Source organism: Streptomyces sp. Edi2 (assembly GCF_040253635.1).
GTDB lineage: Bacteria > Actinomycetota > Actinomycetes > Streptomycetales > Streptomycetaceae > Streptomyces.
Map to the genome: position 1 here is coordinate 7560699 of NZ_JBEJGX010000003.1, position 229987 is coordinate 7790685.

The window sequence follows — 229987 nt, forward strand, 5'->3', positions numbered from 1 at the left end:
TGGCGGGCGGCATGAGGGGAGCATGCTGCCGCCAGGCACCAAATCGCGCGACTTGATCGACGTCCGGGCGGCGGACTCCCGCTTCGTCCTCGACCAGCTGGCCGAGATCGCCCGCGGCCACAACCCGGATGCGGAACAGAAGCCCCTCCCCACCGGGCTGACGCGGGCCGCGAGCACAAAACATGTCGGGATGTTCGGCGCTTCCCTCGGCGGAGGATCGGTGGCCGCTGCCATGCAAGGGGACTCCAGGATCGACGCCGGCGTGAATCTGGACGGCCAGCTCTTCGGCTCGTCGGAACACCAGCGCCTCGACCGCCCCTACATGCTGTTCAGTTCCGAGCACCACAACCGCGACACCGACGGGAGCTGGGAGCGGCTCTGGGACAACCTGCACGGAGAGCGGCTCGACTTGAAGCTGCGCAACTCCGGACACAACTCCTTCGTCGACAACCAGGTCCTGTTCCCTCAGGCGCCGGGCGCATTCGGGATAACCCCGGAACTGATGCAGCAGGCACTCGGCACGATCGACCCCAACCGCTCCATCGAGGTCCAGCGCACCTACGTCGCCGCCTTCTTCGACAAGCATCTGCGCCATCGGCACAGCCACCTGCTCGACGGCCCCTCGCACCATTACCCGGAGGTCGACTTCGTCCGCTGAACCGACCGGCGGTCACCGCCGGCGACTCCACCCGTCGGCCACTGAACAGGTCGACGGTATGTCGCCGCGGCCACGCGTATGAGGAGAGTCATGGCCAACTCGGCATCTCGCAGCCCTCGTACTGCCTATATTCGCCCTCGTCCTCCCTGAGGCCCTCCAGCCCACTGCCGGTGCCGAAACGGCTCCGCTGCCGTACCCGACGCGGTCCGACTACCGCATCAAGGGCATCCAGCCGGACTTCTGGTCCACCAAGGACGAGATCGCCGGCAACAACGCCGGCGGTGTGTCCATGAACCTCGTCTGGGCGGACTGGGAGCAGAGCGCCAAGGCGGCCCCGTGCGCCGCCGGTGAGCAGGAGTGCGACGGTCGCTGCTTCACCATCCGCCCCGAGGCGGACTCGGCCATCAGCGAGGGCTGTCCGGAGGCGAGTCTGGCCGTGGGCGAAACGGTCCGGCGTGCTCCCTCGTCGCCCGTGACCCGCTGCCTGCTGAAAAGCAGGACTCTCGTGGAACGGACCCTGGACCCCTCCACCAGCGTCTGGCTGACGACGACGTACGTCTCGCCGAGGAACTCGTCTCCCGCGCGGCGGTCTGAGTCGACAACGCGCGCCGCTTCACCCGCGAGCGCACCGCGGGCCCGCTCCATGCAGCGTTACCTGCTGCCGCAGGAGCTCACGGGAGGGCCCGCTTTGGAGGTGGCGTCGTGGCATCTGCCAGCGGATGCCCCCGGCGGTGCGGGCGGCGACTGGTTCGACGTGATTCCGCTCTCCGGAGACCGGGTCGCACTGGTCGTCGGGGACGTCGTCGGACACGGCATGAACGCGGCGGCGACCATGGGGCGTCTGCGCACCGCGGTCCGCACGCTCGCCAATTTGGACCTCCCCCGGACGAACTGCTGGCTCATCTGGACGACCTGGTCATCGGCCTCATGGGAGCGCACGGCAGCAAGGAGCCGGCGGCGACCGCGGACGATACCGCGGGGACTGCGTTCATGGGGGCCACCTGGGCTCGGTGGGCTCAGTCGGTGCCTGCCCGGCGCCCGACGAACCCCTCGTCGATCATTGCCTCCCTCGCAGGCTCCAGTCGGAAGCCGTAAGGCCGCGAGGTGAACGTTCGCACCGCGCTGACGGGGACAACCCCGCTCCCGGGCAGGGGCGGCGCACGCCCGGACCTGGGCGGGGGCGAAGCGGGCGCGACTCCCTGAAATCCGGCGGGCGCCCTCCGAGTACGGTCCTCGGAGGGCGCCTGTCATGTCGCCCTCAGCTGCCGGCGGGCCAAGGCACCTGCGGCGAGCGGTAGTAGTGGATGCCGAGCGCCGACATCCGCGGCCCCTGTGCCGCCAGCCGCACCTTGTACGCGTCCCAGTCGTGCGTGGACGCCGGGGACCAGCCGAGTTCCGCGACCCCGGGCAGCCTCGGAAATGCCATGAACTCGATTTGGTCGCTGTTCGTCACGGTCTCCGTCCACAGCGGTGCCTCGACCCCGGCGATCGCCGACTCGGGTGCCCCGGGCAGATACGTGCCCGGGTTCCAGTCGTAGGAGCGCTTCACCTCGACATAGCCGGCCCAATTCAGGCCCAGCGGGGTGTCCTTGGTGTACTTCATGTCGAGGTAGAGCCGGTCGGCGGGCGACAGGATCAGCTTGGTGCCGTTCTGCGCGGCCTGTGCCACCTGCGCCTTCTCGGCGGCGCTGGTGTCGTCCAGCCCCCAGTACTGGGCGATGGCGCCCTTGGCGGGCGGCGCGCCGACCAGCTGGTGCCAGCCGATCACCGTCTTGCCGTACTTGGCGACAGCGGCCTGCGCCTTGGCCATGAACGCCACATAGTCCTCGTGGCTGGTGGAGTGGGCCTCGTCGCCGCCGATGTGGAGGTACCTGCCGGGAGTGAGGGCCGCCAGTTCGCGTACGACGTCGTCGATGAAGTCGTACGTCTTGGCCTTCGGCACACACAGCGAGCTGAAGCCGACGTTCGTGCCGGTGTAGAGCGGCGGGGCGACGCCGTCGCAGGTCAGTTCGGCGTAGGAGGCCAGGGCGGCGTTGGTGTGGCCCGGCATGTCGATCTCCGGGATCACCTCCAGGTAGCGGGAGGGCGGCGTAGGCGACGATCTCCTTGTACTGGGCCTTGGTGTAGTAGCCGCCGGGGCCGCCGCCGACCTGGGTGGAGCCGCCGTAGGCCGCCAGCCGCGGCCGGCTCTTGATGGCGATCCGCCAGCCCTGGTCGTCGGAGAGGTGCAGATGCAGCTTGTTGATCTTGTAGAGGGCGAGCTGGTCGATGTAGCGCTTGACCTGGTCGACGGTGAAGAAGTGCCGGGAGACGTCGAGCATCGCGCCCCGGTGGCCGAAGCGGGGGGAATCGGTGATGGTGCCGCCGGGGACCAGCCAGGGGCCGGTCTGGCGGGTGTCTTTCTCGACGGCGGCGGGCAGTAGTTGACGGAGCGTCTGGACGCCGTGGAAGAGCCCGGCGGGCTTGCGGGCCGTGATGGTCACCCCGCCGCGGCCGGACACCAGCCGGTAACCCTCCTCGCCGAGGCTCTTGTCGCGCGAGCCGAGCGCGAGCCGGATGCCGCCGCGGCCGTCGTGGTCGGCGACGGGCAGCCGTTAGCCGGTGGAGGGACGCAGCACGCCGGCGAGATAGGCCCCGATGCGCCGGTCCTCGCGCGAGTCGTCGTCGACCCGGATCCGGGTCGCGGGGGTGATGGCGTACGACCCGCCGGCCGGCCGAACGGACGCGGGCGCTGGGACGACCTGGCCGAGCGGTCTGGCGGCCGCTTCGGAGGCGGGCGGGGAGGCGAGGGCGGGCGCGGCCCCGACACCGGAAATGCCGGCTGCCACAACGAGCAACAATGAGCCGAAGAGACGGGGGAACGTTCTTTGCTGTCTCACAGCCGGGTCCCTTCCGAGGGCTTCACGGTTCCGGCGCTGAGCACCACGACTCCGGTGCTGGGCGACCGAGGAGCACCATGGGTATCCCGCGGCGTCAGAGAGCGTCAAGGGTCTAGACCACTCTTTGCAAATAGGTCTAGACCACATTGCCGAACATGCCCCTGTATCGCCCCCGGGGGACCCTCAAAAATCAAGGACGCATTGTGATCACCGTCACCGAGAATTACCGGCCGGTATTCAGTGCCAAATCGGGCGCTATGCCGGCGCGTTGATTACCTGGCGTGGGCGATCAAGCACGGCCGCGTGACCTCCGTCGGGTGCTACTTATTGGTAACACGAGGCTGCTGACGGAAAGTTATTGCCATGGGGGTTACAAGTGCTGTAGGAATTCCCTAGCTCAGGGCAGACAAGTGTGCGCCCCCACTCTGCGTCGCATCCACCTGCGAAAGGCGCCCGTGGCATGCCCTGTGAATCCCCACGCGAAAGAGACGAGTTATGCACTTACGCCGACTCTTCACGGGGCGGAGAGCCTTAGTGGCAGCCGCGGCAGGCGCGGTCGCCGCCGGACTCCTCCTCAATGTCGGAAGCCTCGCCCAAGCGGGCTCCGTCACCGGAACTGTCACCGGTGGCCAGGGCAAGTACGAAGCCATCAACAAACGCAAGGCACCTAGCCTTTCCGCCAAAACCGTGGGCAAGGCCGGCATCGGCAGCACGGTGTCCATGAACTGCCAGGTGCAGGGCGACACCGTCGAGAACGACTCCCGCTGGATACGGTCGGGATCCTTCTACATAGCCCACGCGTTCATCAAGGAAAACACCGACGCCCTACCCGACTGCTCCTCGTCCACCAAAGGACGGGTCACCCTCAAAATCTCCATGCAGAAGCAGGTCCAGGACCAATGGTGCTGGGACGCCTCCGGCCTGACCATCGCCAAATACTGGGGCTTCAACCAGTACAGCCAGAACGACTTCTGCCGACTCGCCGCCCAGAACAGCAATCTCAGCTGCGAAAACCAGCCCGCCACGCTCGACGACATGGCCAACGCCTGGTCCGGCATGGGCCTGTCCAACACCGGAAACGACCTGGACCGCAACGCGTCCCTCTCGGAAACGGCCAACGAGATCAGCGGTCGCCGACCGTTCGCGGTACGCATCGGATGGACTTCCGGCGGCGGCCATATGAACGTTATCTACGGGTACGACCCTTCGTCACGCACCATCGCAGTTGCCGATCCCTGGCCATCCACCAAGACCTACAAATGGTGGAACTACGACGACTACGTCAACAACTCGTCGTTCCAGTGGACCCATTCCCGTATCGGCATTCACAAATAGGACGGGCAGCAATGCGCAGCAAGAAGCATTCCGCAAGACAGGGCGCCGCCCGTTTGGCAGGCTTAACCCTCGGTACGACGCTCTGCGCGTCAGCGTTCATTTGCCCCCAGGCGCAGGCCGCCGACGGCCCGGCGGGCGTACCCGACTACCAAGGCGCACGCCAGGTGATGCGGTCAGCGCAAGTCCACGACACCATCAACCGCTTCCTCACCACCACAAATTCCGCGGGGAATTCAGGGGCCGACGGCAGTCAGGAGGGGGAGCCCCTGACCGCGGGACAACGCGAGGCCCCGCAGGAATTCAGCCTGAATGACCCGGTCGCGATGTACGAGATCTCCCCCGAATTCGTCGCCGGAAAGGCGAAGCCCGCCCCGGCCGGCGCGGTACGGCTGTCATACATGGCCTCCGAGGTGAACGGCGCGAACGGCCACCGCGCCACCGTTCTGCTGACCGACCGAATGCCTCCCTCCGCAGGGTCCCGAACGTCCTCCTCCGCAGGGAAGAAGTGGCACCTGGCCGGAATCCAGGACGGCAACGCCGACATCGGCCACGCCAAACAGGCCACATCGGGCTCGACGGTGTTCAGCGAGCCTCAGATCCACGCCTGGTACCGGCTCACGAACGGCACGGTCAAACCTCTCAACCAGGAAGCTGTCTCCAGCTTCGGCGGTCAGCGGACGATGTCGCTCACCGCGTACCAGAAGCTGGTGCACCGCCGGTACGCCGACAAGCTGCCGGGGTCTGCCTACGACCGCAAGGGCTTGGCCGGCGGGTACAAACTCGCCGCCCCGACGCACAACGCCCCGTCCTCGTCACCGATCCTGATCGGCGGCTCGGGAGCACTCGCGGTCGCCCTGGCGGGCGTTGCGATCGGGTTCCGCGTCCGCCGCAAGCGGACACTTACACAGGCGAGTTGAGGCGAAACCAGGCGAGTTGAGGGTTCGCCATGCCCCGCCACCCCTGTGGCGGGGCATGGCGGACCCGGTCCCTGCTGGCCTCGCCCCAGGGATGTCCTTCTCGCGGCGGGGCCGGCAGCTCCGCCGACGCGCCTACCGACTCATGGACCTCCTTGGTCTCCGTCGCGTTCGGGTATAGGACGCTCGTGCGTCGTGCTTCACGGTCCTGGCGAACAAGGGCGTGCCGGACCACATCCTTGCGCGGTGGGCCGGACACACGAACGTGAAGACCACCAAGCGGTGGTACGTCAAGCCAGAGTGGAAGATCTTCGCGAAGCCGCCACAGCATGGGATGGCTTGCACGGGGTTCCGACCCCAGCAGGTGAGAAATTGTGAGATCTGAGAGCGTGAAGGGGGTGAGTGAGATATCGACACACCCTGCAAGGCCGCTTTGATGGGCCGGTAGATGCCCCGGTCCTGATCATGAGCAAGGCACCCGCGTCCGTACCGGCGGATCATGGTGAGCTACGACGAGCTGGGGTCATCCGGTTGTCTACGTCGTCTAGGCGGTGAGGCTCTGACCTGCGCAAACTCCGCTTCGGGCGTGGCCGGTGGGCGCACTCCGACGGCTCTTCCTGACCCGGGCGTCAGGACCGCCTCAGAGAGCCGGTAGCGTGGCCGGGTGAGTGAGAAGACCCTGCAGCACCGGATCGACGGCCCCGACGACGCCCCCGTACTCGTCCTGGGCGCCGCTCTGGGTACCACATGGCACAGGTTGTAGATCGCGTCTCGTGCGGTCCAGGTGGTCCAGGTCAGGAGCGTAGGCGCAGGTCAGGCCCTTGTGGTCCAGGAGCGTCGATGCTGTTGGTGAGACGCGTGTGATAGCAGGTGAGAGGTGGGGAACCCCCGTCGGCTGGCTCCGGCGGGGGTTTCTGCGTCCGGGGATGGGCCTGGTGCGTGGTGTTCGACGCGGTCTTGCTTTGCCGGCTCGCCGTTCTCGACGGCGTAGGGAGGGCAGCGGTGACGTTGCGGGCGCGGTGGCCGAAGTGCAGCAGAGGGCGAGGGCGTTAGGCGGCAGATGAGGGCCGTGCGGGCCGGCCTCGCTTCACACGATCGAGGACCTGCTCTCCGGCGTAAGCGTGCTGCGCTGAGAGCAGCTATACGTCGGACGGCGGCGCGACGCTGAACGGCCGTCCGCGACAGGTGGGAGGAGCCTGAAATGCCGAACAACATCACGGTGGATGTAGCACCGCAGCCGGATCCCAAGCTCACGCCGGCCAGCAGCAAGCAGCGAAAGCAATTGGACGAGCTCTGCGACAAGCTGACGGGTAAGTACGCTCAGCTGTGGGGCCGAGGAACGATCGTGTCGGACAGCAACAAGCCGGCTATGCGTATCGACAACCAGGGTGTTCTGACCACACCGTTCGCCGGTCAGAACATCCAGGCCCAGACCGGCACCGTCTCCATCGCCGCGGTCGGCCTGGCAAACACTCTGAGCGACCAGAAGATGTCTCCCACGTGTCAAAAGGCTGTGGAGGACACGCTCAAGCAGGCGCTCAAGGACAGTGCACTGGACCAGAAGTGGCGGTACATCAGCGGCACCTGCACCACCCCCTGACCCACGCCCAGCACGGCCCCTGCCAGGGGCGTGCAGGGCGTGGGCGTTGGCAGCGGCGGAGCCCGTGTTGGGTCGTCAGCTTCGCCCGCTCCCGGCCCGAACCGCAGGTTCCGGAGCCAGTGATCGGCAAGGGGGACGACCTCCAGGCCGTCATCAAGGACCAGTACCTCCGCCCGGACGGCAGAGGCGGGCCCGGCCGGTCTCCGGGCACACGTCGAGCGTCGCCCTCCCGGCCGGGGCCTCCCGGCCGGGGCCTGGCGGCCGGTGATGAACAGCGGGCCATGGGTACGGCGGGCAATGAGGCGGGGCAGCAACTGGCGGTGCCTGACTGACAGTGAATCCACTCAATCGCCCCGGGCGTAGGGCAGGCGGTGCCCGCACCTCGGGCCGGTTCAGGTTTCCGCCGTGGTCCTTTCTGTGTTCCACAGTTCTGAAAGGTGTTCGTGATGAGCCGAGGCTTGATCGTCGTGGATGTGCAGAACGACTTCTGCGAAGGAGGCAGCGTTCCCGTCGCGGGAGGCGCGCGGATCGCCTCGGCGACCGCGTAACTGGTTGAGCAGAGTGCGGGACGTGACTACCAGTACGTGGTGGCCACCCGGGATCATCACGTCGATCCGGGCAGCCATTTCTCCGAGACTCCGGACTTCCAGGACAGCTTCCCCGTCCACTGCGTGGCAGGGAACGGAGGTGCTGAATTCCATCCCCATTTCGCGCCTGTCGTCACGGACGGCAAGGTGCACGCCGTTTCCTTCAAGGGGGCTCACAGTGCCTCCAAGAGCGGCTTCGAAGGCGCGGACGCGGAGGGAACCTCCCTGGCGGACTGGCTGCGCATCCGTGGGGTCGAGGACGTCGATGTGGTGGGCATCGCGACGGACCACTGTGTGCGTGCGACCGCCCTGGATGCCGTCGCGGCAGGGTTTCGTGCACGCGTACGCCTCGACTACTCGGTCGGGGTTGCCCCGCACACAACCGTGGCCGCCCTGGACGACTTCCGCCGGGCAGGTGTCGCGGTATCCGGCGAGGCACCGGGCCCGGAATAGTTCTGGCACCGGTAGCCTCCTTCCGACCTGCGGACGCCGGCGCCTCGCCCCGGTCCGTTCCGCCTCGTGTGCAGGATTCGAAGTTGCCACCGGTCAGGGGTGCGCCGGGCCTGGTCGGTGCTGCGATCCGTACCCGGGAGTTCGGGTGGGGTTCAGTGCGCGAGGCCGGTCAGGTCAAAGTTGAGCTGGGCGAAGATTCCTTCGTCGCGCCAGGCGGAGTGCTCGGCAGAGACGGTGCCGTGGGTCGGGAAGTTGTGCGGCCCCGGGCGGCGCGGGCGGGTTCAGGCTTCTCCCGTGCTGACCGCGCCGCGCCCGGCCGGGCCGCGCATGGCGCCATGGTCACGCACCGAGCGGGTACCAGCAGATGCGCAGTACCACGTTGCCGTCCGCACTGGCCACATCGTCGATGTCCAGGACCCACAAGGACACTTCGGTGTCTTTGGCGACGGGAATCGACATGTGGTCGTAAACCCCCTGGGTGCTCTGTTGCGTCTTCTTCCCGTGGGCCACGAGGTCAAGGTAGTAGGTCTTTCCCGGCACGGCGACCTGTACCCGGTGCTTACGCCCGTGCTTCTCGTCGTCACTGAACCACTCGAAACTCGCCGCCTCAATGGCGAGCACGCCGTTCTTGGGTGCCGTCATTCTCCATCTGCTGTTCTCCCGCGGCTTCCTTTGCGTCACCCCGTATTCCGTCACCGTGGGGGTGGCGAACAAAGGCTTCGCGAAAGAGATGTCTCCATTGGCCGTGATGCGTCCGCCGGCCGTGATGGCACCCGCGGTCAGAGTCTTGTCGGCCTTCACCGTGAGACCGTTATTGGCGGAGATGAGTCCACTGGCCGTGATGGCGGCTGCGGTCAGAGTCTGGCCGGTGGGGACAGTGATGCCCTTGTTTCCGGTGACGGTTCCGTCGGCGGTTAGTGCGCCTTTGATCGTGACGCCCTTCTCGTCCTTATCGATGGTCAGCGCTTCGTTGACAAGACCACGGATGTCCCTGACGCGGAGAACCTTGCCGCCGGTCACCGTGGCGTGCGCATTGATCCGGACATCAGCGTTGAGGTCTGTTTCGCCGTTGACGGCGAGTTTGCCTCCGACGGTGAGTTTGTTGGTGCCGGTGATGGTGACGTCTCCCTCGAACGTGGTGGCGCGGGCCCAGGTCTTCTTGCCGTCCTTGTTGTCGGCGGTGAAGGTGTCGGTGACACTGATCTTGTCGGTGGCAGTGAGGGTTTTGGCGGCGATGTCGGGGTTCTTCACCGTGACGGTGGTGGATAGATAAAGGCTCACCGGCCGGTTGTTCGCGTCCTTTCCGCGGGCCTCAAGGACGAAGGTCGTCGTGTCGGTCAGGGCATGGGTCTCGCGGCTTCGGCCGGTGACCTTGGTCGGGGTTTCCGAGCGGCCGTCCCACAGGTAGTACTCGGTACCCGCCTCGCTCCCCTCCCAACGCAGTACCGTCTTGAGGCCGTTGGCCACCTGCGGCTTCTCGCAGGAGAAGCTACGGAGGAAGAAGGAGCCGGGAATTTCCATCACTTTCTCCACGGGGTCGACGGAGAGGGGGCGGTCGTCCCAGTCACCGTCACCGGTGAAAGCCGTGTACGCCGAGACAGTGATCTGGGCATGGCCGGGAGCGCGGGTGACGGGAATGGAGGAGAGGATGAGTGTGAATCGCTGCCCGGCGCCGAAGGTGATCTGACCGCCGGGGCCTTCGGGTGTGCAGACGAAGGTGGCAGCACCCGCAGTGAGTTGGGGGACGATCCGCCAGGCCTGGCCCGGGCGGCTGTAGTTGTAGTGGATGGCGTCGCCCCTGCTGGCGAGGTCGGTGGCGGCGGAGCCTACGGGCAGGGTGACCGTGATCCGTCGGCACCTGACGGGGGCGCTGCCCTCGGGTTTGGAGAAGGTGAGCTTGAGGACTCCGTTCTTGGTCTTGCTGGCGGTGGAGACGGGAAACCGCTGGGATGCGGGGTCCGGTTCGACATGGAGTAACGGTGTGGAAGTGCTGGCGGTCGGCTCCATCAATACCTCTGTATTGGGGAATTCACGGGCTTGCGCTAGTTGAGGGTGACGCTGCCGTCGAATGTGGTCGTGTTCGCCGTTGTCTTCCTCGTCCTGCCGTTGGCGGCGAAGGTCGCGTCCACCTCCAGCTTGTCGGTCACGTCCAGCGTCTTCGCCGTGATGTCGGGGCCGTTCACGGTGACGGTCGTGGACAGGTAGTGATGGACCGTCTCATTGGCCGCGTTCCTGGTCTGGGCATTGAGTACGAAGGTGGTGGTGCGGGTGAGTTCGTGGGTGGGTTCGGTGTGCAGGCCCGACACCTGGGGTGGGTTGAGTTTCTTGGGCGCGTGGTCGTCCCAGGAGAGGTAGTACTCGGTGTTGCGGGGCGTGCCCTCCCACTGAAGAACCGTGGCCGTGCCGTGCGCGACCCTTGGCCTCTGGCACGAGAAGCGGTGGAAGTAGAACTCGTTGCCGGCCTTTTCGACGGGGGGCAGGGCAATGGGCCGGTCCGCCCAGGTCGCGGTTGTACTGACGGAGAAGTGGCGCATGCCGAAGAAGCCGGTGGGTGTGGTGCTGAGCCGCACCCGCAGGTACCGGGCCTCCACGGGTGTGGTGAGGGTGTGGTTGTTGACCGATTGCGAGGAGTTGAAGGTCCGTCGTTGCCAGCTGTTGGTGGCGCCGGTGGTGGACGATTCCAGGACGGGTGTCCCGGATCGGTTGCCGCCGCCGGCAGTGCCGGTGAGCAGGTAGTAGCCGGTGACCGGCTGGACGGACCCGAGATCGAGGGTGAGGGTGCTGTTGATCGCCGGGGTGCCCTGGGTGCGGAATTCCGATGACCCGTCTCCCGCCAGGTTGCTCAAGGGGTAGGAGGGGTTGGCGGTCATGGTCGTGCTGAAGGTGCGCGCCGGGACCTCGCCGGTGCCGGTCGCCGTGGTCTCGGTCAGGGTGAGGCGCGCCGGGCCCTCGGCGCGGTTGATGGGGATGCTGGAGAGGATGAGGGTGAACTCGCGGCCGGCGCCGAAGGTGGTGTCGGCCGACGGCGTATCCGGTGTGCAGGTGAAGGTGAGGGCGGTGACCTCGGAAGGGGAGGTCGGCTCGGGTGGGGTCGTCTTCCGCTCGATGGTCCACTCGACGCCCGCGCTGTCGCGCGGGTAGTCATCGATGTCGTCGGCGTTGGCCGCATCGGTAGCGGCCACCAAATCGGTCCTGTTCGGGCCGACGGGAAGGGTGATGGTGAGCGCCCGGCACCGCACATCGGGACCGGAGCCGGGTTTGCGGAAGGTGAGGAAGAGGGTGCCCTTCTTGGTCTCCGTGGCCGTGGAGATGGAGAACTGGACGGGAACGGATTCGCCGACGGCCTGGAGCAGGGAGCCGGCCTGGGTGGCGGTCAGGTACACGGAGGGCCTCCGTCGGCGCGGTGACAACGACCGCTCCGGGATGGTGGGTTCGCGGGTGAGGCGGCGGAAAGCGACTGGACGGCGGAGAGCGGCTGGGCGTCTCAGGCGACGTCATCCATGGCAATGACGGTGACCCGGAGTTCCGCCGAGTGGCGGGCCCGGGCGGCGGACTCGGTGGCGGTGTCATCGGTGACGCGGATGGTGGTGGTGCCGTCCTGGGCGTCCAGGGGGATGTTGTCCAGGATGAGTGTGAAGGCCCAGGTGGCGTTGAAGACGGCTTCGTGCCGTGGGTTTTCGGGGGTGCAGGTGAAGACGGTGCGGTCGGGACGGGTCAACATCTTCCTGATGAGCCAGGTACGGGAGCCCGGCGCGCGGTAGGCGGTGTTGATGCGTTCGGGCCGGGTGGTGAGGGCCCTGGGGTGGGTGCCGGTGGGCACCTCGACGGTGATGCCACGGCAGGTGGCGGGTGCCTGGGCGGCGCCGGTGCGGGTGACGGTGATGTCCAGGCGGCCCTGGCGGGGGTGGTGGGTGGTGGCGCGGGTCAGCGCGGTCGGGGTGGTGGCCAGGGCGTAGCTGAGGTGCGCGGTGGTGACGGGTTCGGTCAAGGGGCTTTCCTTCCGGCGGGCGCGGGTCAGGGCTGCGGGGTCGGCTCGGGGGCGGAGCCCGGGGTGGCCGGGTGGAGTTGGAGGTATCCCGCGCGCGCGGTGGGGTTCGGGTCGTCGGGGTGGGTGAGGTGATCGGCGGGCATCAGCGCGCGTTCGTCCCAGCCGGCGGCGTCGCCCTCGGTGGCATCGGGCTGGGCCCAGGACCAGGTGCCGTAGCGGACCGAGAGCGGGGGGATGACCAGTGCGTCGACGTCGGGGGTGACCTGAAGGCCGCGGATGACCACCGTGCTCTGGGAGGCTTCCGGTTCCATTCGTACGAAGCGCGCGGTCAGGGGCGGCACAACGGTGCCGTCCGCGGGCCAGTGCGGCTCTGCCGGGTTGGCGGTATCGGCGGCGAGATCGGTCCACTCCTCACCGTCGGCCGATGCCTTCAGCCTCCGGACGGAGGGGATGCGCGCTCCGTCGGGCTCGCCGAGGAGGACCTGGACGCCGGTGACCGGCTGGACGGTGCCCAGGTCGACGGTGACGGTGTCTCCGTTCCGGGGGGCCGAGCCGCTCTCGTACCAGGTGTCCGGCCTGCCGTCCAGGATGAGGCCGACGGGCCCGGCTTCCGGTGTGCTGCTGCCGTGGCCGCCCGGAATAGTGGTGGCGGCCGTGCGCATGCTGCGGGTGGTGGCCAGCAGGGGGTTGAGCCGGAAGGATGCGCGGACGGCGGCGAGGGCCTGGTGGACCTGGTCGGCGTCGAGCCTGAGGCTGTGGACGGGGAGGATGTCCGTGGTGGCGTGGACGGGCAGGTGGGGGTGGGCGAGGAGCGTCACATGACGGGTGACGCGGCCAAAGGCGCGGGCGGGCAGGGCAAGGTCTTCCCCGCTGACGGTCCCGATGTAGCCCGCACTGTTCCCGGCCGGCTGATGGGCGTGCAACAGGTCGTAGTCGACGGCCCGGTTGGGCTCGGCGCTGTAGTAGCCGATGAGTCCGTCGGCCAGCTTGTACGGGTCGCCCAGCCGGATCGCCCAGGTGTCCTGGGGGTAGTCCGCCGCGGGAGGGTCGAGGACGGTTGCCCATGAGGGGTCGGTGAGCGGGGGGCCGTCGAGCTCGAAGTCGAGATCGGCGCGGATCAGGGCGACCGGCCGGCCGATGAGGCGGAGGGGGAGGTGGTCGTCTTCCGGAGCCGGGTCGACGGTGGTCCTGAGGCTGGTGTCGATGGTGGTGAGCAGGGCCTTGAACGCGTCCGCGGAGCTCTCGCGGCCGGTCAACGCCGCCAAGAATCCGTGCAGTTGTGGGTGGTCGTCCTCGAACCGCTGATCGTCGAGCCGGAGATAGGGGGAGTGGGGGAGTAGGTTGTAGTCGGCGGCCTTGGTCCCGTCGACGGTGGTGAGGACGCGCACTTCGCCCAGGGCCTGCCCGGTGGGCCCATAGACGCCGAGGGTCTGGTCGAGGTAGTTGGCCAGAAGCCAGCCCGCGACCGGTGAGCCCTGGCCCACCGCGGCCGGGGCGGCGGGGACGGGACTGAACGTGAGGCGGGTGTCCTGGAGGATCCGGGGCGGAAGCTGGAAGAAGCGTTGAGGATTGATCAACTCGGGTTCGGTGTACAGCTCCTTGCTGGGGGTCACCGTGGGGCTGGGCACCGGGTACTGGTCGTACCAGTTGCCGTCCTCGTCGCCGGAGGTGACCAGGTCCAGGGTGCGTCCGAAGCGGTCCATTACGCGCAGGCCGGTGAAGAAGAACTGTCCGGCCCTAATGGGCTGGAAGCGCCGCTGTCCGGGGCCCGCCCCGTCGGGTACATGATTCTGGTCCCCGGTCAGCCGGGCCGCCTCCCCTTCGGTCGGTACCTGTGCCCCGCCGTCGAGCTGCAACAGCCAGTCGTTGAAGCCGTCGAGGGTCTGGGAGAGGATGTCGAGCTTCTCCAGCTCCTCGCGCAGCGCGGCGAGCGAGCGCGTGTCGGCATCGGGATAGGTGGTCATGTACCGGGCCAGTTGGGCGCGGGCGACATAGACCGTGGTGGGGGCGAGGTAGGAGCGGCCGCGGAACTGCCTGTGCAGTACGTTGCCTTCGCTCTCGGAGTCTGCCGGGAGGGTGCCGGTGCCGTTCCAGCGGTAGCCGTAGGAGTTCAGGCCGGTGTCTTTTTCCGGAGCCTGGAAGGTCCAGTGGCAGTCCTCGCCGGTGCGGTAGGGAGTGGGGAAGAAGTTGAGCTCCCACATCAGGAACATCGGCAGCCAGGGCTGGCGCCACGGTGCCGTGAACTCGGCCGGCGCTCCCTGTGCGTTGGCTTGGGGGTTTTCGAGGAGGTCGTGCAGGGCCGTGCTGCCCGGCGCGCCGGTGCGAGCGGCCCGTTCCAGGAGCGCGAACTCCTTGAGAAGGGCGGCGGCGGAGGCCGGCAGCGCGGGAATGCCCGGGTTGTCCGGGTTCTCGGGTACGGGCGTCATGACGCCCTCCAGCTTGACGGCCTTGAGCAGGGTGGCGGGCAGCCGGCAGGGCAGCGGGTTGTCACTGTCGCGGGTCAGCGGCACGGTGCCGCCGCCGGTGCCCTCGATGAGCAGGACCGGATCGGCCGGCTTGTGGAAGCCGGCCTTGGGCAGGCGCTTGAGCCGAAGGTGCTCGGACAGTCCCTTGCCGGTGGCCCAGGCGTCGATGGCGTCCTGGTCGTCGCCCGGGGGCGGAAGCTCGCTGCGGAGGGCGTCGAGCTCGGCGAGCTGAGTCTGGACCGCCTTGGCGGCACCGTCGTTGGCGGGGTTGAGCTGCCAGGCGCAGGCGGCCTCGAAGTCGGCGGGCGCGTCGTCCGGACGCAGATGGGCGGGCACGTTCCGCAGCACCTCGCTCAGCCAGTACAGGGACCACACCCGCCACTGGCTCGCGGTCAGCTGGCGCAGGGCGGCGTCGTAACGGCTCTGGTCGGAGTTGAGCCTTGCCAGCCATGCGGGGCTGAGGTCCACGCCGCGACGCGTCGGCTGGGCATCGGGGTCCTCTACGGGGCGCGGAGCGATCTGCCAGCTGAAGCCGCCGTCCCGGCCGGAGAACCAGCTGCTGTGGGTGATCTCTTCCAGGTCGAGGTCCCCGTCGGCGCCGTCGAAGGTGTCCAGGGTGCCGTGGTAGAGGGCACTGAACAGCTCGGCGGTGCGCGGGGAGCGGGTCTGTCGGTTGACCAGTGCCGCGGCGGCCTCGCCGGTGCTGTGTCCCAGGGCGATCTTGAGTTGTGCACCGTTGACGGGGCGGTCGGGGTCCTCGGGTGCCTGACCGCGCTGCCATTCCAGGCCCAGCGCGGTGCCGCTGTATACGGTGCGGAGCTCGCCCTCGGGTGCCGCGGTGATCTCGACCTCGCGTACGGCGACCGGTTCGTCGCCGGCTTCCAGGAGGCACAGCTGAACGTAGCGGGCCGCGAAGGGGCCGGCGGGAACGTACTCGATGACGGGGCTTGCGGCCGCGAAGTCCTGGTGGTGGGCTTCGGGCCAGTCGGCGTTGTCCAGGGATGCCCGCAGGCGCACGGCGGGCAGCAGGTGTCCGCCGTCGAGATCGCCCGCGTGCACCCGGATGGCGCTGATCTGCTGCTCGCTGCCCAGGTCGATGGTGATCCAGCTGGAGTCGGCAGGGGGTTGGGCGCTGAGGTAGTAGGTGTCCGGGCGGCGGTCGAGTACGTGGTCGAGCGCGTGGGGTTCGGTGGTGCCCAGGGTGGTGGTGGCGCTGCGGCCGGCCATCGTCCAGCCCAGGGCCTGCATTACCTCGGCACGCGTTCCCTCGCTGTCCGGGGGCAGCAGGCCCGGGATGCGGGCAGCCTGTTCGAGGATGTCCTGGGTGGTGTCGCTGTACCAGCCGACGACCAGATAGCTCAGGGTGGCGTCGGGCGGATAACTGTCGCCCTCACTGCGGTCTTTGAGGTCTTCGAGATCGTCGTGCATCGAGAAGACGTTCTCGTGGTACGCCTGGTAGGCGGCGAAGGACGGCAGGCCCGCGCCGACCGCGGTCAGGAACAGCTCACGTCCTTCGGGCTCCCGCCAGGGGCCGTCGGCGAGTGAGTGGATATTGCCGAGCCAGTCGACCTCCGGCGTCTCCGCGCGCGGATTGAGGAAGCTGTTGATCGCTGTACGGCCGTCCCAGCCGTCGGGGTCGTCGCTGTAGAGGTAGTCGCTGTGCACGACCCAGCCCCTGGCCGGCTTGGCCGCGCCGCGCACCTGGGCGTAGCGGACGACCAGCCAGCGATTGGGCACCAGCGGGTAGGCGGTCTGCCCGGTGGCCTCGTCCACGACGCCTTCGGTCAGTGCCTCGGGAAGCTGCCACTGGATATGGACCCCTTCGTCCATCTGGACGTTCCCGCCGCTGAACGGCTCGGGTTCGGCGGCGCCCCGGCCGGTCCCCTCGATGGTGCCCAGCATGCCGTCGAAGCTGGGCTTGTAGCGATGGACGGGCTGGCTGCGCACCTTGTCGTTGACCAGGAGGGCGTGGACTTCGACCGGCACGATCAGGTCGGTGGTGTCGGTGGCGTTCATCAGCGCGCTTCCCCCGAGGTCGGTGTCGACTGCTTGATGGTGACGGCGAGGTGGGGGCGGAGCCTGGTATCGGCGGCTTCCCTGGACGTGATGTGGGCCGCCTCGATGGGTGACTCGTCCTTGGTGAGTGCCACGGACACCTGGCGGCCAGCCTGGCGACGGACGTACTCGGTGATGTCGAATTCGAGCCACGTCCATGCGTCGGCCGGTCCAAGGCGTGCCGTGGCGAGGGGACTCTCGGAGAGGTCCGGTTTGTCGGCCCAGTCGAGGCCGGCCTCTTCCCAGTCGTTGTCCGTGCCGTGCGCCTTCAGGTCGAAGTCGCCGGTGTCCATGGCCGAGGCATGGACGCGTAGCACGGCCCGGTCGACGCGGTCGGCGGGAGGGAGCCGGGAGGTGTCGAAGCGCAGATAGGTGATGCGGGTGACGTTGCTGGTGGGGCCATTGTTCTTGACGAGCAGTGGGTCGGTGGAGCCGAAGTCCGGCCCGGAGTCGTACTTGACGAAGGTGTCCGCGACGCACTTGCACCGGAGCATCCCGGGCAACAGAACTTGCTCGACAGGCGCATTGACGAGTTCCAGGGCGAACTGCCCCGGCTCCAGACGGTCGGTGCCCGTGAGACCGCAGGCCGTGGACAGGGCGGAGACCAGGCCGTCATCGCCACGCAGGTGCAGCACATCCCGTCCGCCGTCGGCACGGCCGAGGCGCAGATAGTCGAAGACCGTCTTCTGGGTGTCGGCTGTCGGGAATTCCTCCCCGGTGGGGTATCCGAGCCGGCCCTCCGTCAGATGCCGCAGGCTGATGCGCTCGGCGTCGTTGATGCCGAAATGGATGCCCTGCCCGGGCTCACGGATGACGACGAGATCCGGGACGGCGTCCCACAGCAGCAACAGGACGTCGGGGGCGAGGTGGTCGCGGCGGAGCTCTTCGACCGGGTCGCCTTCGACCGTCGCCAGGATGTCGAACTCCGGCCAGGCACGCACGAGTTCGGAATGGATCAGCAGGCCGGCGGCTGGTTCCCCGGTGCCGCGGTCGCGGAGCAGGCGTTGACGCAGCAGCGGCTCCAGGTCGCGGTCGACGGAGGTGTGGGCGCCCACATCGGTCGCGCCGGCCACCAGGGCCTGGATCCAGCCGGGGTCGATCCGGAAGGCTCGCAGGCTTTCCGGCGGCAGCATCCGCGGGTCGGGGACCAGGTGGTTGAAGGGCACTCCGCGCAGCAGGCCCAGGCGTTCGAGCCAGGGCGACGTGGTGGGGGTGCGCGCGTCCGCGGCGGCCGTGAGTGACTGGCGCGCCCGTGCGTCGGCGAGCAGGGCGCGCGTGCCGATCCGGGCGGTGCGGGCGGCGCGCCGCGGGCTGGGCTCGCGGACGAGGGGGGCTTGCAGGGCCCGGACCAGCCCGGTGCCGAAGTCCGCGGTGCTCAGCTCGCGAAGGGCGGCGGTGCCGGGCGGGGCATCGGGGTCATGGCGGGCACGCTCGGGATCGGCGCTCAGGGCGCTCAAGGTGGCGTCGCGGTTGGCCATTTCCCGGCGTGCCGCGGTGACTTCGGCGCTGTAGTCGGGGTCGGCGAGGGCGATGGTGCGGCCCAGTGTCCAGGCGGCGGCGTAGCTGACGTCGAACAGGCCGTGCTGCCGGTCGTAGATCAGGGCGTGGTCGGCCGTGGTGTAGGGCCCGTCGGTCTCGTTCAGGGGCAGTTGCGGGGCGGTCAGCGGGGTGCAGGGGCCGCGGTACCAGGCGTAGGTGTGCTCCCCGGACGGGGTGCGGTAGGCCACGGCGGTGTAGCCGTGGCGTAACCGCTGGAGGGCGTGCTCCGCTTCCGCGGAGGACGCCGTGGCACCGGACGGCACCAGGCGCAGGGCCAGGTTCTCGCGGTCGCCCTCGCCGGGGGCCACCAGGTTGCGCAGCAGTTTGCCCGGGTTGAGACTGCCGTCGGGGTCGTTCGTGAAGGACCAGGACCACAGGCTGCACAGCCGTACGCGTTCGGTGCCGCCGGGCAGGGAGCCCTCGGCCAGGCGGCCGGTCCAGCCCTCCAGGGAGACCAGGTGCACCGCGTAGCTGCCCGGGGCGCGGGGGAAACGGTTGGCGGCGACGACCGCGTACTGACCTTCGGCCATGACCTCGCCGTCATCGCGGCGTTGCGGGGCGGTGGCCACGTCGCGCATATGGGTCAGGAAACGCAGTTCGTCCTCGCGCGGCACGTTTGCGGTGAACACGCGCGCCGGAACGTCGATGGTGCGGCACTCAAGGTCCTGGTCGACCCGGTCGTTGAGGGCCGGGCCGAGCGTGCCCGCTCCGGGGTTACGCAATTCCCGCACGGTGCGCTGGGTGAAGACCCCCTCCGCCTCGGGGTCGTCGTCGACCTCGCCTTCGGCGAAGACGAGCAGCGCCAGCCACGGCTCCCGCTCCTCGGAACGGCTGATGAGCTCCCGTTCCCAGGGCAGCAGCGCCCGGTTCAAGGTGATGTGCGGCAGCACATGCGTGTAGAGGCCCGACGCACCGGCGGCCGGATAAGTGGCGTGGACGGTGGTGGGGTCCAGGAAGAACTGGGCCGCGCGGATCTCGTACCGGTCCGCGACCTCGGGCAGGGGGTCGTCCTGCGGATCGATCCGGACCCCGTCGCGGACCAGGTGCTGCTCCACGGTGACGGTGTAGACGCCGGCGGTGGCCGCGGGTTGCAGAGAGTTGTAGAAGGTGACGTTCAGGTCGGGGCTGTCGGTCATGCGGTCACCTCGTGCCGGTGGCGGTGAGCATCGGGAAGTCGGTCAGGGAATTGCCGGCGAGGCCGGCGTAGCGGGTCAGCGGACCGTCGCTGTCCGGCGCCACACCGAACGCGGCCAGGGCCCGGTGCACCTCGGTGCGGGTGGCCGCGGTCGGCACGAGGGTGTCGGCGATCACCCCGACGCTGTTGTCGTCCTCACCGGGCTCGGGAGGCGGGCCGGCGACCGCCGTGTCGTGCAGGGGCATGTTCCCGGGCGGCAGGCCGTCCACGTCCAGGGCCTCGGTGGGTACGGGACCGACGCACGGGCCCAGGGTCGGCGACGGCACCTTGACGGTCAGGCCGGTCAGGCGGCCCGGGACCAGTCCCTGCTGCTTCAGGGCCTCGTGGGGGTTGGCGAGCGGTTTGCCCCACAGGGCCTGGGGCACGCCCTCGGCGGTGGGGATCACCTGCCACTTCGCCTTCTTCCAGTCGTAGGGCTGCCCGCTTCCGTCCAGGATGCCGACGGCCTGCTCGCTGACCACGCCGCTCAGCCGCATCGGCCGGATGTCGACGCGGGCCGCGTCACTGCCCGCGACGGTCGTGCCGTTCACGGTGATCTTCGAGGCCGGTACCGCGGACTCGACGGCGACGGTGAAGCCGTCGATGCGCACCAGGAGCGGGGCACCGGCAGCGGCCCGCGCTTCGGACTCGCCCGTTGTCACATCCGGCAGTTCGCAGCCCCTCTTCGGCGCGGTGCGCAGGGGTGCGGGCAGCTGGATCCGGAAGTCCTCCCACGGGACGGGGGGTGCTCCCACCCGGTCGGCGCCGAAGCCGAGGCTGAAGGAGATGAACCACACCTTGACCTTGGCCCGGCCGCCGACCGGCGGCAGCCACAGTTGCAGGCTCACCCCGATCTCCAGGGAGACGCGGATCCGCACGAAGAGCACCTTGACGGTGGCCGCGACCCCGATGCTCACCCCCAGCGCGATGTCGGCGTAGAAGGGCTTCCACTGGACGAGCGCGTCGAGGTGGGCGGTGAACCACGCCTGGACGTGGATGCCGTGGTGCCCGTCGTAGATGGCGGCGAACGCTCCGCCGACCATGAAGGCCCCATCGGTGAGCGCCGCGTACGCCTGGGCCTTGAGGGTCACCGGGCCCCGGGCCCAGATCATGCCCACCCGGGGCGGCGTGGGGTAGTGGGCGGGGCGCGGGAACTGGGGGTGGTAGCCGCCCGCCGAGAGCACAAAGCCCTTGGTGATGCCGCGCCCGGGGATGTCCTTGCCCCACACATACAGGGAGATGCCGCCGGTCAGCTCGGCGGCCGGGTCGATGAGGTACGAGCCCCTGGCGATCACCGAGTCCATGGAGAAGCGGCTCAGCGCGGAGTCGTAGACGAACACGAAGTCGACGACCACTTTGCCCAGGGCGGGGCTGATCTTCAGTCGCTGGGGCGAGGAGTGCCGCGCGTCGCTCTCGTTGGGCACGGTGGGCGGCAGGGACAGGGTGGTGCTGCCCGCGAGCATGGCCTTCCAGCCCGCCTGGCCCCACTCCACCAGGGCCAGGACGCGGGCGTTGATGAACTTGTAGACGGTGAACTCGACTCCGCCGGCGATCCAGTACTGGCCCTGTGCAGGCGTGATCCAGCCGGGCGGCGCCGCCAGTTCGTTCAGCGCCTGGCCGGGGGTGCGCGGCTCCACCTCGCCCCCCGGCGTCGCCGGTGCCGCGCCCAGCCGTTTGACCAGGGGGAACCTGCTGATCTCCGCGGTGGTGGGGACTCGTACGGTGCTGTTGATGCCGAAACCGAGCGCGATTCCGGTCACCGTGACCGGGCCGATGGTGAAGAGCCCGTTGGTCCGGGTCTTGCCCGCCACGAGTTCGGCGTAGGCGAACAGCGAGGTCCAGCCGTCCGTCTTGTTGCGGGCCCAGCTCCCGAAGACCTGGAGGGCGAACAGGTCCTGGATGTCCAGGCGTCCCGCACCGGCCAGCGCCAGGTCGAAGTCCGGGTCGAGGTCCAGGTTCACCAGCGCGCCGGAGATCTCGACCTTGGGCGGGCCCGAGTACTCCATCGCCACGGCCGCGCCCTGCAGCACGGGACGGGCGTCGAAGTCCTTGTCGAGCCCGACCCCGAGGCCGATCAGCTCCACGACCAGCGGGCCGACGGTCATCGAGGCGTCGAAGGCCAGATACAGCAGCCCGTAGCCGAAGCCGAGCCGGGCATTGCTGAACCGCACCGCGCCGATGACATGGCCCAGCAGGTCGTGGGAGGAACCGGCCGGGCGCTCCCGCGGCACGATGTCCCGTCCGGTGATCGGCACCGCCCGCTCCGGATACGCCAGCGTCGCCTGAGTGTTTCCGCAACGGAGCACCGCCCACAGCTGGGGGCCCTTCTCCAGGTCTCCTGGCAGGAACTCGGGCAGCGGGCACGGCGCGGAGACGCTGAGCTCGGCCAGCAACCGGTTGAGCGTGTCGATCTCGGTCCTGTTCCACGGATGCTCGGCGAAGGCGAGGTGGATCTCGCCCAGGATGATGTCCGTCTCCTCCGTCGTCTCGACGACGACCGGCAGATCGGAGGCCCTGACCTGGGCGGAAGCGCGCAGCGCGATGAGGTTGCGGCGCTGGCGTGTGTTGGCCGGCGTGGTCGCGACCGCCCACCCGTACTTCTCGGTGGTGGCGGTGACCACCAGGAGGTGGGTCCCGAAGTTATAGGAGAAGCCGGCGGAGGTCAGCCGGGGGTTCAGCGACTCGGGGATGGCTTCGGACACGTCCACGCCCAGGAACCGGGCGATATCCGTTGCCCGCACTCCCCGATCATCGCGCCAGCGGCCGGTGACGCGCTCCGGCCACGGGAAGTTCTCGGTGGGCACGGCGAAGTCCATGGTGAAGCCGCCGGGCAGGAGGAGGGAGATGCCAGGGAACCTTGGATGCACCCCGAAGTTCTTCAGGTCGAGGTCGAAGCCCAGCCCGGGCAGGCCCAGCGAGAAGCCACCGCCGAGGTCGAACGTGGCGTCGAACACCAGGCGCAGCACCCAGTCCGCGCTGACCGTCCAGTCGAGGTCGTCCGGGTCCGGCCAGGACAGCCCGATCCGGGACAGGTGCAACGGCCCCAGCGCCAGGTCCGGGATGTCCGGCAGCCAGGAGAGGTCCGGGGGGCCCTGCGGCGGCCAGGGAATGCCCCAACGCACTGATGAGGTGCCAGGGATCCGCCAGTCCAGATCCAAAGAGAGCCCCGGCTGCCAGCTGCCGCCGCCGGATACCGGGGTCAGACCGGGCCACCATGAGCCGGACCCCAGGGAACCGATCCAGAGGTTCAGCCGGTCGGCCTGCGGCAGGCTCAGCCCGGTGCCGATCGCCGCGAGGCTGATCCCGTTGAGGAGGAAGTCCTGGATCCCTTCCAGCAGTTTGCCGATGAACGGGAGGTCGGGCAGCAGGGCGTCGAGCCCGTTGACGCCGAGCAGTGCGACCTTGCCCCATGGGGTGCCCCACTCTGGCCGGACGGGCAGTGCGCCGAAAACAACCCGTAGCCACGGGGACTCGCCGATGAGCGCGAAGTCTCCCAGTTTGAGGTCCAACCGGAAGCCCAGCGCGGGAAGTTGCGGGGTGAATCGGTCCGGCAGCGGTGGCATGTCGATGCCGAAGAGGCTGAGCAGGTCCGGTACCGGGATGTTCGCCTGGGGGGACCAGCCGGTCAGCAGCCCGGCCCCGGGCAGGCCCGGGAAGCCGGGCAGGTCACCGATGTCGAAGTGCACCGTGCCGCCCGGCCGGCCCAGCGACAGCTTGGGGAGGCGGCCCGCCACCTCCACGTCCCCCACCTCGGGAAAGCCGAACTCAAAGCCCAGGCCCGGCAGTTCCAGGTTGAGCCAACCGAGGTCGAAGCCCGCCTCGAAGACGACGTGCAGCCCGGTGGCCGAGAACGACAGACCGAACCCCGTCAGTCGCAGCCGCAGCGGGCCGAACGGGAAGGTGACCGGGCCGAAATCCGGCATCCAGGACAGCGGCGCCTCCAGGCGTACCACCCATAACCGGGGCTCTTCGCCGGGCAGCAGGCAGGTGGCACCCGCCCACAGTCCTGCCTCCAGGTCGCGGTCCGGCAGGGTGGGCCACCACTGGCCGGGGTCCGCCACCGCGGCGGCCACGGCGGCATTGACCCGGACGCCATATCCCGCGCTCATCCCTCCGGGTGCCACCGCGATCAGCTCCAGGCCACGCACGCCCAGCCGGGCATCCTCCGGGAACTCCTCGCCGAGGTGGGGAAGGTCAGCCGATGAGGCCTGCACGTCCTTCAGCCCGATCAGCGCCACCAGCGCCTCTCCCGCGCTGGGCGCGGCGAAGACCAGACGGAGGTGCTCGGTCTCCACGGCGGCGACCACCGAGCCCGTGTCGAAGTCATGGACAAACGACAGCTCTTGAACGCCGGCCAGGAACACCTGTGGCGCATCCGCCAGTTCCACACCCCACAGCTCGGCCAGCGCGGCGACCGTGGTGTCCATCACCACCCGCACCGACAGCCCGGTCACCCACCCGTGTGCCTGATCACGGGCGAACTTCAGCTGTACGGGCACCGATTCCCCGGCCACCCGCACCGTACCGGCGAATGACAGGGCCTCGTCGTTCACCTCCCGAGCCTGCTCGACCACCAGCCGGGTACCGGCCTTCAGCAACGCCAGCAGCTCCGAGAGCTTCCATTCCCACGGCTCGGGGTCCAGGGCGAAGGAGCCGCCCTCGGCCGGGAAGTGTTCCAGGAGATCGTCGACGGAAACGGGCATGGAGGACGCCCTCTCATAGGCGACGGCAGGAGATATGCAGGAACTCCGTGCCGACGCAACGAGGGCCGCACACCGCCCGATGCCCGAGGCACGGCGAGATAGGACCACGGCCTCATGCCGCGTGGCAATGTCACGTTCAAGGGAGCGAACAGATACCGCCAATCGCCCCAAAGCCCACCATGGCGGTTGCGCCGTGCTATGGGTGCTCACTCACCGTCATCGTTGCGCCCCTTGTCGGCTACCGCCGCCTCAGACGCCCTGAGTCGGGAGAGCACACCTGTTACCCCTGATCGTCGAAAGGCTCTGCCCGGGCACGTGGGATGCGGCGGCGCGTCCGGCTGACCGAACGGTGCGGAATGTCAACGCTCCTTCGACATGGCGCTGGCACCGGACGGATCGCCTGCCTATGTCGCCGTGCTCGCCCCGAGCCAGGTGTCTGTGATCGACCCCCACGGCCACCGCCGCCGTGGTTCCTTCGGGGTACCGACCCATTCAACGCGACCGCCACCTCCGGCGCGGTCTACGCCACTGACCCGGGGGCGGGCGCCCTGACGGTCATCAACCCCTAGACCCTCAGGCCGTCATGCCGACGGCGAGCAGGCGCCGTTGGATGACGTTGGACTTCTGGGCAGTGCTGTACCTGCGTCTCCGGGGGCCCTGATGTCCGCGCCGGAGCCCGAAGGCTTCGTCGTTGCTGATCGCAGGCGGCTGCGCACGTCGTCGCTGGGGCGATGAGACCGAGCGCGGGTGTCCCGACCTGCACACAAAGATAGCTTCAGCGCTGCGAGTTCCCTGTTCGCTTCCGTGCGCCCCCGCGCTGCGGCTGCTGAGCTGGGAGCATGGGTGGGTGCTGTCCCGGGCCGGGGTCTGACTCATGAGAACTCTGACCGCGGTGTCTTACTCACGCTGTGTCGACCGCTGACCGGGATGGTGCGTTGCCGGCACCGGGCCGGCCGGGTGTGTCCCGATAGGGGCCTGCCGACCAATCAGGCTTATTCACAGTTCTGACCGCCCGCGCGGTCCGGTGCCGGCCACGCGATGCGCCATCGGGTCGGGAGGTAAACGAACATGACCGATACGTCCTTAACCCCGCGTACTCGCCGACGCCGGCCCACGGGGGAGGTGGTCCTCGGAGTGGACACGCACCGGGACGCCCATGTGGCTGCCGTGCTCTCCCTGGTGGGGGCGGTGATCGGTACCGAAGAGTTCCCGGCCACCGCGGCCGGATACCGCGAACTGCTTCAGTGGACCAGCGGCTTGGGCACGGTACGGCGGGCCGGGGTGGAGGGCACCGGCTCCTTCGGAGCAGCCCTCTCCCGCTACCTGCTGACCCAGGGCGTCGAAGTGCTCGACGTAAACCGGCCCGACCGGACCGACCGCCGTCAGCGCGGCAAAACGGACCCGCTCGATGCCCAGAACGCAGCCCGGGCGGTGCTGAGCGGGCGGGCACGCGCCCGGGCCAAGTCAGGCGACGGGCCGGTGCAGATCGCCCGGATGTACAAACTCGCAAAGGCCTCAGCGGTCAAGGCCCGCACCCAGGCGATCAACCAGCTCAAGGCCGTCCTCGTCACCGCCGCCCCGAACCTGCGGGAAGAACTGGCCCGGCTGAACAATTCGGAACTCTTCCGTACCTGCGCACGGTTCGCCGACGACTGCAAGAACGACGAGGGCGGTGAAGAGGCGGTGCTGAAGGCCACCCGTATGACCCTGTGCCTGCTGGCTCACCGAATCGAGCAGCTCACCGAACAGATCCAGGACCTGGAACGCCGCCTGGCCCTGCTCGCGGAACGCCACGCCCCGCAGCTGCTCACTGTGGTGGGCATCGGTCCGGACACGGCCGTGACTCTGCTGATCACGATGGGGGACAACCCGGAACGTCTGCACAGTGAGGCGTCCTTTGCCGCGCTGTGCGGGGTCAGCCCTGTCGAGCGTTCCTCGGGCACTCGGCAGTACCGTCGCCTCAACCGCGGCGGCGACCGGCAGGCCAACGCCGCCCTCCACCGGATCGTGCAGACCCGCCTGCGCTTCGAGCCACGCACCCAGGACTACTACGAACGCCGCACCAAGGAGGGCAAAACCCGACGCGAAAATCGTCCGATGCCTCAAACGCTACGCCGCCCGCGAGGTGTTCCACCTGGTCAGGCCCACACAGTCATGCCCCCCGTCATAGGGGCAGTGTGAGATCTGAGAGCGCGTAGGGGGTAAGTGAGACATCTGCACACCCTGCAAGGCTGCCTTGATGGGACAGAAGACGCCCCGGTCCTGATCACGAGCAAGGCACCGGCGTCCGGCCCGGCGGATCATGGTGAGCTACGACGAGCCGAGTCATCCGATTGTCCACGTCGTCTAGGCGGTAGAGGCCCTGACCTGCGCAAACTCCGCTTCGGTCGTGGCCGGCGGGCACACTCCGACGGCTCTTCCTGACCCGGGCGTCAGGACCGCGTCAAAGAGCCGGTAGCGTGGCCGGGTGAGTGAGAAGACCCTGCAACACCGGATCGACGGCCCCGACGACGCCCCCGTACTCGTCCTCGGTGCCGCTCTGGGTACCACCTGGCACATGTGGGACCGGCAGATCCCCGAGCTGACCCGTCACTGGCGGGTCATCCGTTTCGACCTGCCCGGACACGGCGGCTCGCCCGCCCACGCGGCGGCCTCCATCGCCGAGTTGGCCGACCGGCTGGTCGCCACCCTGGATGCCCTGGGCGTGGACCGCTTCGGCTATGCCGGCTGCAACATCGGCGGAGCCGTCGGCATCCAGCTGGCGCTCACCCGCCCGCATCAGGTCACCTCGCTCGCCCTGGTGTCCACGTCGCCGCGGTACGGCACGGCCGACGCCTGGCGCCAGCGCGGCGTGGTCATCCGCACGAACGGGCTGGAGCCGATCGCCCGTACCGCGCCCGAGCACTGGTTCACCCAGGGTTTCGCCGGTGCCCAGCCCGCGATCGTCGAATGGGCCGTCCAGATGGTGCGGACCACCGACCCCGGCTGCTACATCGCCGCCTGCGAGGCGCTGGCGTCCTTCGACGTACGGTCCTCCCTCGGCCGGATCGGCGTCCCCACGCTCGCCGTCGTCGGCTCCGAGGACCAGGTCACCCCGACCACCGACGCCCGCACCCTCGTCGCCGGAATACCCGACGCGAGCCTGGCGCTGGTGCCCGGCACCTCCCACCTTGCGCCCGTCGAGCAGCCCTCGGCCGTCACCGAACTCCTCATCCGGCACTTCTCCACGGCCTGGCACGACAAGCCCGGGCCCGGCGGTCAGACCGCCATCGGCGCCGCGGCCCCCAAGCCGCAGATCGCGCCCCCGCCGCCCCCGATGGCGCCGCCCGCCGCCATAGAGTCCGGCCACGCCCAGCCGGAACAGGCCCGCGGCGCCACCTACGAGGCGGGCATCAAGGTCCGCCGTGAGGTCCTGGGCGACGCCCATGTCGACCGGGTCGAGGCCGCCGCCGACGACTTCACCGGCGACTTCCACGACTTCATCACCCGCTACGCCTGGGGCGAGACCTGGACCAGACCCGGTCTGGACCGCCGTACCCGCAGCGTCATCACCCTCACCGCACTGGTCGCCCGCGGCCACCACGACGAGCTGGCGCTGCACACCCGCGCGGCCCTGCGCAACGGCCTCACCCCCACGGAGATCAAGGAAGTCCTGTTGCACACCGCCGTCTACTGCGGTGTCCCGGCAGCGAACTCCGCCTTCGCCGTCGCCCAGCGGGTGATACGGGAAGAGACGACGCCGGAGGGCTGACGAGCCCCCCACGGGACGGCGCGCGGACGACGTGCCACGGCGAGGCGCGGGGCGTTGCCAGGGGCGCGCCCGCCGCGGCCCGCACCGGCCCGCACCGGCCCGCCACGGCAAAATGGGCCCATGGAACTCACCAAGAAGACCCATGCCTGTGTCCGGCTGGAGAAGGACGGGCGGACGCTCGTCATCGACCCCGGTCTCTTCACCGAGGAGGACGCGGCCGTCGGCGCGGACGCGATCCTGGTCACCCATGAGCACATGGACCACTTCAACGAGGACCGGCTGCGGGTGGGCATGGAGGCCAACCCGGCGGCCGAGATCTGGACGCTGGCCAGCGTCGCCGACCAGCTCGCCGGAGTGTTCCCCGGCCGGGTGCACACAGTCGGCGACGGCGACACCTTCAGCGCCGCCGGCTTCGAGGTGGAGGTGCACGGCCAGCTGCACGCCGTCATCCACCCCGACATCCCGCGCATCACCAACGTCGGCTACCTCATCGACGGCGGCACGGTCTTCCACCCGGGCGACGCCCTCACCGTCCCGGAGGGCCGCACGGTCGAGACCTTGCTGCTGCCCGTCCACGCCCCCTGGAACAAGATCGCCGAGATCATCGACTATGTGCGCGAGGTCGCGCCGCGACGGGCCATCGACATCCACGACAGCCTGCTCCAGGACCACGCCCGCCCGATCTACGACTCCATGATCGACAAGCTGGGCGGCGGGGCCGACCACGGCCGTCTCACCCCGGGAGACCGGACCGCCCTTGGCTGAGGGCTGACTGTCAGTGCCGCGCGGTAGGTTTACCGGCATGCGCATCGCGACCTGGAACGTCAATTCGATCACCGCCCGCCTTCCGAGGCTGCTGGCCTGGCTGGAGCGCACCGGCACGGACGTGCTGTGCCTCCAGGAGACCAAGTGCACCGCCGAGCAGTTCCCGTACGACGAGTTGCGCGCGCTCGGCTATGAAGCCGCGGTCAACGCCGACGGCAGGTGGAACGGCGTGGCCCTGCTGTCCAAGGTGGGGCTCGAGGACGTGGTCAAGGGCCTGCCCGGCGGCCCGGAGTACGACGGGGTGCAGGAGCCGCGGGCCGTCTCGGCGACCTGCGGCCCGGCCCGGGTGTGGTCCGTGTACGTCCCCAACGGCCGCGAGGTCGGTCATGCGCACTACACCTACAAGCTCGGCTGGTTCGAGGCACTGAAGACGGCGGTCGCCGAGGACACGGCGGGCTCCCGCCCGTTCGCGGTCCTCGGCGACTACAACGTCGCACCGACCGATGAGGACGTCTGGGACCCGGCCGTCTTCGAGGGCGCCACCCATGTCACGCCCGCCGAGCGCGCCGCCCTGGCCGCCCTGCGCGAGGCGGGCCTGTCGGACGTCGTGCCGCGCCCCCTCAAGTACGACCATCCCTACACCTACTGGGACTACCGCCAGCTCGCCTTCCCCAAGAACCGCGGTATGCGCATCGATCTCGTCTACGGCAACGGGCCGTTCGCCAAGGCCGTGTCGGACGCGTATGTGGACCGCGAGGAGCGCAAGGGCAAGGGCGCCTCGGACCACGCCCCGGTCGTGGTGGACCTCGAGGTCTAGGGGGAGACACCCCTAAGAGCGGTGTGACGGCCCCGGCGGGGAGCCGGCCCGCAGCCCCCGGCCGAGGGCCACGGGCCGGCGGGCGGCAGGCACCGGGGCGGCGTCGGTTCCGTCCCGGGAGAGCGTCAGCCCCGCCCCGGTACCAGCGCCCGCAGGTCCACCGCGTTGCCGAGCGCCGCAAGTCCCGCGTCGCCGGGGTGGAGGTGGTCGCCGCTGTCGTAGGCGGGCAGCAGCCGTGCGGGCCGCTGCGGATCGCGGAGTACGGCGTCGAAATCGAGCGTCGCCTCGAAGACGGTGCCGGCATGGCCGCGTACGAAGGCGTTGACGGCCTGGCGGCGGGCTTCCACTTCCGGGGTGCAGTCGGGGTAGCCCTCACAGGGTGCGATGGTCGCCACCACCACCCGCAGCCCCCGCTCGTGCGCCCGCCCCGCGAGGGCACGCAGCCCGGCGATGACCTCATCGGCCGAGGTCCCCCAGCGCACATCGTTGATGCCCTCGAACACCACCACCGTCCGCGCCGAGGGCTGTGCCAGCACATCGCGCTCCAGCCGATGCTGGGCGCTCACCCCGCCGGTGTCCGTGCTGACCCCGTCGCCCGGATAGCGGTCGGTGACGATCCGGTTCGCCGAGATGCCCTGGCCCAGCACGCCGTAGCGGGGCAGCGCGTGCTGCGCCTGGAAGCGGCGGGCCAGCACGTCGGGCCAGCGCCGGTTGGTGCCGCTCGTCGACTTCACCCCGTCGGTGATCGAGTCGCCCAGGGCCACGACCGAGCCGGGCCCGCCCGCGACGTCGACGCCGGTCAGGAACGGCCAGAAGGTCATCGTTGCGGGGTAGGCAGCGCCCCCGGTGTCCGCGGTGCGGTCCCCGCTGCCCGCGGCGCTCAGGTACGACTGCTGGGCCGCCTCCTGGTGCACGGGCGCCGCCGTCACCGTTCCCGGCAGATGGAGGCTCACCAGCAGATCGGTGCCGGTCGGAACGGTGAAGTCGACGGGATCGCTGAACGCCTCGGCCCCGGCCGGTATGCGGACCCGGGTGTGCCCCCTGCCGAAGGTCAGCGGCACCGGTGTGCGCTTGGCCGCCGCCCCCGTGCCCCGCACCGCGATGCTGGCCGCCCCGATGTCCACCGGCGCGGCGGCGAAGGTGTTGGCGATCCGTATGCGCGCCCGCGGCCCGCCCGCGCCGCTGTGCACCACCAGCCGCAGCGTACGGTCGGTCCAGGGCCCGACCGCCCGGTAGCCCGCCGTGCTCGCCGCCCAACTCCCGGTCCTGCCACGCCCGGTGTCCCGTACGGACACCGCGAAGACATGCAGTGCACCGGACGGCCCGGACGCCTCCGGCAGCACCACCGAGCTCACCTCCCGCCCCGCCCGCAGCGGCACGGTCACCGCGTACAGCCGCGCCGTCCCGGGCAGTTGCCCACCCGGACCGTTGAGGTGCGGCAGCGTCACCGCCTTGGTGGCCGGCGGTCCCGACCGCCAGTCGGGCGCGGTGAGTTCATAGGTGCTGTGCGACCCGTCCCGGTAGCGCACGGTCCCGGTGCCCATGGCCGCACCGCCCGTCCCGGCGACCAGGAAGGTCAGCGCCTCGCCCCGGCCGCGTACCGCCACCTGCTGGCCGTCCGCGAGGACGTTGTCCGGCGTCCCGGGCGCGGTACGCGGCAGCGTGAGCCGGGCCCCGTCGAGCGTCAGGACGCTTCCGGGCGACCAGCCGGCCGCCGCCAGGTCCTGAGCGGACAGCGAACGGCCCGCCCCGTCGAAATTGGCCGCGCCGGGCCGGGAGTTGTCACTGACGGCCCGGTTGTCGAAGAGCCTGGACAGGGGCAGCGGGTCGTGCGGTCCTGCGGCCGGCGGCGCGTGCGCCGCGACGGCCGCCGCGGCTTCGGCATCGGTGGCCGGCAGTGCGGTCGCGGTGAGCAGCAGGCTCAGGGCGGTGCCCCATCGTCGTACACGCATCGGTCCGTATCCCTCCGGTGGGCGCGGGCGGGCAGGTATGAACGGCGTTCCGGGCTGGTCCCGCGAGAGGCGGGGGACTCCTGGGGGCCGGTCAGATCCGATCCGAGCGCCATGAAGGTAGGGAGGTACGGGGGAAGCGTCAAGGTGACGAACGGGGTACGGGTGCGCCGCGCGCCTGTGGCCGCGACCACAGGGCGGGTGGGACCCTGCAGACCATGAACATGTCTTTCCTGGACAAGTGGCGCAAGCGGCGGCAGGCGCACCGGTCCGTGCCGCTCGCGGAGTCGGTGCGCGCCGATCCCGAAAGCGTCGTCGAGCTGCTGTCCGAGTGCGAACTGCTGCGGGCCCAGGCCGCCACGGAGGGCGTGGAACTGGACGACTCCGTACGGTCGTTGGAGGCGTTGGACCAGCTGCAGCCGGTCTGGCGGGACGACCCGGAGGTGCTGCCCTGGCTCGGCAACGACGCCGGTCTCTACCTCGGCACGGTCGTGGTCCGCACGGTACCCGGCGCCGTCTGGCACGTCTGGCCGGACGGGCAGCCGGTGGTCCGGCTGGAGTCCGGGCGGGAGATCGACGTGGTGGCCACGGGCCATGAGTGGGCCGATATCGGCGCGCCGGAGCTGTCGCAGGTCTACGCCGAGGTCTCGGAGAGCTGATCCCCGGCCGGGAAGCCGTGGGAGCGGCCCGCACCGGCCCGCAACGGCCCGCCCCGGCCCTCGCGCCGGCCTCGTGCAAGGTTCCCCCGTAGCCCTGATTCACCCGCCCATCTCTGCGCATACGTGCGTGTCAGTGGAGAAGTGCCCTATTCGCCCCGGTAGGTTGCGAGTTCTCCGCTGTACGGATGAGAGTGGGCAGGTCTGCATATGGCCGGTGATGCGCTGATTGAACTGCGCGGGGTCAACAAGCACTACGGAAAGCTGCATGTCCTGCGGGACATCGACCTCACCGTCGGCCGCGGGGAGGTGGTCGTGGTCATCGGGCCCTCCGGGTCCGGGAAGTCCACCCTGTGCCGGGCCATCAACCGCCTGGAAACCGTCGAGTCGGGCACCATCGAGCTGGACGGCCGGCCGCTGCCCGAAGAGGGCCGTGCGCTGGCCCAGTTGCGTGCCGAAGTCGGCATGGTCTTCCAGTCCTTCAACCTCTTCGCTCACAAGACCGTGCTGGACAACGTGATGCTGGCGCCGATGAAGGTCCGCAAGACAAAGAAGGACGAGGCCGCGCGGCGCGCCCGTGAACTCCTGGACCGGGTGGGGCTCGCCTCCCAGGCCGAGAAGTATCCGGCGCAGCTCTCCGGCGGCCAGCAGCAGCGCGTCGCCATCGCCCGCGCCCTCGCCATGGACCCCAAGGCGCTGCTCTTCGACGAACCGACCTCCGCCCTCGACCCGGAGATGATCAACGAGGTGCTGGAGGTCATGCGGCAGCTCGCCCGGGACGGCATGACGATGGTCGTGGTCACCCATGAGATGGGCTTCGCCCGCTCCGCCGCCAACCGTGTGGTGTTCATGGACGACGGCCGCATCGTCGAGGACCGCACCCCCGAGGACTTCTTCACCGCGCCGCGCAGCGAACGGGCGAAGGACTTCCTCTCCAAGATTCTCAAGCACTGAACGGGGGCGTCGTGATGCCGCACAGCCACTCCTCGCCCCTGCGCCGTGCCCTCGTGGCCGTCGTGCTCGCGGTGCTCGCGCTGGCCCTCGCCGGCTGCGGCCGGGAAGGCAGCCCGCCGGTCAAGGGCCCCAAGGGCAGCGAACTGCCCCGGTACCCGGTCGCCAAGAACTTCTCGCTGCCCGCCTCCCCGACCTGGGTGCGGGCCAAGCGCCGCGGCCATCTCATCATCGGCGTCAAGGAGGACCAGCCCTACCTCGGCGAGAAGGACCCGGCCACCGGCCAGTACACCGGCTTCGACATCGAGATCGCCAAGATGATGTCCGCCGCGCTCGGCTTCCCGCCGCACACCATCCAGTTCCAGACGATCGCCTCCGCCAACCGCGAGACGGCCCTGCAGAACGGCCAGATCGACCTCTACGTCGGCACCTACACCATCAACGACAAGCGCAAGAAGCTGGTGGGCTTCGCCGGCCCGTATTACATGGCCGGCCAGTCGCTGCTGGTGCGCACCGACGAGAACGACATCAAGGGCCCGCAGGACCTGGCCGGCAGACGGGTCTGCTCGGCGGCCGGCTCGACCCCCTTCCAGCGCATCCAGGCCGACTACCCCAGGGCCGTACTGGTCTCCTACGACACCTACTCGGTGTGCGTCGACAACCTGCTCACCTACCAGGTCGCCGCGGTCACCACCGACGACGCGATCCTGCTGGGCTACGCCGCCAAGGCGCGCGACGAGCTGAAGGTGGTCGGCAAGCCGTTCTCCGAGGAGCCGTACGGCATCGGCGTGCCCCGCGGTGACAAGGCACTGCGGTTCGCACTCGACGACGCCCTCGCCGCGAACGAGAAGAACGGCAACTGGAGGAAGGCGTACGACGCGACCCTCGGCCTGTCCGGAGTCCCCGCCCCCAAGCCGCCCCCGATCGACCGCTACCCGGCGGCCTGAGCCGCCAAGGACTGACCGATGAACGTTCTCCTCGACAACCTCTCCCTCTACGGGAAGGGCCTGCTGGGCACCGTCGAACTCACCGTCTTCGCCTCGCTGCTCGCGCTCGTCCTCGGTTTCCTGATGGCCGCGTTCCGGGTGGCGCCGGTCGGCTCCCTGCGGGCCTTCGGCACGGCATGGGTGGCGGTGCTGCGCAACACGCCGCTGACGCTGCTGTTCTTCGCGGTGGTGCTGGGCCTGCCACGCTTCGGCTTCGTCCTGCCCTTCAACCTCTTCGCCATCCTGGCGCTGGGCTGCTACACCTCCGCCTTCATCTGCGAGGCGGTGCGCTCCGGCATCAACACCGTGCCCGTCGGGCAGGGCGAGGCGGCCCGCAGCCTGGGCATGACCTTCCCGCAGACGCTGGGCGGGATCGTCCTCCCGCAGGCCTTCCGCTCCGTCATCCCGCCCATCGGCTCCACCCTGATCGCGCTCGCCAAGAACTCCGCGATCGCCGGCGCCTTCAGCGTCACCGAACTCCTCGGCGTCTACAAGCCGCTCAACGAGCTGGGCTACAGCATCGTCTGGACCTTCGTCTGGATCGCCGTCGGCTATCTGATCGTGACCCTGACCATCAGCGCGCTCTTCAACGTGCTGGAGAAGCGCTTCGGAGTCGCCCGATGACCACCGCCCTCTACGACGTCCCGGGCCCGCGGACCAGGCAGCGGCACCGGTTCTACGGCCTGCTCTCCACGGCGCTGATCCTCGCCCTGATCGGCTGGGTCCTCTACCTCCTCTTCGCCACCGGCCAGTTCACCGCGGCGAAGTGGACTCCCTTCACCTACAAGGGAATTCAGGAGCTCCTGCTGCGGGGCCTGGGCAACACCCTGAGGGCCTTCGCCTTCGCGGCGGTGCTGTCGCTGGCGCTGGGCGGGGTGCTGGCGATCGGCCGGCTCTCCGAGCACCGGATCGTGCGCTGGGTGAGCACGCTGCTGGTGGAGTTCTTCCGCGCCATGCCCGTACTGGTCATGATCTTCTTCATCTATGTGGCGCTGAAGGCGGACCCGCTGATCGCCCTGGTCGCCGGACTGACCCTCTACAACGGCTCGGTGCTCGCCGAGGTCTTCCGTACCGGCGTCCACTCCGTCGACCGCGGCCAGCGCGAGGCCGCCTACGCACTTGGCATGCACAAGACGCAGGTCATGACGCATGTCCTGGTGCCGCAGGCGGTCCGGGCCATGCTCCCGGCGATCATCAGCCAGCTGGTGGTCGCCCTGAAGGACACCTCGCTCGGCTACCTCATCACCTACGAGGAGTTCCTGCACGCGGGCAAGCTGATCGCCTCCAACCTCGACTACGACCTGCCGTTCATCCCCGTCGTCATGATCATCTCGCCGATCTACATCGGGATGTGCATGCTGCTGTCCTGGCTGGCCCACTGGGTCTCCCGGCGCCAGCGGCGCAACCCCAAGGTGGAGGCCGCCGAGGTGGCCGCCCCCGAACCGGGCACCCTGCTGCCGGGGAGCCACCGGCCACCGGCCTGAGGGCCGGGGCGGCATCCGGGTACGGCCCCACCGTCCCCGCCTCAGCGGATGCTGCGCGCGAGCCAGGGACTGAGCCCGCCGCCGAAGACCGGCTCCTTGTACGTCGCGTCGCCGGGCAGTGGCACGATCAGCCACTGGCCCGGCGGGAAGACCCGCGTTCTGACGTGCGCGAGACCGCCGTACACCGACCGTAGGAACGCCGGCACCGCATCCCGTGGGACATCCGCGAACTCCACCCCGTCCACGGTGATCCGCGCATCGTCCTCGGGGAAGACCTGGACGGTGACCGCGGGCGACCCGCCCAGTTCCACAAAGGCCTCATGCGGCAGCGAGCCGTCGGCGTCCAGGACGGTGAACACCCCGGCCGCGGTACGGCGGGAGGTCCGGTCCGCGCCGATGTCGTCCGTGACGGTCAGGTCGAGGCAGTACTCGGCCGCGACCTCACGGATGGCGGTGACGGCGGACTCGGTGGTGGGCAGGTGCGGGTGCGGGTGGTCGTTCCTCATCCTGTGATCATTCCGCGGGGGCGGGCACCGCACACCGCGGGGGCGCCGCCGCCCGACCCCAGACAGTTCCACGAGGCTTCGGCGGGGAGACGGTCCAGGATTCCGGCCGGCCGGCAGGCCCGGCGGCGCACAAGGCCGACGGTGGTTCCGGTGTCTGCGTCGCGCTCCGGCCGGGCAGGTTGATCCAGATGCCACAGTCGAGGCGCAGCGCGAAAATAAAGAGAGACCGTGAGTGCTCTGGGAGGGTTCCCTCACCGCCGTCGACAAGAAGTGAGGGCAGTCCCCCTGGACCGGCGCGCCGGTGAACGCCGGCGTCGGCAGCCTGGAAGGTACGGACCCGGACGGGCGCGGGCGATCACGTGACTTCAAGGCGGCTCGAGCTACCGGAACGGCGGCTCGAGCTACCGGAACCAAGACGCCGGAGCCCATGAAGTCCACGGCGATGCCATCCGCGACCTACGGCAGCACATGGGATGGGAACGTCCGTTCCTCCACTGCCTCGTCTCGGACGGCATCGGGCAACCAGCCCATCATCACGGCAGGTTCCAGGGACGGCTTGTGACCTGGACTCTCGCAGGCGGTCCCGTAGCGCACCACAGCACTCCATCGACTGAGTCCCCCGCAACGGGGGGTTCCGTTCCGGAACCCTCCATCGCTGGAGGGAGGACACCATGGCCGCACCCCTGACCGCGGACCAGATGCTCCAGGCACTCCGCAACGAAGACCTGGTCATCAAGGAGACCCGCGATTGGCGCCACCACAACCGCAACCACAAGGGTCCGTTCAGCAATGTGAACGGTGTGATGATCCATCACACCGTCACTTCCGACACGAAGGCCACCGTCAAACTCTGCTATGACGGCCGCCCGGATCTCCCCGGCCCGCTGTGCCACGGCGTCATCGGCAAGGACGGAGTCGTCTACATGGTGGGCAACGGTCGCACGAACCACGCCGGCTCGGGTGACGACGATGTGCTTCGGGCCGTCATCGACGAGCGGCCGCTGCCTCCTGACAATGAGCAGAACACCGACGGCAACGCGAGGTTCTACGGATTCGAATGCGAGAACCTCGGCGACGGAATCGACCCCTGGCCGGAGGAGCAACTAGAGGCGGTCGAAAAGGCAGCGGCCGCGATCTGCCGTGCCTACGGCTGGCACGCCGGCAGCGTGATCGGCCACCTGGAGTGGCAGCCCGGCAAGATCGATCCCAAGGGATTCACGATGGATAGCATGCGCGCGAGGATCGCCAGGCGCCTCGCCGCCACCTGAGGAGCTGACCATGACCATCAAAGGAATCGATGTCTCGTCGTTCCAGCCGGAGAAATACCACACCGGCGGATTCGCCTTCGTATTCATCAAAGTCACGGAGGGGACCACCTACACGAACCCCAGGTGGGTCGCTCAGCGCAAGACCGCACGAGACGCCGGATTGGTGACCGGCTTCTATCATTTCGCCCGGCCCGGATCCTTTGAAGACCAGGCCGACTTCTTCCTCTCCAAGATCAATCTGGTGGAGGGGGATATCCTCGCCCTCGACTGGGAGGACCGTGGCTTCTCGAACTCCTTCAAGGACAACTGGATCAAGCGCGTGCAGCACCGCACGTCCGGGCACAGGACAGTGCTCTACTGCAACCGGGATTTCTGGCTCCACCGTGACACTACGTCCTTCGCCGGGGACGGCCTGTGGATAGCCCAGTACAACGGCAAGCCCGGTCAGCCCAACATTCAGAACCCGTGGATGTTCCACCAGTACACCGACCACCCGGTTGATACGAACGTCGGAAACTTCAAGGACAAGGTGGCACTGCGCGCTTGGTCCGCACACCGGCAGCTGGCTTCGTTCGACTGAAGCTCAGCTGAAGCGGCTCACTGTGAGGCGGAGTCGGGACTCGCTGCCGAGGATGGGACGGACCACCTCGGGCATCGGGATCTCGGTGTGCAGGTCTTCGCCGTCCTCGACCATGCGACACGGTTCCGCGGCGATCGGGTCGGTGTCGTCGATGCTGCCGGGGACGCGTGAGTTCCATGCCGCCCAGGCCTGCGTTCCCGTCTCTTCGTGCAAGCCGCGCCGGCCGACGTCGACGATGAGCGTGTCCTCCCAGTCGGGCACCTGCTCGAGGTGGTCCTCCCAGAAGAACCGGCCGCTCTTCTCCACGAGGTGGAAGACGCGCAGCACCAGCGTGTAGCGGGAGCGGAGCGTCAGCCCGCTTTCCCGGCCGTCACGGACGTTGATGCGGTCGAGGAGGAAAGCGGTGGCGAGGGGTACACCACTGCCGTCGCCCTCCGCAGAGCCGTGCCGGGCGGATTCCTGGTTCAGCTGAACGGGGCAGTAGTGGGCCGCGCGCTGCTCGTGCATGACGGTCGGCAAGCCCCTGACGGCCAGTCGCACCTCTGCCTGCCACACCCGTGATGCACCGGAGGGCTGCTCGGGCAGGTCCAGGCCGCGAAGGTCTGCCCGAACCTGGTAGTTCCCGAAGAGGAAGCGGCGCAGGTTCTGGTAGCCCTCTTCGGAATTCACCAATCCGTAGCGGCCCGAGTGGGAGCGGTGGACGAAGGCCCGGTGGGCGTGGCGCACATAGGCGTTGTCGATATGGACCAGCCCGTCGCTGCGAGGTCCGACCGCCTTCTCGACCAGTCCGTAGTCGGCCGCGTTGGTCCCGACGACACAGAACACCCGGCGCGCGTCGAAGGCCTCCGCCGGAATCTCGTTGGGCCGCCAGTCCGGCGGGGGATCGTCGCCGTGGGATGCCCCGGGGGTCAGATAGGTGTACATCCGCTCAGGGGCGAAGATGTCCGATCCCATCGGCCCGAAGGTCTCCATCGCCCAGTCGGCGAGCCCTCCGCCGAGGTCGAAGGCGATGCCGCCGTGCGGGGTTCCGTAGGTGAAGAGCTTGTCCACGAGCTCGCTGCCGGGGCAGCGAGGTTCACCCGTGCGCGGATCGGCCGTGCGGGAAACCTTCTGGATCAGGCAGCGTGCGAGCAGTCCCCCCATGGAGTGGGCAACCAGATGCACCTTGGGGGCGCCGGTCTTCCGGCGGACGAGCTGGACGAAGTCATAGAGGCGCTCTGCCGCCTTTTCGAGGTCGAACTCCTCCGGGGCCGCGGTGACGGACGTACCGAAGGTGGACGCGGCACAGTCGTAGAAGCGGTGCACCCAGATGGACTCGGGCGCGACCGCGCCATCGGCCTGCGACTGGAGATACGCGTGCTGATCGCCGCGTACCAGGAGCTGATAGCCCTCGTCGCTCATCAGCCTCAGCAGGGGACCCTCGAACTGGTAAAAGCACGGCGTCCCCTCCCCGCCGACGCGAATGTGGGTGGCGCCGCTGTTGAGCCCGTAGAACGGGTCGTCGACCTGCTTGTCCACACCGCTCGGCGGCCCGGCATATCCCCGCAGGTAGATGATGGGTGATCGCTCCGCCATGGTGAAACGCCTTCCCGAGGCAGGTGCGGCTGGTGAGCCGGCGCGCGGTCAATCGGTGACCAGGCCAGGTTGCGGCAGGAGCGTGAGGAGCACCAACCCGTCCGGGCCGGATGGGGGCGCCCGAGTCAGTTGTCGGCCACCGGATGCCGTTGCCGACGCCGTCGTCAGAGTGCCAGGTCGCGGGCGAGGGCGGTCAGCACGGCCCGGGTTTTGGTCTCGCCGCATCGCGGCGGGGCAACGTGGCGTTGTCGCAGGGCCTGTTCGAGCAGCTTCTCGGCCTCAGCCGCGTCGGCCGTGCTCGTGCGCACCGACACCTCGAGGAAGCGCAGGTCCTTGGCGATCCACTCCTCGATGACCACCGGCGGCAGCGTGCCCCAGTCCTGCTTCCACTTGACGGTGTACACCGGGCCGAGCGCCCTCAGGTCCGCGAGGTCGCCCTGCTTCAACCCTGCGGCGTCCTCCAGAAGGTGGCGGTGCGGCTTGGCGAGGAGGTGGTCCAGCGCTCCGGGCCCGGGTCTGAGCGCCGACTCGACGAGCTTTGCCTCGACCTTCCGGTCGGCCTGCAGCGAGGCGGACACCACGGGCGTGAAGGCGGGGCCGGTCCGGTCCTCCTCGATCGTGAAGTCCCAGGCCCCGTCCTCATCCTTACGGTTCTTCCGCCAGTCGGGCGGCAGCCGGGGGCACGGCCGCAGCTTGACGGTCATGTCCGTTGCGCGCTTGGACCCATGGTCCCCGTCCTCCAGACGCAGGCGGAAGATGACCCCGCGGTCGAGGAAAGGCAACGAGATGCCGTCGCCGCTCTTCCTCGGACTGTCCCAGAAGTAGAGGGTGCGACTGCGGCCCTCGCCACCCTGGAGTTCAAGCGCACAGGCCGCCTTCCTGGCCGCGTCTCCGGAAAAGCCGACCTTGATTTCCGCGGCCGTGGCCATGGGGGTCTCTGTCATGCTGCCGTTATCGCACGGGGCACAACGTCGCGCACCCGGCATCCACCGGCACGGTCGACGGGTGGCAATGCCTCTTCGCCTTCCCGAAGCACGCGGTCGGCCGGTTCGGCCTGGGCCTCATGGAGCTGGAGCCACGGGTGGTGGCGCTGTGTTGCAGGCCTTGGCGCCCGGTGAGACGGTGTACAGGGGGCAATGCCGACGGCCTGGCGACGGACAGCCTTACAGGCGACGGCACTACGCGTCGATACGCGACTGATCCGCGCCCCACCATCCTTAGGCGCCTGACACTCCGTGAATCGGCGCGCGTCCACGAACCGGGGGCAGCGCACAGAGAGCGGGAAATTCAATGGCGAACGGACCTATGGACAGGCGCGCCTTCGGCGGGCATCCCGATCAGCCTCATGGCCCCGTCATGGGCCAGGGCACGGATTACACAGGTCGATACGTGGTCCTGCTCGAACCGGGTGACCAGGAGAGCGGCCTGAACGCACTGCGTGCCTCCGCCGACATCGCGTCCGTCGAACGGGTCCGAGGAACCGAGGCCGCGCATGTCGCCGAACTCCTTGAGCGCCCCGACGTCTCGGTGCTCTTCGAGGAACTCGGCGCCGCCGTTGTCGAGGTGCGGCCCGAGCAGCGCCACGCGCTGGTGACCTCGGCCGAGGCGGAATCCTCGATCATCGCGGCAGAACCGGAGCGCATGGTCTACGCCTTGCCGATCACCGCCCCGCAGCAGGCGCCGACCGAGTTCTTCCCGGCCTACCGCAGCGACGAGGAAGTGGTCGCCCACCACACCATGGCCGAAATCGCCGCTGCCCAGGGCCCGGCCATGGACGAGCAGAGCTGGACCTGGGGCCTGCAGGCGATCCGGGCCAATCTGTCCAGCCTGACCGGACGCGATGTGAAGATCGCCGTCATCGACACCGGCGTGGACACCGACCACCCGGACCTGGTCGGGCGCATCGAGGCGTCGGCCTCCTTCGTGCCCGGCGAGGCCGTCGAGGACGGCAATGGCCACGGCACGCACTGCATCGGCACCGTCGCCGGTCCGGAACACCCCCGGCAGGGACCCCGCTACGGGGTGGCCTGCGAGGCCCGGATCCTCGCGGCGAAGGTGCTCAGCAACGCGGGCAGCGGCACCGATGGCCAGATCCTGGCGGGCATGGCCTGGGCCGTCGCCCAAGGCGCGCGAGTGATTTCCATGTCGCTCGGCGCCGGGGTCCGACCGGGTGAGCTCTTCCCGCAGACATACGAGAAGCTGGCCCAGCGCGCGCTCGAACGCGGCACGGTGATCGTCGCTGCCGCGGGCAACGACAGCCATCGGCCCCCGGAAATCCGGCCCGTCAGCCGGCCCGCCAACTGCCCCTCCATCCTCGCGGTGAGCGCGCTCGACAAGGCACTCACGCCGTCGTTCTTCTCCAACGGCGGCATCAACGGCCAGGGCGGCGAGGTCAACATCGCCGCGCCCGGCAGGGACGTGCACTCGGCTGCCCCTGGCGGCGGGTACCAGAGCCTGAGCGGCACCAGCATGGCCACCCCGCATGTCGCGGGCGTCCTCGCCTTGCTCGCCCAGGCAAACCCGAACGCTTCCGCGGCCGATCTCAGAGCCGGTCTGATGTCCGGTGCCTTCCCGCTGACGCAGCCCGCCAGGGACGTCGGCTCGGGTCTGCTCCAGGCGCCGTGAGCGAGTCGTACCGGCCCGCGCCGGTCGGGGTCATCCTCGCGGTCGACCCCGGCCGGTTCGCGGAAGTGGTCGAGGCCTTGCGACGGGCCGGACTGACGGTCACGGGCGAGCAGCCGGCCCTCGGCACGCTCTCCGGAACCGTCACGGAGGACCGGATACCGGCCCTGGAGACAGTCGACGGCGTCGAATCCGTCGACCGGGAGCGCACCATCCAGCTTCCCTCGCCCGACCACCCCATCCAATAGGTCCCGGGAAGGCCCCGGGCTAAAAGGTGCCGAACGACGGCCTATTGGCGTCATCAGCCCGGTTGCGGGGCATTCGGGCGAGAGTAGCCTGGAGTTGATGTGCTGCCCAGTTCTGGAGGTAGGCGATGTTTCTCCGATTGCTGCGGCGCCGTAAGCCGCATCGGCTCGTTTTTCTCGGTAACGGCTCTATGATCCGCGGCTTCAGCGGTGGATTCTACGACGGTCACGGATACCAGCACTGACACTGACCCCGTTCACGGTGGGATCCTGGAGGATATGCGGTGGCAGAGGATATCGATGCGGTGGCAGCCATGGCGAGGGTCCTGTCACCGCATTGCCGTGTCACCCGGATGTCCGACGGAGCGCTGATCGCGGACTGGAAGCGGACGCGTTTTCTCGGACTGGCGATGACGGAAGTCCAGAAATTCGTCTCCGGAAGCCCTGAGGAACGCGCCGAACTTATCGTCGGTCTCACACGTGCCGGGTGCGCGACGGGCCGCCGGAAAAAACACCCGGACGCCGGCGTCGGGCTCTGGCTGGGTGGAGTGCACCTGCTGATCCGGACCCTTGGATTCGGGCGCGTCCTCCGGCTGCTGTCCTTGGCCGCTCCGGAATACGCCCGTGCGGACCTCCCCTCCGCGCAGGAGTTCGGACGGCTGAAACGAGCAGTGCAGTCACACAGCGGCAGAAGCTGGCTCGTCAACGGCGACTGCAAGTCCGAGGCGGTGACGGCCTTCGTCCTGCTGCGGCGGTGTGGTCTGAAAGCCGTACTCCACGTCGGCGTGCGTGAACACCCGTTCGCCCTGCACGCGTGGACAGTCTCGGGCGGCCTGTGCATCCCCGACGCCGATCCGCGAGGGCACGCCTTCACACCGGTGCTCTCGATCGGCTGCGGGGGACTCTGACATGGAAGCGCTCCGCCTCGAGTGGGTTGGGGGCGCACCGAGGCTCCGGCCCAGCGAGGCCATGGCGCGTCAGGGACTCGTGACGACGGTCTCCTCGCGGGCCGGCACCGCGGCCGTCGTCGGCTGGGTCGGCTCGGCCCGTGACCGGGCGGCGGGCGCGCGGGGCCTCCTCGACGACTCCGGCAGGCAGGGGGCCGCCCCGCCCGTGCCGGCCGGCGACTACGCGGCTGTTCTGGTGTACCGCGATCGCATCCTTCTGACGCGCGATGAGCAGGCACGCATCCCGCTGTTCTTCAGGGAGTCCGGTGGCCGCGTGAGCGCCGTGAGCACCTCGGTCCGCTGCCTGGGGAGCGTCACAGAGCTGGAGCCCCGCTACTTCTGCCGATACCTCACCGGGAACTTGGCACAACCGCACTCGGACCTCACTCCTTTCGCCGGGGTGCACCGCGTCCTCGGCGGCGAGGTGGTCGAGCTGTCCTTCACCGGACAGATGCGCAGCCGTACGCTGCGACGGGCCCGTCGGGCCACCGACCCGCCCGAGCCGACCGCAGACGGCTCCTGCCTCGATGAGGCCGCGCAGGAGTTGCGCAGCGCGCTGGAGACCGCTGTCGGACGCCGCATGGGCACGACGACGGCATGCCATGTCTCGGGCGGCACCGACTCCACCAGCGTCGCGCTGCTCGCCGCACGCCTGCTGGCCGCGGAACGGGGCGACGCGGGGGACCTGGTCCTGCTCGCCGGGCGCTTCTCCCGCGGGGAGCTGGCCGCGGAGCGGCCGTACCTCGACGTCGCGATGGAGGCGATCCGCCGTCACACACCCGCGGCCCGCCCGGTGATCGTCGATGCCGACGACGTAGCCGACTTCGACGACTTCCAGCACCACGCGGGAGACGCCGACGAGCCTCATGCGCACGCCTTCCGCGCCCCGTTCTGGGCCAGGCTGCACGCCGCGGCCGCCGAACTGGGCTGTGACACGCTCCTGACCGGCTGCGGGGCCGATCCGATCGCGGACGCCAACCCGTTCCATCTGCACCGGCTGGCCCGCACGGGACAGCTCCGGCAGATGACCGAGCAGGCACGTGCCTGGGCCGTGGGAAGCGAGCGGGGCTTGCGGGAAATCGTCCGCGCCTACGTGGTGCAGCCGGCCTTTCCGCTGGCAGCCGAACGGATCACCGCGCTCCTCCGCGGCGGAACGGTGCTCGGCGGCCTCGGCACCTTCAACCGGCCCGGATGGCTGCGATCCGGATTCGCGCGCGCTCACGGCTATCGGGAGGCGGGCATCGCGGAGAGCCGGTTCGTGTTCGGACGCAAGCCGGAACAGTCGCTCTACGACGCCGCCAATTACGTCGCCGCTCCCGACCTGCTGTCCTGGCAGCGGGCACGACGGGACGGGTTCTTCCTCTCGCACCCCTTCCTCGACCCGGAGGTCGTCGCCACGATGAGCCGGCTGCCTGCCGCAGCCACGTTCCGGCCGGGCCGTCCGAAGGCGGTGCTCCGTGAGGCCATGGCGGATCTCCTCCCGGCCCCGATCCGGGGCAGGGCGGTCAAGGTGCCCTTCAACGACCTCTACGCCCGCGGTCTGCGGAAACACGGCGACGAACTCATCGCCCTGTGCCGCTCAGCCCGGCATCCGCTGATCGCGGAGATGTTCGACGTCGAGGTGCTGTGCCGGGCTGTGCGGGAGGCCCAGCTCGGCCTGGGGGACTCGTACTCCTGGGACCGCGTGAACAGTTCGCTCGCCCTGGTGGCCTGGCTGGAGCGACTGGACCGGCGTACCGGCGCGCCCGGCACGGCGGTGCCCGTCACCGCCGGCTCTTGATGTCCCACAGGGTCCGCTCGACCGGGCCGGTGATGAGGTCAACGAGGCCGTACCGGTTCTGCACCTCGCTCTGTTCCGCCGGGGTGAGGGGGCTTCCTTCCTCGCCTTTTCGCGTAATAGATGAGTACACGTTCGCGCCATGCGTGCCGAACTGCCAGTAGACGGTGATGAAACGCGGATCCCTTGTGTGTTCGTCGAGCGCATTGTTCTCGTGCACCCTGGCACGGTAAATGAGAGAGTCAAGGTCGCTCCTCTGTTGCTTCTTCAACCATCCGGGGACGTTTTCCCTACCCCAGGAGTACGCCACGAAGCGGAGCGGTGGCTGAAGCACGAGCTGGTCCTTGCGCGCGAGGCTCGCGGTGGCATAGAACGCCACCTGGTCGTACGGCGTGTTCATGGGTAGTTGCACCACCACTCGCGTGGCGTAGGTGTCGTTCGACTCAACCCAACTCCCCTGGGGCATCCACGGTTTTGCCTCGACCAACTCGCCGGGCTGGTGAATCTCCCGGCGGGAAAGCGGGTTAAAATCCGAGGAGATGGGCCACTGCTCGGCATCGGATCGCCACTGCCGACGGAGCCGGTCCTTCGGGCTCAGCGGCACCTGTTCTCCCATGGCGTGGAACTCGGCGCCGAGCACGTAGAAACCCACGTCGCCGTGGTTCCGGAGGGTGATGTCGACCGGTACGGCGAATGCTGTGCGGTCCTTGCTCAGCACCGGCTTTCCCATGGACACCGTGATGAGAGGCCTGGTTTGTCGCTGGTACGGCTGATAGAGGTTCTGGTAGCCGAAATTGGCGATCGCGATGACCGAGGAGACAATCACCGCGGCGGCCACCCGCTTCGGAGCGGGGATCACGACCGACGTCCGCCACACCGCGAAGACGGCATACGCCGAACCCGCCGTGAGCGCGCCGAACAGTGCCGGGAACAACGCGGAATCGCCGTTCTTGAGTGTCTGCACCATGAGCATGGCGTTGGTCAGCAAGGCCGCGAACGTGCCGATCAGCGCGACCAGGCCGGAGTAGGGGAAGCTCTGCCGGATCCAGTGGTCCAGGACCGCGGCGGCGCTCACGAGCGTGGTGAACGAGACCGCGAGAAGGACGGCGCCGGCGAGGCGACCGGCGAAGGTCAGATCATGGGCGAAGTCCTCGAGGCCGAACCGCGCCAGCAGCAGCGTGGTCATGAGGAGGACCAGCACGATCGCTGCCAGGGTCACCCGCGACTGCCAGGTTCTCAGCGAGGGCCGTCGCGCTTTCGGGTGGGGGTGGGAGTGAGGCCTGGGGGGTGTCCGCACGCGATCGCCTCCTGAGGCCGCCGGTCGTGCCCTGCACGAGTGCGGCGCGGACTCAGGGGATCTGCCGCCGCGCCGAGGGTTCGAGCACCATCGTCCGTGGCGATCCACCGGGTTGCCATTCGGCTGCCCCCACACGTGCGAGCCGGTGGTACGCCAGGTGGGCTTCACGAGGTCGTCGCAGGACCGGCTGTGGCCCCTGGACATCTCGAAGCTTCCTTCGGCAGGCAGTCAGCCTTCCCGGAAGGCGCGTCTTCCAGGCCAGAGGTACGATCGCCCGTATGGGGCGATGTGTACCCGTGCCGCACATTTCAAGAGCCGGCGACAGGAGCACTCGATGACTGCCACATTCAGCAGCTCGACGTGCTAGCGGCTTCAACTTTTCGCCGCGTTGACATCAACCGAGGGCCTGGAGGCAGGCGCCGCGGAATCCTCGCGGACCTCTCTGAGAAATCTCCTGTCGCAGTGGATTGATTCACCTGGAACTCTCCCGTGCATTGGCGCGGTCCAGTGAGATTGCTCCCGGAGCAGCCGGGACCTCCTCCACCAAGGAGATCGCTATGAACAGCCCGGAACGGGGACACCCGGAGCACGAAGACTTTCCGTGGACCATCTCCGTGGCGGACCACCCGCCCCGTACCGAGAGCTCCCAGTACCGGGCGAGCCGCAAATTGATGGTCAAGCTCGTCGGGACAACTGGTGAGTGGGCGTTCGCGCCCGGCCCGTATCAGGACCACCACGGCGGCGGAGTGTGGGTGAAGGACGACGACGGCTGGCTGTGCCTGCTTCTGCCGCTCGGTATCGAGTGGTCGGCGCAATTCTGCGCCGACCCTTCGAAGGTGGACCGCATCCGCCGCTGCGCCGCTCGGGTGGTCGGAGCATTCCCGGACACCCTGCCTGGGTATGCGAGCTTCGGCTACGACCACGGTCAACGGCTCCTGGACACCCCCATAGAGACTGCCGAGCAGGTGGCCGAGTGGACGGACTCGATATTCAACGCCTCGGTTCCGCTGCCCGCTGGTACCCACTCCGGGGTGCTGCCGAAGGCCGCCGGGTACCACCACTACCCGAAGCCCATCGTGGACATTGACCACTTCCGGTACGACGACTTCGAACTGTTCGTCACGGACGAGGAAGGTCTCCCGGTTGCGGTGGTGCCGATCTCCCCGCGCGGCTCCGGCGACGGCCGGGTGCGCCTGCTTGCCGCCCATCCCAGCTCGCCGTATGCGAACCGCCTGGAAGAGCCCGGCCCGGTGGACGGATCTGTCCAGACCGAAGAAGCGCCGGCCACCGACGGAGAGGGGGCCGTGCTCTCCGCCGACGACCTGCTGGCCCAGCGGGCCTTCAGGAAGCAGACCTGACGGGAGCCGCCGTCGCCGTCCGGCGCGGTGACCCCTAATCCCGCACCGGCACCGACACATACGACGGATCGTTCGCCGGGGAGGAGAACGTCAGCCGGGCGCCGCTCGGGTTGTGCTCGTTGTACAGCGGGTCGACGGTGTCGACGACCACCGCGAGACGGTGGCCGGCCGGGACGTCGTAGGCCGTGGAGAACAGATCCAGGTCGACGCCGAAGGGCTGGTTCGGCGTCTTGTCGTGGAAGGTGTACGGCGCGTGGGTGACCAGCTTGCCGATACCGAGCGGGCCCACGTCGTAGAGGTAGGCGATGGCAGTGCCGCTCTCCGCGGTGCTGGTCAGGGTGGTGTGCAGCCGGGTGGTCCCCCGGACCCGCTGCCCGGTGTCGTAGCGCTCGGACTGCCAGACGGCGGCCAGGGAGCGCGGCAGCAGGGGGATGGAGGCCATCGGCGGCAGGCGGAGGAACTGGTCCAGCATGCTGGAGAGGATGACCAGCCCGCCGTCGGCGCCGGAGTCCCAGTTGGTGTTGATCTGCTTGCTGTCGCCGAGTTCGATCCGGCGCTGCGCGGACGGGACGTCCTTCCAGCTCCTGTAGCCCTCGTACCCGCCGGTGGAACGGGACTTGAGCAGCACTGGTGACTCCCGGTCGATGCCGTTGTCCGTGCCCTTGAGGTAGTGGTCGAACCACCGCTGGGTGTCGGTCCAGGTGTCGTTGGGCAGCCCGAACAGCCCGAGCCCTTCGGCCGTGGCGTGATCACCGGGACGGAATTCCAGCCGCTTGCGGCCGGTCAGTTTCTCGTAGAAGTCGGCGGTCTGGTTGGGCGGGAAAATGGAATCGCCCCAGGCGTTGCCCAGCATGATGGCGGCGCCATTGGCGTTGATCTTGTCGAGGTAGGTGGCGGGGGAGCGTTTGCGCCCCCACGCGATGAGGTCCTTCTCCTTGTCCAGGTTCGAGGCCAGGAAGTCCTTCATGATGGTGCGGAATTCGGCGCTGGGGCGGCCGGTCAGCTCGCCCGTGCCGCCCAGGAACGACGCGGCCTGCCGGTGCTCGGTGCGGCCGCTGTAGATCGATCCGACGAGGTCGCCCCAGCCGCTGAGCGCCGCAACTGCCTTGATCCGCTTGTCGAACGCGGAGGCTAGCAGGCTGATCCCGGCACCGTAGGAGACCCCGCCCATCCCGATCTTCTGCGGATCGGCGGGCGTGTGGGCCAGCGTCCAGTCGATGACCTTCGAGGCGTCGGCGACGTCCTTCGGCCCGGCGGTGTCGATCTCCCCGCCGGACTGCCAGAACCCGCGCGAGTTGTATCCGACGACCACATAGCCCGCCTCGGCCAGCTTCTTGGCCTGTGCCATGTACTCGATCTGCGGCATCGACCAGCTGGTGGGCAGCACGATGACGGGGTAGCGCCGGGTGCCGTCGGCACCCGCCGGAGTGAAGACATTCGCCTTGAGAGTGGTGCCGCCGTCGCCCTGGATGTCGACGAACCGCACGGAGGGGGAGCCCGACGCCGCTGCCGCGGGGGCGGATTGCGGCGTTGCCGCCTCGGCGGTGGCCGGCGCGCCGGCGAGAACCGTGGTGGCCAGCACCGCCGCGGAGACGGTGCTGATCGCGGCGCGCAATGTCGTACGGGAGGGCCTCATCTTCTGCTCCAGATCTCGATGCGGGCCGTCCGTACGCTGTCCGAGGGACAGGTGGGGCGTACGGTGACCCGATTTTGACTGGAGAGTAAGGTCCACTCCTTACCTGAGGTAACCCATCGGTAGGTTACGGGTGGGTAACGTCCTTGGGTCCAGGGGTAGTCGGGGTGGAGGCCGGCGAGAATGCGCGTGGCGGACCGGGGGAGAGGGGGAGGGGTGCCCGAGACGGCGTTCGATGAGAGTGCCCGCCGTCCCTGCCCGCGCTCGCCCCCGAGGACGACGTCCCGCGCACCGAAGACGGCCTCGTCGGCCTGCTGCGGGGTGCGGGTCTGGCGGAGGCGGCCTGCCGGACACTGTCCTGGGAACACCGCACCACCCCGGAGGAGTGGTGGAGCGGTCCGGCGGCGGGGGTGGCCACCATCGGCCGGATCGTGCAGAGCTAGGGAGCGGCGGTGGCCGAGCGCATTCCACGGCAATTCGTCGTGCCGGCGGGGGAGTTCAGCGGGGGTGACGGCGTGCTGGTGCTTCCGCACCGGGCGCTGCCGGCGTCCGGGCGGGTGGCCGGGACGGGCTCTGCCGTCAAGTGATGACCTGGGGCTGCCGGAGTTCGGTCGCTCCCGCATGCCGTCGTCGGGCGGGGCGTGGTGGCGCGGGGGCGGTGGTGCTCAGGCTTGCAGCGTGGAGGGTGCCGCGGTGCTCGGCAGCGAGTGGAGGAATTCGTCCAGTGCCGCGTTGAAGACGTCCGGTTGCTCCAGGTTCGGCATATGGGCCGCCTCGTCGATGATCTCTAGCCGGGAATCCGGGATGCGCTCGTGGATTTCGCGGGCGTCACCTACGGGGGTGTAGGCGTCCTCGGCACCGACCACCACCAGGGACGGCACCGCGATGCGCGACAGCAGCTCGGTGTAGTCGGGGCGTTCGGCCCGGCCGCGGAGTGCGGCGGCCGCACCTTCGGGGGGCGTGGTGGTCATCATCCCCAGGACGTGCGCGGCGACGTCCGGCCGGGTGGCGATCGTGTGCGGGGAGACCATCTTGGCCAGCACCTCGTCCGCATAGCCCGCCATGCCCTCGCGGAGCAGGCGCTCCGCCATGGCGTACCGGGCGGCCTTGCCCTCCGCGGTCTCCGCGGAGGCGAAGGTGTCGGCGAACACCAGGCCCCGGATCCGCTCCGGGAAGAGCCGGTAGCACTCCATGACGATCTGGCCTCCCATGGAGAGGCCGCCGAGGACGCAGCGCTCGACCCCGAGGTGATCGAGCAGGTCGACGAGGTCCCGGGCGAACGTCGCCAGCGGAGTCGTGCCGGGGACCGCGGCCGTATCGGGGGCCATCGTGCTGTCCCCGTAGCCCCGGAGGTCCGGGGCGATCACCCGCCGGCCGGCCCGGCTGAAGTGCTCGGTCTGCGGGCGCCACATCGAGCGGTTGAAGGGGTGCCCGTGCACGAGCACCAGCGGTTCGCCGCTGCCCTCGTCCTCGTATCCGACAGTGATCTCTCGGCGATGGACCGATCCCATGGAAGGTGTCTCCTCTGCTGTGGCTTGACTCCTCGATGCTATAGAGGGCAATCTCTCGGCACAATAATAAAAATGCGCTCGGTGCAATGTGGGAAGTGACCGATGGATGACTATCGCGCGATCGTCGATGAGCTCGCGGCCGACATCGCCGCCGGCCGGCTCCGCCCCGGAGACCGGCTGCTGCCGCTCCGCAGGTTCGCCAGGAACCGGCGCATCGCCAGTTCGACGGCGGCCCGGGTGTACCGGGAATTGAGCCGACGTGGTCTGACGGTGGGGGAGGTCGGCCGCGGCACCTTCGTCCGCACCGCCGCACCCGCGGCCGAGCCCGCCCTGGCCGAGCCGGGCGGCGCCCGCATCGACCTGGAGATGAACTTCCCCGTACTGCCGGGCCACCCCGCGCTCCTCGCCAAGAGCCTGGAGCATCTGGTGCGCCCGGACGCCCTGGCCGCCGCGCTCCGCCCGGTGGGCGCCGTCGGCACGGCCGTGGTCCGCCGGACCGCGGCCGCCCACCTCGCCCGCACCGGCTGGGCACCGGACCCCGGGCGGCTGCTCTTCGCGGGCAACGGCCGGCAGGCGGTCGCCGCGGCGGTCGCCGCCCTGGTCCCGGCAGGTGAACGCCTCGGCGTCGAGGCGCTGACCTACCCCGTGGTGAAGGGCATCGCGGCCCGTCTCGGCGTCACCCTGGTACCCCTCGCCATGGACGAGCACGGCCTGACCCCCGAGGCGCTGCGGGCCGCAGCTCCGCTGCGCGCCGTCTACGTCCAGCCGGCGCTGCACAACCCGCTGGGCATCACGATGCCCGACCGGCGCCGCACGGAACTCGCCGCAGTCCTGCGGGAGTTGGACATCCACGCCATCGAGGACGCCATCTACGGATTCCTCCGCAGCGACCTGCGGCCCCTCGCGGCGCTCGCGCCGGAGCGCACCGTGGTCATCGACAGCCTGTCCAAGCGCCTTGCGCCCGGACTCACGCTCGGGTTCCTCACGGTGCCCGCCGGTGCCACCCAGGACTTCGCGACGGCCCTCAGGTCGGGGACCTGGGCGGCCGCCCGGTTCGCGCTCGATGCGGCTACCCGCTGGATGGGCGACGGCACCGCGGCGGCCATCGAGGAGGAGAAGCGGAGCGATGCCGCGGCCCGCCAGCGGATCGTCACCGAACGGCTCGCCGGCTTCCGGATCCGGGCCGACCCGCAGGCGTATCACTGCTGGTGGGAACTGCCTGATCCTTGGCGGGCCGACACGTTCGTCGCCGCCGCTGCGCGCCGCGGCATCGCGGTCACCCCGTCCGGTGCGTTCGCCGTCGGGTCGGGCCGTGCTCCCAATGCCGTACGCCTGGCCCTCGCCTCGCCGTCCGCCGACACCCTGGCCGGGGCGCTCGACGTCCTGGCCGGGCTGGCCCGGGGAGCGCCGGAGGACAGCACACCGGAGTGAGGGAGGGCGGCGCCACGGCTCCGGTGCCGCCCGTCAGCTCCTCAGGTGCCGCTCATCAGCTCCGAGAGTCCGGTGCGCCATTCGTCGGCGTTCATCACCGGCCGCAGCGAGACCTTCGCGTTGAGGTCCATGAAGAAGGATTCGAGGAGAGTCGGCATCTGCGAGGACTCCCTCATGTCGAAGTAGAAGAAGGCGGTGCGCTCGCCGTCGTCGAGGGTGAAGTAGGCCGCCTCCGGCCGCAGAGCGGCGAAGGCCGACTCCATGATCTTCGACAACTCGCCGCTCTGGATCAGTTCATTGCCTGTCCGGGTAGGTATCCGGGCCGTCAGGACCATCCTCATCGGGCTCACTCCTCGCTGGAGTGTGTGGATCGTGGGAGGTGGGAGGTGGGAGGGGGAGTGGGGGTGGGGAGGGGCAAGGGGAGGGGATCGTTGTCTGTTTTCAGGGTCTCACGCTCCGGCATCCGGGGCCCGGTCCGGCGGCCAGGAGTCAGCTAGGCGGTCGGGACCGTTTCGCAGGCCGGCCGGAGCCGGCTCAGAAACCGCTCGGCGCGGGGTCGGGGCGTCCGCTGGGCGGGACCTCCTCGGCCGGTGGCACCGGCCCGGGCGGGGTGCCGTCGCCGAACGGCCGTCCGCCCAACTCCTCGCGGTAGTGCGGGGTCAGCCAGCCGGAGAGGTCCGGTCCGAGCGGGACGATGCCGGTCGGGTTGATGCCCGTGTGCACCCGGTAGTAGTGCTGCTTGATGTGGTGGAAGTCGACGGTGTCGCCGAAGCCGGGGGTCTGGTAGAGATCCTTGGCGTAGGCCCACAGCACCGGGTCCTCGGCCAGCTTGAACCGGTTGCACTTGAAGTGCCCGTGGTAGACGGCATCGAAGCGGACCAGCGTGGTGAACAGGCGGATGTCGGCCTCCGTGAGGGTGTCGCCCACGAGGTAGCGCCGGTCGGCCAGCCGCTCGGACAGCAGGTCCAGGCGCCGGAACAGATCGTGGAAGGCGGCCTCGTAGTCGCTCTGCCCGGTGGCGAAACCGGCCCGGTACACACCGTTGTTGACGTCCCGGTAGATGCCCGCCATGACCACGTCGATCTCCTCGCGCAGCGGCTCGGGGTAGAGATCGGGTGCGCCGGGCCGGTGCAGCGCCCGCCACTCGGTCGCGAAGTCCAGGGTGATCTGCTGGTAGTCGTTGGTGACGAGCTGCCCGCTGGGTACGTCCACGACGGCGGGGACACTGACGCCGCCCGGGTAGTCCTTCTCACGGGCGTCATAGGCCTCGCTGAGGAAGCGGATGCCGAGGACGGGATCGCGGCCGTCCGGCTCCAGGGTGAAACGCCAGCTGCGGTCGTCCTGGATCGGGTCGGTGAGGGCGAGCGAGATCGCGTCCTCCAGGCCGAGCAGCCGCCGGGAGATGACAGCGCGGCTCGCCCAGGGGCAGGCGCGGCTGACCACCAGGCGGTAGCGGCCGGCCTCGACCGGCCAGCCGTCGCGGCCGTCCGCCGTGATGCGGTCCGCGAAGTGGCTCTTGGAGCGCTTGAAGGGCTTCTTGCCGTAGGCCGTGTTGCTCTCGGTGATGGCGGGCGAGGTGCCGTCCGAGGCGCTGCCCGGTGTGCCGTCGGTATTGCCGGCGGCATCGCTGCCTGCGTTGCCGCCAGTGGCGCTGCCTGGGGTGCCGCCTGTGGTGCTGTCGGTGGGGCGGTTCATCGCCGGCTCCTTCCGTCTGCCGTTGCGCGGGGTCTTCAGAACGAGCCTTCCCGGCGCGACGCCGGTATCCCCGCCCTCAGCCGAGGTGGGTGAGGTCGGGGCGCAGCCGGTGCCAGATCGGATGGCGCAGCCGGCCGGCCGAGGTCCAGCCGCTCAGCGTGATCTCGGCGACGAGCCGGGGCTCGGCCCAGTGAGCGCCCGGTGTGTCCACGGGGTTGAGGAACGGGGAGTGGTCGAGCGGGATCACTCCCAGGTATTGCGCCAGCTCCTGGCGCTCCCGCCCTGACAGCCCCGAGCCGACGGAGCCGACGTACCGCAGCCCGGCGGGTTCGGCGATACCCGCCAGGACGGAACCGGGCAGGCCGGCCAGCCCGCCATGGCCTTCGGTCCAGCCCCCGATGACCACATCGAGGGTCAGCAGATGCTTCGTCTTGCGCCACTCGGGTGACCGGACGCCCGGCAGATATGCAGAGGTCAGCCGCTTCGCCACCACCCCTTCGAGGCCGCCTTGCAGCGAGGCCTCCCAGGCCTGCTGACCGTGGCCCTCCACATACTCGGGCACCGACCAGTTCGGGCCGCGCAGCCGCAGCGCGGACAGCAGCCGGCGCCGCTCGTAGTACGGAGAACCGAGCAGCGACCCGTCCAGGTACATGAGGTCGAAGAGGACGAGCTGCACGGGGTACTCCATGGCGAGCCGGGCCGTGCGGCGTGGGTTCACCACGCCCATCCGGCGCTGCAGCAGCCCGAAATCGGGCCGCCCGCGCGCGTCCAGTACCACCACCTCACCGTCGAGCACCGCGGACCGGCCCCGCAGCTGTTCGCCCAGCGGCCCCAGTTCCGGGTAGGTCGTGGTCGCGTCGTTGCCCGCCCGGGTGATCAGCCGGATCGTCCCGTCGCCGGGAGTGTTGACGATGCAGCGCGCACCGTCCCATTTGGCCTCGAACGCCCAGGCCGCCTCCTCGTGCCCGGCGGGCAGCGGGCCGACCGTGGCCAGCATCGGCCGGATCACGGGGTACGAGGCCGAGCCGGGCTCGGCGGACGGGGCCATATGTCGATGATTGTCGGATCCGGGGGCGCTCGCAGATCGGGTGGGCGGACGCGGGGCTCGTGGAGCGCAGGCGGACGCTCGCCGGTGGTCGGGTGCGCGTCGGTGGCCGGATGCGCGCCGGTCAGGCCGATCGGGCCGAGCCGGCAGTGGGGAGCTGTTCCTCGCCCTCCGTCCGTACATGCGGCAGGGTCCGGTCCAGCCACCGCGGCGTCCACCAGGCCGCCCGGCCCAGCAGCGTCATCACCGCGGGAACCAGCAGCAGCCGGACCACGGTGGCGTCGATCAGTACGCTCATGGCCAGGCCGAGGCCCAGCATCTTCACCACGACGTTGTCGCTGACGATGAACGCGGCGAACACGCTGACCATGATCAGTGCGGCACAGGTGATCACCCGGGCGGTGATCTCCAGCGCGTGCGCCACGCTCGCCTTCGCCTCACTGGTGCGCAGCCACGCCTCGTGCACCCGCGACAGCAGGAAGATCTCGTAGTCCATGCTCAGCCCGAAGACGATCGCGAACATCATCATCGGCACATAGCTCTCGATCGGCACCGTGCCCGAGACCCCGAGCGCCGGGCCGCCCCAGCCCCACTGGAAGACCGCCACCACCACCCCGTACGAGGCGGCGATCGACAGGACGTTGAGCACCGCCGCCTTCAGGGCGACCAGCACCCCGCGGAAGACGATCAGGATGATGAGGAAGGCGAGGGCGACGACCACGGCGATGATCAGCGGGAGCCGGCTGGCGACGAGGTCGAGGAAGTCCACCTGGGCTGCCGTCGTGCCCGTCACATAGCCGTGCGCGTCGGTTCCCCGCACGGCCTGCGGCAGGAGGTCGTGCTTGAAGCGGTTGACCAGGTCCGTGGTGTCCGCGTTCTGCGGGGCCTGGGCGGAGTAGGCGGTACCGGTCAGCACCGCGCCGTCCGGGGTGGCCTTCAACGGGGTGACGAAGGAGGCGCCCGACACCTTCGTGAGCACCTTCTTCGCCTGCGCCGCCAGCATCGGGCGGTCCGCCTGCGGGACGGCGGACTCGTCGATGACAAGGGTCAGCGGGCCGTTGGAGCCCGGTCCGAATGCCGAGGACATCAGGTCGTAGGCGCGCCGGTCGGTGAACGACTTGGGGTCGGCGCCGTCGCCGATATGGCCCAGCTGGATCGAGAAGACCGGCAGGGCCAGCACGACGACGATGAGCACCCCGCCCGCCAGGTACCACCAGGGGCGGCGCTCCACCCGCTGCGCGTAGCGGTGCCAGGTGCCGCGGGCCTCCTCCCCCGGTGCGGAATCCGTCTCGGCGACCGGTCTGCGGACACGGAGCCGGTCGATGCGGCGGCCGATCAGCCCGAGCAGCGCAGGTACGAGGGTGAGCGCGCCGAGCACCGCGGAGACCACGGTAATGGCGGCCGCCACCCCCAGTTTGCCGATGAAGGAGAGGCCCGAGACCCAGAGTCCCATCAGCGCGATGATGACCGTGCAGCCGGACACCAGGACCGCCCGGCCACTGGTGGCCACGGCCTTGCCCGCACCGGTGACCGGGTCCGCACCGTCCATGAGGTTCTGCCGGTGCCGGGTGATCAGGAACAGCGCGTAGTCGATGCCGACACCGAGGCCGATCATGGTGGCCAGGGTGGGGGAGACGGTGGCGAAGACGAAGACGCCGGCGAGCAGCCCCAGGCAGGCCAGTCCGCAGAAGACGCCGACCAGCGCGGTCAGCAACGGCACCCCGGCCGCCAGCACGCTGCCGAAGCCGACCAGCAGCACCAGAATCGCCACGGCGAAGCCGATCACCTCGCTGACCAGGTCATTGGGCGCGGGCCGGGCCAGCTCGCCCAGCGAGCCGCCGTACTCCACCTCCACGCCGGCGGAGCGCAGCGGCCGCACCGCCGCGTCTACACCGTTCAGATAGTCAGGGGCGAGGGTGGACGGCTGCACGCTGAACCGCACGGTGAGATACGCGGTGCGGCCGTCGGTGGAGAGCGGCCCGACGTCCGGTGTGCCGGGCGGTGGTTGGGCGGGGGGTGTGCCAGGCGGGGGCAGCGGGTTCTGCACGGAGAGCACCTTCGGCAGCTTGCCCAGTGCGGTGACGGCGCTGTCGATCCGGCTGCGGTGGGTGGTGAGCGGCACGGACGCGTCGTGCAGGACTACCTGGCTGCTGTAACCGCCGGCCTGCGGCTCGTGCTTCTGCAGCACCTCGCGGCCCTGTGTGGACTGGACGCCGGGCAGCGCGAAGTTGTCGGAGTAGTCACCGCCGTACGCGCGCTGCAGCACCTGGAGTCCTACCAGGGCGACCAGCCACAGCACGATGACGAGGACGCAGTGCCGGGCACACCACTCGCCGGTGCGGCGCAGCGCCCCCTTGGAGCGGCGCGGACCCGGCGCGGCGGGAGCGCTCGGGGTCTTCGGCAACGACATGCGTGCTCCCGGTGCGGGCCGGCGCTCCTGGCACAGGCGGACACACAGCATTCAACGGCGGTCCCGCCGCCTCGGCATGCCCACAGGGGGGAGACGGGTGCCGTCCGAACGGGTGCGTCGCCCTGTCCCCTACGGGCCCGCCATTCCCTACGGGCCTCCTGTCCACTACGGGTCTCCTTGTCCCCTACGGGTCCCCCCGTCCCTACGGGTCCCCCCGTCCCTACGGGTCCCCCCCCGTCCCTACGGGTCCCCCCGTCCCTACGGGTCCCCCCGTCCCTACGGGTCCCCTGGGCCCCCGTCACCCGCCCGGCGGGAGCCCGTTCTCGCGGAACACCAGCAGATAGCGCCAGAAGAGCAGCCGGCGGATCCGGCACCCGGGAAGCAGCACGGCGGCGTCCCGGCGAATCCGGGACAGCGGTACGTCCGGCGGCGCGACGGGGGCCTGCACGGGAGCGGCACCGGCCGGACGGCGTCCCTCCGCGGCGGCGACGGCGAGACGTGCCACCGCGTTCACCGGTACGGCCGCCAGGCTCCAGGCCCAGTCGGCCGCCGACTTCTCCGGATAGCAGCCCAGGATGACCAGCACGCCACCCGGCGCCAGTGCCTTGCGCAGTGGGGTGACGGTCTCGAAGGGCATGTGGTGGATGGCCGCCAGGCACGAGATGAACTCGTAGTGCCCGGTGGGGAGTTCGAGCCGGGTGACATCCGCGTGCTCGAAGCGGGGAAGCGGGGAGCCGTCCGCCGGCTCCCCGGCGGTGGCACGTGCGTGCGCAACGACCTCGGCCGACGGGTCCACCGCATGGACGTCGATTCCCCGCCCGGCCAGGCGGCGGGCGAACCGGCCCGTCCCGCAGCCCACATCGAGTGCGGTGCGGCAGGTCTTCGGCAGGTGGCGTAACAGCAGCCGGTGATAGTGATCATTGTGGTTGAACGGCATCCACGGACCCTATGCCCGACGTTCCTTGAGGGGGCGCGGTTGTCCGGCCGACGGTGCGTGATCGTCCAGCCGAGGGTGCGAGGTCGTCCGGCCGATGGGGCGTGTTCGTCCGGCCGTCCGTGCCGGTATCCGGTGCGGCTCCCTACGATTCCCTACGCACGTGTGTGACATGGCACGAGGTAAGGATTGAGCTGTTGATGAACCATTCCTGGTCGTTTGCCGAGCGGTTGCTGTCCCGTGGCGGTGGTGGCGGCGCGAGCCGTCCGCGCGCCGGAGCGGAGGGCGTCCGATGAGCCGGGCGGTGCTGGTGACCGGGGCTTCGCGGGGGATCGGCCGGGCGGTTGCCGAGATCTTCGCCGCGCACGGCGACCGGGTCGCCCTGCATTACGCGTCACGGCGGGCGGCGGCGCAGGAGGCGTTCGAGGGGCTGGCGGGGAGCGGGCATGTGCTGGTGCAGGGGGATGTGAGCACGCCCGAGGGGGCGGCGGCGATTGTCGAGGCGGCCGTGGACGGGCTGGGCGGCGTCGATGTGCTCGTCAACAACGCGGCCGCGAACCGGGCGCATCCACTGGACCGTACGTCGTTCGACGAGTGGCGGAGCGCCTGGCGGCAGATCGTGGACGTGAACCTGCTGGGGGCGGCGGACGTCACCTACCACGCGGCGCGGAGCATGATCGAGCGTGAGGTGGAGGGACGGATCGTCAGCATCGGGTCGCGTGGGGCGTTCCGCGGCGAGCCGGATCATCCGGCGTACGGCGCGGCCAAGGCGGCGCTGCATGCAATGGGGCAGTCGCTGGCGGTCCACCTGGCGCCCTACGGCATCGGCGTGGCATCCGTGGCCCCTGGTTTCGTGGCCACCGAGCGGGTCGCGGACCGCCTCACGGAGGACGTCCGGCAGCAGAGCCCGTTCGGCCGGGTCGCCACGCCGCAGGAGGTGGCGTCCGCCGTCCACTATCTCGCCTCACCCGCCGCGGTCTGGACCTCCGGGACGGTGCTTGACGTCAACGGGGCGTCGTATCTGCGCTGAGTTCCGGCTCCCCAACGGGACGAGGGGACGACGGGACAGCGGGGCAGGGGGGACGGGAAGAGGGACGGAAAAGGGGAAGCCCCGGCCGAACGGGGGAATTCGGCCGGGGCGGCTGTGGGGGCGCGGGCGGTGACGGCGGTGGCCTCGGGCCTGCTGCCGCGCGGCGGCGGGCCGGCTTCCCTGGGGGAGGGCCCTCGGACGCCGTCGTACTGGTGCCCGCTTCCAATTGAACGATAAACCATAGGGTGCGGTTCCGGCGCATCGGGTGACCGTTCTCACCCGATACCTGCCGTCGCCGCCCGGCCCTCAGGGCTCGATGCGGATCGGACGGTACCCCTCCTCCAGCAGGCGCGGCAGATACCACTCCAGAGCCGCGACGGTCTGCCGGCGGTCACCGCCCCCGTCGTGCGACAGGACGATCGCGCCGGGGTGCATCGCACCCAGGACGGTGTGCGCGATGGTCCCGGCCCCGGGGAGGGTCCAGTCCTGTGAGTCGATCGCCCAGCCGACGGGGGACATGCCCAGGTCGTTGCAGATGCTCAGGGCGGGGTCGTCCCACTCGCCGTACGGGGCGCGGGCCAGGTCGGGGGCGGTGCCGAGAAGGTCCTCGATCAGGCTGCTGGTGCGGCCGAGTTCGCTGCGGACGGCGCCCGGCGGCAGCGCCGTCAGCTGCGGATGCGTCCAGGTGTGATTGCCGACGGCATGGCCCTCGTCGGCGATGTCGCACAGCAGCCCCGGGAATTCGATGGCGTTCTCGCCGATGACGAAGAACGTGGCCCGGACGTCGTGCCGGCGCAGAACCCGCAGGACATCGGGGGTGTGGAAGGGGTGGGGTCCGTCGTCGAAGGTGAGGAAGATTTCGCGGCGGTCGGTGGAGAGGTGGAAGGCGACCTCGGGGTGCGGCGGCGAGGCGCCCGGGCCGGACCGGGAGGTCTCGCCGGCCATCGGACGGAGCCGGTACGACTGGGGGTCGTGCGCCGCACCGGCCGGACCGCGGGCGGGTACGGGCCCGGCCGGCACGGCGTGCGGGTCCGGCGGCCGGGGCCGGGCCCGTGGTGGCCCGTCGTTCTCCGGAGCACCGCCGCCGGCCGGGAGCAGGGTGCGGCCGGCGGCGAGCGCCCCGACCACGACCGCGGCCTGCACGAACCTCCGCCGCGTCTTCGTGCGCTGCTCGGATGCCATCCTCCACGTGCTCTCATGCGGTTCGCGGCGGGACCGGGAACGACACCGGTCGGGCCGCGTTCCGCACCCGATCGGCTCGCACGGAACCCGTACGGAACCCGTAAGGAACTCGCGCGGCACTCGTACGGAACCCGCGCGGAATCCGTACGGAACCCGCGCCGAAGGGGCCGGGCGGAACTGCCCGCGGGAGGGAGCCTCTGGCCCGCGGCCGCGCGGTGCGGCGGCCCCGCGAGCCTCCCTCCGCCCCCGCCGGGCGGCCCATAGTTTGTCCGCCTATGAGTCCATTCTTCAGGCCGAAGCGGATGATGGTGGGCCGTCCGCTGGACAGTGCGCGGCTCGGTGAGACGCTGCTGCCGAAGCGACTGGCGCTACCGATCTTCTGCAGCGACCCGCTGTCCTCGGTCGCCTACGCCACCGAGGAGATCCTGCTGGTCGTCGGCCTCGGTGGGGTCGCTCTGCTCCATCTGACCTGGTACGCCGCGGCCGCCATCGTGCTGGTGCTGGTCGTCGTGGTGGCGTCCTACCGGCAGACCTGTTACGCGTATCCCGGGGGCGGCGGGGCCTACATCGTCAGCGCGCAGAACCTCGGGCGGAACGCGGCGCTCACCGCGGCCAGTGCGCTGCTCGTGGACTATGTGCTCACCGTCGCGGTGTCCGTGGTCTCCGGCGTCGCCGCGATCACCTCCGCGATTCCGTCGCTCGGCGGCCATGACATGGCGCTGTCCGTCGGGTTCGTGGCCCTGCTGGCGATGATGAACCTGCGCGGCCTTCGGGAATCAGGGCGGGTCTTCGCCGTCCCCACCTACGGGTTCGTCTTCTTCATCTATCTGATGTTCGCGTTCGCGGCGGTGCGGATCGCCACCGGCACGACCCCGCGCGCGGAATCCGCGGATCTGCCGCTGCACGCCGTCTCCTCCTACACCGGCCTGGCCCTTGTCCTGCTGGGGATGCGGGCCTTCGCCTCCGGCTGCACCGCCCTGACCGGCGTCGAGGCGATCAGCAACGGAGTGCCCGCCTTCCGCAGACCGAAGAGCCGCAACGCCGCCACCACGCTGCTCATCATGGGCTTCTTCTCCGTCACCATGTTCGCCGGGATCACGGCCCTGGCGATGCTCTACGACGTGCATGTCGCGGTGGAGCCCACCGAACTGGGGCTGCCGCCGAACACCCCGACCTCCACCGCCCTCGCCCAGATCGCCCGCGCCACCTTCGGCGAGGTCACCGTGCTCTTCTATCTGCTGCAGGCGTTCACGGCCGGGGTGCTGATCCTCGCCGCCAACACCGCTTTCAACGGCTTCCCGATGCTCGCGTCGATCCTCGCCGAGGACCGCTACGTCCCCCGGCAGTTGCACAACCGCGGTGACCGGCTGGTGTTCTCCAACGGCATCATCCTGCTCGCGCTGGCCGCCATCGGGCTGATCATCCTGTTCAAGGCGGAACTCACCCACCTCATCCAGCTCTACATCATCGGCGTCTTCGTCTCCTTCACGCTCTCCCAGACCGGCATGGTCCGGCACTGGCGGACCGTACTCGCCGAACGAGGGCTGCCGGCCCGCGAACGGGTCCGGCACCGGCGCTCCCAGGCGATCAACGCGGTCGGCGCGGTACTCACCGGCGTGGTCCTGGTCGTCGTCCTGATCACCAAGTTCACGCACGGCGCCTGGATCGTGGTGATCGCCATGCCGCTGCTCTTCATGGGGATGCGCGCGGTGCACCAGCACTACGCGCGGGTGTCGCGGGAGGTGGCCATCGCCCCGGACGCGCGGCCCTGGGAGCCGGCAGGAAACTATGTCCTGGTGCTGGTCAACGCGTTGAACGCACCCACGCTCAAGGCTCTTGGCTACGCCCGTGCGATGCGCCCCACCTCACTGGACGCGCTGCTCGTCGCGATCGATCCCGGCGATGCGCGGGGGCTGCGCGAGCAGTGGGACGCCCATGACATCGACGTACCGCTGCGGGTGCTCAGCGCGCCCTACCGGGACTTCACCCGGCCGGTGATCGACCACGTCCTGGGCGTCTGTGCCCGGCATCCGGGCGGCGCCGTCACGGTCGTCATCCCCGAATACCTCGTCGGGCGCTGGTGGGAACAGCCGCTGCACAACCAGAGTGCCTTGCGGCTCAAGGCACGACTGCTGTTCACGCCGGGGGTGACGGTGGTCAACGTGCCCTACCGGCTCCCCTAGGGGTGCCGGTCGGAGTCGTCAGCTGATCGAAAACCCTTTGCGTGGGCGGGGCCAGGGCTACTACCGTCACGCCGGCGCGAGAGACGCGTGATCGCGGGATGAGGAGGTTGATGAATATGGCCGTCGCCGGTCGTCATCGGCATGCCCTCATCCGGCCCGCGCGATAGCACAGCGCGGCCCGGTCGTTCCCACGACCAGGAGTGATCCGTGTCTTTCTCCTCTTCACCAGCCCCTGAGCGGCTGACCACCGACCGCCTCGTCCTTCGGCCCTGGACCACCGCCGAGGCAACTGCGGTCCTCGGCAACACCCGGTCGGTGCACTGGGCGGACGACTTCCCCGCCGAAGGCGACCGCGTCATAGCCGGCCTCTTCGAGCAGCACCCCGCCTGGCTCGGCGTATACGGCCACCGTCTGATCATCGAACGTGACAGTGGCCTGGTGGTGGGCTCCATCGGCCTGTTCTGGCCTCCCGCCGAAGGAACCATCGAGATCGGATACGGCCTGGTGGCGTCCCGCCGCGGCCGGGGCTATGCCACCGAGGCCGCCCGCGCCCTGGCGAACTTCGCCTTCACCGTGCCCGAGGTCCACACCGTGGCCGCGGGCGCGGAGTTGTCCAACCCGGCCTCCGTGCGCGTGCTGGAGAAGGCGGGCTTCCACCGGTGGACCACCGAGGACACCGTGGCCCGCTTCAGGATCGTCAGACGGGACCGCCACGAGCAGTGATCTGGCGGGGCCGGCGGAATCACCGCCGGCCCCGGCACACCGACCATGCGCCGGGCGCGGTTGCCTCAGTGCTGGATCAGGCCGCCGACCGGGACGGGAGCGACGTGACCGGTTGCCGGAAGGGTCTGAGCCGCCCGGAAGAGTCCAGGTGAACTCGCCCTTCGGCGCCACGTGACAGGCAAGCAGCACCCGCCCGTTCTCGATGCACACTCCGCCAGCCGCCAGCCGCCAGCCGCCAGCCGCCAGCCGGAAGCTCATCCCCGTACCTCCCCGCCGGACGCTATCTCACCGTTCTGTGTCCGCACACTGCTGGCGTTGCCGGCCCGCCACGGGGACTCGTCAGGCCGCTGACGTGCGGAGCCTGGTGACGAGGACTGCTGTGCCGGGCCCTAGGACTTTGCGGCCGTGTCCTGGGCGTCGTGCGGATACCAGCGGAGTTCGACGGTGTTGCCGTCCGGGTCGCTGACGTAGAGGGACTGGCCCTCGCCGCGGGCACCGAAGCGTGGTCCGGGGCCGTCGACCACCGTGAACTCGCCCGAGTCGATGACCTCCTGCCAGTCCAGGGGTTCGACGACCAGGCAGAGGTGGTCGACATTGGAGCCCTCGCCGGGTCCCTGGGCGAGGTCGATGAGGGTCGTCGGGCTCACGCGTACGGAGGGGAAGGACACCTCGCCTGCGCGCCAGGCGTCGACGCGGACCGGCTCCAGGCCGAGCGGTCCGCAGTAGAAGGCGAGCGACCGCTCGACGTCGGCGACGTTCAGCACGAGGTGGTCGAAGGCGGTGACGCGCATGGAAGCTCCCTCTGAGGACGCCGGCCCAGGGAGGGCCGGCGGATGGCTGCACAAGGAACGTATAGGCCGGGTCGGCGAGCGCGCGATCGGCCGTTGGTCCTGGTCCGCCGGTACTGGTCCGTCCGACGGAGGGTCAGGGGGCGTACTGGTCCCTGGGGCGGGCGCGCGCGGGGGCGTTGTGCTGTACAGGCCCCGCACTGGACGTGGGACCGGAACGGCCGTGCCCCTCGGCCTACGGGCTGACCGCCGGCACGAGGTACGCGGCCAGCAGGGCCAGATGGACGCCGCCCTGCAGCGGGGTGGCACGGCCGGGGATCACGGTCAGGGTGCCGACGATCACGGTCAGGGCGAGCAGCACCATATGACTGGCCCCCAGGCCCAGGTCCAGGGGGACCGGCAGCCAGACGGTGACCAGCGCGACGGCCGGGATGGTCAGGCCGATGCTGGCCATCGCCGAGCCCAGACCCAGGTTCAGGCTCGTCTGCACCCGGTCACGGTGCGCCGCGCGGACCGCCGCGATGCTCTCCGGCAGCAGGACCAGCAGCGCGATCACCACGCCCACCACGGACGAGGGCAGGCCGGCCGCGACCACACCGGACTCGATGGCCGGTGACACCGCCTTGGCCAGGCCGATCACCGCGATCAGCGCCAGCGCCAGCAGTCCGAGGCTGGTCAGTGCGGCCCGTGCCGAGGGCGGGTCGGCATGGTCCGCGCCGTGAATCACCTCGCCGGATGTGGTCACCGGAAGGAAGTAGTCCCGGTGCCGGACCGTTTGGGTGGTCACGAACAGGGCGTAGAGGACCAGCGCGGCCAGTGCGGCGAAGACCAGTTGCGGGGTGGAGAACCGCGGCCCCGGCGTGCTGGTGGTGAACGTCGGCAGGACCAGGCTCAGCCCCGCCACCGTGGTGACCGTCGCCAGCGCCGCTCCGGTGCCCTCGGCGTTGAAGACGGCGACCTTGCGCCGGAGCGAGCCGACCAGCAAGGACAGCCCCACGATGCCGTTACAGGTGATCATGACCGCCGCGAAGACGGTGTCCCGGGCCAGTGTGGTGCTCTTGGTGCCGCCGCCGGCCATCAGCGTGACGATCAGCGCCACCTCGATGATGGTCACCGCGATCGCCAGGACCAGTGACCCGAACGGCTCTCCCACCCGGTGCGCGATCACCTCCGCGTGATGCACCGCGGCCAGCACCGCCCCGGCCAGAAAGCAGGACACCAGCACCACCAGGGCGACCGGCAGTGCGCGCCCCCACGTCAGGGCCAGCAGCACCACCGCCAGCACCGGCAGCACACCGGTCCAGTGCAGGACGGGTGAGCGGAGGCCGGCGATCATGCCTCCGAGCTTGGCAGAACGGCGGGGCGGCTGCCCGTCGGTGCGCCGGGCGGGCGAGTAGAGGGGCGGACGGGCGGCTGGGCGGACGGGCAGACAGGCGGATGGACGAGCTGCCCGCTGTGGCCGGGCCGCCGGAACCCTGCCGGCCCGGAACCCTGCCGGCCCGGAGTCCCGCCGGCCCGGCAGCGCCCCGCCAGTCCCGCCGGTCTCAGGCCGCCGCCCGGTGGCCCTTCGGTTCCGCGGCCGTGAGCGCGGCCTTGGTGACATCGGCGACCAGTTCGACGACATCGGGCCCGTACGCCTGCGAGTTGACCACCTTCAGCAGCAGACAGAACTGGCCGTCGGTGCCGTGCTTACGGGCCAGCCGGGCCCGGTTGCGGACCAGATGGCGGACCGCGGCCCGGTGGGTGACCGGCCGCTGGCCGGCCGCCAGGAACACCGGGCGGTCGCCGCCCTCACCGGCGGTCAGCCGCGCGAGCAGGACATATTCGACCGCGCCGGGCTCCATCCGGTACGCCGTGCCGCCGATCGTGAAGGTGCCGCGGCCCGCGCCGGACTCGTCACCCGGGTGCACCGCGACACCCGGCAGCAGATTGGCCAGATGGGCCGCCAGCCGCCGGTGCGCGGTCAAGTCACCGACACAGAACTCGGTGCGCGCCCCGAAGCCCTGCAGGCCGGTGTCGTGCGGGGCCACCTCGGGGTGCGCACCACAGTTCTCGATCACCGCGGCCAGCCCGAGCAGCGCCAGCGCGTCATGGCGGGGGATGCTCCAGTGCGCCGAGGAGCTGTCCCGGTGGGTGACCAGCACGCACTCCGAACCGTCCGGCAGCCCGAAGAAGCCTTGTTCGCGGGTCAGCTTCCGCCGGACCGTCGCCGCGTGCACGGCCCAGCCGGCCGCCAGGCCCACGATCAGGGCCACGGCCGCCGCGGTCAGGAGCAGCAGGGTGTCGTCCATGGCCGGGGAGCGTAGCGGCTCACCGGGTGGGTGTTCGAGGGCGGGGCAGGGGCCCGCGGCGGCTTGCCCCGGTCCGTACCGGCCTACCTGTTCCGTACGGAAAAAGGGGCAACTGACCCCCCCCGTCGCCATCAGGGCCGACCGGCCGGCCCGCCCCGGCGGGGCAGGCGAAAAGCCCTCTGTCCGGGGGCTGTTGGGCCGAGTAGGCTCCGGCCCCTGCCCCCCCCGTGCGCACGCTCAGGAGGAATATCCGGTATGAGCAGAGCCCGACGCCTCACCGTCCTGGGAGCGGCCGCCGCGCTGGCCGGCTCCCTGGTGGCGGTCCCGGCCGCCGCCGCGCCCGCCGCACCACCTGCCGCACCCACCGCACCCACCGCACCCGCCCGGCCGGCTCCCGCGGCCCAGGGCCGAGCCCCCGCCGCCACACCGGAGAAGACGCCGGTCGCCGTCGGCTCCGGCGGGGCCGTCTCCAGCGTCGACGCGGACGCCTCGGCCGCCGGTATCTCGGTGCTCGAACAGGGCGGCAACGCCGTGGACGCGGCGGTCGCCACCGCCGCCGCCCTCGGTGTCACCGAGCCCTACTCCTCGGGCATCGGTGGCGGCGGCTACTTCGTCTTCTACGACGCCAGGTCCCGGGCCGTACGCACCCTCGACGGCCGGGAGACCGCCCCGCGCTCCGCCGGCCGGGACCTCTTCCTGGAGAACGGCACCCCGATCCCATTTGCCGACGCCGTCACCAGCGGCCTGAGCGTCGGCACCCCGGGGACCCCGGCCACCTGGGACACCGCCCTGCGCGCATGGGGCAGCCGGTCGCTGGGGCAGGTGCTGCGGCCCGCCCGGCAGCTGGCCGCGGGCGGTTTCACGGTCGATGCGACCTTCCGTCAGCAGACCGCGGACAACGAGGCGCGCTTCAAGGACTTCCCGGCGACCGCCGGCCTCTTCCTGCCCGGCGGCAAGCTGCCGGCGGTCGGCTCGACGTTCAAGAACCCCGATCTGGCCCGCACCTACGGCGAGTTGGCGACGAAGGGCGTACGGGCGCTCTACGACGGCGCACTGGGCCGCGACATCGTCCGTGCCGTCAACAAGCCACCGGTGCGCTCCGGAGCCACCCGCAAGGTGCGGCCCGGCAAGCTGACCGCAGCCGATCTGCGCAGCTACCGGGCGCTCGGCCACGCGCCGACCCACACCCGCTACCGGGGCCTCGACGTCTACGGCATCGGGCCGTCCTCCTCGGGCGGCACCAGCATCGCCGAGGCGCTGAACATCCTGGAGCGGAGCAATGTCTCGCGGCTGAGCGAGAAGCAGTACCTCCACCGCTACCTGGAGGCGAGCCGGATCGCCTTCGCCGACCGCGGCCGCTGGGTCGGCGACCCGTCGCAGGAGGACGTCCCGGCCAAGGCCCTCACCTCACAGCGTTTCGCCGACTCCCGCGCCTGCCTCATTCGCGACGACAAGGCCCTGACCAGCCCACTCGCACCCGGCGACCCGCGCCATCCGCAGCGCTGCGCCACCGGCGGCAAGGGCGCCCCGACGACGTACGAGGGGGAGAACACCACTCATCTGACCGTCGCCGACAAGTGGGGCAACGTCGTCGCCTACACCCTGACCATCGAGCAGACCGGCGGCAGCGGCATCGTCGTCCCGCACCGCGGCTTCCTGCTCAACAACGAGCTCACGGACTTCTCCTTCGCGCCCGCGGATCCGGCGGTCCATGACCCCAACCTTCCCGGGGGCGGCAAGCGGCCGCGCTCGTCCATCTCGCCGACGGTCGTGCTGCGCCACGGCCGGCCGGTGGTGGCGCTCGGCTCGCCCGGCGGCGCGTCCATCATCACCACCGTGCTCCAGACCCTGGTCAACCACCTTGACCGCGGAATGCCGCTGGTCGACGCCATCGCCGCCCCGCGCGCCAGCCAGCGCAACGCGGCGGCGACCGAACTCGAACCCGGCCTGTGGAACAGCCCGGTCCGCGGGCAACTCGAGGCGATCGGACATGCGTTCAAACAGAACCCGGAGATCGGAGCGGCGACCGGCGTCCAGCGGCTGCCGGACGGTCGCTGGCTGGCCGCGGCGGAGAAGGTACGGCGCGGTGGCGGCTCGGCAAGGGTCGTCCACCCGTCGTAGCGGCGCGCACCGCTCGTCTCGTAACGGTGTGCACGGCTCGTCTCGTAGCGGCGTGCGCCACTTGTCCCGTAACGGTGTGCGCCGCCGGCCCCGCAGGCGCGCACCGCTCCTCGCGCCCCTGGTTCGTGACCGGGCGTCACACCGCAGGAAACACGGCGGGCCGCTGTGTGCCGTCCGTGTGTCGTCTATGTGGCGCACCGCGCGGCATCGTTGATGGCCCTCGCCGAGACGATTAGCCTCCTGGGACCGTTCGTTCGAATGAGCGGTCCCAGGGAGGGCACGCAGCGTGAGCGTTGACGAGAGCCAGGACAGCGAGACCGGGCCCGCCGCGGCCCGGCGCATCGGTGCCACGGCCGTGGAGTGGGAAGGCCTCGCCGAGCAGGCGCGGGCGCTGGCCGAGGGGCGGGTGACCTCGACCGCGCTGGTACGGCGGTCGCTGGCACGCATCGAGGCCACCCAGGCCAGCGTCAACGCCTTCCGGCGGGTACGGGCCGAGGCGGCGCTGGCGGAGGCTGCCCAGGCCGACCGCAGGCTGGCGCACGGCGAGCGGCTGCCATTGCTCGGGGTGCCGGTCGCCGTCAAGGACGACACCGATGTGGCGGGTGAGCCCACCGCGTTCGGGTGCGCCGGCGAGTTCCCGCCCAAGGAGCGCGATGCCGAGGTCGTCCGCCGGCTGCGCGCGGCCGGGGCGATCATCGTCGGCAAGACCAACGCCTGCGAACTGGGACAGTGGCCGTTCACCGAGGGCCCGGCCTTCGGCAACACCTGCAACCCCTGGAACCTCGCCCACACCCCGGGCGGCTCCTCCGGCGGTTCGGCCGCCGCGGTCGCGGCCGGGCTGGTACCCGCCGCGCTCGGCACCGACGGCGCCGGTTCGGTCCGCATCCCCGCCGCCTGGTCCCATCTCGTCGGCATCAAACCCCAGCGCGGCCGGATCTCCACCTGGCCGGACCCGGAGGCCTTCCAGGGCATCACCGGTATCGGCCCGCTGGCCCGTACGGTCGAGGACGCGGCGCTGCTGCTGGACGTGGCCAGCGGCAACCACGACGGCGATCTGCACCGGCCGCCCGCCATCGCGGCGCGCGAGGCGGCCGGCCGCGACCCGGGCCGGCTGCGTATCGCGCTGTCGTGGAAGGCCGCCTTCACCTTCACCCCCAAGCCGCTGCACCCCGATGTCCGCAACGCGGTGACGGGCGTGGCCCGCACCCTCGCCCGGCTGGGGCACTTCGTGGAGGAGGCGGAACCGGACTACGGGCTGGTCGGACTGGCCTTCGTCCCGCGCGCCACGGCCGGGGTGGGGGAGTGGGCGGGCCGGGTCCCCGACCCCTCCCTCCTGGACCGCCGTACGCGGGAGGCGGCACGGATGGGCCGGCTGCTGGGCGGGCCCGTACTGCGCCGGGCACGGGCCGTCGAGAGGCGTCAACAGCGCCGGATCGGCGCGCTGTTCGGCCCCTATGACGTCCTGCTGACGCCGACCACCGCCACCCCGCCCCCGCGGATCGGCACGCTCGCCAAGCTCAGCGGCTGGCGTACGGATCAGGCCATGATCGCCGCCTGCCCGTACGCCTGGCCGTGGAACGTCCTCGGCTGGCCGGGCGTGAGTGTCCCGGCGGGCTTCAGCACCCACGGCCTGCCGCTGGGCGCCCAGCTGCTCGGCCCGGCCCATGGCGAGCCGCGGCTGATCTCGCTGGCCGCCCAGCTCCAGGACGATCTGCGCTGGCACGAGCGGCGGCCCGCGGAGCATCCGGCGTCGCCCGAGGGGGCGCGCCGTTAGAAGACCCGTCCGGATCAGTCGGTCGTCCTCATGAGTCTCGACCACCACATGATGAACAACGGCAGTGCCTGCACTGCTGTCCGGATCCCCTTTCCGCGAAGCAGATACGGCGCTACGCCAATCATGCGGTATGCGGTATGCGGTATGCGGTATGCGGTATGCGGTATGCGAACCGGACCAAATCCCTACTGCAGAACGCCCCCGCGTGAAGGGCACGTTCCAGGCGCGTCATCGAGCGTCACGCACTCAATGCGACCGGATCCGGCCATCACATCCCTGTCGCACATTCTTCCGGTCGCCATCTTCTGGGCACTCGGGGAATAATCGCGGATCCCGAGGGGATATCAGGAGTTCTGCGGGTATCGGCGAGACTCCGGTGGAGAGAATCTCGCGCGCTGCTCGCGATGGCGGTCGGTGAGGTCGGCGGTGGGGGGCGAGGGCGCCGTGATGGAGTTGACAGAACACGCAACCCAGGGCCGTCCTGCCCGACGCCCTGAACGCGCGTTCGCTTTCTCCGGCCTGCGACGCTTACCGCTCGCCCGCAATATCCTCGAGCGATCACCACAAAGCGGTCCACGCAACAGCGTGGACCGTCTTTCTTTTGCGTGGCGTTCGCCTCGGCGTTCGTTTCCGGGGCCATGAAGTGGACGGGAATCGAGACGCGGGTGCTTCGTTTTCCTGACAAGAAAAATGTGGAGTGTGATGCCATGAACCGAGTCGGCAAAGGCTCTCGCCGGTCGGCCTGGAGGCTTGTGGAGGCGCTGGCGCGCGTGGGGTTATCCGTTCTTTTGCTGGCAGGCGGCGCCGTGGGAGCGACGGCTGGACCGGCCGCCGCTTCGACGGCCGACGGCACGTTGACGGTGGAGGTGCTGCGCGACTTCTTCGGCACCGGCGTGATCAACGCGGCGATGGACGTACCGCAGCGGGGCATGAAGGTGGAGATCTCCGACCCCGCCGGGCACCATGTCACCGGCGTCACGGATGCCACGGGAAAGGTCGTGGTGTCGCGGTCGACCGTGCTGAGCGGCGGCCAGTACCGCGTCGACGTCAGCGTCCCGGCACCGTACCGCGACTATCTGCGGGCGGCGCCCGCGTCGACGGCGGAGAACCACTTCGACAGCTTCACGTCGTTCGTGGACGTGTCGGACGGAAAGAACGCCTCGGTGGTGACGGGGGTGTGGGATCCGGCCGACTACACGCTGCCGGACTCGCGGTATTTCGTACCGGTCCACAACGGCGCCAACGGGACCGGCAACCGGGCCTTGGTGGCGTTCGGGACGAAGACCCGGGGCACGTGTCCCACTGATGTGGCGTGCCCGGCCACGCTGGCCACGCAGGACCAGGTGGGCACGACGTTCGGGTTGGCGTACGACACGTACCGGACCCGGCTGTTCCAGAGCGCGTTCGCCCGCCGGTACGCCCCGTACGGGCCGCAGGGTGCGGGCGCGATCTACACGGTGCCGGTCAACGGCTCGGGTGCGCCGGAGCTGTTCGCGCGGGTGCCGGACGCCGCGGTGACGCAGCACGACACCGCCAACATGATCAAGGATCCCGGGTTCACCGACGCGCCGGGCAAGGAGAGCATCGGTGGCCTGGCCCTGTCGGAGAACGGCTCCACGCTGTACGCGGTGAACCTGCGGACCCGCAGCCTGCTGAGCTTCGACGCGACAGGTGCCACCGCAGGGGCGCCCAAATCGACGGTCCCGATCCCGGACCCGGGGTGCGCGAGCCCCGACGACTGGCGGCCGTTCGGTCTCCAGGTCCACAACAACACGCTGTACGTCGGCGGCGTGTGCAGCGCGGAGAGCACGCAGCAGCGCGCGGACCTGAAAGCCTTCGTCTCCACCTACGACGGCAAGCGGTTCACCACGGTGCTGAGCCACCCGCTCACGGACAAACGCGGTAGCGTCTTCGGTTCCGGAGACAAGGCCACCCACTGGAACCCGTGGAACACCAGCCTGGACACCTGGGACGACCGGAAGGCGGGCGGCGTCTTCATCGATCCGCAGCCCGAGCTGTCCTCCCTCGCCTTCGCCCGGGACGGCTCGATGATCCTGGGTTTCCGCGACCGGTTCATGGACGCGCTCAGTTGGGGAGGGCTGGACCCCCGCCCGGGGAACGACACGGCGGAAAACGCCATGTCCGGTGGTGACATCACCATGGTCTGCGCCACCCCCACCGGTGAATACCAGTGGGAAGGCACCGGGACCTGCCCCCACCACGCCACCCCCGCCAATAGCGGCGGCCAGGACGCCGATGTCGTCGAATACTTCCCGGGCGACTTCTACGCCAACGCGCACCAGGAAACCGCGCTGGGGTCGGTGGCCTATATCCCGCAGCAGGAGTGGGTCGTCAGCACGGAGTTCGACCCGGTCGTCAACGTCGCGACCTCAGGGACCGGGTACCACAACATCGCGACCGGTCAGGGCCCGGGCAACAACCCGACCGCCAACGGGTTCCAGTTCGTCAGCCGGGAACAGGGCGGGTTCGGCAAGGCCGGCGGGCTCGGTGACATCGCGTACGCGGCGGCGAACGCGCCGATCCAGATCGGCAACGTCGTGTGGTTCGACGGCGACCACAACGGGATCCAGGACCCGGGGCACGTGCTGCTGCCGGGGGCGACGATCAACCTGCTGGACGCGGACGGCAAGCAGGTCGCCACGACCAGGACCAATGCCGCCGGCGAGTACTACTTCGGTGGTGTCGGCGCCGAGTACCAGCTCACGCCGGGTGCGAAATACACGGTGCAGTTCGACGTGTGTACCGCGGACACCGGCAAGGTGCCAGGCCGGCCCCCGGCAAGCGAGCTGCGGTTCACGCTCCCGCGAGCCGGTGCCAGCCGTGCGCACGACTCCAATGTGACCCCGCCGACCGCCGGGCAGTTGTGCAACGGCCGTGCGCCTGTCACGGCGCCGGACAAGCCGGGCAGGGTCGATCACACGATCGACGCCGGGGTGTACATCCCGAAGGCAACGCCGACTCCGACCCCGACCCCGACCCCGACGTCGAGTTCTACCCCGACGCCGACCCCGACGCCGACGTCGAGCGCTACCCCGACCCCGACCTCTACCCCGACGTCGTCTCCGAGCTCTCCCCCGACGCCGAGCCTGCCCCCGACACCGAGCCCGACCTCACCACCGGCCGCTACGCCGCCGCCACCCGCGCCGCCTGCCAACAACCCGCCCCCGCCCGGTGGGAGCACGGGTTCGTTGGCGCACACCGGTACGTCCGGGCTGCCAACGATGATCGCCCTCGCCGGTCTGCTGGTGGGTACGGGCCTGGTCATCGCGGTCATGAGCCGGAAGCGCCGCGCCCGGAAACGCTGAACGAAACGAACAACAGCGATCTGCCTGCCCGCGGTCCGGATGGCGCAGGCAGGCAGATCGCCTCCCGGCCGGTCCACGAGGGCCGGCCTTGGCGTCGTCTGTCACCGGACTGCCGAGTGCCGCCGCGACCGCACGGTGGCCGAGCAGCGTGGTGACCGAGAGGGTGAAGCAGAAGAGTGTCAGCGTCGAGCCGCGTGCGGAGCGTGAGAACCCGGCAAGCTCTCCCTGACCGTGCGGCTGACCGGCGCCGATGGCTGCGGCCACGCCGGGCGGCAGCCGCCATCGGCACCGCGGCCGCCGCGGTGGCCGCGGTGGCCACGTTCCTTCTCGCCGACGGCGGCTTCGGCCCCAGCGGGCCGCGCGCACTGACGTCGGACGAAGCGAACCGGCTGGCGATCACGCGGTTCCGTAACTACCAGGCGCATGGCCGCGCGGTGACGATCACTGTGCCGGGTGCCGCCGGCGGGCTGACCGTCACCGGGTTCGTGGACTACCGGGCCAAGCTCGGATACGGCGTGGTGCACGGCACCGGGCGCGACACCTCCAGCGACGGGCTGATCGAGTGGACGGCCACCTCGGTGTTCGTCCACCCGATGGCGAACGCCCCGGCGCACGCACCCGCGTCGCCGCCCCGCTCGGCCTGGTACCGCCGTCCGCTGCTGTCATCCGGCAGCGCGCTGGACAGTTCGCTGACCATCGCGCTCGGGCTCGGCAGTGACCGGCCTGACAATGCCGAACTGCTGCCGCAGAACGGCGCCGCCTGGTGCGGACGAGACCAGGTGGACAGGCATCGGGTGGACGTCATGACCGGGCCGTCCTCCCCTGGCCGCTCCGGTACGGCGGGCAACGTGCGCTACTGGGTCGGCTCGGACGGCACCATGTACCGGGTCCGCGTCAGCGTGGGTTCCGAGCCGCACCCGGTGGTCATCGATTTCGACTCCCAGAAGTACGTTCCGGTCGAGCCGGTACCCGGCGTCACTCCGGCCCGGTAGCCGCTGTTCAAGACGTCTGCACCCGCGCGTTCGCGGCGAGCAGGGACGCTGACGGCAGTGGGATGCCTGCTGTCTTCGGGAGGGCCGGAACGGCCGGGACAGTGGTGGCGCCCGTAGTGGTGGCACGGGGGAACTGCGGCTGCGGACCCGGCACCGCGACCTCGGTGAACGGGATGCCACCGGGCGCCGTCGGCATCGCCCACCTGCCGGCCGGCGAGGGCGACCGGGCCGGAAGCGGGCAGGACGCGGTTGCCGCGAGCCGGGCGGGCACGGTGGTCCGCAGATCGTTGCCGCGCAGGCAGTTGCCCCGTCCCCGCGTGGCGGTGGGGAACGTCCAGCCGACGTCGATGCCGTTACCGGTGAACGTGTTGTCCACGATCTGGTTGCCCACCGGAGGCATGTCGGCGGTTGCGGTGATCACGAGCCCGGCGTTGCCGTTGCCGGCGATGCGGTTGCGGACGAACTGGTTGTCGCTGCCCCCGTCGACGCCGATGCCGGTACCCCACCCACCGTCGGCCTGCACCGGGGTGGCCCGCTGCTGGTTGGCGGCGATCAGATTGCCCGCGATGACGGCGCCCTGCTGCGGGAGCAGCTTCTCCTGGTGGTCGGAGTCGGTGGTCAGGCCGACCCGGTTGCCGACCAGGCGGTTGCCGACCACGTACATGTCTTCGCTGGCGTTGGTGCCTTCGTAACCGACCGCGTTGAGTTCGGCGATGTTGTCCCGCACCACGAGGTGACACGGCTTGCACTGTCCGACGTAGATCCCCGAGTCGGCCCCTCCGGACGCATACGAGTGCTCGATGACACCGTTCTGCGCGGAGAACGCGTAAATGCCGTACAGCCCGTTGCGGGTCGCGGTCACATACGAGACCAGGAACGACTTCAGGAAGGTGACGGGCTCATCACCGGTGTCGTAGCCGCCGCTTCGCCCCGGTAGCCCGGCGACCGCTTTCGCCGAGCCGGTGACCAGGACCCCGTTCTGCGTGTTGTTCTTCACGGTCAGGTTCTCCACGGCCACCCCGGGCGCCGCGACGACGACACCGTTGGGCTGCTGCAACCGCCCGTCGATGACGACCTTGTCCCGGGACGCGCCGCGAAGAGTGAGGCGAGCCGTGTCGATCTTCACCGACTCGTGGTACACGCCCGGAGCGACCAGCACCAGGTCACCGGGCCGGGCCAACGACACCGCGTCCGAGATCGTCGGCGCATCGGCAGGCACACGGATCGTCACCTGCGCACCGGCCGGTCGCCGGCCTCTGCCCGATCCGCCATCGCCGCCGCCGCAGCCGACCACAAGTGTCAGCGTGCCCAGTACCGCCGCCAACACGCGAAGAGCTGATCGAGGCATGATCCCAGTTTGGCAGCATGACGCCCAATTCCGCGCCGGAATCGGGAGGTTGACCGCACGCGCGATGCGGGTGTGGCACTCTGCACACCATGCACCGAGCCGATCACCCTCCGTCGCGCCGTGCGTTCCTCGATGTCACCGGAGCCATGGTGGCCGCCGGTCTGACCGCCGGGTGCACACCGGACTCCGCCCGGACAGGCCGGCCCGCCCCTACCGCGGCGGCCACGCCGACGCCGGTGGCGGCAACGGGCCGGCATCAGGCAGGCATCACGCTCCCCCAGCCGGCCCAGCCCCACCTGCTGGCCGTGGTGGCCGACCTCGGCGCCACCGTGCACGCCGGCCCGCTACTGGCCGAACTCGGCCAGGCCATCCGCACACTCACCGCGGGGACCGACCCGCGGTTGCTGGGCCTGCCGCCGGGCGACCTCACCGTGACCGTCGGCGTGGGCCCCCGGCTGGTACGCACGGCCGGTGCCTCGCTGCCCGGTGCGGCCGACCTCCCGCGATTCTCCCGGGAGCGGATCGGCCCACGGGCCCGCGGCGGAGACCTGCTGATACAGATCTGCGCAAGCGACGCGCTGCTCCTACCGGTTGTGGGCGCCGCGCTCCTGGACCAGGCCGGTGACCGCGTCCACGAACGCTGGCGGCAGTCCGCACGCCGCGGTACGAACGTGCCCCTCGGCAACGGTCTCACCGCGCCGCGAAACCCTCTCGGTTTCATCGACGGCATCGTGGGCCCGCACACGACCGCCGAACAACAACGCGACCTGTGGCTGGCCGGTCCCCCCGCGGTTGCCGGCGGCACCCTTGCCGTCCTGCGGCGCATGGAACTCGACCTGCCGCGGTTCGCCGCCCTGTCCGTGGCCCAGCAGGAGGCGGTCTTCGGACGGCGCCGGGCCAGCGGCGTCCCCCTCTCCGGCGGCCCCGTCGCCTCAGGCCCGGACCTCGGAGCCAAGACACCGGACGGACGCTACCTCGTCCCCGCGGATGCTCACGTGCGCAGGGCGAACCCTGCCGTCGTCGGCGCCGGCCTCATGCTTCGCCGCTCTTACAGCACCGACGAGCCCGCCCCCGGCCTGCTCTTCCTCAGCTTCCAGAACGACCTCCGGGCCTTCACGGCCACCCTCACTCACATGGAAACCTCCGACGCGCTGCTGCAATTCACCACCACAACCGCCGGCGCGACATTCTGATCCTCCCCGGCTTCGACCGGCAACACCCCCTCGGCTCCCAGCTGTTCGGTTGATCATGCGCGGTCCCACGACCGGCTGATCCCGACGAAACCGCGCAGGGGTGTCTGTCCGATCCGGCTTGATCGGACAGACACCCCTTGGAGGGCGCCCGAGCTTCAGGCGAGGAGTTCGAGGATCGCCTCGGTGGTGTCGGTCTCGCCCAGCCGCGGGAAGATCTTCTCCAGGCTGTTGCGGTGTGCGTCGGAGTCCAGGTCGGTCATCGCGTCGGTGGCGAGGGTGACGTGGTATCCGTGCTCGTACGCGGCACGGGCGGTGGACTCCACCCCGATGCTGGTGGCGATTCCGGCGAGGACGACCTGGGTCACCCCGCGGCGGCGCAGCTCCAGATCCAGGTTCGTGCCGTGGAAGGCGCCCCACTGCTGCTTGGTGACGAGGATGTCGCCGGGCTGCCGGCCGAGCTCGGGCACCAGCTCGGCCCAGTCGGCGGGCGGGCTGCCGGCGGGCCGCGCGGTCTGCGTACGGCCCGGGGCGCCGCCCGTGACGTTCACCAGGACGACCGGCAGCCCGCGCGCACGGAACGCGGCGGCCAGCCGTGCGCCCCGCTCGACGACCTCGGCGGAGGGCACCGGCGTGCCGGGCAGAGCGGCGGCGATGCCCTTCTGCAGGTCGATGAGTACCAGGGCGGTCGTGGTGTCGAGGGTGGTGGCGGGCATGGGTGCTCCTTGTGCGGTGAGGGGCGATGGGTGGTGGGTGGTGGAGGTGGTGCGGAGGTGGCCCTTGCGGCGGGTGGCCGGTGGCCGGATTCAGGAGCCGCTCCCGGTGGACCCGGGCCGCAGGCCACGGTCGGCGAGGGTCAGGACGAGCAGCAGCAGGCCGAGCGCGATGCCGATCAGCGCGATCTCGTGCAGCCCGGAGTCCGAGGCGCGCTGCCCGTAGAGCAGCCCGATGAGGCCGGACGCGGTGATCGCGCCGAGGTACTGGGCGGTGCGCTGGAGCCCGGCGGCCGCGCCCACACCGTCGGCCGGGGCCTGGGCGTAGACGGCGGTCTGATTGCCGGTGGCGGACAGGCCCTGCGGGATGCCGAAGAGCGCCCCGGCACACAGCAGCGCGACCAGCGGGCCGGTGCCCTGCAGCAGGAGGAAGACCGCGCTGCCCAGGGCGAGACAGACCGCGGCGACGGTCAGCGGAACGCGGATGCCCTTCGTCCGGGCGCCCACGAGCGAGCAGACCGCGGCCGCCAGGGACATCGGCAGCAGGATCAGCCCCGCCTGGAAGGACGAGGCGCCGTACGCCTGCTCCAGCCACTGGCTGAAGCCGTACAGCACGCAGTAGATGACGAGATAGGTCATGCCCTGGCGGAGATAGGAGCGCATCAGGGCGCCGTTCCGGGCGAGCATCCGCAGATCGAGGAACGGCTCCGGATGGCGTAGCTGCCACCACACCAGGACGCCCGCGAGCATCCCGGCCGGCGCCAGGAGCAGCCACTGCGGGTCCGCCAGGCGCAGCAGGAAGACCATGGCGCAGGTGAGCGCCGCGGCGAACAGCGCGATGCCCAGCGGGTCGAGGGAGCCGGCGGCGGGCCCGGCGCGCCCCGGCCGGGCGCCCTTCCGGTCGGCGGGGAGCCAGACGAGCGCGCCGAGCAGGGCGAGCAGCGCGAGCGGGACGTTGACCGCGAACACCGCGCGCCAGCCCGCGGTCGCGGCGAGCAGTCCGCCGAGGGTGGGGCCGACGGCGGCGCTGCCCAGCGCGGCGAGGGAGAGCCGGCCGAGCACCTGGCGGGGGGTGGGGAGGCCCGTCCGCCGTGACTCGCCGCGCAGCACCGCCATCGCGGCGGGGTAGGCGGCCGCGGTGCCGATCCCGAGCACGACCCGGGAGACGATCAGCAGCGCGAAGGTGGGCGCGAGCGTCCCGATCACGCCCGCGGCGCAGACGGTCAGCGCGCCGGCGATGAACACCCGGCGGGGCCCGACGCGGTCGGCGAGCCGCCCCATCGACGGCTGGCCCACCGCGCTGGCGAGGTACATCGCGGAGATGAGCCAGGCGGTGTCGGCGGCACCGACGTGGAAGTCCTGGCCGATGGTCACCAGGGCGGTGGCGATCATCGTCGAGTTGATGGGGTTCAGCAGCGAGCCGAGCAGCAGGGGCGCCATCAGCCGGGCGCCGAAGGCCGGGCCGGAGCCGGTGCCAGCGCCGGAGCCGGTGGCCGGGCCGGAGCCGGTGGCCGCACCAGGTGCAGTGGCCGCACCAGCGGCGGTGGCCGCGCCTGGCCCGGCCGGGGCGGGGCCGGCGGTGTCATCCGTCCCGGCGTCCCTTCCGGCCTGCATCCCGCGATTCATTCCGGCATCAGCCGCCGTATCAGTGCGGTGGCCGACTCCAGGGTCTGCTGCTCCTCCGGTGTCAGCCGCCCGGCGATGGCCTCGGCCAGCCAGTTGTGCTTGGCCTGCCGTACGACGGCGAGCACCCGGTGGCCCTCCTCGGTGAGCGAGAAGACCACCTGCCGGCCGTCCGTCGGATGCGGGCTGCGGGCGAGGACGCCGCGCTCCTCCAGCGCCCCGACGGTCAGCCGCATCGACTGCGGGCGGACCAGCTCGGCGCGGGCCAGGGCGGCGATGGTGGCCTCGCCGTCGGTGTCGATCCGGCTGATCACTGCGCGCTGGGTCGGGGTGAGCTCCCCTTGCGGCGAGGCGGCGCGCAGATGTCGCATGAGCAGGGAGACGGTGGCGCCCAGCTCCGTCGCCAGGCGTTCGTGGTCCTTTTCCGGCATATCTCCAGCGTAAATATCAACAGGGAAACTTGCAAGTTTTCCTGTTGATATCCCGGACGCGCCATACGGAGATGGTCTTGCCACGGTGCGTGACGGGGCTTACGGTCACCTCCACACGCGTAGATCCCGCGCGGGCTGCAGGCTGACGCATCGACAAAGGAGCAGCTCATGGCCGATGTTGTGCGTGCCGCACTGGTCCAGGCGACCTGGACCGGCGACACCGAATCGATGATCGCGAAGCATGAGGAGTACGCCAGAGCGGCGGCCGCGCAGGGCGCGAAAGTGATCGGCTTCCAGGAAGTCTTCAACGCTCCGTACTTCTGCCAGGTCCAGGAGCCCGAGCACTACCGCTGGGCCGAGCCGGTGCCCGACGGGCCGACCGTACGGCGGATGCAGGACCTCGCCCGCGAGACCGGCATGGTCATCGTCGTCCCGGTCTTCGAGGTCGAACAGTCCGGCTTCTACTACAACACCGCGGCCGTCATCGACGCCGACGGCACGGTCCTGGGTGCCTACCGCAAGCACCACATCCCGCAGGTCAAGGGCTTCTGGGAGAAGTACTACTTCAAGCCGGGGAACGCCGGCTGGCCGGTCTTCGACACCGCCGTCGGCAAGGTCGGCGTCTACATCTGCTACGACCGCCACTTCCCCGAGGGCTGGCGACAGTTGGGCCTCAACGGCGCCCAGCTCGTCTACAACCCCTCCGCCACCTCCCGCGGCCTGTCCGCCTACCTCTGGCAGCTGGAACAGCCCGCGGCGGCCGTCGCCAACGAGTACTTCATCGCGGCAATCAACCGGGTCGGGGTCGAGGAGTACGGCGACAACGACTTCTACGGCACCAGCTACTTCGTCGACCCGCGCGGCCGGTTCGTCGGCGACGTGGCCAGCGACTCCAAGGAGGAACTGGTCATCCGCGACCTCGACTTCGATCTGATCGACGAGGTCCGCCAGCAGTGGGCGTTCTACCGCGACCGCCGCCCCGACGCGTACGACGGGCTGGTGCAGCCATGACCCAGCAGCCCCACGACCCGACCGGCCTGCACGCCCGCCACCAGGCCGTCCTGCCCTCCTGGCTCAGCCTCTACTACGAGCGGCCCCTCGAACTCACCCACGGCGAGGGCCGCCACGTCTTCGACTCCGAGGGCAACCGTTACCTCGACTTCTTCGGCGGCATCCTCACCACCATGACGGCCCATGCACTGCCCGAGGTGACCAAGGCCGTCAGCGAGCAGGCCGGCCGCATCATCCACACCTCCACGCTCTACCTCTCCCGCCCCATGGTCGAGCTGGCGGAGCGGATCGTGGCGCTCTCCGGCATCCCCGACGCCCGGGTCTTCTTCACCACCTCCGGTACGGAGGCCAATGACGCGGCGCTGCTGCTGGCCACCACGCACCGCCGCTCCAACCAGATCCTGGCGATGCGCAACAGCTACCACGGCCGGTCGTTCTCCACCGTCGGCATCACCGGCAACCAGAGCTGGTCCCCGACCAGCCTCTCGCCGCTGCAGACGCTTTACGTCCACGGCGGGGTACGCAGCCGCGGCCCGTACGCGGAGCTGAGCGACGCCGCGTACATCGCCGCCTGCGTCGCCGACCTGGAGGATATGCTCCAGCAGACCGCGGGCGGCGTCGCCGCGCTGATCGCCGAACCGGTCCAGGGCGTCGGCGGGTTCACCATGCCGCCAGACGGCCTCTACGCCGCGTTCCGCGAGGTGCTGGCCCGGCACGGCATCCTCTGGATCAGCGACGAGGTGCAGACCGGCTGGGGCCGTACCGGCGACCACTTCTGGGGCTGGCAGGCGCACGACGGCAACGGCCCGCCCGACCTGCTCACCTTCGCCAAGGGCATCGGCAACGGCATGTCCATCGGCGGGGTGGTGGCCCGCGCCGAGGTGATGAACTCGCTCTCCGCAAACTCCATCTCCACCTTCGGCGGCAGCCCCGTCACCATGGCCGCGGGCCTCGCCAACCTCAACTACCTCCTCGAACACGACCTTCAGGGCAATGCCCGGCGGGTCGGCGGCCTGCTCATCGAGCGGCTGCGGGCGGTCGCGGCCGGCGTCGATCTCGTACGGGAGGTGCGCGGCCGCGGCCTGATGATCGGCATCGAACTGGTCAGGCCCGGCACCGACGAGCGCTCACCCGAGGCCGCCTCGCTGGTCGTGGAGGCCGCCAGGGAACGCGGTCTGCTGGTCGGCAAGGGCGGCCAGGGCGGTGCCTCGCTGCGGATCGCACCGCCGATGACGCTGACGGTCGCCGAGGCGGAAGAGGGCGCGGAACTGCTCGCGGACGCGCTGCGGTCGGTGCAGGGGATGCCGGCCGCTTCCTGACCGGCACCGCCGCGGACCGGGCGCGGGCCTCGTGGAGAGGGGCGCCCCCGCTCACCCGCGGCGGACCCCGGCTCGCCTCACCCCGGCCCGCCTCACCCCGTCCCGGCGAACTCGCGCACCGTGTCGGCCAGCAGCGTGAAGAACCGCGTGTGCGCGCGCCGGCTGCACGGGGCCTCCGGGTTCCACGGCAGCAGCCGGGCCCGGGCCTCGATCGCGCGCCAGTGCTCGTCGGCCCGGAGCTCCTGCGGCCGGGCGGCATTGGCGCGCACGTCCCCGAGCACGATGTCCGGGGCCATTGCCGCGGCCTCCGCCCAGCCGACGGTGGACCAGTTCAGCCCGGCGCCCGCGGCCGGCTCCAGCAGCCCGACGCCGTGTTCGGTCAGCGCCCGCAGGTCCGGCCAGGAGCCGGGCCGCGCCAGATGCACCCGCTCCGGCCCCGCGGGCGACAGCGCCAGCACCCGCGGCCGCACCGGACCGCCGGTCGCCTGCCGCAGGGCGTCCTCCGCGGCATCCAACTCGCGGGCTGCGCCGAGGGGTTCGCCGCGTCCCAGCGAACCGGCGAGCGCCGCGAACCGTTCGCGCACCTCGGCCAGGCTCCGCCCCGGGCCCACCGCGACCGTGGCCACCGGGACATGCGTCTCCAGCTCCAGCGCGGTCTTCTGCTCCAGGCCGTAGACCTGCTCGCCGTCGTACGTCACGGCCACGACGAGGTCCGGCTCCGCCTCCAGCAGGGAGTCCGGGTGCAGCGCGCTGCCCGAGCCCAGGTAGGGGATCTCCGCGAGCGGCAGCTCACCGCCCTTCGCGGGGTCGGGGGCGGCGCCGTCGTGCTGGGACCCGAAGAGCCCCACGGGACGTATGCCGTGGTCCCACAGCGTCGCCCCCGCCTGTATGTACGCCACGATCCGCAACGGCCGGTCCCCGGCCACCGCAAGGCGCCCCCGGTCGTCGGAGAACTCCCACGGTGTGCTGTGCTCCATGCCCTCTCGCCTCTCTGCATCGTCCGCCAGGATGCTGCGGCGCTCGCGAGGAATGCCCGCCGGCGTCGGCGCATACCTGCCCAACGGGCCGCCCCCGCACCCCTCCGGCGGCGGCCGCGACCGCCACGCCCGGCCCCCGCGCCCGGTCCCGCGTTGAACCGTCCAGATGATCGTCGGCGCAACACGAACGTCTCCGCTGATTAACGGTCACGGTATTGCCACCGTGGGTGACATGCTTCTACGGTCTCCTTCTCGACCGCGATCTACGGGTGTAGACCGGTTGTGGCGTGGCGTCAGCGGAGCGGACCTGCCGAGGGGATGGTGCGCGTCGGCTCCGCCTTCCCGTGCCGCCGATGTCGCTGGTGTGGAAGGAGCAGGATGGTGAGCCGTACGGTCGTCCGGGGCGGACTGGTGATCACAGCCGCCGATGAGATCCACGCCGATGTCCTGGTGGAGGACGGGCGCATCGCCGCCCTCGCCGCGCACGGCAACCCCACCGCCGAGCGCTGGGGGGAGACGGCGGACCGCATCCTCGACGCCACCGGCAAATATGTCATCCCGGGCGGCGTCGACGCCCACACCCACCTGGACTTCCCCTTCGGCGGGACCTTCTCCTCCGACAACTTCGAGACCGGGACCCGCGCCGCGGCCTGGGGCGGCACCACCACCCTCATCGACTTCGCGGTCCAGTCCCGCGGCAAGTCGCTCCGGGCCGGCCTGGACACCTGGCACGCCAAGTCCGACGCCCAGTGCGCCATCGACTACGCGTTCCACATGATCCTCTCGGACGTCAACGAGCACACCCTCAAGGAGATGGACCTCCTGGTGGCGGAGGGCGTCACCTCCTTCAAGCTGTTCACCGCCTACCCCGGCGTCTTCTACAGCGACGACGGGCAGATCCTGCGCGCGATGCAGCGCTCCGCCGACAACGGCGGCCTGGTGATGATGCACGCCGAGAACGGCATCGCCATCGACGTCCTCGTCGAACAGGCGCTGGCCGAGGGGAAGACCGACCCCCGCTACCACGGCGAGGTCCGCCGGGTCCTGCTGGAGGCCGAGGCCACCCACCGCACCATCCAGCTGGCGCGGGTGGCCGGCGCGCCGCTCTACGTCGTCCACGTCTCCGCCGAGGAAGCCCTCGCGGAGATCGCCCAGGCCCGCGACAAGGGGCTGAACGTCTTCGGCGAGACCTGCCCGCAGTATCTGTTCCTGTCCACCGACAACCTCGCCGAGCCCGACTTCGGGGGCGCCAAGTACGTCTGCTCCACGCCGCTGCGGCCCCGTGAGCATCAGGAGGCGTTGTGGCGCGGGCTGCGCACCAACGACCTCCAGGTGGTCTCCACCGACCACTGCCCCTTCTGCTTCCAGGGGCAGAAGGAGCTCGGCCGCGGCGACTTCTCCAAGATCCCCAACGGGATGCCCGGCGTGGAGAACCGGATGGACCTCCTCCACCAGGCCGTCGTGGAGGGCCGGATCAGCCGCCGCCGCTGGATCGAGATCGCCTGCGCCACCCCGGCCCGGATGTTCGGCCTCTACCCGAAGAAGGGCACCATCGCCCCCGGCGCCGACGCCGACCTCGTCATCTACGACCCCACCGCACAGCAGACCATCTCGGCCGAGACCCACCACATGAACGTCGACTACTCGGCGTACGAGGGCAAAGAGCTCACCGGACAGGTCGAAACGGTCCTCTCGCGCGGCGAACTCGTCATCGACAGGCGGGAGTTCACCGGCCGCGCGGGGCACGGCCAGTACATCCCGCGTGGCACCTGCCAGTACCTCATCTAAGGAGCGCCGCCGTGGACTTCGGAGTTGTTCTGCAGGCCGACCCGCCTTCCTCCGCCGTCGTGTCCCTGATGCGCCGTGCCGAGCGCAACGGCTTCCGCTACGGCTGGACCTTCGACTCGACCGTGCTGTGGCAGGAACCGTTCGTCCTCTACAGCCGCGTCCTGGAACACACCGAGCGGCTGATCGTCGGCCCGATGGTCACCAACCCCTCCACCCGCGCCCCCGAGGTCACCGCCTCCACCTTCGCCACGCTCAACGAGATGTACGGCAACCGCACCGTCTGCGGTATCGGGCGCGGCGACTCCGCGATGCGGGTGGCCGGGCGGCCGCCCAACACCCTGGCCCGGCTGGGCCAGGCGATCGGCGTCATCCGCGATCTGGCCGAGGGCCGGGAGGCGTACATCGGCGACCACCGGATCAAGATCCCCTGGATCAAGGGCGGCAAGCTCCCGGTGTGGATGGCCGCCTACGGGCCCAAGGCCCTCGCCATGGCCGGCGAACTGGCCGACGGCTTCATCCTCCAGCTGGCCGACCCCTTCCTCACCGAATGGATGATCAAGGCCGTACGGACCGCCGCGAAGGACGCCGGACGCGACCCCGCCGACATCACCATCTGTGTCGCCGCACCCGCCTATGTGGGCGACGACCTGGACCACGCCCGCGAGCAGTGCCGCTGGTTCGGCGGCATGGTCGGCAACCACGTCGCCGACCTCGTCGCCCGCTACGGCGAGCACTCCGGCATGGTGCCGGACGAGTTGACCGCGTACATCAAGTCCCGGGAGGGCTACGACTACGCGCACCACGGCCGGTCGGGCAACCCGGACACCGGCTTCGTGTCGGACGCGGTCATCGACCGCTTCTGCCTCCTCGGCCCGCCCGCCGCACACATCGAGAAGCTGCAACAGCTCAAGGCCCTGGGCGTGGACCAGTTCGCGCTCTACGCCATGCACGACGCCAAGGAATCCACCATCGACGCCTACGGAGCCGAGATCCTTCCCGCGTTCGCCGACTGACGGGGCGCGGGTGCGGGCGGTGCACCCCGCCTCCGTCGGGGCGGCACCGGAGCGCCCGGCGAGCGCCCGGGCGAACGCCCCAGCGGCCGACGGCGGTCCACCCGCCGGCCGGGCGCCACGACCGATGACATGCCGCGCCGCCCGGCCACCGGGCGGCCCGCACCCGGACGAAAGGCCCCCGCATGTCCGCGACCCCCTCACCCGTGCCGCCGGAGCTCCCCATAGCGCCCCCGGGCCAACTCACCGCCCGGGACGGACGCGTCGAGCCCGCCCCGGGAGCCATCCCCGTGGACGGCCGGTACGTCAATGCCGACCTGCGCCCCGTCCCGCTCTCCGAACGCCGCTGGACCACCTACAACTTCACCGCACTCTGGGTGGGCATGGCCCACAACATCCCCTCCTGGACCCTCGCCTCCGGCCTGGTCGCGCTCGGCATGGACTGGAAGCAGGCAGTCCTGACCATCGCGCTGGCGAACCTCGTCGTCCTCGTCCCGATGCTGCTCACCGGGCATGCGGGGCCGAAGTACGGCATCCCCTTCCCGGTCCTGGCGCGGGCGTCGTTCGGGCTGCGCGGCGCCAATCTGCCCGCGCTGGTGCGGGCCGCCGTGGCCTGCTGCTGGTTCGGCATCCAGACCTGGATCGGCGGCCAGGGCATCTACGTCCTGCTGGGCAAGATCTTCGGCGGTGACTGGGCCGGGGCGACGTCGATCGGCGGCTACCCCTGGACGCTCTGGCTCTGCTTTCTGGTGTTCTGGGCCGTCGAACTCGCCATCATCCACCGCGGCATGGAGACCCTGCGCCGCTTCGAGAACTGGGCCGCACCCTTCGTCCTGGTCGGCGCTCTGGCACTGCTCGGATGGATGGCGGCCAAGGCGGGCGGCTTCGGACCGCTGCTGGACCAGCCGAGCGCACTGGGCTGGGGCGAGCACTTCTGGCGGGTCTTCTTCCCGTCCCTCATGGGAATGATCGGCTTCTGGGCGACCCTGTCCCTCAACATCCCCGACTTCACCCGCTTCGGAGCCGGGCAGCGGGCCCAGGTCTGGGGACAGTCCCTCGGGCTGCCGACCACGATGACGGCGTTCGCCCTGCTCTCCGTACTGGTCACCTCGGGCTCACAGGCGGTGTACGGGGCGCCGATCTGGGACCCGGTCGCCTTGGCCGGCAAGTCCGACAGCGTCTTCGGCCTGCTCTACGCCCTGGTCACGGTCCTGATCGCGACAATCTCCGTGAACATCGCCGCCAATGTCGTCTCACCCGCCTACGACCTGGCTCACCTGGCGCCGAAGCTCATCGCCTTCCGTACGGGCGCGCTGATCACCGGCGTGGTCGGCGTGATCATCCTGCCGTGGAAGCTCACCGCCACCCCCGAGCTGTACATCTTCACCTGGCTCGGCGTGGTAGGCGGGCTGCTCGGCACCGTCGCCGGCATCCTCATCGCCGACTACTGGATCATCCGCCGTACCGTCCTCGACCTCGCCGACCTCTACCGGCCCGGCGGCCGCTACTGGTACACGGCCGGCTGGAACTGGCGTGCCGTCCTCGCCTTCGTCGTCGGCGGCCTGCTGGCGGTGGGCGGCTCCTACTCCCAGCCCGGCAAGGGCCCCTTCCCCGCCCACGGCCTCCTCCCGTTCCTCAAACCCCTGGCCGACTACGGCTGGGCGGTGGGTCTGGCCACCGCGCTGACGCTCTACACGCTGCTGATGGCCACGGCATCCGGACGGGCCGCCCGGCCGGCCTGACGGCGGCGCGACGGTGCGACGGCCCGGCCAGGACGGAGTTCCGCGTCAGCCCCGGCCGAGGACGCAGAACTCGTTGCCCGCGGGGTCGGCCAGGACGACCCAGGAGGCGTCCCCCTGACCCACGTCGGCCCGTGTCGCGCCGAGGCCTTCGAGTCGGGCGACCTCCCTCGCCTGATCATCGACGGGGTCGGACATCACGTCCAGATGGACGCGGCTCCGTACCACCTCGTCGTCGGGCGTGCGCCGGAACTCCAGGTACGGCCCGACGCCCTTCACGGAGCGCAGCAGGGCGCGGTCGTCGGTCACTTCGTGGACGGTCCAGTCGATCGCCTCGCCCCAGAACCGGACCATGGCCCGTGGGTCGGCGCAGGCAACGACCACGGCGGCTATCGGCCCGGTGTCCCGGTAGAGCTCCCGGGGCTCCAGGACGCTGAACACGTTGCCTTCCGGGTCGGCCAGCACCGTCCCCGGCGCGTCGCCCCGGCCCACATCGGCGGGCGTAGCCCCGAGCTCCTTCAGACGGGCGACCAACTCCGCCTGATGGGCGTCGGAGGTGGTGGCGAGCTCGAGGTGCACGCGGTACTGCACCGTCTCCGGGTCCGGGACGCGGACGAGATCGATGCAGACGGCGGACGGGTCCGGCCAGTTGATGCCCACGGGTACCAGGTTGGTGACGCCGGGCCCTTCGCTGGAAACACCCCAGCCGAGCGCCTCCGCCCAGAACCGGCCGAGCGCCGAATCGTCCCCGGCCTTGAAGTTCACCTGAACAAGTTGCAGCGTCATGCGGCATACCTTAGTGATCCAACATCGGGCAGGCGTGCGAAATTCGGCGAGCCGGCGAAGGGCATCCGGGAGGGGCCCGTCTGCGTTTCGGCGTACGCGCTTAGAGATTCCGCGGGTAGAGGACAAGGCGTCATGGTCGGCGGGCTGGCCGTGTGTCCCAGCGTTGGCTGGTCCAGGCTTCGCGGATGAGGCGTCGGATCACGATGATCGCGGTCATCAACGCGAGCAGTGCGTTGATGACGATCGCTCGACGTTCCGTGCAGGACAGGGTGAAGTTGAAGCCGCGGCTGTACCAGGAGTTGGTGCGCTCGACGACCCAGCGGCGAGTGTGGTTGACCGGGATCACGACGCCCTTGGGCTGGATCCGCCACTCGCAGCCGAGATCGGTCAGCAGTTTGCGGGTGACCATGGAGTCGTAGCCCGCATCAAGGTGCAGCGTGATCTGCTCAGGCAACGCGAGCTCGAAACGCCCGGGCTTCTCCAGCGTCGGGCGCAGGAACGGGGAGTCGTGCCGTTTCGCGCCGGTCCTCAGGAGCAGTCGGTGGACATCAGCTACTTCGGTGCCCACGGGCACGTTCCGCTGCGCGTGGCCCTGCTGCTGGCCGCGGTGGCGGGCAGCGCGCGGATCATGCAGTTGTGCGCGACCGCCCGCAAGCACCGCCGGGCCGACCACAGGGCTGTGAAAGCCGAGGCCAAGGACTCGTCGAAGGCCCGGCGGTAGCCCGGACTACCGGGAGCCCGCCACAGGGTGCGGCTTGTAGAAGGACTCCTCCAAGTAGGCGGCCTCGTGCGGCTGGTAGGGCCCCTCCAAGTAGGCGGCCTCGTCTTCGTCGAGTTCGACGTCCACCGCGGCGACCGCGTCGGCCAGCTGGGCCGGCTTGGTGACCCCGACGATGGGCGAGGTCACCGCCGGGTTGCGCATGACCCAGGCCAGGGCGACCTGGGCCGCGGACAGACCCCGCTTCCCCGCGATCTCGTGGACGCGCTCGGCCACTGCCTGGTCCTCGTCGCGGTAGAGGATCTTGCCGCCCTCGTCGGTCTCGGCACGCGCCGTGGCGGTGTCCCGGGCCCGCGTCAGCCTGCCCCGCGCCAGCGGGCTCCACGGGATCACGCCGATGCCCTGGTCGGCGCAGAGCGGGAGCATCTCCCGCTCTGCTTCTCGGTGAATGAGGTTGTAGTGGTCCTGCATCGACACGAACCGGGTCCAGCCGTTCAGGTCAGCCAGGTACAGGGCCTTGGCGAACTGCCAGGCGTGCATGGAAGAGGCTCCGATGTAGCGGACCTTCCCGGACTTGACCGCGTCGTGCAGCGCCTCGAGGGTTTCCTCGATCGGGGTGTCGTAGTCCCAGCGGTGGATCTGGTACAGGTCGATGTAGTCGGTCCCCAGTCGCTTCAGGGAGGCGTCGAGCTCGGCGAAGATCGCCTTGCGGGACAGCCCGGCGCCGTTCGGGCCGGGGCGCATCCGCATCCAGACCTTCGTGGAGAGAACGACCTCCTCGCGCCGGGTGAAGTCCTTGACCGCCTGGCCGACGATCTCCTCGCTGCTTCCGGCGCTGTACCCATTGGCCGTGTCGAGGAAGTTGACGCCGCCCTCGAGGGCCTGCTTGATGATGTCCCGGCTGGCGTCCGCGTCCAGCGACCAGGGCTCGCCGCCCCGGTCCGGCTCGCCGAAGCTCATGCAGCCGAGGGTGATGGCGGAGACTTCCAGTCCGGTCGTTCCGAGTTTGGTGTATCGCATGCTTCCGAACCTAGGAATTGAAGTGCGCTCTAACGCAATACGTCTCGGTCCGGAATTCGGAGGCGTGGGGCATGTGCGCCCTGTCAGGTTTCGACCGTTTCGGCCAGACGTACCAGAGAACCCAGTGGCAGCGAGTAACAAACTGTCAATTCTCGGCCGAGCGCGTGGGGCACTACTCAGCCCCCCGACGGCGAACCACCCTCGCGAGTCCGTCGCCACGAGCGATCAGCGCTCGATCGCTAAGAGATTCCGCTGGCCCGGGCGGCGGTATCGCGGTGCTCGCGACGGCGCCCCTGCCCGCGGCATCTCTTAGGCGGGGAATTCCCCTGCCTGCACACCGGTGACGAACGCTGACCACGCTGCCGGGCCGAACATCAGGGCCGGGCCGTTGAGGTCTTTGCTGTCCCGGACGGGAACGGTGCCGTGGGCGCTGGCGTGCGCCGGGGACCACTCCACGCAGTCGCCGCCGTCTTGGCTGCTGTAGCTGGACTTGACCCAGGGGCGAGTCAGGGTGGTCACGATGCCTCCAGAAGCTTGCGGATCTTGCGGGCGGAGGCGTCACGCGCCGGAGCTGATGCGGTGAGTACATCGTAGGGCGGTGTGAGGGGTCGCACCGTGGAGGGGAATCTTCAATGATCGTTCCCGGTCTGATGCCCATCGGGTAGATCACGGGGGCCTCCCGCAGCGAGCAGAACAGACATGGAGCCGTCCCCGAGTCCGTGACTCTCCGCACGGTGCGGCAGGAGAGGTCACGTCATGGCCGGCCCTCAGATGGCGGGTTGCTCTAAGGCGTGTTTGAGCTGTGGTCACAAGGCTTGCGTTATCAGGGCGAGTTGGATGGTGGCTTCGTAGCGGACGGCGAGCTTGTCATAGCGCGTGGCGACGCTCCTGGCCTGTTTCAACAGGCCGATGCGGTTCTCGACCTTGTGCCTGCGCTTGTACATCTCGCGGTCGAAACCGGCCGGCCGGCCGCCTGCTGAGCCGCGTCGGCGCCGGTGTCCGGCCTGGTCGCCACCAGATCCCGTCAAACACCTGCCGCCGGTCCCGCATACCGAGCGCCCTGAAGATCAACCTCTTGCCCTGAAGGGCACTTGAGGTCCTATGGTCACCGCATGACCTGCACGGCGTGCAGGCTCCGTACCAGAGGGGGCATGACATGACGACTCAGCAGATGTCCGACGTCGAACTGGCCGGACAGCCCGCCGCGTACTGGACCGGTGTCGCCTACGAGGCGCTCATCGCGTACACCCGGGCCCAGCAGGTCGAAAAGGGCTACACCCAGCCCCAGTTCTGGCTGCTGCGCAACCTGTCGGCGAACGACATCGCGCCCGACGGCCAGGGAATGACCCTGCCTGAACTGCGGGAGGCCATGGCCTCCTACATCCGCCCCGAGGACGATCTGGCAGTAGAGGCCGAAGTGCTCCTGGAGCGTGGCTGGCTGACCCGGGACACCGGGAACCGGCTGTGGCTTACCGAGGAGGGGGAACAGGCCCGCGTCAACCTCGCTCGCAACGCCCCCGCGATCCGCGCCACCCTCCACGAGGGCATCGACGATGCGGACTACGTCACCACGGTGAAGGTGCTCCAGCAGCTGATCCGCAATGCGGGCGGGACGGGCGCCTAGCAAACCGGGGCCCGGGCAGGGCACCTGGGCCCCGGCGAGTTCACGGCAGGTGAGTCGGCGTGGTTGTTCAACGGGGCCATCCGTTGACCAGCCCGTGATCACATCTCAAACACGCCTTAGGAGCTGTCCGGGCGATCACGGCCGGTCTCGATCTGGCCGCTTCTTGAGGCATCTGCGGCAACGGTCTGAAGTCGGTTGCCCGAGCCCCGTGAGCGCGACCGTCACCGGATGAAGGAAGTTGAGGGTCCGATGGTGTGTGGGTCGGACCGGGTTGGCCACGAACCGGATCTATGGTCAATAGCGCCTTTCTGGTCTTTTATCCGGCCATTCAGCGAAGTTCCATGGTCTGAGGGGTGGGTGCGCGTAGCGTCCTGGCGTCTGCGGGCGTTCTGACCTGCGGTAATCGCTCTGATGGAGGGGGTAGTTGTGGCTGGTGGGATACGACTCCGGAGCAGCGTCTGGAGAAGCTGCGGAGCCTGTTGATGGGGACGCGCAGTGATTCGCGGGTGGTGCGGGCGCTGGGGCAGGGCAGTAAGGGCAATGTGCTGTTCGGGACGGCGCTGCATGCCGCGGACCGGTTGCGGGCGGGCAAGACGCCGACCGACCTGGAGCAGAAAGTCCTGGGGGTTCTGCAGGCGGCGATGTCGGATGCGGAGATCAAGCAGTGGGGGCAGGTCTACCGGGAGGCGGTGACCAAACTCGGCCGGCTGGCGGTGGTCCCCGAGGTGATCACCAGTCGCTCGGTGAACTCCGGCTACACGACGGCCAACCTGAAGGCGGACTTCGCCCCGGTGGCCGCCGAGCACATGGCGCGGGCGAACACGCAGATCGTGGACCGGGAGGTGCTGGCGGCCGGAGGCGACTTCGACAGCCCGGCGTTCCTTGCGGGCATGCGCCAGGCCGGGGTCGGGGTGACGGTCTTCGGCACCCCGGGAGCGGCACCCACGGCCGCGGTGGCGGACACCGCCGAGGGCACGGTCGACACCGAGGCCGAGTCGGAGGCCGGGGACCGTGCGACGCCGGCGACGTTCAGGGCCAAGCTGGAACTGGAGAATTTCCACGTCGTACGAGCGGTCGGCGATCAGGGCGGCGGGAAGGACGAGATCTACTGGTGCGCGTCCACCACCAACGACAAGGTGAGCGGCCCCGGCTACAAGTCGGAGGAGTTCGGGGCGGTCAAGAAGGGCCAGACCCGCACCTTCTCCACCGCGAAGCGGACGGTCTTCGACGGCCAGGTCGGCAACGCCATGATCCTGAGCATGTACTGCTGGGAGGCCGACCAGTCCACCAGCGCCTGGTACGACAAACTCGAGGTCGCGCTCAACGCCCTGTCCAAGCACCTCTTCGACACCTGGCAGTGGGCAATCGCCAGCCAGTTCATTCCCGGTGGGGTCAAGGTCGGCATCGCGCTGGACATCGCCATCTTCTTCATCTCGATCGTCGAGCACCTGCGCAACGAGGACGATCTGTCCTGTGAGCGGGTGTTCGTCCTGGACCGGTTCGACCTGGCCCTGCTCGCCCACCGCGGCAACGTCAACTGGCACTTCGACGGCGACGGCTACCAGGTCCTGAAGGTGAAGTACTCCGGCGACAAGGTGCCCTTCCCGACGGGGAAGCTGGAGTACGTCGTCTACACCAACGACACCCCCAGCGCGCCGCTGATGCTGGACTTCGACAGCATGACCCCGCCGGCCCTGTGCTCCTACGACGGCAAACTCCACGCCCTGTACGTGCGCCCGTCCGACCGGGCCATCATGTGGACCTTCCAGGACTCGGGGGGCAACTGGAGCACACCCCAGCGGATCCACGGCTGGACTTCCTACTACGCTCCGGCCCTGGGCGTCTACAACGGCAAGCTGTGGGTCTTCCTCCGCGACGCGAATGGTCTCCTGCTCGCTCCACGTACACGGGCAGCTCGTGGAGCTACCCCCAGGCAGTCGGCGCCGGGTACAAACCGCAGCGTGAGACGGCCGCCGCCGTCCACAACGGCAAGCTCTACGTGATGTACCACCGCTGACCCGGCAGCCCGCACACCGGCGCCGGAGACCGGCAGCAGGCGGCCTCCGGCGCCGGCACCCGCAGCAGCCCTGACGATCCACCGCCCAGATGACCGCCCCAGGCAGGAGAGCGCACCATGCCCCTCGACGAGACACCGCCGCACCAGGACCCGGCCGACACCGAAACGCAGCCGGCCCCGGCTGTGATCACCGTCCGGGAAGTCCCGGCCGCCGCCGACGCACGCCAGGCCCTGCTGCAGGCCATCGCCACCGAAGCGCAAGCCGTCACCGCCCAGCACGCAGGGGAGGCAGCCACGGCCCTGGAAACGCTCGCCCGCTCCTACGCCCTGGTGACCGCCTCCGCCACCACCGTGGCACCGGTCGGCGAGACCACCACGATCCCTCTCGCGAACAGAGCGGGCGGACACCAGGTCGGGCTCTGCCTCGAACTCGAACCCTGAACAGCACACCGTCCGCGCGACGACTGCTTGCCCTGTCCGGGCCCCGTGGCGGTGGGTGACATCATGACCGCCACCCGCCTGCCGCTGGCCCTCACGACGCCGATCGCTCTGGGCGCCTCCACCTGCGCAGCGTCAGGCGCCCATGGACTTGACCGGCCGATCATGTACGGAGCCAGATGACGAGGGCCGCAGCGGTGGCGGTGCCGAGGTAGACGTCACGGTGCTTGTCGTAGCGGGTGGCCACCGCCCGGTGCTGCCTGACCGTTTCGCTGGGCGCACAGAGGCCCCCTCCTGGGCATCCGGGAGGGGGCCTCTGCGTTTCGGCGTACGCGCTTACGCGGGGAATTCGCCTGCCTGCACACCGGTGACGAACGCTGACCACGCTGCCGGCTCGAACATGAGGGCCGGCCCTTCAGGGGCCTTGCTGTCTCGGACGGGAACCGCGCCGTGGGCGCCCGCATGCGCCGGTGACCACTCCAGGCAGTTGCCGCCCTCTCCGCTGCTGTAGCTCGACTTTATCCACTGGGCCGGACCGTTCTTCACGACAGTTTCTCCATCTGCTCAACGATCAAGCGCGCGCTCTCCCGTGCCGGAAGTGCCTCGCTCGTGAGCTCATCGTAAGTACGGAGCGCCGTCCGCACATGGTCAGGATCCTCCACGATACCGGCGGTCCGGTAACTCTCCACGCAGACAGTGACGGTATGGCTGGGAGCGGTCAGGAGTGTCACGGGCCAGTCGCTGAAAAGGTGCGCGGGTGCGTCCAGCGGGAGGATTTGGACTCGGACGGTCGGACGCTCCCCGGCCTCCAACAAGGCTGCCAATTGGCGACGCATGGCGTCCGGTGGGCAGAGGCGACGGCGTAGGACTGACTCACAGAGCACCACCCGAACGTCCGGCGGAGTGTCCCCGTCCAATATCGACTGGCGTGTAAGCCGGTTGCTGATGTGCGCAGACACCTCAGCATCTGTTGCCCGCGGGGCGCTGCCCTTGAACAAAGGGCGTGCGTAGTCGGCTGTCTGGAATAGCCCCGGAATGATCGTGGGGGACCACTCCCTGATCACTACGGCAGTACGTTCAAGCCCCATACGTTGCCGGTACATCGACGGAAACGACCCCGCCACAACATCCTCATAGAGCCGCTTGAACTTCCCATCGGTCTTGAAGACCTGGTCCAGGACGGCCGGAAGGTCCGGTGGGATGGGCCCCTTGCATGTCTCCACGCGGGAAATTGTGCTCTTGGACGTTCGTGTCAACCTCCCTAGCTGGGTCTGGTTCAGAGGCCCGTCCGGGTACAGCTCCCGCGCGCTCTTGCACTCTTCGGCGAACTCCCGGCGCGGGTCGTCTGCTCCCTCTGTGCCCCCTGATGTGTCCTCATCAGCATCCATTTCTCCCCCTGACCATTGACCTGGTCACTGACGGTCGTGGCGGCGTTTAGGCCGGTCAACGGCATACGCATATGCCAGCGCGACCAACGCCCAGATCGGGCGCTCAATCTCTCCTCACAGTACCGATCCCTACCCCACTCTTGTCACCAAACGGATGCACACAGTGAGGAGTTCGGGTGACCGTGCGAACAGCTTTAGCGTTCATCGACGACGTGGCCGACCTGGGAGCGGTCATAGTCGAAGGCGGCCCCGGGCAGCCGACGCCGGACACCGTCACGTTTGCGCCGTGGATTCCGCTTCCCGCCGGTATCCCGCGGGGCCCGTACGCCCGGCCGGACCGCGAACTTCTCAAGCGGCACGTTGCCGGACTGGAGCGGGTGCGCGATGAACCCGAGTGAGAACGGCCCGGCGTTGGTCGGCTCGGAGCTGGAGCCCGTCCCTGTCCCCGGGTGCGACGTGTGCGAACCCTGCGGCCAGGACCGGGAGATGGCCCGTAGGGCGGGCCGTCCGCTGGAGGTCCGGAGCCTCAACGGGGTGATCGCGGGCCACCCGCACGGAAGGGAGGTGCGGGCGTGATCAGGGCGGAGGCACCGGCCGTGTTCTACAAGTCGCCCCAACAGATCAGGACGGGGAGCGTCGTCTTCGACCGGGACGCCGGCATGGTCGCCGTGGTGCGAGACGTGAAGGGTCTGATGGTCGGCCTGGAACGTCCCACGGGCTTCACCTGGGATGTCGCGTACGGCCGTCTGCGCCCCGGCACCGAGCGCGAAGGGCGCCAGCTCCAGGCCCTGGCGCAGCTCCAGCGGGCACGGCTGCGGGGCATGCCGTGAGCTGCACCAAGTGCGCGGATCTGGAACGCGAGTTGAGGGCAGCCGAAAAGGCTGGTGATCGGACCCGGGCCGTGGACTGCCGGGTCCTGCTCCGGCGCCATCCGCAACACGACGACGTGCCCGTGGAGGCCGCTGTGCGTGCTCGGAAGGGAGGTGGCAGGAATGAGTAGGCCGCTTGGCGCCCGCAAGCCGCGGGGCGACTTGAAGCAGACCAGCGCCGTGGCGAAGGACGACCGGAGTGCGCGCATGCAACGCGTCGCAAAGGCCGACTTGTTGGCCCGGATGCGGGAGCGTATCCGCGGTAAGCCGGACGCCGGCTAGCACCGGACTCCGCCCCCTTGCCGGATGTCCATTCCGGCGGCCCCCGCCTTGTCGATTGATCCCGGCAGGGGGCGGGCAAGGCCCCAGGCGACTGCCTCACGGATAGCGGCAGTTGGCCGGGTGAAGGTGAACAAGCACTGAGAGAACACAAGGAGGAACCATGATCACGACTCTTGCGAACGACGGTGGCGACAAGCTCCCCGGGAAGCCGTACCCCGGCCCGCATCAGCCCCCGTCCCCCGACGGCGGCCCGGGTCAGCCCAACCCGCCCAAGGTTGTCTGAACCGATGACCACTGACGCACCACAGGAGCGCCCCGGCCTTGACGGGCCGGGGCGTGTCCTCATGTCTTCAGGGGCCCTCTCCTCCAACTGGGCACCCTCGTACGCGGCCGTTCCCCGCTCCACCGTGTTGCCGGATCTCATGTGGCCGTTCGACATGGCGGCCGGCCGGAGCGTGGCCGTCTCCAAAGCGGACGACCCCGCAAGGTGGCAGGAGTTCGCGGAATCCGACGTACCCATCGTGACGCAATGGGACGACGGAAAACACGCCGGCACCGAACCGGGACAGGTGCCGACCAGCTCCGCGTCCATGCCCTCCGTGGTGTTCCGGATGCTCCAGGCCCTGGACCTCCGGCCCGGCCACAAGGTCCTGGAGATCGGCACCGCCACCACCTGGAACGCATTGCTCATGGCCCACCGTGCGGGGCCGGGATGCGTGACCACGGTGGAGGTGGACCGGGCGGTGGCCACGGCCGCCATGGCGACGGTGGAGAGGCTGGGAATCCCCCTGCAGGTCGTGCACGGCGACGGGTTCCAGGGCTACCCGGAAGGAGCGCCGTATGACCGGGTCATCGCCACGTGCGGCCTGCGTGCCATCCCGTTCGCGTGGGTGGAGCAGTGCCGGCCGGGCGGCGTCATCGTGGCCCCGTGGGGAACGCACTACAGCCACGGCGACGCGGTGGCCCGGCTGGTGGTCGCACCGGACGGTCACAGCGCTTCGGGCTCGTTCACGCAGCCCGTGGAGTTCATGAAGCTCCGCTCCCAACGATTCGTTCCGCGGGCGCATTCCGAGTACGTCACGGGCAGCGTGGCGGATGGCGACGAGTCGTCCACGGCGGTCACCGAAGCGGAGTTCGTCGGGGAGCAATTCGGCCCGGAGCGCTTTGCCATGGGTCTCCGCGTTCCCCAGTGCTCGTACGTCGAGGCGGAGAAGCGCGACGGCGCGCGGCCGGTCTGGTTCTACGGCCTCAGTGACCGGTCCTGGGCCCGTTGCATGTTCCGCGACGGGAAGGCGGCGCGCGTCTGGCAGTCCGGCCCCCGCCGGTTGTGGGACGAAGCGGAGGCCGCGTTCCAGTGGTGGGACGGCCATGGCCGCCCGGGCCCGTCACGGTTCGGTCTGACCGTGACCGCCGACGGCGAAAGGGTGTGGCTGGACGACCCTGCCAACTCCTGGACCCCTTGATGTGGGGCATCAAAACCCGCCTCACAGTCTCAGGCCCAGCGGCACATCAATCAGCTGCACATGTGAAGCGCTGAGGAGACTCGCTGTTCAGCCTGCTCAACCTGTTGCATGACAGCAACCGGTACCTGACCTCCTCCGCGGTGTGGACGGGCATCGCGGCAATGCGGCTTGGTGAAGGGCGGAGGTCGCGCGGTCAACGCCACCGTCACTGTCGGTCTCCGTTCTGCTCGGAGGCGAAGCCACCGGGCATCGCCCATCGCCATCGCCATCGGTCGGGAGAATTGCCTGTGGCCTCAGGCGCCAACCCCGTTGCGCGAAATGGCATTTCGTGACCTCTCTGAGAGGCCCGTACGGTCCGATTCATGGAGTGGAATTTTCAGACGGCCGAAAAACTCGCGGCTGCTTTGCGCGCCGGTGAAGTGTCCTCGACGGAACTGACCGACGAAGCGATCACCCGTATCGAGCGGGACGACAAGGCAATCAACTCGATCTGTGTGCCGGACTTCGACCGTGCACGGGCCGCAGCGCGCGACGCCGACCAGGCGCGTGCCCGCGGTGAGGACCGGCCACTGCTCGGCATTCCGGTGACGGTCAAAGAGTCCTACAACATCGCCGGGCTGCCCACGACCTGGGGCATGCCGCAACACCGGGACTATGTGCCGGCCGAGGACGCGGTACAGGTGTCGCGGCTCAAGGCCGCCGGCGCGGTGGTGCTCGGCAAGACCAATGTGCCCTTGGGGCTGCAAGATATCCAGAGCTTCAACGAGATCTACGGCACCACCAACAACCCGTGGGGCCACGGCCGCACGTCGGGCGGATCCTCCGGCGGATCAGCGGCGGCCCTGGCGTCCGGATTCGGCGCGCTGTCCATCGGCTCCGACCTCGCCGGTTCGCTGCGTACCCCCGCGCATTTCTGCGGTGTCTACGCACACAAGCCGACACTGGGGCTGGCGGCCAACCGCGGTATGGTCGCGCCGTCCGAACCGGCCTGGCCGGTCGACCTCGACCTCGCCGTCGTCGGTCCGATGGCGCGCACCGCCCGCGACCTCACGCTCCTGCTCGACGTCATGGCCGGACCGGATCCGATGACGCTCGGCGTCGCGCACGACGTGAGGTTGCCGTCCGCGCGCCACGAACGGCTCCGCGACTTCCGGGTCTTGATCCTCGACGAACATCCGCTCATTCCCACCGGGGCGGCGGTGCGGGCGGGCGTGAACCGAGTCGCCGACGCGCTTGTCGACGGCGGCGCCCACGTCGAACGGCACAGTCCGCTGCTACCCGATCTGACCGAGGCCGGGACGCTCTACAGCCAGTTGCTGGTTTCGGGCGCCGTCGCACGTTTTCCCGTCGAGTCGTACGAGCAGCTGCGGACCCGCGCCGCCGGACTGAGCGCGGACGACCAGAGTCTCGACGCGGCACGGCTGCGCGCCATGGTGTTCAGCCACCGCGACTGGCTCCAGGCGAACAACCGCCGCGAACTGCACCGCCACGGCTGGCGGCAACTGTTCGCCGAGTTCGATGCCGTGGTGTGCCCGATCACGCCCACTCCCGCGTTCCCGCACGACCACGACCCCAATCCGCTGGAACGCCGGATCGACATCGACGGCGTCGAGTACCCGTACTTCGACCAGCTCGTCTGGGCCGGCCTGGCCACCATGCCCGGCCTGCCCGCCACCGCCATACCAGCGGGGCGGTCCCCCGAGGGTCTGCCGGTGGGAGTGCAGCTCATCGGTCCGATGCTCGAAGACCGCACCCCGCTGCGGCTGGCCGAACTGCTCGAGCAGCAGATCGGCGGCTTCCAGGCACCTGAGTAGGGTGAAGCCGAGCGCGAGATCCTAGAGACCTTGAGACGGCCCCGTCCGTGTGCTGCACCCGTGGCGCACGGGCGGGGCATCCGCAGGAGAGCCACCCGGCCCGCCTGACCGTGGTCGTGCGACGGCCCGGTCAGGGGATGCGTGTGGTCCACGCGGCGTCCTCGAACTTGGTCCGGACGAGCTCCCGGGCGCGGGCCATCTCCTCGTCGGTGACCTCCCCGTGGGTGAGGCCGTAGCGGGAACGGAAGGAGTCGATCATCCTCTCGATGACGGCTTCGCGGGGCAGACCGGTCTGCCGGCGCAGCGGGTCGACGCGTTTCCTGGCGCTCCTGGTGCCCTTGTCGGACAGCTTCTCCTTACCGATGCGCAGCACATCGAGCATCTTGTCGGCGTCGATGTCGTAGGACATGGTCACGTGGTGCAGCACCGCACCGGGCCCGCCGCCCGGCCCGACCACGCGCTTCTGCGCGGCGCCCGCGACCTTGCCGACCTCGGTGGCGATGTCGTTGAGCGGCTGGTACCACGCCTTGATGCCCATGTCGCCGAGTGCGGTGAGGACCCAGTCGTCGAGATAGGCGTAACTGTCGGCGAAGGACAGGCCGGACACCAGCGCCTCGGGGACGGCGAGGGAGTAGGTGATGGTGCTCTGCGGCTCCGCGAACATCGCGCCGCCACCGGAGATCCGGCGGACGACCGTGACGCCGTGGCGGGCGATGCCGTCGGGGTCGACTTCGTTGCGCAGGGACTGGAAGCTGCCGATGATGACGGCGGGCGCGTCCCACTCCCAGACCCGGAGAGTGGGCGGGCGCCGCCCGGCAGCCACCTCGGCCGTGATGACCTCGTCGAGCGCCATGTGCAGGGCCGGTGGCTGGGGCGCTTCGTGGATGAGCTGCCAGTCGTAGTCGCGCCAGTCCGTGGCCTGGGCCAGGGCACGGCGTACCGCGATGGCCACGCTCTCGCCGGTGAAGCCGAACAGCACGGCTGACGGGGGCAGCCCGGCGTTGATCCGGGCGGTGAGGCCGGCGGTGTCCGTGTCGGCCGGGGCGCCCTCCAGCGCGTCGTCGATCTGCAGGATGGCCTCGTCAGGTTCGAGGAAGAAGTCACCCGCAACCCGCACGTTCTTGAGCCGCCCCTCCTCGACGCAGAGGTCCACGACCACGAGCTTGCCCCCGGGGACCTTGTACTCACCGTGCACTGTGCTACCTCCGGGCCGGGCAGACGCCTCGTCAGCGGCCGCGTTCTGCGGCCTTGTTCACGCTACTGAACTTGGGGGGAGAGTGGTGCCAGGGCCGGATGACCGCGCCTCAGGCGCTCTCCTCCAGCCCCGCGAGGAGCCTCGGCAGTGCGCTGCCGATCGGTTCGCGGATCACCTCGGCGGCGAGTTCGTCGTACGGGGTCGGCTCGGCGTTGACGATGACCAGACGCGCGCCGTGCTCCGCGGCCACCCCGGCGAGCGAGGCCGCGGGCTGCACCTGGAGCGTCGATCCGACCGCGAAGAAGATCTCCGCCGCCTTCGCCACGCCCAGCGCCGTACCGAGCACCTGCGGGTCCAGCCGTTCCCCGAACATCACTGTGGCCGACTTCAGGATCCCACCGCACACCAGACACGGCGGATCGGGCTCGCCCGCGGCCACCCGGGCCAGGGCTTCCTGCATCGGCGACCGGGCATGACAGCGGGTGCAGGTCACGGTCCGCACGGTGCCGTGCAGTTCGAGCACCTTGCGCTCGGGCATCCCGGCGCGCTGATGCAGCCCGTCCACGTTCTGAGTGATCACGCGTACCGGCGTCCCGGACCGTTCCAGCCGGGTCACCGCCTCGTGCGCGGCATTCGGCTCGGCCCGGAACGCCGGGCTCTCCTGACGCATCCGCCACGACCGACGCCGGATCTCCGGGTCGGCCATGTACGTGTCGTACGTGACGAGCTTCTCCGCCGCCGGGTCCCGCCGCCACAGCCCGTTCGGCCCGCGGTAGTCGGGGATCCCGGAGTCGGTGGAGATACCCGCCCCGGTGAGGATCGCGACGAGCGGGCGGTTGGTCGGCTGGTCGGGGGACATATCGGCGCCGGTCATGAGGCCGAGGGTACGCAGCGGGGCGGGGCGGGGCGAAGAGGTTTCGGCCGGGGGAGCCGTGATGGGCGGGAGCCGTGGCCGAGCGGTACGGGGTCCGCGGTCCGCGGTCGGTGCGGACACGAGGGCCTGCCGCCGCCTCCGTACGGGGCGCCCTGGACGGATGGGCTGCCCGCATCCGGGGCAGCAACCCCCGGGAGGGCTCCGGCAGCCGGGCCGACGCCCCAGGCCGCACGTCCCGCACGGACCAGAGGAGCCCCCGTGTTCACCACCCGCCCGACCCTCCAAGGCACCTTCGGTGCGGGTTTGGCGGGTTCGGCTGCGGGGCCTGGGGTGCTGGTCCTACGGTTCACGTGGGGACGTGACGGCGTGTCGGATCGGGGTGGGTGTGGTGGATATTCCGCTGGTGGAGGCGGTGGCGGCGATGCGGGACGAGTTGATCGCGGCGGCGGCGGTGGGCGGGGTGCATCCGGATGTGGTGTTCGCGGTGGGGCCGGTGAATATGGAGTTCGAGGTCGAGTTACGGGCGGACGCGAAGGCGAAGGCCGGGTTCAGGCTGTGGGCTGTGGGTGCGGAGACCGAGGCCGGGATGTCACGTGGCCGTACGCACCGGGTGGCGTTCACGCTGACGCCCAGGAATGTGCACGGCGGTGACCTGCTGGTGGGCGGTGCGCCCGGACGGCAGGCGGGTCCTGGGGACACGTCGGGGCGTATCGCGGACTGAGCGGGAAGGGGCGCCGCCGGGTAGCGGCGTCCTCGGTCGGGGCCGGTGATTGTCGGCAGGGCTTGGGGGTCGGGTGGAGCGGGCGCGTCTGGTGGGGTTGTCCCGGTCGGGGTACCCGGGTTCGGGGTATGCGGTGGGCGGGCGGCTGGTACTGACCTCCGCTCACGTTGCGGCCCCCAGCGGTGAGCGGGTGGAGGTGTTCCGCCCCGGCGGGGACAGCGCGCTGGGCGGGGTGGTGGTGTGGTGCGGGACGCCGGGCGGGCGTGATGACGCCGCACTGGTCCTCGTGGATGACGACACGCGCTGGCGGGCGCCGGTGGGCGCGGTGCGCTGGGGACGCATGGTGACGGACCGCCCCGGCACGGGATGTGAGACCTGGGGTGTACCAGATGTGGCCCAGCGCTCGGGGGACGATCCGGCGGCCGGTCCGGTGGTGGAGGCCACCCAGTTGGAGGGGTGGGTGAATCCGGGCAGCGGATTCGCCGGGAACCAGTATGTGATGGACCTGCTCCAGCACCCTCCGCAGTGGTCGCTTCCCGGTACCTCGCCGTGGGGCGGCCTGTCGGGGGCCGCGATGTTCTGCGATCGTTTGCTGGCCGGCGTGGTGGCCTCCGACCGTGCGCACTCCGCCCACGGGCAGCTGAACGTCGTGCCCGCGTACGTCCTGCACCACGACCCCGCGTTCCGCGCCGCGCTGGCCGAACACGGCGCCGCCCCAGCCGGCCTGGAGGGCGTGGAATTCCAGGACCTGGCCGACCCGGCGGGCACCGCACCGCCGGGTGGCCTCAGGTCACCGGCGGCCCTGCTGCAGGCCGGGCGACAGACGGTTCCCTTCCACGGCCGCGAGGATCTGCTGGAACGCCTGCGGGCGTGGTGCGTATCGGGCGGGTTTGGGGCCTGGCTGCTGCACGGGGCCGGCGGCCAGGGCAAGACCCGTCTCGCCCACCACCTCGCCCGGTTGTTGGCGGCCGACCGGTGGGCCGTCCTGTGGCCGAGGGCCGACGCCACCGCCGCCGAACTACGAGAAGTGCGGCACGCCTCCAAGCCCCTCCTGATCGTGCTCGACTACGCCGAGAACCGTACCGCGCAGCTCACCGCGCTCACCGAGGCCGCCGCGGATCACCCGAGCACCACCGCACTGAAAATCCTGCTGCTGGCCCGCACCGACGGCGACTGGTGGACTCGGGCAAAGACCGCCACCAGCCTTGCCCAGGACTACCTCGACACCGCCCCCGCCCACCTGCTGCCCCCGCTGGAAGCAGACCCGGCTCACCGGCCCGAGTCCTACCGGGACGCCGCCCGCGCCCTGGCCGCCGCACTGCCCGATGTCCACGGCCTGGCCATGCACGACTGGCAGGCGGCAGCAGCCACGCTGCCCCTGCCACGGCTGGAGCAGGACGGATACGGCAACGCCCTGACCCTCCACATGACCGCCCTGGCCGATCTCCTCGACACCACCACGGCCGTATCGGCCGGCCCAGGCTCGGATGGTGCGGCGGGTCAGGAGACATGGGAGGTGGAGGACCGGCTGCTGGGCCACGAACACCGCTACTGGCACCGCAGCGCTACCGCCCGCGGCCTCACACCCCAGCTGTCCCCGGGCACGCTGGAAGAGGCGCTGGCCGCCGCCCACCTGACCGGCGCCGCCGACCGCCGCCAGGCCGACCACACCTGGCGCCGCCTGCCGTCCCTGGCCGACCAGACCCGTGACCGCCGCAACGCGGTTACCGCCTGGATCGGCGACCTCTACCCGGCCACCACCCCGAACCGGCCGTGGGGCGCGCTACAGCCCGACCGCCTCGCCGAACGTCACATCGGACGCGCCCTGGACACCGACCCCGACCTCGCGGACCAACTTCTGGACGGCGCCGACGACGCCCAGAAGGAACAACTGCTGACGGTCTACAGCCGCGTCGCCGCCCACCGGGTATTCGGCCACCGCCTCGACACCCACCTGACCAACCTGTGCCTACGCCACCACTCGCGGCTCACCGACCAGATCATCACCACAGCAGTCCAAAGCGGCCACCCCGCCCCTCTCATCGCCGCCCTCGACACCCTCACCACCGTCCCCACCACCACCCCCGACGACCTCGACGGACTCCTCGCTCGGTTCCCCCGCTCCAGCCGACGCCTCGCCGGCACCGCCGTCCGCCTCGCCCGAACCATCACCGGCCACCATCGGGCGCTCGCGCAGGCGGACCCGGGCGCCTACCTGCCCACCCTCGCTATGGTCCTCAACGACCTCTCCGTCCGATTGGTTGAGGTGGGGCGGCGAGAGGAAGCCCTGGCCGCGATCCAGGAAGCCGCCGGCCACTACCGCACGCTGGCGCAGGCGACCCCGGACGCCTACCTGCCCGACCTCGCCACTTCCCTCAACAACCTCTCCAACCTGCTGGGTGAGGTGGGGCGGCGGGAGGAAGCCCTGGGCGCGATCCAGGAAGCCATCCACATCCGCCGCACGCTCGCCGAGGCGGACCCGGACGACCACCATCCCGACCTCGCCATGTCCCTGGGCAATCTTTCCCTGCGGTTGGGTGAGGTGGGGCGGCGGGAGGAAGCCCTGGCCGCGGCCCAGGAAGCCGCCGGCCACTACCACGTGCTGGCTCAGGCGAACCCGGCCCACCTGCCCAACTTCGCCATGTCCCTCAACAACCTCTCCCACCTGCTGGGTGAGGTGGGGCGGCGGGAGGAAGCCCTGCCCGCCGCCCAGGAAGCCATCCGCATCCACCGCACGCTCGCCGAGGTAAATCCGGACGCCTACCTGCCCGACCTCGCCATGTCCCTCAACAATCTGTCCAATCGGTTGGGTGGGGTGGGGCGGCGGAGCGAGGCTCTGGCCGCGATCCAGGAAGCCGCCGGCCACTACCGCACGCTGGCGCAGGCGACCCCGGACGCCTACCTGCCCGACCTCGCCACTTCCCTCAACAACCTCTCCAACCTGCTGGGTGGGGTGGGGCGGCGGAGCGAGGCTCTGGCCGCGATCCAGGAAGCCATCCGCATCCGCCGCACGCTCTCCCAGGCAAATCCGGACGCCTACCTGCCCAACCTCGCCATGTCCCTCAACAATCTCTCCGTCCGATTGGCGAAGACGGAGCGGCGGGAGGAAGCCCTGCCCGCGGCCCAGGAAGCCGCCGGCCACTACCGCACGCTCGCCGAGGCGAATCCGGACGCCTACCTGCCCAACCTCGCCATGTCCCTCAACAACCTGTCCAATCGGTTGGGTGAGGTGGGGCGGCGGAGCGAGGCTCTGGCCGCGATCCAGGAAGCCATCCGCATCCGCCGCACGCTCGCCGAGGCGTCCCCCCAGCGGTTCGAGTCCGACTTGCGGCAGTCCATGGAGGTCGCAACACGGCTCGAAGACCTTCCGCAGTAGCCCCCCAATCGGCAGCAGCACCTGGCTGAACGAGAGAGGCGTCCAGCCGATTGCTGACTGTGTACGCCACCGGCCATTGCTCATTGGTAGAAGCGGCCGCCGACCCCTCCTCATCCGACATGTTCCAGGGCGTGACGCCGCCTCCACGGCTATCGCCCCTTGGAATCCCCTCCTGTCGGTTTCTACTGGCGACCGTAGGCCGCCGCCAGTTCGGCGGGCACGGACGAACCTGGGTCCGCCCGCGTACCGTTATGGACGCTTCACCCGTGAGTTGGGCTTCGAGCGCCCTTCGGAAAAGGTGAGCCCACGACCTTTCGGCATGGCCTCCAGCATGCACTGGCTGGCGTCCCAGTCCGCGATGGCCGTCCTGGAGGACGGCGGCAACGCCTGTGACGCGGCGGTGGCCGCCGGGTTCGTGCTGCATGTGGTCGGGCCGCATCTGAACGGTCCGGCCGGCGAGGTGCCGATCATCCTGGCGCCCGCAGGCGGGCCCGTGCAGGTGCTGTGCGGACAGGGCCCGGCGCCGGCCGGTGCGAGCGTGGCGCACTACACCTCGCCGGGCCTCGGCCTGGTGCCCGGTACCGGGCCGCTGGCCGCCGCGGTCCCCGGCGCGTTCGACGCCTGGATGCTGCTGCTGTGCGACCACGGCAGCAAGTCCCTGGCCGAGGTGCTGCGATACGCCATCGGCTACGCCGAGCACGGCCATCCTGCCGTGGAGCGGATCGGTGAGACCGTCGAGACGGTCCGGGCGCTCTTCGAGACGGAGTGGATCTCCTCCGCGGAGATCTACCTCCCGGGCGGCCGCTCCGTGGCTCCTGGCGGGCTGCTCAGGAACCGGCCGTCGGCGGCCATGTGGCGCCGGCTGCTCGCGGAGGCACAGGCCGCGTCGGCGGGCCGCGAGGCGCAGGTGATCGACGGGCTGCGCCGGCGTGGGCACCTCGTCACGGTGGGTGAGGCCTGGTCCGAGGGGCGGCTGTGCGCGGTGGCGCGGGACCCGGAGACCGGGGTGCTGTCCGCGGCGGCGAATCCGCGGGGGATGCAGTGGTACGCGGTCGGGCGCTGAGGGGCTGGGGCACCTGGCGGTCCGGTCTCCCGGCGGTCCGGCTTCCCGGCGGTCCGGCCTTCGGGCGTCCCGGCCTCCCGGCGGTCCGGCCCCCTGCCCTCCCCGAGCGGCCCGGCCCCCGGCCGTGCCCGCCGTGGCATCCGGAGTTCACCTGGAGTCCAGCCGTCGTGTCAGTGGCTCGTGGTTCGATGGACACATGATCGAAGCAATTCGTACCCATCATTCGGGAGAGACCGCGATTACCCCGACTGCCACCACCCCGCCCGCCGCGGCCCCGGCCACCGACCGCCCGGAGCCGTCGCTCGACCTGTCGGCGCTGGACCTGGCCGCCGTCGAGGCCGCCGTCCGCCGTGCCGCGGCCGACGAGATCATGCCCCGCTTCCGGCAGCTCGCCGCCGAGGACATCGTCGAGAAGAACGGCCCGCACGACCTCGTCACGGTCGCCGACCGGCTCGCCGAGGAGCACCTCACCGCCTCCCTCACGGCCCTGCTGCCCGGCTCCCTGGTGGTCGGCGAGGAGGCGGTGCACGCCGACCCGAGTGTGCTCGACGCGCTGCACGGCGACGCCCCCGTCTGGATCGTCGACCCGGTCGACGGCACCCGCCAGTTCGTCCACGGCGACCCCGGTTTCGCCACGCTCGTCGCGCTCGCCCACCGGGGCGAGGTGCTGGCCTCCTGGACGTACGCCCCCGCGCTCGGCCTGATGGCCGTCGCCCGCCGCGGCGCCGGCGCCCGGCTGAACGGCATACCGATCCAGGCCGGCAGCCCGGCGTCCGGCACGGTCCTCGACGTCGCCACGTCCCACTTCGACTTCACCACCGACGAGGAGAAGCGGGTGCTCGCCACCCTGGAGACCGGCGGCATCGCCCCGCGCCCCTGTGGCTCGGCGGGCCTGGAGTATCTGCACGTTGCCCGTGGCGAGATCGACGCCACGGCCTTCAGCTGGGAAAATGCCTGGGATCACGCGGCCGGGCTGCTGCTGGTCCATGAGGCGGGCGGCGCGAGCGGCACGGTCGCCGGGCAGCCGTTCCGTATCGAGGGCGGCAATGCGCTGCCCTTCACCGCGGCGCGGGACACCGCAACGGCGCGGCGTATCCTCGGACTGCTGGCAGCCGCCAACTGACCCTCACCGACGAGGGTCGGACTTGAGGGGAGTGGCGCAGGTGCCGAGGATGCTCGATGCCGTGGTGATCGGGGCGGGGCCCAACGGCCTGACGGCGGCGGTCGAACTCGCCCGCCGCGGTATGTCCGTGGAGGTCTTCGAAGCCCGCGACACCATCGGCGGCGGCGCCCGCACCGAGGAGCTGACCCTCCCCGGCTTCCGCCACGACCCCTGCTCGGCGGTGCACCCCACCGGCGCCGGCTCGCCCGCTTTCCGCACCATGCCGCTCGACCGCCACGGCCTCGAATGGCTGCACGCCGACCTCCCCATGGCGCACCCCTTCCCGGACGGCACGGCCGCCGTGCTCGGCCACTCCGTCGGCGAGACCGCCATGTCCTTCGGACCGCGCGACGCCGGCACCTACCGCAGGCTCGTCGAGCCCTTCACCGGCAAGTGGGAGGCGATGGCCCATGACTTCCTGCGTACGCAGTGGCTGGGCCTGCCGCAGGACCCGCTGACCTACGCCCGCTTCGGCCTGGTCGCCGCGCAGCCGGTCACTCTCCTGAGCCGCCGCTTCCAGGACGAGAAGGCCCGCGCCCTGATGGCCGGGCTCGCGGCGCACGCCAACGCCCCGCTCGGCGGCTTCGGGACCTCCGGCATGGCCCTGATGTTCGCGCTCGCCGCACACGCCAAGGGCTGGCCGGTGGCACGCGGCGGCTCCCAGGCCATCTCCGACGCGCTCGCCGGTCTGCTGCGCGCCCACGGCGGCGTGGTGCACACCGACTTCGAGGTCAAGCGCCTCGACGACCTGCCGCCGGCCCGTGCCTATGTCTTCGACACCTCACCGACCGCCCTCGCCCGGATCGCGGGCCTGGGCAACGCCTACCGCGACGTGAAGTACGGCCCCAGCGTCTTCAAGGTCGACTACGCCCTCTCGGGCCCGGTGCCGTGGACGGCCGAGGAGGCCCACCGCGCCGGCACCGTCCACATCGGCCCCACCAGCGGCGAGATCTCCGCGGCGCTGAACGCCGCCACCGAGGGCCGGGCGCCCTCCGTCCCCTTCCTGATCACCGCTCAGCCCAGCATCGTCGACCCCACCCGCGCCCCCGAGGGCAAGCACACCTTCTGGGCGTACGGCCATGTCCCGAACGGCTGGGAAGGCGACGCCACCGAGGTCGTCGAGCGGCAGATCGAGCGCTTCGCCCCCGGCTTCCGCGACCTCGTCCTGGCCCGCGCGGTCGCCGGGCCGCCCCAACTCGCCGCCCGCAACGCCAATTACGTCGGCGGCGACACCGCCACCGGCTCGGCGGCCGGCCTGCGGCTGCTGATCCGCCCCAAGCTCGCCCGCGTCCCCTACGAAACCGCCCACCCCGCCGTCTTCCTCTGCTCCCAGGCCACCCCGCCCGGCCCCGGAGTCCACGGCATGTCCGGCCACTACGCCGCCAAGGCCGTCTGGCGCCGCCTGCGCGCGCACCACCGCTGAACCCGAATCCAGGTGGCCGCTCGTCCGGGCTCTCTCTACGCTCGGACACCATGAGCACTTCCCTCACCTTCGTCCAGGGCGACATCACCGAACAGGCCGTGGACGCCGTGGTCAACGCCGCCAACTCCTCGCTGCTCGGCGGCGGGGGAGTCGACGGCGCGATCCACCGGCGCGGCGGCCCGGAGATCCTGGCCGATTGCCGTGCGCTGCGCGCCTCCCACTACGGCCGTGGCCTGCCCACCGGTCAGGCGGTCGCCACCACCGCCGGCCGGCTGCCCGCCCGCTGGGTCATTCACACCGTCGGCCCCGTCCACTCCGAGAGCGAGGACCGAAGCGAACTGCTCGCCTCCTGCTATCGCGAGGCGCTGCGGGTGGCCGACGAGCTGGGCGCGCGGACCGTCGCCCTTCCGGCCATCTCCACCGGCGTCTACCGCTGGCCCGTGGACGATGCCGCCCGTATCGCCGTCGAGACGGTGCGGGGCGCGGACACCGCCGTCGAAGAGGTGCGCTTCGTCCTCTTCGACGACCGCGCGTATGCGGCGTTCGCCGCGCAGGGCGGCTGACCGCGGACCGTACGGGCCGACCGGCGGCACAGGCGCGAAGGGAGGTGGGAGGCCATGGACGGACGCTGGCCCGCCCGCCTGTCACTGGCGGCGGGGACGGTGGCGGTGCTGGTCCTGCTGCTGTTCGCCGGGCTGCGGAGCGTCGTCCTGGTGGGCGCGGGCGCGGCCGGTCTGGCCGTCACCGCGGCCGGCGTGTGGTGGGTGCTCGCGCACCGGGGTGTGGTGCGGGCGCTGGCTCTCGTCCTGGTCGTGGCGGCGCCGCTCGCCGTCCTCGTGCTCTATGTCGCGGCCGGGCTGCTCTGGGTGGTGCTGGTCTCGCTCGGGCTGTGGGCGCTGGCCGTCTCCGCGGGCCGGGCCGCGCTGGTGGGGGAGACCGGCCCGGCGGCCCCGTGGGAGTCGCAGGCCGCCCGCCCCGCCCGCCCCTTCCTGATCATGAATCCGCGCTCGGGCGGCGGGAAGGTCGGGAAGTTCCAGCTGGTGCACAAGGCCGAGGAACTGGGCGCCGAGGTCGTGGTGCTGGATCCCGCGCACCCGCAGGACGTGGCCGCCCTGGCCCGCCGCGCCGTCGACGAGGGCGCGGACCTGCTCGGCGTGGCCGGCGGTGACGGTACCCAGGCGCTGGTCGCGGGTGTGGCGGCGAAGCACGGTATCCCGTTCCTGGTGATCTCCGCGGGGACCCGCAATCACTTCGCCCTGGACCTCGGCCTCGACCGCGAGGACCCCTCGACCTGCCTGGAGGCCCTGACCGACGGCGTCGAGCTGCGGGTCGACCTCGGCTATGTCGGCGACCGCGTCTTCGTCAACAACGCCTCCTTCGGTGCCTACGCCGCGGTGGTGCAGAGCCCGGCGTACCGCGACGACAAGGCCCGTACGATCCTCGACCTGCTGCCCGACCTGCTGACCCGGCACAGCGGCCCGCGGCTGGCCGTCCGCGCCGGCACCACGGCCCTCGACGGGCCGCAGGCCGTACTGGTGAGCAACAATCCCTACCGCATGGGGGACCCGGCCGGGCTGGGCCGCCGGGAGCGGCTGGACTCCGGCCTCCTGGGCGTGCTGGGCGTGCACGTCGACAACGCGGCGCAGGCCGCCTGGATGCTGCGCGGACGCCGCGGTCCCGGGCTGACCTCGTTCACCGCCCCGGAAGTGGTCATCGACGCCGATGCGTCCGCCGTCCAGGCGGGCGTCGACGGCGAGGCCCTGACCCTGCCCACACCGGTCCGTTGCCGGATCGCACCCGGCGCCCTGCGCGTACGGGTGCCCCGCCACCGCCCCGGGGTGCCGCACAGTGCACCGGCGATGAACTGGCGGCGGGTACGTCAGCTGGCCGCGCGGATGGGGCGGGCGGCACGGGGGCGTGCTGCCGGCTGAGCGCGGTCCGCCCGGCCCTGGGTGACGGGCGGCCTGCGCCGTTCCTGGCGGGCGGGTCGGCGGCCTGCGTGATCCGTGGCCGTCCGGCTGACCTGCGTGATCCCTGGCGGCCAGGTGACCTGCGCAGCCCCAGGTAGCCCCACGTTGATGTCGGATTCTCGCCAGCCGGATGGTCCCGACTGAGCAATCCTGAGGTCATGCACACCGACACCGAGCGTTGTCTGCGCGCCGTGCAGTCCAAGGATGCCCGCTTCGACGGCTGGTTCTACACCGCCGTCCTCACGACCCGTATCTACTGCCGCCCCAGCTGCCCCGTGGTGCCGCCCAAGCCGGAGAACATGCGCTTCTACCCGAGCGCGGCCGCCGCCCAGCAGGCCGGTTTCCGGGCCTGTAAGCGGTGCCGCCCGGACGCCAGCCCGGGCTCTCCCGAGTGGAACGCCCGCGCCGACCTCGTCGCCCGCGCCATGCGGCTGATCGCCGACGGCATTGTCGACCGTGAGGGGGTTCCCGGGCTCGCGGCCCGGCTCGGCTACAGCACCCGGCAGACGGAGCGCCAACTGCTGGCGGAGCTGGGCGCCGGGCCGCTCGCCCTGGCCCGTGCCCAGCGTGCGCAGACGGCCCGTCTCCTGGTGGAGACCACGGCACTGCCGATGACCGACATCGCCTTCGCCGCCGGTTTCGCCAGCATCCGCACCTTCAACGAGACGGTACGGGAGGTCTTCGCGCTGTCCCCGACGGAGCTGCGGCAGCGCGCCAGGCCGGGGCCCCGTGCGGCGGTGCCCGGCGCGCTCGCGCTGCGGCTGCCCTTCCGGCAGCCGCTGAACCCCGACAACCTCTTCGGGCACCTCGCCGCCACCGCGGTCCCCGGCGTCGAGGAGTGGCGGAACGGCGCCTACCGCCGGACCCTGAACCTCCCCTACGGGCACGGCATCGTCGCCCTCGCACCCCGCCCCGACCACATCGACTGCCGTCTGTCGCTCACCGATCTGCGCGATCTGGCGGGTGCCATCGCCCGCTGCCGCCGGATGCTCGACCTCGACGCGGACCCGGAGGCCGTCGACGGGCTGCTCCGCGAGGACCCGCTGCTGGCGCCGCTCGTCGGCAAGGCGCCGGGACGAAGGGTCCCGCGGACGGTCGACGCCGAGGAATTCGCGGTCCGCGCCGTCCTCGGCCAGCAGGTGTCCACCGCGGCGGCCCGCACCCACGCCGGACGGCTGGTCCGTGCGCACGGCGAACGTGTCGACGACCCGGACGGCGGCCTCAGCCACCTCTTCCCGACGTCCGCCGCGCTCGCCGAGCTGGACCCGGACGCGCTGGCGATGCCCCGCACCCGCCGCGCCACCCTGACCGGCGTCATCGCCGCCCTCGGCTCCGGCGCGCTCCAACTGGGCGTCGGCAGCGACCGCGACGAGGCCCGCGACCGGCTCGCGGCGCTGCCGGGGATCGGCCCCTGGACCGTCGAATGCATCGCCATGCGCGCGCTCGGCGACCCGGACGCCTTCACACCGACCGACCTCGGGCTGCGCCGTGCGGCCGCCGGGCTCGGCCTGCCGCACAGCCCGGCCGCCCTGACCCGGCACTCCGCGCGCTGGCGCCCCTGGCGCGCCTACGCCGTCCAGTACCTCTGGGCGACCGACGACCACCCCATCAACCACCTTCCGACGAACTGAGGCCGCAGTCATGACGGTTCACCCACCCGCGCCCGACGCGCCCCGCACCCACACCGTCCTGGACGGCACCCCCGTGGGGCCGCTCACCCTGGTCGCCGCCGGTGAAGCCCTCACCGGTCTGTACATGACGGACCAGCGCCACCGCCCGCCCCAGGAGACCTTCGGCGCTCCTGCGGACCCCGACGACCCGCCGTTCGCCGTGGCCATCGCCCAGCTCCGGGCCTATTTCCGCGGTGAGTTGACCACCTTCGACCTGCCGCTCGCCCTGCGCGGCACGCCCTTCCAGCGCCGGGTCTGGGCGGCGCTGGCCACCATCCCGTATGGCGAGACCCTTTCGTACGGGCAGCTCGCCGAACGGCTCGGCGTCCCGACGGCGGCCCGCGCGGTCGGTCTGGCCAATGGGCGCAACCCGGTCGGCATCATCGTCCCCTGCCATCGCGTCGTCGGCGCCAACGGCAGTCTCACCGGCTACGGGGGCGGCCTCGACCGCAAGCGCCGCCTGCTCGCCTTCGAGCGGACGGCGGACGGCCTGTTCCCGGCGGAGGCGTGCGGATGACGGAGCACCGGGGGACCGTTCGTCGCTCATGGGTGGCGAGCGGCCCCGGTGTCATGCGCCGCGGCCGGTGAAGTCGCGATCCGTGAGGCTGTGATCGGTGAAGTCGCGGTCCGTGAGGCTGTGTTGCGTGAGGCTGTGGCCGGCGAAGGGGCCGTCGGCCCGGAAGGCCAGCTGGGTGAAGCGTTCACCGATGCGGCGGTGGGTGGCGGCATCCGGGTGGAGCTGGTCGGGCAGCGGCAGTTCGGCGGAGTCGGCCTCGCCGTAGAGGTCACGGCCGTCGAGGTAGTACAGGTTCGGGTCCTCGGCCGCGCGCTGCTGCACGATCCGGGAAAGCTCGTCCCGGATGACGCCCAGGGTCAGTTTGCCGTGGGCGCGCTCCGCGGGGTCGCCGGTGGCCCGGAACCGCAGTTGCCCGGCGCTGAGGGCGCTGAAGTCGGGGGCGCTGGGGCCGGGGGTGTCCTCGTGGATGGGGCACAGGAGGGGTGAGACGACCAGCAGCGGGATGGCGGGGTGGCCTTCGCGGATGGTGTCGAGGAAGCCGTGGACGGCAGGGACGAAGGCCCGCAGGCGCATCAGATCGGCGTTCACCACATTGATGCCGATCTTGACGCTGATGAGGTCGGCGGGGGTGTCCCGCAGGGCGCGGGCGGTGAACGGATCGAGCAGGGCGCTGCCGCCCATGCCCAGATTGATCAGTTCCACGCCGGCGAGGGTGGCGGCGAGGGCGGGCCACGTACTGGTCGGGGTCGCGGCGTCGGAGCCGTGACTGATCGAACTGCCGTGGTGCAGCCACACTTTGCGGCCCCGGTCCGGCGCAGGCTCGACGGGGGCGTCGGTGCGCAGGGCGACGAGTTCGGTGGTCTCGTTGTGCGGCAGCCAGATCTCTATGTCCTTGACGCCGTCGGGCAGGCCGGAGAAGCGGAGCGTGCCGACCGGTCCTGGCTGCTGCTCGGCGGTGCCGGCGGCCATGTCGATGGTCAGGGTGTTGCCGCCGCCCACGGCGGCCCGGCCGGCCAGGCGGCCGTCGACCAGCAGGTCGTACACGCCGTCCGGGCGGGGCGGGGCACCCACGTAGACCCGCTTGGTGGGCAGCGCGTCCAGCTCGATGGCGGTGGCCCGGGTCCGGAAGACCAGCCGTACGCCGGAGGGCTGGGATTCCGCCATGGCGAGCTGCCCGTCCATGTACTGCGCGCGGGCCCGGGCGGGCAGCCGGTGCGGCAGCACCCCGTGTGCGGTGTGCTCCAGGTCGAGAGCTCCGCGCAGGAGGACCGCGGTGAGGGGCGTGGTGATCCAGTGGTGTTCGGTGTTCATCGGTCCAGCCTTGTGATCAAGATGCCGAAGCGTGCGCTCAGATGCGCTGACGGCCTTGCGGGCAGACGGGCAGAGGGACAGACGGGCAGACGGGCAGACAGGCTGACAGGGGCTTGCGGGCTGACGCGGCTTGCGGGATGCCGGGCCCACGCGCTGATGCGGTGACAGGTTGACGCGGTGACAGCGGGCCTCAGGGCACGGGCCAGTTCCGCAGGAGGGCGTCGAGGCGGTCCAGGATCCACGACCAGGTCTCCTGCGAGTCGGGAGCGCTGTGGCTGAAGCCGCCGGCCGTCTCCAGGCTGATGTAGCCGTGGAAGACGCTGCCCAGGAGCCGGACGGCGTGCGTCTGGTCCGGCTCCGTCAGGTCGTAGCCGCGCAGGATGGCCCGTGTCATCTGCGCATGTCTGGGCCCCGCGCTCGCCGCCGCCGTCTCCGGATCGAGCCGGAGACGCGCCGCGGTGTAGCGGCCGGGGTGCTCCCGGGCGTAGTCGCGGTAGACGTCGGCGAAGGCGGCCAGGGCGTCCTTGCCGGCTCGTCCGGCCAGGGCGGCGGCGACCCGGTCGGCCAGTTCCTCCAGTGCGAGCAGGGCGATCCTGGTCTTGAGGTCCTGGGAACTCTTCAGGTGCGAATACAGACTCGCGGCCTTGACGTCGAACTGCCTCGCCAGCGCCGAAACGGTCACCTGCTCAAAGCCGACCGCATCCGCCAGTTCCGCCCCCGCCTGGACCAGGCGTTCCGTGGTCAGTCCTGCGCGCGCCATGGCCTCCCCTTCAAGTAGCTAAAGCAATTATGCATCTGCCTATAGGGTGTAGGCAAACGCGTAGGTAGATGCCCTTGCCGTTCGTGGTCCCGCCGCCCGGCCCGCCGGGACCACGTCGGCCACACCGGGCGGCACGCACCGGCACCGGCACGGCCGCGAGGCACCGGCACCGGCACCGGCACCGGTGCGGGTACGGGTGCGGGTACGGGTGCGGAGTGCGAGTTCAGGTGCAGCCAGGCGAACGGCACCGGCAGCCCCGCCGACGGACTGTCACGGAAGATCGTGGCCGGCTAGCGCTTGAGGAAGTCCTCCATGTAGCGGCCGAATTCCTCGCTGCCCACGGACGACGCCTGCGCCCACGACTCGAAGTCGAGCGACGTGGGGAAGTCGGACGTGGCAGCGATCCGCACCGACCGCTTGATGTCGGCGTTGAGGGCCTTGCTGCGCTTCGCGTACCGCGCGGCCAACTCCGTGGCCCTGGCCTCGGGATCCTCGGCCAGCAGATTGGCCAGGCCCAGCCGTACGGCGTCCTCGGCCTTGATGATGTCGCCCGAGAGCAGCGCCGCGGTGGCGTGGGCGGGACCCATGCGTTCGGTCAGCAGGAAGGAACAACCACCCCCGGGATGCAGGCCGATTTCGGCAAACGTCGGCCCGAAAGCGGCGCGCGGACCGGCGATGACGATGTCGCAGGCAAGGGCGATATTGAGCCCGGCGCCCACGGCCGCGCCCTGGACGGCGGCGACTGTGGGGATCGTGAGTTCACGAAGGCCGAGGAACGAGGCGTAGACCGATTTCAGGTGTGCGCGGAGCTCGTGCACCGGCCTGGTGACGTCGCCGAACATGCTCTCCAGGTTCGCTCCCGCGCAGAAGGCCGGGCCGGCACCGGCGACGATCAGGGCACGGGCGTCGGCGTCCGCTTTGACCGTGGCGATGGCGGTTGCGAGGTCGCCGAGCAGGTCGAGGTCGAGGGCGTTGCGGCGTTCGGGCGCGTTGAGGCGGAGGGTGCGGAGCGGGCCGTCACTTTCGAGCAGGACGAGGTCTGAGTTCATGGCGCTCAGACTAAAACGGTGCCTTAAGGTCCTCGTCATGGTGCACAAAATCGAACACGCGGAAGAACCTCCGGTGACGCTCACCAGCCCGTACGAGCTCCTGACCGGCTACCTCGACTTCTACCGGGACGCCGTGCTGCGCAAGGTGCAGGGAATGTCCGACGCAGAGCTGAGAAACAGCCGACTCCCCTCCGGCTGGGCACCGCTGGGCTTGCTCAAGCACCTGGCCTGTGTGGAACTACGCTGGCTGCAATGGGGGTTCATCGGTGAGGATGTCGAAAATCCCTGGGGTGAATTTCAGGAGAGACCCGGTCCGTGGCACGTGGACTCCGGCGAATCCTTCGAGGACGTCAAGGAGTTCTTCCAGGAGCAGTGCGCCCGGTCCCGCGCCATTGTCGCTGCGGCACGCCTGGAGGACCAGGCTGCCACCCTCGGCGGACACGTTCCGGCCGAGGAAGACCGGCCAACCCTGATCTGGATCCTCTTCCATCTGCTGCAGGAGTACGCACGACACGTGGGGCACCTCGACGTCGCACGGGAATTGGCGGACGGAGCCGTTGGCGAATAGGCCGCCGGAAGTGCCCCCGCGAACTCCGGACCGACCGGGAGCGTCCTTTGCCCGATCCGGAGTTCGCGGGGCCGGGTCAGCCCATATTGGCCAGGCTCAGGTCGGCGACCACGCACAGGCCGCCGACCTGAGCCACCAGCACACCGGCCGATACCGCCAGCGCCCCGCCTGCTTTCCACCAGCGTCGTGCCACGACGTACGCAACGCAGGAGACGACCAGGACGAACATGCAGAGCATCACTGCGAGGGTCATGCTGCTCCCAGGGGTCGGGGCCGGCGAGCAGCCGGCGCGAGAAGATCTGCCCGGTCCACGCCACTCCGGGCCGGGTGCCGCCCTCGAAGAGGAGGCGCAACGGCCTCCGGTTGCCTTACGCGCCGATGCCCGCTGCTGCGGCAGCGCGGTAGCGGGTCGGGCGGTGCCGGGGCGTGCCCTGCCGAGCCGCGCCGGGCCGCCTCCGGCATCAGCCCCCGCCCACGTCGGCCCGTCAGCCACGTCGACTACGCCGAGTCAGCCACGCCGACCACGCCCCGCACCTCGTCCACCAGCTCCGCCGCGGTCTCCAACGAGCGCTTCAACTCCCTTCCCCCGTGCCCGATGCCGCCGAGCAGGGAAGTGGCCCGGGCAGCGAAGCCGTGCGGTGTCTCCGGCATCGCCGAGGCCGCCGCCAGCGCGCCCTTCTCGTTGAGACACCAGAGGCGGTGATGGGCGTGCAGCGCCTGGACGAGGTAGCCGATGGCCCGGGACAGACACAGGGCCGCATGCAGCACGTCCTCGGCCGCGGCCGACTTGCCCGCCATCGTCACCGAGAACCCCGCGTCCCAGACCCCGTCCCGGGTCAGGGCCGTGCGCAGGGCCTCGGGATAGGTCCGGGTCTCCTGCCGGAGGCGGTCCAGTTCCCCGTCGGCATCGGCGAGCACCCGGCCCAGCGCCACCTCGCCCGGGTAGGCGGGGGACCAGAAGCCGAGGGGGTGACCGGCCTGGACCCCGATCTCGAAGCGGCCCTTGCGGCACTCCTCCCACACCTGCCGCACCCGGTCGACATCCCGCAGGATCCAGTCCACCTGCCTCCCGTCGGGCAGCACGAGCCAGGCCCCGCCGTTGACCCACGCGCCCCAGGCCCCCGGCCCGTACACCTCGACGGGCCCACCGGCCACCTCGGCGGCCAGCGACTCCAGCGCCGCCAGATCCGGCTCGCCCCGGTAGTAGACGCCCAGATCCCAGTCGGAGTCCGGCCGGTGGGTGCCCCGTGCCCGGCTTCCCCCGAGCATCACCCCGACAACTCCCGGCACCTGCGCGACCTTCGCGGCAATCTCATCCATCCCGCCACGCTAGACGAGGCGTCACGGCCGCTGCCCGCATTATTTACGGCGTACCCTCAGCCCCGGCCGGCAGTACGCCGTCCTCCAGTTCCGCCGGTCCGCCGCCGTCCGCGAGGGCCTTCAGGGCGGCGCCGAGGCGCAGGGCCGTCCCGCGGTTGACCAGGGTCTGGGCCTCGTCCCAGTGCACCATGCGCCAGGACAGCAGCTCGTCCTCCTGGACACGGATCGCGGACAGCTGCGCGGCGTCCAGCACTCCGCCGTCGTAGAGGTAGAACACCAGCGGCGGCCGGTCCGTGCCGCGTACCCAGTCGACGGCGAGCAGCGGGCCCGGCTTGATGTCCAGGCCGATCTCCTCGGCCGTCTCACGGCGGGCGGCCTGCCGCGGCGACTCGCCACGGTCCGACTCGACGGTGCCGCCCGGCAGGATCCAGGTGTCGCGGTAATTGGGCTCCACGAGCAGGAGACGGCCCTCCGCGTCGCGGAAGATGACGCCCGCGCCCGCGAGCACGCGGGGCAGGCCGGCGAGGTAGGTGGCGTAGTCCATGGTGGTCACGGCGCGAGCCTAGACGGAACGGGCCCGGGTCCTGGGGCGGTCCCGCCGATCTTCGCGGCGCACCCCGGGGGCGCTCGGCAGCACCGCGGACCGAAGTGCCCTGGTCGCCCCACCCCTCGCCGGATAAGGTCACAGCGGCGCGACTGCCCGTACGAAAGCAAGGGGAAACACGGTGGCGGACGCAGCAAGGACTTCCTCGGCGCAGGTGCTGATCGCCGCGGACAAATTCAAGGGCTCGCTCACGGCCGTCGAGGTCGCCGAGCATGTCACTGCCGGTCTGCGCCGGGTGGTTCCCGGTCTGGACGTGGCGGCCGTGCCGGTCGCGGACGGCGGCGACGGCACGGTCGCGGCGGCGCTGGCGGCCGGCTTCACCCGCCACGAGGCACGGGTCACCGGCCCGACCGGCGCGCCGGTCACGGCCACCTTCGCGCTGCGCGCGGGGGCACCCTCAGCGGCAGCCGGGGGAGGCACCGCGGTGGTGGAGATGGCGGAGGCCTCCGGGCTCCAGCACCTCCCGGCGGGCGTCTTCGCGCCCCTGACCGCGACCACGTACGGCACCGGCGAACTGCTGCGCGCGGCCCTCGACGCGGGCGCGACCTCGATCGTCTTCGGCGTCGGCGGCAGCGCCACGACTGACGGCGGCGCCGGCATGCTCGCGGCGCTGGGCGCCCGGTTCCTGGACGCGGACGGCGAGCCGGTCGCCCCCGGCGGCGGCCCGCTGCGCGGCCTGGCCACGGCCGATCTGTCGGGGCTGGACCCCCGGCTGGCGAAGACCGCGATCGTGCTGGCCAGCGACGTCGACAATCCGCTCACGGGCCCCAAGGGCGCCCCGGCGGTCTACGGCCCGCAGAAGGGCGCGAGCGAGGAGGACATGGCCACGCTGGACGCCGCCCTGGCGCATTTCGCCGAGGTGCTGGGGCGTGCGGTAGGACCGAAGGCCGCGGAAGCCGCCCTGGCACCCGGCGCGGGCGCCGCGGGAGGGGTCGGCTACGGCGCGCTGGTCGGCCTGGACGCGGCGTTCCGGCCCGGCATCGACGTGATGCTCGACGTCCTGGGCTTCGCCCCGGCGCTGGCCAAGGCCACCTTCGTGATCACCGGTGAGGGCTCGCTCGACGCCCAGACGCTGCACGGCAAGGCGCCGGCCGGGGTCGCCGCCGCGGCCCGTGCGGCCGGCCTGGACGTGGTCGCGGTCTGCGGCCGGCTCCAGCTGCCGCAGGAAGCGCTCGGCGCGGCCGGCATCCGGCGGGCCTACGCCCTGACGGATCTGGAGCCCGACCCGGCCCGCTGTATGGCCGAGGCGGGCCCGCTGCTGGAGCGGGCGGCGGAGCAGCTGGCGCGGGACTTCCTGGTCTGAGGCGCGGTGCGGCCCGCCGCGGGCCGCACCCACCACAACGCCGCGGGCCCCGGCGAAGAACTCGCTCGGGGCCCGCGGCGTTGTCCGGTTTTGCGTCCGGCTGGTGCGTCCGGGTGGTGCTAGGGGAGCTGCGCGGCGCGGGACTCGGCCCGCGACTCGCGCCGGTTGTCGCGGAAGGTGTTCACCCTCCGGGCCGTCGCGAACAGCGGGATCATCGCGCCCATGACCACCTGCAGGGCGCAGCCGGTCTGCAGCAGCAGCTGGCCGCCGGGGGCGTCCAGCGCCCAGGCCGTGAGCATGCCCATGCTGAGCACGATCCAGCTGAGCATCGCCACCGCGAGCCGCCCCCGCGGCTTGGGGTACTCGACCCGGCTCACCATCAGCCAGGCCACCCCGACGATCGCCAGCAGCGTCGGCACGAACGGCAGCTCCAGCAGCACGATCGCGACGACGGTCAGGGCGCCGAACGGGCCGGGCATGCCCTGGAAAATTCCGTCGCGCATCGGCACGCAGGAGAACCGCGCAAGCCGGAGCACCACCGCCAGCAGCACCACGACGGCCGCCACCACGGACACCCGCTGGTTCGCGTCCTGGGCGACCATGCCCCAGGTCACGACGAAGTACGCGGGTGCCAGGCCGAAGCTGATCAGGTCGGAGAGGTTGTCGAGCTCGGCCCCCATCGCCGAGGCCCGCAGCTTGCGCGCCACCATCCCGTCGAAGAGGTCGAAGACCGACGCCAGCAGCATCAGGATCACGGCCATCGCCGCGCTGTGCCGGGCCATCCCGCCGTCCTCGTTCCCCGTGAGGTGCGGGATCAGCACGCCGGTGGTGGTGAAGTACACGGCCATGAAGCCGCAGATGGCGTTGCCGAGGGTGAGGGTGTCCGCTATCGACAGCCGCGTGGACAGCGGCATGTCGTCCTCGTCCTCGTCGGCCTCGGGCACCCAGCCCGCCTGTGTCTCGGGATCAATCACGGTCAAGACGAGTCACCCCCGCGGTGGTCGCCTGGCCGACCTCGACCGCCACCTCGACGCCCTCCGGGAGGTAGACGTCGACGCGCGACCCGAAGCGGATCAGCCCGATCCGCTCACCCTGCTCGACCTTGGTGCCCTGGGGCACGTAAGGGACGATGCGGCGGGCCACCGCGCCGGCGATCTGCACCATCTCGATGTCGCCGAGCTCGGTGTCGAAGTGCCAGACGACCCGCTCGTTGTTCTCGCTCTCCTTGTTGAACGCCGGGACGAACCCGCCGGGGATGTGCTCCACGGACGTCACCGTGCCGGCCAGCGGCGCACGGTTGACGTGGACGTTCAGCGGGCTCATGAAGATCGCGACGCGGGTGCGCCCGTCCTTCCACGGCATGATGCTCTGCACCACGCCGTCAGCCGGAGAGATGACCCGGCCCTGAGCGATCTCCCGCTCGGGGTCGCGGAAAAACCACAGCATGCCCGCCGCCAGTGCGGTGGTGGGCACGGCAACGGCGGCCCAGCGACCCGACCGGCGGGACCGGGCGAGGCTGACCGCTGCCGTGGCAACGGTCGGCAGGAGCCACGGCGACGCTCCGCGCGCGAGGCGGACGCTACCGCGTTGTGCAGAGGATTGGCTGTGGGGCATGGATGACCTTCGTAGCGGAGGATGCCGCGTTTGGATACGGGGGACGGCGGCTTTCCGGGGATGCTATCGGTTACGAGCGGCAACTGGCCAAGAGCCAGAGCCAATCCGTGGCCGAAGAACGATGACGGGGTGTGATCTTCGTCTAGGACAGAGCAGCCCAAACGGGATGTTCACCCCTGGATCCGGTACTCCTCCAGTAGCCGTCGCCCGATGATCATTTTCTGGATCTCGGCGGTTCCTTCGCCGATCAGGAGCATCGGGGCCTCGCGGTAGAGCCGCTCGATCTCGTACTCCTTGGAGAAGCCGTAGCCGCCGTGGATGCGGAAAGCGTCTTCCACTACCTCCTTGCAGTACTCGGAGGCCAGGTACTTCGCCATGCCCGCCTCGAGGTCGTTTCGCTGGCCCGAGTCCTTTTTGCGAGCGGCATTAACCATCATCGCATGCGCCGCTTCGACCTTTGTCGCCATTTCGGCCAGTTTGAACTGGATGGCCTGGTGCTGCGCGATCGGCTTGCCGAAGGTGTGCCGCTGCTGGGCGTACGAAACACCCAGTTCGAAGGCGCGCTGGGCGACGCCGCAGCCGCGGGCGGCCACATTGACCCGGCCGACCTCGACGCCGTCCATCATGTGATAGAAGCCACGTCCGGTCTCGCCGCCGAGCACCCGATCGGCCGGGATCCGCAGCCCGTCCATGATCAGCTCGGTGGTGTCGACGCCCTTGTAGCCCATCTTGTCGATCTTGCCCGGAATGGTCAGGCCGGGGCGCACCTCGCCGAAGCCGGCCTCCTTCTCCACGAGGAAGGTCGTCATCGACTTGTGCGGGGCGGTGCCCTCCGGGTGGCCCTCGTCCGTACGGCACAGCACCGCGACGAGCGTGGACGTACCACCGTTGGTGAGCCACATCTTCTGCCCGTTGAGGACGTATTCGTCGCCGTCGCGGACGCCCTTGGACGAAATCGCCGAGACGTCCGAGCCCAGCGCCGGCTCCGACATCGAGAAGGCGCCGCGGATTTCACCGGCCGCCATCTTCGGCAGGAAGTAGTCCTTCTGCTCCTGCGTGCCGTGCTGCTTGAGCATGTACGCCACGATGAAGTGGGTGTTGATGATGCCCGAGACGCTCATCCAGCCGCGGGCGATCTCCTCCACGGTCAGCGCGTAGGTGAGCAGGGACTCGCCCAGTCCGCCGTACTCCTCGGGAATCATCAGGCCGAACACGCCGAGTTCCTTCAGGCCCTCGACGATCTGCGACGGGTACTCGTCGCGGTGCTCCAGTTCGGTGGCGACCGGAATGATCTCCTTGTCCACGAAGTCGCGGACGGTGGAGAGGATTTCCCGCTGGATGTCGGTCAGGCCCTCGGTCTGCGCGAGACGGGTCATGGCTACTTCTCCTTCTTGGCCGGCGGGGCCTGCAGCTCCGGGCGGCCGGGCTGCTCGCCGCCGCGCTCCTTGATGTAGGTGGCCGTGGGGACCATGACCTTGCGCCGGAAGACGCAGACCAGGGTGCCGTCCTGCTTGTAGCCCTTGGTCTCGACGTACACGATGCCGCGGTCCGTCTTGGAGCGCGAGGGCGTCTTGTCCAGCACGGTCGTCTCGCCGTAGAGCGTGTCGCCGTGGAAGGTCGGCGCGACATGCTTCAGCGACTCGATCTCCAGGTTGGCGATGGCCTTCCCGGAGACGTCGGGCACCGACATGCCCAGCAGCAGCGAGTAGATGTAGTTGCCGACGACGACGTTCTTGCCGAAGTCGGTGGTCTGCTCCGCGTAGTTGCTGTCCATGTGCAGCGGGTGATGGTTCATCGTGAGCAGACAGAAGAGGTGGTCGTCGTACTCGGTGACGGTCTTTCCGGGCCAGTGCTTGTACACATCGCCGACGGTGAACTCTTCATAGGTGCGGCCGAACTGCATGGTGCTTATGCCTCCGGGGCCTCGAACTTGGATGTGCGGGTCATGCCGGCGGCCCGGCCCTTGCCGGCGACGACCAGCGCCATCTTCCGGCTCGCCTCGTCGATCATCTCGTCGCCGAGCATCGCGGAACCCTTGGCCCCGCCCGCCTCCGAGGTGTGCCACTCGTAGGCGTCCAGGATCAGCTCGGCGTGGTCGTAGTCCTCCTGGGAGGGGGAGAACACCTCGTTGGCGGCCTCGACCTGGCCCGGGTGCAGCACCCACTTGCCGTCGAAGCCGAGGGCGGCGGCGCGGCCGGCGACCTCGCGATAGCCGTCAACATTCTTGATCTGAAGGTACGGGCCGTCGATCGCCTGCAGATCGTAGGTACGGGCCGCCATCAGAATGCGCATCAGAATGTAGTGATAGGCATCCGCCCCATAGCCGGGCGGCTGCTCGCCGACCACCAGGGACTTCATGTTGATGGAGGCCATGAAGTCGGCCGGGCCGAAGATGATGGTCTCCAGGCGCGGCGAGGCGCCGGCGATCTCGTCGACGTTCACCAGGCCCTTGGCGTTCTCGATCTGCGCCTCGATGCCGATCCGGCCGGCCTCGAAGCCCATGGTCTTCTCGATCTGCGTCAGCAGCAGGTCCAGCGCCACGATCTGCTGGGCGTCCTGGACCTTCGGCAGCATGATGCAGTCGAGGTTCTGGCCGGCGCCCTCGACGACCGTGATGACGTCCCGGTACGTCCAGTGCGTCGTCCAGTCGTTGACCCGTACGACCCGGGTCTTGCCCGTCCAGTCGCCCTGGTTCAGTGCCTCGACGATGTGGTGGCGGGCGCCCTCCTTGGCGAGCGGCGCGCAGGCGTCCTCCAGGTCCAGGAAGACCTGGTCGGCCGGGAGGCCCTGGGCCTTCTCCAGAAAGCGCGGGTTGCTGCCGGGGACCGCGAGACAGGAGCGGCGCGGGCGCAGCCGGGACACCGGCGGTGCGGCCTGGGTCATGCGGGGACCTCCAGGGGGTCGAGCTGGTTCGCTTTCCGGATCTCGTCGACGATACGGCCGATGATCTCCGTAATACCGAAGTCCTTGGGGGTGAACACGGCCGCCACTCCGGCTTCCCGGAGCGCTGCCGCATCGGCGGAGGGAATGATGCCGCCGACGATGACGGGCATGTCGTCGACGCCGGTGCGCCGCAGCCGGGCCAGGACGTCCGGGACCAGCTCGGCGTGCGAGCCCGAGAGGATCGAGAGGCCCACGCAGTGCACGTCCTCGGCGACCGCGGCCGAGACGATCTGCTCCGGGGTCAGCCGGATGCCCTGGTAGATCACCTCGAAGCCGGCGTCACGGGCCCGTACGGCGATCTGCTCGGCGCCGTTGCTGTGCCCGTCCAGGCCCGGCTTGCCGACCAGCAGCCGCAGCTTTCCGCTGCCGAGTTCGGCGGCGGTCTTGGCGACCTTCTCGCGGATCGCGGCGAGCGGGCTGCCCGCCTCGGCGGCGACCGCCAGGGGAGCGCTGGAGACGCCCGTGGGGGCCCGGAACTCGCCGAAGACGTCGCGCAGCGCCCAGGCCCATTCGCCGGTCGTCACCCCGGCGCGGGCGCACTCCACGGTGGCCGCGAAGAGGTTGCCGTCACCGGCCGCGGTCTTCTTCAGGACCGACAGCGCCTCCTGGGCGCGCGTCTCGTCGCGGTTGTCCCGCCAGTCGTGCAGCGCCCGGACGACGCGTGCCTCGTTGGCCGGGTCGACGGTCATGATGGCGGTGTCGAGGTCCGCGGTGAGCGGGTTGGGCTCGGTGCCCTCGAAGCAGTTGACGCCGACGATCTTCTCCTCGCCGGCCTCGATCCGGGCCCGCCGTTCGGCGTGCGCGGTGACCAGCTGCGACTTGAGGTAGCCGGACTCCACCGCGGCCATCGCGCCGCCCATCTCCTGGATCCGCTCGATCTCGGCGAGGCAGTCGGTGACCAGGGCGTCCACCTTGGCCTCGATGACATGCGAGCCGGCGAAGATGTCCTCGTATTCGAGGAGGTCGCTCTCGTGGGCGAGGACCTGCTGGATGCGCAGCGACCACTGCTGGTCCCAGGGCCGCGGCAGCCCCAGGGCCTCGTTCCAGGCCGGGAGCTGGACGGCCCGGGCGCGGGCGTCCTTGGAGAGCGTGACGGCCAGCATCTCCAGGACGATCCGCTGGACGTTGTTCTCCGGCTGCGCCTCGGTCAGGCCGAGCGAGTTGACCTGGACGCCGTAGCGGAACCGGCGCTGCTTCTCGTTCTCGATGCCGTAGCGCTCACGGGTGATCTTGTCCCAGATGCGGCCGAAGGCGCGCATCTTGCACATCTCCTCGACGAACCGGACACCGGCGTTCACGAAGAACGAGATACGGGCCACGACATCACCGAACTTCTCCGGCGGTACCTGCCCGGAGTCCCGCACTGCGTCCAGCACCGCGATCGCGGTGGACATCGCGTAGGCGATCTCCTGGACCGGCGTGGCGCCCGCCTCCTGCAGGTGGTAGCTGCAGATGTTGATCGGGTTCCACTTGGGGATGTGCGCCACCGTGTACGTGATCATGTCGGTGGTCAGCCGGAGCGAGGGCCCCGGCGGGAAGACGTGCGTCCCGCGCGAGAGGTACTCCTTGACGATGTCGTTCTGCGTCGTCCCCGACAGCTTGGAGATGTCGGCGCCCTGCTCCTCGGCGACCACCTCGTACAGCGCCAGCAGCCACATGGCCGTCGCGTTGATGGTCATCGAGGTGTTCATCTGGTCCAGGGGTATGTCCTGGAACAGCCGTCGCATGTCGCCGAGGTGGGACACCGGGACCCCGACCCGGCCGACCTCGCCGCGGGCGAGGATGTGGTCGGGGTCGTAACCGGTCTGCGTCGGGAGGTCGAACGCGACCGACAGGCCCGTCTGGCCCTTGGTGAGATTACGCCGGTACAGCTCGTTGGACGCCTCGGCGGTGGAGTGGCCGGCGTAGGTCCGCATCAGCCACGGACGATCCTTCTGACGCTCAGTCATATCAGGCCCGTATCTTCGTGGTCCGGTGTCCGAGTTGCCTCAGACGTTCCGGAACCGGTTGATGGCGTCGAGGTGCTTGGCGCGCATTTCTTCGTCACGCACGCCCATCCCCTCCTCGGGGGCCAGTGCCAGCACGCCGACCTTGCCCTGGTGGAGGTTGCGGTGCACGTCGTACGCCGCCTGTCCGGTCTCCTCGAGGCTGTACGTCTTCGACAGCGTCGGGTGGATCTTGCCCTTGGCGATCAGGCGGTTGGCCTCCCACGCCTCGCGGTAGTTGGCGAAGTGCGAGCCGACGATCCGCTTCAGCGACATCCACAGGTAGCGGTTGTCGTACTGGTGGTTGTAGCCGGAGGTGGAGGCGCAGGTGACGATGGTGCCGCCCTTGCGGGTGACGTAGACGGACGCGCCGAAGGTCTCGCGGCCGGGGTGCTCGAAGACGATGTCCACGTCCTCGCCGCCGGTCAGCTCGCGGATGCGCTTGCCGAAGCGCTTCCACTCCTTGGGGTCCTGGTTGTGCTCGTCCTTCCAGAACTTGTAGCCCTCGGCGTTGCGGTCGATGATCGCCTCGGCGCCCATCTTCCGGCAGATCTCGGCCTTCTTGTCGCTGGAGACCACGCAGATCGGGTTGGCGCCGCCGGCCAGCGCGAACTGGGTCGCATACGAGCCGAGTCCGCCGCTGGCGCCCCAGATCAGGACGTTGTCGCCCTGCTTCATGCCGGCGCCGTTCTGCGAGACGAGCTGGCGGTAGGCGGTCGAGTTGACCAGACCGGGCGACGCCGCCTCCTCCCAGCTCAGGTGCTTCGGCTTGGGCATCAGCTGGTTGGACTTGACCAGCGCGATCTCGGCGAGGCCGCCGAAGTTGGTCTCGAAGCCCCAGATCCGCTGCTCGGGGTCGAGCATCGTGTCGTTGTGGCCGTCGGAGGACTCCAGCTCGACGGACAGGCAGTGCGCCACGACCTCGTCGCCGGGGCCCCAGGCGTTGACGCCCGGCCCGGTGCGCAGGACCACGCCGGCCAGGTCGGAGCCGATCGCGTGGTAGGGGAGGTCGTGCCGCTTGGTGAGGGGGGAGAGCCTGCCGTAGCGCTCCAGGAACCCGAACGTCGACACCGGCTCGAAGATCGAGGTCCACACGGAGTTGTAGTTCACGGAGGAGGCCATCACGGCCACCAGCGCCTCGCCCGGGCCCAGCTCGGGCACCGGCACCTCGTCGACGTGCAGTGACTTGCGGGGGTCCTTCTCCTTGCTTTCGAGGCCGGCGAACATCTCGGCCTCGTCCTTGTGCACGGTCACCGCGCGGTAGGACTCGGGGATGGTCAGGCCGGCGAAGTCGGCGCTGGTGGTGTCAGGCGCAAGGATTGCGTCCAGGATTTCGTTCACGGTGTGCCTCCGGCGGTTGGGGTCTCCCCTACTCGACCGGAGCGGAGAGTTTGGGGAACCGTGGGAAACGGCTTGAGGGAACGTCGGGGGTGGTGCGGAGGTGGTGCCGTCGGTTCGGCCGGGGTGGCGTCGCTTCCGTCGCCTCTGCGGGGGTCGCAGAGCCGTCGGCCGCGGTGCCTGGCAGCGCTGGGTGAGCGCGGTGCCCAGCAGCAGCTGGGAGGTGCCTGTGACGCAGGCATCCGGGCGGACAGCCACATAGGGCTGGTGGGACAGCCGGCGTGCGTGGGTTCGCAGCACGCCGGCCGCCCGGACACCCTCAACGTATGACACCGCGTGCCAGCCGACAAGACACTGAGTGCCAAGAATTTCTCTCAGATGTCATCCGGGCGGCACGCATGAGCAAAAGAGGCCCGCTGGGGGGCCTCTCGGTGACGCAAAGAAATGGGGGAAGTGCGCAGCGTGTACAGAGGTGGCGTTACGCCATCCGTGTCGCGGCCCGGTCCGCCCGGGGGCGCCGGGCCGCGTTCGTCTCCGGTTCGGCCGGAAGGCCGTTACGAGTGTTCTTTGATCGCCTTGCGGATGGTGCGCATGACCTCGTCCAGCGGGGCATCCGTGCGGGCCACCGCGACCAGCACCTCGCCCTCCCGCGAGACGGCCGCCGGGGGGTTCTCCCCGCTGCCGGTGCGGCCCGCGCCGATGCCGGCGCCGAAGGTCTCCCGGACGATCGCGAAGGCGTGGTCGAGCTGGGCCTCGACATCGCCCTGGGCGTCGGCCCGCAGCCAGCGCCGCAGTACATGGTTGTGCGCGGTGACCACGGCGGACGCCGCGACCTCGGCGAGCAGCGGATCGTCGTCGCCCTCGCGGTGCGCGCCCTCGTCGAAGTGGCCCAGGAGATAGCGGGTGAACAGCCGCTCGTAGCGGGCCACCGAGGCGATCTCGGCCTCCCGCAGGGTGGGGACCTCGCGGGTCAGGCGGTAGCGGGCCACCGACACGGCCGGGGAGGCCGCGTACATCCGCATGACCTCCTTGATGCCGCGGCAGACCGTGTCCAGCGGGTTCTCGTGCGGCGGAGCGGCGTCCAGGACGGCTTCCGCGCGGACGAGGGTGTCGTCGTGGTCGGGGAAGATCGCCTCTTCCTTGGAGCGGAAGTGGCGGAAGAAGGTCCGCCGGGCGACGCCCGCGGCGGCCGCGATCTCGTCGACCGTCGTCGCCTCGTAGCCCTTGGTCGCAAACAGCTCCATCGCCGCCGCCGACAATTCGCGCCGCATTTTGAGCCGTTGCGCGGCCGCCCGGCGGGTACCGGGAGTGACGTTGTCGGGGGTGTCGGAGGGGTGCGTACGAGCGGGCTGGGACATGTGGGGACGGTACTGCATATTTACGCGGCCTGCGGCATGAGGTGCAGCCTGTGCCCCCGTGAGCGGGGGTGGACCGCCGTCCGGTTCCAGCAGTCCACCCCACCCTCCCCCGGCCGGGCCGGGGTGCCGCCACGCGTCAGCGCCGGGCGTACTCACGGAAGCCGCGGCCGGTCTTGCGGCCGAGGCAGCCCGCGGCGACGAGGTGCTCCAGCAGCGGCGACGGGGCCAGCCCCGGGTCGCGGAACTCGGCGTGCAGCACCTTCTCGATGGCCAGGGACACGTCCAGGCCGACCACGTCGAGGAGTTCGAACGGGCCCATCGGGTACCCGCCGCCGAGCTTCATGGCGGCGTCGATGTCGTCCAGCGTCGCGTAGTGCTCCTCGACCATCTTGATCGCGTTGTTCAAGTACGGGAACAGCAGCGCGTTCACGATGAAACCGGCCCGGTCGCCGCAGTCCACCGGGTGCTTGCGGACCTTGGCGCAGACCGCCCGCACGGTGGCGTGGACATCGTCGGCCGTCAGGACCGTACGCACCACCTCCACCAGCTTCATGGCGGGCGCCGGGTTGAAGAAGTGCATCCCGATGACGTCCTCGGGGCGCGAGGTGGCGCGGGCGCAGGCCACGACCGGCAGCGAGGAGGTGGTGGTGGCCAGGACGGCGCCCGGCTTGCAGACCTTGTCCAGGGTCTTGAACAGCTCCTGCTTGACCGCCAGGTCCTCGGCCACCGCTTCGACCGCGAGGTCCACGTCCGCGAACGCGTCCAGCGACCCGGCCGGGGTGATCGCGGCCAGCGCGGTGTCCTGGGCCTCGGCGCTCATCCGGCCCTTGTCCACGGAGCGGCCCAGCGACTTGGCGATCCTGGCCTTGGCCTTCTCGGCCTTCTCCAGGCTGCGGGCGGCCAGCACGACCTTGTAGCCCGCCTTGGCGAAGACCTCGGCGATACCGCTGGCCATCGTCCCGGAGCCGGCCACGCCGACACCGGTGACGGTCCGCCCGCCGGCGAGCTCGTCGGCGGCCGACGGGCTCTCCGCGTCCGGCACGACGGTGCTGCTGCCCGGGGCGTCGTACGTGTAGAAGCCGCGGCCCGCCTTGCGGCCGGTCAGCCCCGCCTCGGCGAGCTGGCCCAGGATCGGCGCGGGGGCGTGCAGCCGGTCCTGGGACTCGGCGTACATCGCCTCCAGGACCGTCCGCGCGGTGTCCACGCCGATCAGGTCCAGCAGCGCCAGCGGGCCCATGGGCAGGCCGCAGCCCAGCCGCATCGCGGCGTCGATGTCCTCGCGGGTGGCGTACCTGGACTCGTACATCGCCGCGGCCTGGTTCAGGTAGCCGAACAGCAGGCCGTCAGCGACGAAACCGGGGCGGTCACCCACCGCGATCGGGTCCTTGCCCAGGGCGTGCGCCAGCTCCGTGACGGCCGCGACCGCGGTCGGCGCGGTGAGCACGGAGGAGACCACCTCGACCAGCTTCATGGCCGGTGCGGGGTTGAAGAAGTGCACCCCGAGCACCCGCTCGGGGCGCTGCGAATCGGCGGCGAGCCGGGTCACGGACAGGGCGTTGGTGCCGGTGGCCAGGATGGTGTCCGGGCGGACGACGGCGTCGAGCCCGGCGAAGACCTGCCGCTTGAGCTCGTAGTCCTCGGGCACGACCTCGATGACGAGATCGGCGTCCGCGGCGGCCTGCAGATCGGTGAAGGTGCGGAACCGGGCCAGGATGTCCTGCCGCTCCCGCTCGGTGATCCGCTCGCGCTGCACGGCGCGGGCGGTGGCGGCTTCGAGGGCGGTGACGGCGTGCCGGGCCGCGGCCTCGTCGGTATCGATACCGATGACCTCGCGGCCGGCCCGGGTCAGCACCTCGGCGATACCGGTACCCATGGTGCCCAGGCCGACGATCGCCACGGTGGAAAGGGACAGCGGGGAGGCTTCAGTTGAGAGATCTGGGGTGGACTGAGGGCCCATCGCGAGACTCCTGAGGGTGTTCCCCTGGCAACAGGGGAGAAGTGACGACTGAGGGGTAACCGCGCGGTGCGAGACCTGCACTGCGCAGCGGCAGAACGGCGGCGGTGAGCCGCGGGAGCCGCAGCGCTGCGGGAGCACCGGCGGTGCGGGAGGTACGGCGCGCCCTGTCCCGGGGCCCTGCCGTGTTCTCCGTATTGATGTCGTGCTGTGCCGAACCGACTTCACTCTGTGGCGGCTGCGTCACCAGGCCGCCCGAGCAGTGGTGCTGCTCGTTCCAGCAGGTTAACCGGTGAGTAACCAGAGCGCCAGGGGTAGCGAGGGTCATTAGGCTGTGGTGCAGACCACGTCGCGGGAACCGGGGCGGCCCGGCGGGAGGGGATCGGCAAATGGAAGAGGAATTCCACGAGTTGACGGACCGGGTGCGGGCCGAACTCCGCTCCCCGCAGGATCTGGTCGCCTACGAACGGCTGCTGGGGCTGGCCCGCAAGAACACCCCGGCCGGGCGGGAGGAACTGGCCCGGATGCTGGTCGCCGTCGAACGTCCGCTGTGGGCCAGGGAGATCGCTGCCTTCATCCTGGGCTGCGCCGGCGACAAGCGGGCCTTCGAGACGCTTGTCCTGCTGCTGAACTACCGCGACCCGGTGCGCTGTGCCACCGCCGCACACGCCCTGGCCCGCCTCGGCGACCCCCGTACCGCCCGCGCCGCCGCCGCACTCGCCACCAATCCGCTGCGCACCGCCTACGCCCTGCACCCGGTCCGGCTGCTCGCCGAACTCCGCGCACCGCAGTCCGTGCCCGCACTGATCGCGACCCTGGAGCGGCTGCTCACCCCGCACAACCCCTACTGGCGGGTGGCGCTCGCCTGTGTCGAGGGCCTGGGTGCGCTGGGCGACCGCCGCGCGGTGCCCGCGCTCACCACAGCCGTCGCCCACCCCCGGCTGGCAGCCGCGGCGGCCGCCTCACTGGCGCGGCTGGGGGTACACGAGGACGTGCCGGAGCCGGCGGAGCCCGGGGCGGCGGGGGGCGGCGCGGGGGAGAGCGTGCCGCGTCAGGGCGCGGAGCGGGGGGAGGGGACCGGAGGCAGCGGCGGTTCCGGCCCGGACGTCAGCGAGCGCCGGTAGCGCAGCTCGGGGACACTGCGGCCGCCCACCTCGTACGCCTCCTGCGCCCCGTCCGGCACAAAACCGGCCCGTTCGTAGAACCGCCGGGCGCGGGTGTTGCCGCGCACCACCCACAGATACAGCGCGCGGTAGCCGCTCGCCCGTGCGCGGGCGGCCCCGGCGGCCATCAGCGCGCGCCCGACGCCGGTTCCGATCAGGCCGGGCGTCACATAAAGGGCCAGCAGCTCACCCGCGGTCGGCCGAGGTGCGGGCAACTCCGCGGGCCCCGGGGCGATATCGGGATCCCGGGCCGGCCCGACGCACGCCCAGCCGACCACCGCACCATCCTGCTCGGCCACCAGGTCCGACACCTCGGGCGGCCGGCGCCCGAACCACGACCGCCGTCGCTCCGCATCCGCCGCCACACTCATCGCGTCCAGATACGCCTGCGGCATCAGCCCGCGGTACGCCGCCTGCCAGCCGCGGACCCGCACCGCCGAGACCGCGTCGATATCCGCCTCGGTCATCTCCCGTACCCGTACGGGGCGCGGCGGCTGTGCCCGGCTCCGCTCATGAGACCCCTGCATGCTGCAGAGGGTAGGGGGCCTCGGAAGGGTGGCTCATCCGAATTCCCGGGTGCCGCTTGACCTTGCCCCAGGCGTCAGGGTTCGAGACTCCCGGCATGGAACGCACCACGCACACCGGGCCAAACGCGCCCGGAACTGGCAGCAGAGTCGTGATCGTCACCGGGGCCGGAACCGGGATCGGGCGCGCCACCGCCCGTGCCTTCGCGGCGGAGGGGGCGCGTGTCCTGGCGGTGGGCCGCCGTCCCGGACCGCTGGCGGAGACGGCCGCCGGGGCCGAAGGCGGGCACGGCCGGATCGTCCCCTACACCGCCGACATCACCGCGGACGGCGTGCCCGAGGGCCTGGTGCGCCATGCGGTGGAGACGTACGGCCGGCTGGATGTGCTGGTCAACAACGCCGCGGTGGTGGGCAGCGGGTCGCTCGGCAGCTTCACCGAGGAGCGGATGGCGCCGGTGCTGGCGACCAACCTCGTCGCGCCGGTGCTCCTCACCCAGGCCGCGGTGCCCCACCTGGAGCGGACCGGCGGCGTAGTGGTCAATGTGAGTACCTCGGTCGGGCAGCGGGGCTGGCCGGGCAATTCGGTCTACGCCGCGACGAAGACCGGGCTCGAACTCCTCACCCGCAGCTGGGCGGTGGAGCTGGCACCGCACGGCGTACGGGTCGTTGCGGTCGCGCCCGGCGCGATCGAGACCCCGATCGCACAGCACCAAGGGTGGTCCCCGGAGCAGCGGGCCGCCGTACGGAAGTGGCAGATCGCGCACACACCCATGGGGAGGGTGGGCCGTCCCGAGGAGGTGGCCTGGGCCGTCACCCGTCTCGCCGCACCCTCCGCGTCCTTCGTGACCGGGGTGATCCTCCCGGTCGACGGGGGAGCGGTGGTCGGCTGACGGACCGGCCGGGCGGCCGGGGCGGGACCGGGCCGCCCGCCCGGCCCTGGTAGAAACGGTGCCGGACGGGGAGGTGATCCGGTGCGGATCGGGGAGCTGGCACAGCTCACGGGGGCGTCGCCGCGCGCACTGCGCAACTACGAACGCGAGGGACTGATCGCCTCGGAGCGGGCGGCGAACGGCTACCGCGTCTACGACGAGCGCGCGGCCGTACGGGTCCGCAACATCTGCCACCTCCTGGCGGCCGGGCTCACGCTCGCCGATGTCCACTGCTTCACGCCCTGTCTGGACGGCGATATGACCACCGCCGTGCCGTCACCCGAGGGGCTGCGCATCGCCCGCGAGCGGCTGGCAGTCATCGATGAGCGGATCGCCGCCCAGACCGCGGCCCGCAACCGGCTGGCGCTGGCCCTGGAATCGGTGCAGGCCGGCCCGGCCTGAGGGTCGCGGCCGGTTCATATCAAGGTCAACTGGGTGGGTTCCGTGGGCGCGTCGGGCCGGTCCTCGCCGGGGGCACCGGCCGGACCGGGGACGGGGTCCGCCGAGGGGATCTTGCGGGCCGCGCCGGCCCGGGCGGGGCCGATGCCGTACTCCGCGGCGAATTCGTGGACCTGGCGGGTGATCCGGCGCTGGTACCAGGTAGGGGCGTAGGCGCCGTCGCCGTACATCGTGCGGTAGCGCGGCACCAGATGCGGGTGGTGGTGCTCCAGCCACGCCAGGAACCATTCCCGGGCGCCGGGCCGCAGATGCAGCACGAGCGGGGTGACGGAGCCGGCGCCGGCCTCGGCGATGGCGCGGACCGTGGCCCGCAGCTGGTCCGGTGCGTCCCCGAGGAAGGGGATCACCGGCGCCATCAGGACACCGCACGGGATGCCGTGCGCGGTGAGCGTCCGCACCACATCCAGCCGCCGCTCCGGGGCGGGGGTGCCGGGCTCGACCGTGCGCCACAGCTCGCGGTCCAGGAAGCCGACGGAGACGGAGATGCCGACGTCGGTGACCTCGGCGGCCTGCTGCAGCAGCGGCAGGTCACGCAGGATGAGCGTGCCCTTGGTGAGGATCGAGAAGGGGTTGGCGTGGTCGCGCAGCGCCGTGATGATGCCGGGCATCAGCCCGTAGCGGCCCTCGGCGCGCTGATAGCAGTCGACGTTCGTGCCCATCGCTATGTGGTCGCCGCGCCAGCGCCGACCCGCCAGCTCCCGGCGCAGCAGCTCGGGAGCGTTGACCTTCACCACGATCTGCGAGTCGAAGCCCTGCCCGGTGTCCAGGTCGAGATAGCTGTGCGTCTTGCGCGCGAAGCAGTACACACAGGCGTGACTGCAGCCCCGGTACGGATTCACGGTCCATTCGAACGGCATCCGGGAGGCGCCCGGGACCCGGTTCACGATCGAGCGGGCGCGCACTTCATGGAAGGTGATCCCGCGGAATTCGGGGGTGTCGATGGTCCGGCTGACGACATCCGTGCCGAACAGCGCGGACGGGCTTTCGCCGAGGTTGTCCCAGCGCATCGGGCCTCCTTCTGGATCCAGCAGAGCCCCCCGGCGCCATAATAGAACATGTGTTCCCTTGAGGCTCGGCGGCCCTGAATTTGGGCGCGCCGCCGTGGGGTGGTTGGCTTGGCGGCGCACCGCAGCACCGGCTGCCGAGTACTGGAGGAAGACACACATGGGGCAGGTCGAGGCCATCACGCAGCGCGAGATCGCGGCGGACCCGGAGGACGTGTTCGACGCGCTCGCCGACTACTCCGGCACGCGCCCGCAGCTGCTGCCCGAGCACTTCAGCGAGTACGAGGTCCGCGAGGGCGGCGACGGCAAGGGCACCCTCGTCCACTGGAAGCTCCAGGCCACGAGCAAGCGGGTGCGCGACTGCCTGCTGGAGGTCGACGAGCCGACCGACGGCCAGCTCGTGGAGAAGGACCGCAACTCCTCGATGGTGACCACCTGGGTCGTCACCCCGGCCGGCGAGAAGCGCGCCAAGGTCGTCGTCACCACCACCTGGCAGGGCGCCGGCGGTATCGGCGGCTTCTTCGAGCGGACGTTTGCCCCCAAGGGGCTCGGCCGGATCTACGACAGCATCCTCGACAACCTCACCGCCCACGTGACGAAGTGATCGGCCTTCCCCACCCGTCACCCTGAGCGCATGCCGTCACTCTCACCGGTTCGGGTGGTTTCCGGTGAGCGGAAGCGTCCGGCCCGCCGGAACGCTTCCGTACGGAAAGCCCTGATGGGAGCCCAATAGGCGCCCCGGGCAACGTACTTGACGTCCCTTCCTGTCCCGCCCGCACCCTTTCGTCGTGGTTGATCGGTGTTGTCGCCCAATGCGAGAAATTGGGCGGCAACAAGCGTGACGAGGGGAGCAGCACGTGGGCGGGACCACCCTGAGTGAGCGGGTCGGGCGGGGCGAACGGGCTGAGCGGGTCGGGGGGACCGGGGCGCCCGCGGTCGGCGCGATGACGGCCCCGGTCGTGCACGGCACTCCTCAGGGCCACGCCCTCGGTGCGCCGGCACCGGCCGGCCCCCGCCGCGTCCGCCTGGTCGTCCTCGCCCTGATGCCGGCGCTGCTGCTCGCGGCCCTCGGGCAGACCATCGTCGCCACCGCGCTCCCCGAGATCAGCGGCGAGCTGCACGCCCCGGACACGATGTCCTGGGCGGTGACGTCCTACCTCCTCGCCTCGGCCCTCGGTCTGCCGCTCCACGGCAGGCTCGGTGACCTCTTCGGCCGCAAGCCCGTCTTCCTCTTCGCCCTCCTCGTCTTCACCGCCGGCTCGGCGCTGGCCGGCTGGTCGCGGACGATGGACGAACTGGTCGCCTTCCGGGTCGTCCAGGGCTTCGGTGGCGGCGGGCTGATCATCGGCGTCCAGGCGGTCATCGCCGATGTCGTACCGCCGCGGGCCCGCGGCCGCCTCATGGGCCTGACCGGCGCCGCCTTCGGACTCGCCTGCGTCGCCGGCCCGCTGATCGGCGGCCTCTGTGCCGACCACGCCTCCTGGCGCTGGTGCTTCTACCTCAACGTTCCGGTCGGCGTGCTGTCGCTCCTCGTCCTCGCCCTCCGCCTGAAGCTGCCCCGGCCCGTGCGCCGCGCCCGGCCGGACCTCGCCGGAGCGCTGCTGCTCGCCGCGTTCACCACCTGCCTGGTCCTGCTGACCCGCTGGGGCGGTACGGAGTACGCCTGGAACTCGCGGGTCGTCCTCGGACTCGGCGCCGGTACGCTCGGCTGCGCCGTGCTGTTCCTCGCCGTCGAGCACGTCGTCGCCGAACCGCTGATCCCGCTGCGGCTGTTCCGCGACCCGGTCTTCCGCGTCACCGGCCTGACCGGCGCGGCCATCGGCATCGCGCTCTTCGGCGCCGCCGGCTACCTGCCGGTCTTCCTGCGGAGGGCCGACGGGGCCACGGCCACCGAGTCCGGGCTGCTGATGCTGCCCCTGACGGGCGGCATCGTCCTCGCCGCCCTCGTCTGCGGCCGGCTCATCAGCCGCACCGGGCACTACAGGGCGTTCCCCGTCCTCGGCTGCGCGCTGGCCGGGGTGGGGATGTGGCTGCTGTCGCCGACGCAGCAGAACACTCCGCGCGAGGTCCACCCCCTCTGGACGGGCCTCCTCGGACTCGGTATCGGCATCGGCCTCGTGCTGCCGGTGCTGGTGCTCGCCGTACGGAACTCCGTACGCGCCGCCGGACTCGGCACCACGACCGGCGCCACCCACTACTTCCGGCGGCTCGGCGGCAGCGTCGGCGTGGCCCTCTTCGGCGCCCTCATCGCCGAGCGGCTGGCCCGCCGGCCCGTCGACCGGCTGCCGGCGTCGGCGCGGCTGCCCGCCCCGGAGTCGATCATCCCGCAACTGGTGCGCGCCCTGCCCACCTCGCTGCGTGACAGCGACATCGCCGCGTATGCGCAGGCCATGCCGGGGATCTTCCTCTCTCTCGTGCCGGTGCTCGTCCTGGGCCTTGTGCTCGCCTTCTTCCTGAAAGAGAAACCCCTGGTGTCCCACGCCTCTCCTGCCCCGCAGGCCTCCCCGACCACGCACGCCCCGCATGTCCCGCCCGCCCCGTACGGCGATCCGGTCGACCCTGCCGCCGTGCCCCCGGCCCGTTCCACGACCGACGCGGCCGCCCCCAACACCCCTGACAGCAGGACGACTTACCCCCGCACGCACGGCTACGGCAGCACCGGAGCGCCCCCCGTCACCGCCGGCGTCCCGGTGTGCGGCACCGTCCAGCACCACGACGGCAGCATCGTGCCGCGCGCCGCGCTCACCCTCATCGACGTCGCCGGCCGCCAGGTCGGCCGCGGCGCCACCGGCGACGACGGGCGGTACGCCCTGAGCACCCCGGGGGCCGGCTCGTACGTGCTGATCGCGTCCGCGGGCGGGCACCAGCCGCAGGCCGTCAGCGTCACCGTCGGCGAGCGGCCGGTCGAACTGGACGTCGTGCTCGGCGGCGCGGGCCGCCTCGCGGGCACCGTCACCACCGCCGACGGCACACCCGTCCGCGATGCCATGGTCACCCTCACCGATGTCCGCGGCGAGGTCGTCGCCACCACCCGCAGCGGGCGTGAAGGAGGCTATGTCATCGGGGAGTTGGTGGCCGGCGAGTACACCCTCGCCTCCAGCGCCCCGACGTTCCGCCCCGCCGCGCTGCCGGTGACCGTGCAGGCGTCGCGGGAGACCCGCCAGGACATCGAGCTCGCCGGCGGCGCGGTGCTGCGCGGGACCGTACGGGCCGGCGGCGGCCGCCCCGTCGAGGACGCCAGGGTCACCCTGCTGGACGCAGCAGGCAATGTCGTCGACACCGCGACCACCGGCTCCGACGGGCTGTTCCGCTTCGTGGACCTGTCGGCCGGCGAGTACACCGTCATCGCCGCCGGATACCCGCCGGTGGCCACCGTTCTGCGGATGGCGGGCGGGGGCCGCACCGAGCGCGACCTCCAGCTGGGGCACGAGGACTGAGCGCCGCGCGACGGCAGCGGCGGGCGGTGCGCACGGTGTGCGGGCGGCACTTCCTCTTCGGGGAGTGCCGCCTCGTTGCGGAGTGCCGCCTGTTCCGAGGATGCCGCTTCTTCGGGGAGTGCCACCTGTTCGGGCAGCGCCGCCCGTATGCCGTGGTGCTGGAGGCCGGTCTCCAGGAGCGGTCTGCGGTGGCCCGGACCGAGGGCCCGGCCGTCGCCAACCGGCCCTGCCGCGAGCGGTGTTCGTGATGGGATGGTGCGCATGGCGGATATCAGTTTCCCTGAGCCACACATCGGACCGGAGTGGGCCCGGCGGCGCATCGGGGCCTTCCGGGACGCGGAGGCGTTCGAGCGGTTCGCCGCGGTGTACCGGGAGGCGATGGACACGCTGCCCGAGCCCGCGGAACAGCGCACCGTGGACACCGCGTTCGGGACGGTGCGGGTGTACCGGTTCGGTACGGGAAGGGGAGAGGCTGTGCCGCTCGTCCTGATGCCGGGACGACAGTCGTGCACCCCGCTGTGGCGGACGAACCTGCCGGCGCTGATGCGGAGCGGACGCCCCGTGTACGCCGTCGACGGGCTCGGCGAGCCGGGCTGCAGTGTGCAGTCGGCGCCGATGACGTCCGGTGCCGACCAGGCAGCCTGGATCGACGAGACGCTCGGTCAACTCGGCCTGTCCCGGGCACATGTGCTGGGGGTATCGATCGGGGGCTGGCTGGCGGTACAGGTCGCCCTCCACCGTCCGGAGCGCATCGCGTCGGTGATCGCACTGGATCCGGCGAGCACCTTCGCACCGCTGAGCTGGAAGATGATCGTGGTTTCGCTGGGCAGTGTGATCCCGGGGATGCCGAAGGGGCTGCGCGACCAGCTGCTGGGCTGGATATCGGGCGGTATCGACAACGCCGCCGATCACATCGAGGGACGGCTGATCGCCTCGGGGATGCGGGACTTCAAGGTCAGCTTCCCGCCCCCGGCCAGGCCCGGCGACGACGAACTGGCCGCCCTCCGCGTCCCCGTTCTCGCGCTGATCGCGGGGAAGAGCATCGCGCATGATCCGCAGAAGGCCGCGGCCCGGGCCCGTACGCTGCGCGCGGGCACCGTGGAGGTCTGGCCCGAGGCCTCACACGCGATCAGCGGGGAGTATCCGGAGCGGATCGCGGAGCGGGTGGAGGCGTTTCTCCGGGAGGGGTGAGGTCCGTATCCGTACGGGCGGCCGGCCAGGGCGGGGCGACCGTACGAGGCGGACCGGTCAACTCGGCGGCGCCGTACCGGAATTCGATGGCGCCGTACCGGAACCCGGTGGCGCCGTAGTGGAAATCGGTGCCGCCGTACCGGAATTCGGCGGCGCCGTACCGAAACGCAGCCGGGTGATCAGCGGACGGTCCCCGCGGAGCAAGGGTACGGCCGCGGCGCGGGGCGCGAGATAGCCGAGGAACCCACGGCCCGCGGGCAGCGGGACGTCGGTCACTTCGCCGATGGCCGGATGGGCGGCGCGCAGTTGGCCCCGTCCGGCCGCGTCCATGCCCCACGGCATCGGGGGCAGACGATGGCCGCCGGGCCCCTTGGCACCGGTGCGGGTGCGGGCGCTGAAGCGTCGCGACACGGTGTCGAACACCATCGAGCCACCGGGAAACGCCTCGACGCAGTCGGCGATCAGCCGGGTCACCTCGGCGGGCCGCAGATACATCAGCACGCCCTGCGCGGTCACCAATACCCCGCGTGCGGCGTCGATCCCGGCCATCCACCGGCGTTCGCGGATGTCACAGACGACGAGCCGCTGCCGTGCTCCGTGCGGAAGTACGCGGCCGCGCAGCGCCAGCGGTTCGGCAAGGTCGACGGTGACCCAGTGGGCCCGGCCGTTGTCGACCCGCCAGAACTGGGTCTCCAGGCCCTCGCCGAGAGCGATCACGGTGCCCTCCGGGTGGGCGGCGAGGAAGGCTCGCACGACGCCGTCGAATCCGAGGGCCCGGAGGGCGATGGCCTGCGCCAGCCATGGCCGGACAGCGCCCAGTCGCTCCGCGAAGGGGAAGTCGACCTCGGTGCGGAGCTGTACGGCGCGTGGATCGGGCAGCACCGTGTCCGGTCGGGCGGCCTCGGCGGCGCGGTGGTAGAGCGTCCACAACGCCGTTTCGGGAACTCCCTTGAGGTCTGCCGTGACACGGACTGGCACCGAGTTCCTCCCAGAGTGCGGTGTGGCGGCGGTCCGGCGGCGCGACACTTCTCGGCCCGCCGGATGCACCGCCCCGATGCGGCGTTGATACCGCCGCTGCTGTCCCGCAGGGGTCGATCCGGGGGGTGGGTCACCCTCGGGAGTGCATAGTCGTACCGCGGAATGCGCTGTGATCTGGCCGGCACCGGCACCGGCACCGCAACTGCCGGGTGGCGAGCAGGGAAAGGGGCTTGCACGCCTGCCTGCCCGCCCGGGAGCCCGGGGGCTGTCGCCAACGGGACCTCGACGAAGGCCGGTTGACGGCTGACGACCGGCCCGCAGAGGAGCCGGCCCCCGGAGCGGAGTGGGCCCCGGAGCGCAACGGGCGTCGGAGCGGAAGGGGTGCTGGAGCGGAACGGGTGCTGGAGCGAAGTGCGCCCCGGCCCGCGTAGGTCAGTGCGCCAGATCGCGGTGGACGACCCGGGCGGCGCCCTCGACGGTATGTACGCCGTAGTCCATGGTGCGGCTTCCGGTGGAGAGGACGGCCATGCCGTAGTCGTGGCCGCTGCCGGTGAAGGAGCCGACGCTGTTGACCCGCCAGCCACCGGTGTCGCGCGGCAGCCAGCCGTTCTTGACGTGGACGGAGGTCGTGGCGGGGGCGCCGGCGGGGACTCCCCAGCGCTGGTCGGCCTCGACCCGGTGCATCAGGTCGAGGGCGTAGCCGCGGGAGTGTGCGGTGAGCACCGTGTTGTCCGTGGTGAGGAGCTGCATCAGGGCGAGCTGGTCGGCGGCGGTGACCTGGGTGAGGCCCCAGGCCTTGCCCGCGCCGGGGACGGTGTGCCCCATGCCGGCCAGGGACAGGAAGTGCTTGATACCGGCCGGGCGGATCTGGTGCCAGAGCGCCGAGGTCGCGGCGTTGTCCGACTTGGTGATCATGGCGGTGGTCTGCTTCACCTCGTGCGGGGTCAGCTTGCGGTGCGCCTCCTGGCTCTGCCGCAGCAGGGCACCGAGCACCGTGACCTTCACCACACTCGCCGAGTCGAAGTGGGTGCCGGCCTTGAACTCGCAGCGGGTGCGGGTCGGCCGGTCGTAGATCGCCAGCGCCGAGGCGCCCTTACGCCCGTGGAGGGCGTCGGCGATGTCCTGGGACAGGGCGGGTGCCAGGCCCGGCTTCTTGGAGGTGCACACGACCTGGGAGTCGCCCACCGGCGTGCTGGAGGTGCTGGCCGAGGCCGAGGTCGCCGTGGTGAGTGCCGTGAGCAGTGCTCCGGCGGCCACGGCCGCGGCCAGCCCGCGGCGCGTCCGGGTCGCTATGCGTGATCCGTGCATGAAGGTGGTGTCCTGTCCCGCTGTGTATCGGAGGCCCGCTACCGGGTGGCCGGCCTCGGGTGACCGACGGTGCGCCGGGCCGCTGCGGCCGTGCTGCGGCCGGGGTCCCGGTTGAAAGGTCACAGTGACGATACGTGGCGGGGGTCTGGGCACCTTGATGGAATGTGGTGAATTGTCCGTTTTGAGGTTGCGCCTCGTGGTGTGATTTTCGACAAATCGGGCGGCGGGTGAGGCGCGGGCGGGTTCGTGGGGTGGGCGCCTCCTGGGTGCAACCTGGGTGTTTCTCGGGTTACCGGTGGGTGCGGACGGTTTCCAGGGGTCTAGGGGCGTGGCAGAGCCCTGCGGGGTTTGGCGGCGGTGTGTGGGCGGCGGGTGGCGGCCGCACGCCGCCGCCGTGCGCCGGCCATCAGCTGGCGGCTGCGCAGCGCCATCTCGATCTCGAAGCGGGTCCGCGGATCGCGCAGGCCGGCCCCGAACAGCTTCTCGAGCTGGCGCATCCGGTAGCGCACCGTCTGCGGGTGGATGCTGAGCGCCTTGGCCACCTCGGGAGCCCCCATGCCGCCGAGCCAGGCCAGCAGGGTCGCTTCCAGTCGCTCGCACCGCTCCGGCGTCAGTCCCGCGAGCGGGCTCAGATGGCGGGCGATCAGCGTGCGGGAGAGCGATTCGTCCTGGAGGAGCAGGAGGGATGAGAGGTGGTCGTCGACGAACACCACGCCGGCCTCGGGGCCGTCGTGCGGGGACGCCAGATCCAGCAGTCGCGATGCGGAGCGTACGGACGCGGCCGCCTCGTGAGCCGGCACGGCATGGCCGACCACGGCGGCGCGGTGCCGCAATACGCCTTTCAGTCTCGCCCTGCCGCTCTTGCCGTCGGCGAGCTGGGCGGGGATCAGCAGGCCCGGTGCCTCCTTCGGCGCGCTGACCAGACAGTCGCCCAGTGCGGACGCCACGAGATGGATGTCGGTGTCGGTGCGCAGCATGACGGCGCGCACCTTGTCGGGCAGCGGCCGGCCGCGTCGTAGTACCTCCTCGATCAGGCGGGTGACCTGCTGGTGACCGCCGTGCTCGATGACTTCCCGGAAGCCTGGATTGCGATCGCAAAGTGTTTGCGCGATCAGCTCGGTCAGGATCGCGAGTTGCTCGTCTTCGCTGTCGGCCCGGATGCCGCGTTGCGGTAAGGCGTCGTTGAGGGCTTCGCTCACCATTCTGCCTCTGTTTCATCGCGTGGGAAGCTGGTCCAGCCTGTTCTACCTCACCTGGCACGTGCCGTCGGCAGCTGACAGAACTCGTTCGGATGCCCTTTCGGAATCCGTCAGAAGTCCTTCCGCTTTGCGACAGAAACTGCCTGAGATGCGGTGCCACAAGAGCGTACCCCCAGGTTCCGGTTGGAAGGAATCGTGGTGCAGTAGCGAAGAAAACGTGATGCTCGCCTCAACGGGGCCGCACCGGCAGGTCCTGGACGGGGCGTCAGCCCGGAGGTCCTGGTTAGGCTGGGGGAGCTGTTCGGGCCCTCCGAACGTGATGTGAACGAGTGATGTCGGGAATCGTGCGGACCGCCTCCTAGCTGCGATAGGACTGGTGAATGTGAAGATCCTCATCTCCGCGGACATGGAGGGCGCCACGGGCGTGACCTGGCCGGCCGATGTGCTGCCCGGCACCCCTCAATGGGAGCGCTGCCGCCATATGTTCACGTCCGACGTCAATGCGGCGATCGCCGGATTCTTCGACGGCGGGGCCGACGAGGTGCTGGTCAACGAGGCGCACTGGACCATGCGCAATCTCCTGCTGGAACAGCTCGACGAGCGGGCGCAGATGCTCACCGGACGGCACAAATCGCTCAGCATGGTCGAAGGTGTGCAGCACGGCGACGTCGACGGCATCGCCTTCGTCGGCTACCACACCGGGGCGGGCACCGAAGGCGTCCTTGCGCACACCTACCTCGCCAACACCCTCACCGGGGTCTGGGTCGACGGCACCCGCGCGAGCGAGGGCTATCTCAACTCCCTTGTGGTCGCCGAGTACGGCGTACCGGTGGTGCTGGTCACCGGCGACGACCGCACCTGCCAGGACGCGCTGGGCTACGCCCCGCAGGCACCGGGTGTGGCGGTCAAGGACTATGTGTCGCGCTATGCGGCGGTGTGCCGGCCGCCGGCCCGTACGGCAGCCGAGATCCGGGCCGCGGCCTGCAAGGGGACGGCGCTGGCGGTACGTCACGAACCCTCCCGGCGCGGACCGTTCCGGTTCGAGTTGGAGTTCGACGCCGAGCATCTGGTGGGCGCCGCGACCTGCATTCCCGGCGTGGAGCGAACGGGAGAGCGCCGCGCTGCGTATACCTGTCAGGACATGTACGAAGCCATCCGGTGCTTCAAGGCGGTCACCACCGTCGTGTCGTCCGCCGTGGAGGAGCAATATGGCTGAGCGGGAGAGGGCCGGGGGACCGGCGGCCGAACAGGCCGCCGTGGTCGATGGGCAGACGCTCGACGAGGTGGTGCGGTTCACCTCCGAGCTGATCCGGATCGATACCAGCAACGCCGGTGACGGCACCTGCCGGGAACGCCCGGCCGCCGAGTACGTCGCCGAGCGGCTGGCCGGGGCCGGGCTGACGCCGACACTCCTGGAGCGCAGCAAGGGCCGTACGAATGTCGTCGCCCGGATCGAGGGCACCGACCCCGGGGCCGACGCCCTGCTGGTGCACGGTCATCTGGACGTGGTCCCCGCCGAGCCCGCCGACTGGAGCGTGCACCCCTTCTCCGGCGAGGTCCGCGACGGCGTGGTCTGGGGCCGGGGCGCCATCGACATGAAGAACATGGACGCGATGGTGCTCGCCGCCGTACGGCAGTGGGCCCGCAGCGGGGTGCGGCCGCGGCGTGACATCGTGCTGGCCTTCACCGCCGACGAGGAGGCCAGCGCCGAGGACGGCGCGGGCTTCCTGGCCGACCGGCACGCCGGGCTCTTCGAGGGCTGCACCGAAGGCATCAGCGAGTCCGGGGCCTTCACCTTCCATGCGGACCGCGGGATGCGGCTGTACCCGGTCGCGGCGGGGGAGCGTGGCACCGCCTGGCTGAAGCTGACCGCCAGGGGCCGGGCGGGGCACGGCTCGAAGGTCAACCGCGACAACGCCGTCAGCCGGCTGGCCGCCGCCGTGGCCCGGATCGGCGCGCACGAGTGGCCGGTCCGGCTCACCCCGACCGTGCGGGCCGCGCTCGGCAGACTCGCCGAGCTGTACGCCGTCGAGGTGGCTGCCGACGCACCGCACTTCGACGTCGATGCGCTGCTCGGCCGGCTCGGCGCGGCCGCCGAGCTGGTCGAGCCGACCGTCCGCAACAGCGCCAACCCGACGATGCTCTCGGCCGGTTACAAGGTCAATGTGATCCCGGGATCGGCCGTCGCGTATGTGGACGGCCGGGTGCTCCCCGGGGGAGAGGCGGAGTTCCGTACGACCATGGACGAGCTCACGGGGCCCGGGGTGAGCTGGGATTACGACCATCGCGAGGTCGCGCTGCAGGCCCCGGTCGACTCCCCGACGTACGGCGCGATGCGGGCCGCGATCGAGCGCTTCGACCCGGACGGCCATGTCGTGCCGTACTGCATGTCCGGCGGCACGGACGCCAAGCAGTTCTCCCGGCTGGGCATCACCGGCTATGGTTTCTCGCCGCTCAAACTGCCCGAGGGGTTCGACTACCAGGCGCTCTTCCACGGCGTGGACGAGCGCGTGCCGGTCGAGGGGCTGCACTTCGGCGTCCGGGTACTCGATCATTTCCTGCGCACGGTCTGACCGGCCGGAGCACGCCCGACCGGTGGAGGAGAGGAACTGCAGATGGTGACCACGGCTCCGTACGGCGGCTGGACGTCCCCGATAGATGCCCGGGCGGTCGCCGCGCACGACGGCCGGCCGGCCTTTGTCGGCGCGGTCGGCGACGAGGTGTGGTGGACGGAGCCGCGGCCCGCGGAGGGCGGCCGGCGGGCGCTGGTCCGCCGGCGGCCGGACGGCACCGAGGAGTCGGTGCTGCCCGCGCCCTGGAACGTCCGCAGCCGGGTGCTGGAGTACGGCGGCCAGCCCTGGGCCGGCACGGTCACCGAGCACGGACCGCTCCTGGTCTTCAGCAACTTCGCCGACCAGCGGCTGTACGTCTGCACACCGGACGGCGGCGGCGACGGCGACCCGCGCCCGCTCACCCCGCTCTCCGGCATCGGCGCCGGACTGCGCTGGGTCGATCCGGTACTGCGCCCCGAACTCGGCGAGGTGTGGTGCGTCCTGGAGGAGTTCACGGGCGACCGGCCGACCGATGTGCGCAGGGTGATCGCGGCCGTGCCGCTCGATGGTTCCGCCGCCGAAAACCGCTCCCGGGTACGGGAGTTGAGCGATGACCGGCACCGCTTTGTGACCGGCCCCCGGATCTCCGCGGACGGGCGGCGGGCCGCATGGATCGCCTGGGACCACCCCCTGATGCCCTGGGAGGGCACGCTGGCGATGGTGGCAAGGGTCACCGGCAAGGGCGAGTTCGAGGACATCCGGCCGCTCGTCGGCAACCTCGGCACCGGCGAGCCGGACGGCGGCGCTGCCGGGGAGTCCGTCGCGCAGATCGAGTGGGCGGCGGACGGCTCGCTGCTCTTCGTCTCGGACCGCAGCGGCTGGTGGGAGGTGCAGCGCATCGATCCCGACGGCGGGGGCGCGCAGCCGGGCGTGGGGGAGGAGCCGGGCCCCGGCGAGGGCGATGGCGCGGTGGCCCTGTGCCCCTCCCGGCAGGAGGAGTTCGGCGGGCCGCTGTGGAATGTCGGGCAGCGCTGGTTCCTGCCCCTGGAGAACGGCACCGTCGCGGTGATCCACGGCCGCGGATCCACCACCCTGGGCATCCTCGACCCGGTGACCGGCGAACTCGTCGACTCCGCCGGCCCGTGGACGGAGTGGGCGCCCACCCTCGCCGTGCAGGGCAGCCGCGTCCTCGGTATCGCCGCCGGCCCGCACAGCTCGTACGAGATCGCCGAGCTGGACACCTGCACCGGACGCACCCGGGTGATCGCCTGCCGGCACGCCGACGTCCTGGACCCGGCCTACTACCCCCGGCCGCGGAGCCGTACCTTCACCGGCCCCGGCGGACGGGACATCCACGCCCATATCTATCCGCCGCACAACCCCGACCACCGGGCGCCCGACGGCGAGTTGCCGCCCTTCGTGGTGTGGGCGCACGGCGGCCCCACCGGCCACGCCCCCATGGTGCTCGACCTGGAGATCGCCTACTTCACCTCCCGGGGCATCGGTATCGCCGAGGTCAACTACGGCGGGTCGACGGGCTACGGCCGGGAGTACCGCGAGCGGTTGCGCGGCCAGTGGGGCGTGGTGGACGTCGAGGACTGCGCCGCCGTCGCCCGGGCGCTGGCCGACGAGGGCACCGCCGACCGTGCGCGGCTGGCCATCCGCGGCGGCAGCGCCGGCGGCTGGACCACCGCCGCCTCCCTGACCGCCACCGACCTCTACGCCTGCGGCACCATCAGCTACCCGATCCTGGACCTGACCGGCTGGGCCACCGACGAGACCCATGACTTCGAATCGCAGTATCTGGAGTCGCTGGTCGGTCCGCTCGCGGAGGTGCCCGACCGCTACCGCGAACGCTCGCCGCTGCACCGCGCGGACCGTATCGCCGCGCCGTTCCTGCTGCTCCAGGGCCTGGACGATGTGATCTGCCCGCCCGTGCAGTGCGAACGGTTCCTCGCCGCGGTCGCCGGGCGCGGTACCCCGCACGCCTATCTGGCCTTTGCGGGGGAGGGGCACGGCTTCCGCCGGGCGGACACCATCGTGCGGGCCGTGGAAGCCGAACTCTCCCTGTATTCCCAGACCTTCGGACTCGCCCGGAGCGATGTCCCGGAGCTGGAGCTGCGCGGATGACCGCGGCGGAGCCGGTGCGGCCGCCGCGGCTGCGGCCCGGCGACCGGGTGGCGGTGGTGGCACCCAGCGGTCCCCTCGCACCGGAGCGGCTGGACCGCGGGCTGGACGTACTGCGGGGCTGGGACCTCGACCCGGTCGCCGCGCCGCACGCCAGGGACACCCACCCGACCCTGCGCTATCTGGCCGCGGCCGACGAGGAGCGGGCCCACGACCTGCAGCAGGCCTGGTGCGACCCCGCCGTCAAGGCCGTGTTCGCGGCACGGGGCGGCTACGGTGCCCAGCGGATGGTCGACCTGCTGGACTGGGACGCCCTCCGGGCCGCGGCCCCCAAACCACTGGTCGGCTTCAGCGATGTGACGGTGCTGCACGAGGCGTTCGCGGTGCGCGCCGGGGTGTCCACCCTGCACGGGCCGGCCGTGGCGGGTGAGGTCTTCCTCAAGGACGACGCCACCCGCGAGCATCTGCGGCGCACGCTCTTCGCGCCCGAGACCGTCCGGGCCCTGGTGTCGCCGACCGCCCGGCCGCTGGTGCCCGGGCGGGCCCGCGGCGTCACCCTCGGCGGCTGTCTGACCATGCTCGCCACCGAGGTGGGCACCCCGCGGGCCAGGCGCGGTGCGGCGGGCGGTCTTCTGATGCTGGAGGACATCGGCGAACCGCCGTACCGTCTCGACCGCGCGCTCACCCAACTCCTGCGAGCCGGCTGGCTGGACGGTGTCGCCGGCATCGTGCTCGGGTCCTGGGCCGGCTGCGGTCCCTACGAACGGGTGCGGGAGGTACTGCGGGACCGGCTGGGCGGGCTCGGGGTGCCGGTGGCCGAGGAGTTCGGCTTCGGGCACGGCGACTCCGCGCTGACCTTGCCGCTGGGCGTCCCCGCGGAGCTGGACGCGACGGCCGGCACGCTGACCTTCGAGCGAACGGCGACCGTCTGAGCGGGCCGCGCGCCGCGGCCACGGCCTCCCTCGTTCGGCCGTGAACTGACGTCCTAACGGCGGCGCACGCCAGGGCCGTTGCATTCCCTCTCCCCGTCACACAGCATGAGCCCGCCGCTACCGACTGGTTGGTGCAACGTGTGTGGAGGTCTTCATGCCCAGCGTGCCCCGAGGCTGTGTGTCCCGAGGCATGTCCCGTGGCATGTCCTGCGACGTGGCCCGCGGCGTGTTTCGCCGCCCCCCGCTCCGCCGCCCCCTGCTCCGCATGTCCCTCGCCCTGCTGGCCGGTTCCGCCCTCGTCACCCCTCTCGCCCTGACCGCCCCCGCACCCGCGGTGGCCGCCACCGCCCCGTACACCGTCACCGCGCTGAAGGTCACCGTCCGGGCCGGTGGCCGCAAGTGCACCCTTGACGCGGACGTCTACCGCCCGGCCGGTGCCGTCGCCGCCCGTCCGGCGCCCGCCGTGCTGACCACCAACGGCTTCGGCGGCGACAAGGCGGACGGCCCGACCGGCGCCCTCGCCAAGGCCTTCGCCGCCCGCGGCTATGTGGCGCTGGCCTACTCCGGACTCGGCTTCGGCAAGACCGGCTGCCCGATCTCCCTGGACGACCCCCGCATCGACGGGCGGGCGGCAAGCGGGCTGGTCGACCTGCTGGCCGGTGCCCGGACGGCCGACGACGGGACACGTATCGACTATGTCGCCAAGGACGGGGCGGGCGATCCGCGGGTGGGCATGATCGGTGCGTCCTACGGCGGGGCGGTCCAACTGGCCACCGCCGCCGTCGACCACCGGGTCGACGCACTGGTCCCCCTCATCACCTGGAACGATCTCTCCTACTCCCTCGCCCCCGACAACGCGGGCCGCACGCAGGGCGCCGGCGGACCGCTGCCCGGTGCCTACAAATGGCAGTGGACCAACGGGTTCTTCCTGATCGGCGAGGCGCAGGGGCTGCTGCACCCGAACCTCGACCCGTCGCGGGCCGGCGGCGCCGGCTGTCTGCACTTCGTCGCGCGGGCCTGCGAGACCAAACGGCTGCTGGATTCCGGCAGGTACCCGGCCGCGCGGACCCGGGCCGTGCTCGCCTATGCGCGCAGTGTCTCCCCGGTCTCGTATCTGGCCTCGGTCAAGGCGCCGACACTGCTGGTCCAGGGCCAGAACGACAGCCTGTTCAACCTCAACGAGGCCGCCGCCGGCTACCGGACGCTGGCCGCACAGGGCACCCCGGTCGCGATGATCTGGCAGTCCTGGGGCCACAGCGGCGGGATGCGGAAGCCGGCGCGGGGGGAACTCGACCCGGCGCAGGGCAATCTGGACACCAGCTATGTCGGACGGCGGATCCTTGCGTGGTTCGACCGGTATCTGCGCCATCGGACGGCTGCCGCCACCGGCCCGGCCTTCGCCTACTACCGGGACTGGGTGGCCGGCGGGTCCGCCTACGCCACCTCGCCCGTCTTCCCGGCGGGCGGCAGCCGGCGGCTGTACCTCTCCGGGGACGGCACACTCGTCGGCCGTCGTGGTGAGGTGGTGCGCGGCAGCCGGGAGTACCGCAATCTGCGGACGGCCACCAGCCACTCCGAGAGTTCCCTGTCCGGGCTGCTCGGCCTGCCGGACGTGGCGCCCTACGACGCCCGCGGCACCTACCTGGACTGGACGTCGCGGCCGGTGGCGGGCGGGCCGGTGGACGTGGTGGGCGCGCCCAGAGTGACGCTGAAGGTCTCCTCACCGCAGGCCGAGCGGGTACGGAACTCCTCGGACGCGGCCGACAAGCTGGTGCTCTTCGCCAAGCTCTACGACATCGCGCCGGACGGCAGGAAGACGCTGGTGCACCGGTTGGTGGCCCCGGCCCGGGTGGCCGATGTGACGCGGAGGTTCACCGTGGAACTGCCGGGCCTCGTGCACCGTTACGAGCCGGGGCACCGGCTGCGCTTGGTCATCGCCGCGAGCGACGACGCCTATGCGGGCAACCGGGGGATCAAGCCGGTGACGGTCAGTGCCACGCCCCAGGACACCGGGGTGCTCGAACTTCCCGTCACACAAGGGGTGTTGCGGTAGCGGATGGGGTGGAGGCCGTAGGGACAGAAGGAGGAGGGCGGAAGGTGCCGGGCGCACCGCGGGCCGGGTGCCGGCCGGGAGCCGCGCGCGTCAGCCGGGCCGTCCGCGGGGGTGGTGGCTCAGTCGTCCGTGACCGAGATGGCCTGCACGGGGCAGGCGCGGGCGGCCTCTCGCACCAGCGGGTCGCCCGCGCCGTCCTCACGGCCGGGCAGCAGGGCGCTGAAACCGTCGTCGTCCTGGGTGAAGACCTCCGGCGCGGTCAGGGCGCACTGGCCGGCGCCGATACAGCGGTCGGTGTCGATGGTGATCCGCATCCCGGACCCCTTTCGTTCGTCTGCCGTCACGGCTGCTACCAGGCCAGCGGCAGTTCGATCATTCCTTGCAGGGTGTCGCCCGGCTTGAAGGGAATCTCGGCGGCCGGCACGGCGAGCCGCAGGTCCGGGATCCTGGTGAACAGCGAGCGCAGCGCGATGTCCATCTCGGCGCGGGCGAGGTTCTGCCCCAGGCACTGGTGGATCCCGAAGCCGAACGCCACGTGGTGGCGGGCCGAACGGTCGAGGTCCAGCTCGTCCGGCGACGGATAGGCGGCCTCGTCCCGGTTGATCAGCGAGGTGGGGAACAGCACGCCGTCGTCGGCGCGGATGAGCTGCCCGCCGATCTCGATGTCCTCCGTGGCCACCCGCAGCATGCCGTCCGCGATGGACAGGAACCGCAGCAGCTCCTCGATGGCGGCCGGCATCAGGCCCTCCTCGGCCTTGAGCTGCGCCAGCTGCTCGGGGTGTTCGAGCAGGGTGAAGGTGCCGAGCGAGATCATGTTGGCGGTGGTCTCATGGCCGGCCACCAGCAGGATCATGGCGAGCCTGACCAGGTCCTCATGGGTGAGGTCGCCGGTCCGCAGCCGCTCCTCGATCAGTTCGTCGAGCAGCCCCTCGCCCGGGTTCTTCTGCTTGTGGGCGATCAGCTCGGTGAAGTAATCCTCCAGTTCGGTCCGGGCGGCCTCCGCCTCCTCGGCCGTACGGCTGCGCAGCAGGCGGCTGGACTCGCCCTCGAAGAACTCGTGGTCGGAGTACGGGACGCCGAGCAGTGAGCAGATCACCATCGAGGGCACCGGCAGCGCGAACGCGGAGACCAGCTCGGCGGGCGGGCCCTCGGCCAGCATCCGGTCGAGCAGATCGTCGACGACCCGGTGGATGTCCGGCCGCAGCGCCGCGATCCGCTTCACGCTGAAGCTGGGGATCAGCATCCGGCGCTGGGTGTTGTGCTCGGGGTCGTCGACCCCGAGCAGCGGGGTCCTGACCTGGCGGATCGCCGCGAAGCGCGCGACCGGCATCGGGAAGGCGGGATTCTGCCGGTCGGAGGAGAGACGCTGGTCGCTCAGCAGCGCCCGCGCCTCGCTGTGGCCGGTTACCGCCCATACCTTGCGGCCGTCATAGAGCGCGACCTGCGTCAGTGGTCCGGTCTCCCGCAGCGGCTGGTAGTCGGCGGGCGGGTGGTAGGGACAGGTGCGGTCCTGAAAGTAGGAGATGGCTTCGGTCACGGAATTCCTCCCGTACGAGGAGCTCAAGTGGATCGAGCTGCTCGGGGTGTGAGATGTCAATGCTGAAGCGCGCCGTGCTCGCCGCGCTGATCTCACCTCATGCCTCGGGTACCGGGCACGTCTACGCGCAGTCCGGCCATTTTCGTTCAGGTTCGCACATTTTCGGAACCTTCACCTCCGTTCAGGGCCGTACGAGGGTTTCGATTACCCCGTCCAGATAGCGGTCGCGGGCGGCACCGTCCGGCAGGCTCTGCGGGACGGCATGTCCGAGCTGGGTGTGCCCGAGGAAGGCGGTGTAGGCGAGCAGGCCGCGGCGCTGGGCCTCGTCCTCGGGGAAGCCCAGCTCCGCGAAGAGCGCGTCGAGATAACCGAGGCGCCGGGCGGTCACCCGGGCGAGCGCGGCGGCCACCCGCGGATGCGCGGCGCTCGCCAGCAGGGAGATGTCCCGCGGGTCCGCGGCGGACCGGTTCGCGGCCATCAGGAGCAGGCGCCGCAGCCGTTCGCCGGGGTCGGGCTCGGCCTCCACCTCGGTGATCACAGCCTCCGTGCTGACCTCTTCCCAGCGCTCCAGCGCGGCCTCGATCAGCGCGTCCCGGTTGGTGAAGTGCCAGTAGAAGCTGCCCTTGGTGGCGCCCAGCCGGGCGGCCAGCGGCTCCACGGCCACCGCGGCAATGCCGCCCTCGCCCATGGCCGTCAGGGCGGCATCGGCCCAGTCCGCGGCGGTCAGCCGCTGCCGTGCGCCGGAGTCGCGGGGTGTCTTCGCTCGCTGTGCCGCCATTTCCATACGGTACCGTACGGAAAAACATACGCCACCGTATGGAGGTGCCCTGTGCGTACCGTCCGCAAGGTCCGTGCCCGTACCGCCCCCGCCACGACCGTCGGGGCCCCGCCCGGCCGGTCCGCCCGACCACGCCCGTTCCACCGGCTGCTCGGCGACCGGCCCCGGGCCGTTCCCCTCCCCGCCACGGCCCGCCTGGCGCACGGTGCCTTCCCGCACCCGGACTTCCAGGACGCCTGGCAGCTGGAGCTGCGCCCCGGTATGCCGCGGGAACCGGAGGCCTGGCAGGACATGCTGGGCCGGGCGGGCTTCTCCGTCCTCGGGCGCACGGAGGACGAGATCCTGCTCGGCGAGGACGCCCGCCACCTGGACTTCCGCGCCTCGATCCATCTCGCGGACGGCTACGTCACGCTCGGCACGGTCGTCCGTATCCACCGCACGGCCGGCCGTCTCTACTTCGCCGTGGTCCGCCGTGTCCACCCGTTCGTGGTCCGCACGGTGCTGCGCCGCTTCCACCGCCGGCTGGCGGCGCGGGGGTTTTCAACTGCTGGCTCTCGAAGTCGGGTAAGTGAGCGTAACCATGCGTGAGTGAGTGTCGTTGTCAGCGTGTGAATCTGACGGAATGGGCGAAGGCGCAGGGTGTGCATCCGCAGACCGCGTATCGCTGGTTCCGTGAGGGGACGCTGCCGGTACCGGCTCAGAGGGTCGGGCCGCGCATGGTTCTGGTGAACATCGAGGCGAACGCCGCGCCGGAGGCGGTTGGCGGGCTGGGCCTGTATGCCCGGGTCTCTTCGCATGATCAGAAGGCTGATCTGGAGCGGCAGTTGGCGCGTCTGGTCGCGTGGGCGGCCACGGCCGGTCACCGGGTTGTGCGTGTGGAGTCCGAGGTCGGTTCGGGCATGAACGGCGGCAGGTCGAAGGCGAAGCGGCTGCTGGCCGATCCTGAGGTGACCACGGTTGTCGTGGAGCACAAGGACCGGTTGGGCCGGATGAATGTGGAGCTGGTTGAGGCCGCGTTGTCCGCGGCCGGCCGTCGTCTGGTCGTCTTGGATGCTGGTGAGGTTGAGGACGACCTGGTCCGCGACATGGTCGAGGTGCTGACGTCGTTGTGCGCCCGCCTGTACGGGCGCCGGTCGGCGAAGAACCGCGCGGCGAAGGCTCTTGAAGCGGCGTCGCATGGCTGAGCCGAAGAAGCCGCTGCGGGCGATTTCCCGTCCGTTCGTCGCTGACGGGCCGTCGGGGGTGAGCATCCGTGACCGGCTCAGGGGTCTCACCGCCCAGGACGAGAAGGTGTTGCGTCTGGTCGGCGGCCACATGGGGCGGCTGGCAACGCTTGACCTCAAGGCGCGGTGCGCTGACGGCCTGGAGCACTCCACTCACACGTGGGCTGACCGTAAGCGTGAGCTGACGGCCTCCTCGTCGTCCCGCTGGGCCGGTTCGGTCACCTCCAGCACGCATGATCAGTGGGGCCTGTCCCGGCGCGCTCAGCATGCTCATCTGCAAGGGCTGGACGCCGGTATCAAGACGGTGCGGCACCGCCTGTCGCTGCCGGTCGGCGAGAAGGGCAGCAAGCGTGCCCCGGGCGGTTACCGGTCGAAACACGAGTGGTTCGTCAAGTCCCGGCGGCTGGCGGTTTTGGAGAAGCGGCGTTCGGTTGTTGCCGCTGACCGGGAGAGGGGGAAGGTCTCGGTGGTGCGCGGCGGCCGGAAGCTCGCGAACACCCGGCACAACCTGGCCGCCGCCGCTGTGAACGAAACGCGGTGGCGGGAGCGGTGGGAGGCGGCACGCTGGTTCCTGTCGGCCGACGGGGAGTGCGGGAAGCGCTTCGGGAACGAGACGATCCGGATCACCCCCGATGGGGAGATCAGCATCAAGCTGCCCGTGCCACTGGCCGAGCTGGCGAACGCGAAGCACGGCCGGTACGTCCTCGCGGCGAAGGCGGTGTTCCCCTACCGGGGCCAGGAGTGGCGCGACCGCATCGAAGCGAACCGTGCCGTGGCCTACCGCGTCCACCTCGACACCGCCTCCGGCCGCTGGTACGTGGACGCGTCCTGGACCCGTAAAGCCCTTCCCGCTGTGCCGCTGGACACGCTGCGGGCGCAGGGTGTGGTCGGTGTGGACACCAACGCGGATCACCTCGCCGCATGGCTGCTCGATGAGCACGGCAACCCGGTCGGTGAGCCGCGCCGCTTCGACTACGACCTGTCCGGCACCGCTGACCACCACGACGCGCAACTGCGCCACGCCCTCACCCGCCTGCTGCACTGGGCCAAGACCACCGGCGTCCAGGCCATCGCCATCGAAGACCTCGACTTCACCGACTCCAAGACCCGCGAGAAACACGGCCGCAAGAAGAGCTTCCGGCAGCTCATCTCGGGCATCCCCACCGGCAAACTCCGTGCCCGGCTGCTATCGATGTGCGCGGAGACCGGACTCGGCGTGATCGCCGTCGACCCTGCCTACACCAGCATGTGGGGCGCGCAGCACTGGCAGAAGCCGCTGACCACCACACACCGCAAGACCAGCCGACACGCCGCCGCCCCGGTGGCCATCGGCAGGCGCTCCCTCGGACACCCGATCCGGCGACGGACGGCACCGCCCCGCCAGCACCAGAGCGATGCTCGCGGGCATCGGACCGCCCAGGCCGGACCAGGTGACCGGGGGCGTGAGGGAAACCGCCCCCGCGTACCCGGACCACGGACACGATCCGATGGAGCTGAACGCGGCAGGAACGCGGTGGACCAGAACGCCCAAGACCGTTCGGGGCGCTCGGCTGAGCGTGGGTTCTGGCGACAGGACTCACTCCCGCTCAGTCTTTAGGAACGGTGAGCCGGGCCCCGTGCCAGACTGCCGCCATGGGGCGAGGACACGCGGTTGCGGGGCACAACGGTACGGAGCTGGCCTGGGCGGCCCTGGGCGGCGACCCGGCCCTGACGGAACGGATCACCTACGGCGGTCCTCCCGGTCTGCTGCCGGCCCGGCTGCCGGTCATGTCGCTGGCCCGGTCCACGGTCGCGGTCTGCGCGCTGGCCGCGGCCGAACTGGCGGCCCGGCGCAACGGCGGCCCGGTGCCCGCCGTACGCGTCGATGACGGCGCGGTGGCCACCGCCTTCCTCAGCGAACGCCACCTGCGGGTCGACGGCCGCGCCTGCTCGTCCTTCGCGCCGCTCTCCCGCTTCTGGCGCACCGCCGACGGCTGGGTACGCACCCACGCCAACTATCCGCACCACCGCGCCCGGTTGCTCCGCGCGCTGGACCTCCCCGAGACCGCCGGGGAAGCGGAGGTCGGGGCCGCGCTCTCCGGCCGCCGGGCCGAGGAGATCGAGGAGACGGTCTGTGCCGCGGGCGGACTGGCCGTCGCCGCCCGCACCCCCGAGGAGTGGCGCGCCCACCCGCAGGGCGCCGCCGTGGCCGCCCACCCGCTGCTGACCCTCGCCCCCCTCGGCGACGCCCCGGCTCGCCGGCTGCCGCCACCGGCCGGCCCGCCGACGCTCCCGGCCGCCGGGCTGCGGGTGCTGGATCTGACCCGGGTGATCGCCGGGCCGGTGGCCACCCGCACGCTGGCCCTGCTCGGCGCGGAGGTTCTGCGGATCGACGCCCCCCACCTGCCGGAGAGTCAGGACGCCCACAGCGACACCGGCTTCGGCAAACGGTCCACCGCCCTCGACCTCGGTTCACCCGCCGGCCGCGCCTCCTTCGAGGAACTGCTCTCCCGCGCGGACGTGGTGGTGACCGGCTACCGCCCCGGCGCACTCGACCGCTTCGGCCTCACCCCCGAGGCACTGACCGCGCGCCGCCCGGGGCTGGTGGTGGCCCGGCTCTCCGCCTGGGGCGACGACGGGCCGTGGGGCGGCCGGCGCGGCTTCGACAGTGTGGTGCAGGTGGCCACCGGAATCGCCGCCGCAGAGACGGACGCGGACTCCGTACCCGAGGACTCGGAAGAGAGCAGAGGCGGAGCGATGCGCAGCGGCACTCCCGGCGCACTCCCCGCCCAGGCACTCGACCACGGAACCGGATACCTGCTGGCCGCGGCCGTGCTCCGCGCACTGACCGAACAGTCCCGCACCGGCGGCTCGCACCTCGCCACCCTCGCCCTGGCCCGCACCGCGCGGTGGCTGATGCACGACCTGGCGGACGACGCCGAGCCGCACCCCGGACCCGGGACCCCCGGGCCGCAATCGGAGGCGCCCGGCGCCGGCGCCTACGACCTCGCGCACCACCTCCGCGAAACCGACAGCCCCCTCGGCCGGCTCCGCCACGCCCTCCCGCCCGTCTCCTTCCACGGCGCCCCGGCCACCTGGGCGACCCCACCCGGCCGCTGCGGCACGGATGCGCCGGTGTGGCAAGAGGAGCGGGTGGTTGCGGAGGCGGGGGACAACGAGGTGTTGACCGGACTACCGAGCGACGCGCCGGGCCGCGGCGCATCCCCCAGCCGGTCCAGTCGGTAGATGTTGCGCATCCGAACAAGTAAGGAGCACAGCAAAGTTGGACGAGTTCTCGCGTGATGCCCGATCGATTCGCCTGCCGCGGTGGGGGTATGTGGCCGCGAACCCGGCGTGGTGCCGTGGCTTGTCTTCGATGAGGAGGGGCGGGCTGTCGAGCCGGTACGCCGGCATCTGATCGATTTCGTCGCCCGGTACAACCGGCCCGGCAGCGTCCGCAGCTACGCATTCGACCTGCGGCCTTGATCCTGTCAAGGAGCGAGTTCGGCCTGGCGAAGGCTGCGGAACACCGCCGGGGTCGCCCATCCGCGCAACGTGGCGTGAATCGCCGGTCGGAATGCGGCCTCGGCCGTGGCGGCATCGAGGGCCCCAGCCAGTTCGAGAGTCACGAGCCCGTGCAGGGTGGCCCAGATCGACAGGGCGATCGACGTTGCTTCGCCGGCGAGTACGGACGCCGCCAACGCGTGATCGATCGCCGCGAGGAGCGGGCGGATCGGGTCACTGGCGCCGGCCTCCCCCGACGGATCGAAGGACTGCACACCACCGAACAGCACGGTGTACAGGTGGCTGTGTCCGCGCCCCCAACGACGGTACGCGACGGCCAGCGCGTAGAGGTCGGTGAGAGGGTCCGCGGAGGTCTGCAGCGCCGACAGTTCCTGGAACAGGCCGGCGACGGCTCTGTCGCGCACCGCACCGATCAGCCTGTCCTTACCGCCGAACAAGGAGTACACCGCCGTCGTCGACGTCTCGGCGGCAGCGGCCACGGCGCGGACCGTGACCGACTCCCGCGGACGGGTGGCGAGCATCTCGGTCGCGCACACCACAAGCCGCTCTTTGACGGCCTCGTCATTTGTTCTCGGCCTACCCACGACCAGCAGCCTACCCGCTCTGATAACGTCGTTTTGAAACGGTGTTCTGAAACTGGAGGTCCGCTGTGCCCACGTTCGCCATACGCCTCGTCCACTTCACCGGACGCTTACTGCTGGCCCTGGCCGCTGTCGCGACGCCGGTCGTCGTCTTTCTCGCACTGATCGCCCTCACGGACGGGGCAGGCTCGGGGCTCGCCGCATGGCTGACGACCCTTGGAGTCGGGGCTGTCCTCGCCATGTGGCGGGGTCGGCGCCGCACTTGGCCGGTGCGGCTCGTGCCGTTCCTGCCGGTGGTTGTCGCGGCGGCATTGACGGCGGCGGTCTGCATCCCGACCGTGCCGAAGGACCGGCGGTACCCGCCCGCCCTGCCGTTCGTGACCACGCAGCACTGGAGCCTGCCCACAGGCAGCCGGGTCGCGGTGTATCACTACCCGCCCGCGAACCCCGGCACCAGGCATCCCATCCCGTTCGTATACCTCAACGGCGGACCGGTCCGTGGCATCTCGGTGCACGACCACCGGTTCCTGCAACTCCTGGCACGCCAGGGCTACGACGTCTACACCTACGAACAGGCCGGTGGCGGACGAAGCGACCTGCTCCCCATGGGCCAGTACACGATCTCCAGGTCGGTCCGCGACCTCGCCGCCTTCATCGACCGCCTCAACAAGGGCAAGGTCGACATGCTCGGATTCTCCTCAGGCGGGGTCGTGCTCACCCGAGCCCTGGCCGACCCGAGCGTCGCCGCACGCTTGCACCGGGCGATCATCGCCGAGCCCGGCCCCATGGACGGCCCCACCGCACACATCACCGGGCACAAGGGCCGAAAATCCGCACAGGGCCTCGCGCCGGCCATGACCGGACCGCGATCGACACACGTCCCCCGGTACGCCGTGGCGTTCGGTCTCATGCGACTCGGACTTCTCACCCCCGACACCGGACTGATCGGACAGGCCGAAGGCGACAACGCTTTCACCGCCGCAGACCTCGGCAGCGACACCGCATCCGCATACTGCGCGCGCGACGCGCACCGCATACCAGCCGAGAACACCGCACAGAACTTCTCCTTCAGCCCCGCCGCCAGCCTTCGCGTCGAGCAGACAGTCAAGGACTCGCCCTCCATCGCACCGCTACTGAGGCGGTCCCGGACCCCCGCGATGCTGATGATCGCCGAGTGCTCCTCCCAGGTCCGTCAGTGGGAGACCAGCATCCTTGCCCATGACCCCGCCATCCAGCGCACGCAGTACATGCCCGGAGTCGGACACCACATGTGGAACGGGCTGGATGACAACAACGACCGAGCCGCCGCCGTCATCACTGCGTTCCTTCAGGACAAGCCGGCCCCCCTGCCGAACTACCCGACCCGCGATGAGATCCTCACCTTCCTGCGCGAGCGCAAATGACCACGCCGCAGCCCGTCACCGGCAACGGCGGACGAACCCTCGAAGCCGTCCGGGCCGTGCGCCAGGTACAGCCGAAGACGACCCCTTGGTCCGGGAGTGGGCCGGAGGCCAGGCGCCGGTGTGACGTCGGGCGGGGCCCTCGCAACTGGCGGCGGCACCACCGCAAACTGCTGGCCCACCGCCTTCCCTCTCCGTACGATCCTCCGGTGACGACCAACGACCGCTACCTCGCACAGGGCCCGCGGGTGGGCATCCGGCACTTCACCGCCGCCGACCGGGACGAGTTCACCGCGCTGGCCCGGCAGAGCGCGGATCTGCACCGCCCCTGGCTCTTCCCGCCGGCCGAGGACGCCGCTTACGACGCCTATCTGCACCGGCTCCAGGACCCGCAGCGCGCGGGCTTCCTGATCTGCGAGCTCGACGGCGGCCGGATCGCCGGCTACCTCACGATCAACAACATCGTGCACGGCGCGTTCCGTTGCGGCGCGATCGGCTACGGCGCCTTCGCGCACGCCGCCGGGCGGGGGCTGATGAGCGAGGGCCTGCGGCTCGTCCTGCGCCATGCCTTCGGACAGATGGGGCTGCACCGGCTGGAGGTCAATGTCCAGCCGGCCAACGAGCGGTCGATCGCCCTGGTCAAGCGGGCCGGATTCCGGCTGGAGGGGTTCTCCCCGGACTTCCTCTTCGTCGACGGTGCCTGGCGCGACCACGAGCGCTGGGCGATCACCGCCGAGATGGTCGCCGCCGGGATGGCCGCCGGGGAAACCGTGTGATTCCCTGTCCGCCATGGACATCGTCTTCCACCGCAGCGTGCCGGTTTTCCGGATCTTCGACGTGGTCAAGGCCCACGAGTTCTACGTCGATTACCTCGGCTGCACGGTCGACTGGGAGCACCGCTTCGAACCCGGTATGCCGCTCTACACCCAGGTCTCGCGCGGCGACCTCGTGCTGCACCTGTCGGAGCACCACGGCGATGCGACGCCCGGCTCCACGCTCTACACGGAGCTCGGCGGGGTGCGCGCGCTCCACGCCGAACTGGCCGGCAAGGACTATCCGTACCTGCGCCCCGGTCTGGAACAGGACGAGACGGGAACCTCGCTCACCCTGACCGACCCCTTCGGGAACCGGCTGCGCTTCAACGAGCCGGGCGACGGGACGTCCCGGGACAGCACGCCTAGCGGGACTTGCGGTTGATCTTCATGGTGTCCATGTCGGTGGCCGTGGACCGCAGTTCCCGCCAGCCGAGGCCGGCGGCCTTCAGCGCACGTTCCGCCTTGTCCTCGGCGAGCGCGGCCGCCATCTCCTCGCCGTCCGCCGCGTCCGAGACGATGACGAAGCGGTAGCTGAAGGAGTGCAGCGCCCTGTCGTACACCAGGGAGCCCTCGGGCGTGAACCGGTGCTGTGCCAGGCCGTGGTCGTCCACCTCGGCGAGCAGCTCGGCCCGCGACTGCGGCGTGAGATCATCCCACTTGCCGCGGACGATGACTCGGTAGGTGTGCTGGGTCGCCATGGGGCCGTGGTCCGTTCTGCCGTTCGCCGGTGAGCCGAGCCCACAGGCTATGTCGGCGGATCTTCCGAGGCCTCCCCTTTTTCCGTGCGCCTGTGTGACGATCCCCGTATGCGCCGGACCGTACTGATCGATGCCCCTTCCAACCTGGGCCTGCGGCCGCCCGCGCCCGGCACCGTCCCCGGCTGCTACAAGCTCGCGGGCGCGCTGCGCGAACAGGGGCTGCTGCGGCGCTTGGGCGCGCTGGAGGGCGGTGTGGTGGTGCCGCCGCGCTACGACCTTGGGGAGTGGCGGGAGGGAGACGGAGACTTCAACGCCCCCGCCCTCGCCGCCTATACGGGCAAGCTCGCCACGCGCGTCCAGGAGCACGTCCGCAGCGGTGACTTCCCGGTGGTGCTGGGCGGGGACTGCAGCATTCTGCTCGGGGTGGTGCTCGCGCTGCGGCGGCTGGGGCGGTACGGCGTGGCCTACCTCGACGGGCACGGCGACTTCCGGCACCCGGGCAATACGGCGGTCTCCGGTCCGCTCGGTGCCGCGGCCGGGGAGGGCCTGGCGCAGATCACCGGGCGCGGGCAGGCGGACCTCACCGATATCGAGGGGCTGCGGCCGTACGTCCGCGACGAGGATCTGCGCGCGCTGGGCCTGCGCGACGCCGACGAGGACCAAGAGGAGTTGACCGCCCTCGGCATCGGCCACGCCCCGGTCGGCGAGATCCGCCGTCGCGGCCCGGAGACGGTGGCCCGCGACGTCCTCGCCCACTTCGCGCGCTCGCCCCTCGACGGCTTCTGGATCCATCTCGACGCGGACGTCCTCGACCCGTCCGTCATGCCGGCCGTCGACAGCCCCGACCCGGGAGGCCTGCTCCTCTCCGAACTCCGCGCGCTGCTGGACCCGTTGGCCGCCTCGCCGCGTTGTGTCGGCATCAACGTCACCATCTACGACCCGGACCGCGACCCCGAGGGGACCGGCGCGGTGCTGCTCGCCGATCTCCTTGAAGACCTCTTTGCGCAACCCTGACCCCACCCGGCGGCGAGGAGCCCTGTGCAGCGGGGCGATCACGCGGTTCCCTGGTCAACAGGAGGCCGCCGCAGCCGGGGTGGCCCGGTCCAGCATTGCGAGGCAGCCGTGGCCACGAGAGTGCGACGCAACACCCTGACCCTCCCCGCAGCCCCCCTCGGCCCCGACAACCCCCTCCCCGCGCTGTGCGTCGGCCAGGACCTGCACCGCATCGAGACCCGGGACGCCCACCTGCCCGCCGATATGGCACGGCAGATCGACGGTGCGCCGCTGCGCTCGATCCTGCCGACGCGGATGCGCGACGGCTATGGCCGCACCCGCCGCCCCACCGGCCTCGACGCGCTGGTCATCGAGAACGACCGGCTGCGCGCCACCGTCCTGCCCGGCCTCGGCGGCCGGGTGTACTCCCTGCACCACAAGCCCACCGGCCGGGAACTGCTGTACCGCAACCCGGTGTGGCAGCCCGCGGCCTTCGCCCTCAACGGCGCCTGGTTCTCCGGCGGCATCGAATGGAACATCGGCGCCACCGGCCACACCACCCTCGCCTGTGCCCCGCTGCACGCCGCCCGTGTCCCGGCGCCGGACGGCGGGGAGATGCTGCGGCTGTGGGAGTGGGAACGGCTGCGCGACCTGCCCTTCCAGGTGGACCTGTGGCTGCCCGACGGCTCCGACTTCCTCCACGTGGGAGTCCGGATCCGTAACCCGCACCCCCACACCGTCCCCGTCTACTGGTGGTCCAACATCGCCGTTCCCGAGGACGAGCGCACCCGTGTCCTGGCCCCCGCCGACGAGGCCTGGCACTTCGGCTACGAACGGAACCTGCGCCGCGTCCCGGTCCCCGGCCTCGACGGCGTCGACCGGACCTACCCGCTGCGCAGCGAGCACCCCGCCGACTACTTCTACGAGGTACCCGACGGCGCCCGCCGCTGGATCACCTCCCTGGACGCCGACGGCCGCGGCCTGGTGCAGACCTCCACCGACACCCTGCGCGGCCGCAAGCTCTTCCTGTGGGGCGCCGGCCGGGCCGGGCGGCGCTGGCAGCAGTGGCTCACCGAGCCGGGCACCGGCGGCTACGCCGAGATCCAGGCCGGTCTGGCCCGTACGCAGCTGGAGCAGGTACCGCTCGACGCGGGTGGGGAGTTCACCTGGCTGGAGGCCTACGGGCCGCTGGCCGCCGACGCCGCGACCGTGCACGGCGCGGACTGGGGCGCGGCCCGCCGAGAGGTCGCGGCCCGGCTGGAAGCCGCCCTGCCGCGCGCGGACGTCGATGCCGCGTACGCCGCCTGGCTGCCGTACGCCGACCAGGAACCGAAGGAGCCGCTGGCCACCGGCTCCGGCTGGGGCGCGCTGGAGACCGTCCGCGCGGGTCTGGAACTGCCCGGTACACCCTTCGACGCGGCCACGCTGGGCGCGGAGCAGGAGCCCTGGCTGACACTGCTCAGAACCGGGGACCTGCCGGCCGGCCGCCCGGTGCCAGGACCGGCGCTGGTCGGGCCGGCCTGGCGCGATCTGCTGGAGTCCGCTCCCTCGGGCGCGGCCACCGACTATCACCTGGGGCTCGCCCAGTGGCACGCCGGCGACCGCGCCCAGGCGGTCCGCAGCTGGGAGCGTGCGCTCGGGCACGGTGGCGCGGGGGCTCTGCCGCTGTACTGCCTGGCCGTCGCCGAAGCGGAGGCGGGTGAGACCGGCCGCGCCGCGGACCGCTACCTGCAGGCCTGCGACGAAGCGGCGCGGGCGGCAGCGGAGCCGGGCCAGGATGCGCGGGAGTGGCGGGCGGTGTGCTCCGCCCTCGTCCGGGAGGCGGTGCCCGTGCTGCTCGCGGCCGGCCGTACCGACGAGGCGGCGCGGCTGCTGGCGGCCCTGCCGCAGCCCGGTCCGGCCGACGGCCGCTTCCGGTTGCTGACCGCACAGGTGCTGCTCGCCCAGGGGCAGCCGTCCGCCGCCCGGGAGATCTTCGACGCCGGCTTCGAGATCGCCGCGCTGCGGGAGGGCGAGGAGGCGCTGGCCGACACCTGGTACGCCATCGCCGAGCGGCTGGTCGCGGGCGGCGGACCGGTCACCGAACAGGTCCGCGCCGAGGCCCGTTCCCGGCATCCGCTCCCGGAGCGGTACGAGTACCGGATGCGGCCGGTGTAGCCGCTCGGTCCGCGGGGCGGTACCTGCGCCGCCGGCCCTCGTCCCGCCGTCACCCTGGTGGCTCGGCCGCCCGCCGTCACCCCGGCGGCTTGTCGGGCACCGCCGTCCGTCACCGCCGTCCGTCACCGCGGCCCGTCACCGCCGCGGCGCCCCGGTCGTCGCACGCCGCGTACGCCGATTCGGTGACCTTCCGCGACCCTGGAATGATCCCCGGTCGTCACGCGTTGTGACGGTCATGAAAGCAATCATCGCAAAGAGCTACGGCGGCCCCGAGGTCCTCGAACACACCGACCGCCCCGATCCGAAGGTGGGCCCGGACTCCTTCCTGATCCGGGTCAAGGCGGCCGGGGTCAACCCGGTGGACTGGAAGATCGTCGCCGGCTATCTGGACCCGATGATGGACGTGCACTTCCCGCTCATTCCCGGGTGGGACGTGGCGGGCGTGGTCGAGGCGGTGGGCGCGGACGCCACGGAGTACGCGGTCGGCGACGAGGTCATCGGCTATGTGCGCAGGGACGAGGTGCAGCAGGGCACCTACGCCGAGTTGGTCGCCGCGCCGGTCAGGACGCTGGCGCGCAAGCCCGCCTCGCTCAGCTGGCAGCAGGCCGCCGGACTTCCGCTCGCCGGCCTGACGGCCTATCAGTCGCTCAAGCGGGTCGACGCGAAGGCGGGCGAAACGGTCCTGGTGCATGCCGCAGCAGGAGGTGTCGGCTCCCTCGCCGTCCAGATCGCGGTGGCACGGGGCGCCCGCGTCATCGGCACGGCGAGCGAGCGCAACCACGACTTCCTGCGCTCCCTGGGCGCCGAGCCGGTCACCTACGGTGACGGTCTCGCCGACCGGGTGCGGGCTCTGGCGCCCGAAGGCGTCGACGCGGCCGTGGACTTCGTCGGCGGTGGCGCCGTGGAGGTCTCGCAGGAACTCCTCAAGGACCGCAGCCGGGTGGCGTCGATCGCCGACGGTGAGGCCAGGAACAAGGGCGGCCACATGGTGTGGGTGCGCCCGGACACCGCCGATCTGACCGCCCTCGGCGCACTCGCGGACGCCGGAAAGCTGACCGTGCCGGTCGAGGTGATCTTCCCGCTCTCCGAGGCCGCCGAGGCGTTCCGGCGGAGCATGGCCGGGCGGACCCGCGGCAAGATCGTCCTTGAGGTGTCCTGACCTCGGCCGGTGCGCAACTGCCGATAGATGCAGTGGGAGTGGGGCGCGATGGGAGTGGGACCGCCGCCCCCGGACAGAGGCGGCGGCCCGCACCGCTGTGATGACGGCATGTCGGGGCCGTGACCGAGGACGAGGCGAGTCGCTTACCTCTGACGGGTCAGTCGCTGACCTCTCCGACGACAAAGCGGCGAGCCTCACGGCGGCCTGCGTAGCGTTCCTTGCGGTTGCTCTGCCGAGCCATCTGCTGGCGCTCCTTGACGCAGCCGCGCACACTGCACCCCGAACAGCAGGTGCGACGGAACAGCAGCGCGCCGGGGTGCTCCCACCGGCAGCGAGTGTCCGGCGCCTCTCCCGTTCCCGTCGGGTCCGGCGGCAGATCACAGGCACCGTAGCGGTGATCGTGGACAGGCCGCGGGTTGTGCTCCGCGTAGCGCACCCACAGCGGCTTCGTCCTGTCCGTACGGGACATCTCGTTCCTTCCGGAACCGCCGCCCGGGCTCCGGACCTTCCGGGCGGGCGGCTAGGTTCGCCACTTCACGGCGACACGCTCCTTCCTTCGTCTGTGGCACCGGCCGGGCATCTCGGCTCCGGCCGGGCGGATTCAGCGCCCCTTGTGCCGGACCCGGTGGATCCACCAGGGCAGCTACCGCAACCACGGCAACCACGGCAACCACGCCATCTACGGCAACCGGCCACCGCCAGGCCCTCCTTGGTTCGGCGGGCACGGCAGTGCAGGGGTGCCCTCCACGGGAGTGGAAAGCCTTCCAGGCTATCGGCAACTCACTTCGCGTGCATGGAGTTTGCCGATCTTGCCGTCGCGAGGAGCGTTACACCGACGACGGAGCCGTGCGGTCCAGGAATTCCCTTACCGTCACACCCAGCTCCGCCTGGTGCGTGAGGTAGAAGTCGTGGTGCCCGTCGATCGTCACGACCTCCGTGCCGGGCCGGCGACGCACCATCTCCTCGGCGTGCCGGCGCGGGACGACCGGACTGCGCCCGCCCCGCACGACCATCAGCGGCTGCTTGGCGGCGGTGAAGTCGTCCCACCAGTCGCCCCGGACGGCGGCCTTGGTGGCGTGCACTTCCTCCGCCCGCCACAGGAACCGCCAGCCCTCCGGTTCCTCCACCGCGCTCTCGGTGAAGTGCCGGGGCTCGTCCGCAAACGCGAGTGCGTCCAGCATCGCCCGCATGCTCGGGAAGCGCGTCGGCAGCGCGAGCAGTTGATCGTCGCCGAGCGGCGCCCGGTACTCCGCCGGAAAGTCCACCACGACCACGGCCGCGACCAATCCCGGTCGCTTCGCGGCCAGTTGATACGCGGTGATGCCGCCGAGTGAGTGTCCGACGATCGCCACGGGGCCGAGGCCGAGGTGTTCGACGAGCGCCGCCGCATCGCCGATATAGCCCTCCCGCCCGTAGTCGTCGGGGTGGTCGGAGAGTCCGTGGCCGCGCTGGTCGAGCGCGATGAGCCGGTATCCGGGGCCGAGGTGGTCGGCGAGCCCGAGCAGGGACCGGCCGCGTCCGTAGGCGCCGTGCAGTGCGAGGACGGGGCGGCCGGTGCCACCCAGGTCGAGGTAGGCGAGCCGTATGCCGTCCGGGGTGCGGAAGTACTGCGTGGTTGCCGTCGTCATGACTTTGACTCTAACAGAGGTACCTCTATTAGAGTCATGACTTTTAGAGGCATCTCTACTAGAGGCATAGCCCCCGCCGCGGCTACTGTGGACCGCCACGACGACCGCGAAGTACGCACCTCGGAGGCCCGGTGCTCACCCTCTGCATCCTCGGATTCCTCGACGAGGAACCCCTGCACGCCTACGACCTGCGCGCCCGCATCTCCGGCCTCAGCGGCCATGTGCGTCCCGTGAGCGACGGAGCTCTCTACCCCGCCATCAAGCGACTGGAGGCCGCCGGGCACCTCACCCGCCACACCGAGCCCGGCGAACGTGCCACACCCCGCCAGGTCCTCACCCTCACCGCATCCGGACGGGCCGAATTCCTGCGCCGGCTACGCGAGCCCGCCGACCTCGAGATCACCGACCGCAACTCCTTCTTCATCCTGCTGGCCTTCCTCGGCCGGCTGCCCGACCCGGCAGACCAGGCCCGCGTACTACGCCGTCGCCTCGCCTTCATGGACGAGCCCGGCAGCTACTTCTACGAGGACGGCCGCCCGCTGCGCGCCCGCGACATGACCGACCGCTTCCGGCGCGGCATGCTCCACCTCGCCCACGCCACCAGCAAGGCCGACCGCGCCTGGCTGGAGCGCACCGTCGGAGAGCTGGCAGCCGACATCTAAGGGCTGCCCCGGTCCTCTTGGGCTCCCTCGGGCCTGTCCGATGGCCAGGACCGGAACGGCAGAGCCGGAAGGCAGGGTGGAAGGGCAGAGCCGCAAGGGCAGAGCCGCAAGGGCAGAGCCGCAAGGGTGGGGCCGGAGAGGTAGAGCTGGAAGCGCGGAGTCGGGAGGGCCGGGGCGCCGGATAAGGTCGTCCGACCGGATCCTCGTACGACAGGAGACCGCCGTGACGGCTGCGGTAGTGGGCTTTGCGCTGTTCGCCCTGGTGATGACGATGACTCCCGGCCCGGACACCCTGTTGGTGCTGCGTAACTGCGTGCGGGGCGGACGGCGTACGGGGGCGGCCACGGCCGTCGGCGCCGCGCTCGGTTCGCTCGCCTGGGCGGTCGCCGCGGCGGTCGGGCTCGCGGCGGCACTGCAGCGGTGGGATGCGGCGTTCACCGTCGTACGGCTGGCCGGCGCGGCCTATCTGGCGCTGCTGGGCGCGCAGGCGCTGTGGGCCCACCGGCGGTCGGGCGCGGTCGCCGGGTCCGGGGACGCGCCCTCGGCGGCGCCACCGGACTGCTCCGCCGCGCGCCTGGGACCGGTGCGGGCCTTCCGGCAGGGGCTGTTGAGCTGTCTGCTCAACCCCAAGGTCGGCATCTTCTTCGTGGCCGTGGTGCCGCAGTTCCTGCCCGACGGGCACTCGGTCCTGGGGGCGACGCTGTTCCTGGGCGCGATCGATGCCGCCATCGCGGCGGGCTGGCTGCTGCTGGTCGTCGTCTGCGCCGGCCGACTCCTGGAGCGGCTACGCCGGCCCCGCGTCCACCGCAACCTGGAGCGCGCGACGGGCGGGGTGCTCCTTGCGCTCGGGGTAGGGACGGCGGCAGAGACCGTCGGGGGGTAGAGGGGGCGGGGGCCTTGCGCTCTTACCTGCACGCCGCCACCCGTGCCTAGGCCTCCGCCTCCTGCTTCCGGTCGACGTACTCGAAGATTGAGCCGTCCGGGTGGCGGGCGACCAGATTGCGGCCGATGGGTGTCGGCAGCGGACCGGCGACGATGTCCGCGCCGACGGCCCTCAGATCGGCCACCGCGTCGTCCACATCCTTGACGGCGATGGTCGCTGTGATCTTCCGCAGCACCGACAACTCCGCTTCGGGACCGCTCATCAGGAAGAAGCATCCGACGGCCGCGACCGCCACTCCGCCGCGCTGGAAGCGGACCGCTTCGGCGCCGGTCAGCCGTTCGTAGACGCCGACCGCCGCATCGAGATCGCCGACGCACACCCGCAATGAGGTCCCGAGAATGTCCATACGGGCAACCCTAGTTGGATGGTCCGCAGGTACGCGATCACTTGGTCGTCATCGACCGCTCTCCGTCGGGTCTTGTGACGAGTGGGTGCCCAGGGCGACGGAGCCTGACCCCGGGGCGACGGAGCCTGCCCCCCGGGTCTGTGGCGCGGCTCCTGGCCCGCGGCTCGCGTGCCGGAGCCCTGCCCCGGGGCGGCGGTGCAGGTCACCCGGGCCCGCCGGACCCCGCCGGCAGGGCCCGGGGACCTGTCACTCCGGTCGTCCCGGCTGTCCCGCTCGTCCCAATCGTCAGACGCGGCAAAGGATCTCGCCGTGCAGGATGCCGAACCAGCCGTCCTCCTCGGCGCCCCATGCCCGCCAGACCTGGGCGATCCGGTCCAGTTGTTCCGTTGTGGCGTGCCCGCCGTCCACCGCGATCCGCGCGTAGGAGGAGCTGACCGTACGCTCCGCCCACAGCTCGCTCCACCAGGAGCGCTCCTGAGGGGTGTGGTAGCACCAGGTGCCCGCGGTGGCGGTGATCGCGTCGCGGGTGAAACCGGCCTGCCGTGCCCAGGCGTGCAGCCGGCGTCCGGCGTCCGGTTCGCCTCCGTTGGCGCGGGCCACCCGCAGATACAGCTGCAGCCAGTCGGCCATCCCGTCGACCTCCGGGTACCAGGTCATGGCCGAGTAGTCCGAATCCCGGACGGCGACGATCCCGCCGGGCTTGGTGACCCGGCGCATCTCGCGCAGCGCCTGGACGGGGTCGCCCACGTGCTGCAGCACCTGATGGGCGTGCACCACGCAGAAGGTGTCATCGGGGTAGTCCAGTGCGTGGACATCGCCGACCGCGAAGCGGACGTTCGTCAGGCCCCGGTCGGCGGCGGTGGCGCGCGCCTGCCGCAGTACGTCCGGTGCGTGCTCCAGGCCGGTGACCTGACCGTCCGGCACCAGGGCCGCCAGGTCGGCGGTGATGGTGCCGGGGCCGCAGCCGACGTCCAGGATCTGCATGTGCGGCCGCAGCGAGTCCCGGAGGTATCCGGCCGAATTGTCGACGGTGCGCCAGGTGTGGGAGCGCAGAACGGACTCGTGGTGGCCGTGGGTGTAGACAGCGGATTCCTGCGGCATGACCGGCTCCTTCGCATGCGGGGGAGCGGTGGCCGGGGTGCGCGCGGCATCCCGGCCACCGCCCCGGCGGCCGCACGTACCCCGCGCGGCCGCTCTGCGGCGTGGTGATCACACCGTACGCCGCAATCTCGCATCATGAGAGTGTGGTCTCATTATTCGGGCAGGAGGCGGTAGACCGTCAGCGCTTCGTTCTGCTTGTCCAGCGTCAACTCTGCCGGAGCGGGGGCCACTTCACCGTCGAAGGCCAGCGTCGTGCCCTCCGGGAGCCCGCTGATCCGCAGTCGGGACAAACGCGCCTCACCGAGCACCGGAGAGCTGCGCGGGGTGCCCAACAGGGCCGCGGCGAGCAGCCGGGTGCGGGCCAGCCGGCCACCGTGCACCACCCGCACATCGAGCACCCCGTCCGCCAGGTCGTGCCGGCGCACCGGAGCGAACCCCAGCCCCCGGTACTGACAGTTGCCGGCGAACAGCAGCCACACGGCCCGCCGCTCGCCATTGATCGTGAGGGTCAGCGGCTCGGCGGTGCGCAGCACCTCCCACGCCGCGAGCACCCCCGCGGGCCAGGCGCCGATCTTCCCGGCCCACCGCTCCCGGATCCGCACCAGCTCCGGATACGCGCCGATCGAGAAGGTGTTGAGGAAGTGCCGCGCCTCCGGATGCGGCCCGGCCCGGAAGCGCGCCACGTCCACCGCGACGGCCTCACCGGTCTCCACGGCGCGTGCCGCCGCCGCATAGGTCTCGATCCCGAGGTCGTACGCAAAGTGGTTCAGGGTGCCGCCGGGCAGCACCGCGAGCGGCAGCCCGTGCCGGAGCGCGACCTCCGCCGCGGCATTGACCGTGCCGTCCCCGCCGAGCACTCCCAGCGCACCGCCCAGTGCCTTGGCTCGCTCCGCGGCATCTTCCAGGGCCTTGTCCAGAGGCTCCCCGTCCGGCCCGCTGCACACCGTCACCTCGGCCTGCGGCAGCACCCCGTGCACCTCCTCGGCGCGGTCCGGGCCGGGGCCGGTGCGCTGTCCCGAGCCCTGGTTCGCCACCACGACCAGCCCCCGGCCGCCCGGCAGCGCGGGCGCCTCGGCGCGCGGCCGGGCGGGCGGCGCCAGCTGGGCGCGGGTCGGCGCGAAACCCCGGACCGCGAACGCCGCACCGGCCCCCAGCGCGGCACCCGCCAGCACATCACCCGGATAGTGCACGCCCGTATAGACGCGGGAGAACGCCACGGAGGCGGCGACCGGCGCCAGCGCCAGGCCCCACCACTTGTTCTCGAAGGCCACACCGGTCGCGAAGGCCACCGCCGAGGCCGCGTGCCCGGACGGGAACGAGGAGGTGATGGGCTGACGGTGCAGCTGCCGTATGACCGGTACCGCCTCCAGCAGCGGTCGCTGGCGCTGCACCGAGCGCTTGCCGAGCGTGTTCACCGTCGCCGACGCCACGGCCAGCGAAGCCACCCCGCGCAGCGCCGCCCGGCGCATCGGCCGGCCGCCCATCGCGGCCGCGCCGGCCGCGATGCCGAACCACAGCAGTCCGTGGTTGGCGCTGCGGGTCAGCTTGGGCAGGACCCGCTGTGCGCCCGGCCATTCGCGGGAGGCGATGAGGTGGAAGGTCCGCCGGTCGAGTTGGGGAAGTAGCGATCGCATGCGCCCTCTTGTACCCCAGACTCGCCGTAACAGGCAGGAAGGGGCTGATGGGGGGCGGTGCGCGGCGTTCGCGGGGTGGCGCGGGGCCCCTTGCGGCGGGGTGGTGCGTCGCCGTGGCGGGGCGGTCCGTGTGCCCCGTCCGCCCCCCGCCCCGACCATCCATGCTTCGCTGTCGGGATGATCAGGAAACGGCGCGACACCGACCTCGACGCCTGTGTGGCGCTCCTGGCCGAGGTGCACACCCACAGCGGCTATCCGCACCACTGGCCGGACGATCCGGCGCGCTGGCTGGCCCCCGACTCGCTGACCGCCGCCTGGGTCGCCGAGACGGACGGCACGGTCGTCGGCCACGCGGCGCTGTGCGGAGTCGAGGTCAGCCGGTTGTGTGTGGCACCCGCCGCCCGCGGCGCGGGCCTCGGCGGACGGCTGCTGCGCACCGTCGAGACGGCGGCGGCCGCCCGTGGACTGCGCCCCGTACTGGAGGTGAAGGCCACCGACACCGCGGCCATCGGCCTCTACGAGCGGCTGGGCTGGATCCGCCGCGCCACCGAGCGGCAGGTGTGGGGCGGCGGTGAGGTGGTGAGGGTGCATCGCTACGAGTCCGCCGCGGCGGACCCGGGGCATTGAGTGCGGGTCCCGCCCCGCGCTGACGTGTCGCCCCGCCGCCACCCCCGCCATCTGCCAAGGTGGTCGGGGCCCTAGGGGGCATCCCCCTCGGGCGAGGTCTCCCTCGGGCGAGGGCCCACGATCGACCCGCCGTCGTGGAGTGGAGGTAACGGATGCAGCGGACCGCCCCGGATCCGGAGCGGGAGCCGGAACCGGATCCGCCGGAGGGCCTGCCGGTCCTGCCGGCGCTCGCCGCGTACCTCTCCGCGGCAGCGGACCGCACCGAGGCCGAGCCCGCAGGCGGCAGCGCGCCACTGCGCACCGCCGCCTGCGGCTACTGGGAACGCCGCGGCCTGGCCACCACCCCCGACCGGGTCCTCGCCGCCCCCGGGGCGCCGGCCCTGCTCCTCGCGCTGTACGCCGCGACCGACGGGGCGGTGGTGCTGCCGCGGCCCTGCTCCGAGTGGTACGCGCCGCCTGCCCGGCTGCTCGGGCGGCCGGTGCATCTCGCGCCGGTACCGGCGGAATCGGGCGGTGTGCCCGACCCGTTCGCGCTGCTGGAGACCGTTCGCCGAGCCCGGATGCACGGCGACAGCCCGCGCGTCCTGGTGCTGTCCGTCGCCGACGAAACGACCGGCACCGGCCCTGCGCCCGAGCAACTGCACGAGGTCTGTGAAGCGGCGGCGCAGGAAGGGCTGTGGATCATCAGCGACGAGACGCGCCGCGATCTGCTGCACGACCCGCATGACACCGTGCTGCTCAGCCCCGCCGAGATGCTGCCGGGCGAGGCCGTGGTGCTCACCGACCTGCGGGCCACGCTGGTCCCCTCCTCCTGGCCGGCCGCGCTGGCCCGCTTCCCCGGTACCGACCGCGGAGCCGTCCTGCGGGCGGCCACCCTGGACGCGCTCACCGCGGTCCCGGTGCCGATTCCGGGGCCGGTCGGCTGCGCTGTCACCCATGCGCTCGGCGAACCCGACGAGGTGCGCGCCCGTACGGCCACCGCCGCCCGGGTGTACGGCATCCTCGCCGCGGCGCTCCACCACACCATCACGGAGGCCGGCGCCCTCTGCCGCCCGCCGCACTCCGGCAGCTATCTCTACGCCGACCTCGAACCGCTGCGCCGGCCGATGGCAGCCCGCGGAACCGTGGAATCCCGCGCGCTGGAGCGGAAGTTGGCGCCCTGGGGGGCGCGTGGCGGACACCGCTTCGGCGACCCGCCGGGTGCCCTGCGGGTACGGCTCGGCGTCGAGGCGCTGCTCGGCGCCGACCGGGAGCTGCGGCAACGCGTCCTGGCCGCGCCGGACCCGCTGGAACTCCCGCACGTCACCCAGGCGTTGACCGCCCTGTCGCGGGCGCTGGCCGGACTGACGACGTCCGCCGACGGCTGATCACCGCCGGGCCCCGCCCGCCCGCCGCCGGGTCCCGCAGCCGCCCGCCGGCTCCCGCCCCGCCGCCGGCTCCCGCCCCCACCGCGGCCCGCAGCCCGCCAGATCCCGCCGGATACGACCTGGACCTCGGTCTGCGGTGGTCAGGCGGGAACGTTCACGGCGGCAGCACGGCCGACCGGATGCAGTGCGGCGTACTCCAGGGGCGCCGACGGATCGATCGAGACATCCAGCGGCGCCGGTTCGGCGCCCGCCCGGACCAGCAGATCCCCGATGGCGGCGATCATCGCGCCGTTGTCGGTGCACAGCCGCAGCGGCGGCACCCGCAGGGTGATCCCGGCGGCGGCGCAGCGCTCCTCCGCCAGGCTCCGGACCCGGGAGTTGGCGGCCACCCCGCCCACCACGACGAGGGTGCCGACGCCGTGGGTGGTGCAGGCGGCCACCGCCTTGCGGGTCAGGACGTCGGCAACCGCCTCCTGCAGCCCGGCCGCTCCGTCCGCCACCGGCAGGGCCCGGCCGCGCTGCCGCTCCGCCCATCGTGCGGCGGCGGTCTTCAGCCCCGAGAACGAGAAACCGTAGGGATCATCACGAGGCCCGGTCAGCGGACGCGGGAAACGCACGGCCCCCGCGTCGCCCTCGCGCGCTGTCCGGTCGATGGCCGGCCCGCCGGGGTAGGGGAGCCCGAAGACCCGGGCGACCTTGTCGAAGCACTCGCCGGCGGCGTCGTCCAAGGTGTCGCCGAGGTGCACGATCGGGTCGCGGGCCAGGTCGCGGACGAGCAGCAGCGAGGTGTGGCCGCCGGAGACGATCAGCACCACGCAGGGATCGGGCAGCGGACCGTGCTCCAGGGTGTCGGCTGCGACATGGCCCGCCAGATGGTGCACCCCGTACAGCGGCACGTCCAGCGCGTACGCCAAGCTCTTCGCCCCGGCCAGCCCGACCTGGAGCGCACCGGAAAGCCCCGGCCCGGTCGTCACCGCGACCGCCCCGACATCCGACATCCGCAGCCCGGCCTCGTCCAGCGCCCGGTGCATCACCGGGGTGAACGAGTGGCCATGGGCGCGGGCCGCGATCTCCGGCACCACGCCCCCGAACCGGGCGTGCTCGTTCATGCTCGACGCCACGGCGTGCCCCAGGAGCCGGCCGTTCCGCACCAGGCCGGCGCCCGTCTCGTCACAGGACGACTCGATGCCCAGCACCACGGGTGTCCCACGCATGCCGTTCTCCCTTCGCACACCGCGGCTCTGCGGCCAGGGTAATTGCTTATTGCGATTGACTATCTATTGCACATGATATGCAATAAGTGGGCCCATTCAGGGAATCCTGCCGTCCGCCTGAGAGACCGCAGATCTTTCACCTGAAGGCCCCTGTGACGCGAGCATTCACGGCGATTTTGAAGCGTGCCGCCGATCCGGTGACCATGTGCACCGGTCCGGCGCACCGGACAGCCTGGCACGACGAGAGATGCGCCCCACATGCACCGCAGCCCTGCCGCTCAGCCCCCCGAGACCGGCTCTGACCTGCACACTCAAGGCAAGTCACCGTTTCGGATGAGCCTGTTCACCGCCACCTGTCTGGTGATGGGAAACATCATCGGTGGCGGCATCTTTCTGTTGCCGGCTTCGGTCGCCCCGTTCGGCACCGTCAGCCTGGTCGCCTTCGGCGCGCTGACCATCGGTGCCCTCGCCCTCGCCCTGGTCTTCGGGCGGCTCGCCGAGCGCCACCCGGACACCGGAGGCCCCTACGTCTACGCGCGCGAGGCGTTCGGCGACTTCGCCGGATTCCTCTCCGCATGGTCGTACTGGACCATGACCTGGGTCAGCAACGCGGCGCTCGCGGTCGCCATCGTCGGCTACGTCCACGTCCTGCTCCCCGGCCACCCCTCGCGCGGCGCCGACCTCGTGATCGCCCTCGGCGCGCTCTGGCTGCCGGCCGTCGCCAACTTCGCCGGCACCCGCTACGTCGGCCTGGTGCAGACGATCTCCACCGTCCTCAAGTTCATCCCGCTCCTCTTCATCGCCGTCGTCGGCCTGTTCTTCTTCGACCCAGCCAACCTCGGCCCGTTCCACGAAGGCAGCGGCAGCGTGGCCGGCGGGATGTCCGCGGCCGCCGCGATCCTCCTCTACTCCTACGTCGGTGTGGAGTCCGCCGCGATGAGCGCGGGCGAGGTCCGCGACCCGGAGCGGAACGTCGGCCGGGCCACCGTCCTCGGCACCATCGGCTCCGCCGTCGTCTACCTCCTGGGCACCGTCGCCGTCTTCGGCACCGTCACCCACGACAAGCTGGTGAAGTCCCAGGCGCCGTTCTCCGACGCGGTGAACGCCATGTTCGGCGGCCACTGGGGCGGCACGGTCGTCGCGCTCGCCGCCGTCGTCTCGATCATCGGCGCCCTCAACGGCTGGACCCTGATGAGCGCCCAGTCCCCGTACGCCGCCGCCAAGGACGGGCTGTTCCCCGCGCCGTTCCTGACCAAGCGGCGCGGTGTCCCGACCTTCGGCGTCCTGGCCGCCGGCGTGCTGGCCAGCGCCCTCACGGTGATCAACTACCTCATCGGGTCCGGCGGCGTCTTCGAGATCCTCGTCCTGATCACCACCTTCTCGGCGACCGTCCCCTACCTCCTCGCCGCCGGCGCCCAGGTCTACTTCCTGCTCACCGGCCGCCGCGACCAGGTCCGCCCCGCCCGCTTCGCCCGCGACCTGACCCTCGCCCTGACCGCCTTCGGCTTCACCTTCTGGCTCGTCGCCGGCGCCGGCTACGCCGCGATCTACCAGGGCGTGCTCTTCCTGTTCGCCGGCATCCTGGTCTACGCCTTCATGGCGGCCCGGCGTACGGCGCGGCAGGCGGAGACCGCGGAGACCCTGGGCACGGCGGAGACCGCGGACGCGACGGACTCGGCGGACGCGGCGGACACGACTGCTCCCACCGCCACGACTGCCCCCACGGCCACGACTGCCCCCACGGCCACGACGGCTGTGCCTACGCCCGCGGCGTCCGAAGTGGTTCCCCCACCCGCCGCAAGTGCCGCAGCGCCTCCGCGTACGACCTGATCAGCCCCGTCTCGTGGTACGGGACACCGATCTCGGCGCAGTAGGCGCGCACGATCTCCTGTGCACGGCGTAGATGCGGCGTCGGCATGCTGGGGAACAGGTGGTGCTCGATCTGGTAATTGAGCCCGCCGAGGAGGAAGTCGGTCAGCACTCCGCCCCGGATATTGCGCGAGGTCAGCACCTGACGGCGCAGGAAGTCCGGCCGTGCGTCACCCGTCAGCGTCAGCATCCCCTTGTGGTTGGGCGCAAAGGTGGACCCCAGATACACACCGAAGACGGCCTGGTGGACGAGGAGGAAGGCCAGCGCCTTACCGGGTGACAGCACCAGGAACAGGGCGGCGAGATACAGGCCGATGTGCGTCAGCAGCAGCGTCGCCTCGCTGCCCCAGTGCTTCATGGTGGGCGACCGCAGCGCACGGATGCTCGCCACCCGCAGATTGAACCCTTCCAGCGTCAGCAACGAGAAGAACAACTGCGCCTGATAACGGCCGATGAGGCGGGGCAGCCCCTTGGCGGCCCGCGCCTGGTCCTGCGACCACACCAGGATGTCCGGCGCGACATCCGGGTCCAGCTCCTCATGGTTGGGGTTGGCGTGATGCCGGGTGTGCTTGTCCATCCACCAGCCGTACGACATGCCCACACCCAGGTTGCCGAAGAGCCGCCCGCCGATCCCACTGGGCCGACGCCGACGGAACACCTGCATATGCGCCACGTCATGGGTGACCAGCGCCATCTGCCCGAAGACGAACGCCAGGAACACGGCCACGGCCAGTTGCCACCAACTGTCGCCCAGCGCGAAGAACACCACCCAGCCCCCTGCGAACGCCGCGCTCACGGCCGACAGCCGCACCGCGTAGTACCCGGGCCGGCGCTGTAGCAGCCCGGCCGCGACGATGCGCCGCGACAGCCGCGCAAAGTCGCTGCCGACGGGGGTTGCCGTACCGGCGGGGGCTGCCTTACCGGTGGTTGGGGAAGGGGTCTCAAGACTCGTCGTCATACGGACGAGTCTTCTGGCGCGGCGCCCGCCCAGACAGCCGGTTGGCCCCCGTCCGGAGCGCCGGTCCGCCCCCGGGCCGACGGCCGGTCCACCCCCGCATCGATGGCAGGCCCACCCCCGGGTCGACAGCAGGCCCACCCCATGTCCGGGCGGGGGTTACCACCACCGGAGGGGTGCTTGGAGGCCGGGTGCTTGGAGGCCGCGAAACCTCTACGCGAAATCGGCTGCTTCCGGCTCGGAGCCAAGGCCGATGCCGTGCGGCAAGCCATCGCCGTGACCGGCACCCCCACGCCGAACCCCGGACACAAACAGGCGGAGAGCATCGGTGGCCGGCGGCGACAGCGCGGAGTCCCGTAGGTCCGCCACAGGGGTCCAGATCGCCGCGTCGGTGGAACCACCGATCTCGGTCACCGCGGGTGACGCGGACCTGAGGCCGACGGCGTAGAACAGTGCGGTGAGGCGCCAGCTGACTCCGTGTCGCTGAGCTGCGTAGGTCCGCGCGTCGAGCAGTTGAGCAGTAGTGAGTTCGAGCCCTGTCTCCTCCCGGAGCTCACGGCCCAGAGCCTCCACGGGCTGCTCGCCAGGATCGATTCCGCCACCCGGCAGGTGCCACAGCCCTGGCCTGAAGACCGGTGACGCGTCAGACAACCGGGCCACGAGCAACCGGTCGTCCTCCACCGCGATGGCGTATGGCGAAACACGGGTCCGCCCGCGAACATCCACCGCTCCCGCCCCCTCCGCGGCAAAGCCGGCAGGCGGGAACTCCAGCCCTCACGAAGTTCGGTTTGTGCTGCTTAACCCAATGACTGAGCGAGCCCCAGCCGAACGCTCAACTGACCACAGAGCTCCCGGAATCCGAGCGCGGCCGCCACCCGTCGGGAGGCCTCGGGCCGCGCACGCCACTGCGGCAGCAGACCGGCGTCAAGCGCGTGGGCCACCGCCTCGGAGGCCACCCGCCGCGCCAGACCGCGCCCTCTTTGCTGCGGAGCAGTCAGCACACACAGATGCGCCGTCGACACCGGCCACCTCCGATATCCCGCGGCAGCCACGACCTCAGGACCGTCACGCACCACGAACACCGGAGAGTCGATCTCGTCGATGCCGCTCTCGGCCGCATCTTCCGCCCCCGCCAACCCTGCCAACGCCCGCAGGTCACCATGGCCCGGCGGCAAACACCCGGCCGCCGCCCCACCGACCTCAGGGCGGAAGCCGTCTTTCGCGAGGTAGGCGAGCGTGGCGGGGCCGAGTACGTCGACCACGGGCAGCAGCGCCCGGAGCGTGCCGGGGCGCATCAGGGCCTCAACCGACTCCACCTGCGTGTCCGCCACCGCACGACGGAACAGCAGCGCCTGAGCCTCGTCCGGCACCGTGATCACCGCGGCATCGCCCAGCCTCGCGATCCCCGCCCAGCCAGGCGGACACAGCCGTGACGCGGCAGAGACAACGATCACGACCCCGCCGCCCGACGGGAACGACACAGGGGCCTCCGCCACCTGCTCCCAGAGCCTCCGCGCACGGGCCAGTAAGTCGTCTGTCATGACCTGATCCTGCCACTTACCGATCGTGTCAGCACGAGGTGCGGAGATTCCTTAAGTGGACGATGCTGAAGGCGAGTTGGAGCAGGTCGGCTGGAGAAAGGTCAGTTGGAGCAGGGCAAAAGGGTGCCCGGTGCTGTTCCGCGGGTTGCGCGGCGGACAGTGCTCTCATTCGGCCCGGGGAGGCGGCGGACCGGGCTCTCCGTTGGATCCGTTGGTGCCTCCTTACGCGCCCTCCATTCCCTCCGCGCCGGCCTCGCCGGGCCGGCCGACCGCGTCATCGGCGTGCCGGCTGAAGACGGGCAGCGCCCGTACCAGGTCCGGGGGAAGGGCGAGGCCCTGCTCGGAGGACGGGTCGACCGCCATCCACAGGTCGTCCGCCGGCCAGTTCGCGGCCAGGTCGACGACGGGGATGCGGAGCGCGGTCTCCAGGTCGCCCCCGGCTGTCAGCAGGGCATTCTCGGTCGTGAAGACGGGGACGTATCGGTTGCCGTCCTGTTCGATCACCGGCAGGGAGACAGCGCCCTCGGGGCGCTCCTCCTCACCCTCGGCCGGCGGCGCCTGCGGCAGCAGAGCCACACTGGCGGCGAGCTCGACCAGGGCGGCCTGGGTGTCCGCCGCCTCCGCTGCGGACTGTGTGCCGTCGGTGGAAGCCTCTCCGGCGGGGGGCGCGTTTTCGTCTGGGGTCAGGGGGCTCATGGCTTGTCCTCTCGTCGGCGTTGCTCACCGGCCACCCGCTCGACACGGGTCGCGCGGTTGCCGCAGTCGCCGCCGGATGCCGCCCAGCGGCATGGGGCCGGGGCAAGCGTGGCAATACCTCCAAGGCTAAGCCGCCCCACGTTCTCCGCAACGTTCCCGGTCAGGGGACCGGCGATGACCACAATCGGCCTGGTCAGGCGGTTGGTCAGGCTGCTGGTCAGGTGGCCGGCTGGTCGGGCGACGCCTCTCGAGTGCGGTCGGACCGCTGAGCCGGGTGGCGGGTGCGGCGCGTCGTAAACCCGGGCGGACCGCCCCAGGGCGGACGATCGGACAGCCGACGTCATCCGTACGCGAGACGTCATCCGTACACGGAAAGGGTTCACCATGGCCACTACACGTAACGCTCACACCGAGTGGGAGGGCGAGCTCTTCAAGGGCCTGGGGGAGGTCACGCTCGACTCCTCGGGAGTCGGTCACTTCCCCGTGACCTGGGCTTCCCGCGCCGAGGAGCCCAATGGGAAGACCAGCCCCGAGGAGCTGATCGCCGCCGCCCACTCCAGCTGCTTCTCCATGGCCCTGTCGAACACGCTCACCGGGGCCGGCAACCCACCGACGCTGCTCACGACGAAGGCCGCGGTCACCTTCCAGCCCGGCACCGGCATCACCGGAATCCACCTCACCGTGGAGGGTCAGGTACCCGGCATCGACGAGTCCGCCTTCAAGTCCGCGGCCGAGGACGCCAAGGTCAACTGTCCCGTGAGCCAGGCCCTCACCGGCACCACCATCACCCTCACCGCCACCCTGGTCTGACCCCGCGAACGCGACACCCCGCCCCCTCTCCACTCCGGTACGAGGGGGCATTCGTCCACCTGGGCTGATTCGGCGCATGGCGCGCTGGGCTGACGTTCGAGCTCGCCCAACCGGGCCCGCAGATACAGGAGTTCGCCCAAATGCCCGGCAAGGCTCGTGTCCGAGTCCAGGAACCGGGCGAGGAACGCTCAACGTCTCCCAAGCGATCAAAATTGAGGCTTGAAGCTTGAGGAGTATGCGAAGTGCGGATCTACATCAGCGCGGACATGGAAGGCATCACCGGGCTCGTCGACGCCGACGACGTCCAGCCCGGCGGGCGGGATTACGAGCGCGGACGTCTGATGATGGCGGAGGACGTCAACGCCGCTGTCCGCGGTGCCCTGGCGGCAGGTGCCACCGATATCGTCGTCAACGATGCACACGGCCCCATGCGCAATCTGGTGCCCGAGACGCTGCACCCGGAGGCCCGCCTCATCCGCGGCAAGCCCAAGCACATGGGCATGCTCGAAGGCCTCACCCCCGAACACGACGCCATGATCTGCGTCGGCTACCACTCTCGAGCCGGCACGCTCGGCGTGTTGAGCCACAGCTTCATGGGACACGAGATCGAGGACATACGGCTGGACGGCCTGCCGGTGGGCGAGATCGGCCTGACCCACGCCACCGCAGCGACGCTCGGCGTGCCCATGGTGGCCCTCACCGGAGACGACAGCGCCTGCACGGAGACCTTGGCGTGGGACGATTCCGTCACCACCGTTGCCGTGAAGAGTGCACATGACCGCTTCGCCGCGAAGTTACGGCCGGCTGCAGAGGCACACCAAGCGATCGAGGAAGCGGTCACGGCCAGTCTCTCCGCGACGCGGAAAGCGCCCCGGCGCGCCGCGACTTCGGGCTCGTCGACCCTCAGAGTCCGCTGGCAGTCATCCTCGGTGGCATCGACGCTTCTGGGAATCCCCGGAGTCACCTCCGTGGACAGCCGCACCGTCCAGTCGGAAGGCCAACTCCCCACCCTCTACCGCCTCTTCGGCGTATGGATGCGGGTAGCGGCATCCCTTACCGGCCAAGCGCCGTACTGCTGAACATCGCACCTGTCGTGCCCTGCGCACCCGTCGTCCTAGTCCCACGATCAGATGCGGCTGGAGACTCCGGCATGGGTAAGCGGGTGCCCGGAACATCCTGCGGCCGTGGGGAGCACCTTCGCCTGAACGAGCTGGGGCGTGCCCGTCATGTCTGCGGGGGCGCTCTCCTCCGACTGGGACGTCGGTACTGCGGCGCTCAGCCTGGATGAGTGACCGTTGGTCTGTGGCTCCCCGATCGGCTTCCTACGCGCAGGTTGGTTCTTTGACCTGTACCGAAGTCCTGCCCCTGCCGCGTCTGCCATTACCTCCTGGGTAATCGACCCCCATCCCGCCACCCGGCAAGGTGAAGTCATCGGTTCACGGGCCGGCGCACTCCGGCCCGTGAAGCGGTATCGGCAACGGTGGCCGGTATCGGTGCCGTTCGGGTGTCATCAGGAGCAGGGGTACGTCATGACTCAGCAGGAGAAGCAGGGCAAGCAGGAGCAGAAGGTTGTGCAGGAGTCCTCGGGCGCGGGGGAGTGGTACGCGGCGGCGGTTGCACGGTACTTCGAGGCGTGGAATGCGACGGGGGAGGGGGAACGGGGTAAGGCTGTCGCGGCGGCCTTTGGTGAGGATGCCACGTATACCGATCCGTTGGCCGATGTTGCGGGGCACGAGGGGCTGGTGGCGGTTATTGCGGGGGCGCATGTGCAGTTCCCCGGGTTCGTGTTCCGGCAGTTGGGCGGCGTGGACGGGCACCATGACATTGCGCGGTTCGGGTGGGAGCTGGTCAGTGTGGCGGATGGGTCGGCGCCGGTGGCCGGGTTCGATGTGGTGCGGTTGGGGGAGGACGGGCGGATTCGGTCCGTGTGCGGGTTTCTGGACCGGGTGCCGGCGGCAGTCTGAGCCGGTTGTGTGAGCCCGGCGGGTGACCTGTCGTGTGACCCGGCGTGTGCGCCTCTGTCGGGAAGGCCATCGGGGGAGGTCGTCGTCCGGCCCGCCGTCCCGGCCGCCCGCCGTCCCGGCCGCCGCCGTCCAGTCGCGCTGTCCGGTTCCGTTGTCCGGCTCCGCCGTCTGGTCGTCTGAGCTGCCCGACCTGTAGGAGCCGACCCGGCCGCCCGAGCTGCCTCAGCCTTCCGTGTGGCCCGGGCCTTCCGTGACGGCCGGGCCGTCCGTACTGCCCGGGCCGTCCGGTGCGGGTCGGGCTGTCGCGTACGGGCGGCGGTCGTCCCGTACGGTCGGCGGCCGTCCGGCCCGGGCGGCCGCCGACCGCTACAGGCCCGCGTCCCGCAGATACGCCGCCGTTTCCGGATCAGCCGGGAGAAGGGTCTCCACTGCCAGCTCGGAGACGGTCACATCCATCGGGGTGTTGAAGGTGGCGATGGTCGAGATGAAGGACAGGACGGTGTGGTGGTGTTCGAGCATCATGGGGAGGGCGAAGGGGGCGTGTTCGCCGGAGGCTGCTTTCTCGCGGCCGCCCGGGGGGAGGGGGTAGGCGCTCACCTCGTCGTAGAGCGCGCGCAGGCGGGAGGAGCGCATCAGGGCCAACTGGCGTTCCATCTGGGCGAGGAGGTGGCTGCGCCATTCCAGGTAATTGCGGATGCGGGGGGCCAGGCCGTCGGGGTGCATGGTGAGGCGCATGGAGTTCAGTGGGGGCTGGAGGAGGGCGGGGGCGATGCCGTCCAGCAGCAGGGTGACGCCGCGGTTTGCCGCCTGTACGTGGTAGGTCCCGTCGACCACCAGGGCGGGGAAGGGCTCGTAGCCGGTCAGGAGGCGTTCCATGCCGGAGCGCAGAGCGGCCATCGACGGGTCGTCCAGCGGTGTCTCCGGGAAGGTCGGGGCGTAGCCGGCCGCGATCAGCAGGGTGTTGCGCTCCCGTACGGGGACGTCGAGGTGTTCGGCGAGGCGCAGCACCATTTCCTGGCTGGGGCGGGCGCGGCCGGTCTCGATGAAGCTGATGTGGCGGGCGGAGGAGTCGGCACGCAGGGCCAGTTCCAGTTGGCTGATCCGGCGCCGGTCGCGCCATTCGCGCAGCAGGGAGCCCACACCTGTGGTCGTCTCCGGCGAGGACGCCGCAGCAGTTGTCATGGGAGGGACGGTAGCCGAGGGCCGGTGCCGGTGGGTGTACGGGAGCGGCGCGTGCCGTGGGTGCGCGAAAGTGTCGTCGGCGTGCCAGGCTGGAAAGGTCGCGGCCGCCGCGGTCGGGGTCGAGACGTATGCATATACATGCGTAACCAAGCGTATCGGGAACCGGCTCATCGGCGGCCGGCACACGGGGAGAGGCGAACGCCATGACTGCTCAGCTGGAACCGCTCAGCTTCAAGGAGATCGAGGATCGCCTCGCGGAACTGCCCGGCTGGTCCGTCGAGGGCGGGATGCTGTGCCGTGGCTACGCCTTCCACGGGCACTTCCCGGCTGCCGCCATGGTCATCCATATCGCGCAGATCCAGGAGGAGTTGGGCCATCACGCCGATCTGACGCTGGGGTACAACCGACTCGCGGTCTCGGTGAACACCCACAGCATCGGCGGACGGATCACTCATCTCGACTTCGGGCTGGCTCACCGGATCGAGGCGATCGCGCCGGGGCATGGAGCCCGCTGACCCGCCCCCGGAGGTATGGAGCGCGCCGATCCGGGGCGGAGGGGCACGGAGCCCGCTGATCCGCCACCCCGGGACCGCCCCGCGCCGCCCTCAGCTCCCCGAGCGCGGCCGTACCACCACCCGCCCCGCGCGGGCCAGTTCCACATTGAACTGAGCGCCGGACAGCAGCGACAGATGGGAGAACCACAGCCAGATCAGGAACACCACCGGGCCCGCGAGCGAACCGTAGAGCCGGTTGAAGGTGCCGACGTACGAGGTGTAGGCCGCGAAGCCGGCGGAGGAGACCAGCCAGAGGAGTACGGCGACGATGCCGCCGGGGGCCGCTCTGCGCACGCCGCGGGAGCTGGGCGGGCCGGAACGGAACAGCACCATCGCCAGCACCGTGGCCAGGAGCAGCAGCAGCGGCCACTTCAGCAGGTTCCAGGTCGCCTCGCCCGCCTCGCCCAGCCCGACGGCCCGGCCCAGTGCGGTCGCGATCGGCCCGCTCACCAGCAGTGCCACCGCGCTGCTGATCAGCAGGGCCATCAGCAGCAGCGCCGTCATCAGAATCCGCGGTGCCTTGCGCCACGGCGGGCGGTCGTCCTTGGTGCGGTTCATGGCGTGCAGCGCGCGGCGGAAGACGGCCAGATAGCTGCAGGACGACCACAGGGCGCTGACCAGGGCGCCGCCCAGCACCACCCAGGCGGCGGTGCGCTGATGTGCCATGCCGACCAGCGCACGGTGCACGGTCGGGCCCGACTGGGCCGGTGCGATCGACGTGATCTGGTTGATGAGCTGCTCGGTGGCCGCCGGATCGGCGAGACCGATCAGCGACACCGTGACGATCAACGACGGCAGCAGCGCCAGCACCGAGTAGTACGTCAGGCTCGCGGCCCAGTCCGTCACATCGTCGTGCCACACCGACGACGGTGTATGGCGCAGTGCGGTACGGAGCTGGGCCCACGTCGGCAGCGCGGCCGGCTGCCTCGGCCCCGCCGCCCCGAGTGCGCGGTCCAGCAGCGTCCGGTCCAGCCCGCGGCGCATACCGCTCCCGGCCATGTCGTATCCGTCCTCTCCGTCGTATCCGTCGTATTCCGCCCTGCATCATCTCCTGGCACGGATGCCGCCCACGACACGGCTGCCACCGATGACGCGGATGCCGCCGCCGAAGCGTATGCCGCCCACGACGCGGCGACCGTCCGCGGACCCCGGCTACTCGGGCTCAGCTGCTCCGGCCCCGGCTACTCCACCCCGGCTGCGCCACCCCCGCTACTCCAGCCCCCGTGCCCGCTTGAACCGCACCAGCCCGTCCGCCAGGTCCACCACGGGATCCGGATAGTCGCACGCCGCGCGCTCCGGCCCGGTCAGCTTCCACGGCTGGTGCACCGCCGCGCCCGCGAGGCCGGCCAGCTCCGGCACCCAGCGCCGTACGTACTCGCCCTGCGGGTCGAACCGTCTGGCCTGGACGAGCGGATTCAGCACCCGGTTGGGGCGGGTGTCGGTGCCGGTCCCGGCCACCCACTGCCAGTTGAGCTGGTTGTTCGCCATATCGCCGTCCACCAGCCAGTCCAGGAAGTGCCGTGCCCCCACCCGCCAGTCCACGTACAGTGTCTTGGTCAGAAAGCTCGCCACCAGCATCCGCGCGCGGTTGTGCAGCCACCCCTCGTGCAGCAGCTGCCGCATCCCCGCATCGACCACCGGATAGCCGGTGCGGCCCTCCTTCCAGGCCGTCACCTCGGCGTCGTCGTACCGCCAGCGGTCGCCCTTGGTGCGATAGTCGGCGCTTGCCGCGCCGGGGCGGGCCGCCAGTACCTGATGGTGGAAGTCCCGCCAGGCCAGCTGCCGTACGAACGCTTCGGCACCGGCGTCCGGGCGGGCCGACGCCTTGTGCACCAGCTCCACCGGCGAGAGGCAGCCGAAGTGCAGATAGGGCGAGAGCCGTGACGTGGCATCGCCCGGCAGGTCGTCCTGCCGGTCCTGGTAGTCGGCCATGCCCGAGCGCTGCCAGGCCCCGAACCGGCGGCGCCCCGCCCGCTCGCCGCCCTCCGGGAGCGCGGGCGACGGTTTCCCGCCCGGGCACAGGTCCGCCGCCGACGGCAGGTCCTCGGACCGGACCCCGTCCGGGACCCGTACGGACCGAGGCGCGAGCAGCACCGACCGCAGCCCCGCGGCCTGCCAGCGCCGGACGTACGGCGTGAAGACCGCGAAGTGGTCCTTGCCCGGGCCGGAGGGCAGCACCGCGGCGGGCGGCAGTGCCGTGATGACCGCGTCGTGCACCACCAGCGCCCGCCCCGCCGCCGCCAGCCCCTCGGACAACCGCCGTTCCCTGCGCAGCGCGTAGCCGCTCACCCCGGCCGCGAGATGCACCTCACCGGCTCCGGTCTCGGCCGCCACCCGGCAGGCCTCAGCCACCACATCCCCCGTACGGATGACCAGCCGACCCCCGCAACCGCGCAGCCCGGCATCGAGATCCGCCAGCGCGCCGGCCAGGAATGCCGCCCGGTTGGGCACCATGAACCCCGCGTCAGCGACCCCGGTATCGACGACGAACAGCGGTACCACCTGCGCCGCGGAGCGCAGCGCGGCATGCAGCACCGGCTGGTCGTGCAGCCGGAGATCGGAGCTGAACAGGCAAACGGCTACATCCATGCCCTACGTCTACACCGAACCCGGACCCGAACCCGGACCGCGCGACCGTCCGACGGGGCGCGCCCCCGGAGGGCGACCCGCTCCCCGGCAGGCGACCCGCGCCCCGTCAACCGACGCGCCCCATCAAGCGACAGGCCCGCCGTCAAGCGAAGCTGCCCCCGTCAAGCGAACGGCAGTCCGCGCCACGGCGACGCCGGGTCCTGGGTGAGGACCCGGTGCAGGTGCACGGCCTGCGTGTACTCCGGCCCGAACCAGCCGTTGTCGAACGCCAGCATCCGTCCCAGCGCATAGCCCGCGGCGAACTCCTCCCACGAGCCGTACACCTCCCTGGTCTTCGCGCCGGCCTGCGTCACGGCCTGTTCGGCCTGCTGCGGTGCGCACAGCCGGGCGCCCAGGCCCCAGCGGACGAGAGTGACGGCATGCGCAAGGTCCAGCGCGACGAGGGACACGACATGGCCGTCGGCCGGCAGCAGTCCGTCGGCGCGGAACCGCTCTTCGTACCTGGTCACGAGCTCGGGGACGGCCGACGCGGCGGCCGTGTCCGGGGAGCCCGACCCGGCCCCATCGGTCCGGTCCTTGTCCGTCGCGTCCGTCGCGTCTGTCGCGTCGGTCGTGTCCGCCTCGTCCGCCGTGCGCGTCCCGTCCGCGGCGGCCCCGCCGCTGCGTCCGCCGGCCCGCCCCCGCAGCGCCGCCTCCGTCTCCGCCGGTACGAACTGCCCGCCGAGCAGCTGGTCCAGGCGCTGCTGCCAGCCGGCGGGGTCGGTCACCGACCACTGTTCGCGCAGCGTCTGTGCGTCGGCGGCGTGATCGAGAAAGGCCGTGCCGAGTTCGTTCCACGGCACGCTGTGGTGTACCGCGAGCGGCGCACCGCACGCCAGCCCCTGCGCGACGGGGCCGTGCAGCGGACCGCCGAAGTGCGTGACGAGCAGGCCGCCGGGCCGGGCCCCGACCTGGGCGCGCCGCTGCAGCCAGCCGGCGCGGTGGGCGGGGGAGGCGGCCAGGTACACGGCGCAGGGCGTCCCGGGGTTGACCGCGAGGCGCCACTTGTCGTTCGGCCAGTCCTGCGCCAGTTCCTCCAGTGAAACCCGGTCGAAGAACTGCTGCGGCTGCCACGGCGGCAGCATGCCGCGGGTCAGGACGGGAATGCACTTACCACCCGCCGCCGGGTCGTCGTAGACGGGCAGCGGATCCTGGCCCTGCTGCGGTGCCGCCAGATACAGATCCTCACCGGCGATCGCCGCGATCTGACCGTCCCAGTCACCACGCGCCGTCGCTTCGTACAGCCGCCGCTCGGTATCCGTCGGCGGTATCCATCCCGGAGTAGCCACGGGCCAGACCCTACGGTTGCGCCCTTACCCGCCGGAATCCGGGGTTGCCGGAGCGGCAACGCGGATTGCACGCGTACGACCGGTAACGGAGGCTCGATGTCATGAGCAACGACGAACGGCCCGCACGCGGGCACGGTCCTCAGGACACGGCGCAGATCGACTGGGAGGTGTTCGGCCCGCTCCTCGAACGGGGCGCCGAGCTGCACCTGCCGCTCTACGAGCAGGCCGCGGCCTGGCTGCGGCAGCTCCTCGTCGGGACGGCCGCGGCCGGCGACCAGGGGGTGGACCGGGTGCTCGACGTCGGCAGCGGGCCGGGCGTCGTCAGCTGTCTGCTGGCCCAGGCCTTCCCCGCCGCCGAAGTGGTGGCCGTGGACGCGAGCGCGGCACTGCTGGAGCGGGCACACGCCCGGGCCGGGCGCCTCGGCCTCGGCGACCGGGTCCGTACCCATCTCGCCGAACTCCCGGACGGGCTGGACGCCCTCGGCGGCGCCGACCTCATCTGGTCCGCCAGGACCCTGCACCACGTCGGTGACCAGCGTGCCGCGGTCGCCGCCCTCGGCGCTCATCTGCGGCCCGGCGGGCTGCTCGCCGTCACCGAGGGCGGTCTCGCCCCCCGCTTCCTGCCGCGCGACATCGGCATCGGGCGCCCGGGGCTGCAGTCCCGACTGGACGCGGCCTGCGAGGACTGGTTCGTGGAGATGCGCGCGGCGCTGCCCGGCGCCGTCGACGACACCGAGGACTGGCCCGCCTTCCTCGCCGACGCCGGCCTGCGCACCCCGCGCACCCGCAGTTTCCTGCTGGACCTGCCGGCCCCGCTGACCGACGAGGCGCGCGCCTACGTCCAGGACACCCTGATCCAGGGGCTCGACCTGTACGGCGACCGGCTGGACGAGGACGACCACACCACCCTCGCCCGCCTCGCCGACCCCGATGACGCCGTCGGTATCGTCCGCCGCCCCGATGCCTTCGTGCTGTCCGCGCAGACCGTCCATACGGCCCGCGCGCAGCAGTAGGCGGTCAACGGCCCCTCAGCCTTGATGCATCTCAGCCTTGATTCATCGGCTTCGGGCTGATCACGGCGAAGGTCGCGCCCTGCGGGTCGGTCACCACGGCCATCCGGCCGGCAACCATGTCGAAGGGCTGCTGCAGCGCCGCACCGCCGGCCGCGGTGATCTTGTCGACCGTGCCATCGGTGTCCGTCACCGCGAAGTACACCAGCCAGTGCGAGGGAGTGCCGGACGGCATCTGTTCGGACATCGGCTGCATACCGCCCACCGGCCGGCCATTCACCGTGAGGGCGTAGTAGTTCTCGGCGCCCTCCATGGGGGCGCTGTCGATACCGAAGGCGGCCTTGTAGAACGTGGCGGCGGCGGACGGGTCGGTGGTGTTGAGCTCGTTCCAGATCAGTGCGCCCGGCTCGTTGACGATGCCGGAGCCGGGGAAGTCCACGGGCTGCCAGATGCCGAACACCGCTCCGGTGGGCTCGGCCGCGATACACATCCGGCCGAGCGTCATCACGTCCGTGACGGGCATCAGGAGCGTGCCGCCGGCCTGGCTCACCGCTTCGGAGGTGGCGTCCGCGTCGGCGGCCGACAGATAGGTGGTCCACACGGTCGGCGGCGCGGGCTGACCGCCCATCGGGACGGCGGCCATGATGCCGGCCACCGGCTTGCCGTTCAGCGTGCAGACGGCATAGCCCCCGGTCTCCGCGGGCCCGACCTCTCCGGCCCACCCGAAGACCTCGGAGTAGAAGTCGATGGCGGCTTGCTGGTCAGGAGCCGCGAGATCCACCCAACAGGGCGTTCCGGGCTGGTAGGGAGAGGTGACTTCAGGCATCGTGCCTCCTCGATGGGGGCACCTCCCCTGCCAGGGCACGCGGGAGGCGCAGGACAAAGCGAGGGGTACCGGTCCCGGCCGGTACGCCGGGTCCGCCCCACGCTCACCCTCCACACTTCCTGCCGTCCGCCGGGCCCGCCACTCGGGTACGGCAACGGCGCCGCCCGGACGAGCCGGGCGGCGCCGCTACGGGGTGCCGTTACGGAGCGGCGGTCAGGCCACGTCGAAGGTGGCCGGGTCCGGGCCGATCCGGTTGCCGGTGTCCAGGCCGGCGAGGGTGGCAAGGTCCTCGTCGTCCAGCTCGAAGTCGAAGACGTCGATGTTCTCGGCGATGCGCGAAGGGGTGACGGACTTCGGGATGACGACATTGCCGAGCTGGAGGTGCCAGCGCAGGACCACCTGGGCGGGGGTCTTGCCGTGCTTGGCGGCGAGCGTCGCGATCGCCGGGTCCTCCAGGAGGCCCTTGCCCTGGCCGAGTGGCGACCAGGCCTCGGTCACGATGTTGTGCCGGGCGTGGAAGGCGCGGGACTCGGCCTGCGGGAACTGCGGGTGCAGCTCGATCTGGTTGACGGCCGGGACGACGGAGGTCTCGCCCAGCAGCCGTTCCAGATGCTCGGGCCGGAAGTTCGAGACACCGATGGCCTTGGCGCGGCCCTCCGCGTAAATCTTCTCCAGGGCGTTGTACGTCTCGACGTAGCGGTCCTTCGACGGGAGCGGCCAGTGGATCAGGTAGAGATCCACATACTCCAGGCCGAGCTTGGTGAGGGAGGTGTCGAAGGCGCGCAGCGTGGAGTCGAAGCCCTGGTCGGCATTCCAGAGCTTGGTCGTGACGAACAGTTCGTCACGGGCGATTCCGGAAGCAGCGAGCGCCTTGCCCGTGCCCTCTTCGTTGCCGTAGATCGCCGCGGTGTCGATGCTGCGGTATCCCGCGTCCAGGGCCTGGCCGACGGCGGTGAACGCCTGGTCGTCCTCGACCTGCCAGACGCCGAAGCCGAGCTGCGGCATCGCGACGCCGTTGTTGAGCGTGATGGAGGGAACCTTGCTCACGGGGGAATCGATCCTTACGTCGGCTTTCTCGTTCACGGATGTCAACGATCATCCGTGGACGCGCATTCCCGCGCGGGCCGACGGGATGCCGGAGGAAGGCCGGGTATTCGTGGGAACGCGCCGTGAGCGGGACCGGCCGGCCGCGCTCCGACGCCGCAATTACGGGGCATGCCGCAATTACGGGGCATGCCGCGCCGCCGCGGCAGCCGGTTCGCCGAGAGTGAACGCACCGGTGGGAGCACCATCAGATGGGGCGCGGCTTCCCGGGAGACCACCTGGAGGCCCCCGGGAAGCCGCGCCCCGCCCGTCACGTCTGGTACAGCGCGTCCACCTCGACCTGGTACGCCGTCTCGATCGCCTTGCGCTTGAGCTTCAGCGACGGGGTCAGCAGCCCGTGCTCCTCGCTGAACTGGTTGGCCAGTATCCGGAAGGTACGGATCGACTCGGCCTGCGAGACCAGCGTGTTGGCGGCGACCACGGCGCGCCGGATCTCGGTCTCCAGGTCCGGGTCGCGCACCAGGTCGGTCGGCGGCATCTTCGGCTTCTCCCGCATGGCCAGCCAGTGCGCGACCGCCTCCGGGTCCAGGGTCACCAGCGCCGAGATGAAGGGCCGGTCGTTGCCGACGACGATGCACTGGGCGACCAGCGGATGCGCCCGTACCCGCTCCTCCAGGCCCACCGGCGAGACCGTCTTGCCGCCGGAGGTGACCAGGATTTCCTTCTTGCGGCCGGTGATCGTCAGGTAGCCGTCCTCGTCCAGCGCGCCCAGGTCACCCGTGGAGAACCAGCCGTCGTGCAGCACGGCATCGGTCGCCTTGGGGTCGTTGTGGTAGCCGTGGAAGATCTGCCCGCCGTACAGCCAGATCTCGCCGTCCTCCGCGATGTGCACGGTGGTGCCGGGGACCGGGGTGCCGACGGTGCCGAAGCGGGTCCGCTCGGGTGGGTTGGCGGTGGCGGCCGCGGTGCTCTCCGTCAGGCCGTAGCCCTCGAAGATCCGTACGCCGGCGCCGGCGAAGAACAGCCCGAGGCGCCGCTCCATCGCCGAGCCACCCGACATCGCATGCCGCACCTGGCCGCCCATCGCGGCCCTGACCTTGCTGTAGACGACCTTGTCGAAGAACTGGTGCTGCATGCGCAGCGAGGCGCTGGGCCCTGGCCCGGTGCCGAAGGCCTTGTGCTCCTGTGCCTCGGCGTAGCGGACCGCGATCTCCACGGCCTTGTCGAACGGGCCGACCTTGCCTTCCGCCTCCGCCTTGCGCCGGGCCGCGGCGAAGACCTTCTCGAAGATGTACGGCACCGCGAGGATGAACGTCGGCTGGAGGCTCTGCAGATCGGGCAGGAGGGCACGGGCCGCCAGCTCGGGCTGGTGGCCCAGCTTGACCTGGCCGCGGATCGCGGAGACCTGCACCATCCGGCCGAAAACGTGTGCCAGCGGCAGGAAGAGCAGGGTGCACGCCTCATCGCCCGCCTTGGAGTGGAAGACCTTCTCATAGCGGAGCACCATGTTGTCGGACTCGGCCATGAAATTGGCGTGGGTGATCACACAGCCCTTGGGGCGGCCGGTGGTGCCGGAGGTGTAGATGATCGTCGCGGTGGCGTCCGGGGTGACGGCCATCCGGTGCCGGTGCACCACGTCATCGTCGATGTGCGCACCGGCCGCGTTCAGTTCGGCCACCGGGTCGGTGTCCAGCTGCCACAGTTTGCGCAGGTGGGGCAGCCGGTCGATGACCGATCCGACGGTCATCGCATGGTCCTCGTGCTCGACCACACAGGCCGAGACGCCCGCGTTGTGCAGCATCCAGAAGACCTGCTCGGCCGATGACGTCGGATACAGCGGTACGGACTGGACGCCGATCGACCACAGCGCGAAGTCGAACAGGGTCCACTCGTAGCGCGTACGGGACATGATGCCGATCCGGTCACCGAACCGGACGCCCTGCGCGAGCAGACCCTTCGCCAGGGCGAGAACTTCGTCCCGGAATTGTCCGGAGGTGACGTTCTGCCAGTTTCCCTCGTCGTCCTTACGCGCCAGTGCGACGCGTCCGGGATCGGCTTCGGCTTGTTCGTAGACGACATCCGCCAGCCCGCCGACCTGGGGCGCGGTCGCCAGTGGCGGGACGGTGAACTCGCGCAATGACCCAGCTCCTCGTGGTGTTGCTCACAAGGCCGCGACCGTACCCCAACGTGACCGCATCCGGCAGATCCGTACCACGTGGTGAATCCGGCGGCATGGGATCTGGCCAACCGTCGAAATCGGGTTACTTCGGAGAAGCCTGGACATGATCCAGTCAGTTCAACGCCGGACGATCACGACGCCGGGACCATATCTGCACCAAATCTCTGCACCTCGCACCGGATCGGACGGAAACCCGGCGCGGAGGCCCTGACCAGGGCTTGTCCTGTGGGGGCCAGGCGTCTCCCGGGGCCTTGTGGGCGGGCCCTGGGCCCCTGGCGCAGCCCTGTTGGGGTCCTAGGGAAGCTGCAGCCGGTCGCCGCCCGCCAGGATCGCGTCGGCCAGTGCCTCCGCCGGGCCCCGTGCCGCACGCTTGCGCTGCCCGTGGAGCAGAACGAACTCCACTCCGCCGAGTTCCGGCAGCCCGGCGCGTGGTGAAATCCGGGCCAGACCTGGCGGGATCATGCCCCTCGTATGTGCCATAACGCCCAGGCCTGCCCGAGTTGCGGCGATCAGCCCGTTGAGGCTTCCGCTGGTGCAGGTGATCCGCCATTCCCGGCCCGCGCGCTCCAGCGCCTCCAGTGCCCTGGCACGGGTCAGCGCGGGTGGCGGGTAGACGACCAGGGGGACCGGGCGCTGCGGATCGAGGCGCAGCCGCTCGGCGCCCACCCACACCAGCCGGTCGCGCCACACCAGCCGTCCGCGCGCCTCGTCGGGGCGCCGCTTGGCGAGGACGAGGTCGAGCCGCCCGGCCGCCAGCAGTTCGTGCAGGGTCCCCGACAGCTCGACGGTCAGCTCCAGATCGACCTCGGGGTGGTCCCGCCGGAACTCTTCGAGGACCTCCGGCATCCGGGTCAGCACGAAGTCCTCCGAGGCACCGAAGCGGAGCCTGCCACGCAGCCGGGTTCCCGCGAAGAAGCTCGCGGCCCGCTCGTTGGCCTCCAGGATCGTGCGGGCGAAGCCGAGCATCGCCTCGCCGTCCTCGGTCAGCTCCACGGCATGGGTGTCCCGGGTGAACAACCGGCGCCCGGCGGCCTCCTCCAGCTTCCGCACGTGCTGGCTCACGGTCGACTGCCGCAGCCCGACCCGGTGCGCGGCCTGGGTGAAGCTCAGCGTCTGCGCCACGGCGAGAAAGGTGCGCAACTGCGCGGGTTCGAACACGGGCCCTCCGCCTCTGCCGTCCGGCTTCCCTTGTTGCCGTCCGGCTTCTCCTTCTGCCGTCCGACTCTGCATCCTGATCCGGCTCTCATCGCGAACCGTAATCACAGTGACCACGGTAAGAGGGTTTCCCGATGTCCGTGGTCCGGGCACCCTGGAGGGCCGGGGCCATGCCACCCGCCCCTGAGCCGTCGAACGACCGAAGAGAGACCATGCGCCGCCCTTTGAACCAGCTCCCGTCCTGGCTGCCCGTGGACGGATACCTCCTGGCGCTGGTGGGCACGGTCGCCCTGGCCGCTCTGCTGCCCGCCCGCGGACCGTCCGCCGCCATCTCCGAGGGTGCCTCCACCGGCGCTGTGACGCTGCTCTTCTTCCTCTACGGCGCCCGTCTCTCCACCCGCGAGGCGATGACCGGACTGCGCCACTGGCGGCTCCATCTCACGGTCCTGGCCTGTACGTTCGTGCTCTTCCCGGTGCTCGGACTGGCCGCGCGCGGGCTGGTTCCCCACGTCCTGCCGCCCGCCCTCTACACGGGACTGCTGTTCCTGTGCCTGGTGCCGTCGACCATCCAGTCCTCGATCGCCTTCACCTCCCTCGCCCGGGGCAATGTCGCGGCGGCGATCTGCGCGGGGTCGTTCTCCAGCCTCGTCGGCCTCGTCGTCACGCCGCTGCTGGCGGTTCTCGTCCTGCACGGGGGCGGCGGTGGCTTCTCGGCCGATGCGCTGTTGTCGATCGTCTGCCGGCTGCTGCTGCCGTTCGTCGCCGGGCAGCTGCTGCGGCGGTGGATCGGCGGGTTCCTCACGCGCCACAGGAAGCTCCTCGGCCTGGTGGACCGCGGCTCGATCCTGCTCGTCGTCTACACCGCCTTCAGCGCCGGCATGGTCGAGGGCATCTGGTACCAGGTCTCCGGCCTGCGGCTGCTCTGTCTGCTGGGCGTGGAGGCCGTGCTGCTCGCGGTGATGCTGACTGCCACCTCGTACGGGGCGAGGAGGCTCGGCTTCCCCCGTGAGGACCGGATCGCGATCACCTTTGCCGGCTCCAAGAAGAGCCTGGCGGCCGGCCTGCCGATGGCCGGCGTGCTCTTCGGTGCGCAGGCCGGACTCGCCGTGCTGCCGCTGATGCTGTTCCACCAGATGCAGCTGATGGTGTGTGCGGTCCTGGCGAAGCGTTTCGCGGCGCAGGGGGCGCACGGGGTGCAGGGAGCGCACGGGACACAGGGAGTAGGAGAGGCGCGGGAAGCACGAAACGCGCCGCCGGCACCGGTGGTTGGGGGAACCGGGAGGGGCGGCGCGGCCGAGGCGGAGGTGGCCGGCGAGACGGTGGTGAACGGGGCGCGGGGCTGAGGGGACCGCGAGGGCTGAGACGGCTGAGAGGACCGAAAGGGGCCGGAGGGCCGCGAGGGCTGAGCCCTGTGGCCTGCCCGCCGCGGTGGCGTCGGGCAGGCCAGGACCGTGCCTCGTCGGCCGGTGCGGCTCAGCCCTTCCCCGCACCCCCGCGCACCCGGTCCAGCGACAGCCCCAGGACCAGTGGACCGCCCACCGGGGCGTTGTCACTGCGTACGCCGGACAGTTCGGCGTCGGTCAGGGCCCGCCGGTAGACGCGTACTTCGTCCAGCGCGCCGGTGAACTGGGCGCGCCCGTCGGGCCGCTGACCCAGGTGCACGCCGAAGACCGAGCCGCGGCTGACCGACCCCGGGACATCGGGGACGACGGTGGTCTCCCTGCCGTCCACCATGAGCAGCAGCCGGCCACCCGTGCGGCGCAGCGCCAGATGGTGCCAGTTCCCGTCGTGGTAGCCGCTGTGGGTCACGGCCTGGGCGGTGGCGGCCGGTGCGGGGCCGTCGACGGCGGTGACGCGGGCGATGATCCGGTCGTGGCCGGGGTCGCCCTCCACCGCGACCTGCGGGGACTTGCTGCCCACACCGCCCATCCACAACAGCGGCTGTTCGCCGGTGGTGGCGTCCTGGCGGAACCACAGGCTGCAGGTGAAGTCGTGGGTGCCGAGCGGGAGGGAGCCGCGGTAGGGGAGGCGTACCGCATCGTCGGCGCCGTCGAAGGACAGTGCCCGGCCGAAGCGGCCGCCGGTGGCCCGGGCGCCGCCCAGGACGGCGGCCGGCCGGGCGCCCGGGGCGGCGTCGCCGGTGGTGGGATCCGGGCCGCGGCGCGGACCGAGCCAGTCCTCGGTGAAGCGGGCGAAGCGGATCTCGTCCCGGGCATCGGCCGCGCCGCCCTCGTACATCAGGCCGGTGACGTCGTCGGAGACGGCGACCAGGTCCGAATAGCCGGACCAGTCGGGGGTCACCCGGGCGCCCCGGTCGACGCTCTCCCAGGTGCGGCCCTCGTCCCAGGAGGAGCGGATGGTCATGGTCCGGCGCCGGTCGGGGTCGGCGGGCGCCGCGAACAGGGTGCGGCTGCGGCCGGCGTGCGGGTGCGCCAGCCGGAGCGCCGAGCCCTGCACCATCGGGGTGTAGAGGTCGGGCAGGGCGCGGAACGGGGCGGCGAAGGAGTTGCCGCCGTCACGGCTGACCGCCGCGGTGCGGTGGCCCAGATCGGTGCCGTCCTGTTCCCGCCCGTTGACGTAGACCGAACCGTCGGAGCGTTCCAGGAGCGCCATCTCCGAGGGCTTTTGACGGAACGTGCCGTCTGCGGCCAGGGGCCAGGTGTCCAGCGCGCCGACCTTCCAGGTGGCGCCGCCGTCGTCGCTGTGGACCAGGGCGGCGTGGTTGGCGGTGACCCGGTTGTCCGCGTAGCTCTCGGAGTTGATGCCGAACACCAGCCGGCCCGCGTGCCGTCCGCGGGTGAGCTGGATGCCGTGCAGGGGCCCGGTGGCGTACCACGAATTCCACTGCGGGGGACGGACGGCGGCGGTCAGGTCCCGGGGCGCGGACCAGGTGGCGCCGTCGTCGTCGCTGTACTGGAGGTGCGGGGTGCGGTCGCAGGGGACCTCGCAGCTGAGGCCGTCGGTGCGGCCCTTGTTGTAGGTCTCGGCGAGCACGATCCGGCCGGTGCGGCGGTCCACGATGGGTGCCGGGTTGCCGTGGGTGTCGCCGTTGCCGTGGTTGATGACCTGGAGCGGGCCCCAGGTCCGGCCGCCGTCGGTGGAGCGCTTGAGGACGAGGTCGATATCGCCCGCGTCACCGCAGTCGTGCCGCCGGCCCTCGGCGAACGCCAGGAGGGTGCCGCGCCCGGACTTCACGACGGCCGGTATGCGGAAGCAGAAGTAGCCCTGTTCCTGGGACGCTTTGTAGAGGATCTGCTGCTCGAAGCCGCCGGCGGGGGAGGGCGCCGAGGCGGCGGGACGGGCGCTGCCCGATGCCCTGTCAGGCGTGGCCTGTGCGGGGGCGGTCGGCAGGAGGGCGAGGGCGGTGGCGGTCAGCGCGGTGAGCAGGGCCGCGGCGCGGCGGCACCGGGGTCTGCAGCGGGGGCTGGGGTGTGCGCGGAGAACTGACGTCATGGTCCGGCCTGCCCTTCGAGGCATCGGCGTCGGGTCATCAGGACATCCCACGTCCTATGTGCATCGCGACGGAAGCTACTGCCGCGTGCGGACCGCGACAAGGAGCGTGCGCGGGTTCGACGCGCCGCGGCCGTAATTCACTCTCCCGGCCCGCAGATGCTGTGCCGGGAGTGTCCGGTGCGGTACGAGGGCCGGGAGCGCCCGGCGGGGCGGGCGCTCCACCGATGCCGACGACGACCGCCGTGCCTCACGGCCGCAGCACCACCTTCCCCAGGTTGGCCCTGGCCTCGATGATCTCGTGTGCCTTCGCGGCCTCGTCCAGGGGAAGTTCGGCATGGACCGCGGCCCGCAGCCGGCCGGCCCCGGCAAGCTCCCACAGCCGCGCCCGGTGCTGCTCGTACAGCTCCCGGTGGACGGTGGAGAAGCGACGCATCGTCAGTCCCGTGATGGTCTTGGCGCCCGCCAGTAGCTCGTGCGCCGGGACGATCCCCCCACCGGAGTTGAAGAAGATCAGACGGCCACCGGGAGCCAGCGCGTCCAGTGCGCGCGGCAGCAGCTCGCCGCCGACGCCGTCCAGGACGATATCGACCGGCTCGCCCCAGGATTCCTGGTCGTAGACCACCACCTCATCGGCCCCCAGCCCGTACAGGAACTCCGCCTTGGCGGGCGAGCTGACGGCGGCCACCACCCGTGGCACCCCCTGGAGCTTGGCCAGTTGCACGGCGAGATGCCCGGTGCCGCTCGCCGCGCCGGTGATCAGTACGGACTCCGCGCCCTGCGGTACCGCGGTGCTGAGCACGGCGAGCGCAACCTGGCCGCTGCGCACCAGCGCCACCGCCTCCACGGCGCTCGCGTCGTCCGGTATCCGGCTCGCCAGGAACGCGGGCGCGAGGGCGAGTTCGGTGTAGGAGCCGGTGAGGGTGAGCGAGGTGATGCGGTCGCCCGGGGCGAAGCCGGTGACGTCCGGGCCGACGGCGACGACCGAACCGGCGATCTCACCGCCGGGCATGGCGGGCAGCGGATCGCCGCCGCCCTTGCCGTCCCCGCGCACCCGTCGCACGCACGGCAGCGTGACCCCGATCGCCTCCGTGCGCACCAGCAGTTCACCGGGGCCGGGCACCGGTGCCTCGGCCTCCTCGACACGCAGGACCTCGGGGCCGCCGTAGGTATGGAATCGGACTCGGCGCATGGGCGGACACCTCCGGGGTCGTCGATCGGTGCGTGGCGGCAGACAGGGCAGACAGAGCAGGCAGATAGCCGGGCAGCCGGGCAGCTGCCCTGTCGCCGGACGGCACGCACCGACCAGTTTCATTGGGCGACCCAACAATAAAGTTTAATCATTGGCGACACCAATGGTTTTTCGTTGGGTTCGCCAAGGAAATGCTCGGTACGGTGGACCCATGGCCGACACCCCCTACGCCCCCCGCCACATCCGCGCGCTCCCCAGCTGGCTGCTGGGCCGCGCCGCCGCCCGCGGCCACCGCCTCGTCGCCGATGCCCTGGCCGGCGAAGGCATGCGGATGATGCACCACGCCGTCCTGTCGGCGGTCGAGGAACTTGGCCCGGTCTCCCAGGCGGAGCTCGGCCGGACACTGCGCATCGACCCCAAGGACATGGTCGCGATCGTCAACGACCTGCAGAGGGACGGGCTGGTGACCCGCACCCCCGATCCCCGGGACCGGCGCAAGAACGCCGTCGAGATCTCCGTCGACGGCCGGCAGCGGCTGCGCCGCACCCAGCAGCTCGGCGACGAGGCCAACGCGGAGCTGACCGAGGATCTGACCCCGGCCGAACGCGAGCAGTTGGTCGCCCTGCTGACCCGGATCGCGCTCCCGGGGCAGTGAGCCACCAGGCCGGTCGGCGCGGGGGCGCCCCGCCCATCGGTCCGCCTGCCCGGCCGACGGCCCGTGCACCGGCCGGTCTGGCGGGCCCGCGGCCTCAGTCGGTAGGCGTGGCGGCCGCTGCGGGCAGGGCGATGCGGTGCTCGCCCGCGTAGATGTTCATGGAGGAGCCGCGCAGAAAACCGACCAGCGTCAGCCCGGTCTCGGCGGCCAGGTCGACGGCGAGCGAGGAGGGCGCCGAGACCGCGGCCAGCACCGGAATGCCCGCCATCACGGCCTTCTGCGCCAGCTCGAACGACGCCCGGCCGGAGACCATCAGCACACTCGACGACAGCGGCAGCCGCCCCTGCTGCAGTGCCCGCCCCACGATCTTGTCGACGGCGTTGTGCCGCCCCACGTCCTCCCGGATGTCGAGCAGCTCACCGTCCGTCGTGAACAGCGCCGCGGCGTGCAGGCCCCCGGTCCGCTCGAACACCCGCTGAGCGGCCCGCAGCCGGTCGGGGAGGGCGGCGAGGGTCGCCGGGTCGATACGGACCGGGGTGGTGGGGGAAGCCTCCAGGGGCCAGCGGGTCGTGGTGCGCACCGCGTCCAGGCTGGCCTTGCCGCACAGCCCGCACGACGACGTCGTATAGACATTGCGCTCCAGGGTGATCTCCGGGACCGGGACCCCGTCCGCGAGCCGGACATCCACGACGTTGTAGGCGTTCTCCCCGTCCGCCGTCGCCCCCGCGCAGTAGACGATGTTCGCCAGCTCGTCGGCGCTCGCCAGCACGCCCTCGCTGACGAGGAATCCGGCGGCGAGCGCGAAGTCGTCGCCCGGTGTGCGCATCGTGATCGCCAGCGGCTTGCCGCCGAGCCGTATCTCCAGCGGTTCCTCGGCGACGAGGGTGTCCGGGCGGGTGCTCACGGCACCGTCGCGGATGCGGATGATGCGGCGTCGCTCGGTGACCCGTCCCATGTCTGATCAGTCCCGTCCTCACGGGCCGGAGCGGCCCGGTGGTGTCTGTATGGCGAGCCGGAGCAGCCCTTGGTGCGGCTTGGTGTCGCTCGGTGCTGTCCGGTGTTGCTCGGTGCGGTAGTTGCCGTCGTGGTCACCGGAGGTGGGTGTGCGGCGAAGTGACCTCGACGTTTCCATTCTCCTGCACGGGAGCGCGAGGCGGCGGCCGGCGTCGCAGCACGCGCCCCGCACCCCGCACCACAGGCTGGGTCGGGCGGTCGGCCGGCCAGCCGGCGGTGAGTGGCGCGTGCTGCGTACTGTGCGGCGCCCGGAAGGGTGTCAGCTCTTCAGCTCACGCCCACCGAATGCGCCCGAGCCGTCGGCCGCGGCCCAGGCGGCCTCCAGACCGGCCTGGTCCAGGGTCCGCCAGTCCGGGGTGTCCTGGACCAGGGTCCGTCCCAGCCGGCGACCCAGCTCGACCATCGTCCGGCCGGTGGCGCCCCGCTCGGTCCCGTACGCCGTGAGCGCGTCGGGCCGCTCCGGTACGGCGCGCAGCGCGGTCTCCAGGGCGGCGGCGTCCTGCAGCGCCTTGACCGCTCCGGCGCCGGTGTGCGGGCGGGCGACGGTGGCCGCATCGCCCGCGAGCAGCAGCCGGCCGGCCGTGTAGCGCGCGGCGGTGAAGTCGTACATCGGCTGGATGAACACCTCTTGACGCGGCGTCAGCCGCATCAGCCCGCCCCAGTAGGGCGGCAGCAACTCATCCGTGACGTAGGTGAAATGGGCGTGCAGGGCGTCGGTGAGGGTGCCCGGCGGCAGGCTGGTGGGGGTGTCGAGCCCCAGGTCGAGGCCGGCGGGCGGGGCGGTGTACAGGACCCAGTTCGCGCGGTGGCCGCCCTGGCCGTCCGGGATGCGGTAGATGATGACGTGGCCGCCGGCGAAGACGCCGTAGATGCAGTCCTCCTCCGCCCAGGGGTCGGCCGGCAGGCCGGGGAAACTGAGCTCCGTCAGCCGGTCGGCCGGGACCGCGCCACGCCAGGCGAGGTAGCCGGCATAGCCGGGCCGTACACCGGGGAACGCGGTCTCGCGGACCACCGAACGGTAGCCGTCCGCGCCGATGACCAGGTCGAATCGCTCCGTACGGCGGCTGCTGCCGTCGGCGCGCCGCTGTTCTCCGTTGCCCGCACGGCCCTCGGCCGCTCTGCTTCCCTCGCCGCCGTCGCAATGGACGCCGGCGCAGTCCGCTTCGTCGCTGACCGAGTCCACCCGTACCCCCGACCGGAAGACGGTGTCCTCCGGCAGCCGCCGCCGTAACTCCTGCCAGAGCGGCCCCCAGCAGTACGAGCGGAACGGGAAGGGCAGCGCGCCGATCTGACGGCCGAGCGGCCCGGCGCCGTCGCGTACGTACCAGCGACGGGTGGCCAGCTGCACCCACGGCATGGCGGTGTCCAGATACCCGGCGGCGGCGAGTTCGGCATACCGGGCGTTGTGCACCGCGAGGCCGACACCACGGTCCGCGAGGCGGCCGGCGGTGCGTTCGTAAACGGTGACCCGGCCGGCGCCGGCCCGGTGCGCGGCCAGTGCCGTGGCGCAACCGGCAATGCTGCCGCCCACGACGGCGACGTCGGCTCCGGCGATCCTGATGCGGTCGCTGTCCCTGTTCATACGCGGATACCCCCTGCGCTGTCCGGCGCCGATGGTCGGTCGGCTGCCTGGTGTGACCGGGCCCATCTTCGCAGGGCGCGTCCGGCCTGGCCTGCTCACCGAAACCGCTCCCTGCAGTACTTCCCTGCAGTACCTCCCACACCACTCCCCACACCACCTCCCGCACCGCCCTCCGGGCTGCCCCTCACCGTCACCCCTCCGGCCCCTCTCTCTGAAGCTCCCTGAAGCTCCGCTGAAAGAGGGGTGGCCGGGCGGCGACCTGGGTATGTGCCTGAATCGGGACCCTGGCAGCGCCGTGGACCCGGGGCCGGCCGAGCGCCGCGACCCATAAAGAGCGGCCCGGTGGCGGGTTCTGTGGGGGATCCCGCCACCGGGCGACCGCTTGAGGCAGGGGACTGCGCGGTCCATGCGCGGCGGCCGGAGCCCCCTCGCTCGGCGGGCCTCTTACGAGGTGAGGGCTTCCCGCCAGCCCTCGACGGTGACGACCTCCGCCCACTGCGGGAACAGCTTCCCGGTGAGGACCCGGTGCACCTCGGGGTCGGTGTCGAGGCAGGCATCCGCCAGGACGGTGAGGCCGAAGTCCAGGTCGTTGGCCTGGCACAGGGTGTGCAGCACGACACCGCTGGTGGCGATGCCGGTGAGAACAAGGCTGTCGATACCGCGAGCCCTGAGCACCAGATCGAGGTCGCTGCCCGAGAACGCGCTTCCCCTCCTCTTGGTGACCACGATCTCGCCGTGCCGGGGCGTGACGTCGGGGTGGATCTCGGTGCCGGGGCTGCCCTCGGTGAACAGGCCCTCGCGCACGGCGGAGGTGAGCACCTTGTTCCGCGTGCTGACGTCCGGTTGTCCCGGGCGCAGGCCGATGACCACGTAGATCACGGGGATGTCCGCCGCCCGGGCACCGTCGATCGCCCTGCGCAGGCGCGGCAGATATCCGGAGCCGTCGTCCACGAGATCCACGATGTCCCGTTGGACGTCCATCACGAGGAGGGCGCTGTTCGGCATGCTTGCGGTCCTTTCTTCACGGGGAACACCGCGAACACGGGGGAGCACGGGGCAGGAGCACGTCTCGGGGATGCGGCTGAGCTGCGGTGGGGCACATGCCGGGCTCGGACCGCAGTTCCGTACCGGATGTTCCGTACCGACAATTTCCGCACCGGCAGTTCCGCGAAGCCCCAGGTCAGCGGCGGGGACGACGGATCATATCGCCCAACGAGGCGGCTCCCACACGCCCTGCACAGCGCCGATCGACGGCACTTCCTGCGGCACCTCCCGCCACCGGACGCGGCCGCTCGTTGACCTTGCCCTTGGGAGAAGCCACAGCATCAGTGTCCCGGCTGAGGTGTCCGGTTGAGGAGGAGCAAGGATGAACATCGAGGTCCATCAGCTGCGTTACCGGGACCTGTTGCGCGAGGCCGACCACTACCGTCTCGCCGTCGAGGCCAGGAAGACCGAACCGACCGACCCGACCGACCCGCTGCCCCCTCGCCGGGGCCGTACCTCTACGACGCCCCGGGCCCGTCCGTCACGCGGGCGACGATCAGTGTCACGAAGTTGTCGGTCCAGCAGTCGGACTCTTTCGTCGCGACGTCAACACCGCATCCGGCACAGACGAGGTTGGGTCCGTCTTGGCCGGCGAGCCCGCAGCAACCACTGACGCGCCGTGGATCGGGGTGCAGCGTCGTCCCGGGAACGTCGTCCGGGTGAAGGATCAGAAGGCTGCTGTCGAAACTGACTTGGAAGTGTTCCGGGGCCATCCGAGGCGGAACGACCTCATGGCCCGACGTCCGTTCGGAAACCTTCCGTGGTTCTCCCGGCACCACTTCGCTGGTCAGAGGCTGCTGACAATGAGCACAGCAAAATATGGTCACCCGGCCATTCTCCTTGCCGCGCTGCCACCGATGAGCCGGTTCGCCGGCTTCCTCCGTCGCGCTCTCGTAGCCGCCACGACGATCAGCGGCCTCCCCTTCCACGCGTTGCCGGCCACTCCGGCCGGAACGGGCCCCCTCCGGTCCGAGCTGCGCGACCGGTCCGATCCGCGCGACCGGTCCGATCCGCGAGACCCGCCCGGCCGTCGGCCACCGGCCGGGTAATGTGCACCCGATCAAGACATCAGGCATCAGCAGCACGACACCGCACCAGGTACCGACCGATCACGAATGGCGAGACGCACATGAGCGAGGGGACAGCACCGGCGGCCGGCGAAGCGACCGCCGTCGCCGATGAAGCGGCCCGTGAACGGCTGAGCTATCTGCGCGGCAGCATCGACAACCTCGATGCCGCCCTGGTGCATCTGCTCGCCGAGCGCTTCAAGTGCACCCAGCAGGTCGGCGAGCTCAAGGCCCGGCACAGCCTGCCGCCCGCCGACCCGGCCCGCGAGGCCGCGCAGATCGAGCGGCTGCGCCGCTTGGCCGAGGACGCCAAGCTCGATCCGGCATTCGCCGAGAAGTTCCTCAACTTCATCATCGGGGAGGTCGTCCGCCACCACCGGGCGATCGCCGACCGTACGCAGGAGGGGACGGGGGAGCCGGCCGAGCCCGCAGCCGGCTGAGCCCGTACGCACCACCGATGAGGGTGGGCGGTGCCGCGCCGGCACCGCCCACCCTCATCGCGTACGCCGGGACGGTCTCGCGGCAGGCACCCCGGCCCTCTGCCGGAACTGTGCGCCGACCACGCCGTGTTGGTGCCGGCCGCCGGGAGTGCTCACGGTCCGCGGGAGGCCCGTGCCGCCGCCGGGGCCACGCGGTCGCCTCACCCCGCTGGCCCCGTCGCCCGCGCCGAGTGACACTCGCCATACCGGACGCCGGACCGTCCCGCGGTGCCACCCTGCCCACTACCGTCCAGTACACGGCTCCTCCGGGAGCCGCCCGAGCGCCATGACCCTGCCCCTCCGGCCGTGCACCGAGAGCGGAGACATCCGATGGCCCCCACCACCGAATCCACCTCGAACCCGCAGCGGAACGAGCACCCCGCGCCCGCCCCGACGCTCCTCCTCAAACCCGGAACGTCCTGGCAGGACGCCTGGCAGCGCAGCCTGGCCGCGGCCCCCGAGGCCTTCCGCGACGACCAGGCCCTCAACCTCTGGGCCGCCGCCTGGCATCCGGACGGTGACCCGCTGCCCGCCACCAGCCCCATCGACAACACCCCCATCGCAGGCCCGCCCCGCCTCGACGCGGACGCCGCGCTGCACGCCGTACGCGCCTGTCTCGACCAGCACCGGGCCTGGCGCCACGTCCCGTTGACCGAACGCAAGGCCCGGATCTCCGCCACCCTCGACGCGCTGACCGAACACCGCGAACTGCTCGCGCTGCTGCTCGTCTGGGAGATCGGCAAGCCCTGGAAGCTCGCGCAGGCCGATGTCGACCGCGCCATCGACGGCGTCCGCTGGTACGTCTCCGGGATCGACCGGATGCTCGCCGACCGCACGCCGCTGCCCGGCCCGGTCAGCAACATCGCCAGCTGGAACTACCCGATGTCGGTGCTGATCCACGCGATGCTCGTCCAGGCGCTGGCCGGCAACGCGGTGATCGCCAAGACCCCCACCGACGGCGGTCTGGTCTGTCTCACCCTCGCCTGCGCCCTGGCCGCCCGCGAGGGGGTCCCGGCCACTCTCGTCAGCGGCAGCGGCAAGGAGCTCTCGCCCGCCCTCGTCCGCTCGCCGGAAATCGGCTGTGTCTCCTTCGTCGGCGGCCGGGACACCGGTGCCCGCGTCGCCACCGCCGTCGCCGACCTCGGCAAACGCCACATCCTCGAACAGGAGGGCCTCAACACCTGGGGCATCTGGAACTACACCGACTGGCAGTCCCTGACCCCCCTGGTGCGCAAGACCTTCGACTACGCCAAGCAGCGCTGCACGGCCTACCCCCGCTTCGTCGTCCAGCGCGAGGCGTTCGCCGACTTCCTCGCCGCGTACCTCCCGGCCGTACGCAGCGTCCGGTTCGGCCACCCGCTGGCCGTCGCCGACCCCGCCGACCCGCTCCCCGAACTCGACTTCGGCCCGCTGATCAACGCCGCCAAGGCCAAGGAACTGGCCGACCTCACCACCGAGGCGATCTCCCGGGGCGCCGTTCCCCTGCACCGCGGCAGCCTCGCCGAGGGCCACTTCCTGCCCTCCCAGGACACCTCGGCGTACTTCCCGCCCACCACCCTCCTGGCCCCGCCCTCCTCCTCCCCGCTCCACCACGCCGAGCCCTTCGGCCCCGTCGACACCCTCGTGCTCGTCGACACCGAGGCCGAACTCCTCGCCGCCATGAACGCCAGCAACGGCGCCCTGGTCGCCAGCCTGTCCTGTGACGACAAGGACACCTACGACCGTCTCGCCCCGCAGATCCGGGCCTTCAAGGTCGGCCACGGCAAGCCCCGTTCCCGCGGCGACCGCGATGAGCTCTTCGGCGGCTTCGGCAACTCCTGGAGCGGCGCCTTCGTCGGCGGCGAACTCCTGGTCCGCGCGGTGACCGAGGGCCCGGCCGCCGAGCGGCTGCCCGGCAACTTCCCCGACTACCACCTGATGCCGTAGCCGCACAGCGCGCCCAGCCGGCCAGCGCGCCCAGCCCCACCGCCGCACCGCCACGACCCCCCGGACCGACCTGTCCCACCGGACCCGACCTGCCCCACCGGACCCGCCCTCCCCCTCCGGACTCGCCTTACCCGATCCCCTGCCGGTCGGGGTGCAGGGCGAACCGCCGGTCGGCGGCCGCCGGCACCGCACGCTCCACCGCCTGCAACAGGAGCGTGCGGTGCCGCAGCAGTGGCGCCTGCCGTCCCTCCGGCGCGAGCAGCAGGAGATCACCGATGCCCGCCACGATCCGCCGGGTCACCTGCGGACTGTGCGCCGCGGCCACCCGGACCTCGGTCAGCCCCAGGTCCACCAGATCCGTCCAGCCGGGAACGTTCTGCACCAGCCGCACCACCCCTCGGCGGTCCCGGTGGTGCACCGCTCCGAGCGGCCGCTGCACCACCGCCGCCAGAATCTGCACGATCCGGTCGAGGCACTGCACGGTCGTGGTCGGATCGTTCACCGCCGGCGACAGCGCCCGCAGCGCGATGTCCGACAGCTGCCGCAGCCCGAGCCCGAGATCCTGGTGAAAAGTGCGCTCCACGCCTACCGAGACCGTGTAGCGCAGCGCCCGCCGCGGCGGCGGCGCTCCGCCGTGCACCGCCAGTACCGGCGTCCCCGGCATCACGAAGTCACCGATCCGCGGGATCAGCCGCAGGACGACCCCCTGCCGCCGCGCCACCCGCACCAGCCGCGCCACATGCACATCCCGGACGACCCCGGCCCGGCCCTCATGCGGGATCCGCCCCGTCTCGGGCGCCAGACGAGCCCCGCCCTCCCCGCCTTCCCCACCCGTGCCCTGCCGCGCCAGCATCCGCAGCGCTTCCCGGGTGATCCGGTCGACCACCGGCCCCACCTGCATCAACCGCAAGGTGGCCGACACATAGGCGATGAACAGGATCAGGCTGAGCCCCACCAGCACCATCGTCATCAGGCTCTGCACCACGGGCACCGAGGTGACCTGCCGGGCATCGGTCTCGCTCTCGTACGAGGTGAGCACCAGCAGCGAGAAGAGGAAGGTCGCCAGGAAGACCGTGAGGGTGGTCTTGGTGATCCGGCTCCGGATGAAGATCCGCACCACCCGCGGTGTGAGCTGGCCGCTCGCCATCTGCACCGCGACCAGGGAGATGCTGAACACCACACCGATGAAGGTCATCATCGCCGAACTGATCGTGGTGACGATCGTCTTGGTGTCCTCGGCGATGGAGACCAGCTCCCTGACTGCCCCGTACGCATGCGCACCCTGCAGCCACTCGATGATCTTGAGATCGAGCGACGCCGCCGCCCACCACAGCAGCACCGCGCCCGCCAGCCCCGTGGCCGGCGCGAACCAGAAGGTGTCCCGCAGATGCTCCCGCAGCGGCGAGAGCGCCCGTGGCCTGCGGGGATCACTGATATGCGAGACATGTCCCTCATTGCCCATAATTCGAGGTTATGTGGCGGGCGGATACGCAGGTGAAAGGCACTCCGAAACCTTGGTATTGTTGTCCATGTCGCCGCGGGGAACGCCCCGCGAAGATCACACCTAGTCCGGGTGGCGGAATGGCAGACGCGCTAGCTTGAGGTGCTAGTGCCCTTTATCGGGCGTGGGGGTTCAAGTCCCCCCTCGGACACGTATCCCAAAATGCCTGGTCAGTGCACTGGCCAGGCATTTTGTATGAGGATTCGATCAAATAGCCGAAGCGGGGGTGCGCGAACTCCCGACGGAGCGGCGCGCTGACCTGGGGTTTCCCCCGGCAAGCGTATGGGGTTTATGTCGGGCGCATGTGGAGATCGTGTGCGCTTGGAGCTTGCTTCTCTGAAGCGTTAGGACCTGACCTGCACGGCTGCCCGCGGGCGTCGTCGGGGTTCCTATCGGTGCCCCAAGGACTGCGCGTCGAGTTCCGGCCTCCCTATCGGGCGTGGTCGGTGCGGCGCGCAACCTCGGATCCGGTCGATGGCCGGCAGTCGTAGTGGGGCGGACTTGAACCGGCCACCTCTTTGTCCCGAATGAAGTAAGGGCAAGATCCTTACCCGCGCGTTCTGGTGTCTGCCCAGGTCAGAGGGTTGGCATGGGTTGGTCTGGCGTGGTGTCGCAGAGGCTCCAGGAGAAGGTCTTCGCCCAGATTTCTCCCAGGGAGCCGAGGCCGGCTGTAGGCGCGGGGCGACTGTGGCTCGTCAGGGTTACCGAGACGCGGGCGCAGGCGCCGGATCTCTGCCTCTCGCGCACACCACTGTCGGCGGGATGTGGATTGCTCCGGCCACGGCAGCGGGCCGGTGCGGGGACGGCCGACAGGCAGGCGGATGCGCACCTTCTTCAGGGCGGGGACCTTGCCGGCCCCCGGGGGTCCGACGAGGACGATTCGCATCAGCGGAGGAACCCTTCGTAGTTGCGCTGCTGGAGCTGGCTCTCGATCTGCTTCACGGTCTCCAGGCCCACACTCACGATGATGAGGATGCTTGTCCCGCCGAACGGGAAGTTCTGGTTCGCGTGGAAAAGCACCAACTCCATTGTTGGTACGAGTGCGATCAGCCCCAGATACAGCGAGCCCGGCCACGTGATCCGGTTGAGCACGTAGCTGAGGTACTCGGCCGTCGGGCGACCAGCCCGGATACCCGGGATGAAGCCACCGTGCTTTTTCATGTTGTCGGCGACTTCTTCGGGGTTGAAGCTGATGGCCACGTAGAAGAAGGCGAAGAACACGATCAACAAGACGTACGCGGCGATGTAAACGGGGCGGTCTCCCTTGGTGAAGTTGGTGGCGATCCAAGTCGCCCATGCCGCCTTCGACTGGCTGAACTGTGCGATGAGCGCCGGGATGGAGAGCAGCGACGACGCGAAGATAACGGGAATCACACCTGCCTGGTTCACCTTGAGCGGGATGTAAGTGGACGTTCCGCCATAGGACCGGCGGCCGATCATCCGCTTCGCGTACTGCACCGGGATGCGCCGCTGGGCCTGCTCGACGAAGACCACCAGGGCGACCATCGCCAGGCCGACCGCGATGACGGCGAAGAACTCGATCCAGCCGTCGGCCAGCTCGCCGGTGAGCTTGATCTGCCACAGCGCACTCGGGAAGCGGGCGGCGATCGAGATGAACATCAGGATCGACATGCCGTTGCCGATGCCGCGGTCGGTGACCAGCTCACCGAGCCACATGGTCAGGCAGGTGCCGGCCGTCATGGTGATGACCATCGTGATGGTGGTGAATTCCGTGTCGTTGGGCACGATCTGGCGCGTGCAGCCCTGGAAGAGCGAACCGGCGCGGGCGGCGGTTACCAGGGCGGTGCCCTCCAGAGCGGCGAGCGCCACGGCCAGATAGCGGGTGTACTGGGTGATCTTCGCCTGGCCGGACTGGCCCTCTTTCTTGAGGGCTTCCAGCCGCGGGATCACCACGGTCAGCAGCTGGAGGATGATGCTCGCCGTGATGTACGGCATGATCCCCAGCGCGAAGATCGTGATCTGCAGCAGCGCACCACCGCTGAACATGTTCACCAGGCCGAACAACCCGCTGTTGGCGTGGGTCCGAGCCGTGCAGAACTCGACGTTCGCGTAGTTCACCCCTGGGACCGGGATGTGCACTCCGATCCGGTAGAGCACGATGATGCCCAGTGTGAACAGCAGCTTCTTGCGCAGGTCGGGCGTCTTGAACGCTCGGGCGAACGCGGTGAGCACGGTGCCTCCTGCGCCTCCCGCCACTTTTAGGGCCGGGAGGCGACGGTCTTGAGGATCGACGAATACGTAGCGGTTGTACTGTGCGGAGCTCGCCCGCACGGCGGGTTCCGAGGCAGGACCCCGTGGCCGACTTGGTTGCCCAGGGTGCGGTTCGCGCGCAAACGAAGTCGCCTTCTCCCTCTCGCCCAGCTGTACGGACACTGGGCTTCCGAACACACCCATCGGGACCGCTTGAACGCGGCCAGGGCGCTACCTGGCGGTCGAGGTTTGTGTCGGCGTCGGAGCCGGCTCGGCGGTTGAGGGACGGTACGGCATCGGCACTGGGCCGGTAGTTGAGGCGCAGGTCGGCATCGGAACCGGCTTGGGGGGTGATGTACGGCTGGGCATCGAAGGCTCGGAGGGCGAGGGGTGATACGGCATCGGCACCGGCCGGGTGGTTGACGTGCAGGTCGGCATCGGCGGCTTTGTGGCACCGGGCCTGGGGCGGGGTGTCGATGGCATCGGGACCGACTCGGCAGGGGTACCGGGGCGGCGCTGCGGGCCGGTGGGGCCGTCCTGAGCGAAGGAACTTGGCAGCACCATCAGTCCGACTCCGAGCCCCGCAACGGTCAGCACGGATCCGGTGGCCGTCCAGGCCGCTCGAGCCCGCCGGCGTGCGCGAACGCCGGCGTGCAGTCGGTCTCGGTGCCGGTCCTCATAGAGCGTGTCCTCCTGGCTGTCGCGCATCATCCGTGCCAGCTCCTGCTCGAAGTGATCCATAGCTCCCTCTTCACTCCACCGGCTCTGCCTCAGCCAGAAGCTGACGCAACCGTGCAACGCCGCGGGTCGTCAGAGAACGGGCGGTACCCACCGGACAGCCCAGCACCTCCGCGACATCCCGCTCGGGCAGGTCCTGGTAGTAGCGCAGCACCACCGCAGCCCGCTGCCGCGCCGGCAGCAACGCCAACACGGCCTCCAACCGGGTCTGCTCGTCCACGGCAGCGGTCTCATCTGCCACCTCGGGCGGGTCGGGCAGCTGGTCCACAGGGTGCTCGCCCCACCAGCGACGCCGTGCCGAGCGAGCCGCAGTACGGGCCAAGACCCGGCGCACATACGCCTCGGGCGCCCCCTTGGCCACCTTTGGCCAGGCAAACCACAGTTTGACGAGCGCTTCCTGCAGCAGATCCTCGGCCCGGTGCCGGTCTCCACCGGTGAACAGCCGCGCCAGGTGAAGCAGCGCCGACCACCGAGCCGCCACGAACCGGTCGAACTCATCGGCCCGCAACTGCCCCATCAGCGTCACCCCCTCACCTCAACACGCCCCTACACCCTCAATAAAGGCACTGGCCCCTGCACCGCTATGCACCCCCGACAAGTGACATGGCTCACGCATGCCATCCCGGCCGTGCCCACGGCGACGTGTCTGGATCGGCGGCGGCAGCTCGGACGGGAGGTTTGCGGGTGGTGGACGAGTAAGTCCGAATGCCTGCGGGCCCGTACACCCCGAGGACCAGGACGCGAAGACTGCCGACGAGGTACGCAACGCGTGGAACGCCTAGCACCCGAATATCCCGCTGACCGTGTTGAGCAGCCGGACACGCTCGCTGACCCGGCCGATCGTGGACCACCTGCGCGCCGCCCCCGCGGGGACGGTCCCACCCAGCCTCCAGTCAGGGCCGGGCAGGGCGCCGAGCCGTTCCGAGATCGGCTGGCTTACGGGCCTGGCGGTGTCACCTCTGCCACAGCGGTGCGCAGCTGGGGGGCATTCGGGGCATCGGGGTGATGGGCGAGCCAGCGCTGGGCCAGGCGGGTGGCTGTCTTCTTCTGGTCCGCGGACAGATTCGGAATCCTGAGGAGATCCTCGACAACCACGTGCGCTTTGTAATGCGTGCAGTGGAGTGTCAGCCAATGGAGAGTGACATCGACCGCGCGTGCCTGCCGGGTTCCGTCGAGAGCGGGATGGCGTAGCAGGCCAGAGAGCACAGGGCGCACCTTGGTGCCCTTTCGGTGTTCCAGAAACCGCAGAGCGATGTCGATGCCGGCTCGCCCCTGCTGTTGCGTCAGATCGGTACGGGTGAGGAGAGAAGCCAGAACAGCACGTTGTGCCTTGCCGGTATGGGCGGCCAACCGCTGAATGCCCAGGTCGGCAACCGTCCGGGCCTGCGCTGCGGTAAGCCCCTCAAGCTGGCTGAGCAAGGTGGCGAGGAGGGCATCGTCGTCGGGGTGTGCCGACAACTGGGCCAGCCCCAGCCGCAGGGCCGACTGGCGCTGCTCGGCGGTCAACTCCTCCTCTCTCAGCACGGGGTTGAGTACGATGGCGAACGCCGGGTGGTCGTCGTTGGTGTCCAGCCAGTCAAAGGCATGGGCGACGATGGAGCGGGTCTGCTCGGGGCCGAGCCGGTCACGACTTAGCAGGAGGCGCTGCAGCACGGTCGGCGTGGACGGACCATTCGGCTGGTCGGCCACCTGATCGATGAGTCCGCGTGACGTTCGCCAGCCGTGCGGGCGAGTGGTTCATTCCGGTCAAGCGCTTGAGCAGTTCGGCAGTGTTGGGCCAATCCTCCGCCGGGCGTTCCCACGTCAGGATTCGCCTCCTCGCGAGCCCTCTGCCCGGGACGTGACCGGCGGGATTGCCCGTCCTGTGGTCGTGCCGGAGCGGCGCACCGTCCGGGTGTGGTGAAGATGAGTGCATCTCCGTCGGTGATCGTTCGCGGCATGGACCGCACCCAAGAACTTTTGCGGGACGGCTCTTAGCTTTTCGCTTCCACTGACTCCCGAACTCGTCGGCGCGGGCGAGCGGGCCTGACCATAAAGCGCCACTAAAGCCTCTCTAAAGTAATGACGGGAGAGGGTGCGTTCCGGTTCGGTCGGAAGCGAATTAATTTGCTTCAATTTTAATTACTGGCCGATATTTGATCGCGAGCCCGTCCGTCCTCCAGACGACGATCTGTGAAGTGCTGAGTTGCGGCAACCGGCAGTTACGGGCGATGTGAAGCATATCCCTATATAGGAGATTTTAGCGGGCTTGGTATACGCGCATTATATCTGAACCTCTGTGTGTTCATGTGGACGTCGTGCGAATAATAAGCTTGACGTCTCCCCGAGGCTTCGCTCATCATATTCGGGAATTCGCCCTCGGTGTAATGTGGCGGTAAACGGGAAGGGTTTCGGGAATCGAATGAGCGGGGGGTAAATGAGATTTCGGATTCTTGGCCCATTAGAGGTGGCAAACGATCGTGATGAAGGGGTAACGCCACAGGCGCTCAAGCTTCGATCACTCCTGGCTGCTCTGTGTGTTCATGCTGACCGCGTCGTACCCACGCAGCGTCTCATCAACGCTCTTTGGGCGGGGGCGCCTCCGCGTACGGCCTCCACTGCCCTCCAGGTATATATTTCGAAACTGCGGAGACACTTCGGAAATCTGGGCGCCGGTTCCTCGATCATCGTCACCCAGTCGCCAGGATATGTGCTCCGACTCAAGCATCATTCGCTGGACTTGAGGCATTTTGATTCCACGGTCCTCCAGGCGCGTGAGGCTCTGGGTGCCGGCCTTCCGCGCGAAGCCGCACAGCTGCTCTCCGAGGCGACCCAACTGTGGAACGGCCCGGCGCTCGCGGATGTGAGGGCCACTCCCATCCTTAACGGTTACGCGCGGCAATTGGAAGAGAGGCGCAATGCCACGTATGAGCGGCGTCTGGAGCTGGAACTCGGACTCGGTCGACACAGTGAACTGAATGGCGAGTTATACGGACTCGTGCACGATCATCCGATGCGGGAGAACCTGCACGCTTACCTTATGATCGCTCTTTATCGAAGCGGGCGGATTCGAGAATGCCTGAAGGCTTACAGCAACATCAGACAGGCCCTCGTCGAGGAAATAGGAGTGGAACCAGGTGCCCTGCTGCGGAACCTGCACCGTGCAGTCCTCAGCAGGGAAGCCCGGCTCGACGACCCCGGCCAAGGCCTGTTGACCTCCTCCCCGTCCTGATCCTGTCGGTCGGCGGATGGACGCCGATCGAGCCTCGCTTTGGCACGCTATGAGGTAATCGCTACCTACGGATTGCTACCTGCGGATTGCTACCTACGGTCGGTCGGGGCTGCGAGCGGCGCCCTCACTGCTACTCCGGTGGAGACGGAGCCGTCAGGCAACCAGCGCGGGGCGTCACTCCTGGCCCCGGCGATGATCGCTGGAGGGGCGGAGGGGCGGAGGGGCGAGCGGCTGGGGGACGTGCTTTTCGATGAGGACGAAAATCCAGCCGAGCGCGACGACGAGGGCGGCCGGCCCGGCGCTGCGGGGGCGAGCGGCCCGCAGGCGCCTTGGCGGTCGGGGCTTCCCATGCGGCCCGCAGTTACGCTGTCAGTTCGAGACGGTTCAATCCGCGTACGGCCGCCTGAACACAAGTGGTGTAGGTGCTGTGTTGACCCGGGCGGTTGAGCCGGCTCGCTTCTCACCTCCGATCCGGGAGCAGATTCAGCAGACACCCGTCGGGCGGGTTCAGTCGCCCGTGGTGCGGCGACGCAGGAAGTTCAGCACGGTGGCCTTGAAGACGGGTTCGCCCACCGGGTCGAGCAGCTCGGCGAGCGAGCGGACGAGCCCGCGATCGGGCTTGGAGCTCGAGGCCTTGGCCTCCAGTACGGTGACGCGAAGGGTCAGTACGTCGCCCGGGCGGACGGGGCGCAGCCAGCGCAGCTCGTCCGCCCCGGGGCCACCCAGGCTCGCCACGCTGGACAGGTAGTGCCGGGCGAACAGCCGCATCATCAGCGCCGCGGTCTGCCAACCGCTCGCGATCAGGCCGCCGAACGGCCCGTCGGCCGCGGCGACCGGATCGACGTGGAAGAACTGCGGGTCGTATTCCTTGGCGAACTCGACGATTTGCCTCTCGTCGACGGTCGCGGTGCCGAACACATAAGTCGAACCCGGCACGTAGTCTTCGAAGTAGCGCTGGTCGATCGGGGTGGTCAACAACTGCTCCTCGGTGGCCTGAACCATACCGCTGTGATTCCTTCCCTGTGTCGACTCTGAACGCGGGCAGTCTAGGGGTCTTCCCCAGAAGTTGTGTCGGCCACTGGGCCATTTCAGATCCTCTCGTCCGCAGGGCTGCGGAGTTGACCCGAGGTCTGCGCGAGATGAAGGCAAGCGCGCAGTGCGTGCCGGCGGACGGCACCGCGGCGGAGTGTGACCCGGTCGACGACGGCCGCGGCGACACAGGCAGGGGTAATTTCGTTGGGCAGGTCTTCGGTGTGGGCCGGGCGGGAGTGGTCGTGCAGGGCGGTGTGCGGGCAGGCGCATCCGGTGCCGTTGCGGCGGTCCCGGCCACACCCGGCCAACGAGACCGGCAACCCAACAGTTCTGGATCAGTAACAAGCACGGCCGGCCCTTATCCGGTGGGCGTCGATTTCCGTTCCGCGGGAAGAACAACCGTGTTCGCGGCCGGGGAGGACGGGATATCGGTCGGCCGAGTAAGTGACAACAGGGGGCCGGTCATCGCTGTGGTGACGATCGCCATCACCACCATGAGCGAATACAGTTCGCCGTCGAGGAGTCCGAGTTGGCGGCCGGTGGTGAGAATGATCAATTCGGTCAGCCCGTGGGTGTTCATCAGGGCGCCCATGCCTAACGCCTGCCGGTTTCTCAGACCGGCGAGGCGGGCGCCGAGGAATCCGCCGCCGATCTTGCCGCTGACGGCGACCACCAGGAGCAATACGAGCACGCCGGCCCCGTTCCCGTCGATGCTGGAGAGATCCACCTGTAACCCGGCGACGGCGAAGTAGACGGGAAGCAGCAGGCCGCCGGTCCGCTTGGCGAAGTGGGCGATTTCGGCGCAGCCTTCGGGGTCGTCGCGCGGCAGCAGGAGACCGAACACGAACGCGCCGAAGATGAAGTGCTGGCCGAGGAGTTCGGTGATCCCGCCCGAGGCCAGCGCGCCGACGAAGACCACAACGAACCGGTCCCGATGCGGCTGCCGCGCATTCCACAGCAGGCGGCGCAGCAGCGGGCGGGCCGCGAGCAGCACGATCGCGTACGGGGCGAGGAGCAGCAACCGCCACGGGCTCGCCCCGGAGGGATTGACCACGGTGACAGCGAGGACCAGCAGCGACCAGGCGACCACATCGGCGATCGACGCCGCCGCCAGCGCGAGCGTGCCCAGCCTGGTGTGCTGCATCGCGTGGTCGGTCAGGATCCGGGCCAGCACCGGGAACGCGGTGACCGATAACGCCACGGCGAGGAACAGGACGAACCCCATGGGCTCGCGCGGGTGGTATCGCCCGCGACACCGATGCCGGCCAGCGCGCCCAGCGCCGGCCGCACCTCCGTCGGGATCAGCGTCCTTGCGAGCTCGCCGTGCAGCAGTGTGGGCCCGAGCAGGATGCCGGCGACGATCTCGCCGACCACCGCGGGCTGAGCGAGCCGCATGGCAAGCGCGCCGCACAGCCGGGCCAGCACCACGATCAGGACCACGTCGGCGAACAGCAAGGCGGCTGCGCTCATCGTTCCCTCCCCACCCCGTCGAAGAACTCGGGTGAACAACACGTTGACCTCGCCGGGACGTTCGAGGAACCCGAAGTGCCCGCAGCCACGCAGCCCCGCAGCCCCGTAGTTCCACGAACCGGGCGCGGGGGATCGCGCGGGCGGCCGCGGCGCCCTCGGCGGGCGGCATGATGACGTCCCGGCGAACGAGATCACCAGGGTTGGCACCCGAATGTCGCTCAGCTCGGCCGACCGGTCGTGGCCGGGCCGACCTCCCGCCGGCTCTCTTTCTGCCGCGAAGCCGCCGTTCCGTGCCCCGCCGCGGGTCAGCGCTCTTCGCGGCCGATGCCGAGCGGCTTGGTCACCAGGTAGAGGCCCGACGCGGCGTCGTGGAGGTCGCTCGGGTCGATACGCAGCGGCGCGAGGTTCGAGGGTCCTGCCTCGTCCGCGTCCACCCGCCGCTGTGCCCGTTCCGCCTCCTCGATCAGCTCGGTCATGACCCCGGTACCGTCGGCGCCCCCCGCGTCGCGCAAGTCGCTCAGGCCGGCCACGATCTCGACGAAGGCGGCGTTCGATGTCGATCGAGCCGGACGACTTCCGGACGCTGCGGGCGATGCGGCAGAGGTTCTTCCCCGACCGGACACACCAGGTTTCCTGAACTCGTGGACAGCTATGTGCTGCACGCGGAGCGGCCCGGCGACATGGACAGCCTGGCCGCCTGCCCCCGGCTCCGGCGCGCGCCGGAGCCGGGTGAGGTCGAGATCGAGGTGCGAGCGGCCGGGGTGAACTTCGCCCACGTGCTGGTCGTACTGGGCATGGGCACTGTGTTCGGCGAGAGCGAGGCGCATGAGCTCGGCCTGGACGGGGTGGGCACGGTGGTCCGTGTCGGGTCCGGTGCGCCCGGGTTGCACGTCGGTGACCGGGTGCTCTTCTTCCACGAGGGTGCGTTCGCGTCGCATGTGACGGTGCCGACCGAGCTCGTGGTGGCCGCGCCGGCCGCGCTGTCCGACGCCGAAGCGGCCACCCTGCCCGTGGCCTACCTGACCGCCTGGTATGCGCTCGTCCGGTTGGCCGGGCTCGGTGCCGGGGAGACAGCGCTGATCCAGTCGGCGGCGGGCGGCGTCGGGCTCGCAGCGATGAACGTTGCGCGCTTGTACGGCGCCAGGGTGCTGGCAACGAGCGGGACCGAGCGGAAGCGGCAGTACCTGCGGGAGCTCGGCGTCGAGCACGTGCTGGACTCGAGGTCGGTCGCGTTTGCCGACGGGGTGCGGGAGACCAGCCCGGACGGCGTCGATGTGGTGCTCAACTCGCTGGCCGGCAAGGCGCAGCAGGCCGGGCTCGGCCTGCTGCGCCTGCACGGCCGGTTCGTCGAGATCGGCAAGCGGGATATCTACGGCGGCGGCACGGTCGAGCTGGCACCCTTCCGGCGCAACATCAGCATGCACAGCGTCGATTTGCTGCTGTTGTCGCGGGTGGACCGGCCGCTGGTGCAGGCGCTGCTGGCCGAGCTGTCCCCGTTGTGGGCGGACGGGCGCCTCGAACCGCTGGCGCACGAGGTGTATCCGATGCGGGAGGCACCGACCGCGATCCAGACGCTGACGACCGGGCGGCACGTGGGCAAGGTGATCCTCATTGTGGACGGGCCGTGACGGTGTTCGCGGCCGTCCCTTTCGCTACGGCGGACACCGCCCGCCCCTGCCCACCGGAGCTCAGCCGGCCTCGGCCAGGACTTCGCCGAGCTGATCGCACATCCAGTCCAGTTGGCCGGGCTCGATGACGAGTGGCGGGGCGAAGCGGAGGGTGGAGCCGTGGGTGTCCTTGGCGAGCACGCCGCGGTCCAGGAGGCGTAGACAGGCCTGGCGGCCGGTGGTGAGTGCGGGGTCGAGGTCGATGCCGGCCCACAGGCCGCGGGACCTGACCGCGACGACGCCGCGGCCGGTCAGGTCCTCCAGCCGATCGCGCAGCCGTTCGCCCAATGCGGCTGCCCGGGCCTGGTATTCACCGCTGCGCAGCAGCTCGACCACGGCATGGCCGACGGCGGCGGCGAGTGGGTTGCCACCGAAGGTGGAGCCGTGGCTGCCGGGGCGGATGACGTCGAGGACGTCGTGGCGGGAGACCACGGCGGACACCGGAACGATGCCTCCGCCGAGGGCCTTGCCGAGGATGTAGACGTCGGGGGTGACGTCCTCGGCGTCGCAGGCGAATGTGGTGCCGGTACGGCCGAGGCCGGACTGGATCTCGTCCGCGAGGAACAGCACGTTCTCGCGGCTGCACACGTCCCGGACAGCCTGGAGGTAGCCCGGCGGAGGGATGACCACGCCGGCCTCACCCTGGATGGGTTCGAGGAGCACCGCCACGGTGTTCTCGTCGACCGCCGCTTCCAGCGCCGCGCTGTCACCGTAGGGGACGCTGCGGAAGCCGGGGGTGAAGGGGCCGAAGCCTTCGCGGGCGACGGGGTCGGCGGAGAAGCTGACGATCGTGGTGGTGCGCCCGTGGAAGTTGCCGTCGGCCACGATGATGGTGGCGCGGTCCGGGGCGACGCCCTTGCGCTCACGGCCCCATTTGCGGGCGACCTTGATCGCGGTCTCCACGGCCTCGGCACCGGTGTTCATGGGCAGCACGAGATCCATGCCGGCCAGGTCGGCGAGGTCTCGGCAGAACGGTCCGAGGCGGTCGTTGTGGAACGCCCGGCTGGTCAGGGTGAGGCGGGCCAGCTGCTCCTGGGCCGCGGCGGTCAGCCGGGGGTGGGCATGGCCGAAGTTGAGGGCCGAGTATCCGGCCAGGCAGTCCAGGTAGCGGCGGCCTTCGACATCGGTGACCCAGGCGCCCTGGCCGGAGGCCAGTACCACGGGCAGGGGGGCGTAGTTGCGGGCGGTGGCCGTCTCGGCCAGCGACACATGATGCTGGGTCGTGGAGCCGGGGTGGGGCATGCCGTGCGTTTCTGTGGTGGTCATGAGGCGGTCCTTGGGTGCGAAAGCGGGAAAGGCGCGAAAGGCGTGAAGGGCAGAAGGCGGCGGGGAGTTCAGGTGAGCGGTTCCGCGGCAGCCAGGTAGCCGGCGAGCATGGCGCGGGCGACGTCGCGGATCCGCTCGTCGGGGGGCAGGAACGTGGGCGAGTGCAGTTGCTCGGTGCCCCCGTGGGTGCCGACGAACAGCATCAGCGACGGCAGCTGCGCACAGAAGAAGGAGAAATCGTCGGAGCCGGCGGAGCGCAGGTCGTCACCGGCGCTCAGACCGAGCGTGCCGAGCAGCGGTCTCGTGGCGGCGGTCAGATCCGGGTCGTTGTCGAGCACGGGCTCTCCACGGGTGATGTCCACCTGCGCGGTGCAGCCATGGGTCTGTGCCACCAGTCCGGCGACCTCCGCCAGCCGGGTGTGCAGCATCTCGCGGTCGTCGTTGCCCAGCGCGCGCAATGTGCCGCGGGCTTCGGCGGTGCCGGGGATGACGTTGGCGGCGGTACCGGCCGCGAGGGTGCTGACCGTGAGCACTACGTGGGACATGGGGTCGGTACCGCGGCTGACCAGACTCTGCAGGGCGACGACGATATGGGCCAGGGTGACGACGGGGTCGCGGGTGAGGTGCGGGTAGGCGGCGTGGCCGCTGCGGCCCCGGACCGTGATCGTGAATTCGTCGGCCGAGGCGTTGACGCCGCCGGGGGTGCAGGCGACGGTGCCGGCCGGGAGCAGTGGCTGCACATGCGCTCCGATCACCGCCCGGCACTCCTCCCGGCCGAGGATGCCGTCCTCGACGATGTCCCGGGCGCCGGAAGGGTAGGTCTCCTCCCTCGGTTGCAGGACCGCCAGCAGGGGGGCCGGGCCGCCGGTCCGGTCGACGGCCCGGGCAAGGGCGGTGAGCGCGGCCAGGTGCACGTCGTGGCCGCAGGCGTGCATGAGGCCGGGGTGTTCGGACGTCCATGCCGCGCCGGTCTTCTCCTGTACCGCCAGGGCATCGAGTTCGGCGCGGACGGCAACGGCGGGGCCCGGGCCGCCGATCCGGAGAACGGCACCGGTGTCCGCGACCTTGGTGGTGGAGCCTGCGGGCAGTGCGGCGAGCACGAGGTCGCGGGTGGAGGCTTCGGCGCCGGACAGGCAGGGGCGGGCGTGGATGCGGTGGCGCAGTGCGGCGGCGGCCGGCAGTTCCTCTTCGAGCGCGGCGGCCAGCGCGGTCAGGTGATCGCCGGTCATGCTTGGTCCTCCAGCCGGTAGACGCGGCGGGCGTTGTCGTGGCCGATCATGCGCACCACTTTGAGTGCTTCCTCGACGTCCCACTCCCCGCTCTCGGTCCACGCGGCGAGAGTCCTGGCCATGCCGCGACGCCACAGCAGGGCGCCGAGGTGATGCAGTTCCGGCGGCCCCCAGGCGTCGGAGGAGAAGAGGATCTTGGCGAAGGGGGCGAGTTCCAGCGATTCGGCGATGACGGCGTCGGAGCGTACGCCGGTGTAGTTGATGCCGAGGCCGACGTCGAAGTACACGTGCGGGAACACCTGGGCGAGGTAGCCCGCGTTGCGCTGGAAGGGGTAGCAGTGCAACAGCAGCAGGTCGGTGCCGTGCGGTTCCACGTTCTTGATGAACCGGGTGAGCAACAGCGGGTCGCAGCGGTGGAGTTCGACGTCCGGGTCGCCGTAGCCGGCGTGCAGCTGGATCGGCAGACCGCGGTCGACACCGCACCACAGGGCGAAGCGCAGCAGCACCGGGTGGCTGACGCGGACGGTGCCGGTGGCTTCGCACTCGGCCAGCCAGGCGTCTGCCGCGGCGGTCACCTCGTGGTCGTGGGGGCGGGCGGGGTCGAAGTCGAAGCCGTGGCGGTAGGCGACGATGCTCTTGAGGCCGACCGCGGTGGCCGAGCGGGCGGCCAGGGTTTCCCGGAACCGGTCGGGGAGCTCGGCGGCGGTGACACCGGCGCGCACCACGTCCTCCAGCACGGTTTCCAGGCGCACCACCTCGTCTACGGGGCGCCCGGAGGCGGCCGCCATGCCCTGAGGGCCGAGGATGTCCTCGCCCTTGTAGCCGGTCTCCAGCAGATAGTGGCCGATGCCGGAGGCGTCGAGCAGTCTGCGGTTGACCTCGTCGGTGCCGAGTTCGGTGCGCCGGGCCACGTACGTCTCGGGGTCGGCGTGGGGTTCGAGGCCGAGGACCGGGGCGCACCAGCGGCGGACGGCGAAGCCGATCTGCGAGTCGAACTGGGTCATCCACGGCGGGATCGGGCGGTCGGACTCGGTGAGCATCTGTTCCAGGGCACCGCGGTCGGCGTCGTTGCGGAGGGCGCCGTGGACGTGGTGGTCCACCAGGGGGAGCCGGGCGATTTCTGCGAGGAGCCGTTCAGTAGACATTGCGGACCTTCCGAATGCGTGCCGCGTCGTCCAGGCCGTTGAGCTGGGCGAGCTCGGAGCGTTTGACCGAGAGCTGAGTGGCCAGCAGGCGTGGGTCGAACCAGGACCGGACGACGTGGTCCTTCTCCAGGGCCTCCAGGGCCTCGTCGAGGGTGGCGGGCAGGGGCGGCGCCATCGCGAGCTGGGACCGGTCGGTGTCCTCGGGCCACACGGTGGGCTCGTCGTAGTCCCCGGACAGGCCGGCCAGGCCGGCGCGGACAAGGGCGGCCAGGGCGAGCCAGGGGTTGGCTGTGGCATCGGCGGCACGGTATTCGAGGTTGAACTGCGCGGCCGGGCCGGAGCTGCCGAGTCCGGTGGTGGGGCAGATACGCAGCAGCGCTTCGCGGTTGTGCTCGGCCAGGAACACCCCGCCGGCGCTCCAGCGGTTCGGGGTCAGGCGCAGGAAGGACACCGGGCTCGGTGCGGTCAGGGCCGTGAGGGCCGGGGCATGGGCCAGGACGCCGGCACTGAAGCGGGCACCGAGGGCGGAGAGCCGGCCGGGGCGCTGCGGGTCGTACAGCGCGGGGCGGCCGTCGGCATCGCGCAGACTCAGGTGGATGTGGACGCCGTTGCCCACGCCGTCGGCGTCCAGGAGCGGCGCGAAGGTGACGGGCAGGCCACGGCGGCGTGCCAGGTCGCGGACGAGTTCCTTGAGGAGGACGGCCCGGTCGGCCGCGACCGCGGCAGCGGCGGGGCGCAGGGTGACCTCGAACTGGCCGTCGCCGTACTCCGGAATCCATGTCTCCGGTTCGAGGCCGGCGTGTTCCAGCAGCCGCACCAGGTCGGTTCCGAAGGGTTCGGCCTCCCGGAAGCGCCGCAGCGAGAACGGAGCGCTCGCGGGCAGGCCGTCGAGCACGAACTCGTGCTCGAAGGCGGCGACGACCTCCAGGCCGGTGCGTGCGCGCAGCTCCGCGAGGGTGTCCCGCAGGAAGGTGCGCGGGCAGCAGGCCCAGGGCTCCCCGTCCGGCAGTGTCTGGTCGGCGAGATAGAGCCGCATGCCTGCGGTGGCGCCGTCGGCCGGGATGTCGACGGCGGTGCCGGGGTCGGGGAGCAGTCGCAGATCACCACGGGACCCGAAGACGTTGTCGGGGGCGATCGGGCCGAACGAGGAGATCGCGAGGTTCGCGGGAACCCAGCCGGTGCCGCTGCGCAGGAGGGTGTCGTGTTCGGAAGACGGCACGGCCCGTCCTCGTACCTGGCCGGCCAGGTCGCAGGTGGCGACGAAGGCGGTCGCGTAGTCGTCGGCGCGGGGAGTCATGAGGTCACCTTCATGCTGTCGGCGGCAGGAGGCTCAGGGTTCTGTTCCTGGCGGGGGCCCTGAGACCCGTTCATTTCACTGGTGAGACGGGCGCCGATGCGCCCGGCGAGGGAGGGGGCGAGGAGGACCACGGCGAGTCCTGTCGCGCACCAGGCGGCGGCGATCCAGGGGAAGTAGCTGTAGGGCGCGCCCTGGCCGGTGGACTGTTGGTAGAAGACGAAGCAGAGGTAGCCCAGACCGGCGAGCGGGATGACCAGTTCGCGGCGGGGGATGGCGTTGCGGTGCGAGAGGGTGAAGACGATCACGCCGACACCGGCTACGGCGTACGCCACCAGGACGCAGAGCACGCCGATGGTCGCGTACCAGTAGTAGGTGTCGAAGGCGGTGGTGCCCAGGCCGTACATGACGGCCGTGATCGCGGCGGCCAGGGCCCCGCACAGCCACAAGGCCCTGGTGGGGGCGCCGGTGACCGGCTCGGTGCGGGCGAGCCCGGCCGGACCGAAGCCGTCCCGGGCCAGCGCCGAGACCATGCGGGCCGCGGCGGCGGACGAGGACAGTGCGGCGGCGAAGGCGGAGGCGACCGCGGTGAAGGCGACGACGAGCGAGAACCAGGTGCCGAGGTAGCTGCCGGAGAGCGTCACCAGGGCCGATTCCGCCCCGGCGAACTGCCGCACGCCCTTGTCATCGGTGCCGAACCCTATGGACTGGACGAACATCATCAGGACGTACAGAACACCGGTGAGCAGCACACTGCCCGCCAGGGCGCGCGGGATGTTGCGCCGGGGATCGTCGGTCTCTTCGCCCAGTGACGCGCACGCCTCGAAGCCCGCCCAGGACAGGAAGGCGAAGACGGTTGCCGTCATGATGGCGCCGAAGCTGGCTGTGCCGGGGGTGAAGACCGACAGGTCGAAGGACTGGTGGCGGGGCGCCGAACCGGTGCCGGTACGCCCGATGACGACAAGGGCGAGGACCAGCATGGCCGCGATGCCGAGGCCTTCGGCGATCAGCAGGGTGCGGGCGGTGAGGCGGGTGTCACGGGAGTTGAGCAGGGTGACGCCCAAGGCGGCAACGACCGTGACGACCGCCCATGGGCCGGTGGAGGTCATGCCCAGAGCGTGCAGAAAGGCATGGGCGAAGACCCCGGTCGCGGCGAGCGTGCACACCAGGAAGGCGAGGTAGGTGCCGAGCAGGGCGAACCCGCCGAAGAAGCCGGCGCGGGGCCCGATGGTGGCTCCGGCCAGGGCATAGACGGAGCCGGCGTGGTGGAAGTGCTGGGTCAGCCGCCAGAAGCCGTAGCCCACGAGGCCGACACCGAGCAGGCCGAGCAGGAAGACCAGGGGCACGGCCTTTCCCACGGTGGCCGCGACGCCGGCCCCGTTGAGGCCCATCGCCAGTGTCGGCCCCATGAGGCCGACGGAGAGGGCCAGCGCTTCCCACAGTCGTAGTGTGCGTGAGGTTTGAGGGTGATCGGGCACAACGCGCTCCCGAGCAGAAGGGGGGGCCGCATGGATGTGGCCCGAGACACCCTCATGAAATATTCGTTGCAAGTGGCGCGTCAAGAGTGTCGGTGAAATGAATTTTTCAGGAGGTGCCGGCTTCCCCGGACCACTCCTCCTCCGCGGCCCGCATTCGCTCGTCGGCCGCCGGTCCCAGGCGTGCATGCACGGCGGCAACCAGGGTGTCGACGAGAGCCAGGGGGGCGACGATGCTGTCGAACGGACTGGGTGCCTCGACGCGCGCGGGGAGCACCACATCGGCGAACTCGGCCACCGGTGAGAGCCACGGGTCGGTGAACAGCACCACCTTGGCCCCGCGTTCGTGTGCGTACCGGGCGAGTCGCACGGTGTCCTCCTGGTAGCGGCGGAAGTCGAAGACCACGCACACGTCCCGTCGGCTCAGGTCGAGGCGGAATCCCGCATCGCGCCCCGGCGCCGCGGTGTGCACGAGGGTCCCCGGACGCAGCAGCCGCAGGTGCAGGTCGAGGTACTCGGCCAGGAGCTGCGAAAAACGCCCGCCGAAGCATGCGATCCGCTTGGCGGGGTCGCAGATCAAACCGACCGCCTGATCGAACTCCTGCTCGGGGAGGGCCGTGAACGTCTGGCTCAGCGTCGCGCTGCTCACCTGCTGCGCCGCCTCGACCAGTTCGGAGGTGGGGGAGTCCGCGTCGATCACCGGGGCCAGGGTCAGCGGCGAGGCATGACGCGCCTGTACCTCCTCGCGCAGCGACTGCTGGAAGTGCCGGTAGCCGTCGAAGCCGAGCCGGGCGACGAACCGCACCACGGTGGGTGCACTGACACCGGCCTGGGAGGCGAGCCCCGAGGCGGACTCCAGCCCGGCCGCCGGGTAATTGGCCGTCAGCGCCCGGGCGATCTTCCGCTCGGCAGGAGACAGGCCGCCCTCGAACCGCCGCACCCGCTCGGCCACGGTCGCCCCCGAACCGGCGTCGCGCCCCGCCGGGTCCGAGTCCGTGCCGCCCTCTGTGTGGTTGCTGTGCTCTGCGGCCCGACCAGCCATTCGCGTCCCCTCTCCGACCTGCGTGACGCCACGATCGTGACACAGCCCGGAAATCGGGCGCCGCAGCGGAGCATGGGGGTTCCGGGGCCGGCCTTGCCCTCCGGGGGGCGGCGGAAAAAGTATGGATAACCTGTTCCATCCTCTTCCATCCTCTTTGTCTGGGGGTATCCTGAAATCAGGCCTACGGGGCGAGCGAGGGAGTCCGACCGGACGGGCCTCGGAGAAGGCAGCTCTGGTTGCCGCCGAGGACAGGAAGAATGGCCGGGCTGAGAGGCCGGAAGGTCGTGAGACCGGACGGCGACCCCTAGCACCTGATCCGGACCATGCCGGCGAAGGGAGCCCACCTCGTAGGTCGTCGGTGTGCGTGGAGCCGCGGTGCGTGGATCAGTCGCTGCGCATCAGATCCGCACACTTCTCCCCGATCATCATCGTGGTGATGCAGGGGTTCACGGCCGGCAGGAACGGCATCACCGACGCGTCGGCCACCCGCAGGCCGGTCACGCCCTTGACGCGCAAGTGGGGGTCGAGGGGCGTCGCCTGATCGTCGGGGGCACCCATCTGGACGGTGCACGCGGGGTGGTAGACCGTGTTGTGCGTGGTGCGGAGGTAGTCGAAGAGGTCGGCGTCGGAGTGGGTCGACGGGCCGGGGGCGAGTTCGGTACCGGCCCACTGGACCATGGGCGTCTGGGAGACGATCTCGCGGGCGAGGCGCAGGCCGTGGGTCATGACGCGGATGTCGTGGTCGTGGGTGAAGTACCGCGGGTCGACCTTGGGCTTGTCGCGGAAGTCGCGGGTGCGCAGCCGGACCGTGCCCAGCGAGCGGGCGCGGGTGACGTTCGGGGTGAGGCAGAAGGCGTTCTCCGAGGTGGGGTAGCCGTGGCGGTAGGTGTTCATGTCGAACGGCACCTGGCCGTAGTGGAACATCAGGTCCGGGCGGGCGAGGCCGGGTTCGGTGTTCGTGAAGATGCCGATCTCCCACCACTGGGTGGACGAGTTGACCATGGGCTGCTTGGCGTCCCACATGATCACGCCCTCCGGGTGGTCCTGGAGGGAGGAACCGACGCCGGGGGAGTCGACGATCGGCTCGACACCGGTGGCCCGCAGATGGGTGGCCGGGCCGATACCGGAGAGCATCAGGAGTTTCGGGGAGTCGATGGCGCCGCAGCAGACGACGGTCTCACGGCGGGCGTTGACGGTGCGGGTGTGGATCAGGTCGGGGGCGAGGTAGTCCACGCCGGTGCAGTGCCGGGCGGAGTCGAAGTTCAGGCGCTTGGCCCGGAGACCGGTGCGTATCTCCAGGTTCCGGCGGGTGCCCATGAGGGGGTGGAGGTAGGACACCGAAGCGGAGGAACGGGTGCCGTCCGGGCGGCAGTTGATCTGGAACCAGTTCGCACCCCGGACGACGGTCTGACCGGTGTTGAACGGGGTGGTCGGGATGCCGGCCGCCACGCAGGCCTCCAGGAGCGCCACCCCGCACGGGTCGTGGGGCGGGACGGTGCGCAGGGTGACCGGGCCGCTGCGGCCGTGGTGGTCACCGGGGGCGTCGTTGTTCTCCAGCCGCTGGTAGAGCGGGAAGCAGTCGGCCGCGCTCCAGCCCGTACAGCCCATCGCGGCCCATTCGTCAAGGTCCTCGGCCGGGGCCCAGAAGGCGATACAGGAGTTGTGCGAGGAGCAGCCGCCGAGCACCTTGGCGCGGGCGTGCCGCATGAAGCTGTTGCCGTTCTCCTGCGGCTCGACCGGATAGTCCCAGTCGTATCCGGACTCCAGCAGCCC

Annotated in this window: 188 protein-coding genes, 1 tRNA gene and 11 pseudogenes (2 of these 200 only partly in view); 98 read left to right on the top strand and 102 right to left on the bottom strand. The window is 70.7% G+C overall.

Annotation, left to right across the window (positions count from 1 at the left end; translation table 11 throughout):
• Positions 1-658 carry the 3' portion of an alpha/beta hydrolase family protein gene (locus tag ABR737_RS36480; protein ID WP_350255436.1) on the top strand. The gene continues 701 nt to the left of window position 1, outside the view, so 658 of the gene's 1359 nt are visible here — the last part of the coding sequence; the start codon falls outside the window, past its left edge; it ends in the stop codon at positions 656-658.
• Positions 659-1201: 543 nt separating this feature from the next.
• Positions 1202-1660 (top strand): annotated as a pseudogene (locus tag ABR737_RS36485) (PP2C family protein-serine/threonine phosphatase); the annotation flags it as partial.
• 256 nt (positions 1661-1916) lie between these two features.
• Here the strand turns inward: ABR737_RS36485 and ABR737_RS36490 are convergent.
• A pseudogene (locus ABR737_RS36490) lies at positions 1917-3537 on the bottom strand (beta-N-acetylhexosaminidase).
• A gap of 534 nt (positions 3538-4071) precedes the next feature.
• Between ABR737_RS36490 and ABR737_RS36495 the strand changes: the two are divergent.
• From ABR737_RS36495 to ABR737_RS36515, 5 genes and pseudogenes are all read left to right on the top strand, one after another.
• The gene (locus ABR737_RS36495; protein ID WP_350255438.1) at positions 4072-4872 is read left to right on the top strand and encodes a papain-like cysteine protease family protein; all 801 of its coding nucleotides are present in this window, start codon (positions 4072-4074) and stop codon (positions 4870-4872) included.
• A gap of 167 nt (positions 4873-5039) precedes the next feature.
• Positions 5040-5789, top strand: coding sequence for a hypothetical protein (locus tag ABR737_RS36500; RefSeq protein WP_350255440.1), 750 nt, complete (start codon positions 5040-5042; stop codon positions 5787-5789).
• A gap of 661 nt (positions 5790-6450) precedes the next feature.
• Positions 6451-6540 (top strand): annotated as a pseudogene (locus ABR737_RS36505) (3-oxoadipate enol-lactone hydrolase); the annotation flags it as partial.
• 447 nt (positions 6541-6987) lie between these two features.
• Complete coding sequence (locus ABR737_RS36510) at positions 6988-7386, top strand: hypothetical protein (RefSeq protein WP_250052031.1); 399 nt, start codon at positions 6988-6990, stop codon at positions 7384-7386.
• A gap of 446 nt (positions 7387-7832) precedes the next feature.
• Positions 7833-8426: pseudogene (locus ABR737_RS36515) on the top strand (isochorismatase family protein).
• Positions 8427-8584: 158 nt separating this feature from the next.
• On the opposite strand, the pseudogene ABR737_RS36520 reads toward ABR737_RS36515, so the two are convergent.
• The 7 genes and pseudogenes from ABR737_RS36520 to ABR737_RS36550 form a co-directional block, all read right to left on the bottom strand.
• Positions 8585-8686: pseudogene (locus ABR737_RS36520) on the bottom strand (IS5/IS1182 family transposase); the annotation flags it as partial.
• Between the two features lie 79 nt (positions 8687-8765).
• A complete protein-coding gene (locus tag ABR737_RS36525; RefSeq protein WP_350255441.1) occupies positions 8766-10433 on the bottom strand; it encodes a hypothetical protein in 1668 nt (555 codons plus the stop codon).
• Positions 10434-10468: 35 nt separating this feature from the next.
• Positions 10469-11809 carry a discoidin domain-containing protein gene (locus ABR737_RS36530; protein ID WP_350255442.1) on the bottom strand — a complete coding sequence of 447 codons (1341 nt, stop codon included), beginning with the start codon at positions 11807-11809 and terminating at the stop codon, positions 10469-10471.
• A 101-nt stretch (positions 11810-11910) separates the two neighbouring features.
• Entirely contained in the window at positions 11911-12414 is a 504-nt protein-coding gene (locus ABR737_RS36535) for a hypothetical protein (protein WP_350255444.1), read from the bottom strand.
• Between the two features lie 26 nt (positions 12415-12440).
• Positions 12441-16895 (bottom strand): discoidin domain-containing protein, encoded by a 4455-nt coding sequence (locus ABR737_RS36540; protein WP_350255446.1) that lies wholly within the window; start codon positions 16893-16895, stop codon positions 12441-12443.
• On the bottom strand, positions 16895-19609 hold the full coding sequence (locus ABR737_RS36545) for a CBM96 family carbohydrate-binding protein (RefSeq protein ID WP_350255448.1): 2715 nt from the start codon (positions 19607-19609) through the stop codon (positions 16895-16897). The genes ABR737_RS36540 and ABR737_RS36545 overlap by 1 nt, the downstream gene beginning before the upstream one ends.
• Positions 19610-19613: 4 nt before the next feature.
• Positions 19614-24350 (bottom strand): DUF6603 domain-containing protein, encoded by a 4737-nt coding sequence (locus ABR737_RS36550; RefSeq protein WP_350255449.1) that lies wholly within the window; start codon positions 24348-24350, stop codon positions 19614-19616.
• A gap of 1068 nt (positions 24351-25418) precedes the next feature.
• On the opposite strand from ABR737_RS36550, the pseudogene ABR737_RS36555 reads away from it, so the two are divergent.
• The 4 genes and pseudogenes from ABR737_RS36555 to ABR737_RS36570 all read left to right on the top strand — a co-directional run bounded on the left by ABR737_RS36555 (position 25419) and on the right by ABR737_RS36570 (position 29683).
• Positions 25419-26520, top strand: a pseudogene (locus tag ABR737_RS36555) (IS110 family RNA-guided transposase).
• 297 nt (positions 26521-26817) lie between these two features.
• Positions 26818-28101, top strand: coding sequence for a bifunctional 3-oxoadipate enol-lactonase/4-carboxymuconolactone decarboxylase PcaDC (gene pcaDC / locus ABR737_RS36560; RefSeq protein WP_350255452.1), 1284 nt, complete (start codon positions 26818-26820; stop codon positions 28099-28101).
• Between the two features lie 120 nt (positions 28102-28221).
• Positions 28222-28866 (top strand): MBL fold metallo-hydrolase, encoded by a 645-nt coding sequence (locus ABR737_RS36565; protein WP_350255453.1) that lies wholly within the window; start codon positions 28222-28224, stop codon positions 28864-28866.
• Between the two features lie 37 nt (positions 28867-28903).
• Complete coding sequence (locus ABR737_RS36570; RefSeq protein WP_350255455.1) at positions 28904-29683, top strand: exodeoxyribonuclease III; 780 nt, start codon at positions 28904-28906, stop codon at positions 29681-29683.
• A gap of 125 nt (positions 29684-29808) precedes the next feature.
• On the opposite strand, the gene ABR737_RS36575 is transcribed toward ABR737_RS36570, so the two are convergent.
• Positions 29809-31635, bottom strand: coding sequence for an SGNH/GDSL hydrolase family protein (locus tag ABR737_RS36575; RefSeq protein ID WP_350255456.1), 1827 nt, complete (start codon positions 31633-31635; stop codon positions 29809-29811).
• Between the two features lie 215 nt (positions 31636-31850).
• Between ABR737_RS36575 and ABR737_RS36580 the strand changes: the two genes are divergently transcribed.
• From ABR737_RS36580 to ABR737_RS36600, 5 genes are all read left to right on the top strand, one after another.
• Positions 31851-32291, top strand: a complete 441-nt coding sequence (locus ABR737_RS36580; RefSeq protein WP_350255458.1) for a DUF6278 family protein — start codon at positions 31851-31853, stop codon at positions 32289-32291.
• Positions 32292-32498: 207 nt separating this feature from the next.
• Positions 32499-33242 carry an amino acid ABC transporter ATP-binding protein gene (locus ABR737_RS36585; RefSeq protein WP_350255460.1) on the top strand — a complete coding sequence of 248 codons (744 nt, stop codon included), beginning with the start codon at positions 32499-32501 and terminating at the stop codon, positions 33240-33242.
• A gap of 14 nt (positions 33243-33256) precedes the next feature.
• Positions 33257-34186, top strand: coding sequence for a glutamate ABC transporter substrate-binding protein (locus tag ABR737_RS36590; protein WP_350255462.1), 930 nt, complete (start codon positions 33257-33259; stop codon positions 34184-34186).
• Positions 34187-34204: 18 nt separating this feature from the next.
• Positions 34205-34849, top strand: a complete 645-nt coding sequence (locus tag ABR737_RS36595) for an amino acid ABC transporter permease (RefSeq protein WP_350255463.1) — start codon at positions 34205-34207, stop codon at positions 34847-34849.
• Entirely contained in the window at positions 34846-35709 is an 864-nt protein-coding gene (locus ABR737_RS36600; protein WP_350255464.1) for an amino acid ABC transporter permease, read from the top strand. The genes ABR737_RS36595 and ABR737_RS36600 overlap by 4 nt, the downstream gene beginning before the upstream one ends.
• A 41-nt stretch (positions 35710-35750) precedes the next feature.
• On the opposite strand, the gene ABR737_RS36605 is transcribed toward ABR737_RS36600, so the two are convergent.
• Positions 35751-36215 carry a hypothetical protein gene (locus ABR737_RS36605; RefSeq protein WP_350255466.1) on the bottom strand — a complete coding sequence of 155 codons (465 nt, stop codon included), beginning with the start codon at positions 36213-36215 and terminating at the stop codon, positions 35751-35753.
• Between the two features lie 671 nt (positions 36216-36886).
• On the opposite strand from ABR737_RS36605, the pseudogene ABR737_RS36610 reads away from it, so the two are divergent.
• Together ABR737_RS36610 and ABR737_RS36615 are read left to right on the top strand one after the other, a co-directional pair.
• Positions 36887-37480: pseudogene (locus ABR737_RS36610) on the top strand (N-acetylmuramoyl-L-alanine amidase); the annotation flags it as partial.
• A 13-nt stretch (positions 37481-37493) separates the two neighbouring features.
• Positions 37494-38063, top strand: a complete 570-nt coding sequence (locus ABR737_RS36615) for a glycoside hydrolase family 25 protein (RefSeq protein WP_350255467.1) — start codon at positions 37494-37496, stop codon at positions 38061-38063.
• 3 nt (positions 38064-38066) lie between these two features.
• Here the strand turns inward: ABR737_RS36615 and ABR737_RS36620 are convergent, their stop codons facing one another.
• Positions 38067-39638, bottom strand: coding sequence for an esterase/lipase family protein (locus ABR737_RS36620; RefSeq protein ID WP_350255468.1), 1572 nt, complete (start codon positions 39636-39638; stop codon positions 38067-38069).
• 164 nt (positions 39639-39802) lie between these two features.
• On the bottom strand, positions 39803-40582 hold the full coding sequence (locus ABR737_RS36625; RefSeq protein ID WP_350255469.1) for a hypothetical protein: 780 nt from the start codon (positions 40580-40582) through the stop codon (positions 39803-39805).
• A gap of 346 nt (positions 40583-40928) precedes the next feature.
• On the opposite strand from ABR737_RS36625, the gene ABR737_RS36630 reads away from it, so the two are divergent.
• The 4 genes from ABR737_RS36630 to ABR737_RS36645 all read left to right on the top strand — a co-directional run bounded on the left by ABR737_RS36630 (position 40929) and on the right by ABR737_RS36645 (position 45232).
• On the top strand, positions 40929-42263 hold the full coding sequence (locus tag ABR737_RS36630) for a S8 family peptidase (RefSeq protein WP_350255470.1): 1335 nt from the start codon (positions 40929-40931) through the stop codon (positions 42261-42263).
• On the top strand, positions 42260-42508 hold the full coding sequence (locus ABR737_RS36635) for a hypothetical protein (protein WP_350255471.1): 249 nt from the start codon (positions 42260-42262) through the stop codon (positions 42506-42508). Before ABR737_RS36630 ends, ABR737_RS36635 begins: the two co-directional genes overlap by 4 nt.
• 281 nt (positions 42509-42789) lie before the next feature.
• A complete protein-coding gene (locus tag ABR737_RS36640; RefSeq protein ID WP_350255472.1) occupies positions 42790-43413 on the top strand; it encodes a lasso peptide biosynthesis B2 protein in 624 nt (207 codons plus the stop codon).
• A 61-nt stretch (positions 43414-43474) separates the two neighbouring features.
• Complete coding sequence (locus tag ABR737_RS36645) at positions 43475-45232, top strand: asparagine synthase-related protein (protein WP_350255473.1); 1758 nt, start codon at positions 43475-43477, stop codon at positions 45230-45232.
• Here the strand turns inward: ABR737_RS36645 and ABR737_RS36650 are convergent.
• A complete protein-coding gene (locus ABR737_RS36650) occupies positions 45216-46415 on the bottom strand; it encodes a hypothetical protein (protein WP_350255474.1) in 1200 nt (399 codons plus the stop codon). The genes ABR737_RS36645 and ABR737_RS36650 overlap by 17 nt on opposite strands.
• Positions 46416-47020: 605 nt before the next feature.
• Between ABR737_RS36650 and ABR737_RS36655 the strand changes: the two genes are divergently transcribed.
• The gene (locus tag ABR737_RS36655; protein WP_350255475.1) at positions 47021-47884 is read left to right on the top strand and encodes a DUF6424 family protein; all 864 of its coding nucleotides are present in this window, start codon (positions 47021-47023) and stop codon (positions 47882-47884) included.
• A 34-nt stretch (positions 47885-47918) separates the two neighbouring features.
• Here ABR737_RS36655 and ABR737_RS36660 read toward each other — a convergent pair whose 3' ends face one another.
• A complete protein-coding gene (locus tag ABR737_RS36660; protein ID WP_350255476.1) occupies positions 47919-49520 on the bottom strand; it encodes an alpha/beta fold hydrolase in 1602 nt (533 codons plus the stop codon).
• A 449-nt stretch (positions 49521-49969) separates the two neighbouring features.
• On the opposite strand from ABR737_RS36660, the gene ABR737_RS36665 reads away from it, so the two are divergent.
• The gene (locus ABR737_RS36665) at positions 49970-50104 is read left to right on the top strand and encodes a hypothetical protein (RefSeq protein WP_350255477.1); all 135 of its coding nucleotides are present in this window, start codon (positions 49970-49972) and stop codon (positions 50102-50104) included.
• Between the two features lie 78 nt (positions 50105-50182).
• Here ABR737_RS36665 and ABR737_RS36670 read toward each other — a convergent pair whose 3' ends face one another.
• Positions 50183-51028, bottom strand: a complete 846-nt coding sequence (locus ABR737_RS36670; protein WP_350255478.1) for an alpha/beta fold hydrolase — start codon at positions 51026-51028, stop codon at positions 50183-50185.
• Positions 51029-51130: 102 nt separating this feature from the next.
• On the opposite strand from ABR737_RS36670, the gene ABR737_RS36675 reads away from it, so the two are divergent.
• Positions 51131-52459, top strand: coding sequence for an aminotransferase-like domain-containing protein (locus tag ABR737_RS36675; protein ID WP_350255479.1), 1329 nt, complete (start codon positions 51131-51133; stop codon positions 52457-52459).
• 41 nt (positions 52460-52500) lie between these two features.
• On the opposite strand, the gene ABR737_RS36680 is transcribed toward ABR737_RS36675, so the two are convergent.
• The 5 genes from ABR737_RS36680 to ABR737_RS36700 form a co-directional block, all read right to left on the bottom strand.
• Positions 52501-52800, bottom strand: a complete 300-nt coding sequence (locus ABR737_RS36680; protein ID WP_350255480.1) for a hypothetical protein — start codon at positions 52798-52800, stop codon at positions 52501-52503.
• A 193-nt stretch (positions 52801-52993) separates the two neighbouring features.
• The gene (locus ABR737_RS36685; RefSeq protein ID WP_350255481.1) at positions 52994-54154 is read right to left on the bottom strand and encodes a glutathione S-transferase family protein; all 1161 of its coding nucleotides are present in this window, start codon (positions 54152-54154) and stop codon (positions 52994-52996) included.
• Between the two features lie 76 nt (positions 54155-54230).
• Positions 54231-55202, bottom strand: a complete 972-nt coding sequence (gene ligD / locus ABR737_RS36690) for a non-homologous end-joining DNA ligase (RefSeq protein WP_350255482.1) — start codon at positions 55200-55202, stop codon at positions 54231-54233.
• Positions 55203-55323: 121 nt separating this feature from the next.
• On the bottom strand, positions 55324-57609 hold the full coding sequence (locus ABR737_RS36695) for an MMPL family transporter (protein ID WP_350255483.1): 2286 nt from the start codon (positions 57607-57609) through the stop codon (positions 55324-55326).
• Between the two features lie 298 nt (positions 57610-57907).
• The gene (locus tag ABR737_RS36700) at positions 57908-58546 is read right to left on the bottom strand and encodes a class I SAM-dependent methyltransferase (RefSeq protein WP_350255484.1); all 639 of its coding nucleotides are present in this window, start codon (positions 58544-58546) and stop codon (positions 57908-57910) included.
• 289 nt (positions 58547-58835) lie between these two features.
• Between ABR737_RS36700 and ABR737_RS36705 the strand changes: the two genes are divergently transcribed.
• The gene (locus ABR737_RS36705) at positions 58836-59573 is read left to right on the top strand and encodes an SDR family NAD(P)-dependent oxidoreductase (protein WP_350255485.1); all 738 of its coding nucleotides are present in this window, start codon (positions 58836-58838) and stop codon (positions 59571-59573) included.
• Between the two features lie 306 nt (positions 59574-59879).
• Here the strand turns inward: ABR737_RS36705 and ABR737_RS36710 are convergent, their stop codons facing one another.
• On the bottom strand, positions 59880-60755 hold the full coding sequence (locus ABR737_RS36710) for a polysaccharide deacetylase family protein (RefSeq protein ID WP_350255486.1): 876 nt from the start codon (positions 60753-60755) through the stop codon (positions 59880-59882).
• Between the two features lie 275 nt (positions 60756-61030).
• Between ABR737_RS36710 and ABR737_RS36715 the strand changes: the two genes are divergently transcribed.
• Both ABR737_RS36715 and ABR737_RS36720 read left to right on the top strand, forming a co-directional pair.
• Positions 61031-62938 carry an APC family permease gene (locus ABR737_RS36715; protein WP_350255487.1) on the top strand — a complete coding sequence of 636 codons (1908 nt, stop codon included), beginning with the start codon at positions 61031-61033 and terminating at the stop codon, positions 62936-62938.
• Between the two features lie 207 nt (positions 62939-63145).
• The gene (locus ABR737_RS36720; RefSeq protein ID WP_350255488.1) at positions 63146-63661 is read left to right on the top strand and encodes a GNAT family N-acetyltransferase; all 516 of its coding nucleotides are present in this window, start codon (positions 63146-63148) and stop codon (positions 63659-63661) included.
• Positions 63662-64050: 389 nt separating this feature from the next.
• Here ABR737_RS36720 and ABR737_RS36725 read toward each other — a convergent pair whose 3' ends face one another.
• From ABR737_RS36725 to ABR737_RS36735, 3 genes are all read right to left on the bottom strand, one after another.
• Positions 64051-64452: a VOC family protein gene (locus tag ABR737_RS36725; protein WP_350255489.1), complete on the bottom strand. Its 402-nt coding sequence runs from the start codon at positions 64450-64452 to the stop codon at positions 64051-64053.
• A gap of 232 nt (positions 64453-64684) precedes the next feature.
• Positions 64685-65785: a calcium:cation antiporter gene (locus tag ABR737_RS36730; protein WP_350255490.1), complete on the bottom strand. Its 1101-nt coding sequence runs from the start codon at positions 65783-65785 to the stop codon at positions 64685-64687.
• A 208-nt stretch (positions 65786-65993) separates the two neighbouring features.
• Positions 65994-66740, bottom strand: coding sequence for a hypothetical protein (locus tag ABR737_RS36735; RefSeq protein ID WP_350255491.1), 747 nt, complete (start codon positions 66738-66740; stop codon positions 65994-65996).
• Between the two features lie 255 nt (positions 66741-66995).
• Between ABR737_RS36735 and ggt the strand changes: the two genes are divergently transcribed.
• From ggt to ABR737_RS36755, 4 genes are all read left to right on the top strand, one after another.
• On the top strand, positions 66996-68861 hold the full coding sequence (ggt, locus tag ABR737_RS36740; protein WP_350255492.1) for a gamma-glutamyltransferase: 1866 nt from the start codon (positions 66996-66998) through the stop codon (positions 68859-68861).
• A 286-nt stretch (positions 68862-69147) separates the two neighbouring features.
• On the top strand, positions 69148-70635 hold the full coding sequence (locus ABR737_RS36745) for an amidase (RefSeq protein WP_350255493.1): 1488 nt from the start codon (positions 69148-69150) through the stop codon (positions 70633-70635).
• 806 nt (positions 70636-71441) lie between these two features.
• Positions 71442-73961 carry an SdrD B-like domain-containing protein gene (locus ABR737_RS36750; protein ID WP_350255494.1) on the top strand — a complete coding sequence of 840 codons (2520 nt, stop codon included), beginning with the start codon at positions 71442-71444 and terminating at the stop codon, positions 73959-73961.
• 311 nt (positions 73962-74272) lie between these two features.
• Positions 74273-74953, top strand: coding sequence for a hypothetical protein (locus tag ABR737_RS36755; protein ID WP_350257062.1), 681 nt, complete (start codon positions 74273-74275; stop codon positions 74951-74953).
• A 7-nt stretch (positions 74954-74960) separates the two neighbouring features.
• Here the strand turns inward: ABR737_RS36755 and ABR737_RS36760 are convergent, their stop codons facing one another.
• Positions 74961-76301 carry a right-handed parallel beta-helix repeat-containing protein gene (locus tag ABR737_RS36760; RefSeq protein WP_350255495.1) on the bottom strand — a complete coding sequence of 447 codons (1341 nt, stop codon included), beginning with the start codon at positions 76299-76301 and terminating at the stop codon, positions 74961-74963.
• Positions 76302-76390: 89 nt separating this feature from the next.
• On the opposite strand from ABR737_RS36760, the pseudogene ABR737_RS36765 reads away from it, so the two are divergent.
• A pseudogene (locus ABR737_RS36765) lies at positions 76391-77547 on the top strand (Dyp-type peroxidase).
• 102 nt (positions 77548-77649) lie between these two features.
• Here the strand turns inward: ABR737_RS36765 and ABR737_RS36770 are convergent.
• From ABR737_RS36770 to ABR737_RS36780, 3 genes are all read right to left on the bottom strand, one after another.
• A complete protein-coding gene (locus tag ABR737_RS36770) occupies positions 77650-78207 on the bottom strand; it encodes an isochorismatase family protein (protein ID WP_350255496.1) in 558 nt (185 codons plus the stop codon).
• A 90-nt stretch (positions 78208-78297) separates the two neighbouring features.
• Positions 78298-79818, bottom strand: coding sequence for an MFS transporter (locus ABR737_RS36775; protein WP_350255497.1), 1521 nt, complete (start codon positions 79816-79818; stop codon positions 78298-78300).
• Positions 79819-79826: 8 nt separating this feature from the next.
• Entirely contained in the window at positions 79827-80258 is a 432-nt protein-coding gene (locus ABR737_RS36780) for a MarR family winged helix-turn-helix transcriptional regulator (RefSeq protein ID WP_350255498.1), read from the bottom strand.
• Positions 80259-80426: 168 nt separating this feature from the next.
• Between ABR737_RS36780 and ABR737_RS36785 the strand changes: the two genes are divergently transcribed.
• Entirely contained in the window at positions 80427-81269 is an 843-nt protein-coding gene (locus tag ABR737_RS36785) for a nitrilase-related carbon-nitrogen hydrolase (protein ID WP_350255499.1), read from the top strand.
• Positions 81266-82588: an aspartate aminotransferase family protein gene (locus ABR737_RS36790; protein WP_350255500.1), complete on the top strand. Its 1323-nt coding sequence runs from the start codon at positions 81266-81268 to the stop codon at positions 82586-82588. The genes ABR737_RS36785 and ABR737_RS36790 overlap by 4 nt, the downstream gene beginning before the upstream one ends.
• 92 nt (positions 82589-82680) lie before the next feature.
• Here ABR737_RS36790 and ABR737_RS36795 read toward each other — a convergent pair whose 3' ends face one another.
• A complete protein-coding gene (locus ABR737_RS36795) occupies positions 82681-83565 on the bottom strand; it encodes an ABC transporter substrate-binding protein (RefSeq protein WP_350255501.1) in 885 nt (294 codons plus the stop codon).
• A gap of 378 nt (positions 83566-83943) precedes the next feature.
• Between ABR737_RS36795 and hydA the strand changes: the two genes are divergently transcribed.
• The 3 genes from hydA to ABR737_RS36810 all read left to right on the top strand — a co-directional run bounded on the left by hydA (position 83944) and on the right by ABR737_RS36810 (position 88105).
• The gene (gene hydA, locus ABR737_RS36800) at positions 83944-85353 is read left to right on the top strand and encodes a dihydropyrimidinase (protein ID WP_350255502.1); all 1410 of its coding nucleotides are present in this window, start codon (positions 83944-83946) and stop codon (positions 85351-85353) included.
• An 11-nt stretch (positions 85354-85364) separates the two neighbouring features.
• The gene (locus ABR737_RS36805) at positions 85365-86366 is read left to right on the top strand and encodes a TIGR03842 family LLM class F420-dependent oxidoreductase (RefSeq protein WP_350255503.1); all 1002 of its coding nucleotides are present in this window, start codon (positions 85365-85367) and stop codon (positions 86364-86366) included.
• Positions 86367-86548: 182 nt separating this feature from the next.
• Positions 86549-88105, top strand: coding sequence for an NCS1 family nucleobase:cation symporter-1 (locus tag ABR737_RS36810; protein ID WP_350255504.1), 1557 nt, complete (start codon positions 86549-86551; stop codon positions 88103-88105).
• 45 nt (positions 88106-88150) lie between these two features.
• Here ABR737_RS36810 and ABR737_RS36815 read toward each other — a convergent pair whose 3' ends face one another.
• Complete coding sequence (locus ABR737_RS36815) at positions 88151-88888, bottom strand: VOC family protein (RefSeq protein WP_350257063.1); 738 nt, start codon at positions 88886-88888, stop codon at positions 88151-88153.
• Positions 88889-89018: 130 nt separating this feature from the next.
• Positions 89019-89462, bottom strand: a pseudogene (locus ABR737_RS36820) (transposase family protein); the annotation flags it as partial.
• On the opposite strand from ABR737_RS36820, the gene ABR737_RS36825 reads away from it, so the two are divergent.
• Positions 89430-89609, top strand: coding sequence for a LapA family protein (locus ABR737_RS36825; protein WP_350255505.1), 180 nt, complete (start codon positions 89430-89432; stop codon positions 89607-89609). The pseudogene ABR737_RS36820 and the gene ABR737_RS36825 overlap by 33 nt on opposite strands.
• Positions 89610-89615: 6 nt before the next feature.
• On the opposite strand, the gene ABR737_RS36830 is transcribed toward ABR737_RS36825, so the two are convergent.
• The 3 genes from ABR737_RS36830 to ABR737_RS36840 all read right to left on the bottom strand — a co-directional run bounded on the left by ABR737_RS36830 (position 89616) and on the right by ABR737_RS36840 (position 91654).
• Positions 89616-90626 carry an aldo/keto reductase gene (locus tag ABR737_RS36830; RefSeq protein ID WP_350255506.1) on the bottom strand — a complete coding sequence of 337 codons (1011 nt, stop codon included), beginning with the start codon at positions 90624-90626 and terminating at the stop codon, positions 89616-89618.
• Positions 90627-90935: 309 nt separating this feature from the next.
• Entirely contained in the window at positions 90936-91145 is a 210-nt protein-coding gene (locus tag ABR737_RS36835; protein WP_350255507.1) for a DUF397 domain-containing protein, read from the bottom strand.
• A 287-nt stretch (positions 91146-91432) separates the two neighbouring features.
• On the bottom strand, positions 91433-91654 hold the full coding sequence (locus ABR737_RS36840) for a hypothetical protein (RefSeq protein WP_502964434.1): 222 nt from the start codon (positions 91652-91654) through the stop codon (positions 91433-91435).
• Positions 91655-91782: 128 nt separating this feature from the next.
• Here ABR737_RS36840 and ABR737_RS36845 point away from each other — a divergent pair, with 128 nt between their 5' ends.
• The 3 genes from ABR737_RS36845 to ABR737_RS36855 all read left to right on the top strand — a co-directional run bounded on the left by ABR737_RS36845 (position 91783) and on the right by ABR737_RS36855 (position 94708).
• Complete coding sequence (locus ABR737_RS36845) at positions 91783-92250, top strand: winged helix DNA-binding protein (protein ID WP_350255508.1); 468 nt, start codon at positions 91783-91785, stop codon at positions 92248-92250.
• Positions 92251-92732: 482 nt separating this feature from the next.
• Entirely contained in the window at positions 92733-94253 is a 1521-nt protein-coding gene (locus ABR737_RS36850; RefSeq protein ID WP_350255509.1) for a hypothetical protein, read from the top strand.
• 131 nt (positions 94254-94384) lie between these two features.
• Positions 94385-94708 carry a hypothetical protein gene (locus tag ABR737_RS36855; RefSeq protein WP_350255510.1) on the top strand — a complete coding sequence of 108 codons (324 nt, stop codon included), beginning with the start codon at positions 94385-94387 and terminating at the stop codon, positions 94706-94708.
• A gap of 333 nt (positions 94709-95041) precedes the next feature.
• On the opposite strand, the gene ABR737_RS36860 is transcribed toward ABR737_RS36855, so the two are convergent.
• Entirely contained in the window at positions 95042-95251 is a 210-nt protein-coding gene (locus ABR737_RS36860) for a DUF397 domain-containing protein (protein ID WP_350255511.1), read from the bottom strand.
• On the bottom strand, positions 95248-96093 hold the full coding sequence (locus tag ABR737_RS36865; protein ID WP_350255512.1) for a DUF5753 domain-containing protein: 846 nt from the start codon (positions 96091-96093) through the stop codon (positions 95248-95250). The genes ABR737_RS36860 and ABR737_RS36865 overlap by 4 nt, the downstream gene beginning before the upstream one ends.
• Before the next feature lie 182 nt (positions 96094-96275).
• Between ABR737_RS36865 and ABR737_RS36870 the strand changes: the two genes are divergently transcribed.
• The 6 genes from ABR737_RS36870 to ABR737_RS36895 all read left to right on the top strand — a co-directional run bounded on the left by ABR737_RS36870 (position 96276) and on the right by ABR737_RS36895 (position 100521).
• Complete coding sequence (locus ABR737_RS36870; protein ID WP_350255513.1) at positions 96276-96491, top strand: hypothetical protein; 216 nt, start codon at positions 96276-96278, stop codon at positions 96489-96491.
• 174 nt (positions 96492-96665) lie between these two features.
• Positions 96666-96923, top strand: a complete 258-nt coding sequence (locus tag ABR737_RS36875; protein WP_350255514.1) for a hypothetical protein — start codon at positions 96666-96668, stop codon at positions 96921-96923.
• Positions 96924-97085: 162 nt separating this feature from the next.
• Positions 97086-97244, top strand: coding sequence for a hypothetical protein (locus ABR737_RS36880; protein ID WP_350255515.1), 159 nt, complete (start codon positions 97086-97088; stop codon positions 97242-97244).
• A 160-nt stretch (positions 97245-97404) separates the two neighbouring features.
• Positions 97405-97527, top strand: coding sequence for a hypothetical protein (locus ABR737_RS36885; RefSeq protein ID WP_350255516.1), 123 nt, complete (start codon positions 97405-97407; stop codon positions 97525-97527).
• 4 nt (positions 97528-97531) lie between these two features.
• The gene (locus tag ABR737_RS36890; protein WP_350255517.1) at positions 97532-98707 is read left to right on the top strand and encodes a methyltransferase domain-containing protein; all 1176 of its coding nucleotides are present in this window, start codon (positions 97532-97534) and stop codon (positions 98705-98707) included.
• A gap of 362 nt (positions 98708-99069) precedes the next feature.
• A complete protein-coding gene (locus ABR737_RS36895) occupies positions 99070-100521 on the top strand; it encodes an amidase (protein ID WP_350255518.1) in 1452 nt (483 codons plus the stop codon).
• Between the two features lie 130 nt (positions 100522-100651).
• On the opposite strand, the gene lplAB is transcribed toward ABR737_RS36895, so the two are convergent.
• Together lplAB and ABR737_RS36905 are read right to left on the bottom strand one after the other, a co-directional pair.
• Positions 100652-101716, bottom strand: coding sequence for a lipoate-protein ligase LplAB (lplAB, locus tag ABR737_RS36900; protein WP_350255519.1), 1065 nt, complete (start codon positions 101714-101716; stop codon positions 100652-100654).
• Positions 101717-101825: 109 nt separating this feature from the next.
• Positions 101826-102590 carry an SIR2 family NAD-dependent protein deacylase gene (locus ABR737_RS36905; protein WP_350255520.1) on the bottom strand — a complete coding sequence of 255 codons (765 nt, stop codon included), beginning with the start codon at positions 102588-102590 and terminating at the stop codon, positions 101826-101828.
• A 388-nt stretch (positions 102591-102978) separates the two neighbouring features.
• On the opposite strand from ABR737_RS36905, the gene ABR737_RS36910 reads away from it, so the two are divergent.
• From ABR737_RS36910 to ABR737_RS36950, 9 genes and pseudogenes are all read left to right on the top strand, one after another.
• Positions 102979-103311 (top strand): trypco2 family protein, encoded by a 333-nt coding sequence (locus tag ABR737_RS36910; protein WP_350255521.1) that lies wholly within the window; start codon positions 102979-102981, stop codon positions 103309-103311.
• Between the two features lie 73 nt (positions 103312-103384).
• A complete protein-coding gene (locus ABR737_RS36915) occupies positions 103385-106687 on the top strand; it encodes a tetratricopeptide repeat protein (protein ID WP_350255522.1) in 3303 nt (1100 codons plus the stop codon).
• 319 nt (positions 106688-107006) lie between these two features.
• Positions 107007-107645 (top strand): annotated as a pseudogene (locus tag ABR737_RS36920) (gamma-glutamyltransferase); the annotation flags it as partial.
• 301 nt (positions 107646-107946) lie between these two features.
• Complete coding sequence (locus ABR737_RS36925; RefSeq protein ID WP_350255523.1) at positions 107947-108873, top strand: inositol monophosphatase family protein; 927 nt, start codon at positions 107947-107949, stop codon at positions 108871-108873.
• Positions 108874-108922: 49 nt separating this feature from the next.
• Positions 108923-110335: a phytoene desaturase family protein gene (locus tag ABR737_RS36930; protein WP_350255524.1), complete on the top strand. Its 1413-nt coding sequence runs from the start codon at positions 108923-108925 to the stop codon at positions 110333-110335.
• Between the two features lie 50 nt (positions 110336-110385).
• Positions 110386-110898 (top strand): O-acetyl-ADP-ribose deacetylase, encoded by a 513-nt coding sequence (locus ABR737_RS36935; RefSeq protein WP_350255525.1) that lies wholly within the window; start codon positions 110386-110388, stop codon positions 110896-110898.
• A 54-nt stretch (positions 110899-110952) separates the two neighbouring features.
• Entirely contained in the window at positions 110953-112266 is a 1314-nt protein-coding gene (locus ABR737_RS36940; RefSeq protein WP_350255526.1) for a diacylglycerol/lipid kinase family protein, read from the top strand.
• A gap of 197 nt (positions 112267-112463) precedes the next feature.
• Positions 112464-113936 carry an AlkA N-terminal domain-containing protein gene (locus tag ABR737_RS36945; RefSeq protein WP_350255527.1) on the top strand — a complete coding sequence of 491 codons (1473 nt, stop codon included), beginning with the start codon at positions 112464-112466 and terminating at the stop codon, positions 113934-113936.
• A gap of 10 nt (positions 113937-113946) precedes the next feature.
• A complete protein-coding gene (locus ABR737_RS36950) occupies positions 113947-114492 on the top strand; it encodes a methylated-DNA--[protein]-cysteine S-methyltransferase (RefSeq protein ID WP_350255528.1) in 546 nt (181 codons plus the stop codon).
• A 51-nt stretch (positions 114493-114543) separates the two neighbouring features.
• On the opposite strand, the gene ABR737_RS36955 is transcribed toward ABR737_RS36950, so the two are convergent.
• From ABR737_RS36955 to ABR737_RS36965, 3 genes are all read right to left on the bottom strand, one after another.
• Positions 114544-115803: a GDSL-type esterase/lipase family protein gene (locus ABR737_RS36955; RefSeq protein ID WP_350255529.1), complete on the bottom strand. Its 1260-nt coding sequence runs from the start codon at positions 115801-115803 to the stop codon at positions 114544-114546.
• Between the two features lie 190 nt (positions 115804-115993).
• Positions 115994-116563 (bottom strand): TetR/AcrR family transcriptional regulator, encoded by a 570-nt coding sequence (locus ABR737_RS36960; RefSeq protein ID WP_350255530.1) that lies wholly within the window; start codon positions 116561-116563, stop codon positions 115994-115996.
• Positions 116564-116853: 290 nt separating this feature from the next.
• Positions 116854-117612: an enoyl-CoA hydratase gene (locus ABR737_RS36965; RefSeq protein WP_350255531.1), complete on the bottom strand. Its 759-nt coding sequence runs from the start codon at positions 117610-117612 to the stop codon at positions 116854-116856.
• A gap of 37 nt (positions 117613-117649) precedes the next feature.
• Here ABR737_RS36965 and ABR737_RS36970 point away from each other — a divergent pair, with 37 nt between their 5' ends.
• Positions 117650-118180, top strand: coding sequence for a DinB family protein (locus tag ABR737_RS36970; protein WP_350255532.1), 531 nt, complete (start codon positions 117650-117652; stop codon positions 118178-118180).
• A 76-nt stretch (positions 118181-118256) separates the two neighbouring features.
• Here ABR737_RS36970 and ABR737_RS36975 read toward each other — a convergent pair whose 3' ends face one another.
• From ABR737_RS36975 to ABR737_RS36985, 3 genes are all read right to left on the bottom strand, one after another.
• Positions 118257-118433, bottom strand: a complete 177-nt coding sequence (locus tag ABR737_RS36975) for a hypothetical protein (protein ID WP_350255533.1) — start codon at positions 118431-118433, stop codon at positions 118257-118259.
• A 245-nt stretch (positions 118434-118678) separates the two neighbouring features.
• Complete coding sequence (locus tag ABR737_RS36980; protein WP_350255534.1) at positions 118679-119500, bottom strand: nucleotidyltransferase domain-containing protein; 822 nt, start codon at positions 119498-119500, stop codon at positions 118679-118681.
• 43 nt (positions 119501-119543) lie between these two features.
• Positions 119544-120053, bottom strand: a complete 510-nt coding sequence (locus tag ABR737_RS36985) for an NUDIX domain-containing protein (RefSeq protein WP_350255535.1) — start codon at positions 120051-120053, stop codon at positions 119544-119546.
• A gap of 205 nt (positions 120054-120258) precedes the next feature.
• Here ABR737_RS36985 and ABR737_RS36990 point away from each other — a divergent pair, with 205 nt between their 5' ends.
• The gene (locus ABR737_RS36990) at positions 120259-121407 is read left to right on the top strand and encodes a glycerate kinase (protein WP_350257064.1); all 1149 of its coding nucleotides are present in this window, start codon (positions 120259-120261) and stop codon (positions 121405-121407) included.
• Positions 121408-121526: 119 nt separating this feature from the next.
• Here the strand turns inward: ABR737_RS36990 and pssA are convergent, their stop codons facing one another.
• The 9 genes from pssA to ABR737_RS37035 all read right to left on the bottom strand — a co-directional run bounded on the left by pssA (position 121527) and on the right by ABR737_RS37035 (position 132602).
• Positions 121527-122387 (bottom strand): CDP-diacylglycerol--serine O-phosphatidyltransferase, encoded by an 861-nt coding sequence (pssA, locus tag ABR737_RS36995; protein WP_350255536.1) that lies wholly within the window; start codon positions 122385-122387, stop codon positions 121527-121529.
• The gene (locus ABR737_RS37000; protein WP_093491318.1) at positions 122374-123021 is read right to left on the bottom strand and encodes a phosphatidylserine decarboxylase; all 648 of its coding nucleotides are present in this window, start codon (positions 123019-123021) and stop codon (positions 122374-122376) included. Before ABR737_RS37000 ends, pssA begins: the two co-directional genes overlap by 14 nt.
• Before the next feature lie 170 nt (positions 123022-123191).
• Entirely contained in the window at positions 123192-124397 is a 1206-nt protein-coding gene (locus ABR737_RS37005; protein ID WP_350255537.1) for an acyl-CoA dehydrogenase family protein, read from the bottom strand.
• A gap of 2 nt (positions 124398-124399) precedes the next feature.
• Positions 124400-124924, bottom strand: a complete 525-nt coding sequence (locus tag ABR737_RS37010; RefSeq protein WP_238576183.1) for a MaoC family dehydratase — start codon at positions 124922-124924, stop codon at positions 124400-124402.
• A 5-nt stretch (positions 124925-124929) separates the two neighbouring features.
• A complete protein-coding gene (locus ABR737_RS37015) occupies positions 124930-125904 on the bottom strand; it encodes an HpcH/HpaI aldolase/citrate lyase family protein (protein WP_350255538.1) in 975 nt (324 codons plus the stop codon).
• Positions 125901-127913, bottom strand: a complete 2013-nt coding sequence (locus ABR737_RS37020; protein ID WP_350255539.1) for an ethylmalonyl-CoA mutase — start codon at positions 127911-127913, stop codon at positions 125901-125903. The genes ABR737_RS37015 and ABR737_RS37020 overlap by 4 nt, the downstream gene beginning before the upstream one ends.
• A 39-nt stretch (positions 127914-127952) precedes the next feature.
• On the bottom strand, positions 127953-129290 hold the full coding sequence (ccrA, locus tag ABR737_RS37025) for a crotonyl-CoA carboxylase/reductase (protein ID WP_350255540.1): 1338 nt from the start codon (positions 129288-129290) through the stop codon (positions 127953-127955).
• Positions 129291-129841: 551 nt separating this feature from the next.
• Positions 129842-130645, bottom strand: a complete 804-nt coding sequence (locus ABR737_RS37030) for a TetR family transcriptional regulator (RefSeq protein ID WP_350255541.1) — start codon at positions 130643-130645, stop codon at positions 129842-129844.
• Positions 130646-130781: 136 nt separating this feature from the next.
• Entirely contained in the window at positions 130782-132602 is a 1821-nt protein-coding gene (locus ABR737_RS37035) for a 3-hydroxyacyl-CoA dehydrogenase family protein (protein WP_350255542.1), read from the bottom strand.
• 386 nt (positions 132603-132988) lie between these two features.
• On the opposite strand from ABR737_RS37035, the gene ABR737_RS37040 reads away from it, so the two are divergent.
• Positions 132989-133723 carry a HEAT repeat domain-containing protein gene (locus ABR737_RS37040; RefSeq protein WP_350255543.1) on the top strand — a complete coding sequence of 245 codons (735 nt, stop codon included), beginning with the start codon at positions 132989-132991 and terminating at the stop codon, positions 133721-133723.
• Here the strand turns inward: ABR737_RS37040 and ABR737_RS37045 are convergent.
• Complete coding sequence (locus tag ABR737_RS37045; protein ID WP_350257065.1) at positions 133651-134229, bottom strand: GNAT family N-acetyltransferase; 579 nt, start codon at positions 134227-134229, stop codon at positions 133651-133653. The two genes, ABR737_RS37040 and ABR737_RS37045, sit on opposite strands and share 73 nt — an antisense overlap.
• A gap of 155 nt (positions 134230-134384) precedes the next feature.
• Between ABR737_RS37045 and ABR737_RS37050 the strand changes: the two genes are divergently transcribed.
• The gene (locus tag ABR737_RS37050) at positions 134385-135176 is read left to right on the top strand and encodes an SDR family NAD(P)-dependent oxidoreductase (RefSeq protein ID WP_350255544.1); all 792 of its coding nucleotides are present in this window, start codon (positions 134385-134387) and stop codon (positions 135174-135176) included.
• An 81-nt stretch (positions 135177-135257) separates the two neighbouring features.
• Complete coding sequence (locus ABR737_RS37055; protein ID WP_350255545.1) at positions 135258-135617, top strand: MerR family transcriptional regulator; 360 nt, start codon at positions 135258-135260, stop codon at positions 135615-135617.
• Between the two features lie 14 nt (positions 135618-135631).
• Here ABR737_RS37055 and ABR737_RS37060 read toward each other — a convergent pair whose 3' ends face one another.
• On the bottom strand, positions 135632-136681 hold the full coding sequence (locus tag ABR737_RS37060; protein ID WP_350255546.1) for an Rv2578c family radical SAM protein: 1050 nt from the start codon (positions 136679-136681) through the stop codon (positions 135632-135634).
• Positions 136682-136838: 157 nt separating this feature from the next.
• Between ABR737_RS37060 and ABR737_RS37065 the strand changes: the two genes are divergently transcribed.
• The 3 genes from ABR737_RS37065 (at position 136839) to ABR737_RS37075 (ending at position 141306) form a co-directional block, all read left to right on the top strand.
• On the top strand, positions 136839-137282 hold the full coding sequence (locus tag ABR737_RS37065; RefSeq protein ID WP_350255547.1) for an SRPBCC family protein: 444 nt from the start codon (positions 136839-136841) through the stop codon (positions 137280-137282).
• Between the two features lie 253 nt (positions 137283-137535).
• On the top strand, positions 137536-140115 hold the full coding sequence (locus tag ABR737_RS37070; protein WP_502964435.1) for an MFS transporter: 2580 nt from the start codon (positions 137536-137538) through the stop codon (positions 140113-140115).
• A 261-nt stretch (positions 140116-140376) separates the two neighbouring features.
• Positions 140377-141306, top strand: a complete 930-nt coding sequence (locus ABR737_RS37075) for an alpha/beta fold hydrolase (protein ID WP_350255548.1) — start codon at positions 140377-140379, stop codon at positions 141304-141306.
• Positions 141307-141363: 57 nt separating this feature from the next.
• Here the strand turns inward: ABR737_RS37075 and ABR737_RS37080 are convergent, their stop codons facing one another.
• The 3 genes from ABR737_RS37080 to ABR737_RS37090 form a co-directional block, all read right to left on the bottom strand.
• A complete protein-coding gene (locus tag ABR737_RS37080) occupies positions 141364-142284 on the bottom strand; it encodes a class I SAM-dependent methyltransferase (protein WP_350255549.1) in 921 nt (306 codons plus the stop codon).
• Positions 142285-142716: 432 nt separating this feature from the next.
• Positions 142717-143592 (bottom strand): serine hydrolase, encoded by an 876-nt coding sequence (locus ABR737_RS37085; protein WP_350255550.1) that lies wholly within the window; start codon positions 143590-143592, stop codon positions 142717-142719.
• Between the two features lie 320 nt (positions 143593-143912).
• Positions 143913-144794, bottom strand: coding sequence for a helix-turn-helix domain-containing protein (locus ABR737_RS37090; RefSeq protein WP_350255551.1), 882 nt, complete (start codon positions 144792-144794; stop codon positions 143913-143915).
• Positions 144795-145173: 379 nt separating this feature from the next.
• Between ABR737_RS37090 and ABR737_RS37095 the strand changes: the two genes are divergently transcribed.
• From ABR737_RS37095 to ABR737_RS37115, 5 genes are all read left to right on the top strand, one after another.
• On the top strand, positions 145174-146007 hold the full coding sequence (locus tag ABR737_RS37095) for a M55 family metallopeptidase (protein ID WP_350257067.1): 834 nt from the start codon (positions 145174-145176) through the stop codon (positions 146005-146007).
• On the top strand, positions 146000-147364 hold the full coding sequence (locus tag ABR737_RS37100; RefSeq protein WP_350255552.1) for a M20/M25/M40 family metallo-hydrolase: 1365 nt from the start codon (positions 146000-146002) through the stop codon (positions 147362-147364). The genes ABR737_RS37095 and ABR737_RS37100 overlap by 8 nt, the downstream gene beginning before the upstream one ends.
• A 42-nt stretch (positions 147365-147406) precedes the next feature.
• Positions 147407-149473, top strand: a complete 2067-nt coding sequence (locus tag ABR737_RS37105; protein ID WP_350255553.1) for a prolyl oligopeptidase family serine peptidase — start codon at positions 147407-147409, stop codon at positions 149471-149473.
• Positions 149470-150402, top strand: coding sequence for a S66 peptidase family protein (locus ABR737_RS37110; protein ID WP_350255554.1), 933 nt, complete (start codon positions 149470-149472; stop codon positions 150400-150402). The genes ABR737_RS37105 and ABR737_RS37110 overlap by 4 nt, the downstream gene beginning before the upstream one ends.
• 265 nt (positions 150403-150667) lie before the next feature.
• Entirely contained in the window at positions 150668-152455 is a 1788-nt protein-coding gene (locus tag ABR737_RS37115) for a CocE/NonD family hydrolase (RefSeq protein ID WP_350255555.1), read from the top strand.
• A 119-nt stretch (positions 152456-152574) separates the two neighbouring features.
• Here ABR737_RS37115 and ABR737_RS37120 read toward each other — a convergent pair whose 3' ends face one another.
• From ABR737_RS37120 to ABR737_RS37130, 3 genes are all read right to left on the bottom strand, one after another.
• A complete protein-coding gene (locus tag ABR737_RS37120) occupies positions 152575-152769 on the bottom strand; it encodes a ferredoxin (protein ID WP_350255556.1) in 195 nt (64 codons plus the stop codon).
• A gap of 35 nt (positions 152770-152804) precedes the next feature.
• Entirely contained in the window at positions 152805-153992 is a 1188-nt protein-coding gene (locus ABR737_RS37125; protein WP_350255557.1) for a cytochrome P450, read from the bottom strand.
• Between the two features lie 181 nt (positions 153993-154173).
• The gene (locus ABR737_RS37130) at positions 154174-154776 is read right to left on the bottom strand and encodes a TetR/AcrR family transcriptional regulator (RefSeq protein ID WP_350255558.1); all 603 of its coding nucleotides are present in this window, start codon (positions 154774-154776) and stop codon (positions 154174-154176) included.
• A gap of 45 nt (positions 154777-154821) precedes the next feature.
• Here ABR737_RS37130 and ABR737_RS37135 point away from each other — a divergent pair, with 45 nt between their 5' ends.
• From ABR737_RS37135 to ABR737_RS37150, 4 genes are read left to right on the top strand one after another with little or no spacing between them, the layout of a single operon-like run.
• On the top strand, positions 154822-155358 hold the full coding sequence (locus tag ABR737_RS37135) for a DUF2867 domain-containing protein (protein WP_350255559.1): 537 nt from the start codon (positions 154822-154824) through the stop codon (positions 155356-155358).
• A 20-nt stretch (positions 155359-155378) separates the two neighbouring features.
• Entirely contained in the window at positions 155379-155954 is a 576-nt protein-coding gene (locus ABR737_RS37140; protein WP_350255560.1) for an IS607 family transposase, read from the top strand.
• Positions 155947-157590 carry an IS200/IS605 family accessory protein TnpB-related protein gene (locus tag ABR737_RS37145; RefSeq protein WP_350250254.1) on the top strand — a complete coding sequence of 548 codons (1644 nt, stop codon included), beginning with the start codon at positions 155947-155949 and terminating at the stop codon, positions 157588-157590. The genes ABR737_RS37140 and ABR737_RS37145 overlap by 8 nt, the downstream gene beginning before the upstream one ends.
• 35 nt (positions 157591-157625) lie before the next feature.
• Positions 157626-159218, top strand: coding sequence for a CoA transferase (locus ABR737_RS37150; protein ID WP_350255561.1), 1593 nt, complete (start codon positions 157626-157628; stop codon positions 159216-159218).
• A 245-nt stretch (positions 159219-159463) separates the two neighbouring features.
• On the opposite strand, the gene ABR737_RS37155 is transcribed toward ABR737_RS37150, so the two are convergent.
• Positions 159464-160081, bottom strand: coding sequence for a TetR/AcrR family transcriptional regulator (locus ABR737_RS37155; protein WP_350255562.1), 618 nt, complete (start codon positions 160079-160081; stop codon positions 159464-159466).
• Between the two features lie 65 nt (positions 160082-160146).
• Between ABR737_RS37155 and ABR737_RS37160 the strand changes: the two genes are divergently transcribed.
• The 3 genes from ABR737_RS37160 to ABR737_RS37170 all read left to right on the top strand — a co-directional run bounded on the left by ABR737_RS37160 (position 160147) and on the right by ABR737_RS37170 (position 162675).
• On the top strand, positions 160147-161481 hold the full coding sequence (locus ABR737_RS37160) for an alpha/beta hydrolase (RefSeq protein WP_350255563.1): 1335 nt from the start codon (positions 160147-160149) through the stop codon (positions 161479-161481).
• A gap of 206 nt (positions 161482-161687) precedes the next feature.
• On the top strand, positions 161688-162254 hold the full coding sequence (locus tag ABR737_RS37165; RefSeq protein WP_350255564.1) for a GNAT family N-acetyltransferase: 567 nt from the start codon (positions 161688-161690) through the stop codon (positions 162252-162254).
• A gap of 13 nt (positions 162255-162267) precedes the next feature.
• A complete protein-coding gene (locus ABR737_RS37170) occupies positions 162268-162675 on the top strand; it encodes a glyoxalase superfamily protein (RefSeq protein ID WP_350255565.1) in 408 nt (135 codons plus the stop codon).
• On the opposite strand, the gene ABR737_RS37175 is transcribed toward ABR737_RS37170, so the two are convergent.
• Positions 162656-162991 carry a DUF6204 family protein gene (locus ABR737_RS37175; protein ID WP_350255566.1) on the bottom strand — a complete coding sequence of 112 codons (336 nt, stop codon included), beginning with the start codon at positions 162989-162991 and terminating at the stop codon, positions 162656-162658. The genes ABR737_RS37170 and ABR737_RS37175 overlap by 20 nt on opposite strands.
• Positions 162992-163099: 108 nt before the next feature.
• Here ABR737_RS37175 and ABR737_RS37180 point away from each other — a divergent pair, with 108 nt between their 5' ends.
• The 3 genes from ABR737_RS37180 to ABR737_RS37190 all read left to right on the top strand — a co-directional run bounded on the left by ABR737_RS37180 (position 163100) and on the right by ABR737_RS37190 (position 167300).
• A complete protein-coding gene (locus ABR737_RS37180) occupies positions 163100-164005 on the top strand; it encodes an arginase family protein (protein ID WP_350255567.1) in 906 nt (301 codons plus the stop codon).
• 108 nt (positions 164006-164113) lie between these two features.
• The gene (locus ABR737_RS37185; protein ID WP_350255568.1) at positions 164114-166141 is read left to right on the top strand and encodes a DUF5107 domain-containing protein; all 2028 of its coding nucleotides are present in this window, start codon (positions 164114-164116) and stop codon (positions 166139-166141) included.
• A gap of 235 nt (positions 166142-166376) precedes the next feature.
• The gene (locus ABR737_RS37190; RefSeq protein WP_350255569.1) at positions 166377-167300 is read left to right on the top strand and encodes an NADP-dependent oxidoreductase; all 924 of its coding nucleotides are present in this window, start codon (positions 166377-166379) and stop codon (positions 167298-167300) included.
• A gap of 157 nt (positions 167301-167457) precedes the next feature.
• Here ABR737_RS37190 and ABR737_RS37195 read toward each other — a convergent pair whose 3' ends face one another.
• Together ABR737_RS37195 and ABR737_RS37200 are read right to left on the bottom strand one after the other, a co-directional pair.
• Positions 167458-167769 (bottom strand): hypothetical protein, encoded by a 312-nt coding sequence (locus tag ABR737_RS37195; protein WP_350255570.1) that lies wholly within the window; start codon positions 167767-167769, stop codon positions 167458-167460.
• A gap of 358 nt (positions 167770-168127) precedes the next feature.
• A complete protein-coding gene (locus tag ABR737_RS37200) occupies positions 168128-168928 on the bottom strand; it encodes an alpha/beta fold hydrolase (protein WP_350255571.1) in 801 nt (266 codons plus the stop codon).
• Between the two features lie 131 nt (positions 168929-169059).
• On the opposite strand from ABR737_RS37200, the gene ABR737_RS37205 reads away from it, so the two are divergent.
• Both ABR737_RS37205 and ABR737_RS37210 read left to right on the top strand, forming a co-directional pair.
• Complete coding sequence (locus ABR737_RS37205; RefSeq protein WP_350255572.1) at positions 169060-169590, top strand: PadR family transcriptional regulator; 531 nt, start codon at positions 169060-169062, stop codon at positions 169588-169590.
• Positions 169591-169813: 223 nt separating this feature from the next.
• Complete coding sequence (locus ABR737_RS37210) at positions 169814-170473, top strand: LysE family translocator (protein WP_350255573.1); 660 nt, start codon at positions 169814-169816, stop codon at positions 170471-170473.
• Between the two features lie 46 nt (positions 170474-170519).
• On the opposite strand, the gene ABR737_RS37215 is transcribed toward ABR737_RS37210, so the two are convergent.
• The 3 genes from ABR737_RS37215 to ABR737_RS37225 all read right to left on the bottom strand — a co-directional run bounded on the left by ABR737_RS37215 (position 170520) and on the right by ABR737_RS37225 (position 173614).
• On the bottom strand, positions 170520-170879 hold the full coding sequence (locus ABR737_RS37215; protein WP_350255574.1) for a VOC family protein: 360 nt from the start codon (positions 170877-170879) through the stop codon (positions 170520-170522).
• A gap of 285 nt (positions 170880-171164) precedes the next feature.
• The gene (locus ABR737_RS37220) at positions 171165-171980 is read right to left on the bottom strand and encodes a class I SAM-dependent methyltransferase (protein WP_350255575.1); all 816 of its coding nucleotides are present in this window, start codon (positions 171978-171980) and stop codon (positions 171165-171167) included.
• Positions 171981-172132: 152 nt separating this feature from the next.
• A complete protein-coding gene (locus tag ABR737_RS37225; protein WP_350255576.1) occupies positions 172133-173614 on the bottom strand; it encodes a bifunctional phosphatase PAP2/diacylglycerol kinase family protein in 1482 nt (493 codons plus the stop codon).
• A gap of 177 nt (positions 173615-173791) precedes the next feature.
• Between ABR737_RS37225 and ABR737_RS37230 the strand changes: the two genes are divergently transcribed.
• Both ABR737_RS37230 and ABR737_RS37235 read left to right on the top strand, forming a co-directional pair.
• Positions 173792-174241 carry a GNAT family N-acetyltransferase gene (locus ABR737_RS37230; protein WP_350255577.1) on the top strand — a complete coding sequence of 150 codons (450 nt, stop codon included), beginning with the start codon at positions 173792-173794 and terminating at the stop codon, positions 174239-174241.
• 152 nt (positions 174242-174393) lie between these two features.
• Entirely contained in the window at positions 174394-175608 is a 1215-nt protein-coding gene (locus tag ABR737_RS37235; protein WP_350255578.1) for an aminotransferase class I/II-fold pyridoxal phosphate-dependent enzyme, read from the top strand.
• 140 nt (positions 175609-175748) lie between these two features.
• On the opposite strand, the gene tsaD is transcribed toward ABR737_RS37235, so the two are convergent.
• On the bottom strand, positions 175749-176822 hold the full coding sequence (gene tsaD / locus ABR737_RS37240) for a tRNA (adenosine(37)-N6)-threonylcarbamoyltransferase complex transferase subunit TsaD (protein WP_350255579.1): 1074 nt from the start codon (positions 176820-176822) through the stop codon (positions 175749-175751).
• A gap of 333 nt (positions 176823-177155) precedes the next feature.
• Here tsaD and ABR737_RS37245 point away from each other — a divergent pair, with 333 nt between their 5' ends.
• Positions 177156-178652, top strand: a complete 1497-nt coding sequence (locus tag ABR737_RS37245; RefSeq protein WP_350255580.1) for an amino acid permease — start codon at positions 177156-177158, stop codon at positions 178650-178652.
• Here the strand turns inward: ABR737_RS37245 and ABR737_RS37250 are convergent.
• The 4 genes from ABR737_RS37250 to ABR737_RS37265 all read right to left on the bottom strand — a co-directional run bounded on the left by ABR737_RS37250 (position 178582) and on the right by ABR737_RS37265 (position 181883).
• Complete coding sequence (locus ABR737_RS37250; protein WP_350255581.1) at positions 178582-179649, bottom strand: fatty acid desaturase family protein; 1068 nt, start codon at positions 179647-179649, stop codon at positions 178582-178584. The genes ABR737_RS37245 and ABR737_RS37250 overlap by 71 nt on opposite strands.
• A gap of 210 nt (positions 179650-179859) precedes the next feature.
• Positions 179860-180327 carry an NUDIX hydrolase gene (locus ABR737_RS37255; protein ID WP_350255582.1) on the bottom strand — a complete coding sequence of 156 codons (468 nt, stop codon included), beginning with the start codon at positions 180325-180327 and terminating at the stop codon, positions 179860-179862.
• 116 nt (positions 180328-180443) lie between these two features.
• On the bottom strand, positions 180444-181127 hold the full coding sequence (locus ABR737_RS37260) for a GNAT family N-acetyltransferase (RefSeq protein ID WP_350255583.1): 684 nt from the start codon (positions 181125-181127) through the stop codon (positions 180444-180446).
• 282 nt (positions 181128-181409) lie between these two features.
• A complete protein-coding gene (locus ABR737_RS37265) occupies positions 181410-181883 on the bottom strand; it encodes an SseB family protein (RefSeq protein ID WP_350255584.1) in 474 nt (157 codons plus the stop codon).
• Between the two features lie 384 nt (positions 181884-182267).
• On the opposite strand from ABR737_RS37265, the gene ABR737_RS37270 reads away from it, so the two are divergent.
• The 3 genes from ABR737_RS37270 (at position 182268) to ABR737_RS37280 (ending at position 184657) form a co-directional block, all read left to right on the top strand.
• A complete protein-coding gene (locus tag ABR737_RS37270; RefSeq protein WP_350255585.1) occupies positions 182268-182693 on the top strand; it encodes an OsmC family peroxiredoxin in 426 nt (141 codons plus the stop codon).
• 242 nt (positions 182694-182935) lie between these two features.
• Positions 182936-183772, top strand: coding sequence for a M55 family metallopeptidase (locus tag ABR737_RS37275; protein ID WP_350255586.1), 837 nt, complete (start codon positions 182936-182938; stop codon positions 183770-183772).
• Between the two features lie 450 nt (positions 183773-184222).
• On the top strand, positions 184223-184657 hold the full coding sequence (locus ABR737_RS37280) for a nuclear transport factor 2 family protein (RefSeq protein WP_350255587.1): 435 nt from the start codon (positions 184223-184225) through the stop codon (positions 184655-184657).
• Between the two features lie 366 nt (positions 184658-185023).
• On the opposite strand, the gene ABR737_RS37285 is transcribed toward ABR737_RS37280, so the two are convergent.
• On the bottom strand, positions 185024-185839 hold the full coding sequence (locus ABR737_RS37285) for a helix-turn-helix transcriptional regulator (protein WP_350255588.1): 816 nt from the start codon (positions 185837-185839) through the stop codon (positions 185024-185026).
• Between the two features lie 203 nt (positions 185840-186042).
• Here ABR737_RS37285 and ABR737_RS37290 point away from each other — a divergent pair, with 203 nt between their 5' ends.
• Positions 186043-186354, top strand: a complete 312-nt coding sequence (locus ABR737_RS37290) for a 4a-hydroxytetrahydrobiopterin dehydratase (RefSeq protein ID WP_350255589.1) — start codon at positions 186043-186045, stop codon at positions 186352-186354.
• A 90-nt stretch (positions 186355-186444) separates the two neighbouring features.
• Here ABR737_RS37290 and ABR737_RS37295 read toward each other — a convergent pair whose 3' ends face one another.
• The 3 genes from ABR737_RS37295 to ABR737_RS37305 form a co-directional block, all read right to left on the bottom strand.
• On the bottom strand, positions 186445-187392 hold the full coding sequence (locus ABR737_RS37295; protein WP_350255590.1) for a YihY/virulence factor BrkB family protein: 948 nt from the start codon (positions 187390-187392) through the stop codon (positions 186445-186447).
• Between the two features lie 210 nt (positions 187393-187602).
• Complete coding sequence (locus ABR737_RS37300) at positions 187603-188982, bottom strand: cryptochrome/photolyase family protein (protein ID WP_350255591.1); 1380 nt, start codon at positions 188980-188982, stop codon at positions 187603-187605.
• A gap of 161 nt (positions 188983-189143) precedes the next feature.
• Positions 189144-190292, bottom strand: a complete 1149-nt coding sequence (locus ABR737_RS37305; protein WP_502964530.1) for a DUF1266 domain-containing protein — start codon at positions 190290-190292, stop codon at positions 189144-189146.
• Positions 190293-190411: 119 nt separating this feature from the next.
• Between ABR737_RS37305 and ABR737_RS37310 the strand changes: the two genes are divergently transcribed.
• Complete coding sequence (locus ABR737_RS37310) at positions 190412-191323, top strand: class I SAM-dependent methyltransferase (protein ID WP_350255593.1); 912 nt, start codon at positions 190412-190414, stop codon at positions 191321-191323.
• A gap of 31 nt (positions 191324-191354) precedes the next feature.
• On the opposite strand, the gene ABR737_RS37315 is transcribed toward ABR737_RS37310, so the two are convergent.
• The 4 genes from ABR737_RS37315 to ABR737_RS37330 all read right to left on the bottom strand — a co-directional run bounded on the left by ABR737_RS37315 (position 191355) and on the right by ABR737_RS37330 (position 196527).
• Entirely contained in the window at positions 191355-192146 is a 792-nt protein-coding gene (locus ABR737_RS37315; protein WP_350255594.1) for a VOC family protein, read from the bottom strand.
• A gap of 213 nt (positions 192147-192359) precedes the next feature.
• A complete protein-coding gene (locus ABR737_RS37320) occupies positions 192360-193193 on the bottom strand; it encodes an aldo/keto reductase (protein ID WP_350255595.1) in 834 nt (277 codons plus the stop codon).
• Positions 193194-193500: 307 nt separating this feature from the next.
• Complete coding sequence (locus tag ABR737_RS37325) at positions 193501-195327, bottom strand: AMP-dependent synthetase/ligase (protein ID WP_350255596.1); 1827 nt, start codon at positions 195325-195327, stop codon at positions 193501-193503.
• Between the two features lie 336 nt (positions 195328-195663).
• Complete coding sequence (locus ABR737_RS37330; protein ID WP_350255597.1) at positions 195664-196527, bottom strand: LysR substrate-binding domain-containing protein; 864 nt, start codon at positions 196525-196527, stop codon at positions 195664-195666.
• 209 nt (positions 196528-196736) lie between these two features.
• Here ABR737_RS37330 and ABR737_RS37335 point away from each other — a divergent pair, with 209 nt between their 5' ends.
• Positions 196737-197867 carry a bile acid:sodium symporter family protein gene (locus ABR737_RS37335; RefSeq protein WP_350255598.1) on the top strand — a complete coding sequence of 377 codons (1131 nt, stop codon included), beginning with the start codon at positions 196737-196739 and terminating at the stop codon, positions 197865-197867.
• A gap of 130 nt (positions 197868-197997) precedes the next feature.
• Here the strand turns inward: ABR737_RS37335 and ABR737_RS37340 are convergent, their stop codons facing one another.
• Both ABR737_RS37340 and ABR737_RS37345 read right to left on the bottom strand, forming a co-directional pair.
• Positions 197998-199977 (bottom strand): exo-alpha-sialidase, encoded by a 1980-nt coding sequence (locus ABR737_RS37340; protein ID WP_350255599.1) that lies wholly within the window; start codon positions 199975-199977, stop codon positions 197998-198000.
• Positions 199978-200224: 247 nt separating this feature from the next.
• Entirely contained in the window at positions 200225-201166 is a 942-nt protein-coding gene (locus ABR737_RS37345) for a quinone oxidoreductase family protein (RefSeq protein WP_350255600.1), read from the bottom strand.
• A gap of 211 nt (positions 201167-201377) precedes the next feature.
• On the opposite strand from ABR737_RS37345, the gene ABR737_RS37350 reads away from it, so the two are divergent.
• Positions 201378-201821, top strand: coding sequence for a MarR family winged helix-turn-helix transcriptional regulator (locus tag ABR737_RS37350; protein WP_350255601.1), 444 nt, complete (start codon positions 201378-201380; stop codon positions 201819-201821).
• Positions 201822-201915: 94 nt separating this feature from the next.
• On the opposite strand, the gene fdhD is transcribed toward ABR737_RS37350, so the two are convergent.
• The 4 genes from fdhD to ABR737_RS37370 form a co-directional block, all read right to left on the bottom strand.
• Positions 201916-202776, bottom strand: a complete 861-nt coding sequence (fdhD, locus tag ABR737_RS37355) for a formate dehydrogenase accessory sulfurtransferase FdhD (RefSeq protein ID WP_350255602.1) — start codon at positions 202774-202776, stop codon at positions 201916-201918.
• A 318-nt stretch (positions 202777-203094) separates the two neighbouring features.
• Complete coding sequence (locus tag ABR737_RS37360) at positions 203095-204417, bottom strand: FAD-dependent monooxygenase (protein ID WP_350255603.1); 1323 nt, start codon at positions 204415-204417, stop codon at positions 203095-203097.
• Between the two features lie 444 nt (positions 204418-204861).
• Entirely contained in the window at positions 204862-205422 is a 561-nt protein-coding gene (locus ABR737_RS37365; protein WP_350255604.1) for a cysteine hydrolase family protein, read from the bottom strand.
• A gap of 497 nt (positions 205423-205919) precedes the next feature.
• A complete protein-coding gene (locus tag ABR737_RS37370; RefSeq protein WP_350255605.1) occupies positions 205920-206546 on the bottom strand; it encodes a hypothetical protein in 627 nt (208 codons plus the stop codon).
• 44 nt (positions 206547-206590) lie between these two features.
• On the opposite strand from ABR737_RS37370, the gene ABR737_RS37375 reads away from it, so the two are divergent.
• Positions 206591-206968: a chorismate mutase gene (locus ABR737_RS37375; RefSeq protein WP_350255606.1), complete on the top strand. Its 378-nt coding sequence runs from the start codon at positions 206591-206593 to the stop codon at positions 206966-206968.
• 369 nt (positions 206969-207337) lie between these two features.
• Positions 207338-208933: an aldehyde dehydrogenase family protein gene (locus tag ABR737_RS37380; protein WP_350255607.1), complete on the top strand. Its 1596-nt coding sequence runs from the start codon at positions 207338-207340 to the stop codon at positions 208931-208933.
• Between the two features lie 127 nt (positions 208934-209060).
• Here the strand turns inward: ABR737_RS37380 and ABR737_RS37385 are convergent, their stop codons facing one another.
• On the bottom strand, positions 209061-210368 hold the full coding sequence (locus ABR737_RS37385; protein WP_350257068.1) for a DUF2254 domain-containing protein: 1308 nt from the start codon (positions 210366-210368) through the stop codon (positions 209061-209063).
• A gap of 132 nt (positions 210369-210500) precedes the next feature.
• On the opposite strand from ABR737_RS37385, the gene ABR737_RS37390 reads away from it, so the two are divergent.
• Positions 210501-210585 (top strand) — tRNA-Leu (locus ABR737_RS37390).
• A gap of 734 nt (positions 210586-211319) precedes the next feature.
• Here ABR737_RS37390 and secY read toward each other — a convergent pair.
• The 3 genes from secY to ABR737_RS37405 all read right to left on the bottom strand — a co-directional run bounded on the left by secY (position 211320) and on the right by ABR737_RS37405 (position 215072).
• Positions 211320-212627 (bottom strand): preprotein translocase subunit SecY, encoded by a 1308-nt coding sequence (secY, locus tag ABR737_RS37395; RefSeq protein ID WP_350257069.1) that lies wholly within the window; start codon positions 212625-212627, stop codon positions 211320-211322.
• A 769-nt stretch (positions 212628-213396) separates the two neighbouring features.
• Positions 213397-213900, bottom strand: coding sequence for a SigE family RNA polymerase sigma factor (locus tag ABR737_RS37400; RefSeq protein ID WP_350257070.1), 504 nt, complete (start codon positions 213898-213900; stop codon positions 213397-213399).
• A 419-nt stretch (positions 213901-214319) separates the two neighbouring features.
• The gene (locus ABR737_RS37405) at positions 214320-215072 is read right to left on the bottom strand and encodes a hypothetical protein (protein ID WP_350255608.1); all 753 of its coding nucleotides are present in this window, start codon (positions 215070-215072) and stop codon (positions 214320-214322) included.
• Positions 215073-215799: 727 nt separating this feature from the next.
• On the opposite strand from ABR737_RS37405, the pseudogene ABR737_RS37410 reads away from it, so the two are divergent.
• Both ABR737_RS37410 and ABR737_RS37415 read left to right on the top strand, forming a co-directional pair.
• A pseudogene (locus tag ABR737_RS37410) lies at positions 215800-216066 on the top strand (AfsR/SARP family transcriptional regulator); the annotation flags it as partial.
• Positions 216067-216072: 6 nt separating this feature from the next.
• The gene (locus tag ABR737_RS37415) at positions 216073-216594 is read left to right on the top strand and encodes an AfsR/SARP family transcriptional regulator (protein ID WP_350257071.1); all 522 of its coding nucleotides are present in this window, start codon (positions 216073-216075) and stop codon (positions 216592-216594) included.
• Between the two features lie 507 nt (positions 216595-217101).
• Here the strand turns inward: ABR737_RS37415 and ABR737_RS37420 are convergent.
• The 4 genes from ABR737_RS37420 to ABR737_RS37435 all read right to left on the bottom strand — a co-directional run bounded on the left by ABR737_RS37420 (position 217102) and on the right by ABR737_RS37435 (position 219572).
• Complete coding sequence (locus ABR737_RS37420; RefSeq protein ID WP_350255609.1) at positions 217102-217596, bottom strand: MaoC family dehydratase; 495 nt, start codon at positions 217594-217596, stop codon at positions 217102-217104.
• Positions 217597-217984: 388 nt separating this feature from the next.
• Complete coding sequence (locus ABR737_RS37425; RefSeq protein ID WP_350255610.1) at positions 217985-218800, bottom strand: cation:proton antiporter; 816 nt, start codon at positions 218798-218800, stop codon at positions 217985-217987.
• Positions 218782-219096: a hypothetical protein gene (locus ABR737_RS37430; RefSeq protein WP_350255611.1), complete on the bottom strand. Its 315-nt coding sequence runs from the start codon at positions 219094-219096 to the stop codon at positions 218782-218784. The genes ABR737_RS37425 and ABR737_RS37430 overlap by 19 nt, the downstream gene beginning before the upstream one ends.
• Before the next feature lie 305 nt (positions 219097-219401).
• A complete protein-coding gene (locus ABR737_RS37435) occupies positions 219402-219572 on the bottom strand; it encodes a hypothetical protein (RefSeq protein ID WP_350255612.1) in 171 nt (56 codons plus the stop codon).
• Between the two features lie 165 nt (positions 219573-219737).
• Here ABR737_RS37435 and ABR737_RS37440 point away from each other — a divergent pair, with 165 nt between their 5' ends.
• Positions 219738-220724: a zinc-binding dehydrogenase gene (locus ABR737_RS37440; protein ID WP_350255613.1), complete on the top strand. Its 987-nt coding sequence runs from the start codon at positions 219738-219740 to the stop codon at positions 220722-220724.
• Between the two features lie 60 nt (positions 220725-220784).
• Here ABR737_RS37440 and rocD read toward each other — a convergent pair whose 3' ends face one another.
• The 7 genes from rocD to ABR737_RS37475 form a co-directional block, all read right to left on the bottom strand.
• Entirely contained in the window at positions 220785-222029 is a 1245-nt protein-coding gene (gene rocD, locus ABR737_RS37445; protein ID WP_502964436.1) for an ornithine--oxo-acid transaminase, read from the bottom strand.
• Between the two features lie 68 nt (positions 222030-222097).
• Positions 222098-223258 carry a M20 metallopeptidase family protein gene (locus ABR737_RS37450; RefSeq protein ID WP_350255614.1) on the bottom strand — a complete coding sequence of 387 codons (1161 nt, stop codon included), beginning with the start codon at positions 223256-223258 and terminating at the stop codon, positions 222098-222100.
• Positions 223255-224403 (bottom strand): amidohydrolase family protein, encoded by a 1149-nt coding sequence (locus ABR737_RS37455; protein WP_350255615.1) that lies wholly within the window; start codon positions 224401-224403, stop codon positions 223255-223257. The genes ABR737_RS37450 and ABR737_RS37455 overlap by 4 nt, the downstream gene beginning before the upstream one ends.
• On the bottom strand, positions 224393-225700 hold the full coding sequence (locus ABR737_RS37460) for a glutamine synthetase family protein (protein WP_350255616.1): 1308 nt from the start codon (positions 225698-225700) through the stop codon (positions 224393-224395). The genes ABR737_RS37455 and ABR737_RS37460 overlap by 11 nt, the downstream gene beginning before the upstream one ends.
• Positions 225697-227361, bottom strand: a complete 1665-nt coding sequence (locus tag ABR737_RS37465; protein WP_350255617.1) for an APC family permease — start codon at positions 227359-227361, stop codon at positions 225697-225699. The genes ABR737_RS37460 and ABR737_RS37465 overlap by 4 nt, the downstream gene beginning before the upstream one ends.
• Positions 227282-228214: a MurR/RpiR family transcriptional regulator gene (locus ABR737_RS37470; RefSeq protein WP_350255618.1), complete on the bottom strand. Its 933-nt coding sequence runs from the start codon at positions 228212-228214 to the stop codon at positions 227282-227284. The genes ABR737_RS37465 and ABR737_RS37470 overlap by 80 nt, the downstream gene beginning before the upstream one ends.
• Before the next feature lie 384 nt (positions 228215-228598).
• A protein-coding gene (locus ABR737_RS37475; RefSeq protein ID WP_350255619.1) for a GMC family oxidoreductase crosses the window boundary here: on the bottom strand, positions 228599-229987 show its 3' portion. Its footprint extends 174 nt past the window's final position; the window shows 1389 of its 1563 coding nt (coding positions 175-1563); its start codon lies beyond the right edge, outside the window; the stop codon is at positions 228599-228601.

Bases quoted from the DNA above. Each gene is read 5' to 3' on its own strand.
- ABR737_RS36500 (WP_350255440.1), top strand. From the start codon at position 5,040: ATGCGGTCAGCGCAAGTCCACGACACCATCAACCGCTTCCTCACCACC.
- ABR737_RS36510 (WP_250052031.1), top strand. From the start codon at position 6,988: ATGCCGAACAACATCACGGTGGATGTAGCACCGCAGCCGGATCCCAAG.
- ABR737_RS36525 (WP_350255441.1), bottom strand. From the start codon at position 10,433: ATGGAGCCGACCGCCAGCACTTCCACACCGTTACTCCATGTCGAACCG.
- ABR737_RS36540 (WP_350255446.1), bottom strand. From the start codon at position 16,895: ATGAACGCCACCGACACCACCGACCTGATCGTGCCGGTCGAAGTCCAC.
- ABR737_RS36545 (WP_350255448.1), bottom strand. From the start codon at position 19,609: ATGACCGACAGCCCCGACCTGAACGTCACCTTCTACAACTCTCTGCAA.
- ABR737_RS36550 (WP_350255449.1), bottom strand. From the start codon at position 24,350: ATGCCCGTTTCCGTCGACGATCTCCTGGAACACTTCCCGGCCGAGGGC.
- ABR737_RS36565 (WP_350255453.1), top strand. From the start codon at position 28,222: ATGGAACTCACCAAGAAGACCCATGCCTGTGTCCGGCTGGAGAAGGAC.
- ABR737_RS36570 (WP_350255455.1), top strand. From the start codon at position 28,904: ATGCGCATCGCGACCTGGAACGTCAATTCGATCACCGCCCGCCTTCCG.
- ABR737_RS36575 (WP_350255456.1), bottom strand. From the start codon at position 31,635: ATGCGTGTACGACGATGGGGCACCGCCCTGAGCCTGCTGCTCACCGCG.
- ABR737_RS36580 (WP_350255458.1), top strand. From the start codon at position 31,851: ATGAACATGTCTTTCCTGGACAAGTGGCGCAAGCGGCGGCAGGCGCAC.
- ABR737_RS36585 (WP_350255460.1), top strand. From the start codon at position 32,499: ATGGCCGGTGATGCGCTGATTGAACTGCGCGGGGTCAACAAGCACTAC.
- ABR737_RS36590 (WP_350255462.1), top strand. From the start codon at position 33,257: ATGCCGCACAGCCACTCCTCGCCCCTGCGCCGTGCCCTCGTGGCCGTC.
- ABR737_RS36595 (WP_350255463.1), top strand. From the start codon at position 34,205: ATGAACGTTCTCCTCGACAACCTCTCCCTCTACGGGAAGGGCCTGCTG.
- ABR737_RS36600 (WP_350255464.1), top strand. From the start codon at position 34,846: ATGACCACCGCCCTCTACGACGTCCCGGGCCCGCGGACCAGGCAGCGG.
- ABR737_RS36605 (WP_350255466.1), bottom strand. From the start codon at position 36,215: ATGAGGAACGACCACCCGCACCCGCACCTGCCCACCACCGAGTCCGCC.
- ABR737_RS36615 (WP_350255467.1), top strand. From the start codon at position 37,494: ATGACCATCAAAGGAATCGATGTCTCGTCGTTCCAGCCGGAGAAATAC.
- ABR737_RS36620 (WP_350255468.1), bottom strand. From the start codon at position 39,638: ATGGCGGAGCGATCACCCATCATCTACCTGCGGGGATATGCCGGGCCG.
- ABR737_RS36625 (WP_350255469.1), bottom strand. From the start codon at position 40,582: ATGACAGAGACCCCCATGGCCACGGCCGCGGAAATCAAGGTCGGCTTT.
- ABR737_RS36630 (WP_350255470.1), top strand. From the start codon at position 40,929: ATGGCGAACGGACCTATGGACAGGCGCGCCTTCGGCGGGCATCCCGAT.
- ABR737_RS36645 (WP_350255473.1), top strand. From the start codon at position 43,475: ATGGCGCGTCAGGGACTCGTGACGACGGTCTCCTCGCGGGCCGGCACC.
- ABR737_RS36650 (WP_350255474.1), bottom strand. From the start codon at position 46,415: ATGACCACGCTGCTGCTGGCGCGGTTCGGCCTCGAGGACTTCGCCCAT.
- ABR737_RS36660 (WP_350255476.1), bottom strand. From the start codon at position 49,520: ATGAGGCCCTCCCGTACGACATTGCGCGCCGCGATCAGCACCGTCTCC.
- ABR737_RS36670 (WP_350255478.1), bottom strand. From the start codon at position 51,028: ATGGGATCGGTCCATCGCCGAGAGATCACTGTCGGATACGAGGACGAG.
- ABR737_RS36675 (WP_350255479.1), top strand. From the start codon at position 51,131: ATGGATGACTATCGCGCGATCGTCGATGAGCTCGCGGCCGACATCGCC.
- ABR737_RS36680 (WP_350255480.1), bottom strand. From the start codon at position 52,800: ATGAGGATGGTCCTGACGGCCCGGATACCTACCCGGACAGGCAATGAA.
- ABR737_RS36685 (WP_350255481.1), bottom strand. From the start codon at position 54,154: ATGAACCGCCCCACCGACAGCACCACAGGCGGCACCCCAGGCAGCGCC.
- ligD (WP_350255482.1), bottom strand. From the start codon at position 55,202: ATGGCCCCGTCCGCCGAGCCCGGCTCGGCCTCGTACCCCGTGATCCGG.
- ABR737_RS36695 (WP_350255483.1), bottom strand. From the start codon at position 57,609: ATGTCGTTGCCGAAGACCCCGAGCGCTCCCGCCGCGCCGGGTCCGCGC.
- ABR737_RS36700 (WP_350255484.1), bottom strand. From the start codon at position 58,546: ATGCCGTTCAACCACAATGATCACTATCACCGGCTGCTGTTACGCCAC.
- ABR737_RS36705 (WP_350255485.1), top strand. From the start codon at position 58,836: ATGAGCCGGGCGGTGCTGGTGACCGGGGCTTCGCGGGGGATCGGCCGG.
- ABR737_RS36710 (WP_350255486.1), bottom strand. From the start codon at position 60,755: ATGGCATCCGAGCAGCGCACGAAGACGCGGCGGAGGTTCGTGCAGGCC.
- ABR737_RS36715 (WP_350255487.1), top strand. From the start codon at position 61,031: ATGAGTCCATTCTTCAGGCCGAAGCGGATGATGGTGGGCCGTCCGCTG.
- ABR737_RS36725 (WP_350255489.1), bottom strand. From the start codon at position 64,452: ATGCGCGTCACCGCCTTCGACCACCTCGTGCTGAACGTCGCCGACGTC.
- ABR737_RS36730 (WP_350255490.1), bottom strand. From the start codon at position 65,785: ATGATCGCCGGCCTCCGCTCACCCGTCCTGCACTGGACCGGTGTGCTG.
- ABR737_RS36735 (WP_350255491.1), bottom strand. From the start codon at position 66,740: ATGGACGACACCCTGCTGCTCCTGACCGCGGCGGCCGTGGCCCTGATC.
- ggt (WP_350255492.1), top strand. From the start codon at position 66,996: ATGAGCAGAGCCCGACGCCTCACCGTCCTGGGAGCGGCCGCCGCGCTG.
- ABR737_RS36760 (WP_350255495.1), bottom strand. From the start codon at position 76,301: ATGCCTCGATCAGCTCTTCGCGTGTTGGCGGCGGTACTGGGCACGCTG.
- ABR737_RS36770 (WP_350255496.1), bottom strand. From the start codon at position 78,207: ATGCCCGCCACCACCCTCGACACCACGACCGCCCTGGTACTCATCGAC.
- ABR737_RS36775 (WP_350255497.1), bottom strand. From the start codon at position 79,818: ATGCAGGCCGGAAGGGACGCCGGGACGGATGACACCGCCGGCCCCGCC.
- ABR737_RS36780 (WP_350255498.1), bottom strand. From the start codon at position 80,258: ATGCCGGAAAAGGACCACGAACGCCTGGCGACGGAGCTGGGCGCCACC.
- ABR737_RS36785 (WP_350255499.1), top strand. From the start codon at position 80,427: ATGGCCGATGTTGTGCGTGCCGCACTGGTCCAGGCGACCTGGACCGGC.
- ABR737_RS36790 (WP_350255500.1), top strand. From the start codon at position 81,266: ATGACCCAGCAGCCCCACGACCCGACCGGCCTGCACGCCCGCCACCAG.
- ABR737_RS36795 (WP_350255501.1), bottom strand. From the start codon at position 83,565: ATGGAGCACAGCACACCGTGGGAGTTCTCCGACGACCGGGGGCGCCTT.
- hydA (WP_350255502.1), top strand. From the start codon at position 83,944: ATGGTGAGCCGTACGGTCGTCCGGGGCGGACTGGTGATCACAGCCGCC.
- ABR737_RS36810 (WP_350255504.1), top strand. From the start codon at position 86,549: ATGTCCGCGACCCCCTCACCCGTGCCGCCGGAGCTCCCCATAGCGCCC.
- ABR737_RS36815 (WP_350257063.1), bottom strand. From the start codon at position 88,888: ATGACGCTGCAACTTGTTCAGGTGAACTTCAAGGCCGGGGACGATTCG.
- ABR737_RS36830 (WP_350255506.1), bottom strand. From the start codon at position 90,626: ATGCGATACACCAAACTCGGAACGACCGGACTGGAAGTCTCCGCCATC.
- ABR737_RS36845 (WP_350255508.1), top strand. From the start codon at position 91,783: ATGACGACTCAGCAGATGTCCGACGTCGAACTGGCCGGACAGCCCGCC.
- ABR737_RS36850 (WP_350255509.1), top strand. From the start codon at position 92,733: ATGGGGACGCGCAGTGATTCGCGGGTGGTGCGGGCGCTGGGGCAGGGC.
- ABR737_RS36855 (WP_350255510.1), top strand. From the start codon at position 94,385: ATGCCCCTCGACGAGACACCGCCGCACCAGGACCCGGCCGACACCGAA.
- ABR737_RS36865 (WP_350255512.1), bottom strand. From the start codon at position 96,093: ATGGATGCTGATGAGGACACATCAGGGGGCACAGAGGGAGCAGACGAC.
- ABR737_RS36880 (WP_350255515.1), top strand. From the start codon at position 97,086: ATGAGTAGGCCGCTTGGCGCCCGCAAGCCGCGGGGCGACTTGAAGCAG.
- ABR737_RS36885 (WP_350255516.1), top strand. From the start codon at position 97,405: ATGATCACGACTCTTGCGAACGACGGTGGCGACAAGCTCCCCGGGAAG.
- ABR737_RS36890 (WP_350255517.1), top strand. From the start codon at position 97,532: ATGACCACTGACGCACCACAGGAGCGCCCCGGCCTTGACGGGCCGGGG.
- ABR737_RS36895 (WP_350255518.1), top strand. From the start codon at position 99,070: ATGGAGTGGAATTTTCAGACGGCCGAAAAACTCGCGGCTGCTTTGCGC.
- ABR737_RS36905 (WP_350255520.1), bottom strand. From the start codon at position 102,590: ATGACCGGCGCCGATATGTCCCCCGACCAGCCGACCAACCGCCCGCTC.
- ABR737_RS36925 (WP_350255523.1), top strand. From the start codon at position 107,947: ATGATCGAAGCAATTCGTACCCATCATTCGGGAGAGACCGCGATTACC.
- ABR737_RS36930 (WP_350255524.1), top strand. From the start codon at position 108,923: ATGCTCGATGCCGTGGTGATCGGGGCGGGGCCCAACGGCCTGACGGCG.
- ABR737_RS36935 (WP_350255525.1), top strand. From the start codon at position 110,386: ATGAGCACTTCCCTCACCTTCGTCCAGGGCGACATCACCGAACAGGCC.
- ABR737_RS36940 (WP_350255526.1), top strand. From the start codon at position 110,953: ATGGACGGACGCTGGCCCGCCCGCCTGTCACTGGCGGCGGGGACGGTG.
- ABR737_RS36945 (WP_350255527.1), top strand. From the start codon at position 112,464: ATGCACACCGACACCGAGCGTTGTCTGCGCGCCGTGCAGTCCAAGGAT.
- ABR737_RS36950 (WP_350255528.1), top strand. From the start codon at position 113,947: ATGACGGTTCACCCACCCGCGCCCGACGCGCCCCGCACCCACACCGTC.
- ABR737_RS36955 (WP_350255529.1), bottom strand. From the start codon at position 115,803: ATGAACACCGAACACCACTGGATCACCACGCCCCTCACCGCGGTCCTC.
- ABR737_RS36960 (WP_350255530.1), bottom strand. From the start codon at position 116,563: ATGGCGCGCGCAGGACTGACCACGGAACGCCTGGTCCAGGCGGGGGCG.
- ABR737_RS36965 (WP_350255531.1), bottom strand. From the start codon at position 117,612: ATGAACTCAGACCTCGTCCTGCTCGAAAGTGACGGCCCGCTCCGCACC.
- ABR737_RS36970 (WP_350255532.1), top strand. From the start codon at position 117,650: ATGGTGCACAAAATCGAACACGCGGAAGAACCTCCGGTGACGCTCACC.
- ABR737_RS36975 (WP_350255533.1), bottom strand. From the start codon at position 118,433: ATGACCCTCGCAGTGATGCTCTGCATGTTCGTCCTGGTCGTCTCCTGC.
- ABR737_RS36980 (WP_350255534.1), bottom strand. From the start codon at position 119,500: ATGGATGAGATTGCCGCGAAGGTCGCGCAGGTGCCGGGAGTTGTCGGG.
- ABR737_RS37000 (WP_093491318.1), bottom strand. From the start codon at position 123,021: ATGCCCCACAGCCAATCCTCTGCACAACGCGGTAGCGTCCGCCTCGCG.
- ABR737_RS37005 (WP_350255537.1), bottom strand. From the start codon at position 124,397: ATGACCCGTCTCGCGCAGACCGAGGGCCTGACCGACATCCAGCGGGAA.
- ABR737_RS37010 (WP_238576183.1), bottom strand. From the start codon at position 124,924: ATGCAGTTCGGCCGCACCTATGAAGAGTTCACCGTCGGCGATGTGTAC.
- ABR737_RS37015 (WP_350255538.1), bottom strand. From the start codon at position 125,904: ATGACCCAGGCCGCACCGCCGGTGTCCCGGCTGCGCCCGCGCCGCTCC.
- ABR737_RS37020 (WP_350255539.1), bottom strand. From the start codon at position 127,913: ATGACTGAGCGTCAGAAGGATCGTCCGTGGCTGATGCGGACCTACGCC.
- ABR737_RS37030 (WP_350255541.1), bottom strand. From the start codon at position 130,645: ATGTCCCAGCCCGCTCGTACGCACCCCTCCGACACCCCCGACAACGTC.
- ABR737_RS37035 (WP_350255542.1), bottom strand. From the start codon at position 132,602: ATGGGCCCTCAGTCCACCCCAGATCTCTCAACTGAAGCCTCCCCGCTG.
- ABR737_RS37040 (WP_350255543.1), top strand. From the start codon at position 132,989: ATGGAAGAGGAATTCCACGAGTTGACGGACCGGGTGCGGGCCGAACTC.
- ABR737_RS37045 (WP_350257065.1), bottom strand. From the start codon at position 134,229: ATGACCGAGGCGGATATCGACGCGGTCTCGGCGGTGCGGGTCCGCGGC.
- ABR737_RS37050 (WP_350255544.1), top strand. From the start codon at position 134,385: ATGGAACGCACCACGCACACCGGGCCAAACGCGCCCGGAACTGGCAGC.
- ABR737_RS37060 (WP_350255546.1), bottom strand. From the start codon at position 136,681: ATGCGCTGGGACAACCTCGGCGAAAGCCCGTCCGCGCTGTTCGGCACG.
- ABR737_RS37065 (WP_350255547.1), top strand. From the start codon at position 136,839: ATGGGGCAGGTCGAGGCCATCACGCAGCGCGAGATCGCGGCGGACCCG.
- ABR737_RS37075 (WP_350255548.1), top strand. From the start codon at position 140,377: ATGGCGGATATCAGTTTCCCTGAGCCACACATCGGACCGGAGTGGGCC.
- ABR737_RS37085 (WP_350255550.1), bottom strand. From the start codon at position 143,592: ATGCACGGATCACGCATAGCGACCCGGACGCGCCGCGGGCTGGCCGCG.
- ABR737_RS37090 (WP_350255551.1), bottom strand. From the start codon at position 144,794: ATGGTGAGCGAAGCCCTCAACGACGCCTTACCGCAACGCGGCATCCGG.
- ABR737_RS37100 (WP_350255552.1), top strand. From the start codon at position 146,000: ATGGCTGAGCGGGAGAGGGCCGGGGGACCGGCGGCCGAACAGGCCGCC.
- ABR737_RS37105 (WP_350255553.1), top strand. From the start codon at position 147,407: ATGGTGACCACGGCTCCGTACGGCGGCTGGACGTCCCCGATAGATGCC.
- ABR737_RS37110 (WP_350255554.1), top strand. From the start codon at position 149,470: ATGACCGCGGCGGAGCCGGTGCGGCCGCCGCGGCTGCGGCCCGGCGAC.
- ABR737_RS37115 (WP_350255555.1), top strand. From the start codon at position 150,668: ATGTCCCTCGCCCTGCTGGCCGGTTCCGCCCTCGTCACCCCTCTCGCC.
- ABR737_RS37120 (WP_350255556.1), bottom strand. From the start codon at position 152,769: ATGCGGATCACCATCGACACCGACCGCTGTATCGGCGCCGGCCAGTGC.
- ABR737_RS37130 (WP_350255558.1), bottom strand. From the start codon at position 154,776: ATGGAAATGGCGGCACAGCGAGCGAAGACACCCCGCGACTCCGGCGCA.
- ABR737_RS37145 (WP_350250254.1), top strand. From the start codon at position 155,947: ATGGCTGAGCCGAAGAAGCCGCTGCGGGCGATTTCCCGTCCGTTCGTC.
- ABR737_RS37150 (WP_350255561.1), top strand. From the start codon at position 157,626: ATGGGGCGAGGACACGCGGTTGCGGGGCACAACGGTACGGAGCTGGCC.
- ABR737_RS37170 (WP_350255565.1), top strand. From the start codon at position 162,268: ATGGACATCGTCTTCCACCGCAGCGTGCCGGTTTTCCGGATCTTCGAC.
- ABR737_RS37175 (WP_350255566.1), bottom strand. From the start codon at position 162,991: ATGGCGACCCAGCACACCTACCGAGTCATCGTCCGCGGCAAGTGGGAT.
- ABR737_RS37180 (WP_350255567.1), top strand. From the start codon at position 163,100: ATGCGCCGGACCGTACTGATCGATGCCCCTTCCAACCTGGGCCTGCGG.
- ABR737_RS37190 (WP_350255569.1), top strand. From the start codon at position 166,377: ATGAAAGCAATCATCGCAAAGAGCTACGGCGGCCCCGAGGTCCTCGAA.
- ABR737_RS37195 (WP_350255570.1), bottom strand. From the start codon at position 167,769: ATGTCCCGTACGGACAGGACGAAGCCGCTGTGGGTGCGCTACGCGGAG.
- ABR737_RS37200 (WP_350255571.1), bottom strand. From the start codon at position 168,928: ATGACGACGGCAACCACGCAGTACTTCCGCACCCCGGACGGCATACGG.
- ABR737_RS37215 (WP_350255574.1), bottom strand. From the start codon at position 170,879: ATGGACATTCTCGGGACCTCATTGCGGGTGTGCGTCGGCGATCTCGAT.
- ABR737_RS37220 (WP_350255575.1), bottom strand. From the start codon at position 171,980: ATGCCGCAGGAATCCGCTGTCTACACCCACGGCCACCACGAGTCCGTT.
- ABR737_RS37225 (WP_350255576.1), bottom strand. From the start codon at position 173,614: ATGCGATCGCTACTTCCCCAACTCGACCGGCGGACCTTCCACCTCATC.
- ABR737_RS37230 (WP_350255577.1), top strand. From the start codon at position 173,792: ATGATCAGGAAACGGCGCGACACCGACCTCGACGCCTGTGTGGCGCTC.
- ABR737_RS37235 (WP_350255578.1), top strand. From the start codon at position 174,394: ATGCAGCGGACCGCCCCGGATCCGGAGCGGGAGCCGGAACCGGATCCG.
- tsaD (WP_350255579.1), bottom strand. From the start codon at position 176,822: ATGCGTGGGACACCCGTGGTGCTGGGCATCGAGTCGTCCTGTGACGAG.
- ABR737_RS37245 (WP_350255580.1), top strand. From the start codon at position 177,156: ATGAGCCTGTTCACCGCCACCTGTCTGGTGATGGGAAACATCATCGGT.
- ABR737_RS37250 (WP_350255581.1), bottom strand. From the start codon at position 179,649: ATGACGACGAGTCTTGAGACCCCTTCCCCAACCACCGGTAAGGCAGCC.
- ABR737_RS37265 (WP_350255584.1), bottom strand. From the start codon at position 181,883: ATGAGCCCCCTGACCCCAGACGAAAACGCGCCCCCCGCCGGAGAGGCT.
- ABR737_RS37270 (WP_350255585.1), top strand. From the start codon at position 182,268: ATGGCCACTACACGTAACGCTCACACCGAGTGGGAGGGCGAGCTCTTC.
- ABR737_RS37280 (WP_350255587.1), top strand. From the start codon at position 184,223: ATGACTCAGCAGGAGAAGCAGGGCAAGCAGGAGCAGAAGGTTGTGCAG.
- ABR737_RS37285 (WP_350255588.1), bottom strand. From the start codon at position 185,839: ATGACAACTGCTGCGGCGTCCTCGCCGGAGACGACCACAGGTGTGGGC.
- ABR737_RS37290 (WP_350255589.1), top strand. From the start codon at position 186,043: ATGACTGCTCAGCTGGAACCGCTCAGCTTCAAGGAGATCGAGGATCGC.
- ABR737_RS37295 (WP_350255590.1), bottom strand. From the start codon at position 187,392: ATGGCCGGGAGCGGTATGCGCCGCGGGCTGGACCGGACGCTGCTGGAC.
- ABR737_RS37300 (WP_350255591.1), bottom strand. From the start codon at position 188,982: ATGGATGTAGCCGTTTGCCTGTTCAGCTCCGATCTCCGGCTGCACGAC.
- ABR737_RS37310 (WP_350255593.1), top strand. From the start codon at position 190,412: ATGAGCAACGACGAACGGCCCGCACGCGGGCACGGTCCTCAGGACACG.
- ABR737_RS37315 (WP_350255594.1), bottom strand. From the start codon at position 192,146: ATGCCTGAAGTCACCTCTCCCTACCAGCCCGGAACGCCCTGTTGGGTG.
- ABR737_RS37335 (WP_350255598.1), top strand. From the start codon at position 196,737: ATGCGCCGCCCTTTGAACCAGCTCCCGTCCTGGCTGCCCGTGGACGGA.
- ABR737_RS37340 (WP_350255599.1), bottom strand. From the start codon at position 199,977: ATGACGTCAGTTCTCCGCGCACACCCCAGCCCCCGCTGCAGACCCCGG.
- ABR737_RS37345 (WP_350255600.1), bottom strand. From the start codon at position 201,166: ATGCGCCGAGTCCGATTCCATACCTACGGCGGCCCCGAGGTCCTGCGT.
- ABR737_RS37350 (WP_350255601.1), top strand. From the start codon at position 201,378: ATGGCCGACACCCCCTACGCCCCCCGCCACATCCGCGCGCTCCCCAGC.
- fdhD (WP_350255602.1), bottom strand. From the start codon at position 202,776: ATGGGACGGGTCACCGAGCGACGCCGCATCATCCGCATCCGCGACGGT.
- ABR737_RS37360 (WP_350255603.1), bottom strand. From the start codon at position 204,417: ATGAACAGGGACAGCGACCGCATCAGGATCGCCGGAGCCGACGTCGCC.
- ABR737_RS37365 (WP_350255604.1), bottom strand. From the start codon at position 205,422: ATGCCGAACAGCGCCCTCCTCGTGATGGACGTCCAACGGGACATCGTG.
- ABR737_RS37375 (WP_350255606.1), top strand. From the start codon at position 206,591: ATGAGCGAGGGGACAGCACCGGCGGCCGGCGAAGCGACCGCCGTCGCC.
- ABR737_RS37380 (WP_350255607.1), top strand. From the start codon at position 207,338: ATGGCCCCCACCACCGAATCCACCTCGAACCCGCAGCGGAACGAGCAC.
- ABR737_RS37400 (WP_350257070.1), bottom strand. From the start codon at position 213,900: ATGGGGCAGTTGCGGGCCGATGAGTTCGACCGGTTCGTGGCGGCTCGG.
- ABR737_RS37420 (WP_350255609.1), bottom strand. From the start codon at position 217,596: ATGGTTCAGGCCACCGAGGAGCAGTTGTTGACCACCCCGATCGACCAG.
- ABR737_RS37430 (WP_350255611.1), bottom strand. From the start codon at position 219,096: ATGAGCGCAGCCGCCTTGCTGTTCGCCGACGTGGTCCTGATCGTGGTG.
- ABR737_RS37435 (WP_350255612.1), bottom strand. From the start codon at position 219,572: ATGACCGAGCTGATCGAGGAGGCGGAACGGGCACAGCGGCGGGTGGAC.
- rocD (WP_502964436.1), bottom strand. From the start codon at position 222,029: ATGACCACCACAGAAACGCACGGCATGCCCCACCCCGGCTCCACGACC.
- ABR737_RS37450 (WP_350255614.1), bottom strand. From the start codon at position 223,258: ATGACCGGCGATCACCTGACCGCGCTGGCCGCCGCGCTCGAAGAGGAA.
- ABR737_RS37455 (WP_350255615.1), bottom strand. From the start codon at position 224,403: ATGTCTACTGAACGGCTCCTCGCAGAAATCGCCCGGCTCCCCCTGGTG.
- ABR737_RS37460 (WP_350255616.1), bottom strand. From the start codon at position 225,700: ATGACTCCCCGCGCCGACGACTACGCGACCGCCTTCGTCGCCACCTGC.
- ABR737_RS37465 (WP_350255617.1), bottom strand. From the start codon at position 227,361: ATGCACGCCTGGGACCGGCGGCCGACGAGCGAATGCGGGCCGCGGAGG.
- ABR737_RS37470 (WP_350255618.1), bottom strand. From the start codon at position 228,214: ATGGCTGGTCGGGCCGCAGAGCACAGCAACCACACAGAGGGCGGCACG.